Origin of the sequence: Campylobacter novaezeelandiae (assembly GCF_018968685.1) — a bacterium.
GTDB classification, from domain to species: Bacteria; Campylobacterota; Campylobacteria; order Campylobacterales; family Campylobacteraceae; genus Campylobacter_D; species Campylobacter_D novaezeelandiae.
This window is the reverse complement of record NZ_CP076657.1, coordinates 631,797-862,482: the sequence shown is the minus strand read 5'-3', so window position 1 is coordinate 862,482 and position 230,686 is coordinate 631,797. Positions and strand designations below refer to the sequence as shown.

Below are 230,686 nucleotides of genomic sequence, written 5' to 3'. Positions count from 1 at the left end.
CTATCCAAGGTGGTAATGGTGGTATAATTAATACTGGAACCATAGGACAAGAAGGTGTGTCAAATCAACAACATGGTATCACTATTGAAAATGGAGGTACTATTACTTCTACAAACGGTAAAGGTATTTTAAACACAGATAATGGAATTATCTATGGTAATATTATAAATCAAAGTAATAACGATTTAACCTTAAAAAATGATTCTAGTGCTACTATTACAAGTGGTATCACAAATAATGGTAATGGAACTATCTTTATAAATAATCAAGGAACTATAAGTAAAGATGATAAAGGTCATAACTTAACCAACAATGGATCTGGTAGCATAGTTATAGAAGATTGGCTTGTAACTTCTGATAAGGATGGTAATTTAGATACTATAGTTGTAGGTGGAGGCGGTAAAGATAACGTCACTGCAGATAATATAACCATAGATGAAAGTAATCTTGATCTAGATAATCTAGAAGACATAAGTGATGTTATCTCAGGGGTTGATAAAGGTAATATTGGCAACATAACAACCAATGGTAGTGGGGATATTAATTTAGGTTATGATCCTACAACAGGAAAATTCTCTAAAGATATTGATCTTAAAAGATCTATCTCTGGTGCAACCTTTAGGAAGCTTAATCTCTACTACTACAAGAAGATCAACCTTTATAGATAATGTTATGGGCAATTCTATGCAAAGCTTTTATTTAGGAAATTCAAGTAGAGCTCAAAGAATGGCTATGTCTGAAAAGGGTAATTTATACTCTGATGCAAGTGATTATATAAAGAGTGATTTTTCTAATGCTTCTTATGGATCTAATAAAGAACACTCCTTATTTATCCTTCCTTATGCTTCTTCACAGAATGTTGAACTTTCTTTAAATGAAGAAAGTAAAGGACATACTAAAGGAACTATCATAGGTTATTCTACCTTAAAAGATAGTGGAATATATGGTGTGTATGCAGGTTATGAAGATACAAAAATGAGTTCAACTTATTTTAATATCAACAATAGAACCTATTATGCAGGTTTAAAATACTTTAATACTTTATTTACTACAAGTAAAGGTCAAGAAGTTTATATCAAAGCTCAAGGTAAAACAGCCTTAATTAAAAATGATTTAACTAAAAGAGTAGGAACTAATGAAGCTAAAGCTGAACCTAATTCTTATGCTTATGGTATGAGTTCTGATATAGGTATGAATTTTATCTATGATAAAGATATATTCTCACCTGAAATTGGCTTAGCCTATGAAGGAGGCTATACAGAGGCTTTTTCTATGCAAGATACTATAGGTCAAGCTACTGTTAAAGGTGGAGAAAGAGTTTATGCAAACTATTTAAATCTATTCTCTACTAAAACAAGTCTTACTTGGTTTAGAGATTGGTTACCTCATTTAAAAACTTCTTTAACCCTTGGAGCTAAATTTAATATCAATCCTAGCGTAAAAGCTAAAGCTAGATTTGGTAGTATTAAAGCAACTGATGAATTTACTTTACCAAGAGTTCAAAGCTATGCAACAGGATCTTTTATCATTCCTCTTAATGAAGCTTTCTATTTTAGCTTAAATTATAATGGTATGTTTGATAGAGATGGTAATACTCATACAGGATATGCACAATTTAATTATGTATGGTAAAAACTTAAGTTACTAGTTTAATCTCCTAAACCCAAATGACTTTAGTTGTTTGGGTTTTATGTTTTTATATTTATACTTTTATTTTTTTATTTTTATTTTTTATACTTTATTTTTATACTTTATTGCTTTTATGTCTTTGTATAGTTTATAAGTTGTTTTATATATCTTATATATCTTATATATCTTATATATCTTATATATCTTATATATCTTATATATCTTATATATCTTATATATCTTATATATCTTATATATCTTATATGTTTATGCTTTTTATGGTTTATGGCTTAATGTTTTATACTTTATATAGTTAATAACTTACTTTTTATACTTTTTATACTTTTTATACTTTTTATACTTTTTATACTTTTTATACTTTTTATACTTTTTATACTTTTTATACTTTTTATACTTTTTATACTTTTTATACTTTTTATGGTTTTTATGGTTTTTATGGTTTTTATGGTTTTTATGGTTTTTATGGTTTTTATGGTTTTTATGGTTTTTATGGTTTTTATGGTTTTTATGGTTTTTATGGTTTTGCACGCTAATATACTTTTAAAGTTATTAAAAACTTTATGCTTTAACTATATATAGTTTATATGCTTTTAAGTTATAACTTTATCTTTTATGCTTTTAAAAGATATAAATATGTATTTGTGATAAGTGTTTGACATAAGAATGTTTTATAGAATTTTTGATTTGTAAAATTAAAATATTTTTGTAGTGTTTTGTGTTAAATAATCAATGCTTTAAAAAGCATCGATTATTTTATAATGGTTGGAGTAGCACTAAGTCCTAAAGCTCTGTATTTTTCATAAAGGGCAAAAGCTTCTTTGAGTTCACTTTCACTTACCTTTGGATAATTTTTGATATCTGGAGCAAAGTATTTGTTCATAATAGCGATTTTTTCTTTGTCGTTTTTAGCTTTTTTATAGTTATAAATGTATGATAAGTGTTTAACTAAGCATATAAAATAATAAAACAGATATAAATATAATACTAAGTTGTTTTTAAAATCTTTACAAGCTTTAATATGTTTGAAATTAAAAATTCTTTTTTTGCTAATTTTGAATTGGTTTTAAGTTCGTATTCTGTTTTTAATAAAAGATTAAAAATTTCTTTGTATTGTTTGAGTTTTATGCTAAATGCCAAAGAGCTTAAATTTTGTCCAACTTTTAAAGGAGGCGTGAATCCAAAAAGTTCTTTAAAATCTATTTTTCCATAAATTTTAGTATAGATTAAAATTTTAAATAGTTTATAAAAATTATTATTTAAAGAGTTAATAAAAGCCATTTCATTAAAATTTTCTAAGATATTTTCAAGATCTTTTTTTATGTCTTGTTTTTTGACTAGTTTTTCAAAAAAGTCATCAAAATTTCCAGTATTTAAAGCATAACAATAAGTTTGAACGGTTTGCTCATCAACTTTTAAATTTTCAAATTTATTAAGTTCGCTTGCTGCTAAATATAAATTTTCATCAAAACTTTGAAGTAGGGCATAAAGTGCATTGCTAGTGATATCGATATTAAGCTTTTTTGCTTTCATGCTTAAAAGCTCCATTCCTTCTTTAGGATTGGCAATTTTAAAAAATCTTACAAAATTATTTTCAAAGATTTTTTCTAATTCGTTTTGTCTGCTTGACTCATCATAAAATTCTAAAAGAAAAAAATTGTCTGTGTTATTTTTGCAAAGTTCTATTAAAAATTTTAATTCTTTTGTGTTAGGTTTTTTGCTACATTTGATTTCTAGGAGTTTTTTTTCACTAAAAAGAGAATTTAAAGATAAAAAATCACTACATTTTGAAAAATTGTATTCTTCAAAGTAAATTTTTAAAATTTCATCATTTGGGTATTTTTCTTTAATCAGCTCTGAGAAGAATTCTATTTGAAAATTATCAGCTCCATAAAGAAAAAAGAAATTTGGAAAATTGGCTGTATTTAGTAGAAGTTGTAAATCTTTTTTATACATAAAAATCCATTAATTTTCTAAAATTTTTGTAATTTTACCAAAAATTTTTGCCATGACAATGTCAACTTCTTCAATTTGTATTTGAACTTTTTGAAGTAGGTTTACTTTGGCATTTTTTAATATAATATTAGCACCTTTAATTTCATCTTCAAGTTTTGCAATAACGACATTTTCATTTTCTATAATAAGTGCTTTAAATTCTTTTCCTTTGTTTTTATCCGCCCATCTTGCAAATTTTCTATCCATAAAATCAAAGGCAACCTTATCTGCTTCTCTTTCTAATATGCTTAAATTTTCACAAGTGCTTTGGATGTTCAATAATAAATAATTAAATAATTTATTATCTTTTTTGAGTTTTGCTTTTAAAAGTCTGTGAAGGATTAAATCAGAATAGCGTCTTATAGGGCTTGTAAAATGGGAATACTTATCAAAGCCTAAGCCAAAATGTCCTTGATTGATACTTGAGTATTCTGCTTTTTTTTGAGCTTTTATGATGAGTTTATCTATCTCTTCTCTTAAATTTAATTCTTCTGCTAAGGATTGTATGTTTTTAATCATCTCGCTTAAATTGGTTTTATACTCTACATCTATACCAAGAGTTTGAAGTTCGTTTAAAAGTTTGATAATTTTTTTATGATCAGCACTTAGATGGTTTCTAAAAATTCCTATATCATCTAAAAGTTTTGCGGCAGCTTTATTGGCTAGTAACATACAATCTTCTATTAGATTATGCGAGGGTGTATCTTTTTCGTATGAAGTTGATTTAAGACTTAAATCATCATTAAGAGTCATTCTTAATTCTTCTGTTTTAAATTCAAAAGCATTTTTAAGGCGATTTTTTCTTATGATTTTAGTAATTTCATAAAGTTTATAAAGCCATGAAAGTTCTTTTAAGTCGGATTTTTTTATCAAAATTTCATCTACTTCATCATAATTAAAACGACGTTTTGAATTTATTATGGCTTCAAATAATTCTTCTTTGATAACTTGATAATTTTCATCTAGAGTAATTTTAAAGCAAAATACAAGTCTATCTTCTAAAGGTTTTAAAGAACAGATATTTTCACTTAAAGATCTTGGTAACATGGGCACAGCAATATGGGGAAAATATATAGAAAAACCACGATTCCTAGCTTCTTTATCAATGGCCCCATAAGCAAAAACATATTCGCTTACATCAGCAATTGCAACATAAAGTTCTCGTTTTTCTTCATTAAAATAAATTGCATCATCAAAATCTTTTGCGTGGATAGGATCTATGGTACAAAAAGAAAGCGATCTTAGATCAATACGATTTTCATACATACTTGCATCAACAAAGTCCCCATAAGATTTTGCTTCTTTTATGCAATTATCATTAAAACAAGAGTTTTTATTAAAAAGATTTAAAGAAATTTTTTCATCGATATGTTCATCATCAATATGACCTAAAACTTCTGTTATGCCATTGTTATGATTTTCTATTTTTAAGATTGTTCCTAAGGGTAGAACTTTTAAGGATTTTTGAGAAGCTTTTAAAGCCATGCTAAGACCTGTTTTAATGTTCATTCCTAAAATAGCTTCGCCGTATTTTTTAGTGATGACTAAAGAGGTTTCATTGGCTCTTTTTAAAATCAAAATAATCTTTGCTTTAGGACGTTTCTTTTTTAAAGGAAGTAGTTTAGCCACAACTATATCTTTATAATTGGCCCCCTTTAAATTTTTATTTTCAATCAATAAGTCTTGTTTATAATTTTCATCAAAACATTTTAAAAATCCCGTGCCTTTATTTGAAATATCAAGCACTCCAAAAACATAGCCATTATTAAGATAGAATTTATTTTTATGTTCTTTTATGATATCGTTAGCTAAAAGCTCTCTTAGAATTTGCTTGAATTCATTGTTTACTTCATTAGCTTTTATTCCATAGTTTAAATGATTTAAAAATTCTTTCACTTTTCTTGTCTTTAAAATTTAAAATTATGATTATTCTTACATAAACTTTATAAAAAAACTATGAATTTCTTAATAAATATTTTGGTATAATTTAGACTTTGTAATTTAATTTTTAAGGTTGGGTCTATTTTGATGAAATATTATATTTTTATAAAAGAATTGTTTGTTTGAAAAATCTTATTCGTTTAAAATATTTTTTAATTATTTTTCTTTTAGTTTTAATTTGCATTCTTCTAGCTTTAAAAATTTTTACTGAGTATAAAAAACAAGAAAATTTAGCTTTTAATCCAGAAATTCAAGAATTTAATTCTAGTATCGATTTGTTTAGGGATAATAATCAAGATTTAAATCAAAGTGATAATATCTTTAAAAATTATAACTACGATCAAGAACTTAATACAAGTTTTTTAGAGAAAAATTTAAGTATAGATGATAATAATATAACTGATTACAAATCAAATTTTGATTTAAATACAAGTTTTAGTGAGCAAAATTTAAACTCTAGTGATTTAAATTCTAGTTCTTTGACGCAAGAAATGGATACCACAAAGAAAGAAAATATAAATCAATCAAAAAATAATCACACAAAAAAACCAAAACTTGTGATTATAATTGATGATATGGCAAATTCTAAGCAGGTAAGCGAGCTTAAAAAGCTTAATTTAAAATTAACTCCTTCATTTTTTCCTCCGGATAAAACGCATAAAAATACTCCACAACTAGCTTCGGAATTTAAATTTTTTATGGTGCATTTACCCTTAGAGGCAATTAATTATAACAAGCCAGAGCTTAATACCTTAAAAGTTAGTGATTCTAAAGAGCATATTGATGCAATGATAAAGAGCATTAAAAAAGAATTTAAGGGTTTAAAATACATCAATAATCACACAGGAAGTTTATTTACAAGTGATGAAAATGCAATGAGGAAGCTTTTGACTTCTTTTAAAAAGCAAGATTTTATTTTTGTTGATTCTAAAACTATAGGAAAGACTAAAGCTTTAAAATTGACCAAAGAATTTAATCAACCTTATATACAAAGAGATGTTTTTTTAGATAATGAAGACAAAGTCTCTTATATCAAGTCTCAGCTTAAACAAGCCATTGATTTGGCCCACAAAAAAGGTTTTGCTATAGCTATTGCCCATCCTAGAAAAAATACTTTTAAAGCTTTAGAGGAGAGCAAAGAAATGCTTCTTGAAGTAAATTTGGTTTATTTAAATGAAATTTATGGGAACTAAAATTTTAGATAATGAGTTTTTGACTTATTTTCAAACTTTAAAAAATCCTCCAAAGAAAATTTATTATAAAGGCAATCTTGAGTTATTAAAAAGAAAAAAAGTTGCAATTATAGGTTCAAGAAAAATGAATCTTTATACAAAAAAATGCGTCGAGGAGCTTTCTAGTATCCTTAAAAATAAGGTGTGCATTGTAAGTGGAGGTGCTTTAGGGGTAGATATAAGTGCTTCAAAAGCGGCTTTGCCTAATACTATAGCGATTTTTGCTAATGGGCTTGATCAAATTTATCCTAAAACAAATCAAAAAATTATAGAAGAAATTTACAAATATGGACTTGCTTTAAGTGAAAATGAGCCAAATTATATGCCAAAAAAATATGATTTTTTGCTTAGAAATCGTTTAGTTATTGCTTTGAGTGATTGTGTGATTATCGCACAAGCTGATCTTAATAGCGGATCTATGCAGAGTGCAAAACTTGCCTTAGAATTAAAAAAACCTTTATATGTTTTACCCCAAAGATTAAATGAGAGTCAGGGCACAAATAAACTTATAAAAGATAATAAAGCTAAGCTTATCGTAGATTTTAAAGAATTTGCTTTAGAATTTGGCATTAAAGAAGAAAAAGAACAAGATGAATTTTTAGAATTTTGCCAAAAAGGAATAAGCGTTGAGGAGGCTTTGGCAGTTTATGGTGATAAGGTTTATGAATATGAACTTGAAGGTAAAATCGATATAGCGGGTATTTTTATAAAGGTTATAAAATGAATGCTTTAGCTTTAGATGTGGGATTAAAGCGTATAGGGGTAGCTCTTTGTGTGGATGAAAAAATTGCTATTCCGCTTGATGGAATTTTACGTAAAAATCGTAACCAAGCTGCTAATGAGGTAAAAAAACTATTTTTAACTTATAATGTTTCTTTGCTTATAGTAGGTATTCCAAAGGGTGGAAAAAGCGAAGAAGAGATGACAAAACGCATTAAGCATTTTGTATCTTTGCTTGAATTTGATAAAAAGATTGTTTTTGTTGATGAAAGTTTTAGCTCTAAAGAGGCTTTGAATTTGGGCGTAACAAATAGTCGTAAAAAAGATGCAAAATTAGATTCTTTAGCGGCTTTGATTATGATAAAGGATTATTTTGCTCTCTAAGATTAGCTCTTTATATACTAAAGAAGAATGGAAAAAAATTTTAGATTCTTTTGATAATGAAAAAAATATTTGTGTTTTTTTAAATACTTTAAAAACTAATGCCATTTTTTTAGAAGATGAGTTTTTAAAAGAAAATTTAAAATTTAAAAAACTAAATGAATATTGTTATTTATTTAACGCTAAAGATAAAAGTATTTTAAGTTCGATGAAAGCTTTTAATGAAGCTAAATTTTATATACAAAATTATTCTTCTTATTTGTGTGCTTTGAATTTAGGAGTTAAATCCGGAGATAGTGTTTTAGATTTATGTGCTGCTCCAGGTGGAAAAAGTATAAATTTGGCTAATTTTATGCAAAATACGGGATATTTAGCTTGTAATGAGGCGAGTAAAGATCGTTTTTTTATTTTGCAAAAAAATCTTAAAAAATATGGTATTAATGCAAAACTTTTTTTAAAAGATGGCAAAGCTATAGGGAATTTATGTCCTAACAAATTTGATAAGATTTTGCTTGATACGCCTTGCTCAACACTGGCTAAAATCGGTTTTGATTTAGAAAAAAGCTACAAAGAAATTAAAAATATCGCGAAATTGCAAAAAAAACTTTTACATTCTGCCTTAAAGGCTTTAAAAATAGGTGGTGAGCTTGTATATAGTACTTGCACTTTTACTAAAGAAGAAAATGAAGAAGTGATAGAAAATGCTTTAAAAAGCGAGTTTAAAATAAAACTTTTAGATATAAATTTAGAACATGCTTTAGCTAAAGATGCAAAAAGCAATGAATTTGGCGAAATTTCAAAATGCAAACGTATTATTCCAAGTTCAGATTATGATGGATTTTTTATAGCAAAATTACGTAAAGTTTAAATTCACATAGTGAAAAAACTGTGAATAAAATTAAAAATTTATTAATTTTTTGATTTTATTTTTAATTTTTATAAAAAGCTCATGATTGGTTTTAAAATTTAATTCTTTAGTAAAATTTTTCATATCGTATTTTTTAAGTAAAGTAGCATAAACTCCTTGTTTGTAAAAACAATTTTTATCCATTTTATAAATTCTCCACATTTCAGTAAAAAGATGCAAACAAGGCATGTCCCAATCTATATCAGCTTTTTTGTAAATAAATTTTTTACTTTGGTTCCAAGGAATTTGACAAGCAAAAAGATAATCTTGCGCGTATTTTTCATAAGAGAAATTTTGACACATTTTTGCTAAAAAAGAAGGTCCAATTATCCCCCAAGGGACTATTTTTTGATTGTTTATAAGTTTGTTTGCTTTATTTATAAGTTCTTTTCCAAACAAGCTTTGTTGTGGAAATTTGATCAAAGATGTGGTTATTCTTTGTTTGTTAATATCATCATCTATTTCTTTGATGAAAAGATATTTTTTAGTATTAAAATCAAAATAATTAAGGCAAATCATATCAAGATCTACCCAGACTCCTCCCTGTTTATAAAGCGTGTAAAATCTGAAATAGTCTGAGAACGCAGCAAGTCCAGCTCCTCTATCATCAAAAAATAAATGGTTAAAAGGAATTATTTCACTAGCATCTTTTAGAATAAAATTTTTATATAAAGAAGCAATTTTTTTAAAAGTTTCATTTTTTAAATCATAAGTATAAAGGTTAAATTCATAACCTTTATCAAGCCAAGATTTTATAGTTAAAAGCTCAAGTAAGTTTATGCCACTAAAACCTTCTCTAGTATGCCAAAAGCTAAAAATCATTTTTTGTAATTTTCAATAGCTTTTTGGAGTATTTCAATGGCAACTTTTTCATCTTTAAAATCTTGTACTTTCACCCATTTATTTGGCTCAAGCATTTTATAAGTTTCAAAAAAGTTTTTGATTTTATTTAATATAGCTGGTGCTAAATCTGTATAAGTTTTGATATTATCATATCTTGGATCAATTTTTGAAGTAGGGAGGGCTAAAAGTTTTTCATCCATTCCGCTTTCATCTTCCATAATCAAAACTCCTATTAAACGACAAGGAATTACAGCTCCTGCTTGAATAGGATATTCATTTAAAATTAGAATATCTAAAGGGTCGTTATCATCGGCTAAAGTATTAGGAATAAAACCATAATTTGCAGGATAAAATACTGCACTTGGTATAACGCGATCTACGAAAATCGCTCCACTTTCCTTATCAAGTTCATATTTAATATTTGATCCATAAGGGATTTCAATTACGGCGTTAATTTTGTTTGGAATATCTCCGATTTTAATTTTACTTAAATCCATTTTTTCTCCTTGTAATAAAACTAAATACTTTGAATTTTCTTTATAAGATCTTTTATGTCAGCTACTATAGGATTGATTGCTCTTTCTCCATCTATGATAAAATGAAGTTTTTTCTTTTGATAAAAATTTTGAATTTCTTCTAAAGGTTCTGTATAAACTTTCATTCTATTATAGAAAACTTCTTCATTATCATCTTTGCCACGATTTCTGCCTAAAACTCTTTCTTTGGCTATCTCTTCGCTTACTTTAACTTCGATAACTCCTTTAAGTTCTATTTCATTTTGCTCATTTAAAACTTTATCAAATTCCATCATTTGCTCTACGCTCCTAGGATAACCATCTATAATGATAGTTTTAGTTGGTGCAGCTTTTAAAGCAGATACAATGGTATTTACAACAATTTCTAATGGAACTAAATTACCTTTAGAAATAAAACTATCAATTTTTTTTCCAAGTTCGCTACCGCTAGCTACTTCTTCTCTTAATAAATCACCTGTTGAGTAGTGAGTAATGTTTATATCAGAATTTGCTATTAAACTAGCATCAGTTGTTTTTCCGCTTCCTGGTGCTCCTATAATTAAAAACAATTCTTTCATTTTGTTTCCTCTCTTAATTTTATTCCAAGTTCTCTCATCGCTTCATTGCTTGCACTTGATGGAGCATCTGTCATCAAACATTGTGCTCTTTGTGTTTTAGGAAAAGCAATTACTTCTCTAATGCTTTTTGCACCTGTTACTAACATAATAAGTCTATCAAGCCCTATGGCAATTCCTCCATGTGGTGGTGCTCCAAAACTTAAAGCATCAAGCAAGAAGCCAAATTTTTCTCTTTGTTCTTCTTCGTTAATATTAAGAAGTTTAAAGACTTTTTGTTGAATGTCATTTTTATGAATTCTTATGCTTCCTCCGCCAAGCTCTACTCCATTTAAAACTACATCATAAGCAATAGAACAAATTTCTTCAATATCAGTCTCATCAATATTTTTAGGCATAGTAAAAGGATGGTGCATTGCAGAATAACTTCCATCATCATTTTGCTCAAACATAGGAAAATCAACAACCCATAAAAATTCTAATGCATTTGGATCTATAAGATTTAGTTCTTGTGCTAAAAAATTTCTAAATCTTCCCATATAATTTAGAACAACTTTTTTATTTCCTGCGCCAAAAAATACTACATCTCCCACTTCTAGATTGCAGCGTTTGCTTAACTCTTTTAAATCCTCTTCGTTAAAAAATTTACATAAAGGCCCTTTGAGCCCATCTTCTTTTACTTGTATAAAAGCAAGTCCTTGTGCTCCAAATTTTCTTACAAATTCTTCAAATCTTTGCATTGCTCTTTTTGAAAAAATTGTATCACCTTTAGGTACACGTAAAGCTTTAATACGATTTTTTTTGCTGTCTTTTGCGATATTGGCAAAAATTTCATTATTTGATCTTGTAAAAATGTCTATTACATCAATGAGTTTTAAATCATATCTTAAATCAGGCTTATCACTTCCATAATTTTCCATAGCTTCTTTATAGCTCATCTGTCTAAAAGGGGTATTAATTTCTTTTCCGCAAGCTTTAAAAATATCTTTTAAGAAATTTTCTGCTACTTTAATAACATCTTCTTGTTTGCAAAAACTCATTTCAACATCAATTTGTGTAAATTCAGGTTGACGATCCGCTCTTAAATCCTCATCTCTAAAACATTTAGCAATTTGAAAATAACGATCAAAACCGCTACACATTAAGAGCTGTTTAAAAAGTTGAGGACTTTGAGGAAGGGCATAGAAATTTCCTTGATGAACACGAGAAGGAACAAGATAATCTCTTGCTCCTTCAGGAGTTGCTTTGGTTAAAATGGGTGTTTCTACTTCTAAAAATCCCATATTTGCCAAAGAATTTCTTGCTGCAATGCAAGCTTTAGAACGTAAGGCAAAATTTTTGTAAAGTTTTGGATTTCTAAGTTCTAAAAAACGATACTTAAGGCGTAATTCTTCGTTAACATTTTCATCAGAAATTGCAAAAGGAGTAACTAAACTTTCATTTTCTATATGAAGATGAGAGATAACAACTTCAATATCTCCAGTTTTTAATTTAGGATTATTTAATCCTTCTCCACGAGGACGAATTTTACCTTGAGCTATCAAGACATATTCATCTCTAACACAAGATGCTATTTCGTGTGATTTTGGATCATCTTTTGGATCGCAAACGAGTTGAATAATCCCGCTTCTATCTCTTAAATCGATAAAAATAACACCACCATGATCACGGTAACTATTAACCCAACCACAAAGAGTTACAACTTCGCCTACATTGGCAATGCTTAAGTCTGTACTATAATGAGTTCGCAATTTTTTTCCTTATTTGGTATTACAAAATTTATATTATTATAATATCTTTATTCTTTTGCTTAGCTAAGATTTGCTATAATTTTATATGCAAAATAAAATTAATTATAAAAAGATTAAAAAAATAGGATTAGTTGTTAAGCCTGATATTGATTTGACTAAAGAAATTTTATATCTAAAAAAAATCTTAGCAAAAAGAAAAGTAGAACTTTTGTATTTAAAAGAACAAAATGCAAATTTAAAGATTTGTGAATTAGATGATTTATTTAAAAAAAGTGATTTGATAATATCATTGGGAGGAGATGGTACTTTAATTTCTTTATGTAGAAAAGCTTATGAGTATCAAAAACCTATTTTAGGAATTCATGCCGGAAATTTAGGTTTTTTAACAAATCTTACAATGGAAAAAGCAGAGAATTTTTTTAATGATTTTTTTGAGGGAAAATTCAAAATTGAAACCCCTTTTATGCTTGAACTTACTTTACAAGATAAAAAAAATCAAATTATTAGTAAAAATGCATTTAATGATATAGTATTTTATAAAAAATCAAATATGTCCATGGCTAATATTAAAGTTTATCATAAAGAAAAAATGTTTAATCAGTATTTTGGCGATGGCTTGATTATCTCAAGTCCAGCAGGATCAACTGCTTATAATTTAAGTGCAAATGGTCCTATTGTTTATACTTTAGCTCAAGTATTTATTTTAACCCCTATTTGTTCGCATTCACTTACACAGCGTCCTATTATTTTACCTAAGGGTTTTGAATTTGAAATAGGGGCAAAAGATTGCACTTTTTGCATTGATGGGCAAGAAAAATTTAAAGTAAATGATTTTAAAAATATTAAAATTGGTTTAGGAGAAAAAAGTGTAACTTTTATTTATCCTAATGATAGAGATTATTTTCAAATTTTAAAAGAAAAATTAAATTGGGGAAATTAAAATGATAAATAGGATTTTAATAAAAGATAATTTAGCTTTTAAAAATGTTGAACTCAATCTTGCGCCAGGTCTTACAGTTTTTACAGGTTTAAGTGGTGCTGGAAAGTCTGTTTTATTTAAGGCAATTTTATCAGCTTTTGCTTTATGTGAGAGTGATGCTAAATGCGTAGAATTAAGTCTTGATGATGAGCTTAATTTAGAAGAATTTGGCATAGAAAATGAAGAAGAAAATATCTTTAAGCTTTTAAAAGAGAAAACAACAAAATATTTTATTAATAATCAAAGTATTAGTAAAAAAAGTTTAAATTTATTAAGTAAGAGTTTTGTTAAATATCTTAGTGTTAAAGAAAATAATGAATTTAACAATGAAAAACTTCTTGGTTTATTAGATGCTTTGGAGAAAGAAAAAAATCCTAATTTTGAAAAATTTAAAGAAGAATTTGAAATTAATTTTAAAGAATACGAAAAGCTATCACAAGAATTAAATAAAATTTTAGAAGAAGAGAAAAAGATTGAAGAGTTAAAAGAACTTGCTTTAATGCAGGTTGAAAAAATTTCTAATATCAATCCTAAAATAGGCGAATATGAAGAGCTTTTGAAGTTAAAAAAGAAACTTTCTAAAAAAGATAAAATCGATGAGGCTTGGATGAGAGCTAGTGCTATTTTTGACTTAGAGCAAGTAGTGATTAATGCGCTCAATTTGAGTGAAGTAAATTCAGATTTTTTTACAGAATGTTTAAATGAATTACGCATTATTTATGAAAATCAAAAAATGGAAGAAATGGATTTTGATATTGAACAATTACTTGATCGTATAGAAAATTTATCTTATTTAGTTAAACGTTATGAGAGTATAGAAAATGCTTTAGAGGTTTTAGAACAAAAAAAACAAGAATTAAATCATTATGAAAATTTAAATTTTGAAAAAAAAGAATTAGAAAAAAAGATTAATGATTTAGAAAAAAAGATTAATGTAGCTTGTGATAAACTTACTCAAATTAGATTTAAAAATTTAAAAGAATTGGAAAATCATTTTAATGGATATTTAAAAAATCTTTATATGAAAGATTTAAAATTTAATTTTTTACAAAATGAAAAAATAACTTTACAAGGCAGGGATAAACTTGAACTTAATATTAATGAGACAAATCTTAAAAAACTAAGTTCTGGAGAATTAAATCGTTTAAGACTTGCTTTAATTGCAACAGAATGTAAAATTTTAGGTTTTGGAAAAGGAATTATTTTTTTAGATGAAATTGATGCTAATTTAAGCGGAAAAGAAGCAATGAGTATAGCCAAAGTTTTAAATGAACTTTCTTCTTTTTATCAAATTTTTGCTATATCACATTTACCACAACTTTCTTCTAAGGCACGCAATCATTTTTTAATCGAAAAAGATACCAATGAAAGCAAAGTAATAAAACTTGAAAAACATGAGCGTGTTCGTGAACTTGCAAGAATGATAAGCGGAGAGCTAATCAATGATGAAGCGCTTGAATTTGCCAAAACCTTGCTCAAGGATTAAGTTTTTTATATTTTTATTTTTGTTATAATAAAGCTTTTTATAGATAAAATTTAAGGTGTTTAATAGTGAAAAGTAAAATTTTAATTGTCGATGATAATAAAATGCTTGGAAAACTTTTAGCAAAAAAAATACAAGCGACTCTTAATTACGAAGTAGATGTTGCTTTTGATTTTGCACAAGCTAAAGAACTATCAATAAGTGATTATTTTTTAAGTTTTATAGACCTTTGTTTACCTGATGCGCCAAATGGCGAAGCGGTAGATTTTATGCTAGAGAAAAAATGTCCGACTATAGTTTTAACAGCAAGCACTGATAAAACTACAAAAGATAATTTTATGGATAAGGACATTCTTGATTATATTTGTAAGGAAAGTGATAGCTGTGTTGAACATATAATTAATTCTATTATAAACTTAAAACGATATGAAAAAACTAAAGTTATTTTAGCAATGAGCAAGCTTAATGAGCGCAATGAAATAAAAAAATATCTTACTCAAAGATTTTTCAATGTTTTAGGAGCAGCACATGGAGAAGAAGCTTTAAATTATTTAGAGCAAAATTCAGATGTTAAGCTTATTATTTGTGATGCCAAAATGCCAGTTATTGATGGAGTGCAACTTTTATCAAGAGTAAGAGAGCAATATACTAGTGATGATTTGGGAATGATTATTTTAGGCGATAAAGATGATGGGCTAGAAGTAGATATGCTTAAAAATAATGCAAATGATTATTTAATTAAGCCTATTAATAAAGAATTGTTTAATTTTCGAGTAAATCGTTGTTTGGTATTTATGGATAATGTGAAGTTTTTAAATTCTTATGCTCATCTTGATTTTGTTTCTGGAGTAAAAAATAATGACGCATTAATGGAAGATTTTGAAAATTATTTAAATGAAATTTCTTCTAAAGATGAGGAATTTGCTTTTGCTTTTTTAGATATTGATAATTTAAAAACCATAAATGATGAGTATGGGTATAATATAGGCAATGAAGTAATTAGAATTTGTGCAAAAGAAATTACTGATGAAATTAAAGGAAAAGATATTGTTGGAAGATACAGTGCTGAGAAATTTTGTATTATATTAAAAAATATCAATCAAGAAAGAGCAATTAAAATCTTTTCTCGTATTCGTGTAAATATTAAAAATATCGGTGTTTTAGCTAATTTAGACGAGCTATTTTTCACGGCTTCTATAGGCATTGTTTTTGCTAATTCAAAAAGTAGTAAAAAAGATTTAATTGAAAAAGCAGAAAAAACTCTTTCTTTAGCAAAATCCAATGGGAAAAATAGAGTAGAAGTATGTTTTTAGATTTAAAATTTGACAATAATTTAAAGATAATTGATACCCATTGTCATTTAGATAGTGATGTATTTTTATCAGATTTAGAGCTAGTTTTAGATCATTCTTTTAAAAATGGCATTGACAAGGTTATAATTCCAGGTGCCAGTATTAAAGACTTAAAGCGTGCAAAAGAAATTGCTTATAAATACCAGCAAGTTTATTTTGCAGTTGGAATTCATCCTTATGATATAGATCACTATGATGAGTATACTTTGAGAGAATTTTTAAAAGACTATAAATGCATTGCTATTGGAGAATGTGGACTTGATTATTATCGTTTAAATAGCAAAGATGAAGAAATTAAAAAAAAACAAAAAGAAATATTTATAGCTCAACTTGATTTGGCTGTTGAATTTAAAAAGCCAGTTATTATTCACTCAAGAGAAGCAAATGAAGATACTTATAATATTTTAAAAGAGTATTCTTCTAAACTTAATGGAGGAGTTTTGCATTGTTTTAATGCAAGTGAACTTTTACTAGATTTAGCCCAAATGGGTTTTTATTTTGGAATCGGTGGAATAGTAACTTTTAAAAATGCTAAAAAATTGGTTCAAATTTTACCTAAAATTCCAAAAGATAAGCTTCTTATAGAAACAGATGCGCCTTATTTAACTCCAGAGCCTTTTAGAGGACAAAGAAACACTCCTTTATTAACACAGTTAGTTGGAAAAAAGATGAGTGAAATTTTAAATATTCCTCATGAAGAGCTTTTAAAATTATGTTATCAAAATTCTATAAATTTATTTTTTAAAGAAAATTAAATGAAAAAAATAGTTTTTATTTTTATTATAACCTTTAATTGTCTTTTTGCACAAATTTATACTCCAGAATACTATAAAAAACAAGTAGATGTTTTAAGAAATTTAGATATTGATCCTACTTTTATAAAAGATTTAAATTTCATTCAGTCTAAAGATGATTTAAAAAATAAGCATTCTCAAGTTTTACTTGATTCAATGAAAAATTTTTCTAATATTACTCCTATGATACGAGAAATTTTAATTGAAAATAATGTCCCTTCAGAAATTTTATATTTGGCTATAGTTGAATCAGGTCTTAAAACTCATAGTATTTCTGATGCAAAAGCGGTGGGTATTTGGCAGTTTATGAGACCAACGGCTAGAAATTTAGGTTTAAGGGTTGATGCTTATGTGGACGAAAGAAGGGATCCGGTTAAATCAACTTATGCGGCTATTAATTACCTAAAATCATTAAAAGCTGAATTTGGAAAATGGTATTTAGCTTTACTTGCTTATAATTGCGGTAATGGAAAATTAAGACAGGCCATTAGACAAGCTAAAAGCGATGATTTAGCAGTTTTAATTGATCCTGATAAAAAATATCTTTCTTTAGAAACTAGAACTTTTATAAGAAAAATTCTTACTTTAGCTTTTTTATCTAACGATGAAGAATTTTTTATAAAAAAAGATGCTTCTTTAATGAATTATTCTTTGAGTAATCCTTTTGTAAAAGTTGATGTTCCTTCTGGAGTTGCTTTAAGGGATTTAGCAAAAAGCACTAATATTAGTTTTGCAACTTTAAAAAAATATAATCCTCAATTTAAACATAATTTTACACCTCCGGGAAAAGATTATTATATGTATATTCCACTTGAAAAATTGGCTTTTTTTAATAAAAATTTTAAATCTTATAAATTTACTAAAGTGGATACAAGTATTCCTAAGTCTAAAATTTATGTTGTAAAACCAGGTGATTCTCTTTATAAGATTGCCAAAACTTATAATATAAGCGTAGATGATATTAAAGAAATGAATAAAATTAATAAATATTTAAGCGTAAATCAAAAATTAATAATACCTATTAAAAATAAGGAGAAAAATAATGCAAATAATAAAAAAGACTACACTCAAATTGTCAGTCGCTAGTTTAGGTCTAGTATTTTTAAGCGCTTGTTCTAGTAATTTTAGTTCACTAGGTGGTGGAAAAGTTGAAGTTTATTATCCAAGCAATGATTTTAAAGGAACTCCTCCTAGTTCTTCAAGTGCAAAAGGGACAATGAAACCTTATACTATCAATGGTAAAACTTATTATCCAACTGTGGTAGCGGTAGGTGAAACTGCCGATGGTATAGCTAGTTGGTATGGGCCTGGTTTTCATGGCAAAAAAACTTCCAATGGAGAAACTTATGACCAAAACGCCTTAACCGCTGCACATAAAACATTACCAATGAATACTATTTTAAAAGTAACCAATTTAAATAATAATCGTCAAGTTACAGTAAGGATAAACGATAGGGGTCCATTTGTCGGAAATAGGATTATAGATCTTTCTAAAGGGGCTGCGTCGCAAATTGATATGATACACAGCGGAACGGCTCCAGTGAGACTTGAGGTTATAGGATTTGGAAGTAAAAATTCGGGAAATAATATTGTCCATTCTAATGCAAATTATGGAAGTAGTGGAGAGCTTATAAACAATGGTCAAATTTATGAAGGTGGTAATTTTATGGTTCAAATTGGAGCCTTTAAAAATTTACAAGGAGCACAGACTATAGCTTCAAGATATAAAACTTATAGATCTTACTCTTCTACTATACGCCAAAGTTCTGTTGATGGATTAAACAGAGTATTTTTAACTGGTTTTAGAAGCGAAGAAGAAGCAAGAGATTTTGCTGCAAGTGGAGCTTTTGCTGGAGCTTTTGTCGTAAGAGAATAATGATGATAGAATTAATTTTTTTAGATGTAGATGGTTGTTTAACAGATGGAAAAATCATCTACTCTCAAGATAAAAAAGAAATAAAAGAATTTAATGTTAAAGATGGAGCTGCTATTGAAGCTTGGTTGAAACTTGGAAAAAAAATTGCAATTATAACTGGTAGAACTTCAGAGTGTGTTACACTAAGAGCAAAAGATTTAAAAATTGATTTAGTATATCAAGGGATCAAAAATAAATTAGAATGTGCAAAACTGATCTTAGAAAAATTAAATTTAGACTTTTCTAAATGTGCTGCTATTGGAGATTATTTTAATGATAAAAGTCTTTTAGAGCATGTTGCTTTAAGTTTTAAGCCTTTAGATGCTCATAAAGATTTAAAAGTTGATATTTGCTTAGATAAAAAAGGTGGAAATGCAGCAGTAGCACAAATGATAGAAATTCTTATAGAAAAAAACAATATGAAACAAGATTGGGATAAACTTTGGTTATAAAGATTTTTGGAGTATTGATTGCTTTATTTACTATTATTTTTACGATTTTAACTTTGCAAGATCCTTACTCCTTAAATCTTAAATCTTATTCTTTAGATTTTAAAAATATGGAAGCAAAAAATTTAAATATTTATGAAACAAATTCAAGTGCAATAAAGGCTTATTATAAGGCTAATTCTTGGGAACGTTATAATGATAAAGATATTTTTCATTATTTCACCACCTTAAATTTTGATTTTAATTTAAGTGCTAATACTCTAGAACTTTTAAATAATCAAAAAAATAAAATTGTATTTGAAGGTAATGTTAGTTATATTGATTTAAATGGAACAAAAATTTTAAGCCAGAAAGTAAAATTTAATCCTGATGAAAAAATTATAAGTACTGATGTGGGTTTTAAAGCTTTTTTAAATAAAAATCGTATTGATGGTAATGTTTTAGTTTATGATTTGAAGAAAAAAACATTGCAAATTGAGGGAGTTAAAGCATGGATACAGGAAAAATAATTTTTCTTTTAATGTTTATGTTTCATTGCTGTTTTGCAGCCCAGATTGAAGTAAAAGCTTTAAGTTTTTACTTAGATGAGAACGCAGGTAAGAGTATTTTAAGTGGTAATGTTGAAGTAAAAAAAGAAAAAGATATTTTAAAATCAGATAAATTAATTATTTATATGGATAAGAATAAAAAGCCAATAAAATATGAGGCAATGCAAAATGCTAAATTTGAAATTTATTTAGAGGATAAGATTTACAAAGGTAGTGGAGATCGTTTTATTTATAATGTAGTAAAAGATACTTATGAGATTGATGGTAATGCTATTATTAATGAAATAACAACAAATAAGCAAATTTATGGTGATAAAATCGTTATTGATAGAAAAAAAAATACCTATCTTGTTGAAAGCAAAAATAAAAATCCTATTCGTTTTGTTTTTGATGTGGAACAAAAATGATTTATAAGGCCAAATTTCTTTCTTCTTTTGAGTGTATTAGTGATGCTATGCCATCAAATTTTAGTGAAGTTGCTTTTTTGGGTAGATCAAATGTAGGAAAAAGCTCTCTTATCAATGCTCTTTGCAAGCAAAAAAATCTTGCTAAAAGCTCATCAACTCCAGGCAAAACTCAATTGATTAATTTTTTCGAAGTTTTCTGTAATAAAGAAAAAGAAAAATTTAATATTTATTTTATTGATTTGCCCGGTTTTGGCTATGCAAAGGTTTCTAAAAAAACAAAAGAAGTATGGAGTAAGAATTTAAATGAATTTTTAAGACTTAGAACTTCAATAAAGCTTTTTATTTTGCTTATAGATTCAAGACATACAAATTTAGAAATTGATTTAAATGTTTCACAATATTTACAAACTATTTTAAGAAATGATCAAAAAATTTTACGTGTTTTTACCAAAAGTGACAAATTAAATCAAAGTCAAAAAAGTAAAATTAAAGTTAATTTTAAAGATGCGTATTTGGTTTCAAGTGCTAACAAAGAGGGTTTAGCAGAGCTTGAAAAAGACATTATTTTAAAAACGTTGGGTTTTTAAATGAAAAAGCAAGTATATAATGTGAATCTTAATTTAAATTATATTTTTATAGCTATAATCCTCATAGTCTATGAAATTTTAAGTTCTATTTTTATTTATTTGCCTATATTTTATGGGGTATTTTTTTGTTATATGTTTTTTTTATTAGAGCAAAGAGAACGCACTTTATACGATCTTGATTTTCGTTGGTATTTTTGTTTGTTTTTTTTATTTTTTACTGACGTAACTCATAATTTTTTTATATTTTCTTCTTGGATTGCTTTTTTTATTTTTTATTATTTTTTTGCTTATTGGATTAAAACAAATTTAAAAATAGAAAAATTTATACCTATTACTTTTGTTTTGTGTGCTTATGGTTTTATTTATGTAATAGATTTAATATTTTCTTATATTTTAAAATCAGATTTAAAGGTCTTTGGTGTAGAATATTTTTATTCTTTGGTCATTGAGTCCCTTATTGCTTATATTCTTTTTAGGAATAAAATTTGATACGCTTAAAAATTGTTATAACTTTTATTATATTGTTTTTTGTTTTTTTGCTTAGCCGTGTATATTATTTGAGTATAAAATCAAATGTTTATTATGAAGAAATGGCAAAACAAAATGCAATTAAAACAGAATATTTAGCTCCAGTACGTGGGCAAATTTATGATAGAAACGGAACTTTACTTGCTATCAATGATCTAGGATTTAGTATCTCCATAAAGCCTTACTTAAGTCTTAAAAAAACAAATAAAATTATTTTAGAAAAAGAATTAAATAATCTTGTGAATTTATTTCCAGATCTTAATATAACTATGCTAGAGAGAACATATAAACGCAACGATTCTTATTATAATCAAGATTTTATTAAAGTTATAGATTTTGTTCCTTATGAGAAAATGTTATCTTATTTTTCTGAGCTTAATTTAAATGAAAATATAAAAATTGAGCCAGCAGTAAAAAGGGTTTATCCTTTTAATCACTTAGCCTCTCATATTATAGGATATGTAGGAAAAGCTAATTTGCAAGATGTTAGTGAAAATGATATTACAAAGCTTACCGGTTATACTGGAAAAAGTGGAATTGAGCGATATTATAATGATATTTTGCAAGGTCAAAAAGGAACTAGGGTTTATAAGGTCAATGCTTTAAATAAAGAAATAGAACAATTATCTTACAAAGCACCAGTCTCTCAAGATATTGAATTAACAATTGATATGAAATTGCAAAGTTTTTTAACCGAGATTTTTAATGACAATGCTGGTGCTGCTATTATAATGGATGCTACAAGTGGCGAAATTTTAGCTGCTGGAAGTTTTCCAGAATATAATCTTAATCCCTTTGTAACAGGAATTTCAATCAAAGAGTGGAGTGAGCTTTCAAACAATCTTGATCATCCTTTTACCAATAAGCTTGTTAATGGACTTTATCCTCCTGGATCTGTTGTAAAAATGGGTGTGGGACTATCATTTTTAGATTCTAAGATTATAACTTCAAATACGAATTTTTTTTGTAGTGGAAAAGTAGAACTTGGAGGAAGAAATTTTAGATGCTGGAATAGAAACGGACACGGACATGTTGATTTAAGAAGTGCCATTAAGCAAAGTTGTGATGTGTATTTTTATAATGGAAGCTTACAAATAGGAATTGATAGAATTTCAAGAACTTTAGGACGCATTGGTTTTGGTGAAAAAACTGGAGTAGATTTACCCAATGAATTTGTTGGGACTGTTCCAAGCCGTGAATGGAAAATGCAAAAATTTAATCTTCCTTGGTATCAAGGTGAAACCTTAAATACAAGTATAGGACAGGGGAATTTTTTAGTAACCCCTATGCAAATTGCTAGATATACTGCACAACTTGCAAGCGGAAAAGAAATAATTCCTCATTTTTTAAGAAAAACTGAAAATAATCAAACTTTTAGCAAGGTAGAGCATGATATCTTTACTCCTTTGGAAAAAGAAAATTTACCTTTAATTAGACAAGCTATGTATGCAGTGGCTAATGAACAAGGAGGAACGGCTTATAGATATTTAAGTAATATCCCTATAAAAATAGCAGCCAAGACAGGAACAGCACAAGTTATAGGTTTTTCTCAAGCAGATAAGAACAGGGTTAATGAGGAGCAGTTAAAATATTATACAAGATCACATACTTGGCTTACTTCTTATGCGCCATATTCTAAACCAAAATATATTGTTACAATTTTAGTAGAACATGGTGGAAGAAGCATTACTTCAGGAGCTATTACAGCAAAAATTTATGAAAAGATGATAGAGCTTGGATATTTTAAATAATTAACATTGCATCTCCATAAGAGTAAAAGCGGTATTTTTTTTCTATGCAAAGTTTATAAAGCTCTAAACATTTTTCTCTACCAATAAAGGCTGAAACAAGCATTATAAGAGTAGATTTTGGCAAGTGAAAATTTGTTAAAAGATAATTTTGTCTTATGGGTTTATTAAAGGGATGTAAAAAAAGATCGCACTCTCCATTCATTTTTTGAGTTCTTGCAAAATATTCTATTGTTCTAGTTGTTGTTGTTCCAACTCCTAAAATGGGAGTTTTAGAATTAATTACGGAAGCCGCATTTTGATCTATGTTAAAAAATTCAGAATGCATTTTATGATCTTTTAGATTTTCGCACTCAACATTTTTAAAGGTTCCTGCGCCAACATGAAGGGTTAAATAGTAAATTTCATGCTTTTTGCTTAAAACTTCTAGCATATTTTTGCTAAAATGCAAACTTGCAGTTGGGGCTGCAATGGCTCCTAAATTTTTGGCAAAAACACTTTGATAGTCTATTTCATCGCTTTTTTTATCTTCTCTTTTAATGTAAGGAGGTAAAGGAATATGCCCTATAGTGTCTAAAATATTATAAAGGGTCAAGGTATTAATGATTTTATCATTTTGATAAAATAAAACTTTACGCATCCCATTTTCTAAAAGTTTGATAATTTTAGCTTGAAGATTATTTTGAAAATTTAAAATATCATTTTCCCTCACACGTCCTTTAATTTGCACTAAAAATTCATTGTTTTCATGAGGTTGGTGTAAAAAAAGTTCTATTTTTGCTCCGCTTTTTTTCTCTCCGAAAATTCTTGCTTTGATTACTTTGGTATCATTAAAAAATATAGCACAAGGAGGCAAGAAAAGATCAAGATTTGCAAAAGTACTATGAGTAATTTTATTTTTAGCTCTTTCATAAACCAAAAGTCTAGCATTTTCTTTTGGATTTGCAGGATAATTAGCTATTAGTTCTTTAGGTAAGTAGTAATCGTAATTTGAAAGAATTAAATCTTTATGCATCATCCTCGTTAACTTTTGCTGGATTGATTTTTTTAGCAATTAAAATTGAAATTCCATAAAGGCCGCAAAGTGGAACTGCCATTAAAAATTGAGAAATCATATCAGGAGGGGTCATCATAGCAGAAAATATAAAAATAATAAGCACAGAAATTCTAAAATGCTTTCTTAAAAAAGCATCATCGATCAATCCAAGTTTTGCAAAAAAGAACGTAATAACTGGCATTTCAAAAGCTAAACCAAAGGCAATAATAAGTTTTGTAAAAAATCCAACATATAAACCAATACTAATTAAAGGTTTAAAATCCTGAGTTTTTACCCCAAAATCAATTAAAAATTTAAACGCTAAAGGGATTACAATAAAATAGCAAAATAATGCCCCTAAAATAAACATAATACTTGCAAAACTTACAAAAGGGATAACAAGTTTTTTTTCATTGTCATAAAGACCAGGAGATACAAATTTCCAAAATTGCCAAAAAATAATAGGCAAAGAAATGATAAAAGCGGTAAAAAAAGAAACTTTCATTGCTGTAAATAAAGGTTCTTGAAGTTCAACGAAAGTAATTTGTTTTGAAACTTCTGGCAAAACAGCTTCTACTGGACTTTTAAGTATATCTAAAATATATTCATTGAAAGAAAAGCATACAAAAAACATTATCACAATAGAGCAAATGCTAATGAATAAGCATTTTCTAAGCTCTACTAAATGGGGTTTTAATTCTTCAAACATTTATTTTTCCATATCTGATTTTAAATTTTCTTGTTCTGTGTTTTTTTCTTTTGAGGAATCAAATGTCAAATCAACTTTATTATTATTCATAATATCCTTTTTAAGTTCATCAAATTCTTCAAAACTTAATTTTTTCCTTATATTTTCATTGGCTGATGAAAACTCATCTTTGTATTTTTTAGCCTCATCTTTAAGTTCATTAATTCTAATTTCTTTTTCTATACTGGCTTTGGCTTCATCAATATTGCGTTTTAATGCCTTGAAAATTTTTGCTGCTTGCATAATTGCTTCTGGAAGTTTATCGGGTCCTAACACTAAAATAGCAACAACTAAAATGACTAGAATCTCGCCAAAACCCATTTATTTACCTTAAACAAATTATTATAATTAAAGTAAACAATTTTACATAAATTTCCTAAAAAATAAATTATTTTTATAATTTATATTTTTTTAAGAAAGATAAAGTGCGATTTCATCACTTAAAAGATAGTTAGTATTGTAAAAAATTCCATTTTTATAAATTAGTTTTCTTTTTTTGGTTAAGAAAAATGCTTTTTCCTTAGTTGTATTATCTAATTTTTTTTCATTTAAACCTACGCAGCTTCTAAGTCCTAAAAATAAGTATTCTAAATTTAAGTCTTGTGGATTTAGTTTTTCTATGTCTCTAAAAGTGGGATTTGCTATATAATCTTTTAAATTTTTTATAGTATAAAATCTTTGATTTTTTAAAAATCCTATTGCGCTTAAGCCACAACCTATATAAGCTTTTCCTTGCCAATAGGCAAGATTATGTTTGCAAATATATGTTTTATTTTTTGCAAAATTGCTAATTTCATATTGAAAAAAACCAAGTTTTTTAATATTTTTAATGAAAAAATTCATTAAATAGGGTGCATTTTTTTTAAAGGATTCTTTTTTGGCAAAAATGGTTTTTGGTTCTATGCTAAGATTATAAGCACTTAAATGAGTGATTAAGGGTTTAATTTTTTTCAAATTAAAAAGTTCGAATTCAAGCATTTTTTTATTATCCATTTTTGTATCATAAATAAGATCTAGATTTATATTTTTAAAATTTGCCTTATTTGCATTTTCTAATACTTTAAAAATCATATCTTGGCTATGAATTCTTCCAAGAAATTTTAATTTTTCTGGGTGAAAGCTTTGAGCTCCAAAAGAAATACGATTAAGACCAAAATTTTTCATTTCTTTAAGCCATTCTAAAGAAGTTGAATTTGGATTTGCTTCACAAGTATTTTCTGAATTTTTAGCTAAAAAAGGTTCTAAAATTTTAAAAATTTCTTCATAATATTTAGCTTGTATGATGCTTGGAGTTCCTCCTCCTATAAAAACAGTTTTAATCGATTTTTTCTTTATGTTAAAAAAATTAAGTTGAAAATCTAAATCTTTTTTTAAAGCATTGAAATAACTATCTTCGTAATTCTTTTTTTTTAAAGAGGTAAAAGAACAATAATAACATTTGCTTTCACAAAAGGGGATATGGATATATAAATGCATATGTATTTTCTCTACAAATTTAAAATTTTTGCAAATTTTAATAAAAAATTGATTTGAAATAAGTTAAAATAATTTAATGAAAGAAGAAAATAAAATAAAACGATATAGACCTAATGTTGCAGCAATTATACTTTCAAGTTCATATCCTTTAAAATGTAAAATTTTTATAGCAAAAAGAAACGATATGGAAAATATTTGGCAATTTCCACAAGGTGGGATTGATAAAGGAGAAAATGCCAAAAATGCTTTATTTAGAGAACTTAAAGAAGAGATTGGAACAGATGATATTGAGATTATTGCTGAATATCCTAAATGGTTAAGCTACGATTTTCCAGATAAAATAGCACAAAAAATGCATCCTTATAACGGACAAATTCAAAAGTATTTTTTAGTGCGTTTAAAGGATGATACTAAGGTTAATATAAATACTAAATTTCCTGAGTTTAGTGCTTATGAATTTGTAGAGCTAAAACAGATTTTTAAAATGATTAATCATTTTAAAAAAGATATTTATATTACTGTGATTAAGTACTTTAAAGAGAAAGGTTATATTTAATGCTAATAGTTCAAAAATATGGTGGAACAAGTGTTGGAAATTTAGAACGCATTGAGGCGGTTGCAAATAGGGTGATACAAAGTGTCAAAGAGGGTAATAAGCTTGTTGTTGTAGTGTCTGCTATGAGTGGAGTTACAAATGAGCTTATTGAATATGCTAATTTTTTTAGCAAAGAACCAAAAGCTAATGATTTAGATATGCTTTTAAGTAGTGGCGAAAGGGTGACTTCAGCACTTTTGTCTATAGCATTAAATGAAAAAGGTTTTAAGGCTATTTCTTTTTCTGGAAGAAAAGCTGGGATTATTACTAACAGTGTTTTCACCAAAGCCAAAATTAAATATATTGATCCTAGTGCTATTGAAAATGAATTAAATAACGGAAAAATAGTTATCGTAGCTGGTTTTCAAGGAGTAAATGAAAAAGGAGAAGTAACGACTTTAGGACGCGGTGGTAGTGATTTAAGCGCTGTAGCACTTGCAGGAGCTTTAAATGCTGATTTGTGTGAAATTTATACTGATGTAGATGGAGTTTATACGACCGATCCAAGGATTGAACCTAAGGCTAAAAAGCTTGATAGAATTTCTTATGAAGAGATGTTGGAGCTTGCAAGTTTGGGAGCTAAGGTTTTGCAAAACAGATCAGTTGAACTTGCGAAAAAATTAAATGTTAAATTAGTAACAAGAAATAGTTTTAATGATAATGAGGGGACAATGATTATACAAGAAAATGGAATGGAACAGGCTTTAGTTAGCGGTATAGCTATGGACAAAAATCAAGCTAGAATTATTTTAAGAAATATACAAGATAAACCAGGTATTGCAGCTGAAATTTTTTCAAGCATTGCAAAAGAAAATATCAATGTTGATATGATTATACAAAATGTAGGCATTGATGGGACAACAAATCTTGGTTTTACAGTTCCAGAAAACGAATTAGAATTAACAAAAAAAGCTATGAAAGAAATTTTAGATTCTAATATTATTATAGAAACAGATAGTGCTGTGGTAAAAGTTTCTATTGTAGGAGTTGGTATGAAATCTCATTCAGGTGTTGCTTCAATGGCTTTTAAAGCTTTGGCAAATGAAGGTATTAATATAGAAATGATTTCAACAAGTGAAATTAAAATTTCAATGATAGTTCAAGAAAAATATGGAGAACTTGCAGTAAGAGCATTGCATGAAGTTTATGGACTTGATAAATAATGAGTGATTTTCTTAGTTTTACTTTAGAAAATATTAGAAATGGTGGGACTTTTTTAAATTGGATGGAAAGTCGCCGTTTAGAATGGGCTCCACTTATGGCAGCAAGACTTAAGCATCTTTTAGAGGGACGCACTTTTATACTAATGTGTGATGAACAAAGGTCTTGGTATGAACATTATTTTTTAAAAAATATTAATTCTAAAAATTCAAGACCTATGCTTCCTTTTGTATCTTTGGATTGTCTTTATAAGAAAAAGGTACAAAATACTGAAGATATATTTTTGCTTAATGATTTATTAGATCTTACTTTTCCTAATGGCTATGTCTATTTTTATATAGGAAGCACCACGGATAAAAAATCTTTAATTGCCAAATCTAAAGATGATAGTTTACTTTGGCTTTTTGATGAACAACTTCAAAATAGTTTTTACTTAAATTCTAAAGATAAAGATTTAGATGCTAAGCTTATTTCTTTGTTTAAGCTCTTAGATTTAAGCATAGATGCCATTTTATTTTCTAAGGTTGTTCTTTAAATGTCTTTTGTAAGTAAAATCATCATTAGTAATGATTTTGATGGAATTAAAACTAAAATGATAGAAGATTTTGGTTTTAAAAATTTAAGATTTATTCCAAAAGAAGTTGCTAATGAATTTTTGCTTGATGATGCAAGAGCTGTTGAAAAAGAAAGTTATATTGCTGAAACTCAAGAAAAAATCATTATTTTAATGGCTTATTCTTTTAGAATAGAAGCACAAAATTTTTTATTAAAACTTTTAGAAGAGCCTCCAAGAAATATTAAATTTCTTATAGTAACTCCTTCCAAGAATCTTCTTTTACCAACAATTAAATCGCGTCTTATATGCCAAAAAGATAAAATTATAAAAGAAGAAATTGATCTTAAAATAGACCTTAAAAAACTTGATTTAAAGATGATTTTTGAATTTATTAAAGAAAATGAAAATTTAGATAAAGTAGAACTTATGCAAAAAATCTCTCTTCTTGCTCAAGAATGCTTAAAAGTTAAAAAGTTTAAGGAAGAAGAACTCGATTTTTTTTATAAGGCGTATGAACTTGCAAAATTAAACTCAAAAGCAAGTTTATTGTTTGCAACTTTATTATTAAATGTTTATGAGGCTTAATGAAATTTTTTAAAATTAATCCTAAGACAGATTTTAATCTTCTTTGTGGCTTTATAAATCCTCATAAACTCGGGCAAAAAATTATGTCCAATAAAAAAGAAATTCATTTTATTTTTATTAAAGATATAAGTGTTCCAGCAGCAAATATTTTAAAGCAAGATGCTTTGAGAGTTGGGGCTGAACTTATAACTCATAAAGAAGTGATCACAGCTAAAATTTCACATTCAAATGCTCTTTTAATGGCTACAAAAGATCAAATTCAAAAACTTATAGATAAAGAAAAATTGCAAGATTTTAAACTTAAAAATTTAGCTTCTTTTTTGCAAAATAATTTCTTAAAACCCAAAAACGCAAAATTAATGGCAGTTATTAATATAAACAACGATAGTTTTAATGAGCAAAGTCGTGTTAGTGAGTTGGATTTTGAAAGAAAGCTTATTGAGACTTTATCTTTAAAACCTGAATTTATAGATATAGGAGCGGTAAGTTCAAGACCTGGAAGTGAGTATTGTGGAGAAGAAGAAGAATTTAAAAGGCTTAAAAATATACTTGATTTAATCTATGCTAAAAATTATTATAAAGAAAGTATTTTTAGTTTAGATAGTTTTGATGAGTATTGTTTAGAATATGCTCTAAATAAAGGTTTTAAACTTATCAATGATATAACAGGTTTAAAAAATGAAAATTTAGCCAAACTCGCTGCGAGTTATCAATCATCGTATTGTTTAATGCATATACAAGGAATTCCAAAAACTATGCAAAATGATCCAAAATATGAAGATTTATTATATGAAGTAAGCGAATTTTTTAAAAAAAAATTACAAATTTTAGAAAATTATGGAGTAAAAGATAGTATTTTAGATGTAGGTATTGGTTTTGGAAAAAGCGCAGAGCATAATTTGATTTTAATTAAACATTTAGAACATTTTTTACAATTTAATAAGCCTTTATTGGTAGGAGCGAGTCGTAAAAGTGTAATTAATGTATATTTTAAAAGCGAGGTTAAAGATCGTTTAGCAGGAAGTTTATATTTACATTTAAAAGCTTTTGAAAATGGGGCAAGTATCATAAGAACTCATGATTTATACGAACATAAACAACTTTTTAAGCTTAATGAAGCAATGCAAGAGGTAGTATTATGACTAAAGAAGAATATTTAGAAAAAGTAAAATTAGCAAATCTTTGGATGAGGGCTTATTATGAAAAAGATGAGCCTTTAGCGAGTGATGAAGAATATGATAATTTAATCAAAGAGCTTAAAAAATTTGAAAGCGAAAATCCTAATTTATTACTTAAAGACTCTCCTACACAAAAAATCGCTCCAACCATACAAAGTGAGTTTAAAAAAATTTCTCATTTAAGCCCTATGTGGTCAATGGAAGATGTTTTTAACGAAGATGAATTAAAAGCATGGGCAAAAAGAGCAAGAAGTGAAAATAATTTTTTTATAGAGCCTAAATTTGATGGAGCAAGTTTAAATTTGGTTTATGAAAATGGCAAATTAATAAGTGGAGCTACAAGAGGAGATGGAAAAATAGGAGAAGATATAACGCTAAATGTTTTAGAAATTGATAGTATTCCAAAAAATATTCCTTATTTAGAAAAGATAGAAATTCGTGGTGAAGTAGTAATTTTAAAAGATGATTTTGAAAAGATTAATGAAAAAAGAGCAAATTTAAATCAAAGCTTGTTTGCAAATCCTAGAAATGCAGCAAGTGGGAGTTTAAGACAGCTTGATACAAGTATTACCAAAGAAAGAAATTTAAAATTTTATCCTTGGGGAGTAGGGCAAAACAGTCTTAAATTTAGCAAACATTCAGAGATTATGGAATTTGTAAGAAATCTTGGTTTTTTAAAAGATGATTTTGTAAGGCTTTGTAAGGATTTAAATGAAGTAATGATTGCTTATAGAGAGCTTTTAAATTTAAGAGATAAAAAACCTATGATGATGGATGGTATGGTTGTAAGGGTTGATGACTTAAATCTTTGCAATGAGCTTGGATATACAGTGAAATTTCCTAGATTTATGGCAGCTTTTAAATTCCCTGCACTTGAAAAAACCACGCGTTTAATAGGTGTAAATTTGCAAGTGGGAAGGAGTGGGGTTATAACACCTGTGGCGATTTTAGAGCCTGTAAATTTAGATGGGGTTATAGTTAAATCCGCAACACTTCATAATTTTGATGAGATAGCAAGACTTGATGTAAAAATTAATGATTATGTAAGTATTATAAGAAGTGGTGATGTTATACCTAAGATTACTAAGGTTTTTAAAGAGCGTCGAGATAGTTTAGAACTTAATATTTTGCGTCCAAAAATTTGTCCTACATGTCAAAGTGAGCTTTTAGATGAGGGTGCTTTGATAAAATGTCAAAATATTGATTGCGAGGATAGACTTTTAAATTCAATCATTCATTTTGTCTCTAAAAAATGTTTAAATATAGACGGACTTGGAGAAAGTATAGTAGAGCTTTTATATAAAAATAAAAAAATTACTACAATTGAGAGTATTTTTTATTTAAAAATTAGCGATTTTGAAGGTTTAGAGGGTTTTAGGGAAAAAAAGATTAACAATATATTAAATGCCATTGAGAATGCAAAAAACTGCGATCTTTATCGTTTTATTACGGCTTTGGGTATTGAGCATATTGGAGAAGTAGCGGCTAAAAAATTAAGTCTTAGTTTTGGATTTGATTGGCATAAACAAAGCTTAGAAAGTTATGAAAATTTAGAAGGCTTTGGAAATCAAATGGCTTTAAGTCTTTGTGAATTTATACGTGTTAATCATCAAAGAATTGATAATTTTTATAAAATTTTAAATTTAAGATTGGATCAAAATGAAATACAAAATGATAGTAAAATTATAGGTAAAACTTTTGTCATTACAGGAACACTTTCACGTCCTAGAGATGAATTTAAAGCTTTAATAGAAAGTTTAGGTGGCAAGGTGAGTAGTTCTGTTTCTAAAAAAACAAATTTTGTTCTTTATGGAGAAGAGGCTGGCTCTAAATTAGATAAAGCAAGGGAGCTTAATATAACTTGTATAGATGAAAATGCCTTTAATGAGCTTATAAAATGATAGCTTTATTAGCTCTTTTTGCTTTTATTTTGACTTGGCAATACTCGAATTTTTCTTTGATCTTTTTGCCTTTAATTTTTTATGGTTTAGCTAGAGAATTTTTTGTTTTTTTAAAATTTAGAAAAAATATCATAAAAGAAGCTACTATTGTAAAAAATAGCTTAATTTATCGTTTGAGCATGGGAGATTTTTTAATCTATATCATAAGTTTTTTTATGGCTATTTTTACTTTTTTATCTTTATTTTTAAATTTAATTACAGCTCAAAAACAAGAATTATTTTTTTTGCTTATTTTTTTACCTTTATGTTTAGTGTTTTTAAGAAAAAAATTAAATTTTCAATTTATAGATAATGCTTATAGTGATTTTAGAATCATTATCATAAGTGCATTTTTAATAGCTTTAATTTATGCAATTTTTAATTTATTTTTTAGCTCTTTAGAAGAAGTGAGGTTAGAAAATTTTAGCCAAAATGTTATACCTTATAAGATTTCTACTTTTTTTGTATTTGATTTTATCTCTGAAATTTTGACACTTATAAAGCTTATAGAAGAATATTTTTTATTTTCTTTGGGTGTAGTTTGGTTTAAAATTATTCATTTGATTTTTGATTTTTCAAATTTTTTTATATTTTCTCTTTCTTTTGCTTATATTTATAATTTTGCTTTTAAAATAAAAAATAAGAATTATATATATATCTTTTCTTTTATGATGATTTTGGGAGTATTTTTTATAAAAGAAACAAAAAATGAAAAAATAAAACCTTATCAAAAAGAATTTTCCTTATTTGTAGAAAATGTAGCTCTATTAAAAGAACAAAATTTAACTTCATTAAAACAAAACAAAGAACAAATTGAAAATAATTTAAAAAAAGTTCAAGAACTCTTAAATAAAAATGCTTTTGAGCTTGGAATTTGGTGGTTTTCTAAAGAAAAAGAAGATTTGCAAAAAGCTGTTAATGAAAGTTTAAAATGAGGTATGATTTTTTTGTTTCTAAACGTTTAAAAATCAGCAGAAATAAAGCTATAGAGCTAATAGAAAATAAAGAGGTTTTACTAAATTCTAGATTATTTAAGGCTTCTTTTGATGTGACAACTTTAATTCAAAATAAAGATTTAATTGAAGCAGAAATATTAACTTGCAAAGAGTTAAAACTGGAACTTTTAAGTAAAATTTATGTTTCTCGTGCAGCTTTTAAACTTAAATCTTTTTTAGAAAATAAAAATATTCTTATAAAAGATAGAAATTGTCTTGATATAGGTTCTAGCACAGGTGGTTTTGTCCAAATTTTATTAGAAAATGAGGCTTTAAAAATTACTGCTTTAGATGTAGGTTCTAATCAACTTCATTTAAGTTTGCGCAATAATTCTAAGATAAATTTGATAGAAAATACTGACTTAAGAACTTTTAAAAGTGATGAAAAATTTGATCTTATTACTTGTGATGTTAGTTTTATATCTTTGATGCATTTGCTTTTTTATATTGATAAATTGGCTTTAAAAGATATCATTTTACTTTTTAAACCCCAATTTGAAGTAGGAAAAGATGCTAAAAGAGATAAAAAGGGCATTTTAAAGGATGAAAAGGTAGTGCAAGAAGCAAGAAGAAATTTTGAAAAAGCTTGTATAAATTTAGGTTGGATTTTACAAATTAGTGAAGAATCTAAGATTAGAGGAAAAGAGGGTAATGTTGAGTATTTCTACTACTATAGTAAAAGATAAAGTGAAAAGCTTGGCTATAGGAAGTTTTGATGGAATTCATTTAGGTCATAAAAAACTTATAGATTATTTAGATGATCAAGGCATACTTTTAATCATAGATAAATTTAAAGGTAAAAAACTTTGCACTAATCAAGATAAATTTTTTTTAACAAAAAAAGAAATAGTAGAGCTTGATTTTAAAGATATTAAAACTTTAGATGGTAAAGAATTTTTACAATTTTTAAAAAAAGAATTTAGAAATTTAAAGCTTATTATCGTAGGTTATGATTTTAGTTTTGGCAAAAATAGAGCTTATAAGGCTAATGATATAGAAATGTTAAGCGGTATTAAAACAATTATTGTTGATGAATTTAGTATTAATGGAGTGGGTGTGCATACAAGCTTGATTAAAGAGTATTTAAAGCAAGGTGATATAAAAAAGGCCAACTCTTTTTTAGGCAGAAATTATGGCATTAAAGGAAGGCTAATAAAAGGACAAGGTCTTGGCTCAAAAGAGCTTTTTGCTACTTTAAATTTAGAATGTAAAGATTATTTTTTGCCTAAAGATGGGGTTTATGCAACTTTTATAAAATTTAAAAACCAAAATTATAAAAGTGTAAGTTTTATAGGAATTAGAAGTAGTGATAATAATTTTTCCATAGAAAGTCATATTTTAGAAGAATTTGATGATGAACTAAAATTACATGAAATTCTAGAATTAGAATTTGTGGATTATATCAGGGAAAATCAAAAATTTGAGGATTTAAATAAACTAAAAAATCAAATTTCAAAAGATATACAAAAAGCTAAAGAAATTTTAAAGGATAAAAAATGAAAGATGAGCTTTTTAAACAAGATTTAAAAAAACAATTTGAATTTGATAAAAATGTAGCTAGCGTTTTTGATGATATGATTAATCGATCCGTGCCTTTTTATAAAGAAAATTTAGAACTTTGTGCAAATTTAATAGCAAAAATTATATCTAAAGAAGCTATAATTTGCGATTTGGGTTGTTCTAGTGCGAATTTTTTAATTTTTTTAGCAAATTTAAGAAAAGATTTTAAGCTTTTTGGCGTAGATAATTCTCCTTCTATGCTTGATATTGCCAGATCTAAGATAAAAGCTTATGGCTTAGATGTTAAATTTTTTGAAGCTAATTTGTGCGAATTTGATTTCTTTAAAAGCGATGTTTTTGTGGCTAATTATACTTTACAATTTATTCGTCCACCTAAAAGACAAGAATTGGTTAATACAATCTATAAAAATTTAAATGAGAATGGTGTATTTATAATAAGTGAAAAAATACTTTATGAGGATGCTTTTTTGTCAAAAAATATTATAGAACTTTATGCAGACTATAAACAAAAGCAAGGTTATTCTAAATTTGAAATAGCTGCAAAAAGAGAAGCTTTAGAAAATGTACTTATTCCTTATAGTGAAAATGAAAATTTTACTATGTTTAAAAATGCAGGTTTTAAGAAAGTTGAAAGTATTTTTAAATGGGCAAATTTTGAAAGCTTTATAGCGTTTAAATAAAAATTTAAGAACGGGGGGGGGTATAATAATAATTTGTAAATATTAACCAATAAAACCTATATTAACTTAATAATTAATATAATAACCATTTTTACTTATAAAGGAACAATAATGCAAGATAATGCCTCATATAGAATAAAAAATACCCTCTCTTATAAACTTGGACTTGCTTTAATTAATTTTAATAAAAAAATAAATAATAATAGTATTCTGGGGGGGGGGATTGAGTATTTAAAGCTTATAAAAGAGCTTTATATTTTAAAAAGAACCCATCAAAAACAAAAAATACTCTATAAACAAATCACACAAATCTTTCCAGAACTTACTTATACACCCTTAAAAGATTGTAAAGACTATAAAGAAGCTTTAAAATTAAAACTACATCTTTGTTATTTTTTAGGAGAAGCTTTAATAAAAACTCATAAGAATTGGTATAAAGGATCTTATCTTTTCTTATTTAAAGAATTTAAACAAGCTAAATACAATTATACAAGCATTAAAGAGTTTTTAGATACTTTAAGTTTATATACCACTTCTTTAAATCCTAATATTTATGAAAACATATTAAATCATATTGATTTTTTTACAAACAAAAATTATCAAGAAAATCTTCATAAACTAATCAGTCTTCATAAAGATTATGAAAGTTTGATGAATGCTATATTAAATAATCTTGACTTTGTTATAAAACACTTTGAAACTATAAAAGAATGGCTTAGTTCAAATGAATTTAAAACAAGATATAAGGATGAAAATCATCCTTATCCTTCTTTACTTGATCCAAATAAATTAAAGGATATAAATGAAGAATTAAATTATCATAGTATTGATGCTAATCTTGCATGGGAGTTAAACTTACCTTTACCTGATAATTATGAGTTTGTATGGTTGCAAAAAGATAGTTGTGCTTCTATTGCAACAATAACCTTTTTTAATTTTTTAGTAAAAAAATTTGACACTTTGGTATGGTTGAATGAAAATGAACATTATTATTCTTTAATGAAATTAAAAACGGCATCTATTGCTCAAGGGCATTACAGATTATTATATTTACTTCCTTATAATATTAATTTAATTTTTGTAGTAAGAGATCCAATAAGTATAATCAAGCATGCTTTAAATCATATTGAAAATGATAAAGTTTATTATGGCATAAAAGAAATTGATTTATTAACTAATATCAATTCTTCTTTGTTTCATAAACCTTATTATCGTTATACTAAAAATCCTTATAAAATAGAAATTTCAGATATAGAGACAATTATATTAAATCATGGGGATTATTATTTTAATACCCACAAGAGACTTGAAATTTTAAAGAATAAAATTAAAAATATAGAATGTTTGGAATTTTCAGAACTTAACACTCAAAATGCTTTTAATACTTTTACAAGATTAGCTCATAAATATAATTTTACTCCACCTAGAGATCCTTTGATTTTTCAAGGAAGGGCAAATAGAAATCAAGGAGATTTACTTGTTTTGCCTGTAAATTTATATATTGATAAAAATTGTAAAATTATTATTACAACTCATCAACTTCATAGCAATAAACAAGGTTTTATAGAGATGAGCAAAGAAATATTTGAAAATAGAAATTTAATGTTTGATAATCTTATATTGCTTATTAAAGAGCACGATTATATATCTTTAAAAAATAATCAAGTATTATTTAAAAAATGTAAAAATTATCTTAATGATTATATGGACGCACTAGAAAAGCATGAAATAGATATTAAAAATAATCTTATTAATGAAAAGCAAATTTTAGAATATTTTAAAGACAAAAAAGATTTAAGAATTAAACTAAAAAAACTTTTAGATGATGATTTAGCTTATGTTAAAGAAAATCATCCAGAATATATAGAAAAATGGAAATATTATAAAGAATTTGAGAAAATGTGTGAAGAATTAGATGGAGGGAGTTAAAGATTAAAACTTATCAATAAAATAAAAAATTAATAGTAAAAATTTTTACCCCATAATAAAACCTATTACTTTTAAAGGTTTGATAAAAAAATAAAAGATGGAAAATTATTTCCATCCTTCTATATAGTTTTTAAGCTTTCTTCCAACTTTAGGATGTTTTAATTTTTTAATAGCCGAACTTTCTATTTGACGTACTCTTTCTCTAGTTACATTAAGTTCTTTGCCGATTTCTTCTAGGGTTCTATCGCTTTCATCGTCCATCAAACCAAAACGCATACGAATAACTGCTTTTTCTCTATCATTAAGCTGATCTAAAACTTCGTCAATTTGTTCTTTTAGATCATCTTTTAAGATATGATCCATAGGAGAGAGTGAATTTCTATCTTCTACAAAATCACCAAATTTTCCATCATCTTCATTGCCTATTGGCGCTTCTAATGATATTGGTTCTTTTGTGATTTTAATTACTTGTTTTACCTTATCTACGTTTAAGCCCACCTCTTTGGCTATAATGCTTACATCAGGTTCTTTGCCATTTTTTTGTAAATGTTCTCGTATGATTTTATTGATTTGATTAATAGTTTCTATCATGTGTATAGGAATTCTAATCGTCCTTGCTTGGTCCGCAATTGCTCTTGATATAGCTTGTCTTATCCACCAAGTAGCATAGGTTGAGAATTTATAGCCTCTTTTATATTCAAATTTATCCACAGCTTTCATAAGACCTATATTGCCTTCTTGTATAAGGTCTAAAAAAGGAAGACCACGATTTGTATAGCGTTTCGCGATACTTACCACTAAACGTAAATTTGATTTAGCCATTCTTGCTTTGGCCTCATCTGAAATTTTTTTCCCACGTTTAATTTGCTCTAGAATTTCTTTAAGATGATTTTTTTCAAGATCAAATCCTTTTTTACTAGCTTCTTTAGTTTGAAAGAGTTTTTTGATCTCCATATATGTGCTAACCATAGTAGTTTCTAGTGATTTTTCGGCGATTTCTTCCTTGCTTAATTTTGTAATATCTTTTAAAATATTTGCATGGCGTGTTTTAAGTTCTTCTGAAAACATTGGCAAACGATATTCTAAACGTTTGAGCTCTTTATCAAATTCTTCATCACTTTTAAGAGCTGTTTCCATTGATTTTACAATTTCTGAAATAAGTTTTGAGGTAGGACCCAGATCCATAAGTTTTTCTTTAAGAATATTCTTTTTAAAGGCGATACTTAGTTTATCAAGCAATTCATCATTATCACTTTCTTTGTTATCTGTTTTACTCACTTTAAGCCAATCTTTTTTTGCTTTTTCTAGAGCTTTAAATTTTTCTATAACCTTTAAAGTTCTTTCGTCTTCTTTTTTCTTATTTTTTTTGTTTTTATCTTCATTTTCATTTTCTAATTCTTCATCTTCTTCTTCAAGCTCATCATTTTTATCATCATTTTTATCATCATCATCAAAACTTTTAAAAAGTTCTTTTACTCTTCTTTCTCTATTTATTAAAGGTTCTTTATAGTCTAAGATAAAATCAATCAAATAAGGAACAGAACAAAAAGCATCAATTATTATATCTTCTCCTAGTTCTATTTTTTTAGAGATTTCTATTTCTTCATCTTTGCTAAGTAGAGCAATTTGTCCCATTTCTCTTAGATACATACGCACAGGGGAATCTGATCTACTCCATTCTAACAAATCATTTTCATTTGCCAGATCAAATTCACTTTCTAAACTAGTATCTTGAAGTTTTTGTTTTTCTTCTTGTAATCTTTTAGCATCTTCTATATTTTTAATTTGTGCAATTTCAGCTGCAGAAAAAAGTTGAACTTTATATTTTTTGATTAAAGTCTGTATTTTTTTTGCTATAGATGCATTAGGTTGTTTTGAAAGATATTTAACTAACTTTTCATAAGTAATATAATCTTTTTCATTTTCTTTAAACAGTTCTTCTAATTCTGCTTCTTGAGTTTTTGTGCTCATTGACTTCCTTGTTTATTATATTTTTACATTAAATTTAATATTTTAACTAAAATTTTCTTAAAAATTTATATTTTCATTATAATTTGATATTAAAATGATTTTTGGAACACTCTTTGCTTTAATGCATTTTGAAAATTAAAAAAATATAGGTGAAAATATGCAAAATGGATATTATCAAGCAACAGGTGGCATGGTAACACAGTTTAATAGATTGGATGTAATTACAAATAATCTTGCTAATATTAATACAAGTGGCTACAAAAGAGATGATGTTGTTATTGCAGATTTTAAAAGGATTTTTAAAGAAACTCAAGATGAGTTGCCTATACAAAATCATACAAGAGATGCTTCAAGATTTGTTAATACTACAGTTGATAGGGTTCCGCAAATTGATCAAGAGTATACAGACTTTACTATGGGTTCTTTAAAAACTACTAATAATCCTTTAGATCTTGCAATAACTAGAGAAGATGCTTTTTATCTTGTCCAAACTAATAATGGAGAAATAAGACTTACAAAGGATGGAAATTTTCAACTTGATGATGAGGGTTATTTAGTTAATAAACAAGGTTATAAAGTTTTAAATTCTAACTATTTTGATAATCCAGAAAATGCTTGGATTAAAGTAAATGAAAACGCAAATTATATTAATGTGGATAAAAATGGAAATATTTCCGTTGATGGAAATCAAAACTCAAGATTATTTATCGCTCAAGTTGATGATATAAGAGCCTTGCAAAAAGATGGCGATAATGTATATAAAATTGATGATTTAACAAGAATTAGAGATTTGGATAATTCAAATTCAGTAAGACAAGGTTTTTCTCAAGGATCAAATGTAAATCCTGTTACTGAAATGGTAGGTCTTATAGAGGCTAATAGAATGGTTGAAATGTATCAAAAAGTTATGACAGCACACATGGATGATTTAAACCAAGATGCTATCAATAAACTTGCAAGTGTTAAATAATTAAATAAATCAAAAGGATAAAACTATGATGAGATCACTTCATACTGCTGCTACTGGAATGATAGCACAGCAAACACAAATTGATGTTACTTCAAATAATATTGCAAATGTTAATACAGTAGGGTTTAAAAAGTCAAGAGCTGAATTTGCTGATCTTATGTATCAAACCATGAAGTATGCAGGAACTTCAACTTCGGCTACTACTTTATCTCCTTCTGGTATAGAAGTTGGTGTTGGTGTGCGTCCAACTGCGATTACTAAAATTTTTACAGAAGGAAGTTTTAAGGCTACTAGTACAGATGGTTTGGATATGGCTATTGCTGGAAATGGATTTTTTCAAGTGCAACTTCCTGATGGAACCATAGGTTATACCAGAAATGGGCAATTTACAAAAGATAATGAAGGAAATATAGTAAATTCAGACGGATATAGACTTTTGCCTGAAATGACTATTCCAGAAGGTGCTATAGCGATTAATGTTGCTACAGATGGAACTGTTTCTGTAATGCTTCCAGGAGAACAACAAGAAACGCAAATTGGACAAGTAGAGCTTGTACAATTTATTAATCCTGCTGGGCTTCATTCAATAGGAGATAATCTTTATTTAGAAACAGGTGCAAGTGGAGCTCCGGTTGCTGGAATTGCAGGACAAGATGGCTTAGGACAAATCAAACATGGTTTTGTGGAGCTTAGTAATGTTCAGCTTGTTGAAGAGATGACAGATCTTATTACAGGGCAAAGAGCTTATGAGGCTGGTTCAAAAGCGATCACAACAAGTGATGATATGTTAAGCATAGTTAATCAGCTCAAACGATAATTTTCAAATTTTTCTAAATAATTGTTTAATATTATTTAGAAAATTCTATCATTCTTATTCTTCTAAAATATTATTATTTAAATAAATTATTTAAGACTCAAAATATCCTAAATAGATATTTTGAAATTATTTCTTTTGACTGCTAAATTAATATTGTTTTTATTAAGCATAAACTATAATAAAATTTTTATCTTTAAATTTTTGGAGGAAAAAATGAATAGAAGGGATTTCATTAAGAATACCGCTATTGCAAGTGCTGCAAGTGTTGCAGGGCTTAGTGTTCCTAGTTTTGCTTCTAATGAAGAAAATTGGAAATGGGATAAAGCAGTTTGTAGATTTTGTGGAACAGGCTGTGGGATTATGATTGCTAGAAAAGATGGCAAAATAGTGGCTACAAAAGGAGATCCAGCAGCTCCAGTTAATAGGGGGCTTAATTGTATTAAGGGTTATTTTAATGCAAAAATTATGTATGGCGAAGATAGATTGGTTACCCCTTTATTACGCGTTAATGAAAAAGGCGAGTTTGATAAAAAGGGTAAATTTAAGCAAGTTTCTTGGCAAAGAGCTTTTGATGAAATGGAAAAACAATTTAAAAAAGCTTATAATGAATTAGGTGTTAGCGGTATAGGTATATTTGGAAGTGGTCAATATACCATTCAAGAAGGATATGCTGCATTAAAACTTGCAAAAGCTGGCTTTAGAACAAATAATATTGATCCAAATGCAAGACATTGTATGGCATCTGCAGTAATTGGATTTATGCAAACTTTTGGTATAGATGAACCTGCAGGTTGTTATGATGATATAGAATTAACAGATACTATTATAACTTGGGGTGCAAATATGGCTGAAATGCATCCTATTCTTTGGTCAAGGGTAAGTGATAGAAAATTAAGCAATCTTGATAAGGTAAAAATAGTAAATTTAAGTACTTATTCTAATAGAACTTCAAATATAGCAGATATTGAAATTATTTTTAAACCAAATACAGATTTAGCAATTTGGAATTTTATTGCTAGAGAAATTGTATATAATTATCCAGAAGCAATAGATAAGAAATTTATTGATAAACATTGTGTTTTTGCTACAGGATATACCGATATTGGTTATGGTATGAGAAATAATCCAAATCATCCAAAATTTAAAGAATCAGAAAAAGATATCGTTGAAAAAGAAAATGTTATTACTTTAGATGATGAAGAGGCAACTTCACTCGCTTATCTTGGTGTTAAAAAAGGTGATAAATTCTATATGAAACATAGAAATCAAGCTAGTGATAACTGGGAGATTAGTTTTGATGAATTTAAAAAAGCTTTAAGTCCTTATACGCTTGATTATGTTGCAGAAGTTTCTAAAGGTGATGATAATGAATCTTTAGAAGATTTCAAGAAAAAACTTCAACAACTAGCAAATTTATATATTGAAAAAAATCGTAAAGTGGTAAGTTTTTGGACTATGGGTTTTAATCAGCATACACGTGGATCTTGGGTAAATGAACAAGCCTATATGGTGCATTTGTTACTAGGTAAACAATCAAAACCTGGAAATGGCGCATTTTCTTTAACAGGACAACCTAGTGCTTGTGGAACGGCTAGAGAGGTTGGAACTTTTGCTCATCGTTTGCCAGCAGATATGGTTGTTGCAAATCCAAAACATAGAGAGATTTCAGAAAAAATTTGGAAAGTTCCTTCAAAAACTATCAATCCAAAACCAGGATCTGCTTTTGTTGATATAATGAGAAACTTAGAAGATGGAAAAATCAAATTTATTTGGGTTCAAGTAAATAATCCTTGGCAAAATACTGCTAATGCAAATCACTGGATTGAAGCAGCAAGAAATATGGATAATTTCATCGTAGTAAGTGATTGTTATCCTGGAATTTCAGCAAAAGTGGCTGATTTAATTTTACCAAGTGCTATGATATATGAAAAATGGGGCGCTTATGGTAATGCTGAAAGAAGAACACAACATTGGCGTCAACAAGTTTTACCTGTAGGTGAAGCTATGAGTGATACTTGGCAAATTATGGAATTTGCAAAAAGGTTTAAACTTAAAGAAGTATGGAAAGAACAAAAAGTAGATGATAAATTAACATTACCAAATGTTTTAGAAGATGCTAAAAATATGGGATATAATGAAGAGGATACTCTTTATGATGTTCTTTTTGCAAATACAGAAGCTAAGAGTTTTGGTACTGAAGATGAAGTAGCTAAAGGATTTGATAATACTGATGCTAAAGGTGATGAAAGAAATATCATAGGAAGCGATGGTAAAGAATTTAAAGGTTATGGATTTTTTGTTCAAAAATATCTTTGGGAAGAATATCGCAAATTTGGTTTAGGTCACGGACATGATTTAGCTGAGTTTGATACTTATCATAAGGTAAGAGGTTTAAGATGGCCTGTTGTTAATGGAAAAGAAACACAATGGCGCTTTAATACTAAATTTGACTATTATGCAAAAAAAGCTGCTCCAAATTCTGATTTTGCTTTCTATGGAGAGTTTGATAAAATGCTAGCTAAGGGTGATTTGATTGCTCCAAAAGATGATAAAAAATATAGCATTAAAAATAAAGCAAAAATTTTCTTTAGACCATTTATGAAAGCCCCTGAAAGACCAAGTAAAGAATATCCATTCTGGCTTGCAACGGGTAGGGTGCTTGAGCACTGGCATAGTGGAACTATGACTATGCGTGTTCCTGAGCTTTATAGGGCTGTTCCTGAGGCACTTTGCTATATAAATGAGATTGATGCTAAAAACTTATCTTTAAATCAAGGTGATTTAGTTTGGATTGAATCTCGTCGTGGAAAAGTTAAAGCGCGTATAGATATGAGAGGTAGAAATAAGCCACCTGTTGGATTAGTTTATGTACCTTGGTTTGATGAAAATGTTTATATCAATAAAGTAACTTTAGATGCTACTTGTCCATTGTCAAAACAAACCGATTATAAAAAGTGTGCAGTTAAGATTACTAAGGCTTAAGACCCAATGCAAAGAAGAGAATTTTTCATAAAAAGTTTTAAAAATTTGTGTCTTTGTGCAGGAGGAGGCTTTTTGGCTAGCTTAGCCTTAAATGCTAAAGATAGATATTATCTTAGACCTCCTGGTGCTGATAATGAAGAAAGATTTTTATCAAAATGTATTCGTTGTGGACTTTGCGTTAATGCTTGCCCATATGATACTTTAAAACTTGCTTCTTTACTTGATGCGCCTCAAAATGGGACACCTTTTTTTGAAGCGAGAAAAATTCCTTGTTATTTATGTGAAGATATACCTTGCATTAGAGACTGTCCAACAGATGCTTTAGATAAAAAGTATCTTGAAAAAAAGGATGGAATTTTTGAAGTGAAAATAGGCATAGCTATTGTTGATAGTGCTTCGTGTGTGGCATATTGGGGAATTCAATGTGATGCATGTTATAGGGCCTGTCCTTTAATCGACAAGGCTTTAAAACTTGAATTTAAAAGAAATGAACGCACAGCAAAACATGCTTTTTTATTGCCTGTTGTAGATCATGAAGTCTGCGTTGGTTGTGGACTTTGTGAGCTTGCTTGTATTACTCAAGAACCAGCTATTAAAGTTTTACCAAGAAAATTTGTTTTAGGTAAAGCAGGATCTCATTATATAAAAGGTTGGGATAAGGAAGATGAAAAACGTTTAAATGAAGATGATACAAAAAACAAAACAAAACAAAATAGAGCACAAGATTATCTTAACAATGAGGAAATGCTATGAAATACCTTATATTAAGACGTTTTATCCAAATTGCAATTTTGTTTCTTTTTAGTTTTAGTGGTGCTCATTTCATATTAAATGGGAATTTAAGTTCTTCTGTTCTTTTTTCAACTATTCCCTTAAGTGATCCTTTTGCCATTTTACAAATTTTTTTAGCAAGCTTGAGTGTAGATATAACTATGCTTTTGGGCGCTTTAGTGATTCTTATGCTTTATGGGGTATTTTTAGGAAGAGCATTTTGCTCTTGGGTTTGTCCTGTAAATTTAATCACAGATTTTTCTGCTTTTATACGTAGAAAATTGAATTTTAAAACAAGTAAATTTTTAATCTTAAATAAAAATTTGCGTTATTTTATTTTAGTTTTAGTATTAATTTTATCTTTTATATTCTCTTTGCCTGTATTTGAAAATTTTTCTTATATAGGCATTATTCATAGAGGAATTATTTTTGGTGGGACTTCTTGGATTTTTGTTGCTTTTATCATTTTTTGCATAGATACTTTCTTAAGCTCTAGAGCTATTTGTTCTCATATTTGTCCTCTTGGAGCTTTTTATGCTGTAGTTTCTCGTTTTGCAATTTTAAAAGTTAAACACAATGTAGACAATTGCACCAAATGTTATCGTTGTGTTAATATATGTCCAGAAAAACAAGTTTTATGGATGATAGCAAAAAAAAGTGCTAGTGTAACTTCTGGAGAGTGTATAAGATGTGCAAGATGTATAGAAGTTTGTGATGATAATGCTTTAAATTTTAATATATTCGATTTAAGGAAAAAATAATGAAAAAGAAAATATTTTTAGTTTCAACTGCTGCAGCTTTATTTTTAGTTGCTTGTGGAATTAATAGTGGTATAAGCTCAGAGCAAATTGGACTTAGAAAAGCAAGCTTAGAAAATGAAAATAAAGTTATTTTGGCAGATATTAACTATAGTGCAGCTCAACCAGGTGAAGCGAGTGTTTATGATAGATCTTATGAGAATGCTCCTCCGCTAATCCCGCATTCTATAGAAGATTTATTACCTATTACAAAAGATAATAATTCATGTTTAAGTTGTCACGATAAAGCTATTGCTACAGATGTGGGCGCAACTCCAATTCCTCCAACTCATTATTATGACTTTAGACATAATAAAAGTATGGGCGATGTTATAAGTGATACGAGATTTAACTGTACTCAATGTCATGTACCACAAAGTGATGCTAAACCGATAGTAGGAAATACTTTTAAAGCAGATTTTACTAATAAAGATTTACTTAAAAAATCAAACCTAATTGATGTAATCAATGAGGGAGTAAAATAAGATATGGTAAGGATATTTTTTATCCTTACTTTTTTTGTGCTTTATTCTTTTTCTTATGAAATAAAATTAAATTCAAATATAAGTTCTTTAAAAAAAGACAAAAATTTTTTATATATTGGAACAGATCAAGGGGAAGTCTTTTCTTTTAACTTAAAAAATAATGAGTTAAAAAAACTTTTTATTTTGCCTAAAATTAAAAGTTATTATGATGAAAGTTTTTCTCAAATTTATGATATAGATTTTTTAGAAAATAGTTTATTGATTTTAAGCGAAGGAAGTTTTGGAGAAAAGGATTTATTTATTTATAAAAACAACCAACTTAAAAAGCAAGAAATTCACTTAAATGATATAAGAAAAGTTTTTTTTATTGATAAATATACTATTCTTATAGCTTCAATAAGTTCTGAAATTTATCTTTTTGATATAAAAAATTCGATTTTATTAAAAAAATTTAAATTTTCACAATCAGCTTTAGGAAATTTACAATTAAATGAAGATAAAACTCTTTTGGCATTAGGTTTTGAAAGTGGAGAAATAGAACTTTTTGATTTGTTAAAATGGAAAATAATACATCAGTACAAACAAATTCATAAAGACAATATTTATCAGGTGGATTTTAAAAAAAATATAATTTTAAGTTGTTCTACTGATAGACGTATAGGGGTTATAAAAAATAACAAAGAAAATTTTTCACAACAAAATTTTTTAATTTATGCTTGTTCTTTAAGCCCTGATGGTAAATTTATTCTTTTTAGTGATAACAACGATAATAAAACTAAGGTGTTAGATACTGATACTTTAAAACAATTAACTTTTTTTGATAATGAAAATTTAAGTGTTGAAAATATAATTTTTATAGATAATAAAAATTTTATTCTTTCTGGATTTTCAAATATACTTTTATTTAGGAGTTTAAATGAATCTTTCTAGTGTTTTAATTTTAACAAAAGAGGAAAATCAAGAAAAATTAATTCAAGATATTAATCAAGTGCCAAATTGTTCAGTTGAAATGAGCGAAAATGGAAAGATTATAGTGATTATAGAAAGTGAAAATTTAGAAGATGAGTTAAGTTCTTATAAAAAACTTGAAAAGCTTTCTAATATAATTAGCATTAGTATGGTTTTTTCTTATCAAGATTTAGATGATGATATACAAAAAGCTATTAATAGTGGTGCCATAGAAACCATAGAAAAAAATGAAAAAGCAGAGAATATAGAGTATTATGGAAGTATTTTTAGGAGATTATCTTAAAATGATTTTTTTAATCCCCTTGCTTATATTTTTTGCTATAATTTTTGGAATCGATTATTTGTATTTTTCTGACAAGGATTTGGCTATAAAAGAGCAAAAAGAAATAAAATTAGAAGAAAATAACTCTTTAAAGCAAGAATACCTAAAGCAACTTTTTAATACTAAAAAATAAGTTTATTTTTTTATATAATTAATAAAATTATTCTCTAAATTTTATTAATCTTTTACCATATTTTCCGATTTTTATTCTATAAATTAAAGGATAAAAATGCAAGTTAATATCAATGCAAATTTGGTTTTTAAAAATTTTAAAGATGCGACAAATGGATCTTTAGAAAATACTTTAAATTTGAAAGATTCTAATCAAAATTTAAAAGATAAAATAAATAAAACCTCAAAAGATGATGATATAAATACTAAAAAGCCAGAAATTACAGTAAGCCAACAAGCTATTAAAAATGATGGTTCGAGTGTAAGTCAAAATTCTAAAGATTATCTGGATTTGTTAGCAAAATTAAATGAGATTATGGCAAAAATTGCTGAGATAATTTCAAAAATGCAAAATGCCAATGAACAAACAAAACAAGCTTTACAATCTCAACTTCAAACATTAAATTCGCAAGCGGCTGTTATCATAGCTCAAATTCAAGAAGCCCAAAATACATAAAGTTCAATATCTTTTTGAATTTAATATAGATTTTATAACTTCAATATAGCAAAAATTCAATAAATATTATAAATTTACCCAATTTTATAAAAAATAAAAACACTCATAAATACCATAAAATCATTATGAATAATCTTCAAATATCTATAAAACAATGTTTTATTAAATTTGACTTAAAATATTTTCTGCAATAAAACAAATTCACATCATATTTTAAAATAAGGAGCTAAAATGTTTAAAAAACTACTTAGTGTTGTAGCTTTAGGTGCTTTAGTTTCAAGTTCTGCTTTTGCAGAGGATATTCTTGCTAAAGTAAGTAATGGAGCAATTAGTGATAATAGCGCAGGTGTTAAAGTTCTTAGCCTTGATGAGATGAAAGAGGTTAAGGGTGGATATTGGTTTCAAAGAGATAGTGCTTTTGATTATAATGCTGGTTCTCTAAGTTCTTATGGTTATGTTGTTTTTAATGATAATAGTAATGATCATGGAGCAGTAAGTGAAAAACTTGGTTATTCAAATAGTGGATATATCGTAGCTAAATACCGTTATGTAAATAATCAAAAAGATTATTATTTGCAATATTTTTCAAGCAAATATGGAACAGGTACAAATATCTGGGCTTATGCAGGAAGTCCTGCTTATGACATTTTAAAACAATTTAAAAATCAATACTAATTCTTTCTAAATTTATTCCATTTTATTCTAAAATGGAATAAATTTTGCTTATATTAATTTATATTTAGATTGAAGGCAGAATCTAAATCAAGGAATTAATATGAGTATCTTTAGCATCAATGATAATTCAGGTTATACTTCTATACTTTCACAAAGTAAAGCTAATAAAGAAAGTAAAGAAAATTCTAAAATAAATTTTGCTAATACTTTTTTAAAACAAAATGTCACTAAGTTAAATGAAATTCAAAATAAAAATTCACAAACTTTAATAAGAAGTGAAGTATTAGATGATGAGTTAAATTCTGCTAATATATCTAATAATAGTAATTTTAGTATTAATAATACTAACAATACTACTAAAACAAATTCTCCTAATTATGATATATCAAGTGAATTTAAAAACTCTATTTATACTCTAAAATATAAACAAGCTGATCCTTTAGTTAATATAAATAATATTGCATCTTTAGCCTATGGTTATAGTGTAGATAAAGATGGTTATATGGGAGAAGACTTTAATAAAGCTGCAGGATTACCAAAAGATTTTAAAATACATAAATCTACTTTAGATGAGATAGAGAGGTTTAATCAACATCGTATGGCTGATGAAACTAATGGAAACTATTATAATAGTTTTGATATGGCTTCTATTGTTAAATCCTATTATAATAGCTTTAATCAAGTAATAAGTGCATTTCCAAATGATAAAACAAGTTTTAGCAAAGCAGATTTGGAACAATTACCAAAAGGATTAAATTATAATTGTAATGAAAATAAAGAAAAAATTGTAACAAATATATTTAATGCAAAACAACTGAAAGAAGCACAAGAGCTTGATTGTATTGCAGGTCTAGGAATTAATTGGGTAAAACTTGACTTTTCTCCACAAAGCATGGAGCAAGGTCCTTCACTAGAAGATGGCTTTAATCCTAATATGTCAGTTTATCCACAAAATGAAGACGGAACTTATACTAAAGAAGCTTTATTTATGAGCTTTTTAAAGTCTTATTCGCCTGTTCCATCTTCAAATCAAGTTGTTTTGAGCTCTGAAGCAAAAGTTCGCGAAGCAAAACTTGATCAAGAAATGAAAGCAAATCCTTCTTTTAGTGTTTCCTTAGATGACATCATGACAGGTAAAGTTGATTTTGCAAGTTTATTAAAAGGTTATGCTCAAGATGGATGGCTTGATGCAAGTATATATGCAATGGAAAAAGGAGTTAAATGGCAGAATATATACATAGGCAGTGGTGGAGCTTGGTTTGATAGAGAATTTAATAATGCTAAAAATAATGGCTGGAAAGCAAGTAATGAAAGTATAGACTCTTTTGTAAATTCTATAATGGATAGACTCAATAATCTTTTGGAGCAAACTAGAGTATAAAAAAATTAAAGCAAAGATTTTGATATCACCAAAGTGGTATCAAAATCGAAAAGGTTAAAAACATTTTATAAAGCAATAATCTCAGTTTATGTTTTTTAAAGAGACTTTAGAATTTTACTAAAACCAATATGGAATTAAACCGATTTGCTTTTTCTATTGCATCTGCTAAACTTATCTGTGGATATTTGCCTATTTTTATAGAGTATGCCTTTTTATTTTGTTTATATCTAAAATAGAAATTTTTATCTATTTCTCCATTTGAGTATACTCTTGCTTCAATATACTAGCATCTTTAATAAAAGTTTTTTTAGATACAACTAAATTTTTTAATTATCTATCATTAACAATATTCATTTTTATCCTTATAAAGTGTGTGCAAATTTTTAAAAAATATTTTTTTGCACATATTTTCAAAATGTCAAAAGAGATTATTTGAGATACTTTAAAAGCATTTATTTATAGCGTTTCGTTTATGATTTGAGATAAATTTAGATTAATTGAGATAAGAAGTAATGGTGCCCAAGGTCGGACTCGAACCGACACAAGGTTGCCCTTACTAGATTTTGAGTCTAGCGCGTCTACCAGTTTCACCACTTGGGCTAAAATTGGAAATTATACTTTTTTTAGGTTAAAAAATGCTTTAAAAAATAAAATGATTTTGCTTGTTAATAAAAATTTATTAAATACTTATAAAAATATAAATAAATATATTTAAAAGTCGATGATTTCTAAGTTTTTCTAGTAAAAATTTTAAACTATATTGACAATAAATGATAAAATTTCTATAAAACTATTGATAAATTATTTTTTTGGAATATTTATTGCTTACCAGTTTTTAGCAATATTTGAAAAGATAATTATCAATTTATCAAGGAATTATAAATGAGAGTTACCAATAAGTTAAATTTTACAAATTCGATTTCCAACTCTATGAATGGTCAAAATGCTTTATATAAAATATCTCAACAAATTTCTTCAGGTCTTAAGATACAAGATTCTTATGAAGATGCGAGTACTTATATTGATAGTACTAGACTTGAATATGAGCTTAAAACTTTGCAACAAGTTAAAGAAGCAACACAATCAGCTCAAGAAATGACTCAAAATAGTATGAAAGCTTTACAAGATATGGTAAAACTTTTAGAAGATTTCAAGGTTAAGGTAACTCAAGCCGCAAGTGATAGTAACTCTCAAACCTCAAGGGAAGCTATAGCAAATGAGCTAAAAAGAATTAAAGAAAGTATTTTACAGCTTGCAAATACAAGTATTAATGGTCAATATCTTTTTTCAGGTTCTCAAGTAAATAATAAACCTTTTGATTCAAATGGCAATTATTATGGAGATAAAAATAATATCAATGTCGTAACGGGTTCAGGAACGGAAACCCCTTATAATATCCCAGGTTGGGATTTGTTTTTTAAAGCGGATAATGACTATAAAAAACAAATTACAACAAATGTAAGTTTTACTGACAATCGTTATAATTTAAAAGATGATCCTAGCAAAACAAAATACCTTAATGGTGACTCAAAATGGAGTCATTTGATCGGACAAGGCTATGTTCAAGATGGTAAATTAGACCCAGATAGAGATTTTGATGAGAAAGATTTAAAACTTAATTTCCCGCCAACCACTCTTTATGTTCAAGGAACAAGACCAGATGGAACGAGCTTTAAAAGTGCTGTGCTTGTAAATCCAGAAGATAGTTTAGATGATGTCATGGAAAGTATAGGAGCACTTTATGGAAATAGTGCAGATAATAAAGTGGTTGATGTAACTATAAATGATAGTGGTCAAATTCAAATCACTGATTTAAAACAAGGGAATAATAAGTTAGATTTTCATGCAGTTGCTTACACTCCACAAATGGCAACAACTGAAGAATTTAAACAAATGGAAAAATTTGTTAAAGAAAATAATCTTAATATGGATGATGTAACTAATGCTGTAATGCAGCAAGCATTAGCAAATGGTGGAGATATAACAAATTTACAAACACCTGTAACGATCACCTTAAGAGCTCAAGATGGTACAACAAAAGATTTTACATTTAGTTTAGCTCAAACAGATTTTATAAGAAGCAATATGACAGATTCTGATGGAAATAAAGCAAATGGCGCTGATTATGATAATGTGTATTTTGAAAAAGATGGCAACACTGTTTTTGGAAATGTTTCGCAAATCATCAAAGGAAGCAATGCTTATGCAACGGACTCTACAAAACTTAGCGAGGTAATGGCAGGAGATAGTCTTAATACGACTTTAAATTTAAAAGTAAGTTCTAAGGGTGGAAATACTTATGATGTAAGAATAAACTTGCAAAATTCAACTGTAAGCTATCCAGATCCTGCAAATCCTGATCAAACCATTACCTTTCCTATAATGCATACAGATCCTGCTACAGGAAATAGTGGAGTGGTAACTCCATCAAATGATATAACTTATAAGCAATTAAATGATGTAATAGCACTTTTTGCTTCTGATAAGGCTCCAACTCAAAATATCAATGCAAATAATGGAGTGGTGAGTGCTAATGATTATAGTACCTATCAAAAGAATTTAAGCGATTCAAAATCTTTAGTTGATGTGAAAATGGATTATAAGGGACGCATTAGTGTCACAGATAAACTTTCTTCTGGAACAAATATAGCAATTTCTTTAAGTGATTCTGCTAGCGGAACATTTCCACAACCTCCTTTTACTCATACGTCAAGTGTAAGCTCGGGTCCAAATTTTTCTTTTAGTGCTAATAACTCTTTAGTTATAGATGAGCCTAATGTAGATTTGATTAAAGATCTTGATATGATGATTGATGCTGTTTTAAGTGGCAATATGAGAGCGGATGCTGATTCGAGTGATCCAAGAAATACAGGTATGCAAGGAGCACTAGAAAGACTTGATCATTTAGCAGATCATGTAAGCAAGTTAAATACTGTTATGGGTGCTTATCATAACTCTATAGAGGATACTAATACTAGAGTAACTTTTTTAAGTGTAAATGTAGAAAGTATTAAATCAAATGTTATTGATATCGATTATGGAGAAGCTATAATGAATCTTATGCAAACTCAGCTTGCTTATCAGGCTTCATTAAAGGCTACTTCTACAATTTCTCAAATAAGCTTGTTAAATTATCTATAAAATCTTTTATGTTATAATGGCTTCTGAATTTAATTTAAGGATATAAAATTAAAAAAGAAGTCATTTTTTTAAGTTCAACTTTTGGTATTTTTTATCTCTGTTTATGTATGTTTATACCTTCTATGGGTAATTTTTTATATAAATTTAATATTTTATTGTTTGGAAAATTTGGATATTTTTATCCGTTTTTTTTAATGATTATTAATTATATTTATTATAAAAGGCATTATAAATTAGAAAATTTTAAAAGAAGTGAAATTTTTGGATTTTGTTTTGTATTTTTTTCTATAATGCTTTTATTTGCTATTTTTTATCCCAATGAAGGTTATATTTTAAAGCTATTGTATAAGTCTTTTTCATTCTTTTTTGGACATATATTAAGCGGATTGATTGCTTTGTTTTTTTTGCTTTTGTCTATTGTTTTACTTTTTCCAGGGTTTATTAAAGAGATTTTTAATCTTGAGTTAGATTTTAGTAAATTCCTTTATTTTGAGTCCAAAATAAAAGCTTTATTTATGGACGTTTTTGGAGGAGAAAAAGAGGAAGTAGAGAATAAAAATTCCAAAACTCCTATTTTTAAATTTAATTTAAAACAAACTTTAAATTCGTCTAATGAGATAAAAAATAATCTTACAGAAATAAAACAAAAACAAGAAAGTGAAAATTTAATAAAAAATGATATTACAGAAGAAAAAATCAATAAAGAAGAAATTAAAAAAGAAGAAAAAAATATAAATGAAAATATAAACGAATCAAAAAGTTTTATGTATGAGACTTCAAAAGAAATTGAAAATTTTGCTAAAAAGGCTAGTAGAAGTAGTATTAGCTTAGATGAAGAATTGAATTTTATTTTACAAGAAGAGGCAGATATGATTCCTGAACGTTTTTTAAAACCTAAAAAAAATGAAGATTTAAAAGATCAAATTGATGAAAAAAGCAATCTTGATGAGCCAAGTTATAAGCGTAAAAATATAGAAATTTCTTTACAGAAAACCACTAATAAACCTAAAATTTTTGAAAAAGAACTTGAGCTTAGAGAGCAGCTTTTGCAAAAGGCTAAGCTTGAGGAAGAATACAAAGTTTATCAAAATCAAATTTTAGAAAATCGCGTTAAAGAGGAAATTCAAATTCTTGAAAAAGAAGAAAATTTAAACATACTTCAAGGAAACAAATATACTATCAATGATCAATATAACGATAAAGAAATTACACCAATGGAAGAAAAACAGGAATTTCTTCCAACTGTAGAAGAATTAAATACTCCTTATATCCCACAAACTCCTGTTATAAAGATGAGTGAAATCAAAGAAGAGTCTTTTGTATCACAACAACAAAATTTGCTAGAGAATGAGACTAATCAAAATTTAAAAGAAAATTTAGATAATGAAATTTTAAGTCAAGATGATAATTTACAAGATATCAATTTAAATGAATCTAAGCAAAAAAATGAACTCTCTAGAGGTATTTTAGTTAAAGAAATAGAATTAAACCAACAACTTTTAAAAGATATAGAGCAAGGAGAAATTCAAAAACCAAATGATTTTAAACTTCCTTCTCTTGAATTTTTAGCTAATCCTGTTTATCTTAAACAAGATATGGATGAAAATGAAATAGATAAAAAAATTTATGATTTGCTAGAAAAGTTAAGACGTTTTAAAATAGGCGGAGATGTGATTAGTACTTCTGTTGGGCCTGTGGTAACTACTTTTGAATTTAGACCAAGTGCAGATGTTAAAGTAAGTCGCATTTTGAATCTTCAAGATGATTTAGCTATGGCTTTAAAAGCAAAATCTATACGCATTCAAGCACCAATTCCAGGTAAAGATGTAGTTGGTATAGAAGTTCCAAATGAACAAATCCAAACGATTTATTTAAGAGAAATTCTAGAAAGCGATGTATTTCAAAATGCAAAAAGTTCTTTAGCAATTGCGTTAGGAAAAGATATAGCGGGTAATGCCTTTATAACAGATCTTAAAAAACTTCCACACCTTTTAATAGCAGGAACCACAGGAAGTGGAAAAAGTGTTGGTATAAACTCTATGCTTTTGAGTTTGCTTTATAGAAATTCTCCTAAAACTCTAAGACTTTTAATGATAGATCCTAAGATGCTTGAATTTAGCATTTATAATGAAATTCCACATTTATTAACTCCAGTAATTACAGATCCTAAAAAAGCTATCATTGCACTTTCAAATATGGTGGCTGAAATGGAACGTCGTTATAGATTGATGGCTGATGCTAAAACAAAAAATATAGAAAATTATAATGAGAAAATGAAAGAAAAAGGCCTAGAAACTTTGCCTTTCATTGTTGTTATTATCGATGAATTGGCTGATTTGATGATGACTGCTGGAAAAGATGTTGAATTTTATATAGGGCGTCTTGCGCAAATGGCAAGAGCTAGTGGAATTCATTTAATCGTAGCAACTCAGCGTCCCTCAGTAGATGTTGTAACAGGACTTATTAAGGCTAATTTGCCAAGTAGAATTTCTTATAAAGTAGGGCAAAAGATTGATTCTAAAGTTATTTTAGATGCTATGGGTGCTGAAAGTTTGCTAGGACGCGGGGATTGTCTTTTTACTCCTCCAGGAACAAGTTCTATTGTGCGTTTGCATGCTCCTTTTGCTAGTGAAAGTGAAATTGAGAAAATTGTAGATTTCTTAAAAGATCAAGAAAGTGTTGAATATGATGAGAATTTCCTTAAAGATTCTCAAGGAGCAAATAGCAATACGCAAGATTTTGACAATGATGAATTTGATGAATTATTTGAAGATGCTAAAAGAGTCATTTTAGAAGATCGAAAAACAAGTATTTCTTATCTTCAAAGACGTCTTAAAATAGGCTACAATAGAGCTGCTAATATCATTGAACAATTAAGCAAAGCAGGGATTTTAAGTGAACCAGATTCTAAAGGACAAAGAGAGATTATTATTTAAAAGAGTCTAAAAAATAGACTCTTTTAACAGGAGTGGATGAAATTACATCATTCCTCCCATACCTCCCATACCACCCATTGCACTCATATCAGGCATAGCAGGTTTATCTTCTTTTATATCGCTAATTGTTGCTTCAGTTGTTAAAAGCATACTTGCTACAGAAACTGCATTAAGTAATGCTACTCTTTCAACTTTAACAGGATCAATGATACCAGCAGCAAACATATCTACATACTCACCTTTAGCTGCATCAAAGCCTGCATTTTCATCTTTGTTATTTTCAACACTATTTACAACAACACCTGCATCAAAGCCTGCATTTTCAGCAATTTGTTTTAAAGGCGCTCTTAAAGCTCTTTCAACAATAGCAGCTCCAATTGCTTCATCACCTTTTAAATCAAGTTTAATTTTTGATTTTGCTTTGATTAAAGCTGCACCACCACCTATAACTATACCTTCTTCAACTGCTGCTTTAGTAGCGCTTAATGCATCATCTACGCGATCTTTTTTCTCTTTCATTTCTGTTTCAGTTGCAGCACCAACTTTAATAAGTGCAACACCACCGCTTAATTTGGCAAGTCTTTCTTGTAATTTTTCTTTATCATAATCTGAAGTTGTTTCAGCAATTTGAGCTTTGATTTGATTAATTCTTGCATCAATATTTGCTTTTTCTCCGCTACCATTAACTATAGTAGTGTTATCTTTATCTATGATAATACTTGAAGCTTGTCCTAAATCTTCTATAGTTGCGCTTTCTAAAGTTCTTCCTAATTCTTCAGAAATCACTTCTCCACCTGTTAAAATAGCAATATCTTCAAGCATAGCTTTTCTTCTATCACCAAAACCAGGAGCTTTTACTGCAGAAATATTTAAAACACCTCTTAATTTATTAACAACTAAAGTAGCAAGAGCTTCACCTTCAATATCTTCAGCTACAATTAAAAGAGGTTTTCCTGTTTTTTGAATTTGCTCTAAAATTGGCAATAAGTCTTTTAAACTTGATATTTTTTTATCATATAATAAAATATAAGGATTTGATAATTCTACTAACATTTTATCAGCATTAGTGATAAAATAAGGACTTAAATATCCTCTATCAAATTGCATACCTTCAACTACATTTAATTCATCATTAATTGATTTTGCTTCTTCAACAGTAATAACACCATCTTTGCCTACTTTTTCCATAGCATCAGCAATTAAATTTCCGATTTTTTCATCAGAATTTGCAGAAATTGTAGCAACTTGAGCAATTTCTTTTTTATCTTTTACTTCGCGTGAAAGTTTTTTAAGCTCTTCTACTATAGCTTCACAAGCTTTATCCATTCCTCTTTTTACTTCAATAGGATTAGCTCCAGCTGTAATATTTCTTAAACCTTCTTTAAAAATAGCATGTGCTAGAACGGTTGCAGTTGTAGTTCCATCTCCAGCTTGATCTGCAGTTTTGCTAGCAACTTCTCTTACAAGAGAAGCACCCATGTTTTCAAGACTGTCTTTTAATTCAACTTCTTTGGCAACGCTTACTCCATCTTTTGTTATGCTTGGTGCACCAAAGCTTTTTTGAATCAAAACATTACGACCTCTTGGTCCCATTGTAACTTTTACAGCATCGTTTAATTTTTTAACGCCTTCGTAAAGCTTATTTCTTGCTTCATCTGAAAAAATAATTTCTTTTGCCATTGTATAATCCTTTTTGTAATTATTTTAAAATTCCTAAGATATCATCTAAATTTAAAACAAGATATTCATTTGCGTCAAGTTTGATTTCTGTTCCACCATATTTTGCAAATATAATTTTATCACCGTTTGAAATATCATTTATTTCTTTGCTTACTGCAACTACTTCACCCATTAAAGGCTTTTCTTTAGCATTATCTGGTATAATAATTCCTGAAGCAGTTGTTTTAGTTTCTTCTACTCGTTTAACTAAAACGCGCTTTCCTAAAGGTTGAAAATTCATTTTGTCCATCCTTAATAATTTTTTTAGCACTCTTTTATTTTGAGTGATAAAATATTATTATAAAAAATGAAATTTGTCAATACTTTAAATAAAAATATTTATATAACTTTAGTCTATTAAAGTAAAGTTTATTTATAAATCAAATATTAAGGATAAACAATGAAGAAATTTTTTTACGGCATATTAATTTTTATTGCTGCAATTTTTATTGTATCTTACATTATTCTTTTTACATCATTTGGAAATAATATTGTTTCAAATGTTGTTCAAAATAAAGTAAAACAGAATTTAGGTTTTGATTTAAATATCACTCATTTTAAACTCAGACCTTCTTTTTTAGAATTGAAATCTGATTTAGCAAATATTGCTCATTTGAATATTGATGGGAATTTAAGTCTTTTAAAATTATCTTTTAATCTTGATTATAATATTGCATTGCAAAAAGATTATGCTAAAAATTTAGGTTTAAATTTAAATAAAAATCTAGAATTTAATGGAAAATTTTATGGAAGAATAAGTGATTTTTTAGTTAATGGTAAAGGTTATTTTTTAGGATCTAATATAAAATTGGATTCAAGAATTTATGATTTTAGTCCTATCGCATTAAATTTAGACGCAAAATCTTTAAAAATTGAAGATATCTTAAGTCTTATGTCTATGCCTACTTATGCTAAAGGCTATATAGATATAACAACACAAATTAAAGCTAAAGATTTAAAACCTGATGGCATTGCTAACATAAAACTTGATACAAGTTATATAAACTATGAAAAAATTCAAAAAGATTTTGGAGTTTTACTTCCTAAATCAAATATCAATTCTACTGTAAATGCTTTAATTAAAGAGGATAAGATTTTTATAATCAGTAATACAAATACAAATTACTTGAATTTAAAAACTCAAAAAACTTTATATGATATAACTAAAAATAAATTAAACACAGATTTTGAAATTAAAGCAACAGATTTAGCAAAATTACAAAGTTTAACTCAAATAAAATTAAATGGTCCAATGTCTATAACAGGATTATTAGAGTTAAATCAAAATATTCTTTCTAGTGCTAGTGCTAGTATTAATGATATAGGCGAAGAGGTAGCAGCTAATTTACAAAATAATAAAATAAAAATTATTTTAAGAAATGCAAAAATTGAAAAAATTTTAAAAATTTTAGGTTATGAATCTTTAGGCAGCGGTTATATTAATGCAAATGTAGAAAATTTAGATTTAAATTTTGATAAGTTAAATGCCAATGCAAATATGGATATAAAAGGTATTTTTAATGCTAAAGCTTTAAGCAATATTTTGAATAAACAAGTTCCAAACAATATAAATTTTGATTTAAAAGCTAATTCTACAATAAAAAATAATATAGCTAATTTTAATGTTAATTTATTTTCAGATCTTTTTAAAATATCTAATTTAGCAGGAAATTTTGATATTAAAAAAACTATACTCAATTCAAATTTTGATCTAATTTTAGATGATTTTTCAAAATTAAGCTTTTTGGCTGATAGAAAACTGAAAGGAAAAGCAGAATTTAATACTAAGATAAATTTTGATAAAAATTTTGACATTGAATTATTGAGTAAAAATTTATTTAATGGAAAATTAGAAGCAATCTTTAAAAATAATATTTTTAATGCAAATTTAAATGAAGTTGAACTTTCTGAATTGGCAAAAAGTCTCGATTTTATTGATATTTATCAAGGTAAAGCTAATATAAGTGCTAATTATGATGTTATTAATGAAAAAGGAGAAGCCAAACTTGATATAAAAGAAGGAAAATTAAAAACAAATGCCATTACAACTGCTGTTAAAATTTTAACATTAAAAGATATCACAACAGAAGTTTTTCATACTTCTAATGCTAAAGCAAATATTTCTAAAGATTTAATTGATTTTAATCTTAATATGCAAGCTAAACACACTAACGTCAATATAAGTAAGGCAACAATAAATTTAAAAACACAAGCTCTAAATCTTCCTTTTGAAGCCAATATAGATAAAGCAAATTTTAAAGGTGTGATCACTGGAACAAGTGAAAGTCCTAAAGTAAAATTAGATGTAGGAAGTGTAGCGAATTCAATTAAAAATGTTCTTGGAGAAAAAACTAAAGAACAAACAAACAAAGTAGGGGAAAAGATTGATAAACTTTTTAATAAAATATTTTAAGGTTAAAAATGTTTAATGGCTTAATAAGAGAGATCGCAACAGTAAAATTTTTTCAAGGTCATATATTAAGCTTAAAAGCTGATTATTGCCCAAAACTTGGAGATAGTATAGCTGTTAATGGAGCATGTTTAAGCGTGATTAAGCTTTATAAAGATGGTTTTGATCTTGAACTTTCTAAAGAGAGTCGCACAAAGATCGCTATAGAAAATTTAAAAGATAAGGTGCATATAGAACCTGCGTTAAGATATGGAGATAGAATTGATGGTCATTTAATGCAAGGTCATATAGATGCTATAGGAGAACTTATTCAAATTCAAAAAAATGAAAATGGGGTAGATTTTTTTATAACTCTACCTCAAAAAATAATGAAATTTATGGCACATAAAGGAAGCATAGGGATTGATGGGGTAAGTTTGACAATTAATGAGGTTTTTAAAGATAAAATTCGTCTTACTATTATACCAATTACTTTTCGAGAAACCCTTTTTAAAGAGTATAAAATAGGAAGAAAAATTAACATAGAAAGCGATCTTTTAGCACGTTATCTTTATGCACAAACAAACCAAACCAAAGGACTTTCATGGGAAGATGTGGAGAGAATTTCTTATCTTTATTAGATAATGAGCAAATTAGTATTTTTTGTGCTTATGATAAAGATTATAGTTCTTATAGGGCTAAAATAATAAATGAAAATTTGTTTTATCATTTAGGTTATGAAAATATAAAACAATGCATATTTATGGATCAAATTCATTCTAATAAAGTTGAAATTTTTACAAAGGATTTTATAAATTTTTCTTGTGATGGAGTTATTAGCACTTGTAAAAATGTTGCACTTTGTGTCTTAAGCGCAGATTGCTTGCCTTTGCTTTTATGGCATAAAAGTGGCATTATAGCTGCACTTCATTCTGGAAGAGAAGGGACTTTTGGCAATATTTTAAAAGAAAGTATTAATCAGTTTTATTTTTTAAATTCTGATATTAAAAATGAAGAAATTAATTTATTTATAGGACCTAGTATTAGTCAAAAAAACTATGAGATTAAAGGTAAACTTTTATCTTTTTCGCAAAAGTATTTTAAAGATTTTATCAAAAATTCTAGACTAGATTTAAAATCTATAGTTAAAGAACAAGCAAAAGATTTAAATATCTATAATATAAATGATTGCAATATTTGTACTTTTGATGATGAAAAATTTTTTTCTTATAGACGAGATCAAACCAAAAAAAGATTTGTTAGCGTTATTGTTTTAAAGGATTATAATGTATGAAAAAAAAGATTTAAGAATTTTAAAAATTATTCAAAAAGCAAGAGAATTTGGAGATAGTGATTTATTAAATGAAAATCTTGTTGAAATTCTTATCAATTCTAAAATAAATAGTTTAAATCAAAGTGATAAGAATGAATTTATTAAAATTCTTAATTCTATAGTAGAGATAAAAGAAAAGGCTCATCTAAGTAAATAATTCTTACCATTTTAAAATAAAAGTACTTCCTATGTTTTCATTTGAAGTGCAAGTAATTGTTATATTGTTTTCTTTGCAAATTTTTTTTACCAAGGAAAGACCTATGCCAAAACCACCTTGGTCTTGATTGAATCTTGTATAGCGATCAAAGATGCTATTTAAATTTTCTTTAGCTATACCAAAGCCACTATCATTGATACTTAAAAAATTTTCTTTAAGACAAATATCAATCTTTCCATTTTTTTTATTATATTTTATAGCATTGCTTAAAAGGTTATCAAAAAGCTTTGTAAATTGACCCTTATTAACAAAAATAAAACTTTTTTCTAGTTTACTTGTAAGTATAATTTTTTTTTGTTCTAAAAAAGGTTTGAAATACTCTAAACGTTCATAAATAAGTTTTGTTAAATCAAGCTTTTCTTTTTCTTTAGTAAGAGTATTTTCAAAGTTATAATAAACTAAATCAGAATATACTTGGTTTAAAGTTTTAGCTGCAAGTTTAATGCGTTCAAACTTCTTATTTTCCATATTTTGTTTTTGAAGCTGTTCTATACTCATTAAAATAACACTCAATGGAGTATTAATTTCGTGAGTAGAATCTTTAATAAAACGATTTAAAAATTTTATTTTTTCATCCAATGGTTTTAAGGCTGTTTTTACTAGGAAATAAGCAATAATACCAAGGAGTAAAAAAGCAAAAATAGCATAAATTAGCACTTTAATTCTAATCCATAACAATTCTTTGCTTATATCTTTTCCTTGAATGATTATCTTAAGAGCATTTTCTTCATTATTGATTTCATTATTTTCATCGCTTAAATAGTAATTATTTGAATTCATTTTTGATTGATAAAATACTTTTCCATTTTCAATTCCTCTTCCTTTGAATTCGCTTTTGGCTTTTGATAGATTAAAATCTAAGTTGTCAAAAAAGATTTTATTTTTATCAAAAATAGCAAATTTAAGCTTTGATGAATCAGCTATATTTTTAGAGCTTTGATCAATGGGGGTAAATTTAGAATTTATAATATTTATAATAATGTTTCTATGGATTTCTTTAAGATTACTTCCTTGTAAGATTATTAGTTCTTCATAAAGTTTTTGATACCAAAGTGTAAAAAAAAATGTTAAAAAAATTCCTGTAGTTGTAAGATAAATAAATAAAATTTGATAGATTACTTTTTTATTTGATTTAGACTCCAACATAACTATAGCCTCTACCTCTATGATTTATAATCTTTTCTTTTCCTAAAAGTTTTCTTAAATTTTTAATATATACTCTAAGACTTAGTTCACTTGGCTCTTCGTCATATCCCCAAATTTCTTCAAAAATAGTTTCGGCTTTTATAAAATGATTTTTATTTTTTAGTAAAAGAGCTAGAAGTTTTATTTCTTTATTAGGCAAAGACAAAGGTTTTTCATTTTGATATAAAATTTGTGATTTAAGTGCAAATTTAAAACCATTTCCTAATTCTTCAAAATCTTCTTTTTTGTGATAAAAAGCTCTTTTAAGTAATGCTTCTATACGAATACCAAGTTCAGCAAGTTCAAAGGGTTTGCGTATATAATCATCACATCCTGCGTCATAACCTTGTTTTAAGTCAGCTAGTGTATTTAAAGAAGTCATAAAAATAGCAGGAGTTTTTTTCCCAGAATTTCTTAATTCTTTAAGAAGAGAAAAGCCATCTCCTAAAGGTATTTTTACATCTAAAATCCAAAGATCAAAATTATTTTCATATGCTAAATTTAAAGCTTCATCAGCATTATCGCATAAACTTACTTTGTAGCCTTCATCTTCTAAAAATTCTTTTATAATCTCGCTTAAAGATAAATCATCTTCTAAAAGTAAAATTTTTGTTTCCATTTTTTTTCTCTTTATTTGATATCTTAAAATTATTTTTTTATTTTTGCAAACATATATCCACAAATAAAACCAAAAATATGCCCATACCAAGCTATATTAACGCCCATCAATAAAGGAACGAAACTCATAAGTAAAAGAGCTATAATAAGTCCTTTTGTGCTATGTTTATCTAAAAAAGCATAAAAACCCATCAATACACAAATTGCACTACTTGCACCCACAAGATTGATTGTTTGATTAAAATAAATATATGCAAAATAAATATAAAAAAGACTTAAAATAGAGCTTATTATACCCCCTAAAAGATATAATAATACAAAATTCAAAGATTTTATTTTTCTCTCTAATATAAGTCCAAATTGAAACAAAACAATCATATTTAAGATTAAATGCGTTAAATTAGCATGTAAAAACATAGAACTAAGAATTTGCCAATAAAAATCTTTTTTAAAAAATAAAATATTTAATCCAAAAAGATCATAACTAGAATAAGGAATTAAGAGAAAAAATAAAATATTTATAAATATTAAAATAAATACAAACAAAAAAACTCCTTATTTAAATTCACAAAAAATTCACAAATAAAAATTATACTTTTTGAAATTTTAAATTTGGGATTTGAATTTTGAAAATTAAAAATATCATTATATCACTAATTTTATTTAATTATTTATCAGCTGATATGATTATTTCTTTTGATTCTTTGCCTCAGAATTCAAAGGAATTTATAAAGAAATATTTCAAGGCTCCAGTAGGTATAGTTCAACAAGATAAAAATTCTTATGAAGTTTATTTAAGCGATGGAACAGAGCTTGAATTTTCTAAAGATGGTTCTTGGAAGGAAATAGAAGCTAAAATTATTCCTATAGATTTAGACATTTTACCCGCCAATATAGCTAATATTATAAAAAATGAGTTTAAAGATACAAAAGCACGAGAGATAGAGAAAAAAATTAATTATTATAAAATTAAACTTGTTAATAATATAAAGGTTTTAATTGATTTTAATGGAACAATTTTGTTTAAAGAATTCGATGATTAAATCATCATGATTTTCTTAATATCATCGTATTCTAGTTTTTCTTTTTCAAGCAAAATAGATGAGAGTTTTACAATATTATTTTTCATAGGAGTTAAAAACTCATACATTTCCTCTTTTTGTTTTTGTAAAGATTTATCTTCTATCATATCAAAACTTACCATAAGATCAAGAATCTCTTTAATTTTTAAAAGATCACTTTGAGAATTTGTATAGTTTTCATTGTAAATAAGCTCCATTGCACATGAGCCTGCTAGATAAACTTTTATTTTATTAAAAAGTTCTGATTTTGATTTAATGCTATTTTCATATTCTTTAAATCTATCTTCAATAAGGGTGATTTTTTCAAATTCGATATCAAAATAATAAGCACTTAGTGCTTTTGCGGCTTGATAAGTAGCTTGAATTTTCTTTTCTTTTTCATTAAAACTTAAAATTTTCTTTTTGCCTAAAAGAACTTTATTTAGCACAGCAAAAAAATCACTCTCGCTAATTTGGTTTGAATTTCTTCTTAGTGCATTAATTGCAGCTTCATTGACCAAAGTTTCAAGTCCAGCTCCACTAAATCCTACACTTGCCTTAGCAATTTTTTGTAAATTTACTTGATTTTTTTTATCTTTCATATAAATTTCTAAAATTTTAAGTCTATCATTGAAATCAGGTAAAGATAAAAAAATTCTTCTATCAAAGCGCCCTGATCTTAAAAGAGCACTATCCATGAGTTCTATTTTATTTGTTGCACCTATTACAATTACACCGCTATTATCTTCAAAACCATCCATTTGAGTTAAAAGTTGATTTAATGTGCTATCTCTTTCCACATTAGACATTTCTCCCCTTGCTTTTCCTACGGCATCGATTTCATCGATAAATATAATACTTGGGGCCATCATTTTGGCTCTAGAAAAAAGTTCTCTAACACGTTTTGCACCCATTCCTACATAAATTTCAACAAAACTAGAACCACTTTGATAAAAAAATGGCACTCCAGCTTCTCCAGCCACAGCCTTTGCAATGAGAGTTTTTCCAACACCCGGAGGACCTACCATTAAGACTCCTTTAGGCATTTTAACTCCAAATTCTTTATATTTTTTAGGATTTTTTAAAAAATCAACTAACTCACTTAGTTCTGTTTTTACTTCACTAACGCCTGCTACATCGTTAAAATTTATATTTGAAATAACAGGTTTTATATTAAGATTATCCCAGGAATTGGTATTTAAATTTCTATTTTGTTCTTGATGATTTTGTATTTTAAAATTTTGTTTTTTTCTGTTGGATATCAATATGAAAAATAAAAGACTAAAAATTAAGATTAGAATTAAAATAAGTAAAAAATAGTTTTCTTTTTTAACTTCTATTGGAACTTTGCTTAAAAGTTCTTTTATATCCACGCCATCTTTTACAATGGCATAATTTTCACCTTTAACTTTCAAAAAAATTTCGTCCTCATCAATAACAGCTTTTTGTATTAAATTTTGTTCAAGAAAGCTTTGATAAAGTTCTTTATCTATAAATTTGATATTATTCTTAAAGTATAAAACAGTAAATAGCAAACATAAAACGACCAAAGAGATAAAAATAATTTTTTTATTTTTCATAATCACACCTTTAAAACAACTTCATTATACTCTTCTTTAATATTATATTTTTCAACACTTAACCATTCTTTTGAAATATCTTTTAAAGAGTGAATTTTTATTTTATTAAAAAATTGATCATAGCCTTCAAAAATATCGTCTTTTTTATTTTCTACTAAAATTTCAAGTTTTGTATTTTGATGATTTTTTCTAAAATTATAATTATTTTCTTTAACTATACTTTTTAAAATATTTAATCTTTCTTTCGCAATTTGACCATTTATGGTATTTTTTAAAGTTGCTGAATGAGTATTGTTTCTTGGACTAAAGATAAAAGCATGGATATGAGTAAGATTAAATTCTTTAAAATTTTGCAATGCTTCTTGCCAAATTTGTTCACTTTCTCCAGGATGACCCACTATAAAATCAGTGCCTAGGGCAAAACCTTTAGAGGCAAGTTTTTGGAATAAAGCAAGATCGTTTTTTGTATGAGATCTACGTCTCATAATTCTAAGCATAGTTTCGCTTGTGTGTTGTAAGGCTATATGTAAATGCCTTTCGATAAAATTTTCATCTAAGATTTCAAAAAAACTCTCATCAAGTTGAGCTGGTTCTAAACTACCTAATCTAATGCGTTTGATTCCTTGTATTTTTCCTAGTTTTTGCAAGAGTTTTCCAAGGCTTGTGTGATCTTTTAAGCCATAACTTCCTATATTGGTTCCTGTTAGCACAAGTTCATTATAGCCATTTTGGGCCAAAATTTTAGCTTGTTCTAGTAAAACATCTTCTTTAATACTTCTTGATTTTCCTCTAACACTTGGAATAATACAATAGCTACAATTAAAGTCGCACCCTTCTTGGATTTTTATAAAAGCTTTTGTGTGATGTTCGTATTGATTTACTATATCTTTGTCTATAAAATTTAAATTTCCTATCTCGTAGAAATTTTTTTTAGTATTTAATAAATCATTAATTTTACTTTTTTCAGATGTTCCTAAAACTCCAAAAATTTGTTTTTTATCAAAAAGCTCCTTACCTTTACTAAAAGCCCCACATCCTGTTAAAATAATTTTTATCCCTTTTCTTTGTAGATTATAAATATAGTTTTTAACTCCACTATCAGCCCCATTAGTAACAGTGCAAGAATTTATAATAATAATCCCAGCTTCATCTTCTTTATGTGTAATTTCATAATCTTTAATATATTTTTTTAAAAGTTCACTATCATAAATATTGGTGCGACAACCAAATGTTTTAATAAAAACTTTTTCTTTCAAAAATTCTCCTTAGAATGTTTTAAAATATCTTCTTTAATAGGAAAGTAAATATTTTGAGTTGGATAAGCAAATTTTATATCTTGGTGCTTATTAAATTCTTTAATAATTTCTTTGCACAATGTGCTTCTAAGAGTTAAAGCTGCATAAGAATTTGTCATATACCATGCAGAAATTCTCATACCATAATTTTCGAAAAAAGTAAAAAATTTAGGTCCTGCTTGAGGATTTTTGATACTGTATTCATTTTGAAGTTTTATCAAAGTTTTTTTAGCTAAATTTGTATAAGGTTTAGAATATCTAGTAACAATTTCTTCAACAATTTTTTGAGCTTTTTCAAGATTAGAATCAAAACTAAGAGTAATATCAATACCATCAAAAACTGTTTTCATACCATGATGTGTATAGTTTGATATAAGCTCTGTAAAAACATAGTTATTAGGTATAAAGATAATTCGCCCAGCGCGTCTATTATCTGTATAAGTTACAAGGGTGATATCTTCATAAAGAGTAATTTTTAAAAGAGAAATATCTATAATATCTCCAACATAAATTTCATTGTTATATTTTACTTTTATACGATCACCTACACGAAAACTTCCGCCAAATATAATCACACACCAACCAAGCATAGACATAAACATATCTTTCATTGCAATGGCTAATCCAGCAGAAGCAAAACCTAAAATAGTAATTAAATAAGAAATATTTTCTATATAAACAAAAAGTAAAATAAATAATATAATATTAACATTGACGACATTGATGATTTTAGTGGCTGTATAATAGCGTTCATTATCTTTGATGTATTTTTTTACAATCATTTTAAGCAAAAATGATATGATGATTACTATAACAATGGAAATAACAAGATTTAAAGCTTTTAAGCTTTGTTCTTTGATTTCGGATTGAACGCGAAAAATTTCTTCATCAATTTTTTTCTCATAGACCAAAAATGAAACAGAAACAAATTGTAAAGCTTGTTCAAATTCTTCTAACTTTTTATTAGATTTTTCTAGTTCATTTATATTTTCTTTGCTGTTATTAATTTTTACAAGCTCTTTTAAATCTGTATTTTTTTCTTTTATGGTATTGATTAAATTCTTAAAATTATTAAATTTAAAGATATATTCTTCTTTTTCGTTTTTTAATTTTTTAATGTGAGAAAATGCATTAATAATTGCTAAAGGATTTGTAAGTTTTGGTAATATCTCTATATTTTGAGGAACAAGCAAGATTTTAGCAAAATTAAAATCTTTATAATCTTTTAAAAGATTAAGTTGTTCTTTAAGCGAAAGAATCTTTTTTTTAATTTCTTCTTTTTGTTCTGATTTTAAATTATCTTTTTTTAATAAAGAATCTAAAATTATCAGCTCATTGTTAATTTCTTGATATTTATTAAAATTTTCATAATGGATATTCCAAACATTTTTATTGATTAAAGAGTCAAGTTCTTTAATTTGATGGTTAATAGAATCAATTGTAATATTTTGAGCATAAATTAAAGAATGAATTAAAATTAATAAATAAAATATCTTTCTCATGTAAAACTTTCTAAACTTTTTAAAATAGTATTTTTATCTATATCATCTTTAATAATAGCTTTTCCAATTTTTTTTAATAAAATAAAATTTATTTTTTCTTGTTTGGTTTTTTTATCAAGAAAAAAGTTTTGATAAAAAGCGTTTATATTAGGTATTTTATAGAATATAGGCAAATCAAATTTTTGCAAGGTTTGATTTATTTCTTGAATTTGTGTTTTTTGTAAAAGATTTAAATGATATGCTAAGATATTTGCCATATGAATCCCTATACTTACGGCTTCTGCATGTAAGTATTTTTTATAAAAAGTTTGATTTTCTATTACATGGGCGAAGGTATGTCCATAATTAAGTATCATTCTTAAATGATTTTCTTTTTCATCTTTTGAAACAATTTTGGCTTTAATTTCTACGCTTTTTTGAATAATATTTGAAAGTAGCTCATCATCTCTGGATAAAAAAAGCTTTTTATCGATATTTTGGATAAATTTAAAAAAACGGATATCAAAACTTAAGGCCATTTTTATGACTTCTGCCATAGCAGAACTTAATTCTTTATCATTTAGGGTTTTTAAAAATTCACTTTGACAATAAACAGCTTTTGGTTGATAAAAACTACCTATGAGATTTTTTCCAAATTGATTATTAACGCCTGTTTTACCTCCAACTGAAGCATCAACACAAGCCAAAAGAGTGGTTGGGATATTAATAAAACTAATCCCTCTTTGATAAATGCTTGCAACAAATCCTCCAATATCAGAGATAACTCCTCCGCCAAAGCTTATCAAAATACTTTTTCTATCAATGTGATGAGCAAACATTTGATTTAAAATTTTTTCTACAGTTTGTAAATTTTTGTATTCTTCGCCTTCTTCTATGCTGATAATAAAAAGCTCTTTGCATTTTATTTTACTTTTTAAAGTTTTAAGATGAAGATTTAAAATTCTAGCATTGCTTAGCAAAACAACCTTGGTATCAAAATTTAGTTTTTCTAATTCATTGATAAAAACTTTATATGAATTTTGTTTTAATTTGATATCTATTTGCATTTTTTAACTTATAGGAATAAAAAGCTGATAATTTCTACTCATCTTTTTGTAGTGTTTATTAAAATTTGTGCTTAAATTTCTTGATAAGCTATTTTTTAACAACTCGGGTTCAAAACTAATAAATTGCAATAAATCATTTCTATACTGCAAACTTAAAATTGGGTTTTCATCTTTTTTGCTAATAATTAAAATATTTTTATCATAAAGCTTTGAAAGACTTTGAAAATATTCTTCCATAGAATTTGTATTTTCTTGTATAGGGTTATAATGATAAAAACTTACATTAAAGTTAAGTAATTTGCTTAAATCTACTATAACATTAGCTTGGTTTTCTAATTCATTTTCATCAGAGCTTAAAATAACACATTCTTTTAGGTTATTAAAATCTGTATCTCCGATTTTTAAGATAGGAATTTTTAATTCAAAAAATTTCTTTTTTTCTTTTTCAAAGTATTTGCAATCAGTAATAAACATTCCAATATCATTATTTTCTAAAAAGGAATTAAGGTTTTTAAAATCTGTATTTTTATAATCAAAGAATATTTCTTCATTTTTATTTGATTCGTCTATTAATTTCTTGATTTTACTGTAGATATTATTAAGAGTAGGGTTAATAATTCTTAAAAAAAATTTACGACTATTTGTTTTTTGGCTAAAGGTAATAAGAGTATTTATAAGTCGTTCTTGGGTTAATTCACTCATATTTTTCATGTCAATGATACAATAAATATTATTTCCAAAAGGCGCTGGAAATTGACCTAAATTCCCTCGTATATTATGAAAAACACTTTGAAGAACTACAGGATCTCCTACTATTAGAATACTATCGTTTGGATAAAGTATAAAACTTGGTTTTACAAAATATATTTTTGAATTTCTATAAACTAAAACAATACGCCATCTTTTTTGTTGGATAAAACCTATATGTCTATAAGCAAAAATGGATCCTACTGGAATTTTAACTTCCATAATTTCTCCAAGCCCAAGTCCTATATATTGAGCCGTAAGAGCAACATCGGGTAAAAAATCTAAAAATCTTCTACTTAAAGCACTTCTTGCATCAACAACTTTGCATTGGACATCATTGATAACAAGTCCCCAAAAGTCCATAATATTAATTTCTAAATGAGAATTTAAAGATCTTAAGCTTTCATAGGTTTTTTTAGTGTCAAATTCATTATCCATATAAATTAAAGCTTGTTTATAATCTTTTGTCATGATAAGCTCAAGTCTAGCCGTGCTAGTAGGATCAAATTTGTGAAATTCTAAATATTCGTTATTTGTATATAAATCAATATTTATATCATTTTGATAAACAATGGTGAAAAAAAAGTTTAATCCCTTTTCAAAACAAAGCCTTTCTAAGAAATGCTTTGCTAAAATACCATCAATAATTATTAAAATATGATTCATTATGTTACTCCAAAAAAGGAAATTATAGCAAATGGAATTTAAATTAAAACATAAAGATCAAAATGCAAGGGTTTGCGAGATTAAAACCGTCCATAGTTCTTTTTTAACTCCTATTTTTATGCCAGTTGGGACACTTGGAGCTGTAAAAAGCCTTGATGCTAAAGATCTTTTGGATTTACTCGATGCTAAAATTATCTTAGCAAATACTTATCATCTGTATTTACGTCCTACAAGCAAAGTGATTAAAAATTTTGGAGGGTTGCATTATTTTAGTGGATTTAATAAAAGTTTTTTAACGGATAGTGGAGGATTTCAAGCATTTTCCTTAAGTAAAAATTCAAAACATTGCGAAGAGGGTATAGAATTTAAAAGCCATATTGATGGAAGTAGACATTTTTTTACCCCAAAAAGCGTACTTGATACTCAATATGATTTTAATTCAGATATTATGATGATATTGGATGATTTAGTGGCTTTGCCAGCTGATCTTAAAAGAATACAACTCTCAGTAGATAGAACAATAAAATGGGCAAAAGAGTCCATAAATTATCACAAATTACAACAAAAAAATGGGATAGGAATTCATCAAAATATTTTTGGCATAGTGCAGGGCGGGACCAATTATGAAGAAAGAAAACGTTGTGCTTTAGCTTTAAATGAAATGGAATTTGATGGTTTGGCAATAGGAGGCTTAAGCGTAGGTGAGGAAAATAAGCTTATGTATGAAACAGTTGAAAATCTTACGCCTTTTATGGATGAAAATCGTCCAAGGTATTTAATGGGGGTAGGAACTCCTGAAGATTTGGTTGAAAATATTGAAAGAGGTGTAGATATGTTTGATTGTGTAATGCCAACAAGAAATGCAAGAAATGGAACTTTTTTCACTACTTTTGGGAAATTTAATATTAAAAAAATGGAGTTTATTAATGATCATACTCCTATTGATGAAAAATGCTCTTGTTATACTTGTAAAAATTATTCAAGAGGATATTTAAATCATCTTTTCAAATCAAAAGAATTAACTTTTTTTCGTTTGGCGAGTTTGCATAATTTGCATTATTACTTAACACTTGTTAAGGATATACAAAAAGCGATTCTTTCAAATTCTTTTTCTAAATTTAAGAAGGAATTTTATTCTTTAAGAGATGTACAATGCTAAATGAAAATTTAAAAAAGATTTTGCAAAATAAAAATTTGGAAACTCTTTATACAGATTTTGGAGAGCAAAAAATTTTTATTTTACATTTTGATCAAAAATTAAAAGTTTTTTCATTTGAGGATAAAACTATTCTTTTTTTGAATAATAATGAGGAATTTATACCCTTTAAAATAGAAGATTTTACTTTTTTGTTTAAGGAAATTCTTGAGAATATAAAAAAACAAAATACTCAATTTCAAAATATAATTGAGTATAAAGAAAATATGATTTTAAAAGGAAATTCTTTTAAAAATTTTTTAAAAAAATCGTTCGTTTTGAAGCAAAAAATTAATAAAAATTTAAAATTTTTAATACTTTTAAAAGATTCTTTAAAAATGCTTTTAAATGATTATATTTTTTTAAAAAAGATTTTAAAATTATTGTTATTAAATATCGATATTCTTATAAATAGTATTAAAGATAATCTTTCACGCCTTGATGCACTTTATATTTTATCAAGCTCTATTAAAAATGAAACAATGAATAAAAATATTTATCTTTTAAGTGTGCTTTCTGTGATATTTCTTCCTTTAAATCTTATAGTAGGTTTTTTTGGAATGAACACAAAAAATCTTTTTTTAGAAAATAATCCTTATGGAACTTTATATATATTTTTTAGTATCTGTTGCATTCTAATTTTTGGTTTGTTATATTATAAAAGCAAAAAAGTTAAAGAGTTTGAATTTGATGATTATTTAAAAAAGAAATAAATTTTTGCTATTTTTAAGATTTTTTATATATAATTTTCATTTTTATTTTGCGTTCGTAGCTCAGCTGGATAGAGCATTTGATTGCGGTTCAAAAGGCCAGAGGTTCGAATCCTCTCGAGCGCGCCATATTTAAACTTCTTGATTGTAATAACTCTTTTTGCTAAAATATCCGAATAAAAATAACAACTAAAGAATAATTCATGAAAAAAAATACTATTACAGAAGCTTCTATTTATGAAGCACAGGGTCTTAAAAATGAGGCTTTAGAAATCTATAAAAATATATTAAAAAATGATCCAGAAAATCAAAATGCTATTGATGCTATACGAAGACTTAGTGGATTAAGATCAAAACATGCGGATTTAAATACTCAAATGCTTGATTTTTTTATTATGATGCAAAGTGATGAAGAAATTAATGAATTTAAAAGGTGGTTGATAAGAATATGAATATTGAAGATCTAGCTAAAAAAACAATTAATGAAATCAGTATAGAAATTAAAGAAAAAGAAAGACAGCAAAATATTTTAGAAGAACAACAAAAAGAAATAAATTATCAAAATAGGTTGCATGAGACTCATGCTAGAGAGCTTAAAGAAGAATTGCCTAGTGTCGAGGAAATTTCTATACAAGATCAAAATGATGAAATTAAAAACGATATCTTGGAAAATCAAATTAAAGAATTTAAGAGTCAAGAGCTCTTACAAGAAGATAAAGAGCAAGAAAATGATAATTCTTTAAAAAATAAATTGCAAACTAGTGAAATTTATGATTACATTGAAGAAAAAAAAGAAGATGTATTGGAAAAAAAGGAAAATTTAACTTATCAAGACGATATTTTCTTAAAAAATTTACGAGAGAGAATTTTGGTTTTATTTGAAGGCTTAAATAGTGTAAAAAAAGATAAAATAGAACAAAAATTAACATTAACAATAAATTTTTTAGAGTTTTTGCTTGCAAAAATTGAAGATAAACTTAAAAAATAATCCTGATATTAAATTTATAGCGAATTTTTTAAAGCCTTATACAAAAAGAGCATATTTAGTAGGCGGAAGTGTAAGAAATTTATTATTAAATCTTCCATTGAATGATTATGATATAGAGCTTTATGATCTTACTTGTTCTCAGTTTGATGCAATTATGCAAGAACTAGGAGCCAATGGTTTTGGTAAGAATTTTTTTGTTTATAAATATAAAAATTATGATTTTGCTTTGGCAAGATATGAAAATAAAGTGTCTAAAGGACATAGAGGATTTAAAGTTAGTATTTGTCAAGTGGAAAAAGACGGGGCAAAAAGAAGAGATTTCACTTTTAATGCTTTAATGATTAATATCTTTAATGGTGAATTTTTAGATTTTTATGGTGGATATAATGATCTTAAAAACAAAATTATAAGACATATAGATCCTAAAAGTTTTAAAGAAGATAGTTTAAGAATTTTAAGAGCTATTGTTTTTGCTGCAAGATTTAATTTTCTTATCGCTAAAGAAAGTTTAGAATTAATGAAAGATATGGACATAAGTGATCTTAACTTAGAGCGTATCAATGCAGAACTTTATAAATTTTTTAAAGCAGAGAATTTAGCATTAGGTTATAAATATATACAAGATTTAAATTTAGAAGAAAAAATTTTTTATCATAGTTTTAGTGATAATAAATTCGAAAAATTACTTAGAAGTGCTAGAGAATTTATAAAAGATGAGGCTTTATTTTTATATCTTTATTTAAATTATTTTAAGATAGATTTTAATACTTTTTTTAAAAAAAGTAAATTAAAAAAAGAATTATTATTAAAAGCCAAAGAAGAATATTTTGAAAATAAAATAAATAATTTTGAACTTTTAAAAATTGCATTAAAAAGGCCTTTAAATTCTTGGCTTGGTCTTTGGGATAAAGAAAGAATAGCAAAGGCAAAAAAATTACAAGTGTATGATAAAAAAATTATAATTAATATTGATATAGATAAATTTTCTAAAGGCAATTTAAGTGGTAAAGATTTAGGAAGATTAATACAAAAAGAAAAAGAAAAAGAGCTTTTAAAATATTTGCAAAGGATTGAATAATGAAATATATTTTAAAAATTAGCACAAAGGATCAAAAAGGTTTAGTTTATAAAATTTCTCAAATTCTTTTTGAAAATAATATTAATATTATTAAAAATGATGAGTTTGTAAATGAAGAAATGTTCTTTTTTAGAGGTCTTTTAGAGGGAGAATTTAACAAAGAAAAATTAGTTGATGGTTTAAAATTTATAATGCCTTATGATTCTTCTATCGAGCTTTATGAAAAAAGAAAAAAGAATATTATTGTTTTTGTAACAAAAGAAAGTCATTGTTTGGGTGATTTGCTTATAAGACATTTTAGTAATGAACTTGAAGCAAATATTAAAGCTGTAATTTCAAATTATGATATTCTTAAACCATTAGTGGAAAAATTTGATATTCCTTATCATACATTTTCTACAACCGATAAAAATAAAGATGAGCAAGAAAAGGAAGTTTTATCTTGTTTAAAAAATTATGATTTTGATTATTTGGTTTTAGCAAAATATATGAGAATTTTATCACCTCATTTTGTTAAATGTTATGAGGAAAAAATCATTAATATCCACCATTCTTTTTTACCTGCGTTTATCGGAGCAAATCCTTATAAACAAGCCTATGAAAGAGGGGTTAAAATTATAGGAGCTACGGCTCATTTTGTAAATGATTGCCTAGATGAGGGTCCTATCATCACTCAAGATGTTTTACCAATCAATCACGAATATACTTGGAAAGAAATGCAAAAAATAGGTAGAGTAATAGAAAAAAATGTATTATCCAAAGCTCTTGATTTAGTTTTTGAAGATAAAGTTTTTATTTATAAAAATAAAACTATTGTATTTTAAAGCTTGAAATTCATCAAGCTTTATTTTTTTAGAAGCGATAGCCAATTCCTGCTAAAAATATCTGATAGGTTTCATCATAAAAATTAATATCATTATTTTCTTTTTTAAGAATATAAGTAGCATACGAGTAAAGATTTTTATTATCCAAGAAGTTATTTTTAACAACTTTTAAATTAAATTTTATCTCATTTCCAGAAGCTTTTTTATTATAAAGCACGTTTGTTTTTTTGGCCTCTATTTTATTAAAAGCTATTTCAGGAGATAAAATATAATCTTGCATAAAAGGATGATTTATTCCAGCACTAACTCCATATCTTGAAAAGCTTTGTGCTTTACCATCTGCATCGTTGTAATCATAATTTATACCCGCATTGAAAAAAGAATAATTATATTTTAATTCAATTTGATGAAAATATCCTTCACGTTTTAAAGAATTATATGGAATTAGTTCTTTATCAATTTTATTTTTTGCAAAAAGATAGCTTAAATTTATATTTTGTAAAGCATCAATTTCATAGCTAGTCCCCAATTTAATACCAAATTTACTTACATCAGTTTCTTCTCTGTTTTGTTTTATAAGATAAGGATTAGCATAAGCTTTTTCTCTTAATGAGCTAACAAATGCGAAAGAAGAGGTAAATTTTTCTAAGTATGCTCTTTCATAACCTAAAGAAATGCCACTAATATCTCTTCCATTGTAATTTTTTAAAAAAAGTCTATCATTATCAATCAAACCGCCATAATAAAGTTCAAATCCTAAGAGCATACTTGCATCAGTACTAGAGTGAGGATTTTCGTTGATGCTATTTATATAGTCACGATCAGCTAAAGGTGAAAGGTTGCTTTTGATATCTCTAATACCAAATCCAAGTGAAATATTTCCACTAAAACCTTGGTTAAAATCTGCTGCGCTTAAGAATAACGGAATAAAGCACAAGGATAATAATATTTTTTTCAATTTTTTCTCCTTCTAGTTTTGAAAATAAAAAGGGGTAATGTTAATGAAATTTGTATTAATTTCATATAAATTTATTTTAATTTGTTAAAATTTTGGTATATAAAGTTATTCAAAGGTTAAGAATTGATGAAAAATCAAGAATATTTTGACTTAGATTTAGAAAGAGCTATTTTAAGTACTTGTTTATATAGCGAAGATGCTTATGCTAGTATAGCTGGAGATATCGAAGTAAAAGATTTTAGTTTAAAAGCGCATCAAGATATTTTTAAGGCTATTATTGCTTGTGTAAATGCTAATAGTCCTATTAGTGTAAGTTTTATTAAAAAATACAATAAAAATATCGATGAAGATATTTTAAATGAAATTATAGCAACACCTACCATGATTGATTTGATTGCTTATGTGAATGAGCTTAAAGAAAAATCAATCAAAAGACAACTTTTAAATTTTGCTTATCTTTTACCAAGTCGTATTAATGAAGAACGTCCTGTCAGTGAAATTTCTGATGAAATTGGTAAAGAAATTTTTAATTTAACCAATAGAATAAATTCTAATGACATTAAAAGCTCAGAGATTGTTATAAGTGAACTTTTGGAAGAATTTAAAAAACAAAAAAGCTTAGAAGATAAAGGATTAATAGGGCTTGATACTGGATTTTATGAACTTAATTCTATGACTAAGGGTTTTAAAGGAGGGGAGCTTATTATTGTTGCGGCAAGGCCAGGTATGGGTAAAACAACTTTATGCTTAAATTTTATAGAAAAAACCCTAAGGCAAAATTATGGAGTGGTAATGTTTTCTTTAGAGATGCCAGCTGTTCAGATTATGCAAAGAATGCTTTCTGCAAAAACTTCCATTCCTTTGCAAAAAATTATCACCGCTGATTTAAATGATAATGAATGGGATCGAGTGGGTGATGCTTGTAATGATTATGTGGAGAAAAAATTTTATATTTATGATAGTGGTTATATAACAATCACAGATGTAAGAGCCATTTTAAGACGTCTTAAATCGCAAGAAGAGGGAATAAAGCTTTGTGTGATAGATTATATAGGACTTATGATGAGCAATTCTAATTTTAATGACAGGCATTTACAAGTAAGTGAAATTTCAAGAGGATTAAAACTTTTGGCTAGAGAACTTGATATTCCAATTATTGCTTTATCTCAATTAAATCGTTCATTAGAAAGTAGATCTAATAAGCGTCCAATGTTAAGTGATCTAAGAGAAAGTGGAGCAATAGAACAAGATGCTGATACAATTTTATTTGTATATAGAGATGAAGTTTATAGAGAGCAAGAAGAAAAAGAAAGAGAAAATAAAGCTAAAGCTGAAGGAAAAGCTTATCAAAGAAATTTTATGCCAAATCCTCTACAAGAGAATGCTGAAATTATTGTAGGGAAAAATAGAAACGGACCAGTAGGAATGTGTGAAGTTTTATTTTTAAAAGATAAATCTTCATTTGCTGAAAAGCCAAGATTTGAAAGTGTTGAATTTAATGGTTGATTATAAAAAAGGGTTTAAAATGAAATTAAGTGAAATTGCTGATTTTTTAAGTTTGGATTATAAAGGAGAGGATTTAGAGATTAAAGCTTTAAATTCTTTATTAAGAGCTAATTTTATGGAACTTACTTATTGTGATGGAGAAAAAAATATTAAAGATATAGCAAATACAGGTGCTGGTGCTATTTTAATAGCAAAAGAATATGAGCATTTAGTTCCTAAACATACAAAAGTTTTAATAAGCTCTAATGCACACCTTCATTTTGCTTTTCTAAGTAAAATTTTTGCTAATAGTTTGATTTCAGATGTTAAAGAAAAAAAACAACAGATTGCAAAAAGTGCGAAAATTATGCCAAATGTATATCTTGGAAATAATATCCTCATAGGAGAAAACGTTGTTATCATGGCAGGAGCTTATATAGGGGATAATGTAGAAATAGGCGATGATACTATTATCCATCCTAATGTTGTAATTTACAATAATACTAAGATAGGTAAAAAATGTCATTTGCTTGCAAATTGTGTTATAGGAAGTGATGGTTTTGGCTATGCACATAATAAAAATGGCGAACATTATAAAATTTATCATAATGGTAATGTAATTTTAGAAGATTTTGTAGAAATTGGAGCTTGTACAACTATAGATCGTGCAGTTTTTGATAGCACAGTTATTAAAAAAGGAACAAAAATAGATAATCTAGTTCAAGTTGGTCATAATTGTCATATAGGTGAAAATTGTATTATAGTAGCACAAAGTGGAATTTCTGGTTCTAGTGAGCTTGGACGCAATGTTATAATGGGTGGACAAAGTGCAACAAGCGGGCATTTAAAGATAGGAAATTTTGCAACTATTGCAGCAAGAGGAGGGGTGAGTAAAAGCCTTGATGGAGGAAAAGTTTATGGAGGTTTTCCTATAATGCTTCAAAAAGATTGGCTTAAACTTCAAGCAAAAATTGCTTTAAAATTTAAAGAAAAATAATGCTTTAGCTTTAAAGCAGTTTTTTTCTTTCATAAATTTTTCTTATTTTTAGATCTAAATTAAAACAAGTTTTGAAAAATACAGGCACGACAAGCAAGGTTAAAAGAGTTGAACTTATAAGTCCAAAAATAACACTGATTGCCATAGGAGAATTTGCTTCATAACCTGAACCTTTAAAAAGAGCAAGGGGTAACATGGCAAAAATCATAGCAAAAGTAGTCATTAAAATAGCCCTAAGTCTTGATTTACCAGCAAAAATTAAAGCTTCATCAGGATCTAATCCTTCATGACATTTTTTATTGGCTAAATCCACAAGTAAAATAGCATTTTTACCTACCATACCAAAAAGTAAAATAATGGCAATTAAAACAAAAAGAGAAAAATTATGACCAGTGAGAAAAAGTCCAAGACATGCTCCACCAAAAGCTAAAGGCATGGTAATCATAATAATTAAAGGCAAAATTAAACTTTCATAAAGTGCTGCTAATACAAGATAGATTAGAATAAAACCTAGAGTAATAGCAAAAATAAAGCCATCAATTGTTTCTCCTAAAAGATTGATAAAACCTGAAAATGCATAGTTTAGATTGTCTTTTCCTAATATAAAATCCATATTTTTGAGTATTAAATTTTGAACTTCTCCTAAGGAGATATTATTAACTCCTGCTGTAGTTTTAATACTACGATTTTTATTGTAGTGATGGATTGATTTGATATCTTCTTTATATAAAAAATCTACCACACTAGAAAGATCAAGATCTATGCCTTGATTATTTTTAATGTGTATTTTTTTTAAAGAATCTATATCTTGCTTAAATTTAGAATCCAAACTTATAACAATATCATCTTTTGAATTAGCTCTATCCATACTTCCTATAATTAAATTGTTAAAAGAATATTTTAAAATTTCAGCAACATAATAAGGATTTACATTTAAAAGTTTAGCTTTTTCTTGGTTGATAAAAAGTGCTATTTCTGCTTTTTTTGCATTAGAGTCATCATCTATATCTACTATAGCTTTATTTTGTGATAAAACTTCTTTTGCTCTTAAAGTGGCTTCTTTGATTTTATTTAAATCATCTCCTAAAACTAAAAATTGCACAGGATCGTCAATACCAGCTCCATCTATTTTTGGTATTTCTAAAACTTTAATATTAAGATTATTATCTTTTAATAATGTTCTATATCCGCTAATAATGGTTTTTTGTCTTTCTTTTCTTTCTTCTAGGGGTTTTAATTTGATATAAATTTTTGCTTTTGATGCTTCTTTGGCATCATTGTGGCCTACTAATAAATAAGCATAATCAACTCTTTTATCTTGTTTAATTTGATTTAAAATTTTTAAAGATTTATCTTTCATAGCTTCTAAACTAAGATCTTGCTTGCTTTCGATAAAAACTTGAAATTCGCTATCATCTTCCATAGGCAAAAAATCAAGTCCTATTTTAAGAGCTAAAGCAAAGCAGGATAAAAGAAAAATAAAAGTAATAACAATAAAACGAATTTTGTTTTTTAGTATTTTATAAAGTAAATTTTTATAAAAGTCTTCTATTTTTATAAAAAAAATCTCACTTTTTTGATGAAAACTACTTTCTTTAGAATTTAAAAATCTAGCACTTAAGCTTGGTATTAAAAGTATAGAAACTAAAAAGCTTATAATAACTCCTGAAGCAACGCTAATGCCTAAAGCATTAAAAAAAAGCCCTGAAATAGAGTTCATGTAAGAAATAGGTACAAAAACGCAAAGTAAAACAACGCTGATACTTAATATGCTAAAACCAATTTCTTTAACACCTAAGTAAGAAGCTTCTAAAGCAGAGTAATTTTTAAGCTTTTTAGTGATATTTTCAATTACAACTATAGCATCATCAATAAAAATTCCCATACTTAAAGTAAGAGCTATAAAAGTAAGACGATTTAAATCATAACCTAAAATATTTATAATAAAAAAAGTCGCTATAATGGAGGTAGGAATAGCAACAAAAGCTATAATAGTAGCACTTAAATTTCTTAAAAATAAAAATACTATAATTAAGGTTAAAAAAACTCCAAAAATCATATCAAAAATTACTTGATTTAAATGTTTTATTATGTTTGCACTTTTATCATAGAGGATATTAAATTCTATATTTTTAGGCAATTCATTTTTTAAATTTTCTAAAGCTTTTTTAACATTTTTAATCATTTTTAAAGCATTATAATTACTAATTTTATTGATTTCTAGTAAAACTCCATTATCTTGAAAAAAGGCGATTTGTTTTTGGTTTTCATATAAATTTTCAATTTTTGCAATATCGCTTAAAAAAACTCCTGGATAAATTCTTATTTTTTTTAGCTCATCAATTGTTTTTGCTTCAAAATATCCTTTGAGTATAAAATTGTTGTCTTTATTTTCAAGTTCTCCTAGACCTTGTTTAAAATTCTGATTTTTAATAATATTTGCAACTTCTAAAGCATTAAGATTATATTTTTGTAATTTATTTATATCAAGCTGTATTCGAATTTGTGGTTTTGAAAATCCTATAGCATTAATTTTTCCTACTCCATCAATCCTTTGTAAAAAAGGTTTAACTTTATCTTCAATGATTTGCATGAGTTCTAAAGAATTGTTGGATTTAAAAAATAAACTTATATTTGCCCCAGAATCAGAAGAGATTTTTTCTATTTCAATTTTAGCATCAAGGGCTAAAGTTCCTAGCTTATCTCTTACATCATTAGCAGCAACTTCTAAATTTTTATCAAGTTTAAATTCTGCAAAAATAACACTAAAATTATCATAGCTTGCAGAAGATAGGGTTTTGAGTCCATCTATCTCACTTATAGCGTTTTCAAGCTCTTTTGTGATTTTGCTTTCCATATAATTTAAATCCCCATTTGCTTTTGCACTTATTTTAATAAGCGGGATATTTACATTTGGAAATAAGTTTACATTCATGGTAAAAGCAGAGAATAAACCAAATATTACAAGGGCTAAAAAAAACATTAAAGTGGCAATAGGTCGGTTTATGGCAAATTTATACATTTTTAATCTTTGATGATGATTTTACCTTCGCCAAAAAGCCCTGGTGTTAAATTTTGTGCTTTTGCTTCTGCGTAAATTTTTCTTGTTTTTATATCTATGCTTGGATAAATAAGCGAAATTTTTCCTTTAAATGTTTGTTCTTTGCCTTCTATTTTATAGATAAATTCTTGATTCAATTTTACTTCGTCTTTATATTTTTCATCAAAACTAAGTATAAGTTTTACTTCTGGATAAGAAAAAATTTTAAATAAAATTTGATTTACCCCAGCCACTCCTTCGCCCACTTGAATAGTTTTATCAGAAATAATGCCATCATAAGGGGCTTTAAGAATTTTTTTATCTATTAAATTTTTATAATAAGCTATATTAATTTTTGCTTTTTGAAGTTCTAAGTTAGCTATATTAAATTCAGTTTTAATATCTTCATAACTTTGTTTATCGATAAAATTTTGAACTTGAGTAAATTTAGTCATTTTTGATTTTATATTATTAAATTTAGCTAAAGCTAACTTATAATCATTTTGTGCATTTTGTAAAGCAATTTCTTCTTTGCTTGTATCAAGGCTTAATAATACATCGCCTTTTTTTACATGATCTGAAATTTTTACTTTAATTTCTTTAACTATGCCTATGCTTTCTAGACTTAATTTGCTTTGATTTAAAGCTTCAACATTAAAACTTGCATAAAGTTCTTTAGCTATAAGTGTATAAAAACTTATAATTAAGCATATAATAATTTTCATTTATAAAACCTTGTTTTTTATATCAATTCCTGCTAAGAAATAATAATTTGCTTTAGTAATTTCAAGCTCATTTTTGGCTAATTCTAAATTGCTAAAGGCTTTAAACTTTTCTTCTAAGGCTTCTAAATACTCTATGTAAGAACAAAGTCCCGCAGAGTATTTTTCATTAACCACTTTAAAAGCTATTTCGCTAGCTTTTAAGGCATAGCTTAAAGCATTAATTTGTTCTTTTAGGATATCTAAATTTTTTTGGAGATATTCTAAATTTTGTTCATTTTCTCTTTTGATTAGATTAGCTTTAGCATTTGCAATTTGAACTTCTAGCCTTTCTTTTTCCACTTCTTTGCTTCTTTGATTAAAATCAAAAATTTTCCATTGCATTCCAATAATAAATTGATTGCTTTGAGCATGCTCTTTAAAAAAATCATTGACTAAATTTTGATAAATGGAGGGAATTTTTGGATTATAATTGTTTTTATAAAATATAAAATTATTTTGTAAAAATATTTTAGGCAAATAGCTTGATTTTGCAATTTTTAATTTTTCATTGGCCTGATTAATCTGTTCTTTGGCTATTAAAAATTCTAGGTTATTGTTTTTAAAATCTTTGCTTGGATCCTTTAAAAAATTTAATTTATCTGGGGTAAAATCTTGTGTGGTTAAAATTCTTATATCTTTTTTAATTTCTTCTAATTTTAATAAATTTTTAGAAAGTTCAAGTTTAGCTAAATGATATTTTGCATTAATGCTTTCAAGTTCATTTTGTGAGCTAAGTCCTACTTTGTAAAATTTTTTTAATCTTTGCAAAGTGTTTTCTAAAAATAACTCTTTTTGTTCGCTAGATTTAATGATAGCCTTAAGACTTTGATAATTAAAATATAAAGTTGAAGCTTTAAGGGCCAGATAATTTTTACTTTGCCCCTTGCTTAATTGTGTAATATTTTTTTTAAATTTTAAAGAATTAATTAAAGCTTCTCTTTTGCCTCCATCATACAAAAGAAAATTAAGGCTTAATTTTGTATAAAAACTTTCTTGAGGATCTGTGATAAGGCGATCTTTATTAAGAGCCACATATCCTATATCCAAATTTAAATTTGGCATATAGGATGAAGTTAAGCTTTGAATTTCAAAAGAACTTTGCATATTTTGCATAGTCTTAATTTGATATTGTTCATTTTTTAAGCTTAACTCAATAAACTCTTTTAAATTTGATGCAAATAAAATTAAAGGTAAAAAAATAATAAAATATCTCATTGTAACCAGATCGGTTAAAATATTATTTACTTTACCATTTGTAAGATAAACTTAAACTCGCTCTAATTCCTTCTCCATAATAACAACTATAATAACAAGAACTAACATATTTTTTATTAAAAATATTATCTATATTAAGCTTTGTTTGCCATTGTTTATAGTTAAACACTACCCCTGTATCATAAAGAGTGTATGAAGGAATCTTAAGACCTTTATTTCCGGCTTCATCTGTGCTAGATCCTACATATCTTACTCCAAACATTGTTTGAATAGAACTTTTATTATCAAGTGCAAAAGTATAAATCAAGTAAGATGATAATGTATTTTTAGGCATTTGTGGAGTTCTAATTGTTTCTATGGTATTTAAATCCGTATTTATTTTAATATAATATGTATAAGCTAATAGCCAATTTAAAATATCATTAAAGTGAATATTTGAGTTAAATTCTACACCTTTTGAAATTTGTTTTCCACTTTGAATAGAAGCAAAACTTCCGCTAGGTGCATTTATGAGAGCATTTTTTTCTTTGAGATCAAAATAAGTAAGATAAAATTCAGCATCTATAAAATAAGGAAGATATTTAATACCTGTTTCATATTGTCTTCCTTCATAAGGTTTATAATTATTTCCATTGCCATCATTTCCTGCTATAGGTCTAAAAGATTGTGAGTAATTGATAAAAGGCATTAATCCTAAATCATCAAAAACATACATTATACCACTTTGCAAAGAAGTGTGATTGACATTATAATCACTTTTTGCTCCAAAGCTTTTTGAATCACTTTTTGCTTTATCAAAGCGTAAACCTGCATTGAAAATAAAATTATCTATTTTGACTTTATCTTTAAGGTATAAGCCAAGTTGGGATTGTTTGACTAAATAAGTTGGAACATCACTTTTGGTTTGCGGGGTATAATCTGGATGAAAAATATCTACATCGCTTGCCATTCCATAGCCATATTTACCTCTTACATAAGCGTATTGGTAATCAACTCCGGTAATAAGATTATTTTCTATAATTCCAAATTTTTTTGTGTAATTTAATCTATTATCTATAGTGTGCGTTCTTGCTATACCATCAACAATTACAGAAGATCTTTTGGCTTTATTTGAATTGGATGGATCAAGAGAAGAAAAACTAACAGAAAATTGATCTTTATTTTCCATATTGAATTTATAATTTTGACTAAAATATAAATCATCATTTAAATAATGAATAAATTCATAACCTAAAGAAACTTGACTTCTTTTTAGATAATCACTAAAAGGGGAGCCCAAATTTGTATTAGGATCTATATAGCCATTTGGGGTATTAATAAGTGTGCCATAAGCTGGAAAAAAAGCTGTTGTTGGAACTCCTTGATCGTATTGAAAACTTGATAAAAGAGTTAAAAATGTTTGTTCATTGATTTCTATATTTAAACTAGGGGCTATATAATAATGCTCTTGCCATGTTTTATCAACTTGTCCATTTTCTCTTTGATAATTACCCACCAATCTAAAATAAGTATTATCTTTTAAAAATTGATCATTTACATCAAAAAATATTCCATTTTGTTGTAAATTTCCAACTTTAACTCCAACTTCAGCAAAGGGTTTTTTTTGTGGTCTTTTGCTAATGAGATTAATAATTCCTCCGCTTTGTGATGAGCCATAACTTATTGAATCAGCTCCTTTTATAATTTCAATTTTTTCTAAACCATAAATGTCAGGAGAAAAACCAAAATATCCTCCTTTATAAATAGCTGTTCCATCTAATGTTAAAGTCGCATCAAAACCTCTTAATTTAAGCCAATCTGTAGTATCAAGATCAGATCCATAAGGCTGGGATAAAAATCCACTTTCATAACGTATAATTTCATCTAATTGAGTAAAACCCATTTTTTCAATAGTATCTGAGTCAATAACGGTTATATTTCTTGGATTAAGATAATCAACTTCTTTGCCTTTTTCTACACTTCCTACTATACTAACTTCATCTAAATTTCCAACTTCTTGTGCTAAAGCCAAACTCGCACTTAAAGATAATATTACTAATTTTGAAATCTTCATTATTTTCCTCAATAAAAATTTATAATTATGAGAGTTAATCTCATTATTAAAAAAATATTGTATAATTTTATTTTTTAAATAAAACTTATTAAGTTTTTGTTACAATTAAAATTTGAATTTTTCGATGAAGAAAGTAATTTATGGCATTGCTTAAAGCGGTTGATTTAGAATTTAGCAAAGAAAAAAAACATATTATTTATCCTTGTTCACTTTCTTTTGAAAGTGGAAAAATTTATGCTCTAATGGGGCATAATGGATCTGGAAAATCTACTTTATTAAAAATTTTAGCAAAACAGATCAAAATTCAAAAAGGGCAAGTTTTAATTGATAAAAAAGATATAAAGTGTTTTTCATCTAAAGACTTTGCTAAAAAAATAGCTTATTTGCCTCAGCATTTACCTCATTTGTATCATATTAGCGTTAAAGAGCTTGTAAAAATGGGACGTTTTTCTTATGAAAGTTTTATCAAAAAACAAAATGATGAAGATATTATTAATGAAGCTATGAGATTAACTAATATCGATTATATGAGCAATAAAGATATGCAATTTTTATCAGGAGGGGAAAGAACAAGAGCTTTTTTAGCAATGCTTTTAGCACAGAAAAGTAAATTCTTGCTTCTTGATGAGCCTTTAGCTGCTTTAGATATAGCTTATAAATTTGATATTATGAAACTTATTGCTAAAATAAGCAAAGAGCTTGATATAGGAGTGATTATTATTTTACACGATATTAATCTTGCAGCTTGTTATTGTGATGAGATTATTGCTTTAGAAGAAGGAAAAATTATTTTTCATGACAATAATTTAGAATTCATGAAAGAAAAAAATATTAAAAGAATTTTTAAGATAGAAAATACTATCTTAAAACATCCTAAAAAAAACTCTTTGGTAGCTATTTTTTAAATGTTAAAATTTTTTTTAATATTTTTATTAAGTTTTAGTCTTTTTTCCAAAGAATTAAAAGTAATTTCACTTGATTGGACTGCAGCTGAAACTATGATGTTATTAGGATATCCTATTCAAGCAGTAGGAGATAAAAAAAGTTATAATACTTGGGTTAAGGAACCTCGTTTGCCAAATAATATTTTAGATTTAGGATTGAGAGTTAAACCAAATTTAGAACAAGTTATAATGTTAAAACCTGATATTTTAATTTCTTCTTCTTTATTTTCATTTAATAATCATTCTTTGCGAAAATATACTAAAATTTATAATATAGATTTTTATAAAGAAGGCGATCTTTATGAGAATATCAATAATGCTGTTTTACAACTTGGAGTTATACTTTCAAAAGAAAAAGAAGCACAAGTACTTATAGAAAATACAAAAAATATTTTAAAAGAAATTAGCACTCAAATTAAATCTAAAGATAGACCCTTGGCTATTGTGCAATTTATTGATCCTAAGCACTTAAGAATTTACACAAATCATAGTATATTTGGACTTGTTTTAAAAGAACTTGGATTAAAAAATGCTTATAAAAAAGAAGTTAAAAATGTTTGGGGTGTTGATAATATTTCATTTTTAAATCTTTTAGAACTTCCTCAAAATACAAAAATAGTTATTATAAAACCTCACCCTTTTAATATAAAAAAAGAATTCAAAAATAATTCTTTTTATCAAAAAATACCTTTATTTGAAGATTATATAGAATTAGATCCTATTTGGAGTGCAGGAAGCTTATTAAGTATAGAGCGTTTTGCAAAGTATTTAAGGGATAATTTAAAATGAAAAAAATTATTTTTTCATTAGTATTTTTGTTTTTAATCTTATTATTTTTAGTATCATATTTTGAATTTTTAAATTTAAAAAACTACCACAATGATTTATTTGTTTTTATTTTGAAAAATTATATCCTTAGTAGAATAGGGGTGTGCTTTATTTGCGGTGTATTACTTTCTTTAGCCTCTTTGCTTCTGCGAAAAATTATGCACAATATTCTAGTTAGCGATACAACTTTAGGCGTTTCTTCAGCTTCTGGATTTTTTTTATTATTGGCTAGTTTATTTTTTCCTTTTTTTTATGAAAATTTTAAAATTATTATAGCTTTTATTGGGGCTATTATTATTTTGATACCTATTTTTGTTTTGGGATATAAAAAAAGATTTAATAACGTAAGTATTATTTTATTAGGTTTAATAAGTTCTTTATTTTTTAGTGCTTTAATTTCATTATTTATTCTTTTGTATCCAGAAGAAAGTAAAACTTTTTTATTTTATAATAGCGGCTATTTTACACAAAATGGCTTGAAAGATTTTTTTCAAATTGCTTTTTTTTCTAGTATAGGATTTGTTTTTCTTTATTTTTTTTCTACTTCTTTTAAGGTTTTAACCCTAGGGGATATTGTTGCAAAATCTCTTGGAGTTAATGTAATATTAAGCAAAATAATTACTTTAGCACTTAGTGCGTATTTTATAGCTTTGGTTATTTCTTTTGTAGGATCAATAGCTTTTTTAGGTTTATTTGCAAGTATTTTGATACATCAGTTTAAATTTGATGATATAAAAAAAGAATTTTTATTTTGTTCATTAATAGGGGGATTTTCACTTTTAAATATTGATTTAATTTTACAACTTTTACAACTTTTAAAAGATATCAACTTGCCAACAGGAAGTGTGGTATCTTTTTTAGGGGTGCCTTTATTAATTTATATTATTTTTAAAAAAATAAAAATTTATCCCAATAACAACGATTTTTTAGATGGAAATTATTTTTTTGTTTCTAAATATATTTTATTTGGTATAGGTTTTATTTTATTAGTCTTAATTTTTATAGTGAATTTATACTTTGATTTTTCAAATTTAAGTATAAATTTTATAATTTCAAAAGAAATTATTGATTTAAGATTTTATAAACTTATTATTTTGGCGTGTAGTGGAGCTTTAATGGCGATTGTAGGCTTTATTTTACAACGTTTAAGTTTTAATACTATGGCTTCAAGTGAATTCTTGGGTATAAATTCTGGTGCTAGTTTAGGAGTGCTTTTTGCTTTATGGTTTGTACCATTTCTTATATGGCCTTTAGCATTGATTGGAGCCTTAATCGTTTTATTTTTATTAATTTTTCTTTATTTTGTAAAAAAAATCAATATACAAAAAATTATTTTGCTCGGTGTTTGTATTATGTTTTTGACTGATTCTTTTTTTAAATTGGTTTTATTAAGCGCAGATGTAAGAGTTTATAGTTTTTTAGCTTTTACTCAAGCTGGAATTTTAAATGCCGATTCTACAAATGCTTTAATTATATGTATTTTTACATTTGTTTCTTTTTTAATTATCCCATTTTTTATTCGATGGCTTAATGCTTTACGCTTGGGAGAAATTTGCGCAATGAGTATCGGACTTGATCTTTTTAAGATAAGAATTATTCTGCTTATTTTCTGTGCATTAATAAGTGTATTAATTGTTTTAAATACTGGTCCTTTTAGTTTTGTAAGCTTGTTAGCCCCACATCTTGCTAATTTGTTTTTTGTTCAAAATATAAAAATTAAATTATTTTTAGCAACACTCATTGGAGCCTTAGTAATGCTTTTGGCTGAATTTCTATCAAAAATCTTTACATTTCCTTATGAAATTCCTTTAGGTATTATTGCAACTTTATTAGGTAGTGTATATTTTATTTTTATGGTGAGAAAAAACTAATGAAAACTTTTTTATTTTTATTTCAAAAATATAAATTTTATTTTTTTTTACTTTTTATGCTAAATATTTTTAGCTCTATTATGGGAATTTTTGTTTTAACCTATATTAACTCTTATGTTCTTAAATTTTATAATGATTATTTTGTACTTTTTATTTTTTTTCTTTTGGTATTAATTTTTTTATTAAGTTCTATAATAGCCCAATTTTTTTTAACTCGTTTTGGTCATCATTTTGTTTTTAGATTGCAAAAATTCTTTCTTAAAAGAATTTTAGATACAGAAAATTTAAAAATCTTAGAACTTGGAAAAGCTAAAATTTTAGCTAGTTTAAATAACGATATTAAAAATATTTCCTTTGGGATTATGCGTTTGCCTGAAATGTTACAGGGATTTTTATTTGCTTTTTGTGCTAGTGTTTATATCTTTTCTTTAAATTCTTTAATTTTTCTTATTGTTTTTTTATGGTTATTGACTGCTTTTTTAATCAGCCATTTTATAGTTAAATACGTTTATTACTATCTTGATCTGGTTAGAGGCAATGAAGATATCTTGCAAAAAGACTATCAAGTAGCAATAGAAGGTCATAAAGAATTAAATTTAAGCATAAAAAGAACTAAATTATTTTATGAAAAAGAATTTAAAACTCATGCAAATTCAAAATGTATCAATGCTATCAAGGCTGATACTTTGCATAATCTAGCTAACAATCTTTTAAATGCTATGATTTTAGCTTTGGCTGGTTTAATTATTTATTTATCTTTATCATTTTCTTGGATGCAACTTAATGAGGCTACTATGGTAGTTTTTATTATTTTATTTATAAGGACACCTTTGATTTCTGCTATAGGAGCACTTCCTATGGTTTTAAATGCAAAACTTTCTTTTGATAAGATCAATAGATTAAACCTTGCTTTTTATGAAGAAGATTTTAAAGAAACAAAAGAAGATTTTTCTTCTTGGAAAAATATAGAATTAAAAAATATTAGTTTTAATTATCCTAACTCTTCTTTTGCTTTAAAAAATATAAATTTCACAATAAATCGAGGAGAACTTATTTTTTGTATCGGAAAAAATGGTAGTGGCAAATCAACTCTATCTTTAATATTATCAGGAATTTTAAAAACTTATCAAGGAGAAATGAGAATAGATAATATTTTATTAAACGAAGAAAATATTCATATTTATAGAAAAGAAATTGGCGTTGTTTTTTCTGAATTTTTTCTTTTTGATAAGGTTGTTTGCGAAGATAAAGAAAAAGAAAATTTATCTTATTGGTTGGAAATTTTAAATTTAAGTCATAAGGTAAAAATTCAAGATTTTAATCTTTCAACCACTGCATTATCACAAGGGCAAAAAAAACGTCTTGCTTTATTTTTAACCCTTATGGAAGGAAAAAAATTTTTAATTTTAGATGAATTTGGAGCCGATCAAGACCCTGTTTATCGAAATTTCTTTTATACTAAACTTCTTCCTTTGCTTCAAAAGCAAAATTATACTATTTTTGCCATTACTCATGATGATAAATATTTTTATTTAGCAGATAGGGTTATTTTAATGAAAGAAGGTATTTTAAAAGAATTAAATCAAGAAGAAAGAAAAGAGTTGGATAAAAATATTTTTGAGCAAATTTGAAATTATTGTTTTTAAATTGTTCTTTTGATAAAATTAAATTTTATAAAAAATATTTAAGGTATGAAAAATTAATGCAAAATATTAGAAATTTTTCAATTATAGCTCATATTGATCACGGAAAAAGTACATTAGCGGATAGAATTATTAGCGAATGTGGAGCTATTAGCGATAGATTAATGAGTAATCAAGTTATGGATACTATGGATATAGAAAAGGAAAGAGGTATTACTATCAAAGCGCAATCTGTGCGTTTGGAATATACTTTAAATAATCAACAATATATTTTAAATTTAATAGATACGCCAGGCCATGTTGATTTTTCTTATGAGGTTAGTAGATCATTAGCAAGTTGCGAGGGAGCTTTGCTTGTGGTTGATGCCACTCAAGGTGTTGAAGCGCAAACCATAGCTAATGTGTATATTGCTTTAGAAAATAACCTTGAGATTATTCCAGTGATCAATAAAATTGATCTTCCTTCAGCTAATATAGAAAAAGTAAAACATGAAATAGAACATATTATAGGTATAGATTGTAAAGAAGCAATCTGCGTAAGTGCAAAAACAGGTCAAGGTATACAAGAGCTAATAGAAGCAATTATTACTAAAGTTCCAGCACCAAAAATTAATAACGAAGCACCCACAAAAGCTTTAATTTATGATTCTTGGTTTGATAATTATTTAGGTGCTTTAGCTTTAGTAAGAATTTATGAAGGGCAAATTGCTAAAAATGATGAAATATTAATCATGAGCACAAATAAAAAACATTTAGTTCAAGATCTTTTTTATCCTCATCCTCTAAGTCCCATCAAAACAAAAACTTTAAATTCAGGTGAAGTGGGAGTTGTAGTTTTAGGCTTAAAAAATGTAAGCGATGTTCAAGTTGGTGACACAATAACCCTTGTAAAAAATAAAGCTAAAGAACCTATTTCTGGCTTTGAAAAAGCAAAGGCTTTTGTTTTTGCAGGGCTTTATCCTATAGAAACGGATAAATTTGAAGATTTACGAGATGCTCTTGATAAATTAAAACTCAATGATAGTTCTATTACTTATGAGCCAGAAACTTCTTTGGCTTTAGGTTTTGGTTTTAGAGTAGGCTTTTTAGGGCTTTTACATATGGAGGTGATCAAAGAAAGACTTGAAAGAGAATTTAATCTTGATCTTATTGCTACTGCGCCAACTGTAACTTATGAAATTTATCAAACAGATGGAACAATATTAAAAATTCAAAATCCAAGCGAACTTCCACCGGTTAATAAGATTGATTTTATTAAAGAACCTTATGTTAAAGCTACAATTATAACACCTAGTGAATTTTTAGGAAATTTAATCACTCTTTTAAACCGCAAAAGAGGGGTTCAAGTAAAGATGGATTATATCACCACTCAAAGAGTTTTGCTTGAATATGATATACCTTTAAATGAAATAGTTATGGATTTTTATGATAAATTAAAAAGTCTTACCAAAGGTTATGCGAGTTTTGATTATGAGCCTATTGAATTTAGAGTAGGAGATCTTGTTAAACTTGATATTAAGGTAGCGGGTGAAAATGTTGATGCACTAAGTATTATTGTTCCAAATGAAAAAGCGCTTTCAAAAGGAAGAGAGCTTGTAAAAGCTATGAAAGAAATAGTTCCTAGGCAGCTTTTTGAAGTGGCTATTCAAGCTAGCATTGGAAATAAAATCATAGCAAGAGAAAATGTAAAATCTATGGGAAAAAATGTTACTGCAAAATGTTATGGTGGAGATATTACAAGAAAAAGAAAACTGCTTGAAAAGCAAAAAGAAGGTAAAAAAAGAATGAAAGCTATTGGAAAAGTGCATCTACCACAAGAAGCATTTTTAAGTGTTCTAAAAATTGATTAATAATTAAAATATTTAATTTTATAAAAGTTTTTATTTTTTATATATTTAAAAAATGGCTTGAATTTTGCTTAGTTTTTAAATACAATTAAAATTATAGAAAGTTAAGGAGATATGATGTTTATTAGGCTTGTGATTTTTATAGCAAGTATTTTTATCTTAAGTGCTTGTGCAAATCGTCAAGATACTTTTGCTCAAGTAAATCAAATTTCTAAAAATTTAGACTGTAGTTCTTGTGAAAGTCCAAGTGGATTTGAAGCCAAAATCAAAGGACTTTTATATATCAGTGATGTAGGGATTGAGTGTTGTGCAAATAAAAGAACTCTTGATACTGGTGTAGCTTTAAAAAAAGTTTATTTACATAGATTTTATGATTTAAATGAGGATAAAAAAACCTTATTAGTCAATGATCAAAAATATTTTGTTGATGCTAAATTTAATGCTATTTTTTATATTTATCTAAAGCAAGAACTTGAATCTAGAGGAATTGTAGTATTAGAAAATAACAATGATAATTCCCCTTATGTAACAAAAGTTGATTTAGCTTTTATTGATTATAATTCTAAAAAAGATTCTACTGGACTTCATTCTAGATTAGTTGGTGTTTTATCCCTTTATGATGTAAATAAAAATAGAAAATTTACCATACGCACAAAACAGGATGTTCAAGGTTTTGATAATTTAAAAGAAATTACTTTTTATACCCATCTTTTAATTAAACAAATGGCTAATAAAGCTGCAAGTATTATTGCTTCGCTTTGAAATGTTTTAATTGCGGGGAATTTACTCTTTTAGGATTTTGCGATAAATGTAAAAATAACTTAAAAGAGTTTTCCTTAGGTGTGAGAGTCCTTGATAAAAACTTTAAAGTTTATTCTTTTTATAAATACGAACAGATTAAACATCTTTTATATTCTAAACATCATTTTTATGGATATTTTGTTTTTAATATGCTCGCAAAATTAAGTTTTAAAAAATTTAAAAATTTTTTTAATCCAGATTTAAAAATTAATGCTATAGCCTTAGATGATAAGGTTGAAAATATGCTTTATTCTCATTCAGCAATTTTGCTTAGATATTTAAAAAGTAAAAGTATTCAGCCAATTTATAGTGCACTTCATGCTAAATCTAATGTAAAATATTCAGGAAAAAATATACAGTTTCGTCAAAAAAATAAAAGAAATTTTAAACTATTGAAAAAAATTAATCATCCTGTTATTTTAGTTGATGATATTGTAACTTCTGGCTCTAGTTTATTAGAAGCTAAAGAGCTTTTAGAAAAAAATAAAATTTTTGTTCTTTTTGCACTTGTTTTAGCTGATGCAAAAGAATAATTTGATACAATAGTGTTTTTTGGCTTTAAGGATTTTTATGGAAAATATTTTTAACAAAGATTCTGATATTGATCTTATTGATATAGAAAATTCTATCAAAAGTAGCTATCTTGATTATTCTATGAGTGTTATTATAGGTCGCGCTTTGCCTGATGCTAGAGATGGCTTAAAACCTGTTCATAGAAGAATTTTATACGCAATGAATGAACTTGGTGTGGGCAGCAAAAGCAAACATAAAAAATCAGCACGCATTGTAGGGGATGTAATCGGTAAGTATCATCCTCATGGAGATAGTGCCGTTTATGATGCTCTTGTAAGAATGGCTCAAGATTTTTCTATGCGTTATCCAACCATAGATGGACAAGGAAATTTTGGCTCTATTGACGGAGATAGTGCTGCTGCTATGCGTTATACTGAAGCTAAAATGACAATTTTAGCAGAAGAGCTTTTAAAAGATATTGATAAAGATACAGTTGATTTTATTCCAAATTATGATGGAACAACTAATGAACCAGATATACTGCCTTCTAGGGTTCCAAATTTATTACTCAATGGATCAAGCGGTATTGCAGTGGGTATGGCAACAAATATTCCTCCGCATAGTTTAAATGAGTTAATAGATGCAATTTTGTATTTAATTGATCACAAAGAAGCAAGTTTAGAAGAGTTAATGCAATTTATCAAAGGTCCTGATTTTCCAACTGGTGGTATTATTTATGGAAAAAAGGGGATTATAGAGGCTTATAAAACAGGTAGGGGTCGTGTTAAAATTCGTGCTAAAACGCATATAGAAAAAAAGGTTAATAAAGACATTATAGTTATTGATGAACTTCCTTATCAAACAAATAAAGCAAGACTTATAGAACAAATTGCTGACTTGGTTAAAGAAAAACAAATTGAAGGAATTTCAGAAGTTAGAGATGAAAGTGATAGAGAAGGGATACGTGTTGTTATAGAGCTTAAACGTGAAGCAATGAGTGAGATTGTTCTAAATAACCTTTTTAAATCTACAACAATGGAAAGTACTTTTGGTGTAATTATGTTAGCAATTCATAATAAAGAACCAAAAATATTTTCTTTAATAGACCTATTAAATTTATTTTTAACACATAGGAAAACAATTATCATTAGAAGAACAATTTTTGATCTTCAAAAAGCAAGAGCTAGAATGCATATCTTAGAAGGCTTAAAAATAGCATTAGATAATATTGATGAAATTATAGCGTTGATTAAAAATAGCCCTGATAATGCAAAAGCTAAAGAGGAATTGATTGCTAGATTTAATTTAAGCGAAATTCAAGCAAGTGCTATTTTAGATATGAAACTTGGACGCCTTACAGGACTTGAAAGAGAAAAAATTGAAAATGAGTTAAAAGAGCTTATTTTGGAAATAGATAAATTAGAAAAAATTCTAAAAAGCGAAGTTTTATTAGAAAATTTAATTAAAGAAGAACTCAAAGAAATAAGATCCAAATTTGATGTTCCAAGAATTACTCAGATTGAAGATGATTATGATGATATTGATATTGAAGATTTAATACCAAATGAAAATATGGTTGTAACTATAACTCATCGCGGTTACATTAAACGTGTGCCAAGTAAACAATATGAAAAGCAAAAGCGTGGCGGCAAAGGAAAACTTGCAGTTACCACTTATGATGATGATTTTATAGAAAATTTCTTTACAGCAAATACACACGATACATTGATGTTTGTAACTGATCGCGGTCAACTTTATTGGCTTAAAGTTTATAAAATTCCTGAAGGAAGTCGAACAGCAAAAGGAAAGGCTGTTGTAAATCTTATCAATCTTCAAGCTAATGAAAAAATTATGGCTATTATTCCTACTACAGATTTTGATGAAAGTAAATCTTTATGTTTCTTTACTAAAAATGGTATAGTAAAAAGAACAAATCTAAGCGAATATCAAAATATTAGAAGCGTTGGAGTAAGAGCTATTAATCTTGATGAAGATGATGAACTTGTTACTGCTATTATTGTTCAAAGAGATGAAAATGAAATTCTTGATAAAAATGATGAAAAAGCTATACAAGAAGAAATTAACACTTTAGAAGAGAATTCAGAATTAAGTGATAATATCCAAGGAAAAATGCTTTTTGCTGTGACTAAAAAAGGTATGTGTATTAAATTTCCTCTTGCTAAAGTTAGAGAAATTGGTCGCGTAAGTCGAGGTGTGACCGCAATTAAATTTAAAGAAAAAAATGACGAATTAGTTGGAGCTGTTGTTATAGAAAATAATGAGCAAGAAATTTTAAGTATAAGTGCAAAAGGTATAGGCAAAAGAACTACTGCTGGAGAATATAGACTTCAAAGCAGAGGTGGAAAAGGCGTTATCTGTATGAAACTTACAGATAAGACAAAAGACTTAATTAGCGTTGTAATTGTAGATGAGACCATGGATTTAATGGCTCTAACAAGTAGCGGAAAAATGATACGCGTAGATATGCAAAGCATACGAAAGGCTGGAAGAAATACAAGTGGAGTTATAGTTGTAAATGTAGAAAATGATGAAGTTGTTAGTATAGCAAAATGTCCAAAAGAAGAAAGTGAAGAAGAAGATATAAATTTAATTTTGGAATAGTTTTTGCTTTTTAATTTAGAATTACAATATATTGAAGGTGTATATATGAAAAATTTATTTTTTGTGCTTGTTATAGCAATGGTTTTTGGTGGATGCGTTCCTAATACAACAAAAATGAACAATACAGCTGCAACAAATAACACTGCTGCAAATAATAATCCAGATATTATTGTTCAAAAAGTAGATAAAGATGATGTAAGAAATATCATCAAGGAAGAAAAAATGCTAGCACCTGATGTTAGCGAAACAGAACTTAGTTTCACAGCTGTTGGAGAAGGAATAGCTCCTTTAAATACTGTATCATCAGCGCAAGCTTTAGCACTTGCTAAAAGAGCTGCAATTACAGATGCTTATAGACAACTTGCAAGCAAACTTTATGGAGTGAAAGTAAATGGTAAAGATACAGTAAAAGATGCTATGTTGAGAAGTTCAACAATTACTGCTCAAGTTAATGGACTTATAAAAAATGCAAGCGTAATTGATGAGAGCTTTAATCAAGGACTTTATCGAGTTAATGTAGAACTTAAAATAGACGCAGACAAGTGGAAAGAATTATTTGCTTATTAATTTTATTAAATTTAAGATTATTTGCCCAAGATGAATTTATATTTTGGGCTGAACTTTCTAGTAGAAATTTAGTTCTTTTTCATCAAAGTCAAAATATATCTTTGGCAATGACAAAAAGTGATAATTTTTTTAGTGATTTTGTGTGCGAGCTTCCTTATACTCAAAAAGACTATATTAAATTTCCAAAAAATTCTTTAGGACTAATCGATGAAGATATGCCAAAAAAAATTAAATTAGATTTTTTAAATTCTCATAAAGATGAATTAAGTGAATGCTTTATAGGGGCTAAAATTCAAATAAAAAGTTTTACTCAAACAAATCTTTTAAAAGCTCAAAATGAAATTTATATAAAAATTTTACCACTTCGCTTTAGTGTTGATTTTGGTTCAAATAGTGCACTGATTTATTATCTTAGAAAAAAATAAAACATATCAACAGATAAACTTTCTAAATCTTTAATTAAAATATAAAATAGTTAGCAAAAAGTATATTTTCTATATTTAAAAATATTGTTTTAAATATAGAAAATAATTAAAAAAATTAATAAAAACTTAATTTTACCTTTTTTAAAGTTCTATTTTGCTAATATCTAAAATAAAATTTATAAAGGCTGATTATGAATTTAGTTATAGTCGAAGATGATATCAATATGCGAAAATCTCTTGAAATTGCTTTGGCTGAATATAAAGAATTTACAATCAAATCTTATAAATCTGCTACCGAAGCTCTAAAAAAACTTGATGACAATGTAGATTTAATTATTACAGATATTAATATGCCTGGTATGGACGGACTTGAATTTATAAAAGCTTGTCAAAATAAATACGATTTCATCATAATGACAGGTAATGCTACCTTAAATCGTGCTATTGAGTCGGTAAGACTTGGAGTGAAAGATTTTTTAACTAAACCTTTTGATGTCGAAACATTAATACAAGCCATCAAAAGAGCTAAGGTTATCCAAGAAAAAACAAAAAAAAATCCAAGAAAAAAAGAAAATTTAAATAATGACACTAAGGATTTTTTTGCTACTTCTAAAAATTTGGAGAAAGTTTTAGATTTGAGCTTAAAGGCAGCTAAAACAGATGCCTCTGTCATGCTTTTTGGAGAAAGTGGAGTTGGAAAAGAAGTATTTTCAAGATATATTCATAAAAATAGCAAAAGAGCTAATATGCCTTTTGTAGCCATTAATATGGCTGCCATTCCTTCAAATTTAATAGAAAGCGAACTATTTGGTTTTGAAAAAGGAGCATTTACTGATGCAAATGCATCTAAAATAGGACTCTTTGAGTCTGCTAATGGTGGAACACTTTTTTTAGATGAAATTGGAGAAATGCCTTATGAAGTTCAAGCAAAACTTTTAAGAGCATTACAAGAAAAAGAAATTACAAGATTAGGATCTACTAAAAGCATTAAAATTGATATTAGAATTATTTGTGCAACAAATGCCAATCTAGAAGAAAAAATTCAAAAAGAAGAATTTAGATCTGATTTATATTATCGTTTAAATACCATTCCTATTAATATTCCTCCTTTAAGAGAAAGAAAAGAAGAAATACTTGATATTGCTAATAAAATTTTAGAAAATACTTGCAAGGAATATGATTTTAAAAATAAAAAATTTTGCAAAGAAGCCAAAGAAGCTTTGCTTAATTATGACTATCCAGGAAATATTAGAGAGCTAATTTCTATTGTTCAAAGAGCTTGTATTTTAAGTGAGGGCGATGAAATAATAGCTCAAGATCTTTTTTTAGAGGCTAGAAAAGTAAAAAAAGAAATTAAAAATCTTGAAAAAGATTTAATTAGCGAAGTTCTTCAGAGTGTTGATTTCAATACACAAGAAGCTGCTGATATTTTAGGAATGAAAATTTGTATCTTAGAAGAAAAAATTCAAAAATATAATATAAAAAAAGGATAAAAAATGCCAAAAAAGCAAAGAATTGCTATAGTTGGTGCTACAGGTGCCGTTGGAGAAGAAATTTTAAATGTTTTAGATGAACTAGATTTTCCAGTAGAAAACATATTGCCTTTAGCTAGTGCTAAAAGTGTTGGAAATGAAGTTGAATTTAGACAGAAATATTACAAAGTTCAAGAGTTAAATGAAGAAGTTTTTAAAAATAATAAAATTGATATAGCTTTTTTTAGTGCAGGGAGTGAAATTTCTAAAAAATATGCCAAAATAGCAGCAAAAAACAAAGCCCTTGTAATAGATAATACAAGTTATTTTAGAATGGATGAAGATATCCCCTTGGTTGTTCCTGAATGCAATAGTGAAGATATAAAACTTTATAAAAAAACTGGGATTATAGCAAATCCAAACTGTTCTACTATTCAAATGGTGCATATTTTAAAGCCTTTAGATGATATCTTTGATTTACAAAGAGTCGATGTAAGTACTTATCAAGCTGCAAGTGGTGCAGGAAAAGAAGGAATGAAAGAGTTAGTTGAAGCAATGCAAAGTTTTTTTGCTTTTAAATTAGATGAATTTCAAAGTAAAACTTTTCCCTACACTTTAGCCTTAAATTTGATACCTCAAATTGATGAATTTGTGGATAATGGCTATACAAAAGAAGAATTAAAAATGATCAATGAAACTCAAAAAATTCTACATAAAAAAATCGATATTTCTGCCACTTGTGTTAGGGTTCCAGTTCTTAGAAGCCATAGCGAATCTTTAACGTTACACTTTAAAAATGAAGTTAGTGCAAATAAAGCAAAAGAAATTTTAAAAAATGCTCCAAGCGTTGTTTTAATTGATGATATAAAAAATAAAAAATATCCTATGCCGCTTTTTACAAGTGATACTAATGAAACTTACGTTGGACGTATTAGAGAAGATATTAATCATAAAAATATTTTACATCTTTGGTGTGTAGCAGATCAAATTCGTGTAGGTGCAGCAACAAATGCTGTAAGAATTGCTCAAAAATATTTAGAATTAACCAAATAGAATTTTAAAGGAGTATAATGCTAGAAAAATTTTTTGAATCTTTGCTTGTTAAAAGTCGAGTTGTTACAATTTTACCTGTTATTTTTGGGTTGATTGGATCTTTTGTTTTATTTATTATTGCAAGCTATGATATTTTAAAAGTTATTCTTTTTACCTACCAGTATTTTTTTGTTGCAAATTCTCAAATTGATTTACATGATGATGTCATAGGGTTAATTATTGGGGCTGTTGATTTATATTTGATGGCACTTGTTTTATTTATTTTCTCCTTTGGAGTATATGAACTTTTTATAAGTGAAATAGAAGAATTTAAACAAACAAAACAAAGTAGAGTTTTAGAAGTTCATAGCTTGGATCAACTTAAAGATAAACTTGCTAAAGTTATTATTATGGTTTTAGTGGTAAATTTCTTTCAAAGAGTATTGCAAATGAAATTTAGTTCTCCTCTTGATATGAGCTATCTTGCAGGTTCTATTTTAGCTTTATGTATCGGACTTTATTTTTTACATAAAGGCGGTCATTAATCAGTGGTTATTTTTTTTTGCTATAATCAAAACTTATTTTTAAAGTGATATTGATGAAAATAATATTTATCTTAATAAATTTATTATCTTTTTGTTTTAGTGCTCCTTTAGATGAAATTTTTAAAGATATCAATGTTTCTGGAGTGGTGCGTTATAGATATGAATATCATAAGATGAAAGGTTTCGATCAACAACAGCAAAAATATCATAATAAAACAAATATTGAATTTTCTATAAAATAAAGGTTTTGTAATATGCTTAGATTGATATTGCTAGTATTGGTTTTTAAAGGTTTGCTTTTTGGTATTAGCTTAAAGTCTATTTTTGATTATACTTTTAGCACAAATAAAGAATATAATCCTGAAAAAGGAGAGGAAATTTATTTTCAAAAAAAATGCAATATTTGCCACGGTAACCAAGGAGAAAAGATTTTTTCTAATTCTAAAAAGTTAAAAGATATGACTCCAGAGCAGATAAAGGCTTCTTTAATAGCTTATACGCTTGAATCATCAAAAAAAAGTACTCAAATGGCTTTATATGCAAAAGAATTAAGTCATGATGATATAGATAATATAATTGCTTATCTTAAAGGCGGAGATTTTGCTTTTAAGCTTCAAGAAAAAGAATTACTAGAAGAGGAACCTGCCAAAAAAACTAAACACGGAACTTTTATAAAATAGTATTTAAGGAAATTAATTAATGAAAAAGAATATTTTTATATTATTTATTTTATTTTTTAACACTTGTATCAATGCAAAAGAAATTCGCTTAGGTGTTGCTTTGCCTCTTACAGGATCTGTTGCTGCTTATGGACAAGATATTTTATCCGGGATAGAAGTAGCAAGTAAATTAAATTCTAGACTTTCAAATGGAGATGAAATAAAAATTATTCTTGTTGATACCAAAGGAGATAAACTTGAAACATCAAATGGGCTCAATCGTCTTATCTCGCAAGATAAAGTTTTAGGACTAATTGGAGAAGCAACAACTCCAAATACCATTCAGGCTATTTCAATTGCTGAAGATAAAAAAATTCCTATTATTGCGCCAGTAGCTTCTGGAGATAAGCTTTTAAATAAAAAACAATATGCAAGTAGGGTATGTTTTAAAGATAGCTTTCAAGGAGAAAAATTTGCTTCTTATGTTACTAATGAGCTAAATTTGAAAAATGTTGTAATTATCATTGATCAAGGAAATATTTATTCTTTAGGTCTTGCTAAAGCCTTTGAAAAAGCTTTTAAAGAACATGGCGGAAAAGTAATTAAAAAACTAATTATCAATTCTGGAGACAAGGATTTTAGGGCTATAGCTTCTCAATTAAAAAGTTTAAATCCTGATTTTGTTTATATGCCTATTTATCATCCTGAAGCAGCTTTAATCGCAAGACAGGCCAAACAAATTGGATTTAATAAAATTTTAACAGCTGGAGATGGGGTAGCAAATCAAACTTTTATAAAACTCGGGGGAAATTCTGTAGATGGAGTAATTTTTACCGATAGTTTTGATTTTAATAATCCTACAACAGAACTTGGAAAAAAATTTATATTAGCTTATGAAAAAGAAAAAGGAACTAAAGAAGTTCCAGCATTCTCAGCTATGGGCGCTGATGCTTATTTTGTAATGGTAAATGCTATGAATGAATGTATTGACAATCTTAATACAGAGTGTATTAATAATAAAATTCATCAAACTAAAGAATTCCAAGGTGTTAGTGGGATAATTAGTATTGATGAAAGTGGAAATGCAATTCGTTCTGTAGTGATTAAAGAAATTAAAAATCAAAAACAAGTTTATAAAACAAGTATAAACCCATAAATGTCAAAAGGTAAAATAATGAAAAAGATTTTAGTTTTAATAAGTTTTTTAACTTTATCTTTAAATGCAAAAGAAATCAACTTAGGAATTGCCCTCCCATTAAGTGGCTTAACGGCTGCTTATGGACAAAGCGCCCTAGAAGGTATCAAACTTGCTAATTCTTTAGAAAATACACTAAAAAATGGCGATAAAATAAATTTAATTATCATTGATACAAAAGGAGATAAAATAGAAGCTTCAAGTGGAACCAATCGTCTTATCTCACAAGATAAAGTTTTAGGACTTATTGGAGAAATGGTTACGGCTAATACTTTACAAATCATGAAAATAGCTGAAGATAATAAAATTCCACTTATTGCACCTGCTGCTACTGGGGATAGATTACTAGAAAAGAAAAAGTATTCAAGTAGAGTTTGTTTTAGTGATAATTTTCAGGGCTCATCTATGGCTAAATACGTTTATAATACTTTAGGTTATAAAAATGCTGTAATTATAGTTGATCAAAGCAATGATTATTCTTTAGGCCTTGCTAAAGCTTTTGAAAAAGAATTTAATTTAAATAATGGTAAAATTTTAAGAATCATTAGAATTAATTCTGGAAATAAAGACTTTAAAGCTATTATTACTCAAATTAAAAGTATTAATCCTGAATTTATATTTTTACCTATTTATTATACAGAAGCATCCTTATTTGCAAGACAAGCTAGAAATTTAAACCTTAATACTCCAATGGGTTCTGGAGATGGGGTAGCAAATCAAACTTTTATTGATTTAGCTTTAGAAGCAAGTAATGGTTATATTTTTACCGATAGTTTTGATTTTAATAATCCTACAACAGAACTTGGAAAAAAATTTATATTAGCTTATGAAAAAGAAAAAGGAACTAAAGAAGTTCCAGCATTCTCAGCTATGGGCGCTGATGCTTATTTTGTAATGGTAAATGCTATGAATGAATGTATTGACAATCTTAATACAGAGTGTATTAATAATAAAATTCATCAAACTAAAGAATTCCAAGGTGTTAGTGGGATAATTAGTATTGATGAAAGTGGAAATGCGATTCGTTCTGTAGTGATTAAAGAAATTAAAAATCAAAAACAAGTTTATAAAGATATTATTAACCCTTAGGAATATTATGGATTTAACTTTATTTTTACAACAGCTTATTAATGGTTTAAGTTTAGGAAGTATGTATGCACTTATTGCAGTAGGTTATACTATGGTTTATGGTGTTTTAAGGCTTATTAATTTTGCTCATGGCGATATTATGATGGTAGGTGCATATATAGCACTATTTGGTATGTTAAATTTTCAGATCCCTTTTTTAGGAGCTTTATTTTTAGCAATGATTTTTGCTGCATGCGTAGGTATTGCAACTGATAAAATAGCTTACAAACCTTTAAGAAATGCACCAAAAATTTCATTACTCATAACAGCAATTGGTATAAGTTTTCTTTTACAAAATCTTTTTAATATGTTTTTTACATCAACCCCAAAGGCATTTCCAGTTCCAAGTATTTTTGAAGAAAATATCATTTTTTTTAATATTAGTATTACTTTTGGAAGTTTACTTGTTCCTATAATAACTTTCATCATCTTGCTTGTACTTCTTTTTATCTTACATAAAAGTAAGTATGGCATTGCTATAAGAGCTTTGGCTTTTGATATTCAAACTGTAAATTTAATGGGTATTAATGCAAATCGTATTATTGCAATTGTTTTTGCATTAGGTTCTTCTTTAGCAGCGGTTGGAGGAGTATTTTGGGCTACAACATACTATTCAATTGAACCTAGTATGGGAACTTTGATAGGTCTTAAAGCTTTTGCAGCTGCTGTATTAGGCGGTATTGGTTCAATTGTTGGTGCTGTACTTGGAGGACTTATCATAGGACTTACTGAAGTAATAGTTGTAGCTTTTTTTCCAGATCTTTCCGGTTTTAAAGATGCATTTGCTTTTATTTTTTTAGTTTTTATATTAATTTTTAAGCCAACAGGAATTTTGGGCATTAATTTTGAAAAAAGTAGGTTTTAATATGAGTAAGACTAAAAATTTACATATATTATTTTTAATAATTTCGATTTTATTTGTATTTTTATCTCCGCAAATTTTTAATGATTATGGCATGAATATTGTTAATCAAATTGCTATTTTTATTATTTTTGCAGTAAGTTACAATCTTATCAACGGTGTAACAGGTCAATTTTCTCTTGAGCCCAATGGTTTTGTAGCAATAGGTGCTTATGTAACCGCATTAATGCTTTTAAGTGCTGAAGCTAAAAATGAACAATTTTTTCTTGATGGTCCTAATTCTTTTATTTTAATGATGCATACAAATTATTTTATTGTTGCTTTATTACTCTCTGGAATTTGCGCTTGTTTATTATCTTTAATTCTTTCTTTTGCTGTTTTTAGAGTAAGGGGAGATTATTTGGCAATTGTGACTTTGGGTTTTGGTATTATTATTAAATTATTAGCATTAAATTTTTATTCAATAACGAATGGATCACGTGGTTTTGTTGATATACCGCAATTTTCAAATATCTTTTGGACAGGATCTATTGCAATAATTTCAGTTATTTTGATTTTAAATATAGTTTATTCTAAATACGGAAGAGCTATGAAAGCTATTAGAGATGATGAAGATGCAGCTAGCGCTATGGGAATTAATACTTTTTGGATTAAAACTTTAGCTTTTGGAACTTCAGCATTTTTAGAAGGTGTTGGTGGCGGATTATTGGTTTGTTTGCTTACAACTTTAACTCCAGATCAGTTTGATTTTTTATTTACTTTCCAACTTTTAATCATTATAGTACTAGGGGGTCTTGGATCTACAACAGGAGCTATAATAGGTGCTATTTTGGCTATTGGAGGAAGTGAATGGCTTAGATTTTTAGATGAGAGTATGAATATTTTTGGATATCAAATTGAAGCTATGCCAGGTTTTAGAATGGTTGTTTTCTCTCTTATTTTGATTCTAGTTATGCTTTTTGCTAGGAAAGGTATTATGGGAAATAAAGAATTAATTGATATTTTATTTTCATTTAAAAAATATCTAAAAAGGAGAAAGAAGTGATTTTAGAATTAAAACAAATTTCTAAAAATTTTGGCGGTGTTCAAGCTATAAATGAAACTTCTTTTAAACTTAAAGAGGGTGAAATTTTTGCACTAATTGGTCCCAATGGAGCTGGCAAAACAACTTTATTTAATATAATTACTGGAAATTATAAACCAACAAGTGGAGAAGTATATTTTCAAGGACAAAGAATTGACAAATTAAAACCCCACAAAATAGTACATTTAGGGATTGCAAGAACTTTTCAAAATATAAGACTTTTTTCGAGTATGAGTGTGCTTGAGAATGTTTTAATAGGCTTTAATCATAAAATGAAATATAGCATTTTAGAGGCTTTTTTACATCTTGGAAGGTTTAAAAAAGTAGAAAAAGAATTTAAAAATAAAGCTTATAAAATTTTAGAAGAACTTGGAATTGAAAAATTAGCTGAAGAAAAAGCTACAAATTTAAGCTATGGACAACAAAGAAAAGTTGAAATTGCAAGAGCTATGGCAACAGGACCTAGACTTCTTTTGCTTGATGAGCCTGTTGCTGGAATGAATAGCTCAGAAAGCGATGATTTAGCTGAAGTTATTTTTAAACTCAGGAATGATTATAAAATAAGCATTTTATTAATAGAGCATGATATGAAATTTGTTAACAAACTTTGTGATAAAGTTTTAGTTCTTGATTATGGAAAGACAATTTTTGAAGGAAAGCTAAATGATGCTGTTAATCATAAAGAAGTTATTGCGGCTTATTTAGGAGATTTTGATGCTAGTAGTTAAAGATTTACATGTTTATTATGGTTTAATTGAAGCAGTAAAAGGAATTGATTTTAAAGTTGAAACTGGTCATATAGTTTCTCTAATAGGATCTAATGGGGCTGGTAAAACTTCTACTCTAAATGCTTTGCTTAATTCTGTAAAAAAAACAGGAGAGGTGAATTTTTTAGGTTATGAAACTTCAAGACATTTAACTTATACTCTAGTTCAAAAAGGGATAGCTTTAGTTCCAGAGGGCAGAAGAGTTTTTATTAATCTTAGCGTAGAAGAAAATTTAAAAATAGGGGCATTTAACAATGCTGAAAATTATGAGCATTTACGAGAACAAATGTATAAGCTTTTTCCAAGACTTGCCAATAAAAAAAATACTTTAGCTGGAAATTTAAGCGGAGGAGAAGCTCAAATGTTAGCAATTTCAAGGGCTTTAATGAGTGAGCCTAAACTTTTAATGCTTGATGAGCCTTCTTTGGGTCTTGCTCCTAAAATAGTAGCGGAAGTGTTTGACATTATTATTCGTTTAAAACAAGAAGGAATTACCATACTTTTAGTTGAACAAAATGCTTATTCTGCTTTAAAAATTAGTGATTATGCTTATGTTTTAGAAAATGGACAAATAGCTATGCAAGGAATTGCAAAGGATTTAATCGGAAATGATGAAATTCGTAAGAAATATTTGGGACTCTAAGGATAAAAATGAAAAATATTATTAAAAGCATTGGGGATTTAAAAATTTCTATTTTACTTTTTTTACTTTTTGCGCTTTTTTGCGCTTTAGCAACCTTTATTGAAAGTTCTTATGGAACTCCAACTGCTTGGGCTATGATTTATGGAACTCTTTGGTTTGGTTTAATTCAATTTCTATTGGGAATTAATTTATTTTTTGGAATGCTAAGATATAAAATGTTTCAAATTAAGAAAATACCTTTAATGGTATTTCATTTTTCTTTTTTATTTATCTTAATAGGCTCCATTATGACAAGATATGGAGGTTTTGAAGGTTTGCTTCATATTAGAGAAAATGATTCAAACTCATATATTGAAAGTTCTAAATCTTTTATTAAATTTTCAGCACTTAAAAATCAACAAGTTTATGGAATAGCATCCGATAAGGATATAGCTGTTTTGCCTTTTGCTAATTCTTTAAAGCTTGAATTAAATCTTGATAAAGATAAAGCAATATTACAATATAAAGATCTTATTTTAAATGCCAAAGTTTCTTATATAGAAGATCTCAATTCTTCTAATGCTTTATTAGTGTTAATGTTTGCAAAAGATGGACAAAATCAAGAAATTAAATTAAAACAAAATGAAGTTAAAAATATAAATGGTATTAATTTTTCTTTTATGAATGATGAAGTTAGAGCTCCTTTTGTTAAAATTAATAAAAATCTAGAATTAAGCTCTAGTGAAAGATTGAATTTTTTAAGTATGCAAGATAGAATCAATTCTCATCTTGAAGTTAACTCTAAAGCAAATGCTAAAGAAAAAAGGCTTTATGAAATTAATAATCTAAGTTTTGTTATAAAATTTGCTTCTTTACATGCAAAAGAAATTATAAATGGGGATAATAGACCGCAAGATGAAAGTTTTTTAATTTGGTTTAAAAATATTTGGCTTGAAATCTTTAGAACTTTAATTATTTCTTGGTTTGGAGAGCCTCATAATTGGAAAGCATCTTGGTTAGAAAATTTTAAATCCTTTGCCATGAGCACTCAATATCAAGCACTAAACTTAAATGGAAACAATGCTTTGAAACTTGAACTTTCATATCAAGGTCAAAAACAGGAATTTTACGTTTTTGAGTATGACAAACCAAAAGTTATTGAACTTAACGGACAAAAATTCTTTATTTCTTGGACAACCTCTTTTCAAGAATTACCTTTTTCGATTTATTTAAAAGATTTTATAATTGATAGATATCCAGGTTCTATGTCTCCAGCTTCTTACGCAAGTGAGATTAAAATTGAAGATAATAATATAAGTTTTGATTATAGGGTTTTCATGAATAATGTTTTAGATTACAGAGGTTATAGATTTTATCAAAGTTCTTATGATCAAGATGAAAAAGGAACAATACTTTCAGTTAATAAAGATCCTGGAAAAATTCCAACCTATATTGGATATTTTTTATTATGTTTAGGAATGTTTTTAAATTTTTTAAATCCTCATTCAAGATTTAGAACTTTAGCAAAACTTATCAATCAAGATGCTCTTAAAAATTCTGCAAAAATTTTATTGTTCGCTTTTTTATTTTTGGGTATTAATAAGCTAGAAGCTTTTGAAAATAATATAAGCAATATACCAGTTATCAATAAGGAACATGCTCAAAAATTAAGTCACCTTATAGTTCAAAAATCTGGTGGAAGAATGGTTCCATTTGATACTTTAGCTAAAGAAGTTTTAGAAAAAATTTATAAAAAAACAACTTACAAAAACCAAGATGCAAGTGCTGTTATGCTCTCTATGCTTATTGATGTGCAATCTTGGGCGAGAGAGCCTATTATCATTATGCCTAAAAACAAAGCAATTAATGAAGAAATTTCAAAAATATTAAATATTCCTAGTAAGCCATATATTAGCTATATGGACTTTTTTACAAAAGATAATAATTATGCTCTTTTAAAATATGTTGAAAATGCAAATCGTAAAAATCCAAATACTAGAGGAGTTTTAGATAAAGAAATTATCAAGCTTGACGAAAGAGCAAATATAGTAAATTTAATCTTTAGTGGAGAATTGTTTAAATTTATTCCTCTTCAAAATGATAAAAATAATACCTGGGTTGCGCCTTTTTCAGCAATGCAAGTTACCAAAGGAGAAGAAAATTTAATCGTTTTAAATTTGATAAAAAATTATTTCTTATCCGTTGAAGATAGTATTAAAACAAATGATTGGTCTAAGGCACATGAAGCTTTAGAATTAATTGAAAAATATCAAGAAAAATTTGGTGGAAGCATTATGCCAAATCAAACTAAAATTTCTATAGAAATTTTTACAAATCATTTACAATTATTTGTAAAATTGATCCCTGTGTACTTACTAGCGGGTCTTTTACTTTTAATCTTAGTTTTAACTAAAATGTTAAATTCTAATATTAAAATTAATTTAATATTTAAAATTGTATATATTTTAAATATTATAGTCTTTATTATTCATAGTATAGGATTATGTTTAAGAGCTTATTTAGCTGACCATGCTCCTTGGAGCAATGCTTATGAAAGTATGGTTTATATATCTTGGGCTTTAGCTTTATCTGGAATTTTCTTTTCTAAAAAAAGTCCTATAGCTCTTTCTTTAACTTCAATTTTAGCAGGTATAGTTCTTTTTGTGGCACATTTAAGTGAAATGGATCCTCAAATTACTAATTTAGTGCCAGTCTTAAATTCTTATTGGCTTACAATTCATGTTTCTGTTATTACTGCAAGTTATGGATTTTTGGGACTCTGTGCTTTACTTGCTATTTTTACATTAGTTTTGATGTGTTTTTTAAAAGATGGGGGCAAATATAACGCAAATATCTTAAGAAATATTACAGAAGCAACAAGAATAAATGAAATGGCAATGATTTTAGGACTTTGCTTACTAACTGCTGGAAATTTTTTAGGTGCTATTTGGGCTAATGAAAGCTGGGGTAGATATTGGAGCTGGGACTCTAAAGAAACTTGGGCATTAGTTAGCATACTCGTTTACGCAGCTATACTTCATATTAGAATGATTCCAAAATTATGCAATCAGTATAATTTTGCAGTTAGCTCAATGTTTGCTTATTGGGTAATTATTATGACATATTTTGGGGTAAATTATTTTCTAGTTGGTATGCACTCTTATGCCGCTGGAGAAGCTGTTCAAATTCCAAGTTATGTTTATTGGGGATTTTTTATGATGATAGTTTTAAGTTTGTTAGCTTATAAAAAGCGTCATTTTGTTAGCAAATTATAATGCATCAAGTATTTTTTATTGTTTTAATAGCAGCTATTTTACTTTTGATTTTTTTAAGTATAATAGCTTATCTTATTATTAATGATGGCAAAAAAAATAAAAAACTCAAAACGTCAAATAACAAAGTTGCAAAAAAAACCAAGGTATTTGATACAGATTTAGATAAAATGATAGCTACCGCTAAAGATACCTCTTTAAGTGATGAAGATTTAAAAACCCTTGCTCAATTATTTATGAGTGTACATAAACTCGGTAGCAAAAAATCCAAAGAGCTAGATGAAACAACAAAAAAGAAATTAGATTTTATTGCAGCTTTTAGCTCCAATAATAATGCAAGCCCTCAGACTATAAGTTTCTTAAATAAGGAATTAAAGAAAGTATCTGCTTCTTATAAAAAAGAAATTGATGCTTATGAGCAAATGGGTCTTGCTAAGAGAAAAATAAAAGAAGATAGCAGTGCCTCATAAATTAATAGTATTTTTAACATGCAAAATTAATTCATCGGCACCATTTGGTTTTATTTTATCTGTTAAATTTTTAGATATTTTTTCTAAATTTAAATTTAGAATTGCTTGAAGTAATTTTTCTTCGTCCAGGCTTGATTGTAAAAAAATTTCACATAAATTTTGATCTTTTAAAAATTTAGCATTAAAAAATTGATGATCTTTAGCTGCATAAGGATAGGGTATAAAAATGGCTGGAATAGTGCTAGCACAAAGTTCAAAAAGTGTACTTGCTCCAGATCTTGAAATAGCCAAGTCCGCCTTTTCTATCTTAGCACTTATATTGTTATCAAAAGCAAAAAGATCAACTTTTATGTCTAATTGTTCATATTTTTTTTTACAAAGTTCTAATTCATTTTTTCCACACTGATGTATGATTTTAATACCTTTTTCGTTAAGTTTTATAGCTAAATTTAGAGCTAAAGAATTAATAAAGCTAGCTCCTTGAGAACCCCCTAAAAATATAATTGTTTTAAGTTCTTTTCTTATTCTTGCAGTTTGAAAAAATTTTTCATCAATAGGATAAGAACAGAATACAGGTTCAAAAGAGCTAAAAAAAGCTTTAGAAAAAGGTTTTAAAAGAGAATTTAATGCTCCTTTTTTAGAATTTTGCTCATGAATAAAAAGCGGAATATGATTTATAATTGCCCCAAAAGATGCTGGAGCAGAGCTATATCCACCTACACTAAAAACAGCTTTTATTTGATGTTCTTTAAAAATTTCACGACATTTTGTACTTAATTGCAAAATCTTAAATAAAGATTTAAATTTAGCCATTTTTTTTTGGTTTACAACACCTTTTGAGTCCAAAAAATATTTTGCCTTAAAATCTAACTCATTTTCAAACCAAAGTTTATCTTGTCCATGAGTACTTCCTATATAAATACATTCTATATTTTGCTTTTTGGCACTTTGCAATAAACATTTTGCTATATTTAAATGTCCTCCAGTGCCTCCACCTGTAATTGCTATCATAATTTTACCTTTTTAGAAATCATTAAAACATAACCAATTCCTATACAAATAGCCCACATAGAGCTTCCTCCATAACTAAGAAGTGGCACAGCAACACCTTTTAAGGGAGTTAAGGATATAATACCAAAGGCATTCATAAAAAAAGAAAATAAAAGAAGCAAAGCAATGCCTGAACAAAAAATAAAATCTTGTTTTTTATCACATCTTCCAGCAATTCTAAAAATTCTTAAAATCATCCAAAGATAAATGATACAGATACAACCCAATCCAAAGAGTCCAATTTCTTCAGTAATTCCAGATAAAACAAAGTCTGTATGAACTTCACTTAAAAAACCTAATTTAAAAATTCCAAGTCCAAGACCTTCTCCAAAAAATCCTCCATGTGCTATAGCATTTAATGAATGAGAGATTTGATAGGGTTCATTATTAACACTTACTCTTAAGCTAGAAGCAATCCAATTAGGCAATAGAGGTAAAAAAGCATCTTGTATATTTCCCCACCAGCTAATAATTCTCTGAATTCTTCTTTGATTGCTAAAAATTACCATAATACCTATCATAATAATAATAATAGTGCTAAAAGCAAATAATCTTTTACTTGTTCCAGCAAAAAAAGCCAAAGCAAGAATAAGAAAAAATGAAATAACACTTTGTCCTAAATCATTTTGTGTTATGTAAATATAACCAATTACTATACTAGCAACAATACAATAAGGCAGTAAAATCAAAATTTCGTGTTTAATAGCTTTTTTATTGTCATCTATTCTTCTTGTATAAGACCAAGCAAGAAAATAAATAAGTCCTATTTTAAAAAATTCGACTGGGGATACCGAAATAGGTCCTATTCTAATCCATCTTTTAGCCCCACCACTAGCTGTAGCTAAAGCAGTTGGTAAAAAAGGCAAAATAATTATACAAAGAAAAGAAACTATAAGTAGAGCTAAAATAATTCTTTTTGCATTATTAGAATTAGGATTAAGGCGTGAAATAAAAAACATAATCAAAATTCCACTTATCCCAAAGAAAAGTTGTCTTATAAAAAAATGAAATTCACTGTATTCAAAATAAAGCACAGTAAAAGCAGTTAATGAGTAAGAAAAGACTATGCCTATAATAATTAAAATAGAACTTAAATAAAATAATTTTTTATCAGCTAACATTGGTTACAGCTTTAAATATTAAAATATTTTTAATTTCTAATATCATTATTTATAGATATACTTTCATTGGAAATTTATTAAAACATTTATTATATAAAATTATTACTAATATTTTTATATAATAGATTTATTATTTTAATTAAAAGGCGAATAAATGATACATAAGATTTTAATTGCAAATCGAGCCGAAATCGCCGTAAGAGTTATAAGGGCTTGCAGGGATTTACACATTAAAAGTGTTGCTGTTTTTACAGAACCAGATAAAGAATGTTTACATGTTAAAATTGCAGATGAAGCATATCGTATCGGAACTGATGCCATAAGAGGATATTTAGATATCGCAAGAATTATTGAAATTGCCAAAGCATGCAAAGCTGATGCCATACATCCAGGATATGGATTCTTAAGTGAAAATCATGAATTTGCTAAAGCATGTGAAGATGCTGGTATTATTTTTATAGGACCTAAATCAGAAGTGATATATAAAATGGGCAATAAAAATATTGCAAGAGCTTTAATGAACTCTAATGGAATTCCTATAGTCCCGGGAACTGAAAAATTAAATAATTATTCTTTAGATGAAATTAAGATCCTTGCACTAAGAATAGGTTATCCAGTGATTTTAAAAGCTAGCGCAGGAGGAGGGGGACGAGGAATTCGTGTTGTATATAAAGAAGAGGAACTTGAAAGCGCTTTAGAATCTTGTAAAAGGGAAGCTTTTAATTTTTTTAAAAATGATGAAATTTTTATGGAAAAATATATCATTAATCCACGACATATTGAATTTCAAATTTTAGGGGATAATTACGGTAATATTATCCATCTTTGTGAAAGAGATTGTTCTATACAAAGACGCCATCAAAAAGTAATAGAAATAGCTCCTTGTCCAGGAATTTCAGATAATCTTAGAAAAACAATGGGTGTTACCGCTGTTGCTGCGGCTAAAGCAGTAGGATATACGAATGCAGGGACAATTGAATTTTTACTTGATGATTACAATCGTTTCTATTTTATGGAAATGAATACAAGAATTCAAGTAGAACATCCCATCACAGAAGAAATTACTGGGGTTGATTTAATAGTACGTCAGATTCGTATAGCTGGTGGAGAGATACTTGATATTGAGCAAAGTGATATTAAGCCTAGAGGATTTGCTATAGAAGCAAGAATTACTGCTGAAAATGTATGGAAAAATTTTATTCCAAACCCTGGAAAAATCAACGAATATTATCCAGCTCTTGGACCTTCTGTAAGGGTTGATAGTCATATTTATAAAGACTATATTATTCCACCTTCTTATGATTCTTTGCTTGCAAAGCTTATCATTAAAGCAACAAGCTATGATTTGGCCGTTAATAAGCTTGAAAGAGCTCTTAAGGAATTTGTAATTGATGGAGTTAGAACTACTATCCCTTTTTTAATCGCCATAACCAAAACAAGAGAATTTAGAAGAGGATATTTTGATACATCTTTTATCAATACCCATATGCAAGAATTACTTGAAAAAACAGAAGATAGACATCAAAATAACAAAGAAGAGGTTATAGCTGCTATTGCTGCAACTCTTAAAAAAATTAGAGAAGAAAGGGAACATATATGAATTTTTTAGATGATTTAAAATGTATCAAAAAAGAAATGCAAAGAGAAAATAAAAATTCTGTTTTAAATCATAAAAATTTAAAAAGTACTCAAAATAATGAAAAAAAAATAGATGAACAAGATAAATTTCTAGAAGAGATATTTTTAAAAGAAAAAAAGCTTATTAATGAATTTCAAGAATTTATTAATAATTCTGACATTAAGAAAATTTATTAATGGATGAAATAGCTTTTTGCACCTTAGAAGATCTTTGTCCATATCTTAATGATAGAAATTCAAGAACAGAATATAAATATATTTTTAATTGTTCAAAAGAACTAAATCAAGAATTAATTTCTAGAGGTTGGAGGCGTTTTGGTAAATATTTTTCAAGGCCAATTTGTCAAAATTGTAATGAATGTTTAAGCTTAAGAATTAAAGCCAATTTGTATAAATTTTCCAAAAACGAAAGAAGAATTATTTCTAAAAATTCTCAAACTAAAATTATACTAAGAAAGCCTGCCTTAAGCAATGAACACCTTTTCTTGTATGAAAAATATCATCGCTTTATGGAAAAAAAGAGATCTTGGAAAAGATATGATTTAAATTTCAGACAATATTACAATCTTTATGTTGATGGGGCATTTGATTTTGGCTATGAATTAGCTTTTTATCAAAACAATCAATTAATTTGTGTTGATCTAATAGATATTTTAAATGATGGAATTTCTAGTATTTATTGTTTTTATGATCCTGATTTTTCACACTTATCTTTAGGAAAATTCTCCCTTTTTAATGAAATAAAACTTGCACAAAATGAAAATTTAAAATATATTTATTTGGGATATTTTGTAAGAGAGTGTCAATCTTTATCCTATAAAGTCGATTTTACACCAAATGAAATTTTAAAATCTACTAGCACACCCAATGAATGTGCTAATTTATGGGAGAGTGAAGATGCAAGTTGTTCAAACTTTAGAATCGATAAATGTTAATACTGACGATATTACCGTTTTTCATTATTTTAAAGATTTGATTACTAAAAATTTCTCAAAAGTAATAGGAAGAAAAAATAAAATTTTTTCTTTTTTTGAAGAAAATGAAATTCCACAAAGAAGATATTTTTTAAAAGTTCTTGACCAAAAATATAGAAAAAATACTAATGAAAGTATTCAAAATTTGGATAAAGCGCATTTTAAAACTTTTAGATTAAATTTTAAGCAAAATAATATGCTAAAGCCTATAATTTTCATAAAAATAGATTTTATACCAAGAAATATTCTTATGAAATTAAGCTCCAATGAAAAACTTTTCATTGTTTATGTTAAAAATTTTTTTAAAGATTTTAAAACAGAATACAATGAATTAAACTGCACACTAAGTCTTGAGTATAAAAATGAAAATACTTTAGAACTTTTTGAACTTTTTGTTAATGAAAATGAACACTTAAAATATTGTATAGATTTTTGCATCAATCAAGAAGAGTATAAGCAATTTCGTCAAAGTGTTAAAAATAAAGAAAATCTTAAATGGAAATTTAATGCATTGGCTAAGCTTTTTAATAACTATTTTGAAACTCTACAATGCACTCCGCAAAATGATTTGAGTGAAATCAGACAAAAATATTTAATGCTGGTTAAAATATACCATCCAGACTTCAATCAAAATAAAAGCAAAATAGAAAAATTCCATGCAAGAGAACAATTTGAAAAAATTCAGATAGCTTATGATAATTTAAAAGCGTTATATAAAAATAACGCTTAATTTAATCCATTTGTCTTCTTAAGAAAGTAGGAGTTTCTAAGGCATTGATCATTTCTTCATCATAACCCCCGCTTGCTTTTCTAATAATATAAGAGTTTTTCTTAGGAGCATTTTCTTCGTTTATTTTATTGGTATTATTAGTATAAGTTTTATCTTCAAAGCCAGTAGCAATAATAGTAACTTCAACTCTATCTTCCATATTATCATCTGTTGTTGTACCAAAAATAATTTTTGCATTTTCATCAACAATTTCTTCTATACTACTTGCTGCAGCCGAGATTTCTATTAAAGAACAATTTGAACTAGTTCTAAAATGTAAAATAACCCCTTTAGCACCCTTAATATCCATACCATCTAATAATGGAGACTCGATTGCATTAGCTAAAGCTTCTTCTACAGCATTTTCACCCTGAGCACTTCCTACGCCCATTAATGCCAAACCTCTATGACTCATAATGGTTCTAACATCTGCAAAATCTACATTAATATCTCCATTATCTAAAAGTATAGAAACCATACCTTTAACAGCGCGAGCTAAAATATCATCAACGAGTTTAAAAGCGTCTTTAATTCCAATTTTTTTATCCGCAATGCTTAAAAGTTTTTCATTTTGAATAACAAGAATAGAGTCGCTTTCCTTTTTAAGTTCCAAAAGACCACTTTCAGCTAATTTTTTTCTTTGTTTTCCTTCAAATTTAAAAGGCATAGTGACTACAGAGACAGTTAAAGCACCAATCTCTTTTGCTGCTTGAGCTATTACAGGGGTTGCACCTGTTCCAGTTCCTCCACCAAAACCAGAAGCAATAAAAACAATATCGCTTTGACTTAATGAAGTTTTAATTTCTTCAAAACTTTCTCTAGCACTCTCAGCACCAACCTCAGGAAGCATTCCTGCTCCAAGACCTTTTGTCTTTTTTTCACCTAGCTGAATTTTAGTTTTTGCTAAAGAATTTGATATTGCCTGTGCATCTGTATTTGCAGCGATTAAATCCAGATCATTTAAACCCATTTTTACCATGTGGTTGATCATATTTCCACCACCTCCACCGCAACCTATAACTTTTATTTTAGCACCTTTTGAATGTTGCATTTCCTCTACTAAATATTCACTCATAAAAGTTCTCCCTTAGAATTGATTAATAATTTTATGCCAAAGATTAGTAAAAATACTTGGTTTTTTTTCTTTTATATCTTTAGAATCATATTCTTGCTCTTGCATAAAAATTGTATCATTTTCTTGTAAATTTTTACTAAAATTTTCATCTTTTATTTCATCTATATCTTCAATAGCTATACTTTGTTTTATTTGTTTGTTAAAATTTTCAATTTCTCCTTTATATCTTAATTTTTCATTAGAGTCTAATTCATAAGGTGTAAAATATCCAGCACCATAAAGACATAAACCTATAGCACAGGTATTTTCAGGATCAGAAAAAATTTCATTAAACCCACTAATAAGCTCTTTTCTAGCTGTTGCTAAACGCACTGATTTATTATCAAAAGTTGCTGGAGCAAGTTCATCAATTCCGGCTAGTTTTGTCATTCCTCCAGTTAAAACAATGCCACCACCTATTGAATTTATATAGCGATTATCACTTAAAATTTTTGCTAAAATCATTAAAGTTTCTTCAGCTCTTGCATAAATAACATTCGAAATTACATCTAAAGATACTTCATTAACTTTTCTTTCATCTCCCATAGAAGGAATTTGTATCAAAGCATTTGGTTGTTGACTTAAAGATATATAATTTAATTTTATCTTTTCAGCTTCTCTTAAAGGAGTATGCAAGGCCATAGATAAATCTTGAGTTATATTAATCGATCCAATCTGCAAACAGCTATTGTATCTTATAGAATTTCCAGCATGGACAATCATATCACAAATTGCACCACCCATATCAATAAGTACAGCCCCCAATTCTTTCTCACTATCATCTAAACAAGCTATAGAAGATGCATAACCTGATAATACTATATTATCAACTCTTAAATCTGCTAATTCTACAACTTTTTTAAGATTTTTAATATGAGATTCTTGAGAAATTACTATATGAGTAGAAACTTCTAAACGGTTTCCATTCATTCCCAAGGGATCATCTACAAATTCATGATCATCTACTTTAAAATTATAAGGTAAAACATGAATTATTTCATAACCATTTGGCAAATTAGCAGTATGCTTGGCAGTACCAACAGCACGATGAATTTCTTTAATAGTAATTTCACCTTTTGGAATATTAACAACCCCTGTGCTATCAACACTTTTAGTATAAGCTCCAGATATAGACACTACAACCTTATCATAATGCACTCCAGACATCATTTCGGCACTTTTTACCGCATCTTCTATCGATTTTGAAGCAAGTTCTATATTAGTAATCGCACCTTTTTTTACTCCATTAGTTTTTGCTTTTGCAAATCCTATAACTTTAAGCCCTTCATCGTCTTTTTGAGCAATAATTGCACAAGTTTGTGTTGAACCTAAATCAATTCCTAATATATTCAAAATTAATTCCCTTTATAATAAATTTTTATTGGATATTCTTTTTTTAATTGTTCCACTAGTTCTTTTTTAAGTTCGTTGCTTTTTAAAGTTTTTAAATTTTGTTCTAATATATTTTTATATTCTTTAAATTTTTCTTCATTAAATAATTTCTGTTTATTTATTTTATAAACAACAGCTTTTGTATCGCTTAAAATAACATATGAGCTATTTTGATCCGAATTAAAAACATTCATTAGAAAATAATTAAATTCTACATCATTTAAAGTATTTTCATCTAATTTTTGAGAATTTCTAGAAGAATCTCTACTTACAAAACCTATACTGCTACCTTTAAAATTACCTATTTTATTTTGAGCTATTTCTTGAATTTTTTTTCTTGACTCTTGATTTAAATATTGCTCTAAAACATCATTTCTTGCTTCTTCGAAAGTTTTTAATCTTATAGGATCTACTTTATTTAATCTAAGAATTATAAATCCGTCCTCAAATTCAAAAGGTCTAAGAATTTCATTTTTAGTTGCTTTTTTTAATTTTTCAATTGGATATTTTACATCATCTTTTGTAATATTTAAATCTTTTTGAAAAGAAATTTTTCCAGATTTTAAGTCTAAAAATTTTCTATTAGCAATATTTTTTAATTCATTTAAACGATAATCTTCTAAAATTTTTTCTTTAGCATTATTAAAGTCTAATATTTTTCCATTAGTATCTTTATATTTAAATTTATTATCCTTATCGTTGTAAAAATTATAAAGTTCTTTATCACTATATTGTTTCATATTTTCTTTTATATAGTAAGATGAAATTTCATATACTTTTTGCGTTTTATAATTTTCTTTTGATTCTTGCCAAAGCTTTTTAAGTTCATTTTCTTCAATTTTAATTTGATTTTTATCATAATTTATTATTTCAATACTCAATAAATCTTGCATAAAAAAACTTGAACTTAACATTTTTAACTCTTGATCTTGATTTGCTAAATTAAAAATATCATTAAGTTTATTAATAAGCAATTCATTATAAACACTTTGTTCATATTCTTTTGGAGAAAGATTATTTTGCCTTAAAATATTATAATAAAACGTTTTATTGAAATCTCCTTGTTCGTCTTGAAAAAATTTAGTTTTTATTAATTCTTGTATTATTTCTTCATTGCTAACATTCAAACCTATATTCTTTGCAAAATTAAGCAAAAGTTTATCTTCTATAAGAGTATTTAATGCAACAAGGTCAATCTGTAAATCTTTGGCTTTTTGCTCATTAAGAGTATTGTTACTAATTTGATTGTAATAATTATAAATTTGATTGTATTTAGTATTAAATTCGCTAAATGTAATCTTTTCATCTCCTACAACGGCAACAGATGAATTACGATTTAAATTAAAATCATAAGCACCCCAACCAACAAATCCAGCTCCAACAAAAGCAATAACACTAATCCATATAGTAACAACAAGATATTTTTTATGATGCTGCATCCAAGTAAGCATAAAACTCCTTGACAATTTTTATAGCTTGTAATTGTATCAAATTAGTGTTTAAGTGTAGTTTAATTTTGTAAATAATTTAGTATTTTAAAGTTTTTTTCGTTATAATTAATTTTAAAAATTATATATTTTATATTAATCAGGATCTAAAATTTGCATACACCTCATATACCTGTTTTACAAGAACCAATTAATAATATCTTTAACACTTTAACACAAGGTATATTTTTAGACTGCACTTTAGGATATGCTGGTCATAGCAAAATGATACTAGAAAAACATCCAGATATCTCTTTAATTGCCTGTGACCAGGATAAAACTGCCTTAGACTTTTCTTTTTATTCTTTGAAAGAATTTAAAAATAGAATTACACTATATCATTGTAATTTTAGCGAAATTTTAAAAAAAATTGATGCTAAAAATATTAAAAATATAAGAGGAATTTTGGCAGATATTGGAGTTTCTTCTTTGCAACTTGATCAAAATGAAAGAGGGTTTTCTATAAATTCAGATTTTTTAGATATGCGCATGAATCAAGATGAAACTTTGAGTGCATTTGATGTAGTCAATTTTTATCCACAAGATAAATTAGCCTTTATTTTTAAAGAGTATGGAGAATTAAATGATGCTTGGAATTTGGCGCAAAAAATTATCAAAGCAAGAAATAAAAAACAGATTACAAGCGCTAAAGAATTAAAAGAAATCATAGGTTTAAGTAAAATTAATTCAAGAAAAACTCAAAAGGTTATATTAGCTTTTCAAGCTATACGTATAGAAGTAAATAAAGAATTAGAAGTTTTAAAAGATTTCTTACTTCAAATTGAAAATTTAAAATTACAAAATTGTATTTTAGCTATAATTAGCTTCCATTCTCTAGAAGATAGGATTATTAAGAACTTTTTCAAAAAATGGGAAAAAGATTGCATTTGCAATGACAAACTTTTTAAATGTGAGTGTGGCAAAAAAAATAGTCTAGGTAAAACTATTAATAAAAAAGTAATTACAGCAAATCAAGATGAGATAAGATTAAACCCAAGATCAAGTTGTGCTAAATTACGAGCTTTTTATTTTAAATAATACGGATTTTTAATGATAGATGAAAATTTTTTAAAAGAAAAACAAAATATTCGTCAAAAAATGCTTAAATATTCAAGAGCTATTAATCAAGGAGTTCCCTTAGATGATGAATTAAAAGATGAGCTTAGCGATACTGATGATATTTTAAGACGTAGATTTAATAAAAAAAGACGTCTAAATATTTTAGAAAAATTTAACGAAGAAATTGAATCATCTTCTGTTAAACCCAAAAAAGAAAATATTTATTTAAAAGAAGACCTAATCAATGTTAAACTCGAAGAAAAACCCTCTTTAACAAAAAAAATATTTTTACATTTTAAAGAAAAAAAATCAAAAAAAGATACACAAATCAAAGCTAAAAAAATATTATTTTCTAATTTTAAAAAAGACAAAAAGAAAGATATATTAGCACCAGAAAAACATTTCAATAAAGAACAAAAAAAACAAATAAAAAATGATAATAAAATATCAAATCAAATTTCAAAAACAAATTCTATAGCCAATGATATCAAAATTCAAAAAATACCCCCTATAAATAAAAATGAGATAAATAAATCTTTATCTAAACAAGATTTAAACCTTAAAGAAGAAGACAATGAAAAAACAAAAAATACTCTCTTAGAAGGTTTTAGTGATGCAACTAAAGAAGATAGAAATTTAAATTTCAATCATTTATTTTTTGTAGCTTTATTTATTAGTATTGTTTTATTTATATTTATTCCTCAAATTTATATTAGAAATCAGATTTATTATTTAAGTAGAGAAATAGCCATTTTAAGAGCTGAAGAAAGCGTTCTCAATGAAGAAAATAAAGAGTTAAAAAGAAATTTGGAAAATATACGTTTTCAAAACCAAATTTTAGACTATTTAGAATAATTATTAAACAATTCGTTCAATAATATATTTTCTAAGTGAATTTTGAGAAATTTGTTCTTTTAAGGCTTGTTTGTATATATTTTCTATGATTTTTGAGTATTTTTCATAAGAAAAACAAGGAAAATGATTGCTCCATGCTTTTTTAATTAATTTTTTAGTTATAATTTTTCTTATGTAAATTTTAAATAAATCAAAACCAATAAAAATACAAGAAGTTATAAAAACTGCACTAATAATGCTTATATGAAAATCAAGCAAAGTAAAAAAATAATGTGTTGTTAAAAGTAAAGGAAATAAAATCAAAATACATAAAATTCCATAATAACAATAACAATTTAAATTTTTTATTTTGTAATTTAATTTTGAACAATCAATCATCATTCCTTCATTAAATAAAACATTAGCTTCTAGCAAATCTTTAAAAAGTACAGGTTGATCTGAAACCTTAAAAAGAAAATTAAAACTAAATTGCTTAAATTTATCCATAGGTGCAAACCTTACTTTTAAGTAAAAATGCAAATATTATAATTACTAATTGTAAATTTAAGCTATAATTTTTAACAAAATTAATAATTTTTTGCATTTTTAATGAATTATTTAAGCCTTTATCTAGATTTTTTTACTATAATTAGCTTTTTAATATAATTATAAGGATAAATAGTGCTTCTTACAAAAGCTAGTGAATATGCTTTACTTTCTTTAATTTATATTTCTCGTCAAAACAAGTCACAAGATGTAGATCATATGTCTAGTGAGCTTAACATTCCTAAAAGTTTTTTAGCTAAAATTTTACAAACCTTAGCTAAAGACGGACTTTTGATTTCTTTTAAAGGCGCTAAAGGAGGCTTTGCTCTTGCAAAAAGTCCAAAAGAATATACTCTTAAAGAAATTATAAATAGTGTAGAAAAAAAGGAAATAAGTGTATTTGATTGCAGTGGTGGGATCTGTCCTAATAATAAAGAAGAAAATTGTTTTTTAATGCCTGTGCTTGTAAAACTTCAAAATAAAGTTGATGATTTTTTAGAATCTATTACTTTAGCAAGTATTATAGAAGATAATGGCAAAAAATAAAATTATTGACCTTGTTTTTCCTTTTTTAGGACCCTTAATTGGTCCTATTATTAAAGCTAAAAGTCTTACTATTGTTGGATTTATAGTTTGTATTTTAGCGATTATTATAGTTCCTTTACCAGGACCTATACTTGATTTTTTTTTAGCTTTAAGTATTGCTTTATCTGTATTGATTATTTTAATTTCAATTTATATTCCAAAACCTACAGATTTAACAACATTTCCAACTCTTATTCTTATTATTACCCTTTTTAGACTTTCTTTAAATATCGCAACAACGCGTATGATTTTAAGCGAAGGTCAAAATGGCCCAGAAGCCGTAAGCGAAATTATAGCTGCTTTTGGAGAATTTGTTGTTGGTGGAAACTATGTCATAGGCGTGATAGTCTTTTGTATCTTGGTTTTAATTAATTTTATGGTTGTAACCAAAGGAAGTACAAGAGTTTCAGAAGTTCAAGCAAGATTTACTCTTGATGCTATGCCAGGAAAACAAATGGCTATTGATGCTGATTTAAATGCTGGGTTAATTGATGAGCAAACCGCTAGAGCAAGAAGACAAGAGGTTATTGCAGAAGCAAATTTCTATGGCGCCATGGATGGTTCTTCTAAATTTATAAAAGGTGATGCTGTAGCTGGAATTATAATTACAATTATAAATTTAATAGGTGGCTTTTTAATTGGATCTTTTCAGCATGGTTTATCTTTATCGCAAGCTGCTTCAACTTATACAATTTTAACCATAGGAGATGGACTTGTCTCTCAAATTCCAGGTCTTATAACTTCAACTGCTACTGCAATCATCATCACACGAGCAAGTAAAGATGAGGATAATTTTGCAGAAGGAACACTAAATCAACTTTTAAGCGAATATCGAACTCTTTTAATTGTTGGTTTTGTGCTTTTTATCTTTGCTTTAGTTCCAGGTTTACCTCACTTTTCTTTAGGATTTATGGCATTTGTATTTTTGGGACTTGGATATCTGACAAAACAAGTCAAAGAAGGAAAGATTGATGTAAAAATGACCAAAAAACCTACAACAAATAATACAAATAATACAGGTTCAGCCCCAATAGCAGCAGCGCCTAAAAAAAGCGAAGAAGAAATTATAAAAGAAGAAGAACATAAAATTAACGATATACTAAAAGTAGAAATTTTAGAACTTGAACTTGGCTATGGTCTTATAAAACTTGCTGAAAATGAACTTACAGAAAGAATTCGCTCTATGAGACGTAATATTGCCCAAACTTTAGGTTTTTTAATGCCTAAAATCAGAATAAGAGATAATTTACAGCTAAAACCTAATGAATATAGCTTCAAACTAAAAGGGGTTCCTATAGCTAGTGCAGAAATTTATCCTGATAAATATTTAGCCATGGATAGTGGTTTTATAACAGAAGAAGTTGAAGGTATAGCCACAAAAGAACCTGCTTTTAATTCCGATGCACTCTGGATTGATGCAAATTTAAAAGATGAGGCAACTTTAAATGGGTATATAGTTATTGATCCAGCTAGTGTTATTTCAACACATATGAGCGAATTAATAAAATCTCACGCTTCAGAACTTCTTACAAGACAAGAAGTTCAAAATTTACTTGAAAAACTTAAAAATGATTATCCTGCTATTGTTGAAGGTGCTTTAGCTTTAGCTCCTGTAAGTTTAATACAAAAAGTTCTTAAAGATTTATTAAGAAATCAAATTCCTATTAAAGATATGCTAACTATTTTAGAATCAATGAGTGATATTGCAGAGGTAAGTAAAAGTTTTGATATGATTATAGAGCATGTAAGAGCATCTTTAGCTAGAATGATTACAAATATGTATCTTGATGATAAAGGAAATTTAGATATTTTTATTTTAGATTCTGCTACATCTAGCATATTGATGGAAAATGTCCAATTTAGAGACGGAAGCTATCATTTGCCACTAAGCGTAGCTCAAACAGGTGCTCTAGTAGATACCTTAAGATCTGAGGTTGCTGCAGTAACCAATGGAAGAATTAAACCTTTTATACTTTGCGTTGAACCACAGCTTAGAAAATTTATAGCTGATATTTGTTTTAATTTTAATATTAATATTGTTGTTTTAAGTTTTGCAGAAATCGCAGAAAATACGAACTTTAATACCGAAGGTATTATTAAAATAGAACTCTAAGGAAAATAATGAAAATTTACCATCTCTCTCATACAGACTTAGACGGTTATGCATGTCAATATATTGTTAATTTTTATTTTAAAAATGTAAATTTTTATAATTCAAATTATGGAAAAGAAATTAATGATAATTTTAATAATATTATAAAAGATATACAAGAAAATAGGGGAGAGAATGAAAAAATACTTTTGCTTATTACTGATTTAAATTTAACTCTCTCGCAATGTAAAGAATTTGATGAAGTATGCAAAGAAAAAGATATTAAAATTTTATTATTAGATCATCATCAAAGCGGTTTGGAATGTATGCAAAAATATTCATGGTATTTTTTAGATAATTCAAGATGTGCTGCAAAAATTGTTTATGACTTTTTTAGTGAAATCTGTTTTAATGACGAAAAAATGAAAGATTTCATTAATATAGTAAATGCTGTGGATATCTGGCTTAATAAAGATAAAGATTTTGAACTTGGAAAAGTTTGCTTAGGTCTTATTGCAAATGCAAAAGAGATTAATCGCGTAATGTTTAAAAAAGAACATATTTCTTATATGTTTTATCTTTTAGATCGTGCAAAAACTTTTATACAAAAAGAAAGATCTCATATCTTACTTGATAATGCTTTACATTTCATCAAAAAGGATTATTTTATAAAAGATAATGATGATACTTTAGCAAATTTAATTTCTAAATTTATTGTCGAAAAATTGCAAGATCACAAAGAAGAATTTACGATTTTTTATGAAAATCATAAAGGACTTTTAACTTCAAATATAGGCAATACCTCAATAATAGGAAATGAATTTTTAATCAATAATCCAGACTACGACTTTTTTCTTGATATTAGCTCGAAAAAAACTTTGAGTATTAGAGCAAATGGGAGTTTAGACGTAAGTTTAATGGCTAAAAAATTAGTCGGAGGAGGTGGTCATAAAAATGCTAGTGGAGGTTTATTTGCTAGTTTTAAAGATAGTACAAATTATAATTATATTAAAGCTCAATTTATAGATTTAATTAAAAGCAAAGAGATTAAAAAGGAAGAAAATGCACAAAAATAATAAAGAACAAGAAATAGAGGATTTAACTTATGAACTTAACATTGTTTTAGAAGCAATGCTTTTATATGCCGGAGTAAAAAGAAATAAACTTGATAAAGCAATTGAAATTTATATAGAAAACATTGATACAATTTTAGAGCATTCAACCAATGAAGGTGTAGATGAGATTTTAGAAGTTGTCGAATATCTTAGAGCACACCATAAAGAACTTTTTATATAATGAAATATTTATTTTTTTTAATTGTATCTTATAATTTTATTTTTGCCAATATTTTTGAAAGTTTAAAAGATTTTGCTTATGATAAAAAGGTTAATCAAAATATTAGTATTAAAAAAGCAGAGATTTTAAGTTTTTATGACAATAAAAATCCTTGTATTGAACTCTTAATTACAGACAACGAGGTAAGTATTTTAAAAACATTTAACTCTTGTAAAAAATTAAACAATGCCACTTTTTTAGAATTTTTAAATAAAGACTTTCTTTCTCTTTATCAAGACAAACAACTTACACTAAAAAAAGAATTAAAAAATTTAAAAAATGCTATGCAAGATATTATGATTTATTACAAATTACATTACTCATTTTCTAAAGATATTAAGGATATGAGCAAAAATCAAAATTTAACTATTTTAAATATAGATGAAAAAGAAGGCGGAGTTTTATTATATAAAATAAACAATCAAGCTTGCATTGGTATAGAACTTCAAAAAATAAACAACAGAATGGCTATGAAAGTCTATGGGATAGAAAATTTAGATAGGCAATGTAAAATCTTAATTGATTCACCTTCTTTTAAAAATCTTTCTTACTCAAAAAAAGATTTTAATTTATATTACTTAGAATAAAAAATACTTTTAATTTTTAAAAATAAAATTTGAAAAAAATTCATTTCTTTTTTTGATAAAACATTGAAAACACATTGATCTAAATCTTTTTTTTCTTGAAAACTTAAATTTTTCACATCTTTCCTTTATAAAATACTGCTTAATAAATTATATCTAAATAAAACTTTGCTATATATAAAATGTATTGATTTATTTTAATTTTAATTGACTTTTTTTCTTTAAAGTTCTATACTTTATCTATTCGCAAAAACAAAAAAGGAGCTTTCCATGAAAAAAACTTCTATAGTATTAGCAGTTTTATTGGTTGGAAGTTGTGCTTTTGCACTTGATAAAAATTTAGCTAAAACCAAAGCTCAAACAGGTATTAATTTACCAGAAGCTGAGTGGAAGCTACCTGAAGCCTTAAATGAAGATGGCACAATAGATGAAAGTAAAATGCTAAAGTCGAAATATTCTGAAATGGCAATTTTAGGAAATAAAGTTCTTAACGAAACTTCAAATTACTTAGGTCCACAAGCAAAAGATAAAAATAAACATTTTGCTGGCAATAATCTTTCTTGCTCAAGTTGTCATGCTGCTGCAGGAACTGTTCAAAATCAATCAGGATTTGTAGGAATTTGGGCAAGATTTCCACAATATAATGCAAGAGCAGATAAGGTTATTACTTTAGCTGATCGTATTAATGGTTGCTTTGAAAGATCTATGAATGGTAAAAGAATGCCTGAAAATACCCTAGAAATGAAAGCAATGTTAACCTATATGCAATGGCTATCTCAAGGCATTCCAACTGGTGCAAAAACAAAAGGACAAGGACTAAAAAAAATAGATTTTATTGACAGGGCTGCTGATCCAAAAAAAGGTAAAATTGTATATAATGAAAAATGTATAGTTTGTCATCAAGAAAATGGACTTGGAGTTAAAAACGAAGACAAAGTAGGGGCTTATTATATTTATCCCCCTTTATGGGGAAAAGATAGTTATAATACTGGAGCCGGTATGTATCGCTTAATCAAGGCAGCATCTTATATTAAAGAAAATATGCCAAAAGGAAATGCTGATTTAACCTTGGAAGAATCCTATGATGTAGCAGCTTATATAAATTCTCAAATGCGTCCTATTAAAGCAAATAGAGATAAAGATTTTCCTGATAGAAAAGTAAAACCTCTAGATATGGATGTAGGACCTTATGATGATAGCTTTTCAACTACTCAACATAGATATGGACCTTATAAAACTATGATTAAAAATTGATAAACTTTCCTATTAAGTTTTAAAAAACTTAATAGGAACTTAAATTTATTTAGCATTAAAAGCTTTTTCTACATCAAAAGGCATAGCCTGATATCCTGTATTTGTTCCGCTAAATTGAATTTGAACAGAAGGATTTTTAGATCCCCAAATAAATTCATCAATTTCTGGTTTAGGATCGCCAATGCTTATACCCTTACTTAAATCAAAAGCCATTCCAGCAGTTGCACTATATACCATTATGGAATTTTTATCTTTTTGGTATTCTACCAAAGATGTTACAGGAGAAAACCATTCGTTGCCTCTTTCTTTTCCGTATTCCCAAATTTGCTCTACTGTTTTATTTTGTTGATCAATCTTATATATAACAGCACGAGAATATTTTTGTGATGCAAAAGGTGGTTGTTCAGCTCCTCTTGCATCACCATTATCAAAAACACTTAAATATAAATAACGCTTATTTGATTTTGAGTCAATTCTCCAAGCTGTATGCTGAGTCCAAGTAAAATCAAATCCACCTTTTTCATTTTCATATCCTGGACACTTAGAATACTCATCTTCACAAACTATTTTAGCGCCATTAGAATTTATAGGTTGTAAAAGATATTGTTGAAATTTTTTACCCCATCCCTTATGAGCTCCTAATATCCATTTGATTTTTTTATCTCTACCTATTTTAACAATAGCACTTTGATGGCGACTTGAGATGATAATACTATCATCACTTGGATCATAATCTACACTATTAACATGTGCCCAGTTTCTACCTACACCTGTTCCAGCTATATCGCCAAATTGATTATTTTCATCCATTTTTGCAAGCTCTTCATCACTTAAAGTCACTCCAGCCTTATTGGCATCTATATTTAAACACACGGCTCCTTGATCAAGGGCTTTTATGATAGTACTTCTATAAGGATCTAAAATATCATATAATCTCCAATCATCTACCACATTGCCATTTTGATCAACTTCAATTACAACATCTCTAACGCTTCTTACATTTTTACCATCAGCTCTTTTGACATTTGCAGATGCTACGCGTAAAAGATAATGTCCATTTTGCATATTGTCCATAGCATGAGAAAAATCAATATAACTTGAAGGTAAGGTTCTATTAAAAATTTCTCTTCCCATAACATCATATTTTACATATCTTTGACCAAATCCCCAGGTTAAAGCCCCATCGTTATTTTGCTTAAAACCCATCATAATGCCACGATTATAAATATTATTCCAATCCATAAGTTTATCATTATCAAAATACCATCTAATTTCACCTTTGGTATCAATAATAAAAACATTGGAATTTTCATCCCACTCTAAAGCTCCTCCAGCTGGATTATTCCAAACAGCTTGAGAGCCTTTTCCAGATTGTTTTCCTGGTGCATTATTTACAAGATATAATCTATCATTAAATTTTTTATCCATTTTTATAATTTTAACATTTGCAAAAGGCGAACCTGTTTGAGAAGTATTTCCACTTGGCATTATACTTACCCCTGGAGTAGTTATCTTATAAACTTCATCAATAATTTTTTCACTTTTATTATTGGATATCTTTGTATAACTTACTTTTACACTATTTAAATAAGAGGGATAAAGACCAAAAATTGGAATTCCTCCATAAGTTTTAGCCATATTTTCGCTCACACTATAAGAAATTGTTTGACCATTTGGCTTAGGAAGTATAGTAACTTTTATATCTTTTAAAATATATCCACCATCCATTATAACAGCAGTTAAAGGAGATAAATTATAAGGATTAAGCTTTACAGCACCAATTTTTCCTTGAATTTGCCAATCCATCTTTGCCCCGCTAGGACCACCCATTGCTAATGAAATATTTGGAATAATTAAAGTTATACCTGCTAAAACCATTACACAAAAAGATTTACTTAATTTCATTTTATATCCTTATTTTCTTAAAACAATGACACAAATTTATGCATTGTTTAAAAATAAACTTATCTTACAATTCTCATTTATGCTTACCAATTCAACTGGTGTTCTTGGTTTTCCAGTGATTTTTAATGTAACAATAAATATAAAAATAATTACCGCTAAAACTCTTGCTCTTTTTTTATTTAAAACAAAAGAAATAAACATCAAAAAAAGTATCAATAAACAACATATAAAAGCTATAAGACAACAAATTGCCATATTTAAAAATTGCCATTTTGGAATCAAATACCAACCATTACTATAAAATCCATCTTCAAAATTAGGTGGATTACCAACAAAAAATTTTTGAATAAAATCAAGATTAGCATAAGCTGACTCAGGGACAACCGGAGTATCCATTCCACACTCTCCAGTGGGTAAAAACCAACTTGGAAACCACTCATGCAAAGGTAAATTAAAAGGATAAATAGGAGTTTCCCTACACCCATCAACGCCAGCAAAAGGATTTTCAGAATGAACAACTTCATGTATATGATTGAGCAATAAACAATGCTCAAACCCAAGCCAAATTCCATAAAATCCAAAAGTGTAACCAAATATTTTAGCAATATCACTTTTAGGATTGATAAGAACTATAATGGCGCCAAGAGCCATAACAAACATATCAAAACGTATATAAACACATTGTTCACAAGGTTCCATAAAAAGGTATTCTTGGAAAAGAAAATGAGCTATAAATGTAAGACCTAATGTCACAAAAAGGATTATAGCCCAAGGAATCCTAGTATCTTGCCATTTATAAATTTTCTCCAATAAATTACAGGACATAATACACTCCTATAATTTATTAAGTTCTTCTATAGCCTTGATAAGAGCTTGTGGAGATGTAATTGCTTGCGGTTTAATTTGATATTTTCCATTTACTACAAAACCTGGAGTTCCATAATTTTTAGAAATATCATTTGCATATTCATATGATTTTAAAATTTGATTCGCCTCATCAGTTTTTAAAAAATTTTCTAAATCATTTTTACTTACATTCATAGCTTTTAATCCAACTTCATAAAAAGCCTCAGGATTTTTTCCATTTCCCCATCTTTCTTTCTTTTTAAAATAAGCATTAAAATATGCATCAGAAACTTTATAAGTAAAGCTGTTTTTATCTGTTTGATCTATATTTTTTTCTTTGTCTTTAAAAGACGCAAAAGCAAAAATCTCATTAGCTTGTTTACCATAATCTCCCATAGATCTTACAGGATAAAAACTATAATTTAAATTTGGAAGTTTTTCTTTAATTTTTTCAAGGGTGTTAAATTTGTGATGATCATAACAATGAGTGCAACGATAAGAAAAAACTTCTATAACAGAATTTGGAACATTAGGAATAGGGGAGTTTAATACTATATATTCCTTTCCTTCGGTAAGGGCATTAGCATTAAATGCAACTAAAAAAACCGTAATGGTAGAGAATTTAACAATCTTGCTAAAAATCTTCATACAATCTCCTTATCCTTGTAAATTTCAGTCTCAATAAATATATTTTAAATAAAAATAAAATAATAATTTAAAAAACTGTTAATATATATTTTAAAACTATTTACTTAATGTAATATTAAAAATGATTTAAGAAAATTAAAAAATATTTTTTTGAATAAAAATGTTAAAAAATATTTTAAAAATATTACATTATTTTTTATGGATAAATAATTTTACTCCAAAAAGTAAACTTTGCATAATTCCTAAAAAATAATATTTCATGTTATTAAAATAGAGTGTTATTTTATAATTATTATAAAAGTTTGAAAATTATAGTTTTCAATACAAAATAATAATTTTATAGTATTTTTACTTTTTATCATATTAATTTACATACTTAATGCCATTTACTTTAATATATTTTTAATTATCAAAGTAAAAAGAAATTATAAATAAAAATAAAATATATAAAATCCTAAAAATTTAAACTTTTTAAACTTTACAAATTTAAAAATACTAGCTCTTATAAAATATATATGGAAAAATTTCAAAAAGAAAAAGATATAATAAAAACAACAATTTAAAATCATATCCTTAGGAAAAATCCATGAAATACCCTTTAGATTGTGAGGAAAATTTTGAAAAATCTTTTTTATTTTGGCTTTGCAAATATGTCAAATTTAAACTTAATTCTCTTTCTAATAAGGAGCTTAAAAATCCACAAAATTTAGCAGAAGTTAATTTTGCTCTTACTAGAGGGGTAAAAAATATACAAGAACTTGATGCTCTTGTTAAAAAAGCAAGAAATGCTGGACTTAGCGGAGTAAATACATATTTTAATCCTTTAAAAAAATTCTTTGAATATATAAGTTTTTATAAGCTTTACTCCTTAAAACAAATTGATGAGGAACTTATAGTTGAGATTCTAGCAAGTATTACAGGAACACTTTCTGATGCAAGTAAAAAAAATTATCGTATTGCTATAATTAATTTTTTTGATTTTTTAGATAAGCAAAATGAAGAAGATTCAAAATCCCATATTTTTGATATAAATCTTAAAAACTGGGCAGGTATTAAAGGACTTAGCGGGGTTAAGCTTCCTGAGTTTATGAGCGAAGAAGAAATTAAAAAATTTTTAAAAGCTATTGATACAACGGATTTTAAAAACAATACTATTCGCAATAGACTTATTATTAAAATTATTATTTTTACTGGTATACGCGTAAGCGAGGCTATTAATATAAAAATGGGCGATATTAGCGAAGAAAATGATTTATATCTTATAAGAATTCGCGCCAAAGGCAATAAATATCGCATAGTTATGATCAAAAAAGAGCTTATAGAAGATTTGCTTAAAAATGTAAGCATTAATTATCTAAGCAAAGACGCCCTGCTCTTTGTCAATCGCAAAGGAACAGTCCTAACTCAAGCTTATGTAAGTCGTATAGTAGAACAAATTCTATTTAAGGCTGGAATTCGCAAGCAAAAAAATGGAGCTCATATGTTAAGACATACTTTTGCTACTTTACTTTATAAAAAACAAAAAGATTTAGTATTGGTTCAAGAAGCTTTAGGACATGCGAGTTTAAATACTTCAAGAATTTACACTCATTTTGACAATGACAAATTAAAACTTGCTGCACAAGTTGCAAAGGAACTTAGTGAAAAATAAAAAAGATTTTGCTGTTTTTGGGGATTTTTTATATTATGATTTAAAATACACCTTAAAAGCTTTCAATCAAAAACAAAGTAAAAAGATATTTGCTTTTGTAGAAAAACATAAAAATAAATTTTATTTTTTAGCTTTTTTTAGATATGAGTTTTATAAATATTTAGAGGATAAACACTATAAAAGCACCATTCCTTACTGTTTATTTTTTGCCTACAAAAAAAGAAAGATATTTAAAGCTTTAAAGATAGATGAAGAAAAATATATGCCTAGTTTTATAAAAAAACTAGATAAAAAAGAATATTATAAAAAATTTAATAAAGTAAAAGAAATTATTGCAAAAGGACAAAGCTATCAAGTAAATTTTACTCAAGAACTAAAACTTTTTAGTCATCTTGATTCTTTTGATTTGTTTAATCTTTTGCTTAAAAAGCAAAATACAGAATATAAAGCTTATATAAAAAACGATCTTTTAGAACTACTTTGTTTCTCTCCTGAGCTTTTTTTTAAAACTGACAAAAGAAAGATTATTACAAAACCTATGAAAGGAACCATACAAAGAGGAAAAGACGAACAAGAAGATAACAAAAATAAACTATTTTTAAAAAATGATATTAAAAATTTAAGCGAAAATGTTATGATAGTAGATTTATTACGCAATGATCTTTCAAAACTTATCAAAAAATATAGCATGCAAAGCAAACTTTTTAATATAGAAAGCCACCCTACCCTTCACCAAATGACCTCTCTTATCAAAGGAAAACTGAAAAAAAATATTAATATTTATAAAATTTTCAAAGCGCTTTTTCCTTGTGGATCTATCACAGGTGCCCCAAAATTAGAAACTATTAAAGTTATAAATAAACTAGAAAAAAGACAAAGAGGAATTTATTGTGGGTCTATAGGTTTAATCCATAAGGATAAAAGTATTTTTAATGTAAGCATTAGAACCTTAGAAAAGAAAAAAAAATATTTTAAATATGGAGTTGGAAGCGGACTAGTTTGGGACTCTAATAAAGAAGAAGAATTCAAAGAATTAGAATTGAAAACTAAATTTTTAAGTACTTGTAATTTTTATCTTTTTGAAACTATGCTTTATAAAAATGGTAAAATTTTATTTTTACAAGAACACATAAAAAGACTATTAAAATCAGCACAAATTCTAAATTTTAACACCCAAAAACTAGAAAAAGATTTCCAGCAAACCTTAAATCAAGATCTAAATTTAAATATTTTTAAAAAATTAAAACTTTTGGAACTTGATAATAAAATTTTCAATGAAGATCATGTCTTTTTTCAATCTTTTACTCTTAATAATTTGCATCAAAATGAAGGAATTTTAAAACTTATCTTATACAAAGATGGGCGTTATAAACTAGATATAAAAAAATTAGATTATTCTTTAAATAATAAGCTTATTTTAAGTAAAGAAAAAATATTTTCCAAAAATGATACACTCTTTTTTAAAAGCTCTTTAAGAAAATTATATAATGAAAAATCTACCCTATGGAAAGAAAAAAAGTGTTATGATATAGCTTTTTTTAATGAGAAGAATGAACTTTGCGAGGGTAGTAGAACTAACATACTAATAAAAAAAGATCAAATTTTTTACACCCCTACTCTAAAAAGCGGACTTCTTAATGGAATTTATAGAAAAATTTTACTTGATTTAAAAATAATAAAAGAAAAAAAACTCTTTAAAGAAGATTTAATAAATGCTGATGAAATTTATTGCATTAACTCTGTAAGAGGCTTAAAAAGAGTGGTATTATGAAGCGTATTTTAATTATTGATAATTATGATTCTTTCACTTATACTATAGTTTTTTACCTAAAAGAATTAGGCTTTAAATGCAAAGTAATTAAAAACGATGAATTTAAAAAAGTTAAAAAGCTTGATAAATTTCATTTTTCACACTTAATTATATCTCCTGGTCCAAACTCTCCCAAAGAATCAAAACTAAGTCTAAAAGCTATCAAATATTTTAAAAAAAAGAAAAAAATTCTAGGGATATGTTTAGGACATCAATGTATTGCAGAAGCCTTTGGAGGAACAATTGCTAAATTAAAAAATCCACAACATGGCAAAACCACTCTATTAAACCATAATCAAAAAGATATATTTAAAGGTATTAAAAATAATTTTGAAATTTGTCTTTATCATTCTTTGTATGTTAAAAAGCTTTCTAAAGAATTAACTATCATAGCCAAAAGCAAAGAAGATATCATCATGGGAATAAAACATAAGCTTTATCCTATTTATGGCATTCAATTTCATCCTGAGGCCATATTAAGTAAAAAAGGTAAAAAAATTCTTAAGAATTTTATAAATCTTTAATGAAACTCCTTATAGACTTCAGAATTAATTTTTAAGGCAGGGAAATGAAAATATTATTTTCTCCAAGCGAAAGCAAGAATGAAAATTGCACTGATAAACCTTTTGATAAAGATTCTTTTATTTTTAAAGAATTATTTAATTATAGAATGCAAGCTTTAAATTCTTTTTTTGATTATATTAAAAATACTTCTATAGAAGATCTAAAAGAATTTTTTGGCATAAAAGATGAAAAAGAGATTAAAAAATTTATACAAAATTTACACAATCAACCCACAAAAAAAGCCGTAGAACTCTATAATGGTGTCTCATATGAGTATCTTGATTTTAATACTTTAGATAAAAAAGCTAAAGATTATATTTATAAAAATACCTTAATCTTTTCAAATCTTTTTGGTGTAGTAAGAGCTGATAATCTTTTGCCTTTTTATAAATTTAAACAAGGTGCTAAATTGCCTAGCTTATCTTTGGAAAAATTTTATAAACAGCATTTTTCAAAAGCTTTAGATGAATTTTTACAAGATGAAACAATTATTGATTTAAGGGCTGGATATTATGATAAATTTTATATTCCAAACAAACAATTTACCACTTATAAATTCATAAAAAATGGTAAAATTGTAAGTCATTTTGCAAAAGCTTATAGAGGAATGTTGTTGAGAATTTTAGCTCAAAATGATATACAAGATAATAATACGCTTTTATCTAAACTTCCTTTAAATTTAAAACTAAAAGAAATTAAATACATTAATCTAAAAGAAGAAATTCTATTAGAAATTATTGATTAAACAAGGAGAAAGAATGGGATTTTTGTTAATTTTAATAGTACTTATATTTTTATTTACACTTTTTATAATTATAAATCGCTATGAACGTAAAATTAAAATTTTCACAAAAAATATACAAAGTATTAAAGAAAAAATAAAAGAACTTGAAATAAAAATTGAAAATAATAGCTCACTAATAGAAAAAAATCGCTCAAACATAGAAGATATAAATAAAATCAATCAATCATCATAGCAATCAATTCCAAAGGATGTTTAAAAATAGTTTGAACTTTTTCTTTTTCTAAGGAATTTGAAATTTGCATTCTACAAGCAGAACATTCAGCACTTACAAAATGAGCTTTTGTTTCCTTAATATCAAGAGCTTTTTTGCTTGCTATTTTTAAGCTTTCATTATATAGGTTAATTTGAGTATTTATCCCACCAAAACCGCAACATGAATCACTTTCATGCATTTCTTTTAAAATAAAATTATTTTTTAAAAGCTCTCTTGGTTCTTTAAAAATACCTTGAGTTTTTTTAGAATGACAAGGATCGTGATAAGTAACAATAAAATTTGTTTTCTTTTGTTCACTTAATAATTCTTTTAAAGAAGTGTTATGATAAAAATACTCCGTTGCAAGATAAATTTTAGAAGAAATTTTTTTTGCTCTTTTTGCCCACTCTTCTTGGTTGATAGAATTAAAAAAATATTCATAGTCCTTTCGAATCATCGAAGAACAAGTTGCTTCAGATATAATGATAGCATCTAAATTTTCAAGTTTTTTTTCAAAATACTCTATATTTTTTTTCGCAAGTTTTTCTACACTTTTAAAATCTCCGCTAAAAAAGTGTGCTACAGCACAACAATTTTGTTCTTTTAATAAATCTATATTAATTTTTAATTTTTTAGCTATTTTAAGAACAGCTTTAGCGCTTTCATCATAAAAGTAATTTTGCAAACATCCCACAAAAAAACCTATGGTTTTTTCTCCTTGATTATCAATAAAATTTGCATTAGAATTTAAAAAACTTTTTTTACTAAAAGAAGGGATTAGGCGATCCTTTTTAATAAAGGGTATATTAATTTTAGACTTCATTCCTAAATTTTTATCCTGTATTTTAAAAATACAAGGTTCAAAAATATAACCTAATTTTGCAACAAAATCCAAAACTGTTCTATTTCTTAAAAAAAATAAAATTATTTTTTTATATAAGGATAATGATTTATGGAAATTTTTATGACGAAAATCCATTATGGCTTTATCAACCTTTAAGTCAAAGGGGCAAATTTCAGTACAATTTGTGCATAAAAAACAAGAATCAAAAACATTTTTTAAATCATCGTTATAAAGAATTTCCTCTTTATTATAGGCAGATAAAAGCTCCAAAAAACCTCTAGGATTGTGGAGCTCATCTTTTTTTATTTTATAAATTGGGCAAGTTGGAATACATTTGCCACATTTAACACAAGCATTAGAAATTTCATTAAACATCATTATAAAGTTTTTGAAAAAACCTTTTTATCTTCATCTATTTTTTTCAAATAAGCATCAAAACACATTGCAATATTTCTTATAAGCAAAACACCTGTTTCATTTATTTTAATCATTTTAGCATCCATTTGAATAAAATCCCTATATTCATCTAAATTTGCTAAATCTTCTTTAAAATATTTAAAAAAATCAATATTAAATTCTTTTTCGATCATTTCTATATCTAGATAAAAATTCGCCATTAAACTCATAATAACAGCTTTTCTTATTTTATCATCTTCGTTTAAAACAATACCTTTTTCAAAAGGCAATTTTTTATTATCAATAGCTTTTTGATAATTTAACATATCTTTATAATTTTGAGCATAATAATTCTCGCCTTCTCCTATACTCGTTAAACCAACACCAATCAAATTAGCACCTTTTTTAGTCGTATAACCTTGAAAATTTCTATGTAAAGTATTATTTTGCAAAGCTTTAAAAAGTTCATCATCACTTTTTGCAAAGTGATCCATTCCTATCATTTTATAGCCATTTTGGGTTAAAAATTTTTCACAATACTCTAAAATAGAAAGCTTGATATCAGGAGTTGGCAAAGTCGCTTCATCAAATTTTCTCATATTTTTCTTAAGCCAAGGAACATGGGCATAATTAAAAATAGCTAAACGATCAGGGTTTAGCATAATAACTTTTTCCAAGGTTTTAGAAAAACTATTTAAGTCCTGATAAGGCAAACCATAAATAAGATCAACATTTACAGATTTAATCCCTCTTTTTCTTATCATATTAATAGCATTTTGCGTCAATTCAAAAGGTTGAATTCTATGAATTTCTTTTTGAACTCTTTCATCAAAATCTTGCACGCCAAAACTAATACGATTAAAATGATTTTGCGCCAAAATATCAGCTTGCTCTTCATTTAAAAATCTAGGATCAATCTCGCAACTAAGTTCTGCATTTTCATCAAAATTACTAAAAATACTTTTAATCTTTAAAATTAAATTCTCTAGTTGTTTGGCACTAAAAAAAGTAGGAGTTCCACCTCCAAAATGCATTTGAACAACTTTACGCTTAGTGTCTATTATATCTTTTAATAATTCAAGTTCTTTAAAAAGATATATTAAATATTCTTCTTTGCTCTCTTCTTTTGCGGTATAAATTACATTACATCCACAAAAATAACAAGCACTTCTACAAAATGGTAAATGAAAGTATAAAGAGATATCTTGTTTTTGCTCCTTTAAAAATCGAATATATTCTTCATATTTAAAATTTGTACCAAATTCAACCGCAGTAGGATAAGAAGTATACCTAGGTCCAGCTTTAGAATATTTTGTAAAAGCTTTATAATCTCTCATTTTCTAACTCTTTCCATCATAGCTTCCATATCAACAAAAAGATTTGGATGATCTTTTTTTATATCAGCTATAAGTTTTTCTAGATCTATATTAATTTCTGTCAAACCTCCATTTTTTGCTCTTTTTTTAATTTCATCCATAGCAACTGTCCAAGCATCATTAAAATCAATTGGAATTTGCTGATAAATAGCTTTTTCAAGTTTTAATTCAAAATTTTCTTTTTGTGTTTGTTTTAAACTTTCTAAAATATTTTTTAAACTTTTTAAAGATATAAGAGTATGGATTTCATCGTTTTCATCTACCATAAACCAAGGCTCTGGATTCTCAAAGCTTCCATTTTTTAAAATTAAAATTTTTTCATTATTATCAGTTTCTTTAAGCTCTAAAATAGTTTGTTCTTCTTTTTTTAAGCCTAAATTTTGAGAAAACTCATCAATACGTTTTAAACAAATAGCATGTTTATTTGATTTCATTTAATTTCCTTTATCTTGTAGAAGTTTAGCTAATTCTTTTGCATGATAAGTAATAATAAGTTTTGCTCCAGCTCTTTTAAATGCAATCATGGTTTCTAAAACAATTTTATCATAATCAATCACTCCAGCTTTTTTACCTGCTTGCAATAAGGCATATTCGCCACTAACATTATAAACACAAATAGGTAGTTTTGAACTTAAACTTAATTCTTTAACAATATCAAGATAAGCCAAAGCTGGTTTTATCATTAAAATATCTGCGCCCTGCTTTTCATCTTCTAAACTCTCTAACAAAGCTTCTTTAGCGTTAGCATAATCCATTTGATAAGTTTTTCTATCTCCATAGCTTGGAGCTGATTGAGCAACATCTCTAAAAGGACCATAATAGCTAGAAGCAAATTTAGTAGAATATGCCATAATAGGTAAATTTTCAAAACCATTTTCATCTAAAGCTTTTCTTAAAGCATAAATAATACCATCCATCATACCACTTGGTGCTATCATATCTACCCCTGCTCTTGCATGCACTAAAGCTTGTTTAACTGAAATCTCTAATGTGGCATCATTATCTACACTTTTTGTTTTTATATCAATAATACCACAATGACCATGATCTGTATATTCGCAAAAGCAAAGATCACTTATGACAATCAAATTAGGAAATTCTTTTTTAATAGCTCTAATACTTGTAGCAATTAATCCATTATCATCTAAAGCATCGCTACCACAGCTATCTTTTTTACTACTCTCTAAAACTCCAAAAAGTATAATAGCCTTAATGCCTAATTTTTCAATTTCTCTACACTCTTTTAAAATTTCATCTAAACTCATCTGAAAAACCCCCGGCATTGAAGGAATTTCTTTTTTTATACCTTTAGAATTTACAACAAAAAGCGGATAAATTAAATCATTAACACTTAAAAAATTTTCTCTCATCATTGATCTTATGTTTTCATTCACTCTTAATCTTCTAAATCTTTTAAACATAATTTTTCCTTTTTTTGATACAATATTAGCATAAAATTTATTACAGAAAGTATTATAAATGGATATAAAAATTTCAGAAATTGCAAACTTACCAACAAAATGGGGTTTATTTAAAATTCAAAGTTTCAAAGAAGGTGACAAAGAGCATCTTTGCATTTTTAAAGATACTCCTAAAGATATTTTAAATTTAAGAATTCACTCAGAATGCTTAACAGGAGATGCTTTAGGAAGTTTAAAATGTGATTGTGGAGAACAGCTTGAATTCTCACTTAAATATATACAAGAATCAGGTGGAATGGTTATGTATCTAAGACAAGAAGGAAGAGGTATTGGACTTTTTAATAAAGTAAATGCTTATGCTTTACAAGATAAAGGGTTTAACACTATAGAAGCTAATCATCAATTAGGCTTTAAAGCAGATGAAAGAACCTATGACATTGTCAAATTTATTTTAAATTTTTATAAAATTTCAAAAGTAAATCTAATAACCAACAATCCACAAAAACTTGAATGCATTAAAGACAGTATAGTCGCAAGAGTTCCTATACTGATAGAAACCAATCGTTTTAATGAAGAATATATTCATATTAAACAAACTCAAATGGGTCATCTTAAATAAATGAATTTATATTTAAAAAATTTAGATTTTTTAAAAGAATGTGATATCAAAAACTTTGAAAACAGAATTCAAATTTATAAAGATCTCCTAAACAGATACAATCGTATTCACAATTTAACCCAATTTAAGACTATTGATGAAAATATTATCGATAGTCTTAAAATACTAGATTTTAAAGACTTAAATTTTGCTAAAAATATTATAGATATTGGAAGTGGAGCTGGATTTCCTGCCATTTTTTTAGCTTTAATTTTAAAATCTCAATTTTATCTTTTTGAACCAAATGCCAAAAAAGCTGCTTTTTTAAGAAATGTTAAAATAGAATGCAAATTAGATAATGTTTTTATCATAAAAGAAAAAATACAAGATTATAAATCACAATTAATAGCAGATATTATAACCTCAAGGGCTCTTTGCGATATTTCTTCTTTGTTAGAACTTTGTAAAAATTTCTATAATAAACACACTCTTTTTTTACTTTATAAAGGAAGTAAAGCATATGAAGAATGTAAAAATCTAAAAGAATATGAAATTATAGAAAGAGATTTTAGAAAATACTGCCTTTTTAAAGGAATTTCACCACAAAATTCCTTTAAAAGCTAAAGTTAAAAAATATCCTATTACAATCAAAGAAAAAGCTAAAATTAATGCTAAGGCAAATACCTTAAAACCACTTTTTAAAAATTTTTTAAAATCTATTTGAAGTCCTAAAGCAGCCATAGCATAAACAATACAAAGAGTACATAATAACTTTCCAGTATTAATAATAAAATTTGTATCAATTCCTAAAAAATACTCTTGTTTTGATAAAAAAGTATTTACAGCAATCATAATTAAAAAAGCAAAAGCAAAATAAGGAATAGTAATTGTTTTTGAAGTTTTCTTAGAATTTTCATGTCTAGTTTTTGTAAAAAAATATGTTACAATCAGCAAAAATGGAACAAGTAAAATAACTCTCATCATTTTAATAATAATAGCTAAATTTGCTGCACTTTGATTAAAATTTGACATATCCTTTGCCATTTCAGCAGCACCAACAACATTGGCAACTTCGTGCAAAGTAGCCCCCATATAAACACCCATAGCATTTTGATCAAAATAAGGAATCAAATCAAATGAAAACATTATAGGATATAAAAACATAAATATAAGACCAAAAATTACAACTGTTCCAACAGCTAAAATTCCTTTAAAAGGATCAGATTTTAAAGAAGACTCAAGAGCTAAAACAGCAGCCGCACCACAAATTGAACTTCCAGCACCCACAAGCATAGAAGTTTCTTTATCAAGTTTAAAAATTTTTATCCCTATTAAAACAGAAAGTAAAAAAATAATTATAATAACCAAAAGAGAAAGTAAAAATCCCCATAAACCTACGCTTAAAAGTTCTGTTAAAGTTATATTAAAGCCATATAAAACAATACCAAGTCTTAATAATTTTTTGGCACTAAAATGCACACCTGCTTGAAAAGTGTGTTGATATTTAAAAAACCAAGGAGAAAGCAAAACCCCAATAATAATAGCAAAAGCAGTAGCAGCAAGATGTGTAGAATCTTTAATGCTCTGTAAATTAGAAAGATACATTGAACAACCAACTATACAAGAAACAAAAAATAGACCTTTAAAATTTGATCTTATTATTATCAAACTTTTTGTTAAAATATTAACTTTCATCAATATATTCCTTAATTAAATTTTTGACTATTATATTTTTTTTGTAATAATTGTAAAAATATATTATTTTAATATTCATAATAATTTTATTTAATCTTTAAAATTTTTATAAATATTTAATGGAGTTCTCAATGAAAATTAAAGACATGGAAATTTTTTTAGATCTTTTGAATACACAAAGTCCCACTTTGACTGCTAGTAATTTTTCTACTTCTCAGCCTAATGTTTCTATTATTGTTAAAAATTTAGAAGAAACTTTATCAACAACGCTTTTTGAACGCTTAGGAAAAAAATTACTTCCCACATCTAAAGCCTTACTTATAGGAAAAATATGGTTAAAACTCATTGAGGACTATTATAAAAGTTTAGAAATAGTTAATGATGATACAACTTTATTGGGTGAAATTAATATCGCATCAACTCAAAGCATATCAGAATATTTTATTAATGAAATATTGTTTAAATTTAAAGATAGCTTTCCTAAAGTTAATTTACATCATCAAACCCAAAATACACAAAAGAGCCTTCATCTTTTAAAAAATGGTTTAATAGAAATGGCTATTATAGAAACAACTATAACACAAAGTTACATAGATCATGAATCTTTTGTAAAAAAAGAATGGTATGAAGATGAATTAATTATTGTAAGTGCTGATAAAAAATTAAGTAATAAAGAATTTTACATTGATGAGTTATTAAATAAAAAATGGATTTTTAGAGAAAAAGGTTCTGGTTTAAGAGATGCCTTTTTGAAAAAAATTGGGCATATATCTAAAAATTTTCCAATTTTTCTAGAACTTGATAGAACAAATGCCATTAAAGAGCTTATCCTAAAAGAAGACGCTATTTCATTTTTTTCTAAAAAAGCTATTGAAAGAGAGTTGCAAAATAATATACTTTATCCAATAAAAATAAAAAATATTGATTTAAAAAGAAAATTTTATGTAGTAAAAAGAAAAGATTATCATTTTAACAGGGCTTTGGATAAATTTGAAAATTTTTTATTTGAATATAAAAATTTATAGGTTTGCTTATGAAAATATAATATAATTATTTTATTATAAATTAATATCTAAGGTATAAAAGTGTTATTTTTTGGTCATAAACTTATAAAAACTAAATTTTTTTTTCATGTGAAAGAAACATATTTTCAAAATAATGCTATAAATTATTTTTTTTATAACGAAAATTTAATCGAAAAGGCTAAGAAAAATAATTATGAATTTGCAATTCTTGCTCAAAAAAAAGATGATTTTTTTCTTTCAAATACACTTGGGGCAAAATACATTATTTGCAAAGATGAAAAAATTAGCCAAATTTGGAGCTAAAGCAGCTGAATTTTATCTTTTTGACTCCAAAATTTTATTATTGGTTGATAATTTTAAAAATCTTGATCAGGTATTTAAACTTAAAGTAGATGGTGTTATTTTAAAAACTTTAATAAATTTTTATTCCAAGGAAGATAATGACTTATTTAGAAATTGAAGGTGTTAATTATTTATCAGGTAATATAGAAATTAGTGGAGCTAAAAATGCTGCTTTACCTTTAATTGTCTCAAGTATTTTAGCAAAAAATGAAGTTAAAATATCTAATGTTCCTAATGTTGCTGATATTAAAACTTTATTTAACCTTCTTCAAAATTTAGGTGCTTATTGCGAATTTAAAAATAATAACGCCATTATCAATACCAAAACCCTTAAAAAAACTATAGCAAAATATGATATTGTAAGAAAGATGAGAGCTTCGATTCTTGCCTTAGGGCCATTGCTTGCTAGATTTGGAAATTGCGAAGTTTCTTTGCCGGGAGGATGTGCTATAGGACAAAGACCTATAGATTTGCATCTTTTAGCACTTGAAAAAATGGGAGCAAATATACAAATAAAACAAGGTTATGTTGTAGCAAGTGGTAATCTTAAAGGAAGTGAAATTATTTTTGATAAAATTACCGTTACAGGAAGTGAAAATATCATCATGGCAGCAGCGCTTGCTAAAGGCAAAACAAGACTCATTAATGTTGCCAAAGAACCAGAAGTTATACAGCTTTGTGAAGTTTTAAAAGATAGTGGATTAGAGATTAATGGTATAGGAACTGATGAGATAGAAATTATAGGCACAGATAGAGAACTTTTAGAATTTAAAGATATACAAGTGATTCCAGACAGAATAGAAGCTGGAACTTATCTTTGCGCTGGAGCTATTGTAAATTCTCAAATTTCAATTTCCAAAAGCAATCCATCGCATCTAAGTTCTGTATTATCAAAACTTAATCAAATGGGTTTTAAAACTTTAATTGAAAAAGATGTTATAACCCTACTTCCAGCAAAACAAATTTATCCTATTGAAATTCTAACAAGCGAATATCCAGGTTTTCCAACAGATATGCAAGCACAGTTTATGACTTTAGCTTTAAAAGCTAATGGAACAAGTATTATTGATGAGAGATTATTTGAAAATCGATTTATGCATGTTAGCGAACTTTTAAGAATGGGGGCTGATATAAAGCTAAATGGTCATATTGCTACTGTTGTTGGAGGAAAAGAACTTAATGCTGCTGATGTAATGGCAACTGATTTAAGAGCATCGTCTGCATTGATCTTAGCAGCACTTGCAGCAAAAGGAACAAGCAGAGTGCATAGAATTTATCATCTTGATAGAGGTTATGAGAACCTAGAAGAAAAATTTAAATCACTGGGTGCAAAAATTACAAGGCTAGAAGAATGAAAAATATTTTTCAAACTTTAGAAATTTTAGAAAAAAATATTAAAAGCATAAATGAATTTGAAATAGTATCTTTAGAAAATGCTAAAGATCGTTTTTTATTTGAAGATATTAAATCAAAAAAAAATCTTCCCTCTTTTGATAATGCAGCACTTGATGGATATGCTTTTAGATTTGAAGATAGGTTTAATGCACTAGATATAAAAGGCACGATTTTAGCAGGTGATAAAAATGATAAATTGATAGAAGAAAATGAATGTTATAAGATTATGACAGGAGCTAAAATTCCTAATAATGCTGATACTATCATTATGTTAGAAGATGCTCTTGTTGAAAATAACAAACTTATCATAAACAAAGATATTAAAAAATATAACGCTTATCGTTTTAAGGCAGAAGAGCTTAAAGAAGGTGAGATTATTTTAAAAAAAGGGGAAAAACTAAATAGTGCTAAAATTACCCTACTCGCTTCTCAAGGAATTTATAAAATCAAAGTTTTTAGAAAAATTAAAATAGGAATTTTTTCAAGCGGAAATGAACTTAAGGAACCTTGGCAAGAATGTGATAAAGATGCAATTTATAATGCAAATGCTCTTGGTGTTTTTTCACTTCTTTCATCCCCTAGTTCTGAAATTTCTTACCTTGGAATTATTAAGGATAATTTTTTAGATACAAAAGAAGCTTTAGAATTTAATGATTTTGATCTTTTGTTAACAAGCGGTGGAGCAAGTATCGGGGAAGCTGATTTTATGGAAAAAGCTTTAAAAGAGTTAAATTTTAATCCCATTTTTGAAGGGATAAAAGCAAGACCTGCTAAACCTAGTAAGCTTTATTGCAAAAATAAAAATTATATTTTAATCCTTCCTGGAAATCCTATGGCAGCTTATCTGTCTTGCTTTATTTTTGCTTTAAAAATAATACATCTTTTTTGTTCCAATTTTCAAAGTCATTTAAGCATCGAAGCTAAAATGGGAAAAGATTTAAAACTTAAATCTGGTAGAAATAATCTAATATTAGGAAATTTAGAAAAAAATTTATTCTATCCTATAGATCAAAATTTCGGATCAGGAATGATTACACCACTTATAAAAAACAATTTTTTATTTATAAGTCATGAAGATCAAGAGTGTATTAAACAAAATGAAAAAGTTAAAATAATACTACTTTAATTTTTTCATTTCTTTGGTCTAAAAATCTTAATAACTTCTTCATTTGCTTCAATATAAGCTCCTCCTATTAAATCTATACAATAAGGAATAGCTGGAAAAACAGGCTCTAAACATTCTAAAATTGCCTTTGGGTTACCTGGTAAATTAAGTATAAAAGTTTTATTTCTAATTCCTGCAGTTTGTCTTGAAAGTATAGCCGTTGGAACATATTTTAAACTCTGCATTCTCATAAGCTCTCCAAAACCTGGCATCATCTTATCGCATACTGCTTCTGTAGCTTCAGGAGTTACATCTCTTATAGCAGGCCCTGTTCCACCACTTGTAACAATAAAATCACATTCTTTTTCATCGCTTAAAAAAAGTAATTTTTTTATAATTAAATCATAATCATCAGGAATCAATTCCTTATGAAAAATAATCTCATTTTTTATATACGAACTTAAAACTTTTTCAATTTGCATAGTTGCTTTATCTTCATAGATTCCACTACTTGCACGATCACTTAAAGTTAAAATTCCTATGTTAATTTTTTGCATTTTTTCTCCTATAACCAACCTTTTTTCTTAAAAAATACCACAGGCAAAATAATAGAAATAATCATAATAAATAAAACCATGGGATAAGCATATTCTAAATCAAGTTCTGGCATATTTTTGAAATTCATACCATAAATAGTTCCTATTAAAGTTGGTGGCATCATAGCTACCGTAGCAACTGTAAAAAGTTTAATAATTTTATTTTGCTCTATATTGATTTGGCTTGCTAAAATAGTCTGAATATTATCTAAGATATTTAATTGAGAAACGCTAAATTCAACTAAAGAATTCAAGTCTTTCAAAACTATTACTAAATTCTGTTTAATATCCTTATCTATTTTATCGCTCTTTAAAAGCGAAGTCATGGTTCGCCTTTTATCAAATAAAGAATCTCTTACTTCCATATTTAACTCTTGTAGATTAGAAATATCCTTTAACATTTTATCATAACTATACTCATCCTTTTTCTCCAATACACTAATTCTTAATTTTCTTGCTTCTTTATCAATCCATTCTAGTAAATCAGCATCTTTTTCAACCCTTACTTCAAAAATTTTATCAATAATATCAAAACCATCTTCAAAATTTTTAGGACTTGCTAATATCCTTGCTTGTATTTCTGTAAAAGTGCTAAATTCACTATATCTTATAGTAAATAAAATATTACTTCTAGTTATAAAAGTAACAATCTCTGTATTAAAATTTATATCTTTTCTTTTATTGTTATTTAATTCTTTTATTAAAAAATGTGCATTTATTGTAATTGTAGCACTATCTTCCCAATACTTTGCACTAAGCTCAATTTCTTCTCTTTCCTCTTTGCTTGGAAACTCAATATTAAATTTTGATGAAATATATTGCACTTCGTCAATACTTGGATAAATAAGATCAATCCATAAAATATTACTTGGTAATTCATCCTTGCTAAATTCAAAATCAATTCTTTTAACCAAGGTATTTTGCTTGATATAAATATGCAGCATCTTTTTTTCCTAAAAATTTACAAAATAAAATAATTCCAAAAAAATATCATTATTTATACCCTTATTTAATTTAAATTTACATAAATAACATATCATTTTATTTCAATATTAAAGGAGTAATAATGAAAAAAGCAATACTAAAACTTTGCCTAATTGCCCCATTAAGTCTTTTAGCTAATGCTAAAACTATCGAAGTTTACGAAAGTCCAACTTGTGGTTGTTGTGATCTTTGGGCATCTTACATGCAAAAAAAAGGCTATAAAGTAAATATTCACAAAACAAATGATTTTCTAAATATTAAAGAAAAATATAAAATCAATCCATACTATCAAAGTTGTCATACAGGTATTATTGATGGTTATGCTATTGAAGGACATGTTCCAGAAGATGCTATATCTTGGCTTTTATCTCATAAACCAAAAGACGTTATAGGAATTTCTGCCCCTGGTATGCCGCAAGGAAGTCCAGGAATGGAGCAAGGCTATGAAGAAGAATATCCTGTTATTCTAATGCTTAAAGATGGGTCATATAAAATTTATGCATACTATAAAGGTGATAAAATCGTAAGAAAGGTAAAATAAGCTTAGCAAAAAATGCTAAGCTTATTTTTATGAAAGATTAGTAGCAAGTCCACCTAATGATGTTTCTTTATATCTATAATCCATATCTTTCCCTGTTTCATACATGGTCTTAATAACTTCATCAAGAGTAACCATAGGGGTGCTTTTTCTAGTCATAGACATTCTTGCAGCTGAAATTGCCTTAATCGCTCCAAATGCATTTCTTTCTATACAAGGAATTTGAACAAGTCCAGCAACAGGATCACAAGTAAGTCCTAAATGATGCTCCATTGCAACTTCTGCAGCATTGCAAGCTTTAAAAGCATTGGCTCCTAAAACTGTTGCCATAGCTCCAGCAGCCATAGAGCTAGCACTTCCTATTTCTGCTTGACAGCCAGCTTCAGCACCACTGATACTTGCATTTTTCTTATAAAAAGATCCAATCAACATAGCGGCAAGTAAAAATTCTATAGCTTTTTCATCATTAAAACCTATAGTATGGTTTTTAAGATAAAGCATAACAGCTGGAACAACAGCACATGCTCCATTAGTAGGAGCTGTTACAACTTTTGCTCCACTAGCATTTTCTTCTGCAATAGAAATGGCATATAAAGAAATAAAATCAATGATACCGATAGGATCAGTAGTCATTTTTACTCTTTCTTTTAAACCTTTAGCTCTCCTTCTTAAGTGAAGTTTTCCTGGTAAATATTCTTCTGTCGGATGCGTACCATTATAATATGCTTCTTGCATCACTTCCCAAATTTCTAAACAATATGTTCTTATTTCTTCTTTTGTATGAAATTGTAATTCATAATTGTAAGAAAGTTCATACAAATTCCAATTATTTTTTTCGCAAAGCTCTAGTGCTTCTTGAGCATTATTAATTTCTAAATCAAATTTCTGTTTTTGTGCTTGTATCCCAGAATTTCTTTTTTCTAGCTGTTCTTCGGTTAAAACAAAACCACCTCCGACAGAATAATAAATTTCTTCATCTACAAGTTTATTTTCTCCATCAAAAGCTTGTATTTTCATTCCATTTTCATGTAAAGGTAAAAATTCTTTTGAAAAAATTAAATCTTTATCATAAAAAAATTCAATTTCTTTTTTTCCGCAAAGATTGATTTTATTATTCTCTAGAGCATCTTTATTAACTTGATTTTGAATTTGAGAATTTATACTTTTTGCCTCTAAGGCATTCAATCCCCAGATTACAGCTTTATCACTTAAATGTCCTTTACCAGTTAAAGATAAAGAACCATAAAGAGTAATTTTAAGTTTTTGAATATTTTCTAATTTATGTTCAATTTTTTTACAAAATAAATTTCCTGCCAACATAGGTCCTAGAGTGTGAGATGATGATGGACCTACACCAATTTTAAAAATATCTAAATTACTCATGTGTTTTACCACCTAAGATAAGAGTCCATGAATTGCAGCTGAAATTGCAATAAGACCGATAATAACAATAAAAATATCTAAACCTTTACTTCTAAATTTTTTCAATAAATCAAAACGATAAATACAATAAACTGGCATTAAGAAAAGTAATATCGCTAAAACAGGTCCTCCAATAGACTCTATAATTCCAATAGCACTAGGATTTTTATAAGCTACAAACCAAGCAATAAGAAAAGTAAAAATACCTGTAATTGTATTAGCAATTTTTCCTTGAATCTTACCATCTGAAATTTTATATAATACCCCATTTAAACCCTCTTGGGATCCAAGATAATGGCCTAGAAAACTTTTACTCATCGCAACAAGTGCTATAATCGGCGCAATATACGCTAAAAATACTGCTTCAGGAAAACGGTTAGCTATGTAAGTTAAAATATTAACGTTTTGTGTCTTAGCTTGAGTAAAATCCTCAGGAGTCAAACATAAAGCACAAGAAAATACAAAAAACATTACCACTACAACCATTAACATAACAGAGCGTGAAATAATTTTAGAAGCTTTAGCTTCTGCTTGATCTCCATATTCTTTTTTACAAAAACAAGCTAAAGAAGAAATAATAGGAGAATGGTTAAAGCTAAAAACCATTACAGGAACTACTAACCATAAAGTAACCCAAAAATTTGCTTCACCTAAAGAACTAAAACTAATATTTTGAAAGATAGCGCCATTCCAATGAGGAATTAAAAATAAAGAAATTACAACAAGCATAAGAATAAAAGGGAAAACCAAAAGACTCATAGCTTTAGTTACAATTCCTTCACCAAGTATCGAAACAAGCATTAGACCAGCTACAATAAAAAATGAAATTACTAATCTTAAACCATTGATATATTCTGCTTCCATTCCAATTTGATTGATTAAAAATTCAATTAATGTAGTTGTTAAATTTGCACTATATACCAATAATATAGGTAAAATTGCAAAAAAATATAAAAGAGTGATTAAAAAACCTCCGCCTTTTCCAAAATATGTTTCCGCAACAAATGTAATATCATCTCTAGGATTTGAGCTTGATAGCACAAAACGAGAAAGATTTCTATGAGCAAGATAAGTCATAGGATATGCCAAAACAAGTATAACAAGCAAAGGGAATAACCCACCTAAACCCGCATTAATAGGCAAAAATAAAACTCCTGCACCAATAGCAGTTCCAAATAAAGAAAGAATCCATCTTAGATCATGTCCTGTTAATTTACAAGAATTCATACTTAATTTCCTTTTTTGTTAAATATCATTTTATTCTATCAAATTATTAATAAATATAAAATGTTTTTTTGTATCATTTTATTAAAAAATGTAACTTTTTGAAACAAAATATATAAAATTTATATATTTTGTTTAAAATTATTTAATATATATTTATTAAATATTTAAAGATAAAATCTCAGCTTTGTTATTAATTACAGCAATGCAGTGTTCATAATGCGCAGTATTAAGTTCATCTATGCTTCCAGCATCCCATTTCCCATTAAAATGTTTTGGCTCTCCTGCTTTTTGACAAATCATAGGTTCAATACAAAAAACCATACCATTTTTAATTTTAGGACCACTTTTGGCATTAGCTCCATTTTCAAGATAATTCAATATTTCAGGTTCGCTATGTGGCTTTTTTCCAATTCCATGCCCACAATATCCTCTTAATGGAACAAAACCTCTTTTTGTTATAAATTCCCCTAAAGCTGCAGAAAGCTCCTTAAAACGCATTCCCTGATAAATTATATCAATAGCATAATATAAAGCATCTTTGGCGCAAGAAATTAATTCTTCATCTTTTAAAGAAATTTTACCTATAGGGATAGTTCTAGCAGCATCTCCATAATATCCATCTAAAAAAGTTCCAACATCAATACCTAAAATATCCCCTTCTTTAAGAATTTTTTCATCAGGAATACCATGAATACAAACTTGATTCAAAGAAGTGCAAATTGCACCGGGAAAACCATAAAGTCCCTTAAATGAAGGTTTGGCTCCATTTAAAAGTATAAAATCCTCAGCTATTTTATCAATCTCTTTTAAGCTCATACCTGGTTTAATTTGTTCTTCTAGAAAATCTAATGTTTTAGCTACTATTTGATTTGCTTTTCTTAATTTCTCTATTTCTACAGGTTTTTTAATCTCTATCATCTTATTCCTTTTTTTAAAAATTAAGCCATTTTTTAGCAATAAATTTTAAATAATCGACATTACTAGAAGCATAAAATTCAACTTTAGATTCTTTATAAATTTTCAAGGTATAATGATTTTTTAAAAACTCTACCATAGAGTCGCCAGAATGTATTAATTTTATATTATTTTCAAAATAATTTTCTAAAGGATTTGAAAGAAAAGGAAAATGGGTACAGGCTAAAATAAGAGCATCGGGATTTTGAATATCTTTAAAATAATAATTAAATACGCTATTTAAAACCTCTCTTTCAAAAATTCCTTCTTCTACTAAAGGCACAAAAAGTCCTGTTGCTAAAGCTTGAATTTGAGTAAAACCTTCCAATGTTAAACGTTTTTGATATTCTTTTGAATCAATTGTTGCTTTCGTTGCAATAACTAAAATTTTTTTATTTTTATCTTTAATCTGTTTTTTAGTTTCATTAATGCCGGCTTCAATTACTCCAAAAACAGGAAAAGAACAATTTTGACGTAAAGCATCTAGAGCATAAGCACTTGCTGTATTGCAAGCAATGACTAGAAAATCAACTTTATGCTGTTTAAAAAATTCAAGTGCCTCAAGACAAAATTTAATAATAGTATCTTTATCTTTTGTTCCGTAAGGAACACGTGCTGTATCTCCATAATAAATTATTTTTTCAAATAATTTTGAATTATACAAAGATTTTAAAACACTAAGACCCCCTATACCACTATCAAAAACTCCAATTTTCAAAACTAAAAAACCTTTAAATTGTATCGTCTAGCACCAATATAGCGTTTTTTCCAATATGCATTATTCAAAGAAGCTTCCTTAGCTCCACCTTTGGTTGATAAGTGAATAAATTTATCTTTGCTCAAATAAATTCCCACATGCATTCCATTTGGTCCTCTACCTGTTTTAAAAAAAACTAGATCTCCAGCCCTAAGATTCTTTCTAAGAACACTTTTTCCTGATTGAAGTTGCATTTTTGTAGTTCTTGGTATATGAGCTTTAAATTCAAGCAAAACACTTTGAGTAAAACCCGAACAATCAGCACCTTTTTTTGTTGTTCCACCAAGTTTATAAGGAGTTTTTTTCCACTCTTTAGAGACTCTTTGAAGTTTAGTCTCAATGGTATTATAATTTACAAATCCTAAATTACTACCACTAGTTTGATGAATGCTACATCCAGAAATAAAAAACAATATCCCAAAAAGAAAGCTTAAAAATAAAGTTTTACCCATTAAATTTCTTTTTTAGAATTAGCAAAAAATTTTAAATATATAAAACCAAAAATTCCAGAACAAAAAGAAGCAATTAATATAGATAAATTATCAGCGTAATGAAAAATATCACTTACTTCATAGGCTAATCCATCGATAAATAAACTCATTGTAAAACCAATACCTGTTAAAATACAAACTCCATAAAGTTGTTTCAAATTAGCCTCATGAGGCAAAGTAGCTAACTTAAATTTTATAGCCAAATAAGAAAACAAAAACACACCAACTTGCTTTCCTAAAAAAAGTCCCAAGAATATACCTATACTCACTCCAGAAAAAATAGACCCCATAGTAATATTTGATAAATTTACTCCAGCATTAGCAAATGCAAATAAAGGTAATATAATAAAAATTAACCAAAATCTTAAACTTTCATCAATTTCTTTTAAAAAAGGTTGCCCTTCTTTTGTTTGCATTGGAATAAAAAAAGCCGTAATGATTCCAGCTAAAGTAGCATGAACTCCACTTTTTAAAACGCTTAACCAAAGAATAACTGAACATATAAAATAAAAAGATTTTCTCGTATTTCCTAATAAATTTAAAATAAACATAACAAAAATAGCAATAGCAGCTATAACAAAAGCAACAACAGAAAGTTCAGTTGTATAAAAAATAGCTATAATTAAAATGGCTCCAACATCATCAAAAATAGCCAAAGATAATAAAAACACCTTTAAAGATGGTGGAATTTTTTTACCAACCATCATTAAAATAGCCAAAGCAAAAGCAGTGTCAGTAGCAGTTGGTATAGCCCAACCCTTAAGAGTATAAGGATCTGTTATATTGATAAGAACAAAGATAGCTGCAGGAACTATAATACCACCCAAAGCAGCAAAAAATGGCAGAACAATATTTTTAGGATTTTTAAAATCTCCCTGGATAAATTCTTTTTTAAGTTCAAGTCCTATTGAAAAAAAGAATATGGATATCAACCCATCATTTATCCAAAGCAACAATGGTTTATCTAGAGCAAAATTTCCTACATTAAAACCAACATTTACATTAAGAAATTCTCTATAGTGTTCGCTTAAAAAACTATTTTGGACACATAAAGCAAGAATAGTACAAATTATTAGTAAAAATCCACCAAAAACTTCACTAGATACTATTTTTTTTATCTTATCCAAAGTTTCATTCATTATTTACTTACCATTTTTAAATAAATATAACCATATATAGCACTTAAAAAACTTGCAATCAATATGGCCAAACGATCACTATGCTCAAAAATATCACTATTTTTATAAGCTAGTCCATCTATAAATAAACTCATTGTAAAACCAATACCTGTTAAAATACAAATACCATAAAACTGTTTATAGCTTACATTATCTGGCATTGTTGCGACTTTAAATTTTATAGCCAAATAAGAAAACAAAAATACCCCAACTTGCTTACCTAAAAAAAGTCCTAAAATAATACCAAGGCTTACAGATGAAAAAATAGAAGATAAATGCATACTTCTTAGATCTACTCCTGCATTAACAAAAGCAAATAATGGCAAAATAAAATAAATTACCCAACAATTTAAACTTTCATAAACTTTATGCAAATAAGGTTTTTTATCTTTTGTATCTAAAGGAATAAATAAAGCTATAATAACTCCTGCTAAAGTAGCATGGACTCCACTTTTTAACATAGCTATCCAAAGAATAACTCCAATTAAAACATAAAAAGGAAGATGTGTAACATGGAAATAGTTTAAAAAAAACAGAGCAATAATACATATTAAACAAATAATAAGCGCAAACAAAGAAATTTGATCAGTATAAAATAAAGCAATGATAATTATTGCTCCTAAATCATCAAAAATAGCCAACGAAAGCAAAAAAAGTTTTAAACTAGAAGGAATTTTATTACCCAAAAGCATTAAAATTCCTACCGCAAAAGCAATATCAGTAGCAGTTGGTATAGCCCAACCTTTCATTGCATATTCATGAGAATAATTGATTATTGTAAAAATTAAAGCTGGGACTATCATTCCGCCAAATGCACCAAATATAGGCAAAGAAACAGATTTGATATTTTTAAGCTGTCCTCTTAAAATTTCATATTTTAATTCAAGTCCAATACATAAGAAAAAAATAGCAATCAAACCATCATTAATCCATAATACTATAGGCTTTGAAAGCTTAAACTCATTAAAACCTATGCTAAATTGTATAGACAAAAATTTATCATACAAGTCTATAAAAGAAATATTTTTGCAAAATAATGCAAAAAAAGTGAAAAATATCAATAAAACTCCAGGAAATGTTTCACTTAAAATAAATCTTTTTATAGCCTGCATTTTATTTCCCAAAATAGCAATCAAGCATAAATATCAAGATTGGAATTTAAAACTGGTTTAGAACTACTTGAAGGGACAGAACTTTGAGGATTTGCCATTTCTAAACCATCAATAAGTTCAGCCATTAAAGCTTCATTAGAATCCATTGTTTTTTTTAAAAGCGATGTATTAATCGTTGTCATTAAAGAAACATTACTCACATCTGAAATCATTTTTTCTCCTTTATTTGGACTTATAGACATATCGGAATTTTATCATAATTTTTAATTCTTTTTAAAAAATTATAACTATTTTTTTTAAAAAAATATTTTTAAATTTCATATGCTTAAAAGCCTTATAATTATAATGTTACAATTTGTAAAATTATAATTATAATCTTTAAAATATAATTTTACAAAACTAAATATTCATCAAAAAATATTTAGTCTTTTAATGATTATTATTTATTATAAATTTTAATTTATTATTTTTTTCATTTAAATAAAAAATCATTTTTATTTATAAAAATTTAAAATAGTTTTTTACCTATTTTTTTCATTTAAAATAACTAAAATTTGCACAATCAAAGAAAAAACCATGGCAACATAAATATAAGCTTTATTAATATAAATATCAAAACTTTGAGCTATTAAAACAACCCCTATCATCACTAAAAAAGCTAAAGCTAAAATTTTAATACTTGGATATTTTTCTACAAAATCTGCAATAGGTTTTGATGCAAAAAGCATTACTAAAACAGCTATAATTACAGCTAAAATCATAATGCTGATATCTTGAGCTATCCCAACAGCAGTTATAATACTATCAAGAGAAAAAATAATATCCATAATGGCTATTTCAGCAACTATAATCCAAAATTTTCCCGCTGTAACTTTTTGCGTCTTTTTATCATCTTCTTTGTGAGTACAAAAAATTTGTTCTTTGATTTCTTGAAAAGATTTAATAACTAAAAATAACCCTCCAAAAAATAAAATCAAATCTCTCCAAGAAATTTCTTGATTAAAAATACTAAATAAAGGATTTGTAAGTTTCATTATCCAAAAAAGAGATAAAAGCAATAATATTCTTGTAATCATTGCAAAAGCTAATCCAAAGATTCTTCCCTTATTTCTATATTCTTTAGGAAGCTTATTGACTAAAATTGTTAAAAAAATAACATTATCAATTCCTAAAACAATTTCTAACGCACTTAATGTAACAAGAGTTACCCAAGCATCAATACTAAAAATCCAATCAAACATTATTTTCCTTTAATATTTTTTCACTTGTTTCTATAATAGCCTGAATTAGAATTTGATGTTCAAGAATATGAATTTTATCTTCAAACTCTTTAAAACTCAAATTTTTCTTTTCAAATGCCTTTTGTGCAATAATCTCTCCTCCATCTAAGCTTTCATCAACCCAATGAACACTTACTCCAGCTACTTTCATATCGCTTTCATAGCTTTGTTTGATAGCATTTGCTCCTTTAAAAAGAGGAAGCAAAGAAGGATGAAGATTGATAGCTTTGATATTTTGAGTAAAAACAGGACTTAAAATTCTCATAAATCCAGCTAATATAGTCAAATCTATCTTACTTTTTTGTATTTCATTCACTAAAACTTCATCAAACTCTTCACGTTTAGTATAATCATTGTGATCAATAATTATACTCTTAAGATTATATTTTTCTACTCTTTGTATGCCAAATGCATTTTTATTATTGCAAATACAAAGTACAACTTCAAAATATATGCCTTTTACCTTTTTTTTGTGAAGTTTTTTTAAAATATTTTCTAAATTGCTCCCATTTCCACTAAAAAGAATAGCAAGTCTTATATGCATTTTAAACCTTTGATAAGTTTTAAAGCATCAAAGCTATTTTGATTAAATTTATATTTCTTAGCTACAAGTGCATGAGCTAAACAAGCATTTTTTGCTGCATCCAATGGAGAAAAATTAGCACCTAAAAGTGCCGCTATCATACCGCTTAAAACATCACCACTACCGCCTTTTGCTAAATTTGCATTTCCTAAATTTACAACAAAAAGCTGATCTTTTTGCATTATAATAGGATTGGCTCCTTTTAAAAGTAAAACACATTCAAAAGTATTAGTAAATTTTCTAGCATAAAAAAAACGATTTTTTTGAATTACACTTGTGCTGATGTCTTCTTTAAAGCAAAATTTTAAAAGTCTTGAAAATTCTTTAGGATGTGGTGTTAATATCACATCTTTTCTTTGCAAAAAATTTAATATATTTTCACTCAAAAAACAATTTGCATCTAAAACTAAAGGAATATTATCTAAAATATTATCTTTTAAAATATCTAGATTATTAAGACCCATACCTAAGGCTGCAACATTAGCTTTAGGTTCTATTTTATCTTTTAGCATTATAAGCGGAGAAAAAGTTTTTTTAGCTACTAAAGAAACAAGACCTGCTCCAAAATTTAAAGCTCCAAGTGCAGCTAATGTTCCAGCACTTTCATTACCTGCGATATAAATATGTCCAAAATTTGCCTTATTAGAATTTACTTTTCTTTTTATGATATTTAAATCTTTTTCTTTAAGTAAAAAACCTTGCGGGTCTTTAATAAATTTTTTATTTGAAATACCTAAATTAGCAATTTTAATTTTTCCAATAAATTCTTTAGCAAAATCTTCTAGTAATATCTCTTTTAAAGCACCCATACAAAGCGTAATATCTGCCTTAAAACAAAATTCCATACCCAAACCACTTGGGATATCGCAAGCAATTTTTAAAGCTTTGCTTGAATTGACTTTTTGAAAAATTTCAATAGTTTTTGTATTTAATTTTCCTTTAAATCCACTCCCGAAAACAGCATCAACTATAATATCAAATTTATTGAAATTTGGTTCTTTTTTTAAGAACTTAAAACCATAATTTCCTAAAATTCTACTTTGTTTTTTAAAATTCTCATTTTCCCTAAATTCAAGCTTAAAAGCCTTGCATTTTTTCAAATGTCTTATAGCCACAAGCGCATCACAAGCATTATTGCCTCCGCCTAATAAAAAAAGAACTTTAGCTTTATTGAATTTCTTTTGTTCTTTTTTTATAAGTTTAGCCAAAGAAATTCCAGCATTTTCTAATAAAATATCTTCATTTAAACCATTATTGATAGCATTTTGATCCAAAATTTGAGAGTTGTTATAAATAGCTTTCATTTATCTTTTTTAACCAAAAAATAAATATTTTTTTCTCTTTCTTCTTTAAATTTTTCCATTCTAGGAAGAAAATGTTGCATCAAAGCTCTAAAATTTTTAAAACCATAATTTTGCGGATTAAAGTCTGAATACTTGCGGTTCATATTCATTCTTATTTGAGCATACTCTGCTCTTGTTTTCTCTTCTATTAATTGTTCTATTATATTGATTAAGACTTTTAAATCATTTTTATCTAGAGTATTTTGATCTTTATTTTTATCCTTATCAAGATAAAAAAATTCATTAAAAGCATTTACATAAGATTTTATAGATTGTTTTAAGCCTATACCTATAACTTGTTTTTTATTTTCTCTTAATTTTTGTATCAAACTTGTATAATCACTATCACTAGAAACAATAATAAAAATATCAATATCTTTCTCGTAAAAAAAGCTTAAAATCTCTGTTATTAAATACATATCGCTTGAATTTTTTTGCGCCCTAAAGTTAAATTGTTGCATAGCTATAATAGAATGATCGCCTACTTTTTTCTTCCAATTTTGCACACTTTCTTTGGTCCAATCAGCATAAATTCTTTTAATTACCAACTCTCCATAATTTGAAGCTATATTAAAAATATCATCAGCATACTTTTCTGGAATATTTTCAGCATCAATAAAAACAGCAACACTTTTATTTTCCATTTTTATCCTCTCATTCTAAAACTTAAAGCTTCTAAAACATGATTTTTAAGAATTATTTCACTCTTTGCCAAATCAGCACAACTTCTTGCAACTTTTAAAGTTTTATTTACTCCTCTTTGAGAAAGATTATATCTTAAAGTTGCTTTATCAAGTATCTCTTTAGCTTCATCATCTAAAATGCAAAATTTCTTCAAATCTTCATCTTGTAGCTTTCCATTAAATTCTTTCTGACCTCTCTTCTTTTGAAATAAAAAAGCATCAAATATCATATCATTCATTTGCTTAGAGCTTAAATCTGCTTTATCATTAACATCTATTTCATCCATAGCTACATACAAATCTATCCTATCTAAAATAGGCCAAGAAATTTTATTTTTATACCTTTTAATTTCATTATCGCCACAAACACAACTTAAGTTTTTAGAGAATAAATTACCACAAGGACAAGGATTTAAAGCGGCAGCAAAAATAAATTTTGTTTCATAACTCATCTTAGAATTTACTCTTGAAATATGAATTTTGCAATCCTCTAAAGGCTCTCTTAAGCTTTCGATAATTTGCTTACTAAAATGCGGAAATTCATCAAAAAATAATACCCCTCGATTAGCTAAAGCAATTTCCCCTATCCTAGCTCCATTAGCCCCACCTCCAAATATACTTGCCCTAGTACTTGTATGATGTGGATTTCTAAAAATTCTTGTTTGATTTAAATCGCAATCTTTTGAATACAAGGATTTATAAGCACTTTGTATTAAAATTTCATCAAGGCTTTGTGGAGGCATTATATAAACAAGCCTTTTAGCACACATAGTTTTTCCACTCCCTGGACTTCCCTCAAATAAAATATTATGCATTCCCAAAGCAGCTATTAAACAGGCTCTTTTGGCTTGTTTTTGTCCTTTAATATCTTTAAAATCATACTCAAAAATTTCATTTCGAATATATATTTCTCCATTTAAAGAAAAAGAATTTTTAAACAAAGGATGTAATTCTTTAAATCTAAATTTTTCATATTGTTTTTCTTTAAAAAACTCTACTGCATCACTAATATGTTCTATGCCATAAATTTCTAAATTTGGGATCATAGAGGCTTTAGAGGCTATGCTTTTAGGAACAATAACCCTTGCTTTTTTAATTTTAGCACTTAAAAATAAGAGTAAAGAAAAAAGCTCATTTGTACTTTTAACACTTCCATCTAGTCCAAGTTCTCCAACAACAAAAAAATCATCTAAATTTTCATTTTGCAATAAGATAAGAATAGCTATCACCAAATCAAAATGTGAACCTTTTTTTGGTATACCTGAAGGGCTTAAATTGATTGTAATTTTCTTTGAAGGAAAAGCAAAATTACAAGTTACAAGGGAAGCTTTAATACGCTCAACACTCTCTTTAATTGCTGTATTTGCCAAACCAACTATAGTAAGATTTGGAATTCCTCTTGTAAAAGTTGATTCAACATCTATAATATCTAAATCTTCATTAAAGCTTATGCATTTTAAAAATTTCATTTAGATTTTTTTTGTTTTTTAAATTCTTTATCAAATTTTTGTCTTTTCAAAAAAGAAAGTTTTTCTATAAACAAATGTCCATCTAAATGATCATTTTCGTGCTGAATTGCTACAGCTAAAAAACCTTTAGCTTCAAGCTCTTTATAATCTCCATAACGATCTTGATATTTAAGTAAAATATGTTCATACCGCTCTACTTTTTCAAAAAAATCAGGAACACTAAGACAACCTTCTGTGCAAATAATTTTTTCTTCGCTTAAAAATGTAATTTTTGGATTTATAACTTCAATTAAATCTTCTTTTTTTTGCTCTTCATTTTCATCTAAAATATTTACAATAAAAACCCTTAAAGGAACATCTACTTGTATAGCTGCAAGTCCTACACCATTGCTTGCTATCATAGTTTCATACATATCATCAAGCAAACAGTGTAATTCTTTATCAAAATTTTCCACAGGTTTAGATTCTAAAAAAAGATTTTTATTGGGATAAGTTATAATTTTTCTTACCAAAATAACACCTTAAATTTTCTTTTCTAAAACTTTATCAATAAGCCCATATTCTTTAGCTTCGTTTGAGCTCATAAAAAAATCTCTCTCAGTGTCTTTAACAATTTTAGCTAATTTTTGTTTGGTGTTTTTAGCCAAAATCTCATTAAGTATAGATTTTAATCTTAAAATTTCTTTTGCTTGAATTTCTATATCACTTGCTTGCCCTCTAGCGCCCCCTAAAGGCTGATGTATCATAATCCTTGAATTTGGTAAAGCAAAACGCTTACCTTCTGCTCCACAACTTAATAAAAATGCTCCCATAGAAGCAGCTTGTCCTATACAAATAGTACAAATATCAGGTTTTATATAGTTCATAGTATCATAAATACTAAATCCGCTTGTTATTACCCCACCTGGAGAGTTTATATAAAGATAAATATCTTTTTGAGGATCTTCAGCTTCTAAAAAAAGAAGTTGTGCAACTATAGAAGAGGCTAAATCATCATTAATCTCTCCGCTAAGCATAACAATTCTATCTTTTAAAAGTCTAGAATAAATATCATAGCTTCTCTCACCTCTACTTGTTTTTTCAATAACATAAGGTATATAAAGACTCATTATTTTTCAACCTCTTTTTTAACTTTTTTATTGCTTTTTGGTATAAAAATATCGCTAAAAAGTTTTTCTTCAATTAAGGCCATTTTAACAGCAGGCAAGGCACCTTGTTTTTTATAATTTTCTAAATGCTCTTTAGGATTCATACCATAACGATAGGCTTCAAAATAAATCGCTTGAATAAGTTCTTGGTCGCTTACTTCAATTTTTCTAATCTTAGAAAGTTCATCGATAATAAAAGTAAGTTTAACGCTTTTTTTGGCTTCATCTTTAAAACTATCTCTTTTTTCTTTATATTTTTCTTTATCATTTTTAAGTTCTTCTATTTCTTTTTCACTGAATTTTGAAAAAGCACTTCTAAATTGCATATCTATTTCTTGCTCAACAATACCCTTTGGCAAATCAAACTCAAACTTCTCAATCAAAGCATCAGCAAATTTAGCTTTTAATTCATCATTAACCAATTTAAAAAGCTTTTCATTTTTAATTTGTTCTTTTAATTTTTCATCAAGCAACTCTTCTGTTGGTTCTTTTTCATTAGGAAGAAGAAGTTTAAGATTTTTCTCATCAAGCTTTGGTATATTTAATTCTTGAATTTCGTGAAGTTTTACCTTAAAAACAGCTTCTTTTCCTGCTAAATTAGGTGCACCATAATCTTGTGGAAAAGTAACTTTTATATCTTTTTCCTCTCCTGCTTTTAAGCCTATCATACCCTCTTCAAATCCTGGAATAAATTGCTTAGATCCAATTTCTAAAACATAATCTTGAGCCTTACCTCCATCAAAAGCTTTATCATCTACAAAACCCTCAAAATCAAATTTAGCAAAATCACCTTCTTTTAAGGCTCTCTTTGTTTTAATCGCTTCTGGGGTTGCAAATCTTTTTAAAAGTTCTATTTTTTTATCTTCGATCTCTTTTTTACTTACTTTTGGAGTTTGATATTCTGGTATTAATTTTTCATAGCCATCAAGTTTTAAAACAGGTTTAAATGAAAGCATTAATTCAGCTTCGATTTCACCATCTTTTCTATCAAATTTTTCAAAATATGGATCTCCAATAAGATCTTTATTTTCTTTTTGCAATTCTTTTAAAGCACTATCAATAGCATATTTAAAGAGGTTTTGTTCAGCATCTTTTATTAATTCTTTTTCATAGCGTTTAAGCACAGCACTAACTGGAACATGTCCTGGCCTAAATCCATCCATTTTAATATTTTTAGAAGCTTTTTTAGCTAAATTTTGAACTTCGTTTTTAATGCTTCCTAAAGGGATTTTTACATTAGCAATTGCATTAACAGAATCTAATTGCTTTGCTTTAATTTCCATAGTTATTCCTTCAAAAATAAAAAGTTAATTATTGAAATATAACAAATTTTTCCTTATTACTTGCATAAAAATTTCAATATATTTATGATAATATTATAATTAAATTTCAACATAAATTATATCATTTTAACTATTTTGGAGAAAAAATTGCAAAAAAAATTTGAAAATTGTATTACAACTATGTTAGAAATAATAGGCGAAAATCCGCAAAGAGAGGGTCTTTTAAAAACTCCAACAAGAGTTTTTAAGGCTTATGAATTTTTAACCAAGGGTTATAATGAAAATATTGACAATATTTTAAACGATGCTCTATTTGAAAGCTCAAATAATGAAATGGTTTTAGTAAAAGATATAGAATTTTATAGCCTTTGCGAACATCATCTTTTGCCTTTTTTTGGTAGAGTAAGTGTAGCTTATATTCCTGATAAAAAAGTTGTAGGTCTTAGTAAAATTCCGCGTCTAGTAGAAATGTTTGCAAGAAGACTTCAAATTCAAGAACAACTCACAGAACAAATCGCAGATGCTTTAATGAATAGCGTTAAAGCAAAAGGTGTTGGCGTTGTGATAGAAGCAAGACATATGTGCATTGAAATGCGTGGAGTGCAAAAAGCAAATTCTATTACTAGTACTTCAGCTTTAAGAGGTTTATTTCTTAAAAATGAAAAAACGAGAAAAGAGTTTTTTTCTTTGATTAATTCCCCAAAACAAGTAAGATTTTAATGGAACTTAATAAACTAAGACAAAAGCTAAAAAATGAAAATTTAAATTCTATTTTTGGAGAAATTACGAAAATTTCTGCTACGAGTATAGAAATCAAAGGATTAAAAACTGGTATTGGGGATATTATAAAACTTGTTTCAAATGAAAATGAGCATCTTCAAACTTTAGCTATGGTAGTGGAAATTAAAGATAAATTTAGTTATTTAAGTCCCTTTAGTTTTATAGAAGGCTTTAAAATAGGCGATCGTGCATTTTTAAGTGATGCGGGTATGCAAATTGGAGTAAGTGATGAACTTTTAGGACGCGTAGTAGATCCTTTTATGAGACCTAAAGACGGCAAAGGGGCTATTGAAGCGAGCAAATTTATGCCTATAATGAGAGCTCCTATTGATGCGATGAAAAGAGGGCTTATCGAGGAAGTTTTTCCTGTTGGGGTAAAAACTATTGATGCACTTTTAACTTGTGGTGTAGGGCAAAAATTAGGAATTTTTGCAGGAAGTGGAGTTGGTAAATCCACTCTTATGGGTATGATAGTTAAAAACTCCAAAGCACCTATAAAAGTTGTTGCTCTTATTGGAGAAAGAGGACGCGAAATTCCAGAATTTATTCAAAAAAATTTGGGCGGAAAATTAGATGATACTGTTATAATCGTTGCAACAAGTGATGATAGCGCTTTAATGCGAAAATATGGTGCTTTTTGTGCAATGAGTGTAGCAGAATACTTCAAAGAACAAGGTAAAGATGTACTTTTTATAATGGATAGTGTAACGCGCTTTGCTATGGCGCAAAGAGAAATTGGATTAGCATTAGGAGAACCTCCTACAACCAAAGGCTATCCACCAAGCGTTTTAAGTCTATTGCCTCAACTTATGGAAAGAGCTGGGAAAGAAGAAGGTAAAGGCACGATCACTGCATTTTTTACCGTTTTGGTTGATGGTGATGATATGAGTGATCCTATTGCAGATCAAAGTCGTTCTATCTTAGATGGACACATTGTTTTAAGCCGCGAACTTACGGACTTTGGAATTTATCCACCTATTAATATACAAAATTCAGCTTCAAGGGTTATGGGTGATATTATTACAAATGAACATAAACTTTTGGCAAGAAAATTTAAAAGATTAAATTCATTACTTAAAGAAAATGAAGTTTTGCTACGTATTGGAGCCTATCAAAAAGGAAGCGATAAAGAACTTGACGAGGCTATAGCTAAAAAAGATTTTATGCAAAAATTTTTAGGGCAAAATCCTGAAGAAAGTTTTGAATTTAATGATACTATAGAACTTTTAAAACAAATAGATACTTCCATAGCTATGCCTAATAATCAAAATCTTGGTAGCTCAAATGCAACACTTCCAAATCCTAATCAAAAATAGTTTTTAATTTTGATGTAAAATTTTATGTGCATTTAAAGCTTGAAATAAATCATTATCATTTACCCAAATAAGTTTTTCATTAATAGAGCAATCCCATTCTAAAGGCAATGGCTTTAAAATATCTCTAGAAAGAAATTTTTTCCAATATTTTCTAATTTCTTCGTTCTTTTTTTCATATAGTTGCCATATATCCCCATCATAAACATAGCTCTCCCATTCTATAAAAGGAACTAATTTCACAAAAAAATCATTCTCATATCTTTGAGAAAGTATCCCTTTGGAATTTATACTATTTAAATCTTGTTGATAATTTTTAATAATAACATTCATTCTAGAATCCAAAAGCTCATCTTTATCTAACAATGACAATACTTCTTTGGAATAATAATTGATAAAAAAATTTTTCCCATACTCGTTAATAGCATCAATCATTGTATCTTTATAAACTATGTCTTTAAAATTTTTTAAATAAGGATTTAAAATACTATTTTTAGAATCAATAGTATAATCATATCCTGAAAAAAAATAAGTAAAATCCATAAAAGCATAATCAGCATTCATTCCATTACAAAGCAATAAAAATATATCTTTAAGCTCCTCTAAAATTTTATTTTTATTATCCATTTGATCGCTAGGTTTTTTATGTAAAAATTGATTCTTAAATTTTGTATTATAATTTTTAACAAGATAATCAAGCATCTGCTTTGTAATATTATAATTTAACACCAAACAAGAGTTAAAATAAACATCACTCGAATTAAAAAATGGGGCTAAGTTTTTATCGGAAATAAAAGTATTAATCTCACTTTGAGAAAAATTTTTTCCACTTGCATTCCAAAAAGGAAAATTAGGAGAAAAATTATATAAACTCCCTATTCTTAAAGATTTATTTTTTAATTTTTGATAAAGATGAAATTTGCTTTGATCTTGACACAATCTATCATAAATTTTAAGATATGATGCTTCATTAAAATCAAAATAATCATCCTCTCCATGCAAATTAATGGCTCTAAATTTATCAATTTTAAAGTATGAATTTAGTTGCATTAAAGCATTTAAAATTTTCTCCAAATTGACATTATAAAATTTTCCTAAATTTTGATTTTTAAATTCAAACCACTCTCTCATATCAAGGCGATGAGAATTTAAACTCCAAGCTTTAAGATTTTTTTCATCACTAAAGGAATTTTTTGAAAAAAATAAAAAAGAAATTTGATTGCTTGTTTGAAATTCTTCTAAGTATTTCATAAAAACTTAACTTTTATTTTTAGATTTCATAAATTTATCATTAATCATTTTAGCTATATTTATCATATCTTCACGCTCTAAATCATCTTCTTTTATACCTTTATTTTTTATATATTCATCTTGAAATTTAAAGATTTCATTTTCCATTTTTTTTAAACTTTTAGCGCCAAATTCTAATAAAATTTTTTTAATCTTAGAAATTTGACAAACTTCTATAATACAAATCAATCTTGGCCAACGAACGTGGTTTGGATTTGCTCCAAGCTCCAATAGAGCTTTAACAGTATTATAATTTTGCTCATCATCGCTTTCTACAACAGACATTAAAGGAGTTGATCCCGCAAAATAAAATTCTTCCTCCCATTCTTTAGATTTTTCATTAAATTTTTGATAAATTTGACTTTGTATTTCTAAATTCGCGCCATATTTTAATGCAAGCTTTATTTCATCTATTTCCCCTCTTATAGCCCAATTATGCAAAATACTATCTCCTAAGTGGTTAAAAATATTAAATGTTGATCCTTTTGTTATAAAATATTTTATGACTCTTTCATCAAGTCCTACTTGATCCATATAAAAAGTCAATGCATTATAATTATCCTTTATATGTTCAAATTTAAAATTTGGATTTATACCACAAATATCTATAAGATAATCTAATAATCTTGTATCTTTTCCTTGTTCTATAGATCCAGCAGCAGCATTAGCAAGAATATTATCACAAGAAAATAAAGGAGTTTTTACACCCTCTTCTTCGCACAATAATTCATAAAAACTTTGTTTTATGGGATAATCTTTTAAAAAATTTACAGTTTTTTCAAAATCATTCGCAAAAACCAAATCACAAAGCTCATCTCTTAAATTATCTATTTCTTCGCTACTTAAAGCACTGATTTTTTCTCTAGCTTCTAATTCTCTTTTAGATACTCCCTTAATACTCATCTACTCTCCTTAGCTTGGTATTTGCAATTGCTGATCTTTGTTTAATTCATCTTCTATGCTTAATGGATCATTTAAATTTAGTCTTTTAATTACTATTTTATTGGGAACATTATTTTTTAAATGATCCAAATAAATTTCTTTAAAAATAGTTTTTATACTCCTGTGCATGTGTCTATGATAGATAAAACCTTTTCTACTTCCTAAATCCCCTTTCACAAAAGCCCTAAGATTTAAAAAAGAAAAATTAGAATTTTCTTGTTTAAGTTTATTAATAAATTTTTCATTTTTTTCTTTATCAATGGCTATGCTATCGCTTAATTTTGTATAATGATTGCATAAAAATATATAATCTAGTTCATATTCTTGTGCAAGTTTTAATTCAAAACTTATTTGCTCTGTTAAATCTTGTTTTTGGACATTTTTAACTTCTATAATACTTCTTTTATCATTTACTACAACTAAAAAATCAGGAATAGTAAAGTTATAACTATTTTGATTAAAATTTGCATCAAATTTTCTTCTATTTGAAATATATCTTGTAGATCCTTTACTAAATAGCATAGAAGCTGCATATTCGCCTAATTCTCCTATATCTTTTGAATTAGGACTCTTCTCTTTTAAAGATTCATTTTTAGATTTCTTAATCTTTTTTTGAGTTTTATTTTCCTTTTTCTCTTCATAGTCTTTTATTTTCTTATCAAAACTTTTAGCATATTCATATTTTCCCATTTGAGAGCTTTCTCTTATGCTTTTGAATTTTTTCTTGCTTACTACTCTTTTTAGAACATCTACACTATAAATTCTGTCTTTATTAATACTATCAAAAAGTTCTTCTTGTCTTTTTTTAGCATAAATTAATATACCTTTTTGTTGTTGTTTTTTAATCTCCTCTTGAGAAAGATTTTCTTCCTGATTTAAAATTGTTAAAAATTCTTTTGGACTTTGAAGATTTAAAGCATCATTTTGAATTTGAGCTATTTTTCTTTGAAAAGTTAATGTTTTTTCTTTTGTTTTTCTAAGCTCTGTTAAAATAATAGCTCTATCTTCTAAAGGAATAGGATCAAAAACAAAACCTCTTTTATTTTTTTGTTTAGGAATCAATCTTACAATCAAACTTCTAATACCTTTTTCAAATTGTTCTGCTAAAAAACTACTAGGGACAATAGCCTTGCCATCTTTTACCTCAAAGCTTTTAATTTCTTTTTCTTCTTTAGTATATCTATCATAAAAAATATCAAATTCATTGCCTTCATCAAATTTTGATTTTAAATCACTCCCCTTTTTTTCTTCGAAATTTTCATTTAATGATGTATCATTTATCTGAGAGTCTATCTTTTCTTTGTGTTTAATAACATCTTTAATATCGATGTCTAAATTTGCATTATCTTTAGCTTCTATGGAATCTTGTTTATAAAGTTCCATTTCTTTTAAAACAATACTATTTCCATCTTTTTTGCTAAATTCAAATTCTTTTATTTTTTTTGAATTTGTGCTTTTTCCTTTTTTTCTTTTTTGTACAGGCTCTTTTGCTTGCATCTCTTTTTCTTTAACCAAAAAATGCTTGGGTTCATAAAAAGCAAGTTTGCAATTTGATAGTATAAAAACTTTTCGAAACTCTTTAACTAAAAAAACGATATCATTAAATTTTATCAACTCGGGCATAAACAATTCCTATTTAATCAATCCTTAAATCTCCACCTTTAATTCTAAGCCCTTTAGAATCTATAATTACTTCTACCCCATCTACTTTTATAATAATTTCTTTTTTGGTGTGAATAATGGCAGAACCATTTTCTATTTGTGTTATAGCTTTTTTCTTAGCAACTATAATATTTTCTTCATTAGCTAAAAAATTAACAAAATCAGCATTAAAAGAGCAATTTTTATTTGTTCTAAAACCCAAAGACTCCTCAGCTTGAATTTGCAAATGTTCCTTACTTAGCAAAAGTGTATCTTTTGAAGAATCTATTTTTATACTATCTCCAGTCATAAGAGTATAAGATCCTTGAATTGTTTCGTTTTTATTATTTCCCACTCTTTGTATATAATCATTTGAAATCTCTTTTTCAAAATTATTTTTTACTTCTACTTTTTTATCATTTTTTACATATTCTTCATAATCTTGACCTATATTAATTTTATGTGTAACGCCAACATTTAAAGTATTGCTAAGACCTACATTTGTATCTTTTGAAAGTAAGGTATTTTCTAAATACTCTGCGCCAACATTAACATTTTTAAATCCAGCAATATTTTGCATATGTCCTAAAATAATAAATTCGCTAAATAAACCTCCAACTTCTGAAGTTTTGTTGTTTTTTATAACCTGTTCGTGATTATTAATAATTTCTTCTTTATAATCTTTTTGTGCTAAAAGATAAATTTCTTCTTTACCTGCTTCATTTTTAAAAGTTAGTTCGTTTCTCTCATAAGATCTTAAATTTTCTTGTCCTAAGGTTGAATTAGATATAGTTAAGAAATGATTATTTGTATAATTTAAATCATAATCTTTATTTTCTTGTATTTTAAGCTCTGGTAGCCCCTCATATCTTATTAATGGAATTTGTCTTAAATAATTTAAAGCATTATTAGCAATCTCTCTTTTAAACTTAGGATAAGAATAAAGAGGTAGAGCATTATTTTCATTATAAAAACTCCCGCTTATAAAAGGCTTATCAATATCATTTTCTAAAAACGAAATTAACACCTCATCTCCAACTCTTGGTATTCTAAAAAAACCAGAATAACTTGAAGCTACAGGAGAGCTTACTCTTAAAAAACAGCTATGGTGATATAAATGTTCTTTTTCATCAATTGTTTCTTGGTTTACAAAAGCATCAAATCTTACCTTTACCCTACCGTATTTATCTGTAAAAACTAAATTGCTTTCATTTGAAATTTCATTATTTTCTCCTATAACTATCCCCTTTGTTTGAGTAGGTGCTTTAGGCTTTGTTTTAAAACTTGGAACAAATAGTATATAACTTGGCAAAAGCGTAACTGTATTAAAATAAGATTTTGTAAAGTGAAAATCTTTGATTTTTTGATTATCATTTGTATTGATAGAGTTGGCTAAAATTGCATCATCAATTAAATACTGTTCTAAATTTATGATAATAAAGTCTTTTTTTTCTTTATTATCTAAATTTCTTTCATATGAAGAATTAAAATTTATATTAACTTTGTCGCTTAAGGATAAATTATAAATATTACTTTTTGCTTTAAAGCTTTCATTTAAAAGTTTATATCTTTTTTCTTTTAAATAAATAGGAGTCTTTAAATCTATATCTTCTGTAAAAGAATTCGCACTTTCATAAATATGCTCATTATAATATTGTAAATTTTTAAATTTTTCATCAATTGTATTAAGATTTAAAGAAGTTGCGTTTAAAGGATTACTAGTATTCGTGCTTGAATAGGTAAATTGATTAGAAAAAATAGATCTTTCTTTTATAAAAGAATAAATACAAGGTTCATGTAAAATATTGTTAATATTAGAATTAAATTGAATATTTTGACTTTTAGATGATACAAAAGTATCACAAAAATAAATTTTTTCATCATCTTCATAAAAATATATACCATTATTATGAGCAAGTCGTGTGATAAATTCCAAATCACTCTCATTATATTGAATAATAAGTTCTTTTTTAGAATAACTATGTTTAAGTTTTGAAAAATCAATTTCTTTATTGATAAATTTTCCTTGATAAAAATCCAAAGTTATTTTAATAACTTCCAAAATACTTAAGTCTGTATAGATCCTATTGGCTCTATTAAAAGACATTCTAGCAAGTACAGAACTAAGAGTAAATTTAAAAAAATGTTTATATGAAAGATGTTTTATTTCTGAATCAACTATATTATTTGCACTTTCATTGCTTAAACCCAAATAATTAACATAAGAAACAATACCTTTATAAATTTTATTTTCTTTATGCGTAAAATCAATTGTTGTATTTTCATAAGGATTTTTAATAATAAAATGAGCCTCCTTGTCAATCAAGGAATTAGGATGAAAATTAATATTTGCGTCATTAATTAAGTTTTCTTCTAAAATTTCAATATAGCCCTCACACTCGCAAGTGAATAAATCTTCTAAACTTTCTTTAATATAAGCCTTAGTGATTTTAAAAGAAACAGATGGATTAATAATATTTAAACTAAGATATGAATTCATAACTACCACCTTCTTTTAATCAATTTAGCCTGTGATTATAAATTATATCATAGTTTATGTCTTAAATAATAATTCTTACCAAATTAATAAAATTAATTTAGTGCTTTAGCTACTTCTTTAATCATAGCCTCCAATGATTCAAGCCCACCACCTGAAAGATACCAATATTGTGGATCAAGATAAATAATTTTATTATTTTGTGCCGCTTTAGTTTTTAAAATCAAAGCATTATTTAGTATATCTTTAGCTTTTTCTTGATTGCCAACTATAACATTTCTATCTATAACGAAAATAAAATCTGGATTTTTTTCTAAAATATACTCTGAGTTAATACTTTTACCATGTGTTCCAACTTTTAAAGATTTATCTACAGGCTCAATGTCTAAAATATCATGTATTAAACCAAATCTTGAAGAAGAGCCAAAAGCTGAAATTTTATTGGAATTGGTAAGTATTATTAAAGCTTTCTTATCTTTGCTAATTTTGCTTTTTATTTCAGAAATTTCTTCTTTTATTTGCGATATTTTCTCTTTTGCTTCACTTTCCTTATTGTAAAGTTTTGCAATACTTAAAACATTATTTTCAAAAGAAAATAAAAAATCAGAATTGTTAATACCTAAATATATAGTAGGAGCAATTTGATTCAATTTATCATAAAACCTAGTTTGACGACCCGAAATGATGATTAAATCGGGCTTTAATGCGTTAATCGCTTCTAAATTGACTTGTTGAACACCTCCTATGTTACTTTTATTATCATATTGTTTTAAATAAGGAGGCAAATTTTTAAGAGGAACTCCAATAACTTTATCACTTAAATTTAAAGAATCAAAAGTATCTAAAGAGCCAAAATCTAAAATCACAACTCTTGAAGGATTTTTAACCACCCTACTCTCACCTAAAGAATGTTTAATCAAGAAAGAATCCCCCTTATCAGTCACGCTAATAGGGGTAACAACTAGAGTATTTTCGCTATTATTTTTAATCTTATTGTCAAAACAAGCGCTAAAACCCAACAATAAAAATAAACAAAACCATGCTAAAAAACTTTTCTTTTTCATATTTTTCTCCTTAAAATAAATTAAAAATAAAGACATACTTTTTTATTTTTAAATTCCACTAAAGGAATTTCCATATCATAAACCTCTTTTAACACCTCGCTATTAATGATTTTTTCCGTATGATCAAATTTCACAATTTTTCCATCTTTTAAGGCAAGAATTTCATCAGAGTAAATTGAAGCAAAATTAATATCATGCAACACTACTATAATAGATTTATTAAAATCTTTAATTAAATTTTTCATTAAATTCATAGTCTGGACACAATGTTTCATATCAAGATTATTTAAAGGTTCATCAAACAAAATAAATTCAGTATCTTGAGCAATAATCATTGCTATAAAGGCTCTTTGTTTTTGTCCACCACTTAAAGTATCTAAATATTTATCTTTTATCTCATAAAGTCCTGTATAATTTAAAGCTTCATTAATTTTTTCTTTATCTTGAGAATTTAATCTTCCTTGAGAATAAGGAAAGCGACCAAAAGATACCAACTCTTCAATACTTAATCTTAAATTTAAATTATTTTGCTGTTTGAGAATAGAAATTTTTTGGGCTAATATATTTTCTTTATAGGAATTAATATTTTTACCATCAATATATATTTCACCATTATCAGGCTTAAATAAACGACTTATAAGAGAAAGTACTGTACTTTTGCCAGCTCCATTAGGACCAATTAGTGAAATTAGTTTATTTCTAGGAAAAGTCAAATTTAAATTTGAAACTATGCTTTTTTTATTATAACTTTTACTTATATTTTTTAATTCTATCATAATTTACTCCCCTTAAAAACGAGATATAAAAAATAAATTCCTCCGAGAAAATTTATAATCACGCTTATAGTTGTGTTATACTCAAAAACCCTTGAAACAAAAAATACACCTATAATTAAAAATATTATTGCTATCAAAGAGCAAGCTAAAAGCAAAAATTTATGTTTAGAAGTTTTAAAAAGCTCATAAGTAATATTACAAATTAAGAGTCCTAAAAATGTAATAGGACCAACCAAAGCTGTGCTTATAGAAGTTAATATAGCTACAATTATCATAAGATGTTTTATAATCTTATGATAATTAATTCCTAAATTTATACTTAAATCTTTACCTAAAACCAAAGGATCTAAAAATTTCAAGTATTTAACAACAAAGACCATACTAATTAAAGTGATAATACTTGCTAAAAATAAAACATCAATTGCAATATTATCAAAACTGGCAAACATCCTTCCTTGAATAATCATAAATTCATCAGGATCGATTAAAACTTCAAAAAAAGTTCCCAAAGTAGAAAAGAATGTTCCAAAAATAATTCCTAAAAGCATAATTAAATAGATATTTCTTTCATTTTTAAAAAGAAGTTTATATAAAAGCAAAGAAAAAATTACCATACAAAATAAAGAAAGTAAAAAATTAATATTTTCTTTATATACAATCAAATTAGTTGAACCTAAAATAAAAACCAAGCAAGATTGTAAAAGCATATATAAAGAATCAAGACCTATAATACTTGGCGTAAGAATTTTATTATTGCTAATAGTTTGAAAAACAATACTTGAAACAGCAATACATATACCAACAATAACAATAGAAGCAATTTGCAAACTGCGATTTTTTAAAGCATAATTGCTAAATTCTCCCATAAAACCAAATAAATAAATACCTACACTAAACAAGGCAATAAAAATTAAAAAATATATTTTTTTATCCATTTTTTCTCTTTAATAAAATCCAAATAAATATCAAAGATCCAAAAACTCCTGCTACTATACTAATTGGCATTTCAAAAGGAAAAATAATTATTCTTGCAAAAATATCACATATAAGCAAAAATAAAGCTCCGCTTAATGCAATATAACTAAGATTTCTTTTAAGATTATCACCCTTATAAATAGAAATAATATTAGGAATAATAAGACCCAAAAAAGGTATAACTCCAACAGTTAAAACAATGACTGAAGTAATAATTGAAACAATAAATAAGCCAAGACCAAGGACAAAATTATAAGAAATACCAAGATTAATGCATACTTCTTTTCCCATACCTACAATAGTAATTTTATTGGCAAAAATATATGCAACAACTAACATAGGTAAACTTATATAAATTAGCTCATAATTTCCTTGCATAACATTAGCAAAACTCCCCTGTAGCCATCCTTGAATATTTTGGATATAATTTAAACTATAAGCAAAAAAAGTTGTTAAAGAATTAATAATCCCGCCAAACATTAATCCTACCAGAGGTATGAAAATACTATCTTTGAATTTAATTTTTCTTAAAATTTGTATAAAAACAATACTTCCAAGCATAGTAAAAATACAAGCAATTAAAGTTTGAAATAAAAAAGAATAAGTATTGAAAAATACTAAAGAGATTAAAATTCCAAATCTTGCACAATCCATAGTTCCAGCAGTGGTTGGAGAAACAAATTTATTTTGAGTAATCTGCTGCATAATAAGACCACAAATTCCCAAACTCATTCCTGTGATGATTATGGCTATAATTCTTGGAATTCTTGTTATAAACAAAAGTTCCAAATCTTCGTTATTTAAAGAGAATAAAGAAATATCTTTTACTCCTATAAAGACACTTACTATAGAAAAAATAAAAAGTAATGATAATAAAACCTTTAGTTTTATAAAGCAACTGAACAAAAATTTCCTTAATTAAATAATGATAATAATTATTAAAAATTATATACTATTTTTCTAAATTTTTTATAAAAATGATATTAATTTTCAAAAATATTACGATATTCAAATTAAACCAATAATTGGCGCAAATAAGATTAATAATTGCGATAAATTCAGCTTATTTTTTGATTTAATGGATATAATACTAGTTTTATTTTATACCAATCAGGAGGTCCAAAATGGCTTTAGATTCGGCTAAGAAAGCAGAAATTATTGCTAAATTTGCTAAGAAGTCAGGTGATACTGGCTCTACAGAAGTTCAAGTTGCGCTTTTAAGTGCTAGAATTTCAGAACTAACTGAACATTTAAAAATCTATAAAAAAGATTTTTCTTCACGCTTAGGTCTTTTAAAACTTGTAGGACAAAGAAAAAGACTTTTATCTTATCTTAAAAGAAAAGATCACAATAGCTATATAAAACTTATCAACGAACTCAAACTTAGAGATAAATAATCATTCATCTAGGGTTTTCTTAAAGCCCTAGGTTTCTTTTAAAACTTTTTTCTCTTCCAAAATATAAGGAATGTCATGAAAACAAAATCCTTAGAAAAACAAATGAAACAAAACCATTTATACAGCTTAATACAAAAAATTAAAAAAACAAATCTAAATTCAAAATTTTCCATTACAAGAAGCATAAATATAAAAACAAATTTAAAAGCAGAAAAACAAATTCAACAAATTGCAATGGAATTAAAACCATGGAGAAAAGGTCCTTTTAAAATTGATAATCTTTTTATAGATTCTGAATGGCAAAGTTTTATAAAATTTAATATTTTAAAACCCTTTATAAAAGAGATCAAAGATAAAGTTGTTGCCGATGTAGGATGCAACAATGGTTATTATATGTTTAAAATGTTAGAATTTAATCCAAAAAAGATCATAGGTTTTGATCCCTCTATAAAATATAAATTACAGTTTGAACTCATCAACGCTTTAGCCAAAACAAATATTAAATATGAGCTCTTAGGAGTTGAAGACTTACCAAATTATAAGCATAAATTTGATGTTATCTTTTGTTTGGGGGTTATTTATCATAGAAGCGATCCAATTAAAATGTTAAAACAACTAAAACAAAGCCTTAATAAAAATGGTGTTGTATTTTTAGATACTATGTTTATTAAAGATAAAAGAGAAATTGCTTTAATTCCTAGAAAAACTTATTCTAGAATATCAAATATTTTTTTTATTCCGTCGATATTGGGTTTAAGAAATTGGTGTGAACGTGCTGGATTTGAAGAATTTGAAATTTTAGCTATTAAAAAAACAACCAAAAGAGAACAAAGAAAAACAGAATGGATTGATTCTTATTCTTTGGAAGATTTTTTAGACCCAGATAACCAAAACTTAACTTATGAAGGTTATGAATCACCTAGAAGAATTTATGTAAAATTAAAGGTTTAATGATGGCAAAAAAAGATAATTTTGAAGAATACGCTCAACTAGAAGAATACGCATCTCAAGAAGATATATCGCGTATAAAATCAGAACTTGTAACATGCCCTGATTTAAATAATTCTCTTTCTGGAACTATTATTGAACTTTCAAAAAATTATGCTAAATCTATTTTAATAACTTCTCCAGAAATGATAGTAGATGATCAAGGGCTTATCTTTGATGCATTTATTTTTTCTGCAGCAAATTATGTTGCACAAGCTGCCATAAATAAAGAATATTCTGTTTTAATAGGATCAAAATGTTTTTTCTATGCCCCATTAAAACTAGGAGATGTTTTAGAACTTGAGGCTCATGCTTTATTTGATGACTCTTCTAAAAAAAGAGAAGTTAAAATTATAGGACACGTAAGCGAGATTAAAATTTTTGAAGCAAATTTACAAATCGTTACAATGGATGATCATATATTTAAGCTTAAACGACCTATATCAAATACAACAAAACAAGAAGCTCAAACAAATGAAAATGGAGCAAATGCAAATCCAGAAGCAATGGCTGCAACATTAATGGCTTCAATGAGAAAATAATTATTTTGGATTTAAAGGAATATCAACCCAATTATTAGGGCATTCTTTATGATAAATTCCACTTGCATCATAATACTCTTTGCAATCACTATAATATCTATTGGAAATTCCTCTTTCGTTTACAAAACATCCGGAAAATAAAATAAATATAAAAAAATACATATACTTCATAAGTCTTTATCCAAATTAGAATTTATTTTGCTTTCTCCATTTATAAGGCTCTATAGGATTTTGATCTTTCCAAAGACCCAAAGAATTTTTCTGTGCAAATTTTTGATCTTTTATATAAATATCACTATAAAAACTATAGGCCCAAGCATAACCCTTAGAAACCATTATTTGATTAATATCTAAATCATCAAATTTCACAATTGCTAAAATTCTACCATAAAGATCTTCATCTTTATAAATTATTTTTACTTTTTTATCCTTAATTATCGAGCTAAGATAATTTTTAGCTTCTGTTCCAAATTTTTGCTTAAGCTCTGGAGCATCAATTGCAAAAAATCTTATTTTATATTTACTTCCACTTGAATTTAAAACTTCTATAGTATCACCATCTATAACTTTTATAACCTTTGCATCAAAAGATTTTGTTTGGGCTATAAAACTCTCTATAAAAATTAACACAAATATCAAAATTAAAAAAGAAAAAAATTTTTTAGGATCACTTAAAATTTTTCTAAAATTCAATATTTTTCCAATATTTAATCTCATTTTAATTCCAAAAACTAAAAATTATGTATAATTTTATCTAATAAAAGGAGTTAGAATGCAAAATGTCATACAAAATTTTAAAAAATTATGTGAAATACCACATTGCAGTTATGAAACAGAACAAATGAAAGATTTTTTAAATGCTTATGCTAAAGAGAAAGAATTTGAAGTAAATATTGATTTAGCTGGAAATATTCATTGTATTAAAGGTAATCCTAAAATTTGTTTACAAAGTCATTATGATATGGTTTGTATGGGAAGCGCCCCAAAAATAGAAGTTTATGAAGAAAATGGATATTTAAAAGCTAAAAATTCATCCCTGGGAGCTGATAATGGCATCGGCATTGCTATAATGCTTGAAGCTATGCAAAAATTTCAAAATTTAGAATGCCTTTTTACTAATAATGAAGAAGTTGGACTTATGGGGGTTAATGATTTAGAGCATAAACTGTGCTCTAAAATGTTATTAAATTTAGATCATGAAAATGAAAATGAAATCATTATAGGCTGTGCTGGTGGAGTAGATATAGATGCTTTTTTAGAATATAACACAAAAGAGTATTTTGGAAAAGTTTATGAATTAAATGCGATTAATTTTAAAGGTGGGCACTCTGGTATTGATATCATTGATAACCCCAAAAGCTCTATAAAAGAAATGGCACGTTTTATCAAAGAAAATAAAGGGAAAATTATAAATTTTGAAGGGGGAGAAAGAGTAAATTCTATACCAAAATATGCAAAAGCTTTAGTATTTTTTGATGATAATATTAAACCTAGTAAATATATTGATTGTAAATTTGTAGGAGAAAAAAAAGAAAAAATATGTTTAGAATCTGATATTTTGCTTGATGCTTTAAATTCTTTTTCTCAAGGAGTTCATAGTTTTAATAAGAAGCTAGATATAGTTCAAACAAGTATTAATTTAGGTATTTTAAAAATGAGTGAAAAAGAAATAAAAATAAATCTTTTTGCAAGATCGAATTTGCTAGAAGATTTAAAACAAATTGAATTTGAAACCCTGACACTTTTTAAAGCCTTTAATTTTAAAACTCACTCTTTTAATTTTTATCCACCTTGGGAAGGAAAGGAAAATGAATTAAGCAATGATTTATTAGAAATATTTAAAAAAGAAAATAAAAATATTAAAATTTCAGCTATACACGCAGGCTTAGAATGTGGTATTATTGAAAAAAAACAAGAACTTTTATGCTGTTCTATAGGGCCAAATATATATAATCCACATTCAACAGATGAAAGATGCGAAATAGCCTCTATTGAAAAAATCTCAAAAATTGTTTTTGAACTTCTAAAAAAATATCAATAATTAAAATATATTTCTTGCATCTTTTGCAAGAAAATATTTTAATATCAACACGCAACTTATAGCACTACATCCTACAAAAATAAAATAAAATTTCAAATAAGTATCAAAAAATAAATCCACTATAAAAGGAGTTACAAAACTTAAAATTGCATAAGAAATATTATAAGCAAAAGAAAGGCCACTAAATTTTAACTCACTTTTAAAAATTTGTGTCATAAATACAGGCGCAAAAGTAACAATTCCTTGAGAAAAACAAGTTATAAAATAAAATAAAACAAAATAATCATTATGCAAAGAAAGCAATAAAGAAGATAGCATAAATATCAAACTAAATATTATGCAAATTTTATAAGATCCATAAAATTTAGCCAAAATTCCTTGCACTAAAGAGCCTATCATTAAAATAAAAATTGCCCAATTTTGAATATAAAGAATTTCTATTTCATTTAAAGGTAAAATTTTATAAAAATATTTTGGCAATATCATTAAAGTAGCAATACCACTAGTTAATACAACACTCATTAAAAAACAAATAAGCATACTAGTTTTATGAGTTTTTAAAGCTTGTTTTAATGGGAATTTTAAAATTTGATTATTTTTCTTTATCTTCTCAAAAATAGGAGTTTCATCAAGATGTTTTCTTAAAAAAAGTGCTAAAAATCCAAAAATAGCACTTATTACAAAAGGTATTCTCCAAGCATAAAGCTCTAATTCCTCTTCATTAAAAGTATTTTTCAAGACAATAACTGTTAAACCACCCAATAATAAACCAAACGTTAAAGTCATAGAAATAAAACCTAAGGCCAAAGGAATTTGCCTGCCTTTAACAAATTCACTTACAAAAATCCAAGAACCGCTTACTTCAGCACCTACAGCTAGACCTTGTAAAATTCTCATAGAAAATAAAATAATAGGCGCTATAATTCCTATATTTTCATAACTAGGTAAAAAAGCAATAACAAAATTAGGTAAAATCATCAAAAGCATGCTAATATAAAAAATTTTTTTTCGTCCTATTTTATCGCCAAAATGTCCAATAAAAATAGCACCTAAAGGACGTATTAAATAAGCAATACCAAATAATAAATAAGAGCTAAATTTTAAAAAATTTTCATCTTGAGGAGGAAAAAATATTTTAATAAAAATATCAAGAAAAAAGACAAATAAAATAAAATCATAGAATTCTAAAATGCCTCCTAAAGAGGCATAAATAATATTTTTTATTTTTTTATTTTTCATTAAAAATTAAATTTTTCCACCTTCTATAACAACATCTTCAGCATTTATATCACTTGAGAAATGATCTTTTAATGTTGCTTCATAATCTTTATGAAAAAATTGCTCATTAGAGAGTTTTATAATTAAGTTATCAAGAAATTCTTTTAATTGTGTATCACCTTTCTTAATTGCTGGTGCTATTACATCGTGATTTCCTAAATCTTTAATAGCCATTTTAAAATCAGGATGATTTTTAACCCATGCAAAAAGCAAAGTATTATCGTGACTTAAAGCATCTCCCCTCTTATCAAGCAAAGCGGCAAAAGTTTCTGTATTTTGATCATATTTTAAAGTTTTAATATCAGGATAATTCTCTGTAAAATATGCATCAGCTGTTGTTCCTTTATTAAGTAATAAAGTTTTATCTTTTAAATCCTCAATTTTAGATATAGTAGAATCTTTAGGAACAACAACTCCAAGAGAAACTTTCATATAAGGTAAAGCAAAATCAACTTGCTCTTCTCTTTGTGGTGTTTTAGTAAAATTTGCTAATATAATATCAACTTTGTTGGATTTTAAAAATTCAACACGATTAGCTGCTTCAACAAGGACAAAATGAACTTTATTTTCATCTCCAAAAAGTTCTTTGGCAATACGTTTAGCAAAATAAATATCATAACCTTGATTCTCACCTTTTTCATCTATATAGCCAAAAGGCGGTTTATCGCCAAAAACCCCTATTCTTACAAAACCATTCTTTTTAATTTGCTCTAAAGAATTTGCATTATTAGAATCAAAACAGGCTGATAAAGCTAATGATGAAAATATCATTAAAAAATACAAAAATACTTTTTTCATAAATAAACCTTTCTCTCTTTATTAATAAAAATAGAAACTTACTATATAAAAAAATATAAATAAAAATAAATTCAATTAATTTTTATTTAAAAGTAGTTCCTCCGTCCACAATAAAAGTATGTCCACTTACCCAACTTGCCTTAGATGAACAAAGAAATAAACAAGCACCAGCTAAATCTTCTGGTTGACCCATACGATTTAAAGGGCTTAGATTAATTGTAGCTTGTTTTACTTCCTCATAGTTTGTAAAAGCTCTTAAAGCATCGGTTTCTATTGGACCACCGCTTACTATATTTACACGTATATTCTTTTCTCCTAATTCAGTAGCAGCATATCTTGCCATAGCTTCTACAGCAGCTTTTGCAGTACCATGTCCTGCATAATTTTCTATATAAACTAAATTTCCAGTTGATGAAATAGAAATAATGCTTCCTCCCCCTACTTTTTCCATTCTTTTAGCAGCTTCTTGTGAGCCAACGACAAAAGCATTTACAGTTGCTGTAAAAATATTATTAATTCCTCTTGGCTTAAGTTTCATAAATTTAGTATATCCACCAACTACTGCACGACCAGAAATAATAGCATTAGAAATGAAAAAATCTATTCTATCAAAATCTTGATCAATTTTCTCAAAAAGCTCTTTATAAGTTTCTGGCTCCAAAATATTAAATTCATAAGCTCTTGCTTTGATATTAAAATTATTCTCTAAATCTTTTACAATGTCTTTAGCTAACTCTGCATTGGAATTATAAGTAAAAGCTATATTTACACCCATTTTTGCAAATTCATATACTATAGCTTTTCCTATACCTCTCGTTCCACCACTAATCACTAAAGTTTTTCCTAAAAATTCATTATTCATTAAAATCCTTTAATACTGTATTTTTTTAATATATTTTCAATCTTTTTAAAATTTTCATCACTTGGAGAGCAAAGAGGCAAACGGAATTCCAAAGAATCTATAAGACCCATAATAAACATTGCTGTTTTAATTGGAATAGGATTACTCTCACAAAATAGCACTTTATTTATACAATAAAGCTCATCATTGATTTCTTTAGCTAAGCTATAATTTCCTTTTAATGCTTCATGAGTTAATAAAGAAATCTTATCTGGCAGCAAATTAGAACTTACAGAGATAACCCCTTTACCTCCATTAGCAAGAATAGGATAATTAATAACATCATCGCCGCTTATTAAAATAATATCTGGTTCCTTAGCTAGCAAATCAACGCATTTTTCGATATTTCCACTTGCTTCCTTAATGCCAAAAATATTTTTACAATCTCTAAAAAGATCTATTATAGTATCTGTTGCGATTTCACAACCTGTTCTACTTGGAACATTATACAATAATATAGGAATTTCTATACTATCTGCTATACTTTTATAATGTTCATAAAGTCCCTTTTGGGTTGGTTTATTATAATAAGGTGTAACGCTTAAAATACCATCAGCCCCGCACTCTTGTGCAAATTTAGCTAAATCTATGGCTTCATGAGTGGCATTGCTTCCTGCACCTGCTAAAACTTTAACAGAAGTATTCTTGCAAGTTGCAACAGCAAGTTCTATACAAGTCTTATGCTCATTGTGGGTTAAAGTTGCACTTTCTCCTGTTGTTCCCACTGGAACTAAAACATCTATGCCGTTATTAATTTGCCTTTCAATAAGCTTAATATAATTTTGCTCATCAATTTTACCATTTTTAAAAGGGGTGATTAAAGCAGTCATGGCTCCAATTAAATTCATTATTTTTTCCTTAAAATTACCGTAGTGGAATTATTATCATTAAAATATTTTTTAGCACATTTTACCAAATCTTTAATAGTTAAATTTTCAATATCTTTTTCATAGCTTAACAATGGTTTTAAATCTCCTTTTGCCAAATAAGAACCAAAAAGATTTGAAACATCACTTGCACTACTAAGTGAAAATATAAAATCACTCTTAGTATTGTTTTTTATTTTTTCTAAATCTTTGATTGAAATCTGCTCATTCTTAATACTGTAAATAATTTTCCATAATTCTTTTTCGACCTGTTCAGCTTTAACATTTAAATTACAATTACAAATAAAAATAAATAAATTTTCATCAATAGCATCATTAACAAAAGCGTAGTAATCATTAATTAAATTTAACTTATCAACAAGAATTTCATTCATTAAAGAGCTTTTTCCATTTCCTAAAAGTTCAGCTAAAGCATTAAGAGCTGGAATGTCTTTGTGTTTAAAATTAGGAATTTTAAAACCTAAAGCAAGAATTTGTGTTTGAGAATTTCTTCTGAGTATTACTCTTTTAGAACCATCTTGTTTTGGTTCTTTCATATAAACTTTTGGAATAATTTTTGTATTTTTTATATTTTCAAAATATTTTTTAGCACCATTAAAAACCTCTTCGCTCTCAATATCACCACTTACAAGTAAAATAGCGTTTTTGGGCTGATAGTAAGTCTTATGAAATTCCTTAATATCCTCTATTGTCCAATTTTCAATATCCCTTAAAAAACCAATAGGAGTCCAATGATAAGGATGATAAATGAAAGCATGATTAAAAAGTCGAAAATACAAGTATCCTAAAGGATTATTATCTGTTCTCCATCTGCGTTCTTCTAAAACAACTTTTCTTTCGGGTTGAAATTCTTCATCTTTTAAGGTTAAATTTTGCATTAATTCTGCGAAAAGCTCCAAAGCTTTATTTAAATTTTTCTTAGCACATTTGATATAATAATGTGTATAGTCAAAACCTGTACTAGCATTATCTACTCCACCAAAACCTTTAATAATTTCATCAAATTCTCCAGCTTTTAAATTTTTAGTACTTTTAAAATTTAAATGCTCAAGCATATGAGCAATGCCACTTTTACCCATAACTTCATTTCTAGAACCTACCTTATAAAAGATATCAACGCTAATAACTTCGCTATTTTTATTAACAGGTAGTGCATAAACTTCAAGTTTATTTTTTAAACTTATATTTTTAAATTCAATCATTTAATATTTACTCCAACCGCTTCACTAATATGCATAAATCCATCTTCTCTTAATAAAGTAAGTAACTCTTGATTGATATTTCTAACAAGAGCTGGCCCCTTATAAATAAGTGCTGTAAAAATTTGGATTAAATTGGCACCATTTTTAATACGCTCATAAGCTTCTTTACCGCTATCAATTCCTCCACAAGAAATTAAAATAGTATGAGAAAAAAGTTCTTTAGCTAATTCTTTAAAAAATTTACCATTCTTTTCTTGTATGAGCTTACCGCTAATTCCTCCAAAAGTTCTTCCATTATCTAGCAAAGAATAATCAGTGCTCGTATTAGCAATCACAAAACCACTAGCACCATTTTCTATGGCTTTTTGACATAAATCAATAGCTAAAGATATATCCAGATCTGGAGCTATTTTAATTAAAATTGGTTTTTGGGTAATCTTTTTTGCCTCACTTAATAAATCATTTAAAAAAGTATGATTTTGTAAAGATCTTAAATTTTTAGTATTAGGTGAAGAAATATTGATAATAAAATAATCACATAAATCTTTAAATTCCCTTAAAAGGATAAAATAATCTTCTAGTGCATTTTCGCTATTTTTATTTTTTCCTATATTAGCGCCTAGAGGTAATACAAAAGGATAAATTTTAACTAAATTTGAACGAATCTCTTTAGCACCCTTATTATTAAATCCCATAGCATTTTGTATGCTTTCTTGTTTTACTAATCGAAATACCCTTGGTTTTTCATTGCCTTCTTGTGCTTTTGGAGTAAAAGTTCCAAATTCCAAAAAACCAAATCCTAAAGCACTTAAAGGTCTTATCATGGTAGCATTTTTATCAAAACCTCCTGCCAAGCCGATAGGATTATCAAAATAAAGTCCTAAAAGATTTTGCCTTAAGCTCTCATCTTGTATTATAAAACGATGAGCCAAAAAACTAAGTGCACCCGGAAAAATAACATTCAGACTTCTTAAAGAATACTCAACTAAACTATGAGCTGATTCTGGATCCATTTTAAAAATTAAAGGCGTTATACGTTCATAAATCATTTTTATCCTTAAAAATTTTAACTTAAATTTTAACTAAATTAAAATAAAGTTAAGCTTTGATTTTGTGCTCTTTATTTTTAAATTTCTGATAAAGGTGACAATTTTGCATTAATTCTTGATCGGTTCCAATTGCTAAAACCTTTCCTTTATCTATCACTGCGATTTTATCAGCATTTTCTATAGTGCTAAGTCTATGAGCAATCATAATAATAAGCCTATCTTTTTTTAAGCTTTCTATAGTATTAATAATAACTTTTTCACTTTCATTATCTAAAGCTGAAGTAGCCTCATCAAAAATTAGCATATCAGGATTCTTATATAAAGCTCTAGCAATAGCAATTCTTTGCTTTTGTCCTCCACTTAGATTCTTTCCGTTTTCATAAAGCTTTGAATGAATTCCTCCCATTTGCATACTAAATTCATAAGCATTAGCTAGTTTTAAAACCTCAATCACTTTATTTTCATTAAATTCTTCATTATATGCAACATTTTGAGCAATGGTATCGTTAAAAATATAAATATCTTGAGTCACTAAAGATATTTTAGATCTTAAAGATTGTAAGGAAAAATCGTCTATAGAATGATTATTGATAAAAATATCACCCGAATTTCTTCTAAAAAAATGAAGAATTAAACCCACAATGGAAGATTTCCCACCGCCACTAGGACCGACAAAAGCCAAAATCTCCCCTTTTTTTAAATAAAAATCAAGTCCTTTTAAAATTTCCTTTCCGCTTTCATATGAGAAATGAACATTTTTAAATAAAAGATCTGAAATATTTTCAAGTCTTTTATCTCCACCCTTAATTTCAGGTTTTAAATCTAAAAGATAAAAAGTTCTTTCACTTGCAACAATGGTAGTTTGCAACATACCATATAAATAAGATAATCTTTTTATTGGAGCATAAATCATAAAAAGTGCTGTAATAAAGCTGAAAAATGTTCCCACACTCATATTTCCATGTATAACCTCTCTTCCTCCAACTATGATAACTATAGATACTCCAAAAGAGCCTATAATCTCCATAATAGGACTTGTCAAAGAAGTTACACGAACACTTTTTAAAATAACCTTACTTAATTCATCATTTTCTTTAGAAAATCTTAGTTTTTCTTTATTTTCGGCATTATTAACTTTAATAATTTCTATATTAGAGAAAATTTCACTCAAACGAGATAAAAGATCTGAATTTTTTTCTTGAGTTATTTTTGCATATTTTTTAAGCTTCCTAGCAAACCAAACAAGCGGAAAAATGGCTACTGGTAAGACAATTAAAGCAAAAAAAGCTAAGGTTGGACTTTGATAAATCACAACGCTTAAAAGTCCAATAGCAGTAATTAATTCTCTTAAAAAATCAGGAATAATATTAGCCACTATACTTTGCAAAGCATTAATATCGTTAGTGCAACGACTAATTAATTCCCCTTTTCTATAACGTTTAAAAAACATCATATCAAGTCTTAAAAGATTTTCAAGCACTCTAGATCTTAATATCCTTAATATATCAATCCCAATAAAGCTTGTATAATAGCTTTGCAAATAAGCTCCTAAATTTTTAAGAAAATAAACTATAAAAATAAAAAAAGGAGTTATATATAATAAATTAAGACTTTTATTTATAAAAATATCATCTAAAATAGGTTTAATAACATAAGCACTTGCAGCAGTGCCCAAAGAGGCAAAAAGCATACCCATAATAGCAAATAAAAAATATTTCCAATACTGTTTATAAAAAGGCTTAAAGCGTATTAAGACATCAATTAAGGTCATTTTTTTCTGCATTATTTTTTTCCCATAAGGTTCCATTTTGAGTATCCATTAAAATGATATTATGTTTAAGTAAATTGGCACGAATTTCATCTGCCTTGACAAAATCCTTATTTTTTTTAGCTTCATTTCTTAAAAAAATTTGCTCTTCTATAAATTTTCTTTCTTCTAAGCTTACCCCAAATTGAAAATATTCACTAGGATCTAAAAAACCAAAACCAAAAATCAAGCAAAGCTCTTTAAGACTCCTAGAAAGTTCTTGTTTAAAAACTTTATTCTTGCCATCTTTATCAAGCTTTAAATTTACATTGACAATAAATTCATCAAGCAAAGATAAAGCTTTTGAAATATTTAAATCATCTTCTAAAACAAATAAAATTTCTTGACTTATTTTGCTTTGAAATTTTTCATTTTCAAATTTATTATCACATTTTTGAAGTGCTATTCTTTTTTTAAGTCTATAAAATTTATCAAGTCTTTTTTTACTCATTTGCAAATCTTCTAAAGAATAATTAAAATGAGCTCTATAATGGGTGCTTAAAAGATAAATTCTAAGAACTTCCGCAGGGAATAATTTTAAAGCATCTTTGATAAAAAAACTATTATTAAGGCTTTTGCTCATTTTTTCATTATTTATTTTTACAAAACCATTATGAAGCCAATAATTGCAAATTTCATAATTATAAGCACAACGACATTGGGTTGCCTCATTTTCATGATGTGGAAACAATAAATCAATTCCTCCAGCATGTATATCAAGTTTATCTTCAAAAATGCTTTGTATCATAGCTATACATTCGCTATGCCAACCTGGCCTTCCTTTACCAAAAGGACTATCGTAGAATTTTTCATCAAACTTCCATAAAACAAAATCACTTTCATTTTTTTTACAAACTTCATTTTCTAAACGACTTTGATTTTGAAAAATATCTCTTTTTGAAAGACTAAAATATTTCTCGTCCTTACTTGTATCAAAATATACCCCATCTTCTAAAATATAAGCATAATTTTCATTATAAAGTTTTTGAATAAGTTTTATCATATCTTTTATAAAATGAGTAGCTCTTGGCTTATGATCTGGTTCTAATACATTCAATGCTCTCATATCTTCTTCATAACTTTTGATATAAAATTCACTCAATTGTTCCAAACTTTGATTTTTCTCTTGCATTTTTTTTAAAATCTTATCATCAATATCAGTATAATTTCTCACAAAGCAAAGATTATAACCTTTAGCTTTAAAAACTCTTATTAAAAGATCAAAACATACACTACTTCTAGCGTGTCCTAAATGAGCATCATCATAAGTTGTAGGACCACAAAGATAAATATTTACTTTTCCTTTCTCTTTTGGAATAAATTCTTTTTTTTCTTTTGAAATACTATCTACTAATTTCATTATATTATTCCTTTTATAAACTCAAATATATATACAAAAACAAAAATTATATTAGTTTTAAATTCTAATAATAAAATAACAACCAATACAAATATTGCAAAAAATAAAATACAAAACCTCCAAGAAATTAAAGAAAAAAATTTCTTAAATCCAAACTCTTTAATATTAGCCAAAAGCAAATAAAATGCACTGATAGAAGAAGAAAGTGCAACGGCTAATATTTTATTTTTCTCATCTTGAATAAATAAAATAAAAACTATAGAACATAAAGCGCTTAAAATCAAAGCCTTAAAAGCTATAAAAGCAGCTGTTTTTTGTTTAAATTTAGCATAAAGCCATAAAGATAATATTTTTTGCAAACCAAAAGGCAAAAGTCCTAAAAGATATGCTATTAAAACATAAGCTGTTATTAGAGCATCTTCATTGGAAAAATTTCCTCGTTCAAAAAGTATTTTAGTAATTTCTTTGGCAAAAATTATACCAATCATAGAAGAAAAAATAAGTAAAATACTCAAAAAAGCCAAAGCTTTTTTCATAAATTCTAAAGCCAATTCTTCTTGATTGCTTTTTAAATATTTTAAAATTTTAGGAAAAGCAACTTGCGTTAAAGCTATGGCAAAAAGAGCTAAGGGAAGTTGAAAAATACGATTTGCATAGTAAAGATAAGAAATGCTTCCAGTAATCAAAAAACTAGCTATAGTTGTATCCAGCAAAGAACTAAATTGTGTAGCAGAAGAACCCAAAATTCCATGAAAAAAATTTCCATAAAAAGATTTTAAATTAGTTTTTGTTTTTCTAAATTTTAAAGAAAGTTTCATAGCTTTCAAAATTCTATTGTTATAAAAAACAATTATATGTAAAATTAATTGTGCTATTCCGCTTAAAACTATAAAATAAGAAAAATAATAAAGCGTTTCATGGGGATTATTTTTATCCACAAAAAAAGCCGCTATAACAATACTAAGATTAAACAAAGAAGATGAAAATGAAGTAATAAAAAATTTTTGCCTATAATTTAATAAAGCTGCTATAAAAGTAACAATAAAAATAAAAAATAAATACCAAAAATTAATAGCCACTAAAGGAGAAGCAAGCTTTATGGTTTCTTCATCAAAACCAAAAGCAAAAATTTTTGTAAAAAATGAAGAAAAAAAACTGACTAAAAGACAAAATAAAAATACAATAATACTAAATTGATAAAGCACACCTACACAAAAGGCTCCCTTTTTTTTCACTTTGATAAAATTGGGCAAAAAAGATTGGTTAAATGCACCCTCAGCAAAAATTCTCCTAAAAAAAGCAGGCATTTTGAGTGCTACAAAAAAAATATCACTATAAAGTCCCGCTCCTAAAAATAAAGCAATTAAAATATCTCTTATTAAACCTAAAACTCTAGAAAATAAAATTCCTAAAGCATTAATAATAAAATTTTTAAATACTAAATTTTTCATAATATTACAAAACCAAGACTTTTAATAATTTTTCAAAATAAATATTTTAACCAAAATTGATTAAAAATTTACTATAATATATCTTTTCAATGAAAATTAGTGGAGAGCAACTTGTTAGAGAATGAAAAAATTATTTCTTATACCTCAAACCCCTACCAAGAATTACTAGCAGTCGCTTCACGAACAAATATAGATGTTAATGAACTTGATTACCACCTTCTCGCATTTTCAACTTGGTATCGCTTTGGAGATGAGGAATGGAAAAAAATTAGCGAAAAAGAATTAAATATTTTTGAGCAAGATGAGTTTTTTTTAAAAAATAATTTACAAGTTAAACAAGAGTATAAGATAGAAATCATTCATAACGCCAACAATAATGTCGCCAATGCTATTAAATTGATTGCAAATAAAAATTTGACCAAACTCATAGCAGAAATTGAACTTCAAAAAATAACCTATCATGAAAAAATAGCACTAGAACTACTTCAAAATATTTATAAAAAAATGATTAAACTTAAATTTTTAATTGGTATTCGCATTTTCGATTTTAAAAAACAACTTATTGAAACTGCTTCCAAAATCAAATCTTCTTCATCTAATTTTACCCAAGTCACCATTGCAAAAGGAATTTCGCCTATGCAAGCTCAAGATGAAGTATTGATTTTTAACTACAAAGAAAAGACTAAAAATTATACTCAAGATGAAAAAAGATCAGGTATTATTACGGTTGATGAAAATGAAGTGATTCTTACTCATATCAAAGCACGAAATGGAAAAGAAGGAAGAGATTTAAATTTGCATTTTTTAAAAGTGCTTGATCCTGTGCAAAATAAATTTAATATTTCTCATACAAATGTCATAGAAGCAAAAGAAAAAGAAGATCGCATAGAATATATAGCGCAAAAAAAAGGATTTGTTATTGAATATGGGAATAAATATGACATCCAAAATACTTTAGATTTTAGAGAATTAGATTTTAAAAAAATAGGGACTATTAAAGCCGGACTTGATAAAGGAGTGGTTATTAATGTTAAATTCCCATCAGACATTCATGATGCTATTAATTCAGGGATTAAAATAGAATGCCAAGAATTAAATGTCGAAGGAAATATTGCTGCTAATACCTACTTAAATGCAATAAAAATTAATATTAAAGGAATTACACATAGCAAAAGCAAAATCAATGCTGAAGAAGTTTATGTTAAAACACATAGAGGTCATATTGATGCCAAAGAAGTAAACATTGATCTTTTAGAAGGCGGAAAAGTTAAAGCAGAAATTGTAAAAATCAAAAAAAGCTTAGGCGGAATTATAGAAGCTGATAAAATTTACATAGAAGAAGTTCTAACAAATAATGTTTTCACTTTTTATCAAAATATAGTTCTAGAAAAATGTCAAGGAGACAACAATAAATTTAATGCAAAAATAAAAAGTTTGGATAGAAACTATACTGAAGAACTTTCTATAAACAAAAATCAAATTTTACAAGCTGATCAAAAAATCGATCTTCTAAAACGAAGTATTAATTCAAGTCAACAAGAAGTATATGCTTTGAAAAAAAAGGTGCTTGAACTTAAAAACTCAAATCAAACTGTCCCTTTGCAATATGAAAAGATTATCAAAGATTTTGATCTTTATAATCAAGAATTTATAAAATGGCAAAATCAAAAAAATAAATTAGAATACGACAAAAATCAAATTTTACAAGATTTAGATAATTTACAAAATGAACTTTTAAAAGCAAAACTTATTAATAAAAGTGGAAAATGGAGCAATATGAATGAAATTAAATTCGAATTTTTAAATCCAAGAGAAACATTTTTTTATGCAATTGAAGAACAAGAAGAAACACGAAGTATAGGGATTATAAAAAATTCCATAGATGATAAAGAAACAATTATAGAAATTGATAGAAAACTAGATTATGATGAAAAGGATATACAATGGTTGTTGGCATCGAAGGGATAATTACAAAAAAAGAACCTACTTTTATCATAGTAAAATGTATCAATGGTTTAAGCTATGGCGTATTTATTTCATTATTTTGTTCGGCAAAAGTTGAACTTGGACAAAAATACGAATTTTTAATCACTCAGATCATCAAAGAAGATTCTAATAAATTCTATGGTTTTTTAGACAAAGAAGAACAAAAAATTTTTGAAATGCTTTTAAAAGTAAATGGCATTGGTGCTAATACAGCAATGACCATATGTTCAAGCCTTGATGTAAATTCATTTTATAAAGCTTTAAGCCTTAATGATGAAAATGTTTTTAAAAAAGTACCAGGAATAGGACCAAAAAGCGCCAAACGTATACTTATAGAACTTAGTGATGCTAAAACTCATCTAGAACAAATTAGTGATGATAAGTCGCAAGCTTTAGCTGCTTTAATTTCTCTTGGTTTTAAACAAGAAAAAATCATTAAAGTTTTATCAAATTGCACATCAAATAATACAAGTGACTTAATTAAAGAAGCGCTTAAAAAATTAAGCTGAAGGAGAAAATAATGAATTACGCTATCATTTTTGGTGGAAATTCTTATGAACATGAAATTAGTATTGTCAGTGCGGTGGTTTTAAAAAAAATCTTAAAAGAAGTCATTTTTATATTTTGCGATTCAGAAAGAAATTTCTATCTTATTCCAAGTGAAAAAATGAATTCTAAAACCTTTTGCAAGGCTTTATATAAAAAAGAAAAACAAATTTTTCTCAAAAATGCAGGTTTTTATCAAAAAAATCTATTTAATGAAAAAAAAATAGAATTTGACTGTGCTATCAATCTTATACATGGAAAAGATGGAGAAGATGGAAAAATAGCAGCTCTATTTGATTTTTATAAAATTAATTATATAGGTGCAAGATTAGAAGCTAGTGTTTTATCATACAACAAAGAATTAACTAAACTTTATGCACAAAAAGTTGGAGTTAAAACTCTGCCTTATTTTATGATTAAAAAATATGATAATCAAAAACAAGATATTGAATTTCCTGTCATTTTAAAACCAGCAAGACTTGGAAGTAGCATAGGAATAAGTGTTGCAAAAAATGAAAAAGAATTTGAGTATGCTAAAGATGTAGCTTTTGAATTTGATGATGAAATTTTAGTAGAAAGTTTTAAAAACAATATCAAAGAATACAACCTAGCAGGTTGCATGATAGATGATGAGTTTATTTTTTCTATCATAGAAGAACCAAACAAGCAAGAATACTTAGATTTTAAACAAAAATACCTTAGCTTCTCTTCTCATACAACAATTAAAGAAGCACCATTAGAAGAAAGGCTTAAAGAAAAGCTTAAAGAAAATTTTAAGAAAATTTATAATCCTCTTTTCAAAGGAGCGTTAATTCGTTGTGATTTTTTTATTATTAATGATGAAGTTTACCTCAACGAAATAAATCCAAATCCAGGATCTTTAGCTAATTATCTTTTTGACAACTTTACAGAAGTTTTGCAAAAATTAGCACAAAATTGCAAAAATGAAAAATCACTTCAAATTGAATATAAATTTTTAAATTCCATCAACGGACAAAAAGGTAAATTATAATTTTTAAGACAAAATATGTTAAATTTTACATAAAATTTAACATATTTTAGGAATACATATGCTTTCTTTTAAAAAAGATGAAATTTATACTGCTACAGAAGTTGTAAGAAATTTCAGCCCCATTATAGACAAACTAAAAAAAAGCAAATCAGGAAAAATAGTCATTTTAAAAAATAATAAATTTGAAGCAGTTATGCTTAATATCGAAGAATATGAACGTTTGCAAAATGCTTTAGAACTTTTAGAAAAAATCTATACAGACCAAAAGGCTTAAAAATGGCATTAACTAGCATAACATTTAAAGAGAAAAAATACGAGCTCTCTTACGAACTTATTAATCAAGATAAAAAACTTAAGATTTTAATTCTTCATGGTTGGGGGGCCAATAAAGAACTTATGAAACAAGCTTTTGAAAAAAAACTAGATTCTTTTTGTCAAATTTATTTAGATTTACCTGGTTTTGGAAAATCTAGCATAGAAGAGGCTCTAAATTCTTACGATTATGCTTTAATTATCAAAGAATTTCTAATCCAAAAAAAACTAGATATTGATATTTTTTTAGGGCACTCTTTTGGAGGAAAATTAAGCACCCTGCTTTGTCAAGAAAATCAAATATTAATACTACTCTCAAGCGCTGGAATAGTTCCTAAAAAATCCCTAAAAATAAAAACAAAAATCTATATTTTTAAATTTTTTAAATCTTTAGGTTTAAATTCTTTTTATAAATTTTTTGCTAGTAAAGATGTAGCTCATATGGATAGTTTGATGTATGAAACTTTTAAAAAAGTTGTAGATGAAAATTATGAAGCCATTTTTAAAAATCAAAAAGCTAAAACATTGATTTTTTGGGGCAATGATGATAAAGACACTCCTTTAAAAAGTGGAGAACTTATCCACTCTCTCATAAAAAATAGCAAATTTTACCCTTTAGATGGAGATCATTTTTTCTTTTTACAACACTCTGATTTTATTGCTAAAAAAATAAAAGGGATTAACAATGCTTAATATAATTTACTATCTTAATACTTTAATTTTTAATTTTTGCATTGCTTTTTATCTTATTAGTGCTTTACAATGGTATTCTTATAAATTAAAACGCATTGTATTTCATTATCATAAGCCTTTATGGCATTTATATTTTTTGTTTTTGCCTTATTTTTTATTTTTAGCTTTTCCGCTTTATTCTTTATTTTATTTCATAGTTCATATTATTATCCTATATTTTTGGAATAAAAAAATAGACAAAAAACTTGTTTTTACTCAAAAAGTTAAAATATTTTTTATCCTTGTATTTATTTTTAATGCTTTATTTGCTTTACTATCTTTTCATCTATCATTTTTATTCAATCTTTTAAGCTTGCCTTGTGCCCTAATTGGCTTAAAAATTTATGATTTTTTCGGGGTAAAATATTTTTATTCTCAAGCAAAGAAAAAAATTGAAAACAATAAAAAACTTACCATAATACTTATTACAGCAAGTTTTGGAAAAACAAGTATTAAAAATTTTCTTTATACTTTATTAAAAGATGATTTTAAAGTATACAAAACCCCAAAAAGTGTCAATACTTTTATGGGTATAATACGCGATATTAATGAAAATCTTAATGAAACATTTGATATTTATATAGCAGAAGCAGGCGCTAGAAATCAAGGAGATATACAAGAAATTACCAAACTTTTAGAGCCACAAATTTGCATTATAGGAGAAATTGGAAATGCTCATTTAGAATATTTTAAAAATATAGAAAACACAAGAAAAACAAAACTAGAAGCTTTAAATTCTAAAAAACTTAAAAAAGCATTTTTACACACAAGCACTCAAAAAAGCGAAAATGAACTTATAAGCCTTTATGATCAAAAAATTTTAAAAGTCGATGCCTCTTTAGAAGGAATAAATTTTGATCTTTTATTAAATAATGAAAAACACTCTTTTAAAAGTATTATACTAGGCTCTTTTAATGCTCAAAATCTTTGCGCTTGCATACTTTGTGCTAATTTTTTAGGACTTAGCCTAGAAAAAATTAAGACACAAATTCTTAAAATAAAACCAGTTAAACATCGCTTGGAAGTACTCTCAAAAAAGCCTAAATTTATTATAGATGATGGATTTAATGGAAATTTTAAAGGAATGAGCGAAAGTTATAGACTTTGCAAGACATATAAAGGTCGTAAAATTTTAATAACACCTGGTATTATTGAAGTAGATAAAGAAGAAAATATAAAACTTGCAAAAATAATTAATGAATGTTTTGATTTAGTTATAATTAGTGCTAAAATAAATCAAGAAATTTTCAAAGATACGCTTACAATTCCAAGTATTTTTTTAAAAGAAAAATCAGAACTTATTGGAATTTTAGCTAAAGAAACAAAAGATAAAGACTTAATACTTTTTTCCAATGATGCGCCAAGTTATTTATAAGGATAAATATGGAAATTTTTTATAAAAATATCAATACTCTTAATAACCCCACTTTAAAAGAGAAACTCCTTAAGCTTAAAGAAGATGCTCATTTTAAAAATGAATTTTATATTTCACAAGGAAAGGATAATTTAGATATTAATCTTTATAATACAACGGGGGGGGGTATATATAAAAATCCTTTAGAAGAATTAAAAGAAAAATTAGAACTTTATAATCATAAATATTATCTATACCCTGTGCTTTATTTTTATGGCTTTGGAAATGGAATTTTATACAAAATTCTTTTACAAAATAAAAATCATCAAAAAATTGTTATTTTTGAACCTAATATCTCCCTACTCTTTGCTTTATTTAATGCTATCGATTTTTCTAAAGAGCTTTCTGGTTTAACCATACTCGATCCTTGCGAAAAAAATTTTTTTTATGATCTTTCACTCCTTAGTCAAACAGAGCCTTATTTTAAATTTCTAAGAGTATATTTTTTAGACATTCATTCTGAATTTTATGAACAAAATTATCAAGAAAATATTTTAAAAATAAACAAAAAATTTACAGGATTAATTAAAGATATATTTATGAAACAAGGAAATGATCCAGAAGATGGCTTAATTGGAATCAAACACAATCTCAAACATCTTTCTTCTATGCTTAGTAATTCCTCTTTATTAGATCTTATAAAAGCAAGAAAAGATAAAATGCAAAACGCCATTATAGTTTCAACAGGCCCTTCTCTCATAAAACAACTACCTTTGCTTAAAAAATATGCTTCTAAAGCTTCTATTTTTTGTGCTGATAGTTCTTATACAATTTTAGCAAAGCATGGTATTAAACCAGATTATGTTCTATCCACAGAAAGAGTTCTTGCAACTTCTAAATTTTTTGATAATGATTTTAAAGAATTTGATCAAGGAATTTTATTTATATTAAGCACACTTACTCATCCACAAACTCTAAATTTTATCCAAAGCAATCCTTATAGAAAATATATTTTAACTCCAAAAGATATGTTTTTTAACAATTTTCAATTTAAACAAATTTTAAGTCTTGGGCAAGGACATAGTGTTGCACATATGTGTTATGATTTAGCTTTGATGTTAAATCATAAAAATATTATTTTAATAGGACAGGATTTAGCTTATAGTAAAGAAGGAAATTCTCATCCTAAAGAGTATTTATATGGAGCTTATGATGAACAAGATCCTAACGATATAAAATTTGAACTTCAAACCACAGCTTATGGTGGAAAAGGTTTAGTCTATACACAAGAAATTTGGAATGTCTTTAGGATAACTTTTGAGAAAAATATAGCTAAAAATTTTCATATTAAAGTATATAACTGCACCGAAGGAGGTGCTAGGATAGAAGGAAGTATAGAACAAAGTTTTAAAACCACTTGCGAGAATTTATTAAAGGATACAAAAAATTTTAAAGAAATACCAACACCTAGTACAGCAAAACAAAATGAATACTTGCTAAAAGCTTACGTTAAGATAAAAGAACTTTTAAAACAATGTAATACTTTCACAGACTATCTAAACAAAGAACTAAAATTGCTTAATAATGATTTTTTAAATCTTAAATTAGAACATGATGAAAACTTATATCAAAAACTTATTCAAAATATCGATGAAGTTAAGCTAAAAATAGATGAGATTAGAAATAATCACTCTAGCATATACATGGCTTTTTACTCCACTATCAATCAATTTGAATTTAATCTAGCAAAAATCTTTGTATTTAATCCAATCAACAAAGAAGAAGTTTTAGCTAAAAAAAATCTATGGATAGAAGATCATTTGTATTTATTTACTCTTATACATTCTCAAATGGAAATTTTGAAAAATTTATTAGAACAAAGCATCAATGACTTAAAAAATGAGTTTACAATAAGAAATCTAGAAAAAAGAATCTTAAAAATTTAATTAAAGATTAAACCTTTTTTGGTTTAATCTTTTTAATTAAAATGGCCAAATAGCTTCTATAACTTTACTTCCCCAAGGTTTTCTTGTACTTCTATCTACTTCGCCTTCGGTTTTATAAAGAATTTTAGCATCAGCTATATAGCGACTGTCTATGGTATTATCTTGACCTATATCATAAGGACGTATAACTCCGCTAAGTTGTATAATTTGCTTTTCTCCATTTATCAATAATTCTCTTGAACCTTCTATAAAATAATTACCATTAGATAAAATTTTAATCACCCTTGTCGAAATAGTTGTATTAAAGCTTTCATTGCGACTTTGCGATCCTGTTCCTTGATAATTATTTGTACTATTAGTTTGAAAACCTATATTAGAGTAAGCATTAACTTTATTAATCGCATTACCAACAATACCAGTTCCACCTGTTAAAGTCCCTCCACCTAAATTTGCCGTATTGGTTCTACTAGTTGATTTATTAGCTTGTGTACTTTGCGTTGTGCTTTCTTGTATCACAACAGTTACAAGATCATTAACATTCATAGCTTTTTTATCAGAAAACAAAGGATTATCACCCTTGCCAAATAAAGAACCTGGAGCACTTTCTATATTGTTACTTTGTTTTGGGGCTAATTCTTCAACATATGCTGGCGGTTTCATAGAAATTTGTGGGTCTACAGTAGCACTACAGCCAAAAAATACAATTGGCAACATATAAATTATTTTCTTTTTCATTATCTGTCCTTTGAATATGAAATTTTCCAAATCAATTTTGATAAAACATTTCTTTCTGCAAAATAAAAGCAAATAAAGTTCCAAAAATAAAAATATTTTTATCGTTTAAATTAACTATTAAGTTAACATTTGTTAAATTAAGACTATTGATTTTAAAAATATAGGAGAAGAAAGATGATTGGAATTTACATCATTGGATCAAAAAATAAAGAATTAAATTCTAAAATTTTTTCACAAATTTTAGAAAAATACTCTAATAAAAAAATAGGAATTTTTTATCCTATTATCAATGAAAACGAAATTAAAGATACACAAGCCTTAATGCAAAAATTTAACATACAACAAGATCTTGATCAAGCTTATGCTTTTGAATTAACAAAAGCTATAGAACAATTTAAAAATGATGAATTTATCTTTTTTAATACTATTTTAGACAAATATGAAACATTAAAAAATAAATATGATATAGTTTTCATAATATCTTTTAATGAATTTGATATTTTGGATACTTTAGACTTAAATGTAAATTTAGCTAAAAATCTTAATACTCCTATTGCAATGATTACGCAAAATAATATACTTGCAAAAAAATATTTAGATCAAGTATTGAAAAATAAAAATTATGCGCTCATAGATGAAAATTCTACTTTAAATGAACTTGATTCTTTAAAGGCTTATGATTTCTTAACTCCTTATCGTTTCAAATATGAACTTATCAAAAAAAATATCAAAAATAAAAAAACTGTAGTGTTACCAGAAAGTGATGATCAAAGAATTTTACAAGCATGTGAAATTTTAATTAAAAATGACTTAGCTAATATTATTTTATTAGGCGATGAAGAACAAATCAAAAAAAATGCTAATTTTGATGTTAGTAAAATTCAAATCCTAAATCCTAAAAATTCTATATTTAATGAAGAGTTTGCTACTATGCTTTATGAAGCAAGAAAAGCTAAAGGTATGAGTCTAGAACAAGCTAAAGAACTAATAAAAGATAGAACTTATTTTGGCACCTTACTTGTTCATAGTCAAAAAGCTGATGCAATGGTAAGCGGGGCTTCTACAACTACAGCTGAAACCATACGCCCTGCTTTGCAAATCATTAAAACAAAAGAAGGAATTAGTTCGGTTTCTGGGATATTTTTTATGGGGCTAAAAGATGAAGTTTTAGCTTTTGCTGATTGCGCCGTAAATCCAAATCCTACCCCTCAAGAATTAGCACAAAGTGCTTACGTCAGTGCTTTAAGCGCTAAAGCATTTGGACTAGATCCAAAGATCGCTTTTCTTTCTTATTCTAGTGGAGATAGCGGAAAAGGTGTGAGTGTTGATTTAGTTAAAGAAGCGGTAAAAATCGCTAAAGAACAATATCCTGATTTAGCTATCGAAGGTCCTATACAATTTGATGCAGCATATGATCTTAGCACAGCAAAAAGCAAGATGCCTCATTCAAAAATAGCAGGATACGCTAATGTTTTCATCTTTCCTGATTTAAATGCTGCTAATATATGCTACAAAGCTGTTCAAAGAACTGCCAATGCTTTAGCTATAGGTCCGCTTTTGCAAGGTCTTAAAAAACCAGTTAATGATTTAAGCAGAGGTTGCTTAGTTGATGATATTGTAGACACAGTAATTTTAAGTGCAGTTCAAGCACAATAATAAATAAAGGAGAAAAAATGAAAATTCTAGTTTTAAATTCAGGTTCATCTTCTATCAAATTTAAACTTTTTGATAATGAAGTTGTAAAAGCGAGTGGATTAATAGAAAAAATAGGAGAAAACGGCTCAAGGGTTGAATTAAAAAATACTTTAACAGGTGAAGAATTCGAAAAAAAAGTTGATATTAAAAATCATGAAGAAGGTTTAAAAATTACAAATGAACTTTTCAAAGAATCAGGAATTTTAACCGATCTTAGTGAGCTTGATGGTTGTGGTCATAGAATCGTTCATGGAGGAAAAGAACTTAGCGAACATTGTTTGATTGATGATAAAGTTTTAGAACAAATTGATAAAGTTAGCATTTTTGCACCTTTACATAATCCTGCAAATTTAGCAGGAATCAAAACAATGATAAAAGCTGCTCCAAATGTTAAAAATGTAGCTGTTTTTGATACAGCTTTTCACTCACAAATGCCAGAATTTGCTTCAATGTATGCTTTGCCTTATGAGTATTATGAAAAATATAATATTAAAAAATATGGCTTTCATGGAACTTCTCATGCTTATGTAAGCAAAAAAGCTGCTTCGTTTTTAAATAAAGATTACAATAGCTTCAATGCTATAAGTGCTCATCTTGGAAATGGTGCAAGTGTTTGTGCTATAGAAAATGGAAAAAGTGTAGATACTTCAATGGGTTTTACCCCTTTAGAAGGTCTTATCATGGGAACAAGATGTGGGGATATTGATGCAGCTATTTTACCTTTTATAGCACAAACACAAAATCTTAGTATGCAAGAAATCGATACTTTAGTTAACAAAAAAAGCGGAGTTTATGGAATTTGTGGTTTTAACGACTTTAGAGATATAGAAAACCAAATCGAAAAAGGCGACAAAAGAGCCGAACTTGCTCTTAATATGTTTTGCTACCGTCTTATTAAATACATAGGCTCTTATTTGGCAATATTACCAAGAACAGATGCTTTAATTTTCACAGGTGGTATTGGAGAAAATGGAAATTTAGTAAGAAAACTTGTATGTGAAAAGCTTTCGCATTTAGGATTTGAACTTGATGAAAAACTAAATGATGAAAGATCAAAAAAAGAAAGAGACATTAGCAAAAATTCTTCTAAAATTAAAATTCTTGTTATCCCTACAGATGAAGAACTAGAAATAACAAAAATTACCCAAAAACTTATAACTAAGTAAAACCTTTAGGTTTTACTTAGTCAATAAATCTTTTACTAAGCTCACTAAAATATTCTATACGTCTATCTCTTAAAAAAGGCCACCATCGACGCACATTTTCACTTCTTTTTTGATCAATGTCTACAACTTTATATAATTCGCTTGTTTCATCAGCTCTAAAGAGCTCTTCTCCTTGAGGCCCTATCACAAAAGAATTTCCCCAAAAATTTATACCCTCTTCTACTCCACTTTTATCTTTTTCAAAACCTACGCGATTAATTGCTACTACATACAAACCATTTGCAATAGCATGTCCTTTTTGAATACCTATCCAAGCATCAAGTTGTCTTTGTTTTTCTTCTGCATCATCTTTGTTAAACCAACCTATTGCCGTTGGATATATAAGAATTTGAGCTCCTTTTAAAGCCATTAATCTTGCTGCCTCTGGATACCATTGGTCCCAACAAATCAATACTCCTAATTTTCCAATACTTGTATTTATAGGTTCAAATCCTAGATCTCCTGGAGTAAAATAAAACTTTTCATAAAAACAAGGATCATCTGGAATATGCATTTTTCTATACTTTCCAGCTATACTTCCATTTTTTTCAAAAACCACAGCTGTATTATGATAAAGTCCAGCACTGCGTTTTTCAAATAAAGAAGTTATTAAAACTATATTATTTTCTTTAGCTACCTTGGACCAAAATTCAAGATCTTTTTCATAATCATTGGCTAAATCAAAAAAATCAACATTTTCACTTTGGCAAAAATATTCACCTTGATGAAGCTCACAAAGACAAACAAGCTGAGCTCCTTCTTTAGCGCTTTTTTTTATAAGATCACAAGTTTTTTCTATGGTAGCTTGTTTATTTTGATGAAATTTTTGTTGTATTAAAGCTATTTTCATTTGTTTCCTCCTGTTCTTGATCATCATAAGGATCAAGATGAATTTGAATATCCCATTTTTCATCATTAAAAGTTTTTCTAATACTCATTTCAAGTTCATCTGAAATTTTATGTGCATTATATAAAGAAATTATAGGACAAAAAACTAGATGAACACTAAGATAATTCATATTTGGACTTTTACGGGTTTTTAAATGATGAAAACTTATAATTTCTTTATTCTTTTTAATTAATTCTCGGATCTTTTCAACTTTATTTTCTTCAAGTGCTACATCCATTAATAAACTTGTGCTCTTTTTTATGATTTTAAAGGCACTAAAAGCTATATAAAAACTTGCAATTATACCAAACAAAGCATCTATAATAAAATAACCCGTTAAATAAATTAAAATAAGCGCCAAAAGTGTTGCAAAATTAGTTAATAAATCACTTTTATAATGCAAACAATCACTCTCTACAATCAAACTTTTCGTTTTTTTAGCTACATAACTTAAAAAAACAACTAAACAAAAAGTTAAAACCAAAGAAAAGAGCATAACAAAAATACCGATATTAATATTTTGTATCTCTTCTTGATAATAAATTTTTAAAACGCTTTGATAAAAAATAAAAATACCAATTCCAGCTACAAAACAGCCTTCAATAAAACCCATAATAGCTTCGAGTTTTCCGTAACCAAAATTATAATTTTCATTTGGTTTTTGAGCCACTTTACGTATAGCCAGAAAATTAAAAGCTGAGATAATAAAATCTACCATAGAGTCAATAGCACTAGAAAGAATGGCTATAGAACCACTCATTAAACCAATAATCAATTTACACATGGCAAGAAAAAAAGCACAAAAACTTGCAATAATAGTTGCTTTTTTTTGTAAGCTCATTTTAAATTCTTAAAATAATTTTGACAAGAACAATGCAAAGAGCCATTTTGTCTTAAAAATACCCTTGCATCAACTCCTATAATCTCTCTATTAGGCAATGCCTTGCTTAATCTTTTGGCAACAATTTCATCATTTTTATCTTTATAAAAAGGCACAATCAAGGCATTATTAATAAAAACAAAATTTGCATAAGTAGCACCAAGTCTTCTTCCATCATAAAACAAAGGCTTAGGCAAAGGAAGTTCCAAAAGGTTAAATTCCGTTCTTAAAAGTTCTTCTTTCATTTTTTTTAATGGTTGGTAATGGATATCTTTTTCATCTTCACAAGTGCAAAAAGCTATAGTTTTCTCATCAATAAAACGTGCTAAAGTATCAATATGGTGATCCGTATCATCACCTTGTATAAATCCATTTTCAAGCCATATAATTTTTTCAAGGCCAAAAATATTTTTTAATTTTTCATCCAATTTTTGTTTATCAAGATGAGAATTTCTATTTGAATTTAAAAGACAATTTGAAGTAGTAAGCATTACACCTTTACCATTAAAATCTATACTACCACCTTCTAAAATCAAATCAATTTTTTCTAATTTTTCTTTAAATTTTTCTAAAAAAAGTTTAGTATTTACTTGATTGTCTAAATAACTTTGAAATTTATTGCCCCATGCATTAAAAGTAAAATCAAAAGCCTTTAATTGATTATTTTCAACAACTCCAATAGGCCCATAATCTCTTATCCATGTATCATTAGTATCACAAATAAAAAATTCAACATTATCAAGAGATAAAAATGGGGTAAAATCTTCCTTAGAAGGAGCAATTAATAATACCTTTTGAAAAGGAATAACTGCTTTTATAAATTCTTCATAAGCTTTAAGGATATCGTCTAAATAAGGTTTCCAGTCTGTATTTTTATGAGGAAGTGCAAGAATTAGATACTCTTGCTCACTCCATTCAGCAATTGTTTTTATCATTTTTAACCTTTTTTAATAATCAAAGGTTTATTTTATCATTAATGAATAAAATATTTATTTAAAAAAGATTTTCATTGCTCCATTATCGTTAATTAAAATAAATTTTCCATTTTCATTAGAAATTTTGAATTTTCCCTTAAAATTAGACAAAAAGGTATTTTCAAAATCCATTACATCTTGAGGATGACAATACATTTGAGTAGAAGCTACACGATCTCCTTCAACTGTAAGAACTTTTCCATCACTTTGATAAGCTCCAAAAAAACGATTACAACCTGAATAACCATAAAATTTATTATTATCAAAGCTTATATTTGGATCTTCTTCTGTATTTTTAGGACTAAAGGTTTTACCATTTACAACTATTTTTTCAATTTTTAAAATTGTATTTTGAGGCAAATTTTCAACAGACATATTATTTTCCTTTGTTGATATCTTGCTTGATGCGCATCCAGCAAATAAAACCGCAGCTAAAGCCAATTGGAAAGTTTTTTTCATTAATTATCCTTTTAAATTTGAAATTGTTTTAATTCATTTTCGAGATTATGACATACTAGTTTTAATTCGTCTACAACTTGAAGTAAAATTTTAGAAATTTCTTCATTTTTTTCACTTGCTTCAACATTTTCTTGCATTCTCATTAATAAATCTTGTATGTTTTCTTGACAAGTTTTTATTTTATTTGCACATAAGATTGCAAGATTTTTAGAATCTTGATTACAAATTTTTACTTCATTGGCATCATTTACAAGTAAATTTGTATTTTCGTGTAAAGAATGTATACTTTGAGAATTATTTCTTAATTCGCTAGCTATTTCCTCTATACTATCTAAAAGTTCTTTTGTAATAGTTGCAACATTAGATAAAAACTCTTCGCTACTACTAGCAAGTGTTCTAATATCTTCAGCAATAACAGAAAATCCTCTACCAAAAACTCCTGCTCTTGCAGACTCAATTCCAGCATTTAAAGATAAAAGATTGGTTTTGTCTGCAATTTCATCCATCATTTGTGTAGTTTTTTGAATATTTTTTGCCTGTAAAACCATATTTTCAACTTTTTTGGCTAAATTATTTTCATTTTCTGCTACATCGGTAACTTTACGTGCTACTTCAAATAAAGATTGTAGCATCTGTTCTAAAAGTTTATAAGATTTATCATTTGCAGCATTTGCATCACCTGATAAGTTAGCCAACTCGGTTAAATCAGATCCAATACTCGCTCCCAATTGAAAACTAGAATCAATTTTTTGATGACTTAAAATAGAATTGTCATTGAGAGAAATGGCGTTTGAATTTAAAAGTTCACTTTGTTGTTCTACACTTTTAGAACTTAAATTTACACCACTTACTGTTTTATGTGTTTTTTCTATAAATTGATTAATATAATCACAAGCCTTTGCTATTTCATCTTGCCCTTTAACTTTAATCCTAGTTTTTAAATTTCCACTCCCTTGCGCAAGTTCTTTAGCATGTTTTAAAAGTTCTAATATAGGATTTCCAACAACCACTTTAAAAGTTACAAGTGCAATAATAAGCGTCAAAACTAAAGCTAAACCAAATATAACAATATAAGAACGACTAGTTTTAGCAATATCCTTTTCAATACCTTCTAAAGAATGGTACACATCCATAACACCTATAACACTACCCTCTTTAACATTAGCATGACATGTAACACAAGTTTGATCAGCTATTAAAGGGCGGATTAATCTTAAATGATTAATATTATTAATCTCCTCTTTTAAAGATTTTACTTGAGGGTTTTTAAATTGATCTAAAATAACTTTTTCATTTGAAGTAAGAGGATTCTTAATATTAAAAAGATCTATAGTGTCTTTAGATGGATAAATTTTAATATCACTAATTCCTTCTATTTTTTTTGCTTCTTTAATAGCATCTTGAATTTGCTCAGGATCTCCTAAATTCATTGCCATTCTCATTGTCTGAAAGACAGAAACACTAATACTTTTTAAATTAGCTTGACTCATTTTATTTGCAGTATTTTTAAAATCTAAATTTAAAACTACTTGTACAATAATAAAACTAATTAATAAAACAAAAAACATAGAAATTGAAACTTTAAAACCCATACTTTTAAACATTAATTATTTCTCCAAAATATTAATATAGTCTTTTAATTTTAATATTTTATAAATTTTTAATTAATAAAATATTAATGTAAAAAATGTCTTACTCCTGTAAAATAAAGCGCCATTTCATACTCATTAGCTGCTTTTATGACCTCATCATCTCTAATACTTCCACCTGGTTCAATTATAGCTTTTACTCCTATTTTACTAGCCTCATCTATACTATCTCTAAATGGAAAAAATGCCTCGCTAGCCAAAACACAACCTTTTAAATCAAGCTCCATTTCTTTAGCTTTAGCAATAGCGGCCTTACTCGCATCAATTCTACTTGTCATTCCCATACCAATAGCCACCATAGCACCATTTTTTACATAAACTACATTATTTGATTTTGTTAAAGCAGCAATTTTCATAGCAATTTCTAAATCTTTTAACTCGTTTTCGTTAGCTTTTCTTGAACTCACACATTTAGCATTTTTAAATTCATTTATATCTACTGCATCACTATTTTGATAAACAAAACCACCATTAATATGTTTAAAATCATATTTATCAAAACTACAAATTAAAAAAGGATTTTCTTGAGTAAAAATTTTAATACGCTTTTTATTATCAAAAACACTTAAAGCCTCATCATCAACATTGGCTGCTATAATCACTTCTATATAAATTTCACTAATTTTTTGGGCCAAAGCAAGATCTAAGGTTCCATTTATGGCCACTACTCCTCCATATGCACTTACGCTATCACATTTTAAAGCATGGATATAACTTTGAAGAAGATTTTCTTTTATAGCAAAACCACAAGGATTAGCATGTTTAACAATAGCAACCGCAGGAGATTTTCCAAAGCTACTTGCTAAATTTAAAGCCGCATTAATATCTGTTAAATTATTAAAACTTGCCTCTCCTTTTAAGGCTTTAAAATTGCTGCTAAAAAAATGATCAAATTCATATAGAGCGCCTTTTTGATGTGGATTTTCTCCATATTTTGTATCAAATACTTTTTGTCCTACAATAAATTTACTTTCCCCAAAACCACCATTAAAGCGTTCATTCATATAATTAGCAATATAAGAATCATAATCTGCAGTATGCTCATAAGCTTTAATCATCAAATTGCGTCTCATTATTTCATTATCTCTTTTTTCTTTTATACTTTCAATCACATTTTTATAATCTTTAACATCACAAACAATCAAAACATCTTTATAATTTTTAGCAGCACTCCTTATCATAGTAGGACCGCCAATATCAATATTTTCAATAATCTCATCAAAATCATCTGTTTTAAGCGTTGTTTCTTTAAAAGGGTATAAATTTACACAAACTAAGTCTATATTATTAATATCATATTTTTTTACTTCTTCTTGGTGCCTTAAATCAGCTCTTTTATATAAAATCCCACCATGTATTTTTGGATGTAAAGTTTTTATACGTCCTTCAAAAAGCTCTGGACTTTTGGTAAACTCACTTACTTCTGTAGTCTTGATACCTTGTTCTTTTAAAAGTTTAAAAGTTCCACCTGTTGAAAGAATTTCAAATTCTAAATTTTTAAGTTCTTTTGCAAATTCTACTATACCCTCTTTGTTGCTTACGCTTAATAATGCCCTTTTCATACTGTTTCCTTGTTTATTGTTCTAAATGTTTTTTAATTTTTTCATAAGCTTCGTTAATTTTTTGAAATTTTTGCACCCCTTTTTCTAATTCTTCTTTAGAAACATTATTAGCATTTAAAATATCAGGATGATATTTTTTAGCCAAAACTCGATATTGTTTTTTTACTTCATTAAGTGTTGCATTAGTATTAAGCTCTAAAATACTATAAGCTTCTTCTATGCTTATAGTTTTATTCTGACTTTTAAGATTATTAATGCCTTGAATAAACTCTTTAAGCTCTCTATCAGAAATTCCAAAAGCTCTAGCAATTTGATTTAAAATTTCTTGCTTTTTATCATTAAATTCTCCATCAATTAAAGCCATAAAAACAAGAACTCTAAGCACATTTAAACGCTCATTTTTTGGCAAAGGGAGCTCTTTTAAAAAATCCCTTGCCACTTCATAAGCGTCATTGAGATTATTTTTATGTTCATTAAAACAACTTTTTAAAAATTCTCTTTCTCTTTCATCTTTGGCATTGGCATCTAAAATTTGAGAAATCATATCAGCTTCACTCTGACTCACTCTACCATCGCTTTTTGCAATTTTTGCCAATAAAGCTATAACATAATAATTCATTTTTTTTCTAAATTCATCAATTCTTTCTTCCATAATCCCTTTAGCAAAACCTCGCATAAAACCTTTGGCACCACGGGCAGTAGAATTTAAAAAATCCTGTTTATTCCAAGTTTTATAATACCAATAAAACACCAAAATAACACATATTATAAGAATTAAAGTCATAATAACATTTCCCTAAAATTTGAAAAATAAATCTTTTTAAGTTCTTTAAGATCTAAAGAAATATCATCTAAAATAAATTTTTCCTCTTTAGTGGTTTGACCTAATTTAAAAAATGGAATTTCCATTGAATCTATAAGCTTTAAAAAATTTGCTTCATTTTTAACACCTACTATTGCCCTGGTTGGACTTTCTTCAAAAAGCAAAGCTTTGTCGTTAAAAGAAGTTTTTAAATTTAAACCTACACAAGAGATAGCGCACATTTTTGCTAAAGTCATTGCTATCCCACCTACACCGACACTATTTGCACATTCTAATATTTCTTGATCACAAGCTTGTTCTAAAAATTTCCAAAGTTTTAATTCAGCCTCAAAATCAAAATCTTTTAAATTCCCCTTAACTACATTATCTTGTATCTTAGAAACCAAAGATCCGCTAAATTCTTTATAGGTTTTACCCAATAAATAAATACTTGTATTAGAATTTATAAAAGCACTTTTTAACAGCTTATTTGCATCTTTTAACAAACCTACATTTACTATAGTAGGACTTGGATAAATATTTAAATCCTTGCTTTGATTATATAAAGAAACATTACCACTTACAACAGGAGTATTTAAGGCTCTACATGCTTCTTTAATACCCTCGCAACCTTTGGCAAATTGCCACATCACCTCTTCATTTTCTGGATTTCCATAATTTAAACAATCTGTGATAGCCAAAGGTTTAGCTCCTGTACAAGCTACTTTTCTTCCAGCATTTGCTACAGCTAAAACAGCACCTTTTTTAGGATCAATATAATTTAATCTTGAGTTGCATTCTATACCTATACTAAGAGCACTATTATTTTCTTTTATCCAAATAGCACTTGCCCCTAAAGCTCCATCTGCTTTTAAAGTATTAGTCTGCACACTTGAATCAAATTGTTCATAAATATAAGATTTATCATTAATATTTTCATTTTGTAACATTTTTATAAAAATATCTTGCACATTTTCTTTAAGCTTAAACTCATAATCTTTAATTTGATCTAAATACTTAGGTTTATTTATAGGACGATCCAAAATAGGTGCTTTCTCACTCAAAGGAGCAATGGGAATATCTCCTACTAGCTCATCATGCCAAAAAAGTTCCATTTTACCGCTATCATTCACCTCTCCAATAACAACAGCATCTAAATTCCATTTTTTAAAAATCTCTAAAACTTTTTTCTCATAACCACGCTTAGCACAAATAAGCATTCTTTCTTGAGATTCACTAAGCATTAATTCATAAGGATTCATACCCTTTTCTCTTGTTGGAACCTTATCAAGATAAAGCTTCATACCACTACCACTTCTTCCAGCCATTTCAAAGGAACTAGAAGTAAGTCCGGCTGCTCCCATATCTTGAATTCCTATAATACAATCACTCTTAAAAAGTTCTAAACAAGCTTCCATTAGAAGTTTTTGAGAAAAAGGATCTCCAATTTGAACAGTAGGTCTTAAACTTTTATTTTCTTCATTAAAGCTATCGCTAGCCATTACAGCGCCACCAAGACCGTCTCTACCTGTCTTTGAACCAGCATAAATGATAAGATTGCCCTTACCTTCAGCTTTAGCATAAAAAATATCTTCTTTTTTACAAATTCCTAAAGCAAAAGCATTAACCAAGATATTTCCATTAAAACATTCATCAAAACTACACTCGCCTCCTATAGTTGGAATTCCCATGCAATTTCCATAATGAGCAATACCATTTACGACACCCTTAACAAGATATTTTTGATATTTGCCTGCTTCTTTATCATGTATATTACCAAATTTTAAAGAATTCATTAAAGCTACAACTCTTGCGCCCATTGTAAAAACATCTCTTACTATACCACCAACTCCAGTAGCAGCACCTGCAAAGGGTTCAATAAAACTTGGATGGTTATGGCTTTCTATTTTAAATACAGCCGCTAAGTTATCACCTATATCAATAACCCCTGCATTTTCTCCAGGCCCTTGTATCACATAAGGAGCTTTAGTTGGAAAACCTTGCAAATATTTTTTACTCGACTTATAAGAACAATGCTCACTCCACATAGCACTAATAATACCAAGCTCTAAAAGATTTGGTTCTCTATTTAGAATTTTTAAAATTTCTTTATACTCATCTTGACTAATCTTATGGGCTTTTATAGTTTTTAAATCCATTTCATTCCTTCAATCATCATTTTCCTAAGCAAAAATTACTAAACATTTCATCTAAAATTTCACTCCTATCAAATTCCTTGCTAAATTTAGAAAGTTGGTTTATGGCTTCATTTAATTCAAAAGCAAAAAGTTCCAAACTTGCTTCCTTTAAAAGAAATTTAGCCCTACTAATAGCTTGACTTGCTTTTTTGCAAGCCTCGATTAAACTTAAAGAACTGATCATTATTCCATCTGTGTCAAAACTATCTAAATATTTTTTTAATTCCTGTTTTAAAATATCGATATTATCTTGTGTGCTTAATTTTATAAAATCTTTTATCTCATTATTTTGAAATTTAAGTTCTAAATCAATTTTATTTAAAATATAAAAAACTTTTTTACCACTTTGTTTTACTAAATTTAAAATCTCTAAATCTTCTTTTTCCATTTCTTTAGAAGCATCAAAAAGTACCAAAATAATATCTGCTTCTTGTATACTCTTTTTGCTTAATTCTATACCAATGCACTCTATTTCATCTTTACCTTGTCTTATACCTGCAGTATCAATGATGCGAAGCAAATGAGTTCCTAATTTAAAGCTTTCTTCTATGGTGTCTCTTGTTGTTCCTTTGATATTTGAAACAATAGCTCTTTTATAACCTAAAAATGCATTTAAAAGTGAGCTTTTACCTACATTTGGCTTGCCTATAATAGCGATTTTAAAACCTTCAATTAAACCTTTTTTACTTTGAGAAAGTTCATAGATTTCAGACAAAATCCTTGCGTTTTCTTCGCACATCTTTTCAATTTGTAAAAGCAAATCTTGAGGTAAATCCTCATCTGCATAATCAATAGATGTTTCAACATAAGCTAAAGTTTTTACTAGATCTGTTCTTATTTTCTCTAAAAGATCTCCCAAATTTCCATTTAAATTTCTAGCTATAATTTTTGCAGCTAAAGCAGATTTTGAAAAAATCAAATCTTGTATACTCAAAGCCTTTACAATGCTCATTTTATTATTTAAGCAGGCTCTTTTGCTAAATTCTCCTGGTTCAGCTAATCGTGCTCCTAAATTTAAAAGCTCTTCAAGCACAATCTCACTTACACTAAAACCACCATGAAGCTGAAATTCAACTATATCTTCTCCACTAAAGCTAAATGGGGCTTTAAAATAAATAACAATGGCCTCATCTATAAATTCATTATTTTTTGTATAAAGTTTACAAAAATGGGCATAACGTGCTTTAAGATCTTTTTTATTTGTTAAAATCAAAGCAAATTCTAAAGCTTTTTCTCCGCTCATTCTAACTATACTAATTGATCCTATGCCGTGTGCTGTAGCAATAGCTACTATTGTTTCATTCATGTTTTTTTAAAAAATCACTAATAATTATAAATTTTTGATCATTGTTTTGTTTGATGGCCACATACTTATCTGGAAATTGTTTTCTAAGTCTATCTAAGGCAATTTTAATCAAAATTCCATCTAATGGTTTAGTTTGCGCTCTTCCGTGAAGTTGCACCTTTTCTATAACTCCACATAAATAATGCTCTATAATCCTACTTTGATTTTCTAAAAATTGTGCTATTTCAAGACGAATATTAAGTTTATACTTATCATTAATCCAACTATACAAAAGATAAGAAATTGCTTTATAGCGGTGTGCTTCTTTTCCTATCATTAACGCAGAATCTTCTCCATCTAATTTAATCAAGATGCAATCTTTTTCATACATGTAAAGTTCTGTGAGTTCAATTTTAAAATCAAAGGTTTTAAGAAGATTTATAAGCTGAATTCTAATTTCTTCTAAAATACTATCTGTATTTTGCAAATCTATTTCTTCTTTATAAAAAGCATCAAAAATTTTTTCATTTCTTATTGCATAAGATGGCTTTTCTTGAGCTATTTGTTGTATTTTCTCTTGAGCGTGTTCTATTTTCATAAACTCATCAATTTTTTTAAATGATTTCTCAAAACCATTATCATTATGAGATTTTTTATGCTTATGATCTTTTATTTTTTTTTTGATATTAGCTTCTATAATAGCATTCTTTCTTCCAATACCTAAAAAACCATTTTTAGGGTATTGTAGAATTTGATACTCAAGATTTATTACAGAGCAGTTTAAAGTTTGAGATGCTTTTGTTAAAGCACTTTGCAAATCTTTTGCTTCAATTATCATTTAACACTCTCTTTTTTAGAATGCTCTTTTTGAAAAATTTTATTAATAATCCATTGTTGAATCAAAGAGCAAATATTGTTAATAAACCAATAAAGAGTAAGTCCTGCTGGAAAAGTTATAAAGAAAAAAGTAAAAATTAAAGGCAAAAATTTCATAATTTTAGCTTGCATAGGATCTTGAATGCTCATAGGCGTAATTAGTTGCTGCAAAAACATAGTTAAGCCCATTAAAATAGGTAAAATAAAATAAGGATCCATTACCGATAAATCATGAATCCAAAATGCCCAAGGAGCTGCCTTTAACTCTATAGCATTTAAAAGAACGCGATAAATAGCAAAAAAGATAGGAATTTGTAAAAGTATCGGTAAACACCCGCTCATAGGATTGGCCCCATGTTTTTTATAAAGTTCCATCATATGAATATTCATTTTTTGCGGATCGCCTTTATAACGATCTCTAATTTCTTTCATTTTTGGAGCTAAGTCTTTTAATTTATTCATAGAGATCATTGATTTATAAGTTAAAGGAAAGAGTACAATACGCACAATTAAAGTCATAACAACAATAGCCCAACCCCAATTACCTATATAATTATGTAAAAAATCTAAGAATTCAAACATTGGTTTAGCAATAAAAGTAAACCAACCATACTCAACAACCGCCTCAAGTTTTGGATTAATAGATCTTAAAATTTTATGTTCTTTAGAACCTATATAAGCTCCTGCTTGAAATTCATTTTCACTATATGCAAAGATAAGAGGATTATTCTTTGAATCTTTAGTTATGGTGATATTTAAAGGTTTGTCAAAATTATAAAAAAATGTTGCATAATATCTATCAAAAGCAGAAGTCATTAAAACATTTTTAAAATTCTCATCTTGTTTTACATCTCCATCTTCAAGGGTATGTAAAGTCTCTTTATCATCAAGCACTAAAGCTCCATGCACAGTATAGCTGTCTACTGCTATATTAGGACGATATCCAGGAGAAATAAAATAACTAGCATTTTTATTTAATTTTACTTCTATTTCATAATTTCCTTTAGAATAAAAAGTAATTTTTTTTGTTACTTCAATATCAGATAGTTTTTGAGTCAAATATAAAGTTTTACTCTCATTTTCATCTATAAAAAGTTCTTTCTTATCGGCAACATAAGCCACTTTAAAAGCTTCTTGATTAAGAGTGCTATCACTAAATCTTATTTCTAATGGATAAGGTGCTAATTCTTTTGACACAAGATTAATAAATTCGTTATTTTTATCTTGAAATTTTTTATCTTTCAAATAAAAAGAAGCTATCCTTCCTAAAGAATCAATTTGTGCTTCAAAATGACTACTTTTAACTATAGAAATAATTGAATTTTGATTGTCAGATTTTAAATCTAAATTTATATTTTTACTTTCTACATTTGGAGCAAGATTTTCTTGAATTTGATTTGCGGTTTGATTTTGAGTTATATTTTTTTCAATAATATTATTATTTTTTGGGATAAAAAAATAATCATATATAACAAAAAATAAAAAAGATATAATTACCGCTAAAAGTATACGCTTTTGCTCGAAAATATTATTTGAATTATTCACTATTTATTCCTTTATATTATTTTAATAATAAAAAAACCCTTGTCTTTACAAGGAATATATAAAAAATTAAGTCTTTTTTTGGCTAAAAAAATAGGTTTAAAGCAGAAAGTTGAATGTTTAATTATTTTATAAATCTTAGGATAATCTATGCCACCCTTAAAAAAAGGATTACATTTTAGAATTCTCAAAAATGAAAAATAACAAGCAAATAAAAAATAATTTTTTTGAAATTGCCAAGATGCATATTCTGAACAACTTGGATAATATCTACAAACCTTTGGTTTTAACGGGCTTATATTTTTTTGATAGAATTTTATTGTTACTAAGCAAATTCTTTTAAACATTGCAATTTTTTTAAACCCCATTTTAAATTTTTTTCTAGCTCAAAAAAAGAAAATTCTTTTATTTCTGCTTTAGCAACCATTATGTATTTTCCATCTTCAAGCTTATCTTTTACACCAAAAAATAAAGCACGTAATATACGTTTAGATTTATTTCTTATTACGGCTTTTCCAACTTTTTTACTTGCAACGAAAGCAACCTTTTTTTCTGGGTTTTTAAGATAAAAAATAATAATACCTTTACAGTGCCATTTTTTACCTTTTTTATAAATAAGCGAGAATTCTTCAGACTGATTAAGTCTTAAAAATTCTTTTATACTGCTAATCTTTTTCTCCCTTTAGCACGTCTTGCATTGATAACTTTACGACCATTTTTAGTTTTCATACGCATACGAAAACCGTGAGTTCTTTTTCTTGGAGTATTGTGTGGTTGATAAGTTCTTTTCATAGTCTATTTTCCTTAAATTTTAATAATATAATATAAATTTAGCATTGTATTTTAATCTTACTTAGAAATTGCTTTTAATTAAAGCTAGTTTTAATTTATTTTGATAAATTTTGTATGAAATTTTCCAAAATAAATAGGACATAAAAATGCAAAAGTTTGCAATACAAAGTTTAAAAGAAGAAAATTTAGATACTTTGATTGATTTAATTAAAGAATTTGCCCTGCATGAGAATATGCAAAATGAAATAAAATGTGATAAAAAAAAATTATATCATTCTATTTTTGAAACAAAAATAGCTAAAGCTTTTTTGTTAAAAGAAAATGATAAAAATATAGGTTATATGATCTACTTTTATACTTTTTCTTCATTTTTAGGAAGCAATGGAATTCATCTTGAAGATATATACTTAAAAGAAAAATACAGAAACAAAGGATATGGGAAACAAGTTTTTAATTTTTTGGCTGAAATTTGCCAAAAAGAAAATTTGCAAAGAATAGAATGGTTTTGTCTAAACAACAATAAAAAGGGGATTAAATTTTACGAAAGCCTATCTTCAATTCATTTAGATCAATGGAGAATATATCGTTTAAATAAAAATCAACTGGATAAAATTATCAAAGAATGATTAGAGATTTATATTATCTTAAAGCCATAGGTTATCATTTCTTAGAAGAACTTCCCCATAAAAGGGAATATAATATTAATTTTAAAAATTTAAACAACAATATAAAACAATGCACTTTATGTCATTTTTCTAAAAACAGAAAACATTCTCTAATGGAAAAAGAACAAAAAAATAATAATTTGATGATTTTAGCTTCTCATGCGGACAAAAGCGAAAATGAAAGCGGGATTTTATTAAATTCATTTAAAGGATCCTTGCTCAAAAAATATCTCAAGTTATATTTAAATTTAGAAGAGAAGGACTTTTATTTTTCCTATCTTTTTAAATGCTTTAGTTATGGAAAAAATGATGATTTTTCGCTACAATCTTGCTTACCTTTTTTTTACGATGAATTAAATCTCATACAACCTAAAATTTTACTATGTCTTGGAGAATATGCTTTTAAAAGTTTAGGTTTAAAAGATTTTAATATTTTACGTGGTGAGATCTTTTCTTATCAAAATTTTTTTATCTTACCAAGTTTTGAACTTGAGTTTATAGAAAAAAATCCAAGTTATGAAAAAAAATTTATTGAAGATTTAATAAAGCTTAAAGGATTTTTATGAAAAAAATACTTTTAATTATCTCTTTTATATTTTGTTTTTTATATTCAAAAGAACAAAAACTAATAGAAGGGAATTTGGTGCAAAATTTTTATCCTAAACTTGATACAAATTTTTGCGATTCTAGCTGTTTGCTTGAGCTTTTAGAAACAAGAATGTATCTTAGTTTTTTAAGCGAATTTGCAGACAATAAAGATAAATTTTTATTAAATATTTATTCTAAGCTTCTTAATTCAATTACCGATTTTGAAACTAATTTACAAAAAATCACTTCTGTAAAAATTGCTATCATTGTTCCAGAAAAAACAATTAAAAGCTATTCTAATACTATAATTAATGCAAGTATCGCCTATCTTTTAAAACAACGTGCCGAAATTAAAGTTAAGGTTTTTTTAATTGGCACAGAAGATGAAGCAAAAATCAAACAAACCTTATCACAAATTGAAAATCAAAATTATAAATATCTTATAGCAGGATTTACTTTAAAAGGTGCTAATGCATTAAATGACTATAAAGGAAATTTAAAGATATTTATACCAACAATTCATAAAAATAATACAAATATAAACAATGAAAATATTTATTTTGGAAGTATTGATTATAATGAACAAATTAAAAAATTATTAGAATATTCTAATTCTAACATAGCAATTTTTAGTGATAATTCCACTTTATCAAATAATTTAAACACTCAAATTCTAAAACAGAATGAGCAAGCTAGAATTTATAAAATCGAAGGAGATAAGCTTGATTTTGCAAAACTTTTTAAATCTCAAGGCGGTTTAAATGATGCTTCAATATTTTTTAATACCCCTCTCATTAAAACAGCTTTAAGTAGCTCTCAATTAAGATTTTATGATATTCATCCTTTTGTTCTTTTATCTACTCAAATAAATTATAATCCAGTGTTTCTTAACTTAACTCAACCTAATGATAGAAAAAATTTTATCATAGCCAATTCTATTAATAACAACGATGATAATCTCTCTTATCTTAATGAAATTTTTAATCAAAATATTGATTACAATTGGATTGCCTATGCAACAAGTGTTGGAATAGATTATTTTTATACAAAATTTTTAAATCCAAAAAGCGAAAGAATTTTTGAAGAAAAATTAGAGAATTCCCAATTTATCTATAAAATAAAGCTTGTAAAAGGTTTAAAATCAAACTTTGAAGAATTACATTAATTCTTCAAAAATTTCTTTTAACTTTTTATCTATCTTGGAAATTTTAGAGTCTTTTAAAAAAGCCAAAGTAAAATCAGCATCAAAAATTTTTTCATTATCTCTAAAAATTTCTTGTTTTATAAACACCGAAACATTTTTGATATCCAAAAGCTTTGTCTCAATCTTTAATATATCACCAAGTTTTGCCGATTTAAGAAAACGACAATTTATTTTAGTAACCAAAAAATGTCCTGTTTTTTCGCTAAAAATATCTATATTTTTTTTAAAAAATAATTCACTTCTTGCTCTTTCACAAAATTTTAAATAATTGCTATGATAAACAACTCCTCCAGAATCTGTATCTTCATAATAAACACGAATTTGCATACTTCTCCTTTAAGCTAAATTTTTATCATATAAATATTATTTATATTTGTATAAAAAAATAATTATTATCTATGAAATATCAAAAAAATTTTATATAATTAAAATTATTTTAAAATTTTTAAAGGAGAAATATGAAAAAGCAAATTTTAGCTTTGTTTTTTTTTAGTATTGCTTTATTTTTTAGCGCTTGCGATTCTTCAAAACCTAAAAATACAGCCTCAAACCAAATCTTAAATGTTGGTATAGAACCAACTTATAAACCATTTGATTATAAAGAAAATTCTAAACTTACAGGTTTTGATGTAGATTTATTAGATGCTATTGCAAAAGATCTAAATATTAGCATAAATTGGGTGGAGATGAATTTTGACGGTCTGATCCCTGCTTTAAAAACTGGTAAAATCGATATGATAGCTTCTGCTATGAGTGTCACAGAAGAGAGAAAGAAAAGTGTTGATTTTAGCAATACTTATTATATGACTAAAAATCTTTATATCAAGAGAAAAGATGATATTAGCTTAAAAACAAAAGATGATTTGGTAAACAAAAAAATAGGTGTTCAACTTGGAACTCTGCAAGAAAATGCTGCCAAAAATATTAAAAATGCAACAGTTGAAGCAAATGCCGATTTAAATGTGGCTATTTTAGCTCTTAAAAACAAAAAAATTGATGCTATTATTTTAGATAAAGATGTTGCTAAAGGATATTTAGAACAAAATCCTGAACTTAATTCTTTTTTTGAAGAAGATGATGGAAGCAGTGGATTTAGCTTTGCTTTTGACAAAGATAAACAAAAAGAACTGATAGAAAAAATTAATACAACATTAGAAAAACTTAAACAAAATGACACATACGAAAATCTACTAATAAAATACCAATTAAAATAAAATTATCTCAATTTAAATAAGGCTTTTTCTAAAGCCTTAAAAAAATAATCAATATCTTCTTTTGTGTGCGTATAATGCAAGCTAACCCTTAACCATCCTGGTTTTTGCGTAATTTTAGCGTTATCTTTAAGACCCAATAAATCATGACCATAAGGCCCTGCACACGTACAACCTGCCCTTGTTTCAATGTGAAATTTTTTACTCAATTCAAAAGATAAATCAAAAGGAGAAATTTTTTTAATATTAAAAGAAAAAATAGGCAATCTTTTATATAAATTTTCAGCATAAAGTTTCAAACCATCAATTTCTTTTAATCTTGAAAAAAAATATGTTTTTAAATTTTCTTCGGCTTTTTGTATTTGCTTTAATCCAACTTCATCTTTAATTTTAAAAGCTAAACTAGCTCTTATAAGTTGCAAAATTCCTGGAGTTCCACCCTCTTCTAAAACCTCTTCATTGCAAAGATAACACTGGGTTGTTCTTGAAACATATCCAACAGTACCACCTGCTGCAAAAGATGGCTTATTGCCACAAAGTTTTTTCTTAATGACTAAAATTCCGCATCCTCCAATACCTCCTATCAATTTATGAGAACTTATAAATAAAGCATCATAAAATTTACAAGGTATATTTTTATAGGGAATAAAACTTGTAGCATCAAAAGCAACTATACCTTTATAAGTTTTAACTAATTTAGAGATCTTTTCATAATCACTTAAAATTCCTGTAACATTAGAGGCTAAAGAAAAGCTTGCAATAATTTGTCTTTTTTTATTTTTCTCTAAAAGCTCTTCTAAAAAAACAAAATCAATTTCTCCGTTTTTATCAAGAGGAACCCTTATACACTCACAAAGTCCTTCCCTAAAAGACAATTCATTAGAATGATGCTCATAAGGGCCTACTATAACTAAAGGTAATTTTTTAATATCTATATTTTTAAAATATCTTTCTTTTACCTTTGGTGGAATATAAATTCCTAATAATTCTTGAAATTTTTTTATAGCACTAGAAGAGCCTGTGCCACAAGAAATTAAAGCAAAATCGTTATCTAGTTTTAAACTTGTTTTAATATCCTGTCTAGCATTTTCATAATGCATTTGAGTTTTAAAAGAATGCAAAGAACTATCAGAGTGAGTATTAGCATAAAAAGGCAAAATTTTTGAAATTTTTTTTTCTACGCTTTTTAAAGCTAGGGCGCTTGCTGCAAAATCAAAATAATAACTTCCCTTTTTCAAAATAATATCTTTTCTTAAATCTTCAATTTCCAAATGCAATCCTTTAAAAATTTGCTAAAATTATACAATAATAATTTTATACAAAGGAAAAATATTACTTTTAGTACGTTTGCAAAGACGCATTCTTATTTGCCAATTGATCAACTTTTTGACTTTTATAGCGTTTTTGATGGATTAAATATTTCTTATTTTTCTCTACCTTTTTTTGAAAGTATTGAAAATATACTTCTTAAAAATTATACTCTATTAAATCAACAATTTTCTTTTGATTTTTTAAGTTCTTATGCATTAAATCTTTTAACAAAAAATAGTAGAAAAATTTACTCTATCAATAGAAGAATCAATCACTTTAAAGCAAAAGCTATTAGTAATCATTTATTAAAAACAGGAATTTTAAAACTAGAAAAAAGCAAAGAAGAAAAGATAAAAAAAGATAAAAGAAATAAAATAAAAAAAGAATTAAGAGGATATGTTATACAAGATAAAATTATTTTTAAAAATCATTTTTTAAGATTCTTTTTCAGATTTTTAAAACCTTATGAACATTTAATTTTAGAAAAAAAATTTGATTTTATTTTAAATTTAATCAAAGAAGAATTAGAATATTATCAAGGATTTTGTTTTGAGCAACTATCAAGGGAATTTTTAGAGAAAAAATTTAACATCTATCCTGTTGAAAGCTACTGGGATAGAAAAGTAGAACTTGATTTGTATTATAAAGATAATAATTTAAGCTTTATTGGTGAAGTAAAATTTAAAAATAAAAAAATTTGCAAAAATATTCTTAATGAACTTCAAAGAAAGGCTAAAATTTTAAATATAGATGTTGATTATTATATTATTTTTTCAAAAAATGGTTTCAGCAAAGAATTAAATAAAAAACAAAACGAAAAACTGCTTTTATTTGATCTTAAAGATTTTGAATTCTTATTTAAGGATAATGTATGAATGAAAATATACTCAAAAGTCTTGACTCCAACGAAAAAGAAGTGTTACAAGAAGGATTAAAAAATTTAATCGAACAAACCTATGTAATAGAAAACGAATATAAAATTTTAAATGAAAGCTATAATTCTTTAAGAGCAATGGTAAGTGAGATTATAGAAGTTTTACCTACTTGCTTATGGGTGCTAGATCCCAAAAAAAATATTATTTTGCAAAATCATCAGGCTTTAAAAAATAAAAATTTACTAGAGCAAATTGATTTAGATAAAGAGCATTATGAATTAGAATTTGAGACAAAATTTTATACAATTAAAATCATTAAACAAAGTGATAAAACCATTATTAGTGCTACAGATATAAGCGATGAAAAACGAAACGAAAGACTTGCTAGCATGGGAAGCGTTGCTGCTCATTTAGCACATGAAATCAGAAATCCTATAGGCTCTATTTCTTTACTTGCCTCCACTCTTTTTTCAAGAAGTGAATTAAAAAATAAACATATTGTATTAGAAATTCAAAAAGCCATTGCAAGGGTTGAACGCATAGTAAATTCTACTCTACTTTTCACCAAGGGCGTTCACATTAATCTTCATACTTTTAATCTTTTAGAATTAAAAGAAGAGTGTGAACAAGCTATAAATTCTTATAATTTTTATTCAAATATAGAATTTGATATTTCTTTTTTTGATTTAGAAATTCAAGCAGATAAAGCTCTTATTAGCTTAGTTTTACAAAATTTAATTTATAATAGTATAGATGCAATTGAAGAAAATGAAAGCAAAAATCCCAAAGTTCAAATCAAAGCTTCTCTAAAAAAAGAAAATTTAATTATAGAAGTCTTTGATAATGGGGTTCAAATCAAAGATGAAAATTTGGTCTTTGAAGCATTTAAAACTACTAAGCTTAAGGGCAATGGACTTGGACTTTGCCTTTGTAAACAAATTATAGAAACTCATAAAGGAGAAATCGGCTTTAAAAAAGAGCCTAAAAATTTTTATTTTACCCTACCTTTATGAGCTGCATTTATTAAGAATTTGTTCACTAATGCTATCAGAAATAATAAAGTCTGTATGATAAAGCAAACAAGAGCCAGAATTTATAACTCTTAAAACAAGCTTTTTATTTCCTTTTTCATTTGGATTGTGTGCATTTCTAGCAATTTCATGAATTTCATAAACAAGTTCACGATTTAACCTACTTAAATCAAGCTCTATAATATTGCTTTCAAATTCCTTTGGATCTTTAATAAAATCTTGTTTTTTATAATTATTTTTTGAATTTACTTTTAAAGCTTTATAGTCTATATTTTTTAACTCTTCTAATGTTTTTACATCTTTTAAAGAAAAACTTACCTTACCCTCATCATTTTTATAATTAAGAAAAAATCCATATGCCAAATTCTTACTTTTTTCATCCTTGAAAATTTTTTCTATTTTTTCAATACTTGACTCAAAAACAGTAGTTTCATAAGAAGAATAAAAATCTAAAATTTCAAGTTTTGCAAAACGTTTATTGTTTTTACTTACCATAGATTTAAAATCTTCCATTTTTCCAATATTTAAAAGTTCTCCACTTCCCTTTAACTCTGAAAAATCCATGCTTTTTGTATATTCAATATCTTTAATATCATCAAAAAAACTATCCAACGGGTGACCCGAAATATAAATTCCTAAAATTTCTTTTTCATAGTTTAATTTTTCCATTAAATCAAATTCCTCTGAATTTGAAACGATATTAATTTTCACATCTTGAGTTAACTCTTCTTCTCCAAATAAAGAATTAGCAATATTCCTTCTTATTTCTGCTACTTGCCTTGAAATATCACCTAAATTGTCAAGATTATTAAACAAACATTTTCTTGTATAGCCAAATTCATCAAATGCACCTGATTTGACTAAACTTTCTAATGTTCTTTTATTAATTTTAGTTGGATCAATTTTACTAAGAAAATCAGTAATATCTTCAAATTCCTTATCTTTTCTTGTCTCTAAAATATTTTCAACCGCAGGAATTCCAACGCTTTTAATCGCTCCGAGTCCATAAACAATAGCATCTTTGCCATCTTCAAGCTCTATGGCGCTAAATTCACGAATGGCTTTATTGATATTAGGAGGCAATAATTTTATATTCATTCTTTTCATTTCTTCGATATACACAGCGACTTTATCAACATTATTTTCCTCGCTTGTTAAAAGTGCTGCCATAAATTCACTTGGATAATAAGTTTTTAAGTAAGCTGTTTGAAATGTAATAAGTGCATAAGCAGCAGAATGGGATTTATTAAAACCATATCCTGCAAATTTTAAAATAAGCTCCCAAAGATCCTCTGCATCTTTTCTATTATAACCTTGATTTTGCGCCCCATCTGCAAATTCATCTTTAAGCTTTTTCATTTTTTCAGGATCTTTTTTTCCCATAGCACGACGCACAACATCTGCGCCTCCTAAAGAAAAACCTCCAATAACTTGAACAATTTGCATTACTTGTTCTTGATAAACTATAACTCCATAAGTTGGTTCTAAAATATTTTTCAATACATCAAAAGGATATTTAATATCTTTTAAACCATGCTTTCTATCAATGAAATCATCAAGCATGCCTGATTCCATAGGACCTGGACGATAAAGAGCTAAAACCGCAATTAAATCCTCAAACCTTTCTGGTTTTAATCTTGCATTTAAGCTTTGCATTCCATCTGATTCTATCTGAAAAATGCCTAAAGTATTTCCGCTTTGTATAGTTTTATAAACCTTAGGATCATTAACATCTATGCCTTCCCAAACGATATCTTTGTTATAGCGTTTTTTTATAAGATTAATAGCATTATTAATCACTGTCAAAGTTTTTAAACCTAAGAAGTCAAATTTAATCAAATCAACATCTTCTAAATGATCCTTAGAATACTGAGTAACCAAATGTCTCTCATCATTTTTACTTTGCCTAAAAAGAGGAGTTTTTTTCCATAAAGACTCATTAGAGATAACCACACCAGCTGCGTGCATACCTGCATTACGATTTAATCCCTCTAAAGCCTTTGCATATTCCCAAACTTCCAATCCTTTAGGATGTTTTTCTATAAATTCTTTAATTTTTGGTTCTTTTTCATAGGCTGCTTCAAGAGTTATTTTAAGTTCTTCTGGAATAAGCTTAGCAAGTTCGTCTGCATCAGCTATACTCATATCGCAAACTCTAGCGACATCACGGATTACACCACGTGCTAAAAGCTTACCAAAGGTAATAACTTGTGCAACCTTATCAGATCCGTATTTATCAATTACATAATCAATAACTTCAGAACGTCTATCTTGACAAAAATCCACATCAATATCGGGCATAGATACGCGCTCAGGATTTAAAAATCTTTCAAAAAGTAAATTATAAGGCAAAGGATCAATGTCAGTGATTCTTAAACAATAAGAAACCAAACTTCCAGCCGCTGAACCCCTACCTGGACCAACTGGAATTCCTTTATCTTTGGCTACTTTTATAAAATCATGAACTATTAACATATAGCCTGAAAATTTCATACTTTTAATGATTTGTATTTCTAAATCTAATCTTTTTTTGTATTCTTCGTGCTTATTCTCATCAATAAATTTAAGTCTCTCATCAAGTCCTTTTTTACAAAGATACTCAAAAACCATGTCATCATTATCAAAACTAAATTCTTTTTCTTGATCTTTTAAGGTTAAATTATATTCTTTTGCATATTCACGTGTAAATTTAAAATTCGGAGGAGTAGGATTACCAAGATTTAATTCTAAATTACATTTATTAGCTATTTCTTGTGTATTTTCAATAGCTTCTGGAATATCAGCAAAAAGCTCACTCATTTGTTGTGGAGTTTTTACGTAAAATTCATGAACACTATGACGCATTCTATCAGGATCATTAAGCTTTTTTCCCATAGCTATACACATAAAAACTTCATGTGCTGCTGCTCTCTCCTTAAAGGTATAATGTGTATCATTGGTTGCTATAATTTTAATATCTAATTCTTTTGAAAGCCTAATAATATCATCATCTATAACCCTTTGATCATTAATACCATGACGCATAATCTCTAAATAAAAATCATCCTTAAAAACTTTTTTATACCAAAGAGCCGCTTCTTTTGCGCTTTCATATCCTTTTGCACCAAAACGAACATTTTTTTCATTTTGATTATTTAAGTGCCAATTAACCTCACCTTGCAAACAAGCAGAAGAGCAAATTAAACCTTCGCTATGTTTTTCTAAAATTTTCTTATTAATACGTGGGTAGTAATACAAACCTTTTATGTAGCTTTGAGAACTTAGATACATTAAATTCTGATAACCTATTTCGTTTTTAGCATACAAACAAAGATGAAATCTTTGTCTTGAGCTTTTATCACTAATATCATCGTTATTATGCAAATAAGCCTCAATTCCTATAATAGGCTTTATACCTTTTGCTTTCATTGTTTGATAAAAATCAATAGCCCCAAACATATTGCCATGATCTGTCATGGCAACACTCGTTGCACCTTGACTTTTTAATGTATCAGCAAGCTCTTTAAGCTTATTAGCTCCATCAAGCAAAGAATATTCAGTATGTAAATGAAGATGGGTAAATTGACTCATTAATTTCCTTAAAAATTAAATTCTTAAGGAAATTATAGAATTCTAATTCTAAATTTTTTTAAAATTTTCTATAAATTTAAACTAAAATTTTAATTTTCATTTCTAAGCAATGGGATAAGCATTGCCTTATATAAAGCTTCATAAATTTCTTCTCCACATAAAGATTTTACAAGCTCTAATCCAAATAAAATAGCAGTTGCTGGTCCTGCACTTGTAATAACATTTTTATTAACACACACAGCTTTATTAACCCAAACACCTTTAAGCATTTTTTCACAACCTGGATAACAAGTAAATTCTCCCTCTAAAACTCCTGCTTCATTAAGAACAATAGGCGAAGCACAAATAGCACCAATAATTTTTTTATTAGAATGTAATTTTTTAATAATACTTAAAATTGCAGTATTTGCCTTGAGATTACTCATGCCCTCAAAACCACCTGCTAAAGCAATAGCATCAAATTCTTTATCTTTAATATCATCAAGAACGAAATCAGCTTTAATTTTAATACCATGTGCCCCACTCACCAAAAGTTCCTTATCTAAAGAACTGATAAATATTTCAAGATTATCGCTTAAGACGCTAGCTCTTTTTAAAACATCGCTTATCCCTATAAATTCAGCCTCTTCAAAACCTTGAGCTAGTGGAATTAAAACTTTTTTAATCACTTTATTTCCTTTTATATTTTTCTAGTTTTTCTTTTCTTGATCTTGTTTTTTCTTGAATTTGATGGTTAAAACCTATAATTAAACATATCATAAAAATAAAAAATAAAACCATTATAATCCAGTCAAACATAGCTAAAACCACCTAAAAATTTATAAAAATTGTAACACAAAAAATTTAAAATTAAAGAAAAAATCAAGACATTTTTTATAAAATAAATCCTTTGTATTTATTATTTTAAGGCTAAAAATTGACTCAAAAAAATATCAAAACATTTATTTTTTTTCTTATAATAACTCTTTGGGGATATTTCTCTTTTCCTATAGAAATTTTACAAATTAACACAAATAACGAAATTCAATACGCTTATACAGCTGATGCTAAAGCTTATGTTAAAAGCTATTTTACCACTTTGCTTTTAACTGTTTCTAGTATCATCATTGGTATAGTACTAGGCTTTTCTTTAGCCATTTTAAGATTTTCTAAAATTAAATTTTTAAATCTCATTATAGATGAATACATAGATATTATACGTGGCACTCCTGTGATTTTACAACTTATGATTTTCGCTTTTGTCATTTTTACTTTTATTGACAATCTTTACGCAGCTATTTTGGCCTTAGGTCTTAATAGTTCAGCTTATATTGCAGAAATTGTTCGTGCTGGGATTAATAGTGTTGATAAAGGACAAATGGAAGCTGCAAGAGCTATGGGACTAAGTTATAAAATCACTATGAAAGAAATTATTCTACCTCAAGCTATAAAAAGCACTCTTCCTGCTCTTGCTAATGAATTTATTTCTTTATTTAAAGAAACTTCTGCTGTTGGTTTTATAAGCGTTTTAGACATCACCATGCAAAGTAAAAGCTTACAAGCTTTACTTTATAATCCAAAACCTATTATATTTACAGGACTTGTATATTATGTTAATGTAAAAATATTCACCCTGATCGTAAAAAAACTTGAAAAGAGACTAAATAGCAATGATTAAAATAAAAAACTTATCAAAGAAATATGGAAATTTAAATGTTTTAAAAAATATCAACATTCAAATTAATAAAGGTGATATTATTGCTATTATTGGGCCTAGTGGTAGTGGTAAAAGCACATTTTTAAGATGTATTAATAAACTTGAAATAGCAACTAGTGGAGAAATCTACATAAAAAATCAAAATATTTTAGATCCAACAGTTAATATTGATCTTGTTAGACAAAAAGTAAGCATGGTTTTTCAACATTTTAATCTTTTTAATAATAAAAATATTTTAGAAAACTTATG

Annotated in this window: 222 protein-coding genes, 2 tRNA genes and 3 pseudogenes (2 of these 227 only partly in view); 126 read left to right on the top strand and 101 right to left on the bottom strand. The window is 26.9% G+C overall.

The window, feature by feature from the left end:
- Positions 1-1,632, top strand: a pseudogene (locus CNZW441b_RS08290) (autotransporter outer membrane beta-barrel domain-containing protein); its annotated part reaches 532 nt to the left of the window's first position; the annotation flags it as partial.
- A gap of 766 nt (positions 1,633-2,398) precedes the next feature.
- On the opposite strand, the pseudogene CNZW441b_RS08130 reads toward CNZW441b_RS08290, so the two are convergent.
- The 3 genes and pseudogenes from CNZW441b_RS08130 to CNZW441b_RS04465 all read right to left on the bottom strand — a co-directional run.
- A pseudogene (locus CNZW441b_RS08130) lies at positions 2,399-2,566 on the bottom strand (bifunctional thiol oxidoreductase); the annotation flags it as partial.
- A gap of 68 nt (positions 2,567-2,634) precedes the next feature.
- The gene (locus CNZW441b_RS04470; RefSeq protein ID WP_216681253.1) at positions 2,635-3,603 is read right to left on the bottom strand and encodes a DNA polymerase III subunit delta; all 969 of its coding nucleotides are present in this window, start codon (positions 3,601-3,603) and stop codon (positions 2,635-2,637) included.
- 9 nt (positions 3,604-3,612) lie between these two features.
- Entirely contained in the window at positions 3,613-5,538 is a 1,926-nt protein-coding gene (locus CNZW441b_RS04465; RefSeq protein ID WP_216681252.1) for an RNB domain-containing ribonuclease, read from the bottom strand.
- A 158-nt stretch (positions 5,539-5,696) separates the two neighbouring features.
- On the opposite strand from CNZW441b_RS04465, the gene CNZW441b_RS04460 reads away from it, so the two are divergent.
- The 4 genes from CNZW441b_RS04460 to CNZW441b_RS04445 are packed head-to-tail and all read left to right on the top strand — an operon-like array spanning position 5,697 to position 8,784.
- On the top strand, positions 5,697-6,776 hold the full coding sequence (locus CNZW441b_RS04460; RefSeq protein WP_216681599.1) for a divergent polysaccharide deacetylase family protein: 1,080 nt from the start codon (positions 5,697-5,699) through the stop codon (positions 6,774-6,776).
- Positions 6,766-7,539: a DNA-processing protein DprA gene (locus CNZW441b_RS04455; RefSeq protein WP_216681251.1), complete on the top strand. Its 774-nt coding sequence runs from the start codon at positions 6,766-6,768 to the stop codon at positions 7,537-7,539. Before CNZW441b_RS04460 ends, CNZW441b_RS04455 begins: the two co-directional genes overlap by 11 nt.
- A complete protein-coding gene (ruvX, locus tag CNZW441b_RS04450) occupies positions 7,536-7,919 on the top strand; it encodes a Holliday junction resolvase RuvX (protein WP_131163161.1) in 384 nt (127 codons plus the stop codon). Before CNZW441b_RS04455 ends, ruvX begins: the two co-directional genes overlap by 4 nt.
- The gene (locus tag CNZW441b_RS04445; RefSeq protein ID WP_216681250.1) at positions 7,909-8,784 is read left to right on the top strand and encodes an RsmB/NOP family class I SAM-dependent RNA methyltransferase; all 876 of its coding nucleotides are present in this window, start codon (positions 7,909-7,911) and stop codon (positions 8,782-8,784) included. The genes ruvX and CNZW441b_RS04445 overlap by 11 nt, the downstream gene beginning before the upstream one ends.
- Before the next feature lie 30 nt (positions 8,785-8,814).
- Here the strand turns inward: CNZW441b_RS04445 and CNZW441b_RS04440 are convergent, their stop codons facing one another.
- From CNZW441b_RS04440 to aspS, 4 genes are read right to left on the bottom strand one after another with little or no spacing between them, the layout of a single operon-like run.
- Positions 8,815-9,645: a glycosyltransferase gene (locus CNZW441b_RS04440; RefSeq protein WP_131163163.1), complete on the bottom strand. Its 831-nt coding sequence runs from the start codon at positions 9,643-9,645 to the stop codon at positions 8,815-8,817.
- The gene (ppa, locus tag CNZW441b_RS04435) at positions 9,642-10,163 is read right to left on the bottom strand and encodes an inorganic diphosphatase (RefSeq protein ID WP_131163164.1); all 522 of its coding nucleotides are present in this window, start codon (positions 10,161-10,163) and stop codon (positions 9,642-9,644) included. The genes CNZW441b_RS04440 and ppa overlap by 4 nt, the downstream gene beginning before the upstream one ends.
- 20 nt (positions 10,164-10,183) lie before the next feature.
- The gene (locus tag CNZW441b_RS04430; RefSeq protein WP_131163165.1) at positions 10,184-10,759 is read right to left on the bottom strand and encodes an adenylate kinase; all 576 of its coding nucleotides are present in this window, start codon (positions 10,757-10,759) and stop codon (positions 10,184-10,186) included.
- The gene (aspS, locus tag CNZW441b_RS04425; RefSeq protein WP_131163166.1) at positions 10,756-12,507 is read right to left on the bottom strand and encodes an aspartate--tRNA ligase; all 1,752 of its coding nucleotides are present in this window, start codon (positions 12,505-12,507) and stop codon (positions 10,756-10,758) included. Before aspS ends, CNZW441b_RS04430 begins: the two co-directional genes overlap by 4 nt.
- Positions 12,508-12,592: 85 nt before the next feature.
- On the opposite strand from aspS, the gene CNZW441b_RS04420 reads away from it, so the two are divergent.
- The 12 genes from CNZW441b_RS04420 (at position 12,593) to mrdA (ending at position 23,300) form a co-directional block, all read left to right on the top strand.
- Complete coding sequence (locus tag CNZW441b_RS04420) at positions 12,593-13,447, top strand: NAD(+) kinase (protein ID WP_131163167.1); 855 nt, start codon at positions 12,593-12,595, stop codon at positions 13,445-13,447.
- A 1-nt stretch (position 13,448) separates the two neighbouring features.
- Positions 13,449-14,972 (top strand): DNA repair protein RecN, encoded by a 1,524-nt coding sequence (locus CNZW441b_RS04415; protein ID WP_216681249.1) that lies wholly within the window; start codon positions 13,449-13,451, stop codon positions 14,970-14,972.
- Between the two features lie 65 nt (positions 14,973-15,037).
- Positions 15,038-16,282 carry a bile resistance response regulator CbrR gene (cbrR, locus tag CNZW441b_RS04410; RefSeq protein WP_200218919.1) on the top strand — a complete coding sequence of 415 codons (1,245 nt, stop codon included), beginning with the start codon at positions 15,038-15,040 and terminating at the stop codon, positions 16,280-16,282.
- Positions 16,273-17,076: a TatD family hydrolase gene (locus tag CNZW441b_RS04405; protein WP_131163170.1), complete on the top strand. Its 804-nt coding sequence runs from the start codon at positions 16,273-16,275 to the stop codon at positions 17,074-17,076. The genes cbrR and CNZW441b_RS04405 overlap by 10 nt, the downstream gene beginning before the upstream one ends.
- The gene (locus CNZW441b_RS04400) at positions 17,077-18,201 is read left to right on the top strand and encodes a lytic transglycosylase domain-containing protein (protein WP_131163171.1); all 1,125 of its coding nucleotides are present in this window, start codon (positions 17,077-17,079) and stop codon (positions 18,199-18,201) included. It abuts the gene before it with no gap.
- On the top strand, positions 18,158-18,991 hold the full coding sequence (locus CNZW441b_RS04395) for a septal ring lytic transglycosylase RlpA family protein (RefSeq protein WP_131163172.1): 834 nt from the start codon (positions 18,158-18,160) through the stop codon (positions 18,989-18,991). The genes CNZW441b_RS04400 and CNZW441b_RS04395 overlap by 44 nt, the downstream gene beginning before the upstream one ends.
- A gap of 2 nt (positions 18,992-18,993) precedes the next feature.
- Positions 18,994-19,482 (top strand): HAD hydrolase family protein, encoded by a 489-nt coding sequence (locus tag CNZW441b_RS04390; RefSeq protein WP_131163191.1) that lies wholly within the window; start codon positions 18,994-18,996, stop codon positions 19,480-19,482.
- The gene (gene lptC / locus CNZW441b_RS04385; RefSeq protein ID WP_131163173.1) at positions 19,473-19,988 is read left to right on the top strand and encodes an LPS export ABC transporter periplasmic protein LptC; all 516 of its coding nucleotides are present in this window, start codon (positions 19,473-19,475) and stop codon (positions 19,986-19,988) included. The genes CNZW441b_RS04390 and lptC overlap by 10 nt, the downstream gene beginning before the upstream one ends.
- Positions 19,970-20,434: an LptA/OstA family protein gene (locus tag CNZW441b_RS04380; RefSeq protein ID WP_424944997.1), complete on the top strand. Its 465-nt coding sequence runs from the start codon at positions 19,970-19,972 to the stop codon at positions 20,432-20,434. The genes lptC and CNZW441b_RS04380 overlap by 19 nt, the downstream gene beginning before the upstream one ends.
- Entirely contained in the window at positions 20,431-21,021 is a 591-nt protein-coding gene (gene yihA, locus CNZW441b_RS04375) for a ribosome biogenesis GTP-binding protein YihA/YsxC (protein WP_131166020.1), read from the top strand. The genes CNZW441b_RS04380 and yihA overlap by 4 nt, the downstream gene beginning before the upstream one ends.
- A complete protein-coding gene (locus tag CNZW441b_RS04370; protein WP_131166021.1) occupies positions 21,022-21,510 on the top strand; it encodes a hypothetical protein in 489 nt (162 codons plus the stop codon).
- Positions 21,510-23,300 carry a penicillin-binding protein 2 gene (gene mrdA / locus CNZW441b_RS04365; RefSeq protein WP_131186878.1) on the top strand — a complete coding sequence of 597 codons (1,791 nt, stop codon included), beginning with the start codon at positions 21,510-21,512 and terminating at the stop codon, positions 23,298-23,300. Before CNZW441b_RS04370 ends, mrdA begins: the two co-directional genes overlap by 1 nt.
- Here the strand turns inward: mrdA and queA are convergent.
- From queA to hemW, 4 genes are all read right to left on the bottom strand, one after another.
- Positions 23,293-24,312: a tRNA preQ1(34) S-adenosylmethionine ribosyltransferase-isomerase QueA gene (gene queA / locus CNZW441b_RS04360; protein WP_131166022.1), complete on the bottom strand. Its 1,020-nt coding sequence runs from the start codon at positions 24,310-24,312 to the stop codon at positions 23,293-23,295. The two genes, mrdA and queA, sit on opposite strands and share 8 nt — an antisense overlap.
- Positions 24,305-25,042, bottom strand: a complete 738-nt coding sequence (gene tatC / locus CNZW441b_RS04355) for a twin-arginine translocase subunit TatC (protein ID WP_131186874.1) — start codon at positions 25,040-25,042, stop codon at positions 24,305-24,307. The genes queA and tatC overlap by 8 nt, the downstream gene beginning before the upstream one ends.
- Positions 25,043-25,402: a Sec-independent protein translocase protein TatB gene (tatB, locus tag CNZW441b_RS04350; protein WP_131186873.1), complete on the bottom strand. Its 360-nt coding sequence runs from the start codon at positions 25,400-25,402 to the stop codon at positions 25,043-25,045.
- A 90-nt stretch (positions 25,403-25,492) separates the two neighbouring features.
- The gene (gene hemW / locus CNZW441b_RS04345) at positions 25,493-26,557 is read right to left on the bottom strand and encodes a radical SAM family heme chaperone HemW (RefSeq protein ID WP_131186872.1); all 1,065 of its coding nucleotides are present in this window, start codon (positions 26,555-26,557) and stop codon (positions 25,493-25,495) included.
- A 76-nt stretch (positions 26,558-26,633) separates the two neighbouring features.
- Between hemW and CNZW441b_RS04340 the strand changes: the two genes are divergently transcribed.
- The 11 genes from CNZW441b_RS04340 to CNZW441b_RS04290 all read left to right on the top strand — a co-directional run bounded on the left by CNZW441b_RS04340 (position 26,634) and on the right by CNZW441b_RS04290 (position 37,697).
- On the top strand, positions 26,634-27,113 hold the full coding sequence (locus tag CNZW441b_RS04340; protein ID WP_131163180.1) for an RNA pyrophosphohydrolase: 480 nt from the start codon (positions 26,634-26,636) through the stop codon (positions 27,111-27,113).
- A complete protein-coding gene (locus tag CNZW441b_RS04335) occupies positions 27,113-28,315 on the top strand; it encodes an aspartate kinase (protein WP_131163181.1) in 1,203 nt (400 codons plus the stop codon). The genes CNZW441b_RS04340 and CNZW441b_RS04335 overlap by 1 nt, the downstream gene beginning before the upstream one ends.
- Positions 28,315-28,848, top strand: a complete 534-nt coding sequence (locus CNZW441b_RS04330; protein WP_216681248.1) for a HobA family DNA replication regulator — start codon at positions 28,315-28,317, stop codon at positions 28,846-28,848. Before CNZW441b_RS04335 ends, CNZW441b_RS04330 begins: the two co-directional genes overlap by 1 nt.
- Positions 28,849-29,454, top strand: a complete 606-nt coding sequence (locus CNZW441b_RS04325) for a DNA polymerase III subunit delta' (protein WP_131163183.1) — start codon at positions 28,849-28,851, stop codon at positions 29,452-29,454. It begins immediately after the preceding gene.
- Positions 29,454-30,596: a dihydropteroate synthase gene (gene folP / locus CNZW441b_RS04320; protein ID WP_131163184.1), complete on the top strand. Its 1,143-nt coding sequence runs from the start codon at positions 29,454-29,456 to the stop codon at positions 30,594-30,596. The genes CNZW441b_RS04325 and folP overlap by 1 nt, the downstream gene beginning before the upstream one ends.
- Positions 30,593-32,533 carry an NAD-dependent DNA ligase LigA gene (ligA, locus tag CNZW441b_RS04315; protein ID WP_131166028.1) on the top strand — a complete coding sequence of 647 codons (1,941 nt, stop codon included), beginning with the start codon at positions 30,593-30,595 and terminating at the stop codon, positions 32,531-32,533. Before folP ends, ligA begins: the two co-directional genes overlap by 4 nt.
- A complete protein-coding gene (locus tag CNZW441b_RS04310; RefSeq protein WP_131166029.1) occupies positions 32,530-33,507 on the top strand; it encodes a hypothetical protein in 978 nt (325 codons plus the stop codon). Before ligA ends, CNZW441b_RS04310 begins: the two co-directional genes overlap by 4 nt.
- Complete coding sequence (gene tlyA / locus CNZW441b_RS04305) at positions 33,504-34,253, top strand: 23S rRNA (cytidine-2'-O)-methyltransferase TlyA (RefSeq protein WP_216681247.1); 750 nt, start codon at positions 33,504-33,506, stop codon at positions 34,251-34,253. Before CNZW441b_RS04310 ends, tlyA begins: the two co-directional genes overlap by 4 nt.
- Positions 34,222-35,067 (top strand): bifunctional riboflavin kinase/FAD synthetase, encoded by an 846-nt coding sequence (locus CNZW441b_RS04300; RefSeq protein WP_243830435.1) that lies wholly within the window; start codon positions 34,222-34,224, stop codon positions 35,065-35,067. Before tlyA ends, CNZW441b_RS04300 begins: the two co-directional genes overlap by 32 nt.
- Positions 35,064-35,768: a carboxy-S-adenosyl-L-methionine synthase CmoA gene (cmoA, locus tag CNZW441b_RS04295; RefSeq protein ID WP_131163189.1), complete on the top strand. Its 705-nt coding sequence runs from the start codon at positions 35,064-35,066 to the stop codon at positions 35,766-35,768. The genes CNZW441b_RS04300 and cmoA overlap by 4 nt, the downstream gene beginning before the upstream one ends.
- 111 nt (positions 35,769-35,879) lie before the next feature.
- Positions 35,880-37,697: a DUF2972 domain-containing protein gene (locus tag CNZW441b_RS04290; protein ID WP_216681246.1), complete on the top strand. Its 1,818-nt coding sequence runs from the start codon at positions 35,880-35,882 to the stop codon at positions 37,695-37,697.
- A 105-nt stretch (positions 37,698-37,802) separates the two neighbouring features.
- Here the strand turns inward: CNZW441b_RS04290 and rpoD are convergent, their stop codons facing one another.
- Positions 37,803-39,668 carry an RNA polymerase sigma factor RpoD gene (gene rpoD, locus CNZW441b_RS04285; protein WP_216681245.1) on the bottom strand — a complete coding sequence of 622 codons (1,866 nt, stop codon included), beginning with the start codon at positions 39,666-39,668 and terminating at the stop codon, positions 37,803-37,805.
- A 157-nt stretch (positions 39,669-39,825) separates the two neighbouring features.
- Here rpoD and CNZW441b_RS04280 point away from each other — a divergent pair, with 157 nt between their 5' ends.
- The 12 genes from CNZW441b_RS04280 (at position 39,826) to CNZW441b_RS04225 (ending at position 50,465) form a co-directional block, all read left to right on the top strand.
- Entirely contained in the window at positions 39,826-40,638 is an 813-nt protein-coding gene (locus CNZW441b_RS04280; protein WP_131186329.1) for a flagellar hook-basal body protein, read from the top strand.
- A 25-nt stretch (positions 40,639-40,663) separates the two neighbouring features.
- Positions 40,664-41,455: a flagellar basal-body rod protein FlgG gene (gene flgG / locus CNZW441b_RS04275; protein WP_131186330.1), complete on the top strand. Its 792-nt coding sequence runs from the start codon at positions 40,664-40,666 to the stop codon at positions 41,453-41,455.
- 213 nt (positions 41,456-41,668) lie between these two features.
- The gene (gene napA / locus CNZW441b_RS04270; RefSeq protein ID WP_216681244.1) at positions 41,669-44,437 is read left to right on the top strand and encodes a periplasmic nitrate reductase subunit alpha; all 2,769 of its coding nucleotides are present in this window, start codon (positions 41,669-41,671) and stop codon (positions 44,435-44,437) included.
- A 6-nt stretch (positions 44,438-44,443) separates the two neighbouring features.
- Positions 44,444-45,190, top strand: a complete 747-nt coding sequence (gene napG, locus CNZW441b_RS04265; RefSeq protein ID WP_131166038.1) for a ferredoxin-type protein NapG — start codon at positions 44,444-44,446, stop codon at positions 45,188-45,190.
- Positions 45,187-45,969 (top strand): quinol dehydrogenase ferredoxin subunit NapH, encoded by a 783-nt coding sequence (napH, locus tag CNZW441b_RS04260; protein WP_131166039.1) that lies wholly within the window; start codon positions 45,187-45,189, stop codon positions 45,967-45,969. The genes napG and napH overlap by 4 nt, the downstream gene beginning before the upstream one ends.
- Positions 45,969-46,490, top strand: a complete 522-nt coding sequence (locus CNZW441b_RS04255) for a nitrate reductase cytochrome c-type subunit (protein ID WP_216681243.1) — start codon at positions 45,969-45,971, stop codon at positions 46,488-46,490. Before napH ends, CNZW441b_RS04255 begins: the two co-directional genes overlap by 1 nt.
- Before the next feature lie 3 nt (positions 46,491-46,493).
- On the top strand, positions 46,494-47,420 hold the full coding sequence (locus CNZW441b_RS04250; RefSeq protein ID WP_216681242.1) for a WD40 repeat domain-containing protein: 927 nt from the start codon (positions 46,494-46,496) through the stop codon (positions 47,418-47,420).
- Complete coding sequence (locus CNZW441b_RS04245) at positions 47,407-47,742, top strand: chaperone NapD (RefSeq protein WP_131166042.1); 336 nt, start codon at positions 47,407-47,409, stop codon at positions 47,740-47,742. Before CNZW441b_RS04250 ends, CNZW441b_RS04245 begins: the two co-directional genes overlap by 14 nt.
- Before the next feature lies 1 nt (position 47,743).
- Positions 47,744-47,914 (top strand): hypothetical protein, encoded by a 171-nt coding sequence (locus CNZW441b_RS04240; protein WP_166683065.1) that lies wholly within the window; start codon positions 47,744-47,746, stop codon positions 47,912-47,914.
- 96 nt (positions 47,915-48,010) lie between these two features.
- Positions 48,011-48,409: a hypothetical protein gene (locus CNZW441b_RS04235; protein ID WP_243830593.1), complete on the top strand. Its 399-nt coding sequence runs from the start codon at positions 48,011-48,013 to the stop codon at positions 48,407-48,409.
- Between the two features lie 231 nt (positions 48,410-48,640).
- A complete protein-coding gene (locus CNZW441b_RS04230) occupies positions 48,641-49,084 on the top strand; it encodes a hypothetical protein (RefSeq protein WP_131166043.1) in 444 nt (147 codons plus the stop codon).
- Between the two features lie 100 nt (positions 49,085-49,184).
- Positions 49,185-50,465: a Cj0814 family flagellar-dependent secreted protein gene (locus CNZW441b_RS04225; protein WP_216681241.1), complete on the top strand. Its 1,281-nt coding sequence runs from the start codon at positions 49,185-49,187 to the stop codon at positions 50,463-50,465.
- 106 nt (positions 50,466-50,571) lie between these two features.
- On the opposite strand, the gene CNZW441b_RS08235 is transcribed toward CNZW441b_RS04225, so the two are convergent.
- Both CNZW441b_RS08235 and CNZW441b_RS04220 read right to left on the bottom strand, forming a co-directional pair.
- Complete coding sequence (locus CNZW441b_RS08235; RefSeq protein ID WP_425331638.1) at positions 50,572-50,745, bottom strand: Arm DNA-binding domain-containing protein; 174 nt, start codon at positions 50,743-50,745, stop codon at positions 50,572-50,574.
- Between the two features lie 233 nt (positions 50,746-50,978).
- Positions 50,979-51,065: transfer RNA gene (locus CNZW441b_RS04220), tRNA-Leu, on the bottom strand.
- A 282-nt stretch (positions 51,066-51,347) separates the two neighbouring features.
- Between CNZW441b_RS04220 and flgL the strand changes: the two genes are divergently transcribed.
- Both flgL and CNZW441b_RS04210 read left to right on the top strand, forming a co-directional pair.
- Positions 51,348-53,606 (top strand): flagellar hook-associated protein FlgL, encoded by a 2,259-nt coding sequence (gene flgL, locus CNZW441b_RS04215; protein WP_216681240.1) that lies wholly within the window; start codon positions 51,348-51,350, stop codon positions 53,604-53,606.
- A 107-nt stretch (positions 53,607-53,713) separates the two neighbouring features.
- The gene (locus tag CNZW441b_RS04210; RefSeq protein WP_216681239.1) at positions 53,714-56,542 is read left to right on the top strand and encodes an FtsK/SpoIIIE family DNA translocase; all 2,829 of its coding nucleotides are present in this window, start codon (positions 53,714-53,716) and stop codon (positions 56,540-56,542) included.
- A 42-nt stretch (positions 56,543-56,584) separates the two neighbouring features.
- Here the strand turns inward: CNZW441b_RS04210 and groL are convergent, their stop codons facing one another.
- Positions 56,585-58,222: a chaperonin GroEL gene (groL, locus tag CNZW441b_RS04205; RefSeq protein WP_131163261.1), complete on the bottom strand. Its 1,638-nt coding sequence runs from the start codon at positions 58,220-58,222 to the stop codon at positions 56,585-56,587.
- 19 nt (positions 58,223-58,241) lie between these two features.
- On the bottom strand, positions 58,242-58,502 hold the full coding sequence (groES, locus tag CNZW441b_RS04200; protein WP_131163262.1) for a co-chaperone GroES: 261 nt from the start codon (positions 58,500-58,502) through the stop codon (positions 58,242-58,244).
- 159 nt (positions 58,503-58,661) lie between these two features.
- On the opposite strand from groES, the gene CNZW441b_RS04195 reads away from it, so the two are divergent.
- The 4 genes from CNZW441b_RS04195 to CNZW441b_RS04180 are packed head-to-tail and all read left to right on the top strand — an operon-like array spanning position 58,662 to position 62,140.
- Positions 58,662-60,674: a hypothetical protein gene (locus CNZW441b_RS04195; protein ID WP_131166047.1), complete on the top strand. Its 2,013-nt coding sequence runs from the start codon at positions 58,662-58,664 to the stop codon at positions 60,672-60,674.
- Positions 60,675-60,682: 8 nt separating this feature from the next.
- Positions 60,683-61,291 carry a riboflavin synthase gene (gene ribE, locus CNZW441b_RS04190; RefSeq protein WP_131166048.1) on the top strand — a complete coding sequence of 203 codons (609 nt, stop codon included), beginning with the start codon at positions 60,683-60,685 and terminating at the stop codon, positions 61,289-61,291.
- A complete protein-coding gene (locus CNZW441b_RS04185; protein ID WP_131166049.1) occupies positions 61,255-61,944 on the top strand; it encodes a purine nucleoside phosphorylase YfiH/LACC1 family protein in 690 nt (229 codons plus the stop codon). Before ribE ends, CNZW441b_RS04185 begins: the two co-directional genes overlap by 37 nt.
- Positions 61,937-62,140, top strand: coding sequence for a hypothetical protein (locus CNZW441b_RS04180; protein WP_131163266.1), 204 nt, complete (start codon positions 61,937-61,939; stop codon positions 62,138-62,140). Before CNZW441b_RS04185 ends, CNZW441b_RS04180 begins: the two co-directional genes overlap by 8 nt.
- Positions 62,141-62,143: 3 nt before the next feature.
- Here the strand turns inward: CNZW441b_RS04180 and CNZW441b_RS04175 are convergent, their stop codons facing one another.
- The 3 genes from CNZW441b_RS04175 to CNZW441b_RS04165 are packed head-to-tail and all read right to left on the bottom strand — an operon-like array spanning position 62,144 to position 64,549.
- A complete protein-coding gene (locus CNZW441b_RS04175) occupies positions 62,144-63,346 on the bottom strand; it encodes a sensor histidine kinase (RefSeq protein ID WP_131163267.1) in 1,203 nt (400 codons plus the stop codon).
- Positions 63,333-64,004, bottom strand: a complete 672-nt coding sequence (gene dccR, locus CNZW441b_RS04170) for a two-component system response regulator DccR (protein WP_131163268.1) — start codon at positions 64,002-64,004, stop codon at positions 63,333-63,335. Before dccR ends, CNZW441b_RS04175 begins: the two co-directional genes overlap by 14 nt.
- 29 nt (positions 64,005-64,033) lie before the next feature.
- The gene (locus CNZW441b_RS04165; protein ID WP_131163269.1) at positions 64,034-64,549 is read right to left on the bottom strand and encodes a rhomboid family intramembrane serine protease; all 516 of its coding nucleotides are present in this window, start codon (positions 64,547-64,549) and stop codon (positions 64,034-64,036) included.
- 80 nt (positions 64,550-64,629) lie between these two features.
- On the opposite strand from CNZW441b_RS04165, the gene CNZW441b_RS04160 reads away from it, so the two are divergent.
- The gene (locus CNZW441b_RS04160; RefSeq protein WP_131163270.1) at positions 64,630-65,046 is read left to right on the top strand and encodes a PepSY-like domain-containing protein; all 417 of its coding nucleotides are present in this window, start codon (positions 64,630-64,632) and stop codon (positions 65,044-65,046) included.
- Here the strand turns inward: CNZW441b_RS04160 and CNZW441b_RS04155 are convergent.
- Genes CNZW441b_RS04155 through CNZW441b_RS04135 form a run of 5 tightly spaced genes read right to left on the bottom strand, consistent with a single transcriptional unit; the run spans position 65,043 to position 71,900 of the window.
- On the bottom strand, positions 65,043-66,644 hold the full coding sequence (locus tag CNZW441b_RS04155; protein WP_131163271.1) for an AAA family ATPase: 1,602 nt from the start codon (positions 66,642-66,644) through the stop codon (positions 65,043-65,045). The two genes, CNZW441b_RS04160 and CNZW441b_RS04155, sit on opposite strands and share 4 nt — an antisense overlap.
- Positions 66,645-66,646: 2 nt before the next feature.
- The gene (mtaB, locus tag CNZW441b_RS04150; protein ID WP_131166050.1) at positions 66,647-67,900 is read right to left on the bottom strand and encodes a tRNA (N(6)-L-threonylcarbamoyladenosine(37)-C(2))-methylthiotransferase MtaB; all 1,254 of its coding nucleotides are present in this window, start codon (positions 67,898-67,900) and stop codon (positions 66,647-66,649) included.
- Positions 67,897-69,441: a mechanosensitive ion channel domain-containing protein gene (locus tag CNZW441b_RS04145; protein ID WP_131166051.1), complete on the bottom strand. Its 1,545-nt coding sequence runs from the start codon at positions 69,439-69,441 to the stop codon at positions 67,897-67,899. The genes mtaB and CNZW441b_RS04145 overlap by 4 nt, the downstream gene beginning before the upstream one ends.
- Positions 69,438-70,487: a 3-dehydroquinate synthase gene (gene aroB, locus CNZW441b_RS04140; RefSeq protein ID WP_131166052.1), complete on the bottom strand. Its 1,050-nt coding sequence runs from the start codon at positions 70,485-70,487 to the stop codon at positions 69,438-69,440. The genes CNZW441b_RS04145 and aroB overlap by 4 nt, the downstream gene beginning before the upstream one ends.
- A gap of 3 nt (positions 70,488-70,490) precedes the next feature.
- A complete protein-coding gene (locus tag CNZW441b_RS04135; RefSeq protein ID WP_131166053.1) occupies positions 70,491-71,900 on the bottom strand; it encodes a COG3400 family protein in 1,410 nt (469 codons plus the stop codon).
- Positions 71,901-71,931: 31 nt separating this feature from the next.
- Here CNZW441b_RS04135 and tgt point away from each other — a divergent pair, with 31 nt between their 5' ends.
- The 7 genes from tgt (at position 71,932) to purU (ending at position 76,695) form a co-directional block, all read left to right on the top strand.
- Entirely contained in the window at positions 71,932-73,059 is a 1,128-nt protein-coding gene (gene tgt / locus CNZW441b_RS04130) for a tRNA guanosine(34) transglycosylase Tgt (RefSeq protein ID WP_131166054.1), read from the top strand.
- Positions 73,053-73,808, top strand: a complete 756-nt coding sequence (locus tag CNZW441b_RS04125; protein WP_216681238.1) for a CorA family divalent cation transporter — start codon at positions 73,053-73,055, stop codon at positions 73,806-73,808. Before tgt ends, CNZW441b_RS04125 begins: the two co-directional genes overlap by 7 nt.
- Positions 73,809-73,857: 49 nt before the next feature.
- Positions 73,858-73,934, top strand: a tRNA-Arg gene (locus CNZW441b_RS04120).
- 74 nt (positions 73,935-74,008) lie between these two features.
- Complete coding sequence (locus CNZW441b_RS04115; protein WP_131163278.1) at positions 74,009-74,257, top strand: hypothetical protein; 249 nt, start codon at positions 74,009-74,011, stop codon at positions 74,255-74,257.
- Positions 74,254-74,793, top strand: a complete 540-nt coding sequence (locus CNZW441b_RS04110; RefSeq protein ID WP_131166056.1) for a CiaD-like domain-containing protein — start codon at positions 74,254-74,256, stop codon at positions 74,791-74,793. The genes CNZW441b_RS04115 and CNZW441b_RS04110 overlap by 4 nt, the downstream gene beginning before the upstream one ends.
- Positions 74,762-75,871: a tRNA nucleotidyltransferase/poly(A) polymerase family protein gene (locus CNZW441b_RS04105; RefSeq protein WP_131186342.1), complete on the top strand. Its 1,110-nt coding sequence runs from the start codon at positions 74,762-74,764 to the stop codon at positions 75,869-75,871. Before CNZW441b_RS04110 ends, CNZW441b_RS04105 begins: the two co-directional genes overlap by 32 nt.
- Entirely contained in the window at positions 75,871-76,695 is an 825-nt protein-coding gene (purU, locus tag CNZW441b_RS04100) for a formyltetrahydrofolate deformylase (RefSeq protein WP_216681237.1), read from the top strand. The genes CNZW441b_RS04105 and purU overlap by 1 nt, the downstream gene beginning before the upstream one ends.
- A gap of 28 nt (positions 76,696-76,723) precedes the next feature.
- Here purU and CNZW441b_RS04095 read toward each other — a convergent pair whose 3' ends face one another.
- The gene (locus CNZW441b_RS04095) at positions 76,724-77,653 is read right to left on the bottom strand and encodes a DUF2860 family protein (protein ID WP_131186344.1); all 930 of its coding nucleotides are present in this window, start codon (positions 77,651-77,653) and stop codon (positions 76,724-76,726) included.
- A gap of 126 nt (positions 77,654-77,779) precedes the next feature.
- Between CNZW441b_RS04095 and CNZW441b_RS04090 the strand changes: the two genes are divergently transcribed.
- Together CNZW441b_RS04090 and lpxD are read left to right on the top strand one after the other, a co-directional pair.
- Positions 77,780-79,159, top strand: a complete 1,380-nt coding sequence (locus CNZW441b_RS04090) for a replicative DNA helicase (RefSeq protein WP_216681236.1) — start codon at positions 77,780-77,782, stop codon at positions 79,157-79,159.
- 19 nt (positions 79,160-79,178) lie between these two features.
- A complete protein-coding gene (gene lpxD / locus CNZW441b_RS04085) occupies positions 79,179-80,135 on the top strand; it encodes a UDP-3-O-(3-hydroxymyristoyl)glucosamine N-acyltransferase (RefSeq protein ID WP_216681235.1) in 957 nt (318 codons plus the stop codon).
- A 10-nt stretch (positions 80,136-80,145) separates the two neighbouring features.
- On the opposite strand, the gene CNZW441b_RS04080 is transcribed toward lpxD, so the two are convergent.
- Genes CNZW441b_RS04080 through CNZW441b_RS04065 form a run of 4 tightly spaced genes read right to left on the bottom strand, consistent with a single transcriptional unit; the run spans position 80,146 to position 87,207 of the window.
- Positions 80,146-83,157 carry an efflux RND transporter permease subunit gene (locus tag CNZW441b_RS04080; RefSeq protein ID WP_216681234.1) on the bottom strand — a complete coding sequence of 1,004 codons (3,012 nt, stop codon included), beginning with the start codon at positions 83,155-83,157 and terminating at the stop codon, positions 80,146-80,148.
- Between the two features lie 2 nt (positions 83,158-83,159).
- Entirely contained in the window at positions 83,160-83,900 is a 741-nt protein-coding gene (locus tag CNZW441b_RS04075; RefSeq protein WP_131166062.1) for an efflux RND transporter periplasmic adaptor subunit, read from the bottom strand.
- Positions 83,901-85,154, bottom strand: a complete 1,254-nt coding sequence (locus tag CNZW441b_RS04070; protein ID WP_131166063.1) for a TolC family protein — start codon at positions 85,152-85,154, stop codon at positions 83,901-83,903.
- Positions 85,155-85,185: 31 nt separating this feature from the next.
- Positions 85,186-87,207, bottom strand: a complete 2,022-nt coding sequence (locus CNZW441b_RS04065; protein ID WP_216681233.1) for a TonB-dependent siderophore receptor — start codon at positions 87,205-87,207, stop codon at positions 85,186-85,188.
- Between the two features lie 140 nt (positions 87,208-87,347).
- Here CNZW441b_RS04065 and CNZW441b_RS04060 point away from each other — a divergent pair, with 140 nt between their 5' ends.
- From CNZW441b_RS04060 to CNZW441b_RS03950, 23 genes are all read left to right on the top strand, one after another.
- Complete coding sequence (locus CNZW441b_RS04060) at positions 87,348-88,112, top strand: ABC transporter ATP-binding protein (RefSeq protein WP_131166065.1); 765 nt, start codon at positions 87,348-87,350, stop codon at positions 88,110-88,112.
- The gene (locus CNZW441b_RS04055; protein ID WP_131166066.1) at positions 88,113-88,940 is read left to right on the top strand and encodes an ABC transporter substrate-binding protein; all 828 of its coding nucleotides are present in this window, start codon (positions 88,113-88,115) and stop codon (positions 88,938-88,940) included. It begins immediately after the preceding gene.
- A complete protein-coding gene (locus CNZW441b_RS04050) occupies positions 88,937-90,850 on the top strand; it encodes an iron chelate uptake ABC transporter family permease subunit (protein ID WP_131166067.1) in 1,914 nt (637 codons plus the stop codon). Before CNZW441b_RS04055 ends, CNZW441b_RS04050 begins: the two co-directional genes overlap by 4 nt.
- Entirely contained in the window at positions 90,850-92,481 is a 1,632-nt protein-coding gene (locus tag CNZW441b_RS04045; RefSeq protein ID WP_131163292.1) for an ATP-binding cassette domain-containing protein, read from the top strand. The genes CNZW441b_RS04050 and CNZW441b_RS04045 overlap by 1 nt, the downstream gene beginning before the upstream one ends.
- A gap of 71 nt (positions 92,482-92,552) precedes the next feature.
- Complete coding sequence (gene lepA / locus CNZW441b_RS04040; RefSeq protein ID WP_131166068.1) at positions 92,553-94,343, top strand: translation elongation factor 4; 1,791 nt, start codon at positions 92,553-92,555, stop codon at positions 94,341-94,343.
- A gap of 114 nt (positions 94,344-94,457) precedes the next feature.
- Positions 94,458-95,102: an outer membrane lipoprotein MapA gene (gene mapA, locus CNZW441b_RS04035; RefSeq protein WP_131166069.1), complete on the top strand. Its 645-nt coding sequence runs from the start codon at positions 94,458-94,460 to the stop codon at positions 95,100-95,102.
- On the top strand, positions 95,099-95,674 hold the full coding sequence (locus tag CNZW441b_RS04030; RefSeq protein WP_131166070.1) for a ComF family protein: 576 nt from the start codon (positions 95,099-95,101) through the stop codon (positions 95,672-95,674). Before mapA ends, CNZW441b_RS04030 begins: the two co-directional genes overlap by 4 nt.
- 37 nt (positions 95,675-95,711) lie before the next feature.
- A complete protein-coding gene (gene gyrA / locus CNZW441b_RS04025) occupies positions 95,712-98,276 on the top strand; it encodes a DNA gyrase subunit A (RefSeq protein WP_131166071.1) in 2,565 nt (854 codons plus the stop codon).
- Between the two features lie 45 nt (positions 98,277-98,321).
- Positions 98,322-98,843: a flagellar assembly lipoprotein FlgP gene (gene flgP, locus CNZW441b_RS04020; protein ID WP_131166072.1), complete on the top strand. Its 522-nt coding sequence runs from the start codon at positions 98,322-98,324 to the stop codon at positions 98,841-98,843.
- The gene (locus CNZW441b_RS04015; RefSeq protein ID WP_131166073.1) at positions 98,819-99,268 is read left to right on the top strand and encodes a hypothetical protein; all 450 of its coding nucleotides are present in this window, start codon (positions 98,819-98,821) and stop codon (positions 99,266-99,268) included. Before flgP ends, CNZW441b_RS04015 begins: the two co-directional genes overlap by 25 nt.
- A 191-nt stretch (positions 99,269-99,459) precedes the next feature.
- Positions 99,460-100,761, top strand: coding sequence for a sigma-54-dependent transcriptional regulator (locus CNZW441b_RS04010; RefSeq protein WP_131166074.1), 1,302 nt, complete (start codon positions 99,460-99,462; stop codon positions 100,759-100,761).
- Between the two features lie 3 nt (positions 100,762-100,764).
- Complete coding sequence (locus CNZW441b_RS04005; RefSeq protein WP_216681232.1) at positions 100,765-101,793, top strand: aspartate-semialdehyde dehydrogenase; 1,029 nt, start codon at positions 100,765-100,767, stop codon at positions 101,791-101,793.
- 17 nt (positions 101,794-101,810) lie between these two features.
- The gene (locus tag CNZW441b_RS04000) at positions 101,811-102,317 is read left to right on the top strand and encodes a YqhA family protein (RefSeq protein ID WP_131163301.1); all 507 of its coding nucleotides are present in this window, start codon (positions 101,811-101,813) and stop codon (positions 102,315-102,317) included.
- A gap of 53 nt (positions 102,318-102,370) precedes the next feature.
- Positions 102,371-102,559, top strand: coding sequence for a mini-MOMP protein (locus CNZW441b_RS03995; protein WP_216681231.1), 189 nt, complete (start codon positions 102,371-102,373; stop codon positions 102,557-102,559).
- 12 nt (positions 102,560-102,571) lie between these two features.
- Positions 102,572-102,997 carry a c-type cytochrome gene (locus CNZW441b_RS03990; RefSeq protein WP_131163303.1) on the top strand — a complete coding sequence of 142 codons (426 nt, stop codon included), beginning with the start codon at positions 102,572-102,574 and terminating at the stop codon, positions 102,995-102,997.
- Positions 102,998-103,016: 19 nt separating this feature from the next.
- Positions 103,017-104,132 (top strand): ABC transporter substrate-binding protein, encoded by a 1,116-nt coding sequence (locus CNZW441b_RS03985; RefSeq protein ID WP_131163304.1) that lies wholly within the window; start codon positions 103,017-103,019, stop codon positions 104,130-104,132.
- Between the two features lie 18 nt (positions 104,133-104,150).
- The gene (locus CNZW441b_RS03980) at positions 104,151-105,260 is read left to right on the top strand and encodes an ABC transporter substrate-binding protein (RefSeq protein WP_131166076.1); all 1,110 of its coding nucleotides are present in this window, start codon (positions 104,151-104,153) and stop codon (positions 105,258-105,260) included.
- Between the two features lie 7 nt (positions 105,261-105,267).
- Positions 105,268-106,164 (top strand): branched-chain amino acid ABC transporter permease, encoded by an 897-nt coding sequence (locus CNZW441b_RS03975; protein ID WP_131163306.1) that lies wholly within the window; start codon positions 105,268-105,270, stop codon positions 106,162-106,164.
- A gap of 1 nt (position 106,165) precedes the next feature.
- Positions 106,166-107,206 (top strand): branched-chain amino acid ABC transporter permease, encoded by a 1,041-nt coding sequence (locus CNZW441b_RS03970; RefSeq protein ID WP_216681230.1) that lies wholly within the window; start codon positions 106,166-106,168, stop codon positions 107,204-107,206.
- Positions 107,203-107,973, top strand: coding sequence for an ABC transporter ATP-binding protein (locus CNZW441b_RS03965; protein WP_131163308.1), 771 nt, complete (start codon positions 107,203-107,205; stop codon positions 107,971-107,973). The genes CNZW441b_RS03970 and CNZW441b_RS03965 overlap by 4 nt, the downstream gene beginning before the upstream one ends.
- Entirely contained in the window at positions 107,960-108,655 is a 696-nt protein-coding gene (locus CNZW441b_RS03960) for an ABC transporter ATP-binding protein (protein WP_131163309.1), read from the top strand. The genes CNZW441b_RS03965 and CNZW441b_RS03960 overlap by 14 nt, the downstream gene beginning before the upstream one ends.
- 8 nt (positions 108,656-108,663) lie before the next feature.
- A complete protein-coding gene (locus CNZW441b_RS03955; protein WP_131166078.1) occupies positions 108,664-111,909 on the top strand; it encodes a cytochrome c biogenesis protein in 3,246 nt (1,081 codons plus the stop codon).
- Positions 111,909-112,376, top strand: a complete 468-nt coding sequence (locus tag CNZW441b_RS03950; protein ID WP_131166079.1) for a hypothetical protein — start codon at positions 111,909-111,911, stop codon at positions 112,374-112,376. Before CNZW441b_RS03955 ends, CNZW441b_RS03950 begins: the two co-directional genes overlap by 1 nt.
- On the opposite strand, the gene murG is transcribed toward CNZW441b_RS03950, so the two are convergent.
- Positions 112,371-113,390 carry an undecaprenyldiphospho-muramoylpentapeptide beta-N-acetylglucosaminyltransferase gene (murG, locus tag CNZW441b_RS03945; RefSeq protein WP_243830597.1) on the bottom strand — a complete coding sequence of 340 codons (1,020 nt, stop codon included), beginning with the start codon at positions 113,388-113,390 and terminating at the stop codon, positions 112,371-112,373. The genes CNZW441b_RS03950 and murG overlap by 6 nt on opposite strands.
- Entirely contained in the window at positions 113,384-114,547 is a 1,164-nt protein-coding gene (ftsW, locus tag CNZW441b_RS03940) for a putative lipid II flippase FtsW (RefSeq protein ID WP_131166081.1), read from the bottom strand. Before ftsW ends, murG begins: the two co-directional genes overlap by 7 nt.
- Positions 114,548-114,701: 154 nt before the next feature.
- Between ftsW and CNZW441b_RS03935 the strand changes: the two genes are divergently transcribed.
- The 4 genes from CNZW441b_RS03935 to CNZW441b_RS03920 are packed head-to-tail and all read left to right on the top strand — an operon-like array spanning position 114,702 to position 117,889.
- Positions 114,702-116,147 carry an acetyl-CoA carboxylase subunit A gene (locus CNZW441b_RS03935; RefSeq protein ID WP_131166082.1) on the top strand — a complete coding sequence of 482 codons (1,446 nt, stop codon included), beginning with the start codon at positions 114,702-114,704 and terminating at the stop codon, positions 116,145-116,147.
- A complete protein-coding gene (locus CNZW441b_RS03930; RefSeq protein WP_131163315.1) occupies positions 116,144-116,362 on the top strand; it encodes a hypothetical protein in 219 nt (72 codons plus the stop codon). Before CNZW441b_RS03935 ends, CNZW441b_RS03930 begins: the two co-directional genes overlap by 4 nt.
- The gene (locus CNZW441b_RS03925) at positions 116,362-117,120 is read left to right on the top strand and encodes an arginyltransferase (protein WP_131163316.1); all 759 of its coding nucleotides are present in this window, start codon (positions 116,362-116,364) and stop codon (positions 117,118-117,120) included. Before CNZW441b_RS03930 ends, CNZW441b_RS03925 begins: the two co-directional genes overlap by 1 nt.
- Positions 117,083-117,889: an adenylosuccinate lyase gene (locus CNZW441b_RS03920; RefSeq protein WP_216681591.1), complete on the top strand. Its 807-nt coding sequence runs from the start codon at positions 117,083-117,085 to the stop codon at positions 117,887-117,889. The genes CNZW441b_RS03925 and CNZW441b_RS03920 overlap by 38 nt, the downstream gene beginning before the upstream one ends.
- A 1-nt stretch (position 117,890) precedes the next feature.
- Here the strand turns inward: CNZW441b_RS03920 and ftsZ are convergent, their stop codons facing one another.
- From ftsZ to CNZW441b_RS03905, 3 genes are read right to left on the bottom strand one after another with little or no spacing between them, the layout of a single operon-like run.
- Positions 117,891-119,003 carry a cell division protein FtsZ gene (ftsZ, locus tag CNZW441b_RS03915; RefSeq protein WP_131163318.1) on the bottom strand — a complete coding sequence of 371 codons (1,113 nt, stop codon included), beginning with the start codon at positions 119,001-119,003 and terminating at the stop codon, positions 117,891-117,893.
- 12 nt (positions 119,004-119,015) lie between these two features.
- A complete protein-coding gene (ftsA, locus tag CNZW441b_RS03910) occupies positions 119,016-120,395 on the bottom strand; it encodes a cell division protein FtsA (protein ID WP_131163319.1) in 1,380 nt (459 codons plus the stop codon).
- Positions 120,396-120,397: 2 nt separating this feature from the next.
- Complete coding sequence (locus CNZW441b_RS03905) at positions 120,398-121,885, bottom strand: peptidylprolyl isomerase (protein WP_131166083.1); 1,488 nt, start codon at positions 121,883-121,885, stop codon at positions 120,398-120,400.
- 150 nt (positions 121,886-122,035) lie between these two features.
- Between CNZW441b_RS03905 and rsmH the strand changes: the two genes are divergently transcribed.
- Complete coding sequence (gene rsmH / locus CNZW441b_RS03900; protein WP_131166084.1) at positions 122,036-122,959, top strand: 16S rRNA (cytosine(1402)-N(4))-methyltransferase RsmH; 924 nt, start codon at positions 122,036-122,038, stop codon at positions 122,957-122,959.
- Positions 122,960-122,971: 12 nt separating this feature from the next.
- Complete coding sequence (locus CNZW441b_RS03895) at positions 122,972-123,835, top strand: hypothetical protein (RefSeq protein WP_131166085.1); 864 nt, start codon at positions 122,972-122,974, stop codon at positions 123,833-123,835.
- Positions 123,836-123,838: 3 nt separating this feature from the next.
- On the opposite strand, the gene CNZW441b_RS03890 is transcribed toward CNZW441b_RS03895, so the two are convergent.
- Positions 123,839-124,321, bottom strand: a complete 483-nt coding sequence (locus CNZW441b_RS03890) for a hypothetical protein (RefSeq protein WP_131163323.1) — start codon at positions 124,319-124,321, stop codon at positions 123,839-123,841.
- Positions 124,322-124,495: 174 nt separating this feature from the next.
- On the opposite strand from CNZW441b_RS03890, the gene CNZW441b_RS03885 reads away from it, so the two are divergent.
- Genes CNZW441b_RS03885 through CNZW441b_RS03865 form a run of 5 tightly spaced genes read left to right on the top strand, consistent with a single transcriptional unit; the run spans position 124,496 to position 128,959 of the window.
- Complete coding sequence (locus CNZW441b_RS03885) at positions 124,496-124,906, top strand: Rrf2 family transcriptional regulator (RefSeq protein WP_131166086.1); 411 nt, start codon at positions 124,496-124,498, stop codon at positions 124,904-124,906.
- Positions 124,893-127,058 carry a flagellar biosynthesis protein FlhA gene (gene flhA / locus CNZW441b_RS03880; RefSeq protein WP_131166087.1) on the top strand — a complete coding sequence of 722 codons (2,166 nt, stop codon included), beginning with the start codon at positions 124,893-124,895 and terminating at the stop codon, positions 127,056-127,058. Before CNZW441b_RS03885 ends, flhA begins: the two co-directional genes overlap by 14 nt.
- A gap of 8 nt (positions 127,059-127,066) precedes the next feature.
- Positions 127,067-128,113, top strand: coding sequence for a DHH family phosphoesterase (locus CNZW441b_RS03875; RefSeq protein ID WP_131166088.1), 1,047 nt, complete (start codon positions 127,067-127,069; stop codon positions 128,111-128,113).
- Complete coding sequence (locus CNZW441b_RS03870) at positions 128,100-128,333, top strand: hypothetical protein (protein ID WP_131166089.1); 234 nt, start codon at positions 128,100-128,102, stop codon at positions 128,331-128,333. The genes CNZW441b_RS03875 and CNZW441b_RS03870 overlap by 14 nt, the downstream gene beginning before the upstream one ends.
- The gene (locus tag CNZW441b_RS03865) at positions 128,333-128,959 is read left to right on the top strand and encodes a hypothetical protein (protein WP_131166090.1); all 627 of its coding nucleotides are present in this window, start codon (positions 128,333-128,335) and stop codon (positions 128,957-128,959) included. Before CNZW441b_RS03870 ends, CNZW441b_RS03865 begins: the two co-directional genes overlap by 1 nt.
- Here CNZW441b_RS03865 and CNZW441b_RS08200 read toward each other — a convergent pair.
- On the bottom strand, positions 128,947-129,075 hold the full coding sequence (locus CNZW441b_RS08200) for a hypothetical protein (protein WP_279586433.1): 129 nt from the start codon (positions 129,073-129,075) through the stop codon (positions 128,947-128,949). The genes CNZW441b_RS03865 and CNZW441b_RS08200 overlap by 13 nt on opposite strands.
- Before the next feature lie 151 nt (positions 129,076-129,226).
- Here CNZW441b_RS08200 and CNZW441b_RS03860 point away from each other — a divergent pair, with 151 nt between their 5' ends.
- Complete coding sequence (locus tag CNZW441b_RS03860) at positions 129,227-130,210, top strand: c-type cytochrome (RefSeq protein ID WP_216681590.1); 984 nt, start codon at positions 129,227-129,229, stop codon at positions 130,208-130,210.
- A gap of 45 nt (positions 130,211-130,255) precedes the next feature.
- Here CNZW441b_RS03860 and CNZW441b_RS03855 read toward each other — a convergent pair whose 3' ends face one another.
- From CNZW441b_RS03855 to CNZW441b_RS03845, 3 genes are read right to left on the bottom strand one after another with little or no spacing between them, the layout of a single operon-like run.
- Complete coding sequence (locus CNZW441b_RS03855; RefSeq protein WP_131163330.1) at positions 130,256-132,115, bottom strand: aryl-sulfate sulfotransferase; 1,860 nt, start codon at positions 132,113-132,115, stop codon at positions 130,256-130,258.
- A 36-nt stretch (positions 132,116-132,151) separates the two neighbouring features.
- On the bottom strand, positions 132,152-132,940 hold the full coding sequence (gene dsbI, locus CNZW441b_RS03850) for a protein-disulfide oxidoreductase DsbI (RefSeq protein WP_216681589.1): 789 nt from the start codon (positions 132,938-132,940) through the stop codon (positions 132,152-132,154).
- 9 nt (positions 132,941-132,949) lie between these two features.
- A complete protein-coding gene (locus CNZW441b_RS03845; RefSeq protein WP_131166093.1) occupies positions 132,950-133,609 on the bottom strand; it encodes a thiol:disulfide interchange protein DsbA/DsbL in 660 nt (219 codons plus the stop codon).
- Between the two features lie 586 nt (positions 133,610-134,195).
- Here CNZW441b_RS03845 and CNZW441b_RS03840 point away from each other — a divergent pair.
- The 5 genes from CNZW441b_RS03840 to CNZW441b_RS03820 are packed head-to-tail and all read left to right on the top strand — an operon-like array spanning position 134,196 to position 138,611.
- Positions 134,196-135,260 carry a tyrosine-type recombinase/integrase gene (locus tag CNZW441b_RS03840; protein ID WP_131163333.1) on the top strand — a complete coding sequence of 355 codons (1,065 nt, stop codon included), beginning with the start codon at positions 134,196-134,198 and terminating at the stop codon, positions 135,258-135,260.
- On the top strand, positions 135,250-137,031 hold the full coding sequence (locus CNZW441b_RS03835; protein WP_131166094.1) for a chorismate-binding protein: 1,782 nt from the start codon (positions 135,250-135,252) through the stop codon (positions 137,029-137,031). The genes CNZW441b_RS03840 and CNZW441b_RS03835 overlap by 11 nt, the downstream gene beginning before the upstream one ends.
- The gene (locus CNZW441b_RS03830) at positions 137,028-137,594 is read left to right on the top strand and encodes an anthranilate synthase component II (protein WP_131166095.1); all 567 of its coding nucleotides are present in this window, start codon (positions 137,028-137,030) and stop codon (positions 137,592-137,594) included. The genes CNZW441b_RS03835 and CNZW441b_RS03830 overlap by 4 nt, the downstream gene beginning before the upstream one ends.
- 44 nt (positions 137,595-137,638) lie before the next feature.
- Positions 137,639-138,379, top strand: coding sequence for a YaaA family protein (locus CNZW441b_RS03825; protein ID WP_216681588.1), 741 nt, complete (start codon positions 137,639-137,641; stop codon positions 138,377-138,379).
- 13 nt (positions 138,380-138,392) lie between these two features.
- On the top strand, positions 138,393-138,611 hold the full coding sequence (locus CNZW441b_RS03820) for a hypothetical protein (protein WP_131166097.1): 219 nt from the start codon (positions 138,393-138,395) through the stop codon (positions 138,609-138,611).
- Here the strand turns inward: CNZW441b_RS03820 and CNZW441b_RS03815 are convergent.
- The 4 genes and pseudogenes from CNZW441b_RS03815 to hemB form a co-directional block, all read right to left on the bottom strand.
- Positions 138,595-139,854, bottom strand: a complete 1,260-nt coding sequence (locus CNZW441b_RS03815; protein WP_216681587.1) for a (Fe-S)-binding protein — start codon at positions 139,852-139,854, stop codon at positions 138,595-138,597. The two genes, CNZW441b_RS03820 and CNZW441b_RS03815, sit on opposite strands and share 17 nt — an antisense overlap.
- Positions 139,854-141,209 (bottom strand): oxygen-independent coproporphyrinogen III oxidase, encoded by a 1,356-nt coding sequence (gene hemN, locus CNZW441b_RS03810; RefSeq protein ID WP_216681586.1) that lies wholly within the window; start codon positions 141,207-141,209, stop codon positions 139,854-139,856. The genes CNZW441b_RS03815 and hemN overlap by 1 nt, the downstream gene beginning before the upstream one ends.
- A pseudogene (locus CNZW441b_RS03805) lies at positions 141,196-141,682 on the bottom strand (DUF2603 domain-containing protein). Before CNZW441b_RS03805 ends, hemN begins: the two are co-directional and overlap by 14 nt.
- The gene (gene hemB / locus CNZW441b_RS03800) at positions 141,683-142,669 is read right to left on the bottom strand and encodes a porphobilinogen synthase (RefSeq protein ID WP_131166101.1); all 987 of its coding nucleotides are present in this window, start codon (positions 142,667-142,669) and stop codon (positions 141,683-141,685) included.
- Between the two features lie 58 nt (positions 142,670-142,727).
- Between hemB and ribA the strand changes: the two genes are divergently transcribed.
- Together ribA and rsmG are read left to right on the top strand one after the other, a co-directional pair.
- On the top strand, positions 142,728-143,288 hold the full coding sequence (gene ribA, locus CNZW441b_RS03795) for a GTP cyclohydrolase II (RefSeq protein ID WP_216681585.1): 561 nt from the start codon (positions 142,728-142,730) through the stop codon (positions 143,286-143,288).
- Positions 143,289-143,891: a 16S rRNA (guanine(527)-N(7))-methyltransferase RsmG gene (gene rsmG / locus CNZW441b_RS03790; RefSeq protein ID WP_216681584.1), complete on the top strand. Its 603-nt coding sequence runs from the start codon at positions 143,289-143,291 to the stop codon at positions 143,889-143,891.
- On the opposite strand, the gene CNZW441b_RS03785 is transcribed toward rsmG, so the two are convergent.
- Positions 143,865-144,962, bottom strand: coding sequence for a YeiH family protein (locus CNZW441b_RS03785; protein WP_216681583.1), 1,098 nt, complete (start codon positions 144,960-144,962; stop codon positions 143,865-143,867). The genes rsmG and CNZW441b_RS03785 overlap by 27 nt on opposite strands.
- A 131-nt stretch (positions 144,963-145,093) precedes the next feature.
- On the opposite strand from CNZW441b_RS03785, the gene CNZW441b_RS03780 reads away from it, so the two are divergent.
- The 4 genes from CNZW441b_RS03780 to CNZW441b_RS03765 all read left to right on the top strand — a co-directional run bounded on the left by CNZW441b_RS03780 (position 145,094) and on the right by CNZW441b_RS03765 (position 148,850).
- The gene (locus CNZW441b_RS03780; protein WP_131166104.1) at positions 145,094-145,987 is read left to right on the top strand and encodes a LysR family transcriptional regulator; all 894 of its coding nucleotides are present in this window, start codon (positions 145,094-145,096) and stop codon (positions 145,985-145,987) included.
- A gap of 60 nt (positions 145,988-146,047) precedes the next feature.
- Positions 146,048-146,290 (top strand): hypothetical protein, encoded by a 243-nt coding sequence (locus CNZW441b_RS08125; protein ID WP_244985445.1) that lies wholly within the window; start codon positions 146,048-146,050, stop codon positions 146,288-146,290.
- A gap of 137 nt (positions 146,291-146,427) precedes the next feature.
- Entirely contained in the window at positions 146,428-147,684 is a 1,257-nt protein-coding gene (gene murA / locus CNZW441b_RS03770; RefSeq protein ID WP_131163347.1) for a UDP-N-acetylglucosamine 1-carboxyvinyltransferase, read from the top strand.
- A complete protein-coding gene (locus tag CNZW441b_RS03765) occupies positions 147,681-148,850 on the top strand; it encodes a molybdopterin molybdotransferase MoeA (protein ID WP_216681582.1) in 1,170 nt (389 codons plus the stop codon). The genes murA and CNZW441b_RS03765 overlap by 4 nt, the downstream gene beginning before the upstream one ends.
- A 5-nt stretch (positions 148,851-148,855) precedes the next feature.
- Here the strand turns inward: CNZW441b_RS03765 and mog are convergent, their stop codons facing one another.
- A complete protein-coding gene (gene mog / locus CNZW441b_RS03760; protein WP_131163349.1) occupies positions 148,856-149,386 on the bottom strand; it encodes a molybdopterin adenylyltransferase in 531 nt (176 codons plus the stop codon).
- 8 nt (positions 149,387-149,394) lie between these two features.
- Positions 149,395-150,369: a magnesium/cobalt transporter CorA gene (corA, locus tag CNZW441b_RS03755; protein ID WP_131163350.1), complete on the bottom strand. Its 975-nt coding sequence runs from the start codon at positions 150,367-150,369 to the stop codon at positions 149,395-149,397.
- Positions 150,370-150,491: 122 nt separating this feature from the next.
- Here corA and CNZW441b_RS03750 point away from each other — a divergent pair, with 122 nt between their 5' ends.
- The gene (locus CNZW441b_RS03750; protein WP_131166108.1) at positions 150,492-150,950 is read left to right on the top strand and encodes a DUF411 domain-containing protein; all 459 of its coding nucleotides are present in this window, start codon (positions 150,492-150,494) and stop codon (positions 150,948-150,950) included.
- 27 nt (positions 150,951-150,977) lie between these two features.
- On the opposite strand, the gene CNZW441b_RS03745 is transcribed toward CNZW441b_RS03750, so the two are convergent.
- The 16 genes from CNZW441b_RS03745 to tig form a co-directional block, all read right to left on the bottom strand.
- Positions 150,978-152,330, bottom strand: a complete 1,353-nt coding sequence (locus CNZW441b_RS03745; RefSeq protein WP_131163352.1) for an L-serine ammonia-lyase — start codon at positions 152,328-152,330, stop codon at positions 150,978-150,980.
- Positions 152,331-152,342: 12 nt separating this feature from the next.
- A complete protein-coding gene (locus tag CNZW441b_RS03740; RefSeq protein ID WP_131163353.1) occupies positions 152,343-153,596 on the bottom strand; it encodes an SLC5/6 family protein in 1,254 nt (417 codons plus the stop codon).
- 156 nt (positions 153,597-153,752) lie between these two features.
- Positions 153,753-154,514: a type I methionyl aminopeptidase gene (gene map, locus CNZW441b_RS03735; protein WP_131163354.1), complete on the bottom strand. Its 762-nt coding sequence runs from the start codon at positions 154,512-154,514 to the stop codon at positions 153,753-153,755.
- Positions 154,515-154,527: 13 nt separating this feature from the next.
- The gene (gene murI / locus CNZW441b_RS03730) at positions 154,528-155,268 is read right to left on the bottom strand and encodes a glutamate racemase (RefSeq protein WP_216681581.1); all 741 of its coding nucleotides are present in this window, start codon (positions 155,266-155,268) and stop codon (positions 154,528-154,530) included.
- 2 nt (positions 155,269-155,270) lie between these two features.
- Complete coding sequence (locus CNZW441b_RS03725; RefSeq protein ID WP_216681580.1) at positions 155,271-155,759, bottom strand: C40 family peptidase; 489 nt, start codon at positions 155,757-155,759, stop codon at positions 155,271-155,273.
- Positions 155,759-156,937: a Na+/H+ antiporter NhaA gene (nhaA, locus tag CNZW441b_RS03720; RefSeq protein WP_131163357.1), complete on the bottom strand. Its 1,179-nt coding sequence runs from the start codon at positions 156,935-156,937 to the stop codon at positions 155,759-155,761. Before nhaA (CNZW441b_RS03720) ends, CNZW441b_RS03725 begins: the two co-directional genes overlap by 1 nt.
- Entirely contained in the window at positions 156,937-158,088 is a 1,152-nt protein-coding gene (nhaA, locus tag CNZW441b_RS03715) for a Na+/H+ antiporter NhaA (RefSeq protein WP_131166109.1), read from the bottom strand. The genes nhaA (CNZW441b_RS03720) and nhaA (CNZW441b_RS03715) overlap by 1 nt, the downstream gene beginning before the upstream one ends.
- A gap of 20 nt (positions 158,089-158,108) precedes the next feature.
- Positions 158,109-158,300, bottom strand: coding sequence for a putative motility protein (locus CNZW441b_RS03710; RefSeq protein ID WP_131166110.1), 192 nt, complete (start codon positions 158,298-158,300; stop codon positions 158,109-158,111).
- 309 nt (positions 158,301-158,609) lie between these two features.
- Positions 158,610-159,329, bottom strand: coding sequence for a TerC family protein (locus CNZW441b_RS03705; RefSeq protein ID WP_131186359.1), 720 nt, complete (start codon positions 159,327-159,329; stop codon positions 158,610-158,612).
- Positions 159,322-159,912: a phosphoribosylglycinamide formyltransferase gene (gene purN / locus CNZW441b_RS03700; protein WP_131186360.1), complete on the bottom strand. Its 591-nt coding sequence runs from the start codon at positions 159,910-159,912 to the stop codon at positions 159,322-159,324. The genes CNZW441b_RS03705 and purN overlap by 8 nt, the downstream gene beginning before the upstream one ends.
- The gene (locus tag CNZW441b_RS03695) at positions 159,903-161,255 is read right to left on the bottom strand and encodes an NAD(P)H-hydrate dehydratase (protein ID WP_131186361.1); all 1,353 of its coding nucleotides are present in this window, start codon (positions 161,253-161,255) and stop codon (positions 159,903-159,905) included. Before CNZW441b_RS03695 ends, purN begins: the two co-directional genes overlap by 10 nt.
- Positions 161,252-161,938 (bottom strand): NYN domain-containing protein, encoded by a 687-nt coding sequence (locus tag CNZW441b_RS03690; RefSeq protein ID WP_131163363.1) that lies wholly within the window; start codon positions 161,936-161,938, stop codon positions 161,252-161,254. Before CNZW441b_RS03690 ends, CNZW441b_RS03695 begins: the two co-directional genes overlap by 4 nt.
- Positions 161,939-161,940: 2 nt before the next feature.
- Positions 161,941-163,446, bottom strand: coding sequence for a YifB family Mg chelatase-like AAA ATPase (locus CNZW441b_RS03685; RefSeq protein ID WP_131186362.1), 1,506 nt, complete (start codon positions 163,444-163,446; stop codon positions 161,941-161,943).
- Complete coding sequence (gene def, locus CNZW441b_RS03680) at positions 163,443-163,958, bottom strand: peptide deformylase (RefSeq protein WP_131163365.1); 516 nt, start codon at positions 163,956-163,958, stop codon at positions 163,443-163,445. Before def ends, CNZW441b_RS03685 begins: the two co-directional genes overlap by 4 nt.
- Before the next feature lie 9 nt (positions 163,959-163,967).
- Entirely contained in the window at positions 163,968-164,555 is a 588-nt protein-coding gene (gene clpP, locus CNZW441b_RS03675) for an ATP-dependent Clp endopeptidase proteolytic subunit ClpP (protein ID WP_131166114.1), read from the bottom strand.
- A complete protein-coding gene (gene tig, locus CNZW441b_RS03670; RefSeq protein WP_131163367.1) occupies positions 164,555-165,877 on the bottom strand; it encodes a trigger factor in 1,323 nt (440 codons plus the stop codon). Before tig ends, clpP begins: the two co-directional genes overlap by 1 nt.
- Positions 165,878-166,024: 147 nt before the next feature.
- Here tig and folE point away from each other — a divergent pair, with 147 nt between their 5' ends.
- Both folE and fliI read left to right on the top strand, forming a co-directional pair.
- A complete protein-coding gene (gene folE / locus CNZW441b_RS03665) occupies positions 166,025-166,597 on the top strand; it encodes a GTP cyclohydrolase I FolE (RefSeq protein ID WP_131163368.1) in 573 nt (190 codons plus the stop codon).
- A complete protein-coding gene (fliI, locus tag CNZW441b_RS03660) occupies positions 166,597-167,973 on the top strand; it encodes a flagellar protein export ATPase FliI (protein ID WP_131166116.1) in 1,377 nt (458 codons plus the stop codon). Before folE ends, fliI begins: the two co-directional genes overlap by 1 nt.
- A gap of 3 nt (positions 167,974-167,976) precedes the next feature.
- Here fliI and CNZW441b_RS03655 read toward each other — a convergent pair whose 3' ends face one another.
- The 8 genes from CNZW441b_RS03655 to ceuB form a co-directional block, all read right to left on the bottom strand.
- Positions 167,977-169,221: a hypothetical protein gene (locus CNZW441b_RS03655; RefSeq protein ID WP_131166117.1), complete on the bottom strand. Its 1,245-nt coding sequence runs from the start codon at positions 169,219-169,221 to the stop codon at positions 167,977-167,979.
- Positions 169,222-169,227: 6 nt separating this feature from the next.
- Complete coding sequence (locus CNZW441b_RS03650) at positions 169,228-170,163, bottom strand: ankyrin repeat domain-containing protein (RefSeq protein ID WP_131166118.1); 936 nt, start codon at positions 170,161-170,163, stop codon at positions 169,228-169,230.
- A 9-nt stretch (positions 170,164-170,172) separates the two neighbouring features.
- Positions 170,173-171,825, bottom strand: a complete 1,653-nt coding sequence (locus CNZW441b_RS03645; protein ID WP_131166119.1) for a putative toxin — start codon at positions 171,823-171,825, stop codon at positions 170,173-170,175.
- Between the two features lie 13 nt (positions 171,826-171,838).
- Positions 171,839-174,343 (bottom strand): type VI secretion system Vgr family protein, encoded by a 2,505-nt coding sequence (locus CNZW441b_RS03640; protein WP_131166120.1) that lies wholly within the window; start codon positions 174,341-174,343, stop codon positions 171,839-171,841.
- 92 nt (positions 174,344-174,435) lie between these two features.
- Positions 174,436-175,404, bottom strand: a complete 969-nt coding sequence (locus tag CNZW441b_RS03635; RefSeq protein WP_131166121.1) for a siderophore ABC transporter substrate-binding protein — start codon at positions 175,402-175,404, stop codon at positions 174,436-174,438.
- Between the two features lie 20 nt (positions 175,405-175,424).
- Positions 175,425-176,180, bottom strand: coding sequence for an iron ABC transporter ATP-binding protein (locus CNZW441b_RS03630; RefSeq protein WP_131166122.1), 756 nt, complete (start codon positions 176,178-176,180; stop codon positions 175,425-175,427).
- On the bottom strand, positions 176,177-177,115 hold the full coding sequence (gene ceuC, locus CNZW441b_RS03625; protein ID WP_131163376.1) for an enterochelin ABC transporter permease CeuC: 939 nt from the start codon (positions 177,113-177,115) through the stop codon (positions 176,177-176,179). Before ceuC ends, CNZW441b_RS03630 begins: the two co-directional genes overlap by 4 nt.
- A complete protein-coding gene (ceuB, locus tag CNZW441b_RS03620) occupies positions 177,108-178,061 on the bottom strand; it encodes an enterochelin ABC transporter permease CeuB (RefSeq protein WP_279586054.1) in 954 nt (317 codons plus the stop codon). Before ceuB ends, ceuC begins: the two co-directional genes overlap by 8 nt.
- A 218-nt stretch (positions 178,062-178,279) precedes the next feature.
- Between ceuB and rpsO the strand changes: the two genes are divergently transcribed.
- The 3 genes from rpsO (at position 178,280) to CNZW441b_RS03605 (ending at position 180,081) form a co-directional block, all read left to right on the top strand.
- Complete coding sequence (rpsO, locus tag CNZW441b_RS03615) at positions 178,280-178,552, top strand: 30S ribosomal protein S15 (RefSeq protein WP_131163377.1); 273 nt, start codon at positions 178,280-178,282, stop codon at positions 178,550-178,552.
- Between the two features lie 75 nt (positions 178,553-178,627).
- Entirely contained in the window at positions 178,628-179,503 is an 876-nt protein-coding gene (gene cmoB / locus CNZW441b_RS03610) for a tRNA 5-methoxyuridine(34)/uridine 5-oxyacetic acid(34) synthase CmoB (protein WP_131166124.1), read from the top strand.
- A 2-nt stretch (positions 179,504-179,505) separates the two neighbouring features.
- Complete coding sequence (locus CNZW441b_RS03605) at positions 179,506-180,081, top strand: hypothetical protein (RefSeq protein WP_131166125.1); 576 nt, start codon at positions 179,506-179,508, stop codon at positions 180,079-180,081.
- Here the strand turns inward: CNZW441b_RS03605 and CNZW441b_RS03600 are convergent, their stop codons facing one another.
- Together CNZW441b_RS03600 and CNZW441b_RS03595 are read right to left on the bottom strand one after the other, a co-directional pair.
- Positions 180,082-180,252: a hypothetical protein gene (locus tag CNZW441b_RS03600; protein ID WP_166683066.1), complete on the bottom strand. Its 171-nt coding sequence runs from the start codon at positions 180,250-180,252 to the stop codon at positions 180,082-180,084.
- Positions 180,253-180,267: 15 nt separating this feature from the next.
- Positions 180,268-180,798 carry a thermonuclease family protein gene (locus tag CNZW441b_RS03595; RefSeq protein ID WP_131166126.1) on the bottom strand — a complete coding sequence of 177 codons (531 nt, stop codon included), beginning with the start codon at positions 180,796-180,798 and terminating at the stop codon, positions 180,268-180,270.
- Positions 180,799-180,853: 55 nt separating this feature from the next.
- Here CNZW441b_RS03595 and CNZW441b_RS03590 point away from each other — a divergent pair, with 55 nt between their 5' ends.
- Positions 180,854-182,122, top strand: a complete 1,269-nt coding sequence (locus CNZW441b_RS03590; RefSeq protein ID WP_131166127.1) for a M20/M25/M40 family metallo-hydrolase — start codon at positions 180,854-180,856, stop codon at positions 182,120-182,122.
- Here the strand turns inward: CNZW441b_RS03590 and CNZW441b_RS03585 are convergent, their stop codons facing one another.
- The 9 genes from CNZW441b_RS03585 to murJ form a co-directional block, all read right to left on the bottom strand.
- A complete protein-coding gene (locus CNZW441b_RS03585; protein ID WP_131163382.1) occupies positions 182,123-183,361 on the bottom strand; it encodes an MFS transporter in 1,239 nt (412 codons plus the stop codon).
- 6 nt (positions 183,362-183,367) lie between these two features.
- Positions 183,368-184,198, bottom strand: a complete 831-nt coding sequence (locus CNZW441b_RS03580; RefSeq protein ID WP_131163383.1) for a cysteine ABC transporter substrate-binding protein — start codon at positions 184,196-184,198, stop codon at positions 183,368-183,370.
- 82 nt (positions 184,199-184,280) lie between these two features.
- Positions 184,281-185,060 carry an enoyl-ACP reductase gene (locus CNZW441b_RS03575; RefSeq protein ID WP_216681579.1) on the bottom strand — a complete coding sequence of 260 codons (780 nt, stop codon included), beginning with the start codon at positions 185,058-185,060 and terminating at the stop codon, positions 184,281-184,283.
- Positions 185,060-185,947 carry a 4-hydroxy-tetrahydrodipicolinate synthase gene (dapA, locus tag CNZW441b_RS03570; RefSeq protein ID WP_131163385.1) on the bottom strand — a complete coding sequence of 296 codons (888 nt, stop codon included), beginning with the start codon at positions 185,945-185,947 and terminating at the stop codon, positions 185,060-185,062. Before dapA ends, CNZW441b_RS03575 begins: the two co-directional genes overlap by 1 nt.
- Complete coding sequence (locus tag CNZW441b_RS03565) at positions 185,947-187,188, bottom strand: M16 family metallopeptidase (RefSeq protein ID WP_216681578.1); 1,242 nt, start codon at positions 187,186-187,188, stop codon at positions 185,947-185,949. Before CNZW441b_RS03565 ends, dapA begins: the two co-directional genes overlap by 1 nt.
- Positions 187,185-188,237 (bottom strand): quinone-dependent dihydroorotate dehydrogenase, encoded by a 1,053-nt coding sequence (locus CNZW441b_RS03560; protein ID WP_216681577.1) that lies wholly within the window; start codon positions 188,235-188,237, stop codon positions 187,185-187,187. The genes CNZW441b_RS03565 and CNZW441b_RS03560 overlap by 4 nt, the downstream gene beginning before the upstream one ends.
- Positions 188,238-188,286: 49 nt before the next feature.
- Positions 188,287-190,020: an ABC transporter ATP-binding protein gene (locus CNZW441b_RS03555; RefSeq protein WP_216681576.1), complete on the bottom strand. Its 1,734-nt coding sequence runs from the start codon at positions 190,018-190,020 to the stop codon at positions 188,287-188,289.
- Positions 189,995-191,404, bottom strand: a complete 1,410-nt coding sequence (gene cysS, locus CNZW441b_RS03550) for a cysteine--tRNA ligase (RefSeq protein ID WP_131163389.1) — start codon at positions 191,402-191,404, stop codon at positions 189,995-189,997. Before cysS ends, CNZW441b_RS03555 begins: the two co-directional genes overlap by 26 nt.
- On the bottom strand, positions 191,404-192,855 hold the full coding sequence (gene murJ, locus CNZW441b_RS03545; protein ID WP_216681575.1) for a murein biosynthesis integral membrane protein MurJ: 1,452 nt from the start codon (positions 192,853-192,855) through the stop codon (positions 191,404-191,406). The genes cysS and murJ overlap by 1 nt, the downstream gene beginning before the upstream one ends.
- A gap of 111 nt (positions 192,856-192,966) precedes the next feature.
- Here murJ and CNZW441b_RS03540 point away from each other — a divergent pair, with 111 nt between their 5' ends.
- The 7 genes from CNZW441b_RS03540 to CNZW441b_RS03510 are packed head-to-tail and all read left to right on the top strand — an operon-like array spanning position 192,967 to position 200,743.
- Positions 192,967-194,823 carry a flagellar assembly protein A gene (locus CNZW441b_RS03540; RefSeq protein ID WP_216681574.1) on the top strand — a complete coding sequence of 619 codons (1,857 nt, stop codon included), beginning with the start codon at positions 192,967-192,969 and terminating at the stop codon, positions 194,821-194,823.
- Positions 194,799-195,350: a Holliday junction branch migration protein RuvA gene (gene ruvA / locus CNZW441b_RS03535; RefSeq protein ID WP_131163392.1), complete on the top strand. Its 552-nt coding sequence runs from the start codon at positions 194,799-194,801 to the stop codon at positions 195,348-195,350. The genes CNZW441b_RS03540 and ruvA overlap by 25 nt, the downstream gene beginning before the upstream one ends.
- A gap of 11 nt (positions 195,351-195,361) precedes the next feature.
- The gene (locus CNZW441b_RS03530) at positions 195,362-196,399 is read left to right on the top strand and encodes a D-alanine--D-alanine ligase (protein ID WP_216681573.1); all 1,038 of its coding nucleotides are present in this window, start codon (positions 195,362-195,364) and stop codon (positions 196,397-196,399) included.
- Between the two features lie 58 nt (positions 196,400-196,457).
- A complete protein-coding gene (locus CNZW441b_RS03525) occupies positions 196,458-196,673 on the top strand; it encodes a type II toxin-antitoxin system Phd/YefM family antitoxin (protein WP_131163394.1) in 216 nt (71 codons plus the stop codon).
- Positions 196,674-196,675: 2 nt separating this feature from the next.
- Positions 196,676-197,404, top strand: coding sequence for an alpha/beta fold hydrolase (locus CNZW441b_RS03520; protein ID WP_131166136.1), 729 nt, complete (start codon positions 196,676-196,678; stop codon positions 197,402-197,404).
- A complete protein-coding gene (locus tag CNZW441b_RS03515) occupies positions 197,397-198,818 on the top strand; it encodes a Mur ligase family protein (RefSeq protein WP_131166137.1) in 1,422 nt (473 codons plus the stop codon). The genes CNZW441b_RS03520 and CNZW441b_RS03515 overlap by 8 nt, the downstream gene beginning before the upstream one ends.
- Before the next feature lie 8 nt (positions 198,819-198,826).
- Positions 198,827-200,743 (top strand): motility associated factor glycosyltransferase family protein, encoded by a 1,917-nt coding sequence (locus tag CNZW441b_RS03510; RefSeq protein ID WP_187347513.1) that lies wholly within the window; start codon positions 198,827-198,829, stop codon positions 200,741-200,743.
- Positions 200,744-200,779: 36 nt separating this feature from the next.
- Here the strand turns inward: CNZW441b_RS03510 and flgH are convergent, their stop codons facing one another.
- Positions 200,780-201,478, bottom strand: a complete 699-nt coding sequence (gene flgH, locus CNZW441b_RS03505; RefSeq protein WP_131166140.1) for a flagellar basal body L-ring protein FlgH — start codon at positions 201,476-201,478, stop codon at positions 200,780-200,782.
- Between the two features lie 174 nt (positions 201,479-201,652).
- On the opposite strand from flgH, the gene pta reads away from it, so the two are divergent.
- Positions 201,653-203,134, top strand: coding sequence for a phosphate acetyltransferase (gene pta / locus CNZW441b_RS03500; RefSeq protein ID WP_131186368.1), 1,482 nt, complete (start codon positions 201,653-201,655; stop codon positions 203,132-203,134).
- A gap of 17 nt (positions 203,135-203,151) precedes the next feature.
- Positions 203,152-204,339, top strand: coding sequence for an acetate kinase (locus tag CNZW441b_RS03495; RefSeq protein WP_131163400.1), 1,188 nt, complete (start codon positions 203,152-203,154; stop codon positions 204,337-204,339).
- Between the two features lie 16 nt (positions 204,340-204,355).
- Here CNZW441b_RS03495 and CNZW441b_RS03490 read toward each other — a convergent pair whose 3' ends face one another.
- The 14 genes from CNZW441b_RS03490 to rpmH all read right to left on the bottom strand — a co-directional run bounded on the left by CNZW441b_RS03490 (position 204,356) and on the right by rpmH (position 218,286).
- Positions 204,356-205,228, bottom strand: a complete 873-nt coding sequence (locus CNZW441b_RS03490; RefSeq protein ID WP_131163401.1) for an N-carbamoylputrescine amidohydrolase — start codon at positions 205,226-205,228, stop codon at positions 204,356-204,358.
- The gene (locus CNZW441b_RS03485) at positions 205,188-206,108 is read right to left on the bottom strand and encodes a cation diffusion facilitator family transporter (protein ID WP_216681572.1); all 921 of its coding nucleotides are present in this window, start codon (positions 206,106-206,108) and stop codon (positions 205,188-205,190) included. The genes CNZW441b_RS03490 and CNZW441b_RS03485 overlap by 41 nt, the downstream gene beginning before the upstream one ends.
- A complete protein-coding gene (locus CNZW441b_RS03480) occupies positions 206,105-207,082 on the bottom strand; it encodes an agmatine deiminase family protein (protein ID WP_131163403.1) in 978 nt (325 codons plus the stop codon). Before CNZW441b_RS03480 ends, CNZW441b_RS03485 begins: the two co-directional genes overlap by 4 nt.
- Before the next feature lie 54 nt (positions 207,083-207,136).
- Entirely contained in the window at positions 207,137-207,580 is a 444-nt protein-coding gene (locus CNZW441b_RS03475; RefSeq protein WP_131163404.1) for an META domain-containing protein, read from the bottom strand.
- Positions 207,581-207,591: 11 nt separating this feature from the next.
- Positions 207,592-209,184 (bottom strand): methyl-accepting chemotaxis protein, encoded by a 1,593-nt coding sequence (locus CNZW441b_RS03470; RefSeq protein WP_131186370.1) that lies wholly within the window; start codon positions 209,182-209,184, stop codon positions 207,592-207,594.
- A 71-nt stretch (positions 209,185-209,255) separates the two neighbouring features.
- Positions 209,256-210,791 carry a bifunctional phosphoribosylaminoimidazolecarboxamide formyltransferase/IMP cyclohydrolase gene (purH, locus tag CNZW441b_RS03465; protein WP_216681571.1) on the bottom strand — a complete coding sequence of 512 codons (1,536 nt, stop codon included), beginning with the start codon at positions 210,789-210,791 and terminating at the stop codon, positions 209,256-209,258.
- 13 nt (positions 210,792-210,804) lie between these two features.
- Positions 210,805-211,575, bottom strand: coding sequence for a molecular chaperone DjiA (locus CNZW441b_RS03460; protein ID WP_131163407.1), 771 nt, complete (start codon positions 211,573-211,575; stop codon positions 210,805-210,807).
- The gene (gene purL, locus CNZW441b_RS03455; protein WP_131163408.1) at positions 211,572-213,752 is read right to left on the bottom strand and encodes a phosphoribosylformylglycinamidine synthase subunit PurL; all 2,181 of its coding nucleotides are present in this window, start codon (positions 213,750-213,752) and stop codon (positions 211,572-211,574) included. The genes CNZW441b_RS03460 and purL overlap by 4 nt, the downstream gene beginning before the upstream one ends.
- Before the next feature lie 16 nt (positions 213,753-213,768).
- The gene (mnmE, locus tag CNZW441b_RS03450) at positions 213,769-215,097 is read right to left on the bottom strand and encodes a tRNA uridine-5-carboxymethylaminomethyl(34) synthesis GTPase MnmE (RefSeq protein ID WP_131163409.1); all 1,329 of its coding nucleotides are present in this window, start codon (positions 215,095-215,097) and stop codon (positions 213,769-213,771) included.
- On the bottom strand, positions 215,090-215,914 hold the full coding sequence (locus tag CNZW441b_RS03445) for a Jag N-terminal domain-containing protein (protein ID WP_131163410.1): 825 nt from the start codon (positions 215,912-215,914) through the stop codon (positions 215,090-215,092). Before CNZW441b_RS03445 ends, mnmE begins: the two co-directional genes overlap by 8 nt.
- Positions 215,911-217,497, bottom strand: coding sequence for a membrane protein insertase YidC (gene yidC, locus CNZW441b_RS03440; RefSeq protein ID WP_131163411.1), 1,587 nt, complete (start codon positions 217,495-217,497; stop codon positions 215,911-215,913). Before yidC ends, CNZW441b_RS03445 begins: the two co-directional genes overlap by 4 nt.
- 11 nt (positions 217,498-217,508) lie before the next feature.
- On the bottom strand, positions 217,509-217,841 hold the full coding sequence (yidD, locus tag CNZW441b_RS03435; protein WP_131163440.1) for a membrane protein insertion efficiency factor YidD: 333 nt from the start codon (positions 217,839-217,841) through the stop codon (positions 217,509-217,511).
- Positions 217,820-218,155, bottom strand: a complete 336-nt coding sequence (gene rnpA / locus CNZW441b_RS03430) for a ribonuclease P protein component (RefSeq protein ID WP_131163439.1) — start codon at positions 218,153-218,155, stop codon at positions 217,820-217,822. Before rnpA ends, yidD begins: the two co-directional genes overlap by 22 nt.
- Complete coding sequence (gene rpmH, locus CNZW441b_RS03425; protein WP_131163412.1) at positions 218,152-218,286, bottom strand: 50S ribosomal protein L34; 135 nt, start codon at positions 218,284-218,286, stop codon at positions 218,152-218,154. The genes rnpA and rpmH overlap by 4 nt, the downstream gene beginning before the upstream one ends.
- Before the next feature lie 146 nt (positions 218,287-218,432).
- Between rpmH and CNZW441b_RS03420 the strand changes: the two genes are divergently transcribed.
- From CNZW441b_RS03420 to CNZW441b_RS03410, 3 genes are read left to right on the top strand one after another with little or no spacing between them, the layout of a single operon-like run.
- Entirely contained in the window at positions 218,433-218,912 is a 480-nt protein-coding gene (locus CNZW441b_RS03420; RefSeq protein WP_131166146.1) for a GNAT family N-acetyltransferase, read from the top strand.
- Complete coding sequence (locus tag CNZW441b_RS03415) at positions 218,909-219,517, top strand: uracil-DNA glycosylase family protein (RefSeq protein ID WP_208332035.1); 609 nt, start codon at positions 218,909-218,911, stop codon at positions 219,515-219,517. Before CNZW441b_RS03420 ends, CNZW441b_RS03415 begins: the two co-directional genes overlap by 4 nt.
- On the top strand, positions 219,514-220,704 hold the full coding sequence (locus CNZW441b_RS03410; protein ID WP_208332037.1) for a hypothetical protein: 1,191 nt from the start codon (positions 219,514-219,516) through the stop codon (positions 220,702-220,704). Before CNZW441b_RS03415 ends, CNZW441b_RS03410 begins: the two co-directional genes overlap by 4 nt.
- On the opposite strand, the gene CNZW441b_RS03405 is transcribed toward CNZW441b_RS03410, so the two are convergent.
- Positions 220,696-221,070: a YbgC/FadM family acyl-CoA thioesterase gene (locus CNZW441b_RS03405; RefSeq protein ID WP_131163414.1), complete on the bottom strand. Its 375-nt coding sequence runs from the start codon at positions 221,068-221,070 to the stop codon at positions 220,696-220,698. The two genes, CNZW441b_RS03410 and CNZW441b_RS03405, sit on opposite strands and share 9 nt — an antisense overlap.
- A 131-nt stretch (positions 221,071-221,201) precedes the next feature.
- Here CNZW441b_RS03405 and CNZW441b_RS03400 point away from each other — a divergent pair, with 131 nt between their 5' ends.
- A complete protein-coding gene (locus tag CNZW441b_RS03400; protein WP_131163415.1) occupies positions 221,202-221,957 on the top strand; it encodes a transporter substrate-binding domain-containing protein in 756 nt (251 codons plus the stop codon).
- Positions 221,958-221,959: 2 nt separating this feature from the next.
- Here the strand turns inward: CNZW441b_RS03400 and CNZW441b_RS03395 are convergent, their stop codons facing one another.
- On the bottom strand, positions 221,960-223,231 hold the full coding sequence (locus CNZW441b_RS03395) for an aminotransferase class V-fold PLP-dependent enzyme (protein ID WP_131163416.1): 1,272 nt from the start codon (positions 223,229-223,231) through the stop codon (positions 221,960-221,962).
- A 90-nt stretch (positions 223,232-223,321) separates the two neighbouring features.
- On the opposite strand from CNZW441b_RS03395, the gene CNZW441b_RS03390 reads away from it, so the two are divergent.
- Positions 223,322-224,140, top strand: a complete 819-nt coding sequence (locus tag CNZW441b_RS03390; protein WP_243830439.1) for a DUF234 domain-containing protein — start codon at positions 223,322-223,324, stop codon at positions 224,138-224,140.
- Positions 224,137-225,153 carry a fla regulon two-component system sensor histidine kinase FlgS gene (locus tag CNZW441b_RS03385; protein ID WP_131163418.1) on the top strand — a complete coding sequence of 339 codons (1,017 nt, stop codon included), beginning with the start codon at positions 224,137-224,139 and terminating at the stop codon, positions 225,151-225,153. Before CNZW441b_RS03390 ends, CNZW441b_RS03385 begins: the two co-directional genes overlap by 4 nt.
- Here the strand turns inward: CNZW441b_RS03385 and dnaE are convergent.
- From dnaE to CNZW441b_RS08195, 3 genes are all read right to left on the bottom strand, one after another.
- Positions 225,148-228,741 (bottom strand): DNA polymerase III subunit alpha, encoded by a 3,594-nt coding sequence (gene dnaE / locus CNZW441b_RS03380; protein WP_131166150.1) that lies wholly within the window; start codon positions 228,739-228,741, stop codon positions 225,148-225,150. The genes CNZW441b_RS03385 and dnaE overlap by 6 nt on opposite strands.
- Before the next feature lie 89 nt (positions 228,742-228,830).
- Positions 228,831-229,409, bottom strand: coding sequence for a DJ-1 family glyoxalase III (locus CNZW441b_RS03375; RefSeq protein ID WP_131163420.1), 579 nt, complete (start codon positions 229,407-229,409; stop codon positions 228,831-228,833).
- 1 nt (position 229,410) lies between these two features.
- The gene (locus CNZW441b_RS08195) at positions 229,411-229,539 is read right to left on the bottom strand and encodes a hypothetical protein (RefSeq protein ID WP_280636231.1); all 129 of its coding nucleotides are present in this window, start codon (positions 229,537-229,539) and stop codon (positions 229,411-229,413) included.
- Between the two features lie 118 nt (positions 229,540-229,657).
- Between CNZW441b_RS08195 and CNZW441b_RS03370 the strand changes: the two genes are divergently transcribed.
- Positions 229,658-230,398 carry an amino acid ABC transporter permease gene (locus CNZW441b_RS03370; protein WP_131166151.1) on the top strand — a complete coding sequence of 247 codons (741 nt, stop codon included), beginning with the start codon at positions 229,658-229,660 and terminating at the stop codon, positions 230,396-230,398.
- Positions 230,391-230,686: the beginning of an amino acid ABC transporter ATP-binding protein gene (locus tag CNZW441b_RS03365; protein ID WP_131163422.1), read on the top strand. It continues 433 nt past the right edge of the window; the window shows 296 of its 729 coding nt (coding positions 1-296); the start codon lies at positions 230,391-230,393; its stop codon lies beyond the right edge, outside the window. Before CNZW441b_RS03370 ends, CNZW441b_RS03365 begins: the two co-directional genes overlap by 8 nt.

Excerpts from the sequence above, each read along its gene's own strand:
- CNZW441b_RS04470 (WP_216681253.1), bottom strand. The coding sequence starts at position 3,603 with ATGTATAAAAAAGATTTACAACTTCTACTAAATACAGCCAATTTTCCA.
- CNZW441b_RS04455 (WP_216681251.1), top strand. The coding sequence starts at position 6,766 with ATGGGAACTAAAATTTTAGATAATGAGTTTTTGACTTATTTTCAAACT.
- ruvX (WP_131163161.1), top strand. The coding sequence starts at position 7,536 with ATGAATGCTTTAGCTTTAGATGTGGGATTAAAGCGTATAGGGGTAGCT.
- CNZW441b_RS04440 (WP_131163163.1), bottom strand. The coding sequence starts at position 9,645 with ATGATTTTTAGCTTTTGGCATACTAGAGAAGGTTTTAGTGGCATAAAC.
- ppa (WP_131163164.1), bottom strand. The coding sequence starts at position 10,163 with ATGGATTTAAGTAAAATTAAAATCGGAGATATTCCAAACAAAATTAAC.
- CNZW441b_RS04430 (WP_131163165.1), bottom strand. The coding sequence starts at position 10,759 with ATGAAAGAATTGTTTTTAATTATAGGAGCACCAGGAAGCGGAAAAACA.
- CNZW441b_RS04420 (WP_131163167.1), top strand. The coding sequence starts at position 12,593 with ATGCAAAATAAAATTAATTATAAAAAGATTAAAAAAATAGGATTAGTT.
- CNZW441b_RS04415 (WP_216681249.1), top strand. The coding sequence starts at position 13,449 with ATGATAAATAGGATTTTAATAAAAGATAATTTAGCTTTTAAAAATGTT.
- CNZW441b_RS04405 (WP_131163170.1), top strand. The coding sequence starts at position 16,273 with ATGTTTTTAGATTTAAAATTTGACAATAATTTAAAGATAATTGATACC.
- CNZW441b_RS04400 (WP_131163171.1), top strand. The coding sequence starts at position 17,077 with ATGAAAAAAATAGTTTTTATTTTTATTATAACCTTTAATTGTCTTTTT.
- CNZW441b_RS04395 (WP_131163172.1), top strand. The coding sequence starts at position 18,158 with ATGCAAATAATAAAAAAGACTACACTCAAATTGTCAGTCGCTAGTTTA.
- CNZW441b_RS04390 (WP_131163191.1), top strand. The coding sequence starts at position 18,994 with ATGATAGAATTAATTTTTTTAGATGTAGATGGTTGTTTAACAGATGGA.
- CNZW441b_RS04380 (WP_424944997.1), top strand. The coding sequence starts at position 19,970 with ATGGATACAGGAAAAATAATTTTTCTTTTAATGTTTATGTTTCATTGC.
- yihA (WP_131166020.1), top strand. The coding sequence starts at position 20,431 with ATGATTTATAAGGCCAAATTTCTTTCTTCTTTTGAGTGTATTAGTGAT.
- CNZW441b_RS04370 (WP_131166021.1), top strand. The coding sequence starts at position 21,022 with ATGAAAAAGCAAGTATATAATGTGAATCTTAATTTAAATTATATTTTT.
- queA (WP_131166022.1), bottom strand. The coding sequence starts at position 24,312 with ATGCATAAAGATTTAATTCTTTCAAATTACGATTACTACTTACCTAAA.
- tatC (WP_131186874.1), bottom strand. The coding sequence starts at position 25,042 with ATGTTTGAAGAATTAAAACCCCATTTAGTAGAGCTTAGAAAATGCTTA.
- tatB (WP_131186873.1), bottom strand. The coding sequence starts at position 25,402 with ATGGGTTTTGGCGAGATTCTAGTCATTTTAGTTGTTGCTATTTTAGTG.
- hemW (WP_131186872.1), bottom strand. The coding sequence starts at position 26,557 with ATGCATTTATATATCCATATCCCCTTTTGTGAAAGCAAATGTTATTAT.
- CNZW441b_RS04340 (WP_131163180.1), top strand. The coding sequence starts at position 26,634 with ATGAAAGAAGAAAATAAAATAAAACGATATAGACCTAATGTTGCAGCA.
- CNZW441b_RS04335 (WP_131163181.1), top strand. The coding sequence starts at position 27,113 with ATGCTAATAGTTCAAAAATATGGTGGAACAAGTGTTGGAAATTTAGAA.
- CNZW441b_RS04330 (WP_216681248.1), top strand. The coding sequence starts at position 28,315 with ATGAGTGATTTTCTTAGTTTTACTTTAGAAAATATTAGAAATGGTGGG.
- CNZW441b_RS04325 (WP_131163183.1), top strand. The coding sequence starts at position 28,849 with ATGTCTTTTGTAAGTAAAATCATCATTAGTAATGATTTTGATGGAATT.
- folP (WP_131163184.1), top strand. The coding sequence starts at position 29,454 with ATGAAATTTTTTAAAATTAATCCTAAGACAGATTTTAATCTTCTTTGT.
- ligA (WP_131166028.1), top strand. The coding sequence starts at position 30,593 with ATGACTAAAGAAGAATATTTAGAAAAAGTAAAATTAGCAAATCTTTGG.
- CNZW441b_RS04310 (WP_131166029.1), top strand. The coding sequence starts at position 32,530 with ATGATAGCTTTATTAGCTCTTTTTGCTTTTATTTTGACTTGGCAATAC.
- tlyA (WP_216681247.1), top strand. The coding sequence starts at position 33,504 with ATGAGGTATGATTTTTTTGTTTCTAAACGTTTAAAAATCAGCAGAAAT.
- cmoA (WP_131163189.1), top strand. The coding sequence starts at position 35,064 with ATGAAAGATGAGCTTTTTAAACAAGATTTAAAAAAACAATTTGAATTT.
- CNZW441b_RS04290 (WP_216681246.1), top strand. The coding sequence starts at position 35,880 with ATGCAAGATAATGCCTCATATAGAATAAAAAATACCCTCTCTTATAAA.
- rpoD (WP_216681245.1), bottom strand. The coding sequence starts at position 39,668 with ATGAGCACAAAAACTCAAGAAGCAGAATTAGAAGAACTGTTTAAAGAA.
- CNZW441b_RS04280 (WP_131186329.1), top strand. The coding sequence starts at position 39,826 with ATGCAAAATGGATATTATCAAGCAACAGGTGGCATGGTAACACAGTTT.
- flgG (WP_131186330.1), top strand. The coding sequence starts at position 40,664 with ATGATGAGATCACTTCATACTGCTGCTACTGGAATGATAGCACAGCAA.
- napA (WP_216681244.1), top strand. The coding sequence starts at position 41,669 with ATGAATAGAAGGGATTTCATTAAGAATACCGCTATTGCAAGTGCTGCA.
- napG (WP_131166038.1), top strand. The coding sequence starts at position 44,444 with ATGCAAAGAAGAGAATTTTTCATAAAAAGTTTTAAAAATTTGTGTCTT.
- napH (WP_131166039.1), top strand. The coding sequence starts at position 45,187 with ATGAAATACCTTATATTAAGACGTTTTATCCAAATTGCAATTTTGTTT.
- CNZW441b_RS04255 (WP_216681243.1), top strand. The coding sequence starts at position 45,969 with ATGAAAAAGAAAATATTTTTAGTTTCAACTGCTGCAGCTTTATTTTTA.
- CNZW441b_RS04250 (WP_216681242.1), top strand. The coding sequence starts at position 46,494 with ATGGTAAGGATATTTTTTATCCTTACTTTTTTTGTGCTTTATTCTTTT.
- CNZW441b_RS04245 (WP_131166042.1), top strand. The coding sequence starts at position 47,407 with ATGAATCTTTCTAGTGTTTTAATTTTAACAAAAGAGGAAAATCAAGAA.
- CNZW441b_RS04240 (WP_166683065.1), top strand. The coding sequence starts at position 47,744 with ATGATTTTTTTAATCCCCTTGCTTATATTTTTTGCTATAATTTTTGGA.
- CNZW441b_RS04235 (WP_243830593.1), top strand. The coding sequence starts at position 48,011 with ATGCAAGTTAATATCAATGCAAATTTGGTTTTTAAAAATTTTAAAGAT.
- CNZW441b_RS04230 (WP_131166043.1), top strand. The coding sequence starts at position 48,641 with ATGTTTAAAAAACTACTTAGTGTTGTAGCTTTAGGTGCTTTAGTTTCA.
- CNZW441b_RS04225 (WP_216681241.1), top strand. The coding sequence starts at position 49,185 with ATGAGTATCTTTAGCATCAATGATAATTCAGGTTATACTTCTATACTT.
- flgL (WP_216681240.1), top strand. The coding sequence starts at position 51,348 with ATGAGAGTTACCAATAAGTTAAATTTTACAAATTCGATTTCCAACTCT.
- CNZW441b_RS04210 (WP_216681239.1), top strand. The coding sequence starts at position 53,714 with ATGTTTATACCTTCTATGGGTAATTTTTTATATAAATTTAATATTTTA.
- groL (WP_131163261.1), bottom strand. The coding sequence starts at position 58,222 with ATGGCAAAAGAAATTATTTTTTCAGATGAAGCAAGAAATAAGCTTTAC.
- groES (WP_131163262.1), bottom strand. The coding sequence starts at position 58,502 with ATGAATTTTCAACCTTTAGGAAAGCGCGTTTTAGTTAAACGAGTAGAA.
- CNZW441b_RS04195 (WP_131166047.1), top strand. The coding sequence starts at position 58,662 with ATGAAGAAATTTTTTTACGGCATATTAATTTTTATTGCTGCAATTTTT.
- ribE (WP_131166048.1), top strand. The coding sequence starts at position 60,683 with ATGTTTAATGGCTTAATAAGAGAGATCGCAACAGTAAAATTTTTTCAA.
- CNZW441b_RS04185 (WP_131166049.1), top strand. The coding sequence starts at position 61,255 with ATGGGAAGATGTGGAGAGAATTTCTTATCTTTATTAGATAATGAGCAA.
- CNZW441b_RS04180 (WP_131163266.1), top strand. The coding sequence starts at position 61,937 with ATGTATGAAAAAAAAGATTTAAGAATTTTAAAAATTATTCAAAAAGCA.
- CNZW441b_RS04175 (WP_131163267.1), bottom strand. The coding sequence starts at position 63,346 with ATGTTGGAGTCTAAATCAAATAAAAAAGTAATCTATCAAATTTTATTT.
- dccR (WP_131163268.1), bottom strand. The coding sequence starts at position 64,004 with ATGGAAACAAAAATTTTACTTTTAGAAGATGATTTATCTTTAAGCGAG.
- CNZW441b_RS04155 (WP_131163271.1), bottom strand. The coding sequence starts at position 66,644 with ATGAAAAATAAAAAAATTATTTTTATCTCTTTGGTCGTTTTATGTTTG.
- CNZW441b_RS04145 (WP_131166051.1), bottom strand. The coding sequence starts at position 69,441 with ATGAGAAAGATATTTTATTTATTAATTTTAATTCATTCTTTAATTTAT.
- aroB (WP_131166052.1), bottom strand. The coding sequence starts at position 70,487 with ATGCAAATAGATATCAAATTAAAACAAAATTCATATAAAGTTTTTATC.
- CNZW441b_RS04135 (WP_131166053.1), bottom strand. The coding sequence starts at position 71,900 with ATGAATCATATTTTAATAATTATTGATGGTATTTTAGCAAAGCATTTC.
- tgt (WP_131166054.1), top strand. The coding sequence starts at position 71,932 with ATGGAATTTAAATTAAAACATAAAGATCAAAATGCAAGGGTTTGCGAG.
- CNZW441b_RS04125 (WP_216681238.1), top strand. The coding sequence starts at position 73,053 with ATGCTAAATGAAAATTTAAAAAAGATTTTGCAAAATAAAAATTTGGAA.
- CNZW441b_RS04115 (WP_131163278.1), top strand. The coding sequence starts at position 74,009 with ATGAAAAAAAATACTATTACAGAAGCTTCTATTTATGAAGCACAGGGT.
- CNZW441b_RS04110 (WP_131166056.1), top strand. The coding sequence starts at position 74,254 with ATGAATATTGAAGATCTAGCTAAAAAAACAATTAATGAAATCAGTATA.
- purU (WP_216681237.1), top strand. The coding sequence starts at position 75,871 with ATGAAATATATTTTAAAAATTAGCACAAAGGATCAAAAAGGTTTAGTT.
- CNZW441b_RS04090 (WP_216681236.1), top strand. The coding sequence starts at position 77,780 with ATGAAAAATCAAGAATATTTTGACTTAGATTTAGAAAGAGCTATTTTA.
- lpxD (WP_216681235.1), top strand. The coding sequence starts at position 79,179 with ATGAAATTAAGTGAAATTGCTGATTTTTTAAGTTTGGATTATAAAGGA.
- CNZW441b_RS04080 (WP_216681234.1), bottom strand. The coding sequence starts at position 83,157 with ATGTATAAATTTGCCATAAACCGACCTATTGCCACTTTAATGTTTTTT.
- CNZW441b_RS04075 (WP_131166062.1), bottom strand. The coding sequence starts at position 83,900 with ATGAAAATTATTATATGCTTAATTATAAGTTTTTATACACTTATAGCT.
- CNZW441b_RS04070 (WP_131166063.1), bottom strand. The coding sequence starts at position 85,154 with ATGAGATATTTTATTATTTTTTTACCTTTAATTTTATTTGCATCAAAT.
- CNZW441b_RS04065 (WP_216681233.1), bottom strand. The coding sequence starts at position 87,207 with ATGAAGATTTCAAAATTAGTAATATTATCTTTAAGTGCGAGTTTGGCT.
- CNZW441b_RS04060 (WP_131166065.1), top strand. The coding sequence starts at position 87,348 with ATGGCATTGCTTAAAGCGGTTGATTTAGAATTTAGCAAAGAAAAAAAA.
- CNZW441b_RS04055 (WP_131166066.1), top strand. The coding sequence starts at position 88,113 with ATGTTAAAATTTTTTTTAATATTTTTATTAAGTTTTAGTCTTTTTTCC.
- CNZW441b_RS04050 (WP_131166067.1), top strand. The coding sequence starts at position 88,937 with ATGAAAAAAATTATTTTTTCATTAGTATTTTTGTTTTTAATCTTATTA.
- CNZW441b_RS04045 (WP_131163292.1), top strand. The coding sequence starts at position 90,850 with ATGAAAACTTTTTTATTTTTATTTCAAAAATATAAATTTTATTTTTTT.
- lepA (WP_131166068.1), top strand. The coding sequence starts at position 92,553 with ATGCAAAATATTAGAAATTTTTCAATTATAGCTCATATTGATCACGGA.
- mapA (WP_131166069.1), top strand. The coding sequence starts at position 94,458 with ATGTTTATTAGGCTTGTGATTTTTATAGCAAGTATTTTTATCTTAAGT.
- gyrA (WP_131166071.1), top strand. The coding sequence starts at position 95,712 with ATGGAAAATATTTTTAACAAAGATTCTGATATTGATCTTATTGATATA.
- flgP (WP_131166072.1), top strand. The coding sequence starts at position 98,322 with ATGAAAAATTTATTTTTTGTGCTTGTTATAGCAATGGTTTTTGGTGGA.
- CNZW441b_RS04010 (WP_131166074.1), top strand. The coding sequence starts at position 99,460 with ATGAATTTAGTTATAGTCGAAGATGATATCAATATGCGAAAATCTCTT.
- CNZW441b_RS04005 (WP_216681232.1), top strand. The coding sequence starts at position 100,765 with ATGCCAAAAAAGCAAAGAATTGCTATAGTTGGTGCTACAGGTGCCGTT.
- CNZW441b_RS04000 (WP_131163301.1), top strand. The coding sequence starts at position 101,811 with ATGCTAGAAAAATTTTTTGAATCTTTGCTTGTTAAAAGTCGAGTTGTT.
- CNZW441b_RS03995 (WP_216681231.1), top strand. The coding sequence starts at position 102,371 with ATGAAAATAATATTTATCTTAATAAATTTATTATCTTTTTGTTTTAGT.
- CNZW441b_RS03990 (WP_131163303.1), top strand. The coding sequence starts at position 102,572 with ATGCTTAGATTGATATTGCTAGTATTGGTTTTTAAAGGTTTGCTTTTT.
- CNZW441b_RS03985 (WP_131163304.1), top strand. The coding sequence starts at position 103,017 with ATGAAAAAGAATATTTTTATATTATTTATTTTATTTTTTAACACTTGT.
- CNZW441b_RS03980 (WP_131166076.1), top strand. The coding sequence starts at position 104,151 with ATGAAAAAGATTTTAGTTTTAATAAGTTTTTTAACTTTATCTTTAAAT.
- CNZW441b_RS03975 (WP_131163306.1), top strand. The coding sequence starts at position 105,268 with ATGGATTTAACTTTATTTTTACAACAGCTTATTAATGGTTTAAGTTTA.
- CNZW441b_RS03970 (WP_216681230.1), top strand. The coding sequence starts at position 106,166 with ATGAGTAAGACTAAAAATTTACATATATTATTTTTAATAATTTCGATT.
- CNZW441b_RS03960 (WP_131163309.1), top strand. The coding sequence starts at position 107,960 with ATGCTAGTAGTTAAAGATTTACATGTTTATTATGGTTTAATTGAAGCA.
- CNZW441b_RS03955 (WP_131166078.1), top strand. The coding sequence starts at position 108,664 with ATGAAAAATATTATTAAAAGCATTGGGGATTTAAAAATTTCTATTTTA.
- CNZW441b_RS03950 (WP_131166079.1), top strand. The coding sequence starts at position 111,909 with ATGCATCAAGTATTTTTTATTGTTTTAATAGCAGCTATTTTACTTTTG.
- ftsW (WP_131166081.1), bottom strand. The coding sequence starts at position 114,547 with ATGTTAGCTGATAAAAAATTATTTTATTTAAGTTCTATTTTAATTATT.
- CNZW441b_RS03935 (WP_131166082.1), top strand. The coding sequence starts at position 114,702 with ATGATACATAAGATTTTAATTGCAAATCGAGCCGAAATCGCCGTAAGA.
- CNZW441b_RS03930 (WP_131163315.1), top strand. The coding sequence starts at position 116,144 with ATGAATTTTTTAGATGATTTAAAATGTATCAAAAAAGAAATGCAAAGA.
- CNZW441b_RS03925 (WP_131163316.1), top strand. The coding sequence starts at position 116,362 with ATGGATGAAATAGCTTTTTGCACCTTAGAAGATCTTTGTCCATATCTT.
- CNZW441b_RS03920 (WP_216681591.1), top strand. The coding sequence starts at position 117,083 with ATGCAAGTTGTTCAAACTTTAGAATCGATAAATGTTAATACTGACGAT.
- ftsZ (WP_131163318.1), bottom strand. The coding sequence starts at position 119,003 with ATGAGTGAATATTTAGTAGAGGAAATGCAACATTCAAAAGGTGCTAAA.
- CNZW441b_RS03905 (WP_131166083.1), bottom strand. The coding sequence starts at position 121,885 with ATGCTTACTTGGATGCAGCATCATAAAAAATATCTTGTTGTTACTATA.
- CNZW441b_RS03895 (WP_131166085.1), top strand. The coding sequence starts at position 122,972 with ATGATAGATGAAAATTTTTTAAAAGAAAAACAAAATATTCGTCAAAAA.
- CNZW441b_RS03890 (WP_131163323.1), bottom strand. The coding sequence starts at position 124,321 with ATGGATAAATTTAAGCAATTTAGTTTTAATTTTCTTTTTAAGGTTTCA.
- flhA (WP_131166087.1), top strand. The coding sequence starts at position 124,893 with ATGGCAAAAAATAAAATTATTGACCTTGTTTTTCCTTTTTTAGGACCC.
- CNZW441b_RS03875 (WP_131166088.1), top strand. The coding sequence starts at position 127,067 with ATGAAAATTTACCATCTCTCTCATACAGACTTAGACGGTTATGCATGT.
- CNZW441b_RS03870 (WP_131166089.1), top strand. The coding sequence starts at position 128,100 with ATGCACAAAAATAATAAAGAACAAGAAATAGAGGATTTAACTTATGAA.
- CNZW441b_RS03865 (WP_131166090.1), top strand. The coding sequence starts at position 128,333 with ATGAAATATTTATTTTTTTTAATTGTATCTTATAATTTTATTTTTGCC.
- CNZW441b_RS03860 (WP_216681590.1), top strand. The coding sequence starts at position 129,227 with ATGAAAAAAACTTCTATAGTATTAGCAGTTTTATTGGTTGGAAGTTGT.
- CNZW441b_RS03855 (WP_131163330.1), bottom strand. The coding sequence starts at position 132,115 with ATGAAATTAAGTAAATCTTTTTGTGTAATGGTTTTAGCAGGTATAACT.
- dsbI (WP_216681589.1), bottom strand. The coding sequence starts at position 132,940 with ATGTCCTGTAATTTATTGGAGAAAATTTATAAATGGCAAGATACTAGG.
- CNZW441b_RS03845 (WP_131166093.1), bottom strand. The coding sequence starts at position 133,609 with ATGAAGATTTTTAGCAAGATTGTTAAATTCTCTACCATTACGGTTTTT.
- CNZW441b_RS03840 (WP_131163333.1), top strand. The coding sequence starts at position 134,196 with ATGAAATACCCTTTAGATTGTGAGGAAAATTTTGAAAAATCTTTTTTA.
- CNZW441b_RS03830 (WP_131166095.1), top strand. The coding sequence starts at position 137,028 with ATGAAGCGTATTTTAATTATTGATAATTATGATTCTTTCACTTATACT.
- CNZW441b_RS03825 (WP_216681588.1), top strand. The coding sequence starts at position 137,639 with ATGAAAATATTATTTTCTCCAAGCGAAAGCAAGAATGAAAATTGCACT.
- CNZW441b_RS03820 (WP_131166097.1), top strand. The coding sequence starts at position 138,393 with ATGGGATTTTTGTTAATTTTAATAGTACTTATATTTTTATTTACACTT.
- CNZW441b_RS03815 (WP_216681587.1), bottom strand. The coding sequence starts at position 139,854 with ATGATGTTTAATGAAATTTCTAATGCTTGTGTTAAATGTGGCAAATGT.
- hemN (WP_216681586.1), bottom strand. The coding sequence starts at position 141,209 with ATGAGAGATTATAAAGCTTTTACAAAATATTCTAAAGCTGGACCTAGG.
- hemB (WP_131166101.1), bottom strand. The coding sequence starts at position 142,669 with ATGTTTAAAAGATTTAGAAGATTAAGAGTGAATGAAAACATAAGATCA.
- ribA (WP_216681585.1), top strand. The coding sequence starts at position 142,728 with ATGGATATAAAAATTTCAGAAATTGCAAACTTACCAACAAAATGGGGT.
- rsmG (WP_216681584.1), top strand. The coding sequence starts at position 143,289 with ATGAATTTATATTTAAAAAATTTAGATTTTTTAAAAGAATGTGATATC.
- CNZW441b_RS03785 (WP_216681583.1), bottom strand. The coding sequence starts at position 144,962 with ATGAAAGTTAATATTTTAACAAAAAGTTTGATAATAATAAGATCAAAT.
- CNZW441b_RS03780 (WP_131166104.1), top strand. The coding sequence starts at position 145,094 with ATGAAAATTAAAGACATGGAAATTTTTTTAGATCTTTTGAATACACAA.
- murA (WP_131163347.1), top strand. The coding sequence starts at position 146,428 with ATGACTTATTTAGAAATTGAAGGTGTTAATTATTTATCAGGTAATATA.
- CNZW441b_RS03765 (WP_216681582.1), top strand. The coding sequence starts at position 147,681 with ATGAAAAATATTTTTCAAACTTTAGAAATTTTAGAAAAAAATATTAAA.
- mog (WP_131163349.1), bottom strand. The coding sequence starts at position 149,386 with ATGCAAAAAATTAACATAGGAATTTTAACTTTAAGTGATCGTGCAAGT.
- corA (WP_131163350.1), bottom strand. The coding sequence starts at position 150,369 with ATGCTGCATATTTATATCAAGCAAAATACCTTGGTTAAAAGAATTGAT.
- CNZW441b_RS03750 (WP_131166108.1), top strand. The coding sequence starts at position 150,492 with ATGAAAAAAGCAATACTAAAACTTTGCCTAATTGCCCCATTAAGTCTT.
- CNZW441b_RS03745 (WP_131163352.1), bottom strand. The coding sequence starts at position 152,330 with ATGAGTAATTTAGATATTTTTAAAATTGGTGTAGGTCCATCATCATCT.
- CNZW441b_RS03740 (WP_131163353.1), bottom strand. The coding sequence starts at position 153,596 with ATGAATTCTTGTAAATTAACAGGACATGATCTAAGATGGATTCTTTCT.
- map (WP_131163354.1), bottom strand. The coding sequence starts at position 154,514 with ATGATAGAGATTAAAAAACCTGTAGAAATAGAGAAATTAAGAAAAGCA.
- CNZW441b_RS03725 (WP_216681580.1), bottom strand. The coding sequence starts at position 155,759 with ATGGGTAAAACTTTATTTTTAAGCTTTCTTTTTGGGATATTGTTTTTT.
- nhaA (WP_131163357.1), bottom strand. The coding sequence starts at position 156,937 with ATGAATGAAACTTTGGATAAGATAAAAAAAATAGTATCTAGTGAAGTT.
- nhaA (WP_131166109.1), bottom strand. The coding sequence starts at position 158,088 with ATGCAGGCTATAAAAAGATTTATTTTAAGTGAAACATTTCCTGGAGTT.
- CNZW441b_RS03710 (WP_131166110.1), bottom strand. The coding sequence starts at position 158,300 with ATGATTTCAGATGTGAGTAATGTTTCTTTAATGACAACGATTAATACA.
- CNZW441b_RS03705 (WP_131186359.1), bottom strand. The coding sequence starts at position 159,329 with ATGTTTGATTGGATTTTTAGTATTGATGCTTGGGTAACTCTTGTTACA.
- purN (WP_131186360.1), bottom strand. The coding sequence starts at position 159,912 with ATGCATATAAGACTTGCTATTCTTTTTAGTGGAAATGGGAGCAATTTA.
- CNZW441b_RS03695 (WP_131186361.1), bottom strand. The coding sequence starts at position 161,255 with ATGAAAGCTATTTATAACAACTCTCAAATTTTGGATCAAAATGCTATC.
- CNZW441b_RS03690 (WP_131163363.1), bottom strand. The coding sequence starts at position 161,938 with ATGGAAAATAAAAGTGTTGCTGTTTTTATTGATGCTGAAAATATTCCA.
- CNZW441b_RS03685 (WP_131186362.1), bottom strand. The coding sequence starts at position 163,446 with ATGAAATTTTTAAAATGCATAAGCTTTAATGAAGATTTAGATATTATA.
- clpP (WP_131166114.1), bottom strand. The coding sequence starts at position 164,555 with ATGAGTCTTTATATACCTTATGTTATTGAAAAAACAAGTAGAGGTGAG.
- tig (WP_131163367.1), bottom strand. The coding sequence starts at position 165,877 with ATGGAAATTAAAGCAAAGCAATTAGATTCTGTTAATGCAATTGCTAAT.
- fliI (WP_131166116.1), top strand. The coding sequence starts at position 166,597 with ATGGAACTTAATAAACTAAGACAAAAGCTAAAAAATGAAAATTTAAAT.
- CNZW441b_RS03655 (WP_131166117.1), bottom strand. The coding sequence starts at position 169,221 with ATGAAATACTTAGAAGAATTTCAAACAAGCAATCAAATTTCTTTTTTA.
- CNZW441b_RS03650 (WP_131166118.1), bottom strand. The coding sequence starts at position 170,163 with ATGAGTATTAAGGGAGTATCTAAAAGAGAATTAGAAGCTAGAGAAAAA.
- CNZW441b_RS03645 (WP_131166119.1), bottom strand. The coding sequence starts at position 171,825 with ATGCCCGAGTTGATAAAATTTAATGATATCGTTTTTTTAGTTAAAGAG.
- CNZW441b_RS03640 (WP_131166120.1), bottom strand. The coding sequence starts at position 174,343 with ATGAATTCATATCTTAGTTTAAATATTATTAATCCATCTGTTTCTTTT.
- CNZW441b_RS03635 (WP_131166121.1), bottom strand. The coding sequence starts at position 175,404 with ATGAAAAAGAAAAGTTTTTTAGCATGGTTTTGTTTATTTTTATTGTTG.
- CNZW441b_RS03630 (WP_131166122.1), bottom strand. The coding sequence starts at position 176,180 with ATGATAGAATTAAAAAATATAAGTAAAAGTTATAATAAAAAAAGCATA.
- ceuC (WP_131163376.1), bottom strand. The coding sequence starts at position 177,115 with ATGGATAAAAAAATATATTTTTTAATTTTTATTGCCTTGTTTAGTGTA.
- rpsO (WP_131163377.1), top strand. The coding sequence starts at position 178,280 with ATGGCTTTAGATTCGGCTAAGAAAGCAGAAATTATTGCTAAATTTGCT.
- cmoB (WP_131166124.1), top strand. The coding sequence starts at position 178,628 with ATGAAAACAAAATCCTTAGAAAAACAAATGAAACAAAACCATTTATAC.
- CNZW441b_RS03605 (WP_131166125.1), top strand. The coding sequence starts at position 179,506 with ATGGCAAAAAAAGATAATTTTGAAGAATACGCTCAACTAGAAGAATAC.
- CNZW441b_RS03600 (WP_166683066.1), bottom strand. The coding sequence starts at position 180,252 with ATGAAGTATATGTATTTTTTTATATTTATTTTATTTTCCGGATGTTTT.
- CNZW441b_RS03595 (WP_131166126.1), bottom strand. The coding sequence starts at position 180,798 with ATGAGATTAAATATTGGAAAAATATTGAATTTTAGAAAAATTTTAAGT.
- CNZW441b_RS03590 (WP_131166127.1), top strand. The coding sequence starts at position 180,854 with ATGCAAAATGTCATACAAAATTTTAAAAAATTATGTGAAATACCACAT.
- CNZW441b_RS03585 (WP_131163382.1), bottom strand. The coding sequence starts at position 183,361 with ATGAAAAATAAAAAAATAAAAAATATTATTTATGCCTCTTTAGGAGGC.
- CNZW441b_RS03580 (WP_131163383.1), bottom strand. The coding sequence starts at position 184,198 with ATGAAAAAAGTATTTTTGTATTTTTTAATGATATTTTCATCATTAGCT.
- CNZW441b_RS03575 (WP_216681579.1), bottom strand. The coding sequence starts at position 185,060 with ATGAATAATGAATTTTTAGGAAAAACTTTAGTGATTAGTGGTGGAACG.
- dapA (WP_131163385.1), bottom strand. The coding sequence starts at position 185,947 with ATGAATTTAATTGGAGCCATGACTGCTTTAATCACCCCTTTTAAAAAT.
- CNZW441b_RS03565 (WP_216681578.1), bottom strand. The coding sequence starts at position 187,188 with ATGATTGAATTTAAAAATATAAGTTTAAAAAATAAACTTGAAGTTTAT.
- CNZW441b_RS03560 (WP_216681577.1), bottom strand. The coding sequence starts at position 188,237 with ATGATTTATGAACGTATAACGCCTTTAATTTTTAAAATGGATCCAGAA.
- CNZW441b_RS03555 (WP_216681576.1), bottom strand. The coding sequence starts at position 190,020 with ATGCAGAAAAAAATGACCTTAATTGATGTCTTAATACGCTTTAAGCCT.
- cysS (WP_131163389.1), bottom strand. The coding sequence starts at position 191,404 with ATGAAATTAGTAGATAGTATTTCAAAAGAAAAAAAAGAATTTATTCCA.
- murJ (WP_216681575.1), bottom strand. The coding sequence starts at position 192,855 with ATGAAAAATTTAGTATTTAAAAATTTTATTATTAATGCTTTAGGAATT.
- ruvA (WP_131163392.1), top strand. The coding sequence starts at position 194,799 with ATGGTTGTTGGCATCGAAGGGATAATTACAAAAAAAGAACCTACTTTT.
- CNZW441b_RS03530 (WP_216681573.1), top strand. The coding sequence starts at position 195,362 with ATGAATTACGCTATCATTTTTGGTGGAAATTCTTATGAACATGAAATT.
- CNZW441b_RS03525 (WP_131163394.1), top strand. The coding sequence starts at position 196,458 with ATGCTTTCTTTTAAAAAAGATGAAATTTATACTGCTACAGAAGTTGTA.
- CNZW441b_RS03520 (WP_131166136.1), top strand. The coding sequence starts at position 196,676 with ATGGCATTAACTAGCATAACATTTAAAGAGAAAAAATACGAGCTCTCT.
- CNZW441b_RS03515 (WP_131166137.1), top strand. The coding sequence starts at position 197,397 with ATGCTTAATATAATTTACTATCTTAATACTTTAATTTTTAATTTTTGC.
- CNZW441b_RS03510 (WP_187347513.1), top strand. The coding sequence starts at position 198,827 with ATGGAAATTTTTTATAAAAATATCAATACTCTTAATAACCCCACTTTA.
- flgH (WP_131166140.1), bottom strand. The coding sequence starts at position 201,478 with ATGAAAAAGAAAATAATTTATATGTTGCCAATTGTATTTTTTGGCTGT.
- pta (WP_131186368.1), top strand. The coding sequence starts at position 201,653 with ATGATTGGAATTTACATCATTGGATCAAAAAATAAAGAATTAAATTCT.
- CNZW441b_RS03495 (WP_131163400.1), top strand. The coding sequence starts at position 203,152 with ATGAAAATTCTAGTTTTAAATTCAGGTTCATCTTCTATCAAATTTAAA.
- CNZW441b_RS03490 (WP_131163401.1), bottom strand. The coding sequence starts at position 205,228 with ATGAAAATAGCTTTAATACAACAAAAATTTCATCAAAATAAACAAGCT.
- CNZW441b_RS03485 (WP_216681572.1), bottom strand. The coding sequence starts at position 206,108 with ATGAGCTTACAAAAAAAAGCAACTATTATTGCAAGTTTTTGTGCTTTT.
- CNZW441b_RS03480 (WP_131163403.1), bottom strand. The coding sequence starts at position 207,082 with ATGATAAAAACAATTGCTGAATGGAGTGAGCAAGAGTATCTAATTCTT.
- CNZW441b_RS03475 (WP_131163404.1), bottom strand. The coding sequence starts at position 207,580 with ATGAAAAAAACTTTCCAATTGGCTTTAGCTGCGGTTTTATTTGCTGGA.
- CNZW441b_RS03470 (WP_131186370.1), bottom strand. The coding sequence starts at position 209,184 with ATGTTTAAAAGTATGGGTTTTAAAGTTTCAATTTCTATGTTTTTTGTT.
- purH (WP_216681571.1), bottom strand. The coding sequence starts at position 210,791 with ATGAAAAGGGCATTATTAAGCGTAAGCAACAAAGAGGGTATAGTAGAA.
- CNZW441b_RS03460 (WP_131163407.1), bottom strand. The coding sequence starts at position 211,575 with ATGACTTTAATTCTTATAATATGTGTTATTTTGGTGTTTTATTGGTAT.
- purL (WP_131163408.1), bottom strand. The coding sequence starts at position 213,752 with ATGGATTTAAAAACTATAAAAGCCCATAAGATTAGTCAAGATGAGTAT.
- mnmE (WP_131163409.1), bottom strand. The coding sequence starts at position 215,097 with ATGAATGAAACAATAGTAGCTATTGCTACAGCACACGGCATAGGATCA.
- CNZW441b_RS03445 (WP_131163410.1), bottom strand. The coding sequence starts at position 215,914 with ATGATAATTGAAGCAAAAGATTTGCAAAGTGCTTTAACAAAAGCATCT.
- yidD (WP_131163440.1), bottom strand. The coding sequence starts at position 217,841 with ATGTTTAAAAGAATTTGCTTAGTAACAATAAAATTCTATCAAAAAAAT.
- rpmH (WP_131163412.1), bottom strand. The coding sequence starts at position 218,286 with ATGAAAAGAACTTATCAACCACACAATACTCCAAGAAAAAGAACTCAC.
- CNZW441b_RS03420 (WP_131166146.1), top strand. The coding sequence starts at position 218,433 with ATGCAAAAGTTTGCAATACAAAGTTTAAAAGAAGAAAATTTAGATACT.
- CNZW441b_RS03415 (WP_208332035.1), top strand. The coding sequence starts at position 218,909 with ATGATTAGAGATTTATATTATCTTAAAGCCATAGGTTATCATTTCTTA.
- CNZW441b_RS03410 (WP_208332037.1), top strand. The coding sequence starts at position 219,514 with ATGAAAAAAATACTTTTAATTATCTCTTTTATATTTTGTTTTTTATAT.
- CNZW441b_RS03405 (WP_131163414.1), bottom strand. The coding sequence starts at position 221,070 with ATGCAAATTCGTGTTTATTATGAAGATACAGATTCTGGAGGAGTTGTT.
- CNZW441b_RS03400 (WP_131163415.1), top strand. The coding sequence starts at position 221,202 with ATGAAAAAGCAAATTTTAGCTTTGTTTTTTTTTAGTATTGCTTTATTT.
- CNZW441b_RS03385 (WP_131163418.1), top strand. The coding sequence starts at position 224,137 with ATGAATGAAAATATACTCAAAAGTCTTGACTCCAACGAAAAAGAAGTG.
- dnaE (WP_131166150.1), bottom strand. The coding sequence starts at position 228,741 with ATGAGTCAATTTACCCATCTTCATTTACATACTGAATATTCTTTGCTT.
- CNZW441b_RS08195 (WP_280636231.1), bottom strand. The coding sequence starts at position 229,539 with ATGTTTGACTGGATTATAATGGTTTTATTTTTTATTTTTATGATATGT.